Source organism: Amycolatopsis sp. WGS_07, from assembly GCF_045278895.1.
In the GTDB taxonomy this organism is placed as follows: Bacteria; Actinomycetota; Actinomycetes; order Mycobacteriales; family Pseudonocardiaceae; genus Amycolatopsis.
The window spans coordinates 400,837-631,522 of the sequence record NZ_CP136053.1; the positions used below are offsets into that span (position 1 = coordinate 400,837).

At 70.0% G+C, this 230,686-nt stretch carries 166 protein-coding genes and 7 pseudogenes (1 of these 173 cut by a window edge); 81 read left to right on the forward strand and 92 right to left on the reverse strand.

Annotation, left to right across the window (positions count from 1 at the left end):
- The first annotated feature begins 193 nt into the window (after positions 1 to 193).
- The 3 genes from RPX00_RS01810 to RPX00_RS01820 all read left to right on the forward strand — a co-directional run bounded on the left by RPX00_RS01810 (position 194) and on the right by RPX00_RS01820 (position 1,477).
- Positions 194 to 502: a hypothetical protein gene (locus tag RPX00_RS01810; RefSeq protein WP_406636814.1), complete on the forward strand. Its 309-nt coding sequence runs from the start codon at positions 194 to 196 to the stop codon at positions 500 to 502.
- 38 nt (positions 503 to 540) lie between these two features.
- Positions 541 to 1,116 (forward strand): AraC family transcriptional regulator ligand-binding domain-containing protein, encoded by a 576-nt coding sequence (locus tag RPX00_RS01815; RefSeq protein ID WP_406636816.1) that lies wholly within the window; start codon positions 541 to 543, stop codon positions 1,114 to 1,116.
- 70 nt (positions 1,117 to 1,186) lie between these two features.
- A complete protein-coding gene (locus RPX00_RS01820) occupies positions 1,187 to 1,477 on the forward strand; it encodes a helix-turn-helix domain-containing protein (protein WP_406636818.1) in 291 nt (96 codons plus the stop codon).
- A gap of 58 nt (positions 1,478 to 1,535) precedes the next feature.
- Here the strand turns inward: RPX00_RS01820 and RPX00_RS01825 are convergent, their stop codons facing one another.
- The gene (locus RPX00_RS01825; protein ID WP_406642728.1) at positions 1,536 to 3,155 is read right to left on the reverse strand and encodes a sigma-54-dependent Fis family transcriptional regulator; all 1,620 of its coding nucleotides are present in this window, start codon (positions 3,153 to 3,155) and stop codon (positions 1,536 to 1,538) included.
- A gap of 184 nt (positions 3,156 to 3,339) precedes the next feature.
- Between RPX00_RS01825 and RPX00_RS01830 the strand changes: the two genes are divergently transcribed.
- On the forward strand, positions 3,340 to 5,676 hold the full coding sequence (locus RPX00_RS01830; protein ID WP_406636820.1) for a molybdopterin cofactor-binding domain-containing protein: 2,337 nt from the start codon (positions 3,340 to 3,342) through the stop codon (positions 5,674 to 5,676).
- 14 nt (positions 5,677 to 5,690) lie between these two features.
- On the forward strand, positions 5,691 to 6,167 hold the full coding sequence (locus RPX00_RS01835; protein WP_037817840.1) for a (2Fe-2S)-binding protein: 477 nt from the start codon (positions 5,691 to 5,693) through the stop codon (positions 6,165 to 6,167).
- Here RPX00_RS01835 and RPX00_RS01840 read toward each other — a convergent pair.
- Positions 6,142 to 7,095, reverse strand: coding sequence for an EamA family transporter (locus RPX00_RS01840; protein ID WP_406636822.1), 954 nt, complete (start codon positions 7,093 to 7,095; stop codon positions 6,142 to 6,144). The two genes, RPX00_RS01835 and RPX00_RS01840, sit on opposite strands and share 26 nt — an antisense overlap.
- A gap of 135 nt (positions 7,096 to 7,230) precedes the next feature.
- Between RPX00_RS01840 and RPX00_RS01845 the strand changes: the two genes are divergently transcribed.
- On the forward strand, positions 7,231 to 7,710 hold the full coding sequence (locus tag RPX00_RS01845; RefSeq protein WP_406636824.1) for a carboxymuconolactone decarboxylase family protein: 480 nt from the start codon (positions 7,231 to 7,233) through the stop codon (positions 7,708 to 7,710).
- Between the two features lie 156 nt (positions 7,711 to 7,866).
- Here RPX00_RS01845 and RPX00_RS01850 read toward each other — a convergent pair whose 3' ends face one another.
- From RPX00_RS01850 to RPX00_RS01870, 5 genes are all read right to left on the reverse strand, one after another.
- On the reverse strand, positions 7,867 to 8,598 hold the full coding sequence (locus RPX00_RS01850) for an IclR family transcriptional regulator (RefSeq protein ID WP_406636826.1): 732 nt from the start codon (positions 8,596 to 8,598) through the stop codon (positions 7,867 to 7,869).
- 77 nt (positions 8,599 to 8,675) lie between these two features.
- Positions 8,676 to 10,400, reverse strand: a complete 1,725-nt coding sequence (locus tag RPX00_RS01855) for a hypothetical protein (RefSeq protein ID WP_406636828.1) — start codon at positions 10,398 to 10,400, stop codon at positions 8,676 to 8,678.
- A gap of 12 nt (positions 10,401 to 10,412) precedes the next feature.
- The gene (locus tag RPX00_RS01860; RefSeq protein WP_406636830.1) at positions 10,413 to 11,345 is read right to left on the reverse strand and encodes a hypothetical protein; all 933 of its coding nucleotides are present in this window, start codon (positions 11,343 to 11,345) and stop codon (positions 10,413 to 10,415) included.
- A gap of 604 nt (positions 11,346 to 11,949) precedes the next feature.
- Positions 11,950 to 12,285 carry a PadR family transcriptional regulator gene (locus tag RPX00_RS01865; protein ID WP_406636832.1) on the reverse strand — a complete coding sequence of 112 codons (336 nt, stop codon included), beginning with the start codon at positions 12,283 to 12,285 and terminating at the stop codon, positions 11,950 to 11,952.
- Between the two features lie 57 nt (positions 12,286 to 12,342).
- The gene (locus RPX00_RS01870) at positions 12,343 to 12,741 is read right to left on the reverse strand and encodes a RidA family protein (RefSeq protein ID WP_406636834.1); all 399 of its coding nucleotides are present in this window, start codon (positions 12,739 to 12,741) and stop codon (positions 12,343 to 12,345) included.
- A 92-nt stretch (positions 12,742 to 12,833) separates the two neighbouring features.
- Between RPX00_RS01870 and RPX00_RS01875 the strand changes: the two genes are divergently transcribed.
- The 3 genes from RPX00_RS01875 (at position 12,834) to RPX00_RS01885 (ending at position 16,036) form a co-directional block, all read left to right on the forward strand.
- A complete protein-coding gene (locus tag RPX00_RS01875; RefSeq protein WP_406636836.1) occupies positions 12,834 to 13,808 on the forward strand; it encodes a helix-turn-helix transcriptional regulator in 975 nt (324 codons plus the stop codon).
- 94 nt (positions 13,809 to 13,902) lie between these two features.
- Positions 13,903 to 15,210 carry a lipase family protein gene (locus tag RPX00_RS01880; protein ID WP_406636838.1) on the forward strand — a complete coding sequence of 436 codons (1,308 nt, stop codon included), beginning with the start codon at positions 13,903 to 13,905 and terminating at the stop codon, positions 15,208 to 15,210.
- A 151-nt stretch (positions 15,211 to 15,361) separates the two neighbouring features.
- Positions 15,362 to 16,036: a hypothetical protein gene (locus tag RPX00_RS01885; RefSeq protein WP_406636840.1), complete on the forward strand. Its 675-nt coding sequence runs from the start codon at positions 15,362 to 15,364 to the stop codon at positions 16,034 to 16,036.
- Positions 16,037 to 16,041: 5 nt separating this feature from the next.
- Here the strand turns inward: RPX00_RS01885 and RPX00_RS01890 are convergent, their stop codons facing one another.
- Complete coding sequence (locus RPX00_RS01890) at positions 16,042 to 16,866, reverse strand: LLM class F420-dependent oxidoreductase (protein WP_406636842.1); 825 nt, start codon at positions 16,864 to 16,866, stop codon at positions 16,042 to 16,044.
- 64 nt (positions 16,867 to 16,930) lie between these two features.
- Here RPX00_RS01890 and RPX00_RS01895 point away from each other — a divergent pair, with 64 nt between their 5' ends.
- Positions 16,931 to 17,491 (forward strand): TetR/AcrR family transcriptional regulator, encoded by a 561-nt coding sequence (locus RPX00_RS01895; RefSeq protein ID WP_406636844.1) that lies wholly within the window; start codon positions 16,931 to 16,933, stop codon positions 17,489 to 17,491.
- A gap of 413 nt (positions 17,492 to 17,904) precedes the next feature.
- Here the strand turns inward: RPX00_RS01895 and RPX00_RS01900 are convergent, their stop codons facing one another.
- The 6 genes from RPX00_RS01900 to RPX00_RS01925 all read right to left on the reverse strand — a co-directional run bounded on the left by RPX00_RS01900 (position 17,905) and on the right by RPX00_RS01925 (position 25,461).
- Complete coding sequence (locus tag RPX00_RS01900) at positions 17,905 to 20,637, reverse strand: bifunctional YncE family protein/alkaline phosphatase family protein (protein ID WP_406636846.1); 2,733 nt, start codon at positions 20,635 to 20,637, stop codon at positions 17,905 to 17,907.
- 4 nt (positions 20,638 to 20,641) lie between these two features.
- Positions 20,642 to 21,988, reverse strand: coding sequence for an ABC transporter permease (locus RPX00_RS01905; RefSeq protein ID WP_406636848.1), 1,347 nt, complete (start codon positions 21,986 to 21,988; stop codon positions 20,642 to 20,644).
- Positions 21,985 to 22,914: an ABC transporter ATP-binding protein gene (locus RPX00_RS01910; RefSeq protein ID WP_406636850.1), complete on the reverse strand. Its 930-nt coding sequence runs from the start codon at positions 22,912 to 22,914 to the stop codon at positions 21,985 to 21,987. The genes RPX00_RS01905 and RPX00_RS01910 overlap by 4 nt, the downstream gene beginning before the upstream one ends.
- Before the next feature lie 132 nt (positions 22,915 to 23,046).
- Positions 23,047 to 23,265 (reverse strand): hypothetical protein, encoded by a 219-nt coding sequence (locus tag RPX00_RS01915; RefSeq protein ID WP_406636852.1) that lies wholly within the window; start codon positions 23,263 to 23,265, stop codon positions 23,047 to 23,049.
- A gap of 26 nt (positions 23,266 to 23,291) precedes the next feature.
- Positions 23,292 to 23,999 carry an MsnO8 family LLM class oxidoreductase gene (locus RPX00_RS01920; RefSeq protein WP_406636854.1) on the reverse strand — a complete coding sequence of 236 codons (708 nt, stop codon included), beginning with the start codon at positions 23,997 to 23,999 and terminating at the stop codon, positions 23,292 to 23,294.
- Between the two features lie 67 nt (positions 24,000 to 24,066).
- Positions 24,067 to 25,461, reverse strand: coding sequence for an APC family permease (locus RPX00_RS01925; protein WP_406636856.1), 1,395 nt, complete (start codon positions 25,459 to 25,461; stop codon positions 24,067 to 24,069).
- Positions 25,462 to 25,624: 163 nt separating this feature from the next.
- Here RPX00_RS01925 and RPX00_RS01930 point away from each other — a divergent pair, with 163 nt between their 5' ends.
- The gene (locus RPX00_RS01930; RefSeq protein WP_406636858.1) at positions 25,625 to 26,236 is read left to right on the forward strand and encodes a TetR/AcrR family transcriptional regulator; all 612 of its coding nucleotides are present in this window, start codon (positions 25,625 to 25,627) and stop codon (positions 26,234 to 26,236) included.
- Positions 26,233 to 27,306, forward strand: a complete 1,074-nt coding sequence (locus RPX00_RS01935; RefSeq protein ID WP_406636860.1) for a P1 family peptidase — start codon at positions 26,233 to 26,235, stop codon at positions 27,304 to 27,306. Before RPX00_RS01930 ends, RPX00_RS01935 begins: the two co-directional genes overlap by 4 nt.
- Before the next feature lie 160 nt (positions 27,307 to 27,466).
- Here the strand turns inward: RPX00_RS01935 and RPX00_RS01940 are convergent, their stop codons facing one another.
- Genes RPX00_RS01940 through RPX00_RS01960 form a run of 5 tightly spaced genes read right to left on the reverse strand, consistent with a single transcriptional unit; the run spans position 27,467 to position 30,475 of the window.
- Positions 27,467 to 28,180 (reverse strand): hypothetical protein, encoded by a 714-nt coding sequence (locus RPX00_RS01940; RefSeq protein WP_406636862.1) that lies wholly within the window; start codon positions 28,178 to 28,180, stop codon positions 27,467 to 27,469.
- A 17-nt stretch (positions 28,181 to 28,197) separates the two neighbouring features.
- On the reverse strand, positions 28,198 to 29,445 hold the full coding sequence (locus RPX00_RS01945; RefSeq protein ID WP_406636864.1) for a hypothetical protein: 1,248 nt from the start codon (positions 29,443 to 29,445) through the stop codon (positions 28,198 to 28,200).
- Positions 29,446 to 29,457: 12 nt separating this feature from the next.
- Positions 29,458 to 29,643 carry a hypothetical protein gene (locus tag RPX00_RS01950; protein ID WP_406636866.1) on the reverse strand — a complete coding sequence of 62 codons (186 nt, stop codon included), beginning with the start codon at positions 29,641 to 29,643 and terminating at the stop codon, positions 29,458 to 29,460.
- The gene (locus RPX00_RS01955; protein ID WP_406636868.1) at positions 29,625 to 29,804 is read right to left on the reverse strand and encodes a hypothetical protein; all 180 of its coding nucleotides are present in this window, start codon (positions 29,802 to 29,804) and stop codon (positions 29,625 to 29,627) included. Before RPX00_RS01955 ends, RPX00_RS01950 begins: the two co-directional genes overlap by 19 nt.
- A gap of 2 nt (positions 29,805 to 29,806) precedes the next feature.
- Positions 29,807 to 30,475 carry an SAV_915 family protein gene (locus RPX00_RS01960; protein WP_406636870.1) on the reverse strand — a complete coding sequence of 223 codons (669 nt, stop codon included), beginning with the start codon at positions 30,473 to 30,475 and terminating at the stop codon, positions 29,807 to 29,809.
- A 254-nt stretch (positions 30,476 to 30,729) separates the two neighbouring features.
- Between RPX00_RS01960 and RPX00_RS01965 the strand changes: the two genes are divergently transcribed.
- From RPX00_RS01965 to RPX00_RS02020, 12 genes are all read left to right on the forward strand, one after another.
- Positions 30,730 to 32,175, forward strand: coding sequence for a fumarylacetoacetate hydrolase family protein (locus RPX00_RS01965; RefSeq protein WP_406636872.1), 1,446 nt, complete (start codon positions 30,730 to 30,732; stop codon positions 32,173 to 32,175).
- Positions 32,163 to 32,840, forward strand: a complete 678-nt coding sequence (locus RPX00_RS01970; RefSeq protein WP_406636873.1) for a GntR family transcriptional regulator — start codon at positions 32,163 to 32,165, stop codon at positions 32,838 to 32,840. The genes RPX00_RS01965 and RPX00_RS01970 overlap by 13 nt, the downstream gene beginning before the upstream one ends.
- Complete coding sequence (gene dapA / locus RPX00_RS01975) at positions 32,837 to 33,781, forward strand: 4-hydroxy-tetrahydrodipicolinate synthase (RefSeq protein ID WP_406636875.1); 945 nt, start codon at positions 32,837 to 32,839, stop codon at positions 33,779 to 33,781. Before RPX00_RS01970 ends, dapA begins: the two co-directional genes overlap by 4 nt.
- A gap of 2 nt (positions 33,782 to 33,783) precedes the next feature.
- Positions 33,784 to 35,292 (forward strand): 5-carboxymethyl-2-hydroxymuconate semialdehyde dehydrogenase, encoded by a 1,509-nt coding sequence (gene hpaE, locus RPX00_RS01980; protein ID WP_406636877.1) that lies wholly within the window; start codon positions 33,784 to 33,786, stop codon positions 35,290 to 35,292.
- Positions 35,289 to 36,341, forward strand: a complete 1,053-nt coding sequence (gene hpaD, locus RPX00_RS01985; protein ID WP_406636879.1) for a 3,4-dihydroxyphenylacetate 2,3-dioxygenase — start codon at positions 35,289 to 35,291, stop codon at positions 36,339 to 36,341. The genes hpaE and hpaD overlap by 4 nt, the downstream gene beginning before the upstream one ends.
- 83 nt (positions 36,342 to 36,424) lie before the next feature.
- Complete coding sequence (locus tag RPX00_RS01990) at positions 36,425 to 37,366, forward strand: helix-turn-helix domain-containing protein (protein WP_406636881.1); 942 nt, start codon at positions 36,425 to 36,427, stop codon at positions 37,364 to 37,366.
- A gap of 153 nt (positions 37,367 to 37,519) precedes the next feature.
- Entirely contained in the window at positions 37,520 to 38,287 is a 768-nt protein-coding gene (locus tag RPX00_RS01995) for a MoaF C-terminal domain-containing protein (protein ID WP_406636883.1), read from the forward strand.
- Between the two features lie 11 nt (positions 38,288 to 38,298).
- Positions 38,299 to 38,685, forward strand: coding sequence for a nuclear transport factor 2 family protein (locus RPX00_RS02000; RefSeq protein WP_406636885.1), 387 nt, complete (start codon positions 38,299 to 38,301; stop codon positions 38,683 to 38,685).
- Between the two features lie 56 nt (positions 38,686 to 38,741).
- Positions 38,742 to 39,920 carry an ABC transporter substrate-binding protein gene (locus RPX00_RS02005; RefSeq protein ID WP_406636886.1) on the forward strand — a complete coding sequence of 393 codons (1,179 nt, stop codon included), beginning with the start codon at positions 38,742 to 38,744 and terminating at the stop codon, positions 39,918 to 39,920.
- A 30-nt stretch (positions 39,921 to 39,950) separates the two neighbouring features.
- The gene (locus tag RPX00_RS02010; protein ID WP_406636888.1) at positions 39,951 to 40,811 is read left to right on the forward strand and encodes a branched-chain amino acid ABC transporter permease; all 861 of its coding nucleotides are present in this window, start codon (positions 39,951 to 39,953) and stop codon (positions 40,809 to 40,811) included.
- Positions 40,798 to 42,516: an ABC transporter permease subunit gene (locus RPX00_RS02015; RefSeq protein WP_406636890.1), complete on the forward strand. Its 1,719-nt coding sequence runs from the start codon at positions 40,798 to 40,800 to the stop codon at positions 42,514 to 42,516. Before RPX00_RS02010 ends, RPX00_RS02015 begins: the two co-directional genes overlap by 14 nt.
- Positions 42,513 to 43,208, forward strand: a complete 696-nt coding sequence (locus RPX00_RS02020; RefSeq protein ID WP_406636892.1) for an ABC transporter ATP-binding protein — start codon at positions 42,513 to 42,515, stop codon at positions 43,206 to 43,208. The genes RPX00_RS02015 and RPX00_RS02020 overlap by 4 nt, the downstream gene beginning before the upstream one ends.
- A gap of 45 nt (positions 43,209 to 43,253) precedes the next feature.
- Here RPX00_RS02020 and RPX00_RS02025 read toward each other — a convergent pair whose 3' ends face one another.
- Positions 43,254 to 43,583 carry a nuclear transport factor 2 family protein gene (locus RPX00_RS02025; RefSeq protein WP_406636895.1) on the reverse strand — a complete coding sequence of 110 codons (330 nt, stop codon included), beginning with the start codon at positions 43,581 to 43,583 and terminating at the stop codon, positions 43,254 to 43,256.
- Between the two features lie 29 nt (positions 43,584 to 43,612).
- Positions 43,613 to 44,368 (reverse strand): SDR family oxidoreductase, encoded by a 756-nt coding sequence (locus tag RPX00_RS02030; protein ID WP_406636897.1) that lies wholly within the window; start codon positions 44,366 to 44,368, stop codon positions 43,613 to 43,615.
- Positions 44,369 to 44,432: 64 nt separating this feature from the next.
- Here RPX00_RS02030 and RPX00_RS02035 point away from each other — a divergent pair, with 64 nt between their 5' ends.
- Positions 44,433 to 45,119 (forward strand): TetR/AcrR family transcriptional regulator, encoded by a 687-nt coding sequence (locus RPX00_RS02035; protein WP_406636899.1) that lies wholly within the window; start codon positions 44,433 to 44,435, stop codon positions 45,117 to 45,119.
- A 14-nt stretch (positions 45,120 to 45,133) separates the two neighbouring features.
- Here the strand turns inward: RPX00_RS02035 and RPX00_RS02040 are convergent, their stop codons facing one another.
- Genes RPX00_RS02040 through RPX00_RS02050 form a run of 3 tightly spaced genes read right to left on the reverse strand, consistent with a single transcriptional unit; the run spans position 45,134 to position 47,145 of the window.
- Complete coding sequence (locus tag RPX00_RS02040) at positions 45,134 to 45,598, reverse strand: hypothetical protein (RefSeq protein WP_406636901.1); 465 nt, start codon at positions 45,596 to 45,598, stop codon at positions 45,134 to 45,136.
- Positions 45,599 to 45,629: 31 nt separating this feature from the next.
- Complete coding sequence (locus RPX00_RS02045; RefSeq protein ID WP_406636903.1) at positions 45,630 to 46,412, reverse strand: SDR family NAD(P)-dependent oxidoreductase; 783 nt, start codon at positions 46,410 to 46,412, stop codon at positions 45,630 to 45,632.
- A 16-nt stretch (positions 46,413 to 46,428) separates the two neighbouring features.
- Positions 46,429 to 47,145 (reverse strand): SDR family NAD(P)-dependent oxidoreductase, encoded by a 717-nt coding sequence (locus RPX00_RS02050; protein WP_406636905.1) that lies wholly within the window; start codon positions 47,143 to 47,145, stop codon positions 46,429 to 46,431.
- Positions 47,146 to 47,318: 173 nt separating this feature from the next.
- Here RPX00_RS02050 and RPX00_RS02055 point away from each other — a divergent pair, with 173 nt between their 5' ends.
- The 3 genes from RPX00_RS02055 to RPX00_RS02065 are packed head-to-tail and all read left to right on the forward strand — an operon-like array spanning position 47,319 to position 51,578.
- Positions 47,319 to 49,160 carry a primary-amine oxidase gene (locus tag RPX00_RS02055; RefSeq protein WP_406642731.1) on the forward strand — a complete coding sequence of 614 codons (1,842 nt, stop codon included), beginning with the start codon at positions 47,319 to 47,321 and terminating at the stop codon, positions 49,158 to 49,160.
- Positions 49,161 to 49,175: 15 nt separating this feature from the next.
- Entirely contained in the window at positions 49,176 to 49,964 is a 789-nt protein-coding gene (locus RPX00_RS02060; protein WP_406636907.1) for a molybdenum cofactor biosynthesis F family protein, read from the forward strand.
- 3 nt (positions 49,965 to 49,967) lie between these two features.
- Positions 49,968 to 51,578 (forward strand): amidohydrolase, encoded by a 1,611-nt coding sequence (locus RPX00_RS02065; protein ID WP_406636909.1) that lies wholly within the window; start codon positions 49,968 to 49,970, stop codon positions 51,576 to 51,578.
- 181 nt (positions 51,579 to 51,759) lie between these two features.
- Here the strand turns inward: RPX00_RS02065 and RPX00_RS02070 are convergent, their stop codons facing one another.
- Positions 51,760 to 53,028 (reverse strand): hypothetical protein, encoded by a 1,269-nt coding sequence (locus RPX00_RS02070; protein ID WP_406636911.1) that lies wholly within the window; start codon positions 53,026 to 53,028, stop codon positions 51,760 to 51,762.
- 31 nt (positions 53,029 to 53,059) lie between these two features.
- Positions 53,060 to 54,499, reverse strand: a complete 1,440-nt coding sequence (locus tag RPX00_RS02075; protein WP_406636913.1) for a GMC family oxidoreductase — start codon at positions 54,497 to 54,499, stop codon at positions 53,060 to 53,062.
- A 143-nt stretch (positions 54,500 to 54,642) separates the two neighbouring features.
- Here RPX00_RS02075 and RPX00_RS02080 point away from each other — a divergent pair, with 143 nt between their 5' ends.
- The gene (locus tag RPX00_RS02080; protein WP_406636915.1) at positions 54,643 to 56,079 is read left to right on the forward strand and encodes an aldehyde dehydrogenase family protein; all 1,437 of its coding nucleotides are present in this window, start codon (positions 54,643 to 54,645) and stop codon (positions 56,077 to 56,079) included.
- A 39-nt stretch (positions 56,080 to 56,118) separates the two neighbouring features.
- Here the strand turns inward: RPX00_RS02080 and RPX00_RS02085 are convergent, their stop codons facing one another.
- The 5 genes from RPX00_RS02085 to RPX00_RS02105 form a co-directional block, all read right to left on the reverse strand.
- The gene (locus tag RPX00_RS02085) at positions 56,119 to 57,093 is read right to left on the reverse strand and encodes a hypothetical protein (RefSeq protein WP_406636917.1); all 975 of its coding nucleotides are present in this window, start codon (positions 57,091 to 57,093) and stop codon (positions 56,119 to 56,121) included.
- Positions 57,090 to 58,370: a hypothetical protein gene (locus tag RPX00_RS02090; protein ID WP_406636919.1), complete on the reverse strand. Its 1,281-nt coding sequence runs from the start codon at positions 58,368 to 58,370 to the stop codon at positions 57,090 to 57,092. Before RPX00_RS02090 ends, RPX00_RS02085 begins: the two co-directional genes overlap by 4 nt.
- Positions 58,367 to 62,158 (reverse strand): tetratricopeptide repeat protein, encoded by a 3,792-nt coding sequence (locus RPX00_RS02095; protein WP_406636921.1) that lies wholly within the window; start codon positions 62,156 to 62,158, stop codon positions 58,367 to 58,369. The genes RPX00_RS02090 and RPX00_RS02095 overlap by 4 nt, the downstream gene beginning before the upstream one ends.
- 60 nt (positions 62,159 to 62,218) lie before the next feature.
- Positions 62,219 to 63,574 (reverse strand): serine hydrolase domain-containing protein, encoded by a 1,356-nt coding sequence (locus RPX00_RS02100; protein WP_406636923.1) that lies wholly within the window; start codon positions 63,572 to 63,574, stop codon positions 62,219 to 62,221.
- 85 nt (positions 63,575 to 63,659) lie between these two features.
- Positions 63,660 to 64,847: an amidohydrolase gene (locus RPX00_RS02105; protein WP_406636925.1), complete on the reverse strand. Its 1,188-nt coding sequence runs from the start codon at positions 64,845 to 64,847 to the stop codon at positions 63,660 to 63,662.
- Positions 64,848 to 65,003: 156 nt separating this feature from the next.
- Between RPX00_RS02105 and RPX00_RS02110 the strand changes: the two genes are divergently transcribed.
- Together RPX00_RS02110 and RPX00_RS02115 are read left to right on the forward strand one after the other, a co-directional pair.
- Positions 65,004 to 65,873 carry an oxidoreductase gene (locus RPX00_RS02110; protein ID WP_406636927.1) on the forward strand — a complete coding sequence of 290 codons (870 nt, stop codon included), beginning with the start codon at positions 65,004 to 65,006 and terminating at the stop codon, positions 65,871 to 65,873.
- Positions 65,874 to 66,070: 197 nt separating this feature from the next.
- Positions 66,071 to 66,622 (forward strand): HAD family acid phosphatase, encoded by a 552-nt coding sequence (locus RPX00_RS02115; protein WP_406636929.1) that lies wholly within the window; start codon positions 66,071 to 66,073, stop codon positions 66,620 to 66,622.
- 39 nt (positions 66,623 to 66,661) lie between these two features.
- Here RPX00_RS02115 and RPX00_RS02120 read toward each other — a convergent pair whose 3' ends face one another.
- A complete protein-coding gene (locus tag RPX00_RS02120; protein ID WP_406636931.1) occupies positions 66,662 to 67,396 on the reverse strand; it encodes an SDR family oxidoreductase in 735 nt (244 codons plus the stop codon).
- A 135-nt stretch (positions 67,397 to 67,531) separates the two neighbouring features.
- Here RPX00_RS02120 and RPX00_RS02125 point away from each other — a divergent pair, with 135 nt between their 5' ends.
- From RPX00_RS02125 to RPX00_RS02145, 5 genes are all read left to right on the forward strand, one after another.
- Complete coding sequence (locus RPX00_RS02125; RefSeq protein ID WP_406636933.1) at positions 67,532 to 68,398, forward strand: RNA polymerase sigma-70 factor; 867 nt, start codon at positions 67,532 to 67,534, stop codon at positions 68,396 to 68,398.
- Between the two features lie 20 nt (positions 68,399 to 68,418).
- Positions 68,419 to 68,781: a DUF5313 family protein gene (locus tag RPX00_RS02130; protein WP_406636935.1), complete on the forward strand. Its 363-nt coding sequence runs from the start codon at positions 68,419 to 68,421 to the stop codon at positions 68,779 to 68,781.
- Between the two features lie 41 nt (positions 68,782 to 68,822).
- Complete coding sequence (locus RPX00_RS02135) at positions 68,823 to 69,179, forward strand: metalloregulator ArsR/SmtB family transcription factor (protein WP_406636937.1); 357 nt, start codon at positions 68,823 to 68,825, stop codon at positions 69,177 to 69,179.
- The gene (locus RPX00_RS02140) at positions 69,176 to 69,679 is read left to right on the forward strand and encodes an SRPBCC family protein (protein ID WP_406636939.1); all 504 of its coding nucleotides are present in this window, start codon (positions 69,176 to 69,178) and stop codon (positions 69,677 to 69,679) included. Before RPX00_RS02135 ends, RPX00_RS02140 begins: the two co-directional genes overlap by 4 nt.
- Before the next feature lie 196 nt (positions 69,680 to 69,875).
- On the forward strand, positions 69,876 to 70,673 hold the full coding sequence (locus RPX00_RS02145; RefSeq protein WP_406636941.1) for a sigma-70 family RNA polymerase sigma factor: 798 nt from the start codon (positions 69,876 to 69,878) through the stop codon (positions 70,671 to 70,673).
- On the opposite strand, the gene RPX00_RS02150 is transcribed toward RPX00_RS02145, so the two are convergent.
- The gene (locus RPX00_RS02150; protein WP_406636943.1) at positions 70,612 to 71,379 is read right to left on the reverse strand and encodes a TetR/AcrR family transcriptional regulator; all 768 of its coding nucleotides are present in this window, start codon (positions 71,377 to 71,379) and stop codon (positions 70,612 to 70,614) included. The genes RPX00_RS02145 and RPX00_RS02150 overlap by 62 nt on opposite strands.
- Positions 71,380 to 71,431: 52 nt before the next feature.
- Here RPX00_RS02150 and RPX00_RS02155 point away from each other — a divergent pair, with 52 nt between their 5' ends.
- Positions 71,432 to 72,850: an MFS transporter gene (locus RPX00_RS02155; RefSeq protein WP_406636945.1), complete on the forward strand. Its 1,419-nt coding sequence runs from the start codon at positions 71,432 to 71,434 to the stop codon at positions 72,848 to 72,850.
- Positions 72,851 to 72,864: 14 nt separating this feature from the next.
- The gene (locus RPX00_RS02160) at positions 72,865 to 73,671 is read left to right on the forward strand and encodes an SDR family NAD(P)-dependent oxidoreductase (protein WP_406636947.1); all 807 of its coding nucleotides are present in this window, start codon (positions 72,865 to 72,867) and stop codon (positions 73,669 to 73,671) included.
- On the opposite strand, the gene RPX00_RS02165 is transcribed toward RPX00_RS02160, so the two are convergent.
- Entirely contained in the window at positions 73,665 to 74,957 is a 1,293-nt protein-coding gene (locus RPX00_RS02165) for an IniB N-terminal domain-containing protein (protein WP_406636949.1), read from the reverse strand. The two genes, RPX00_RS02160 and RPX00_RS02165, sit on opposite strands and share 7 nt — an antisense overlap.
- A 629-nt stretch (positions 74,958 to 75,586) precedes the next feature.
- Positions 75,587 to 79,030: an indolepyruvate ferredoxin oxidoreductase family protein gene (locus tag RPX00_RS02170; protein ID WP_406636951.1), complete on the reverse strand. Its 3,444-nt coding sequence runs from the start codon at positions 79,028 to 79,030 to the stop codon at positions 75,587 to 75,589.
- Between the two features lie 174 nt (positions 79,031 to 79,204).
- On the opposite strand from RPX00_RS02170, the gene RPX00_RS02175 reads away from it, so the two are divergent.
- Together RPX00_RS02175 and mftR are read left to right on the forward strand one after the other, a co-directional pair.
- Positions 79,205 to 79,663, forward strand: a complete 459-nt coding sequence (locus RPX00_RS02175) for an Lrp/AsnC family transcriptional regulator (protein ID WP_406636953.1) — start codon at positions 79,205 to 79,207, stop codon at positions 79,661 to 79,663.
- A 57-nt stretch (positions 79,664 to 79,720) separates the two neighbouring features.
- Positions 79,721 to 80,371 carry a mycofactocin system transcriptional regulator gene (mftR, locus tag RPX00_RS02180; RefSeq protein WP_406636955.1) on the forward strand — a complete coding sequence of 217 codons (651 nt, stop codon included), beginning with the start codon at positions 79,721 to 79,723 and terminating at the stop codon, positions 80,369 to 80,371.
- Positions 80,372 to 80,609: 238 nt separating this feature from the next.
- Here the strand turns inward: mftR and RPX00_RS02185 are convergent, their stop codons facing one another.
- The 5 genes from RPX00_RS02185 to RPX00_RS02205 form a co-directional block, all read right to left on the reverse strand.
- The gene (locus tag RPX00_RS02185) at positions 80,610 to 81,365 is read right to left on the reverse strand and encodes a vWA domain-containing protein (RefSeq protein ID WP_406636957.1); all 756 of its coding nucleotides are present in this window, start codon (positions 81,363 to 81,365) and stop codon (positions 80,610 to 80,612) included.
- A gap of 125 nt (positions 81,366 to 81,490) precedes the next feature.
- Complete coding sequence (locus RPX00_RS02190) at positions 81,491 to 82,429, reverse strand: AAA family ATPase (RefSeq protein WP_406636959.1); 939 nt, start codon at positions 82,427 to 82,429, stop codon at positions 81,491 to 81,493.
- A complete protein-coding gene (locus tag RPX00_RS02195; RefSeq protein WP_009082064.1) occupies positions 82,426 to 83,547 on the reverse strand; it encodes an NDMA-dependent alcohol dehydrogenase in 1,122 nt (373 codons plus the stop codon). Before RPX00_RS02195 ends, RPX00_RS02190 begins: the two co-directional genes overlap by 4 nt.
- A gap of 28 nt (positions 83,548 to 83,575) precedes the next feature.
- On the reverse strand, positions 83,576 to 85,075 hold the full coding sequence (locus RPX00_RS02200) for an aldehyde dehydrogenase family protein (RefSeq protein ID WP_378313928.1): 1,500 nt from the start codon (positions 85,073 to 85,075) through the stop codon (positions 83,576 to 83,578).
- Between the two features lie 63 nt (positions 85,076 to 85,138).
- Positions 85,139 to 86,785: a sigma-54-dependent Fis family transcriptional regulator gene (locus RPX00_RS02205; RefSeq protein ID WP_406636962.1), complete on the reverse strand. Its 1,647-nt coding sequence runs from the start codon at positions 86,783 to 86,785 to the stop codon at positions 85,139 to 85,141.
- Between the two features lie 128 nt (positions 86,786 to 86,913).
- Here RPX00_RS02205 and RPX00_RS02210 point away from each other — a divergent pair, with 128 nt between their 5' ends.
- Positions 86,914 to 87,486 (forward strand): YdcF family protein, encoded by a 573-nt coding sequence (locus RPX00_RS02210; RefSeq protein WP_406636964.1) that lies wholly within the window; start codon positions 86,914 to 86,916, stop codon positions 87,484 to 87,486.
- A gap of 33 nt (positions 87,487 to 87,519) precedes the next feature.
- Here RPX00_RS02210 and RPX00_RS02215 read toward each other — a convergent pair whose 3' ends face one another.
- Complete coding sequence (locus RPX00_RS02215) at positions 87,520 to 88,560, reverse strand: TetR/AcrR family transcriptional regulator C-terminal ligand-binding domain-containing protein (protein WP_406636966.1); 1,041 nt, start codon at positions 88,558 to 88,560, stop codon at positions 87,520 to 87,522.
- 99 nt (positions 88,561 to 88,659) lie between these two features.
- Between RPX00_RS02215 and RPX00_RS02220 the strand changes: the two are divergent.
- The 11 genes and pseudogenes from RPX00_RS02220 (at position 88,660) to RPX00_RS02270 (ending at position 105,689) form a co-directional block, all read left to right on the forward strand.
- Positions 88,660 to 90,110: pseudogene (locus RPX00_RS02220) on the forward strand (FAD-dependent oxidoreductase).
- Positions 90,111 to 90,154: 44 nt separating this feature from the next.
- A complete protein-coding gene (locus RPX00_RS02225; RefSeq protein WP_406636968.1) occupies positions 90,155 to 93,283 on the forward strand; it encodes an NACHT domain-containing protein in 3,129 nt (1,042 codons plus the stop codon).
- Positions 93,284 to 93,640: 357 nt separating this feature from the next.
- Positions 93,641 to 95,263 carry a ribosomal protection-like ABC-F family protein gene (gene abc-f, locus RPX00_RS02230; protein WP_406636970.1) on the forward strand — a complete coding sequence of 541 codons (1,623 nt, stop codon included), beginning with the start codon at positions 93,641 to 93,643 and terminating at the stop codon, positions 95,261 to 95,263.
- On the forward strand, positions 95,260 to 96,876 hold the full coding sequence (locus RPX00_RS02235; RefSeq protein WP_406636972.1) for an ABC-F family ATP-binding cassette domain-containing protein: 1,617 nt from the start codon (positions 95,260 to 95,262) through the stop codon (positions 96,874 to 96,876). Before abc-f ends, RPX00_RS02235 begins: the two co-directional genes overlap by 4 nt.
- Positions 96,877 to 96,956: 80 nt before the next feature.
- Entirely contained in the window at positions 96,957 to 98,084 is a 1,128-nt protein-coding gene (locus tag RPX00_RS02240; RefSeq protein ID WP_406636974.1) for a serine hydrolase domain-containing protein, read from the forward strand.
- A 65-nt stretch (positions 98,085 to 98,149) separates the two neighbouring features.
- A complete protein-coding gene (locus RPX00_RS02245; RefSeq protein WP_406636976.1) occupies positions 98,150 to 99,331 on the forward strand; it encodes an SPFH domain-containing protein in 1,182 nt (393 codons plus the stop codon).
- Positions 99,332 to 99,356: 25 nt separating this feature from the next.
- Positions 99,357 to 100,490 carry a hypothetical protein gene (locus tag RPX00_RS02250; RefSeq protein ID WP_406636978.1) on the forward strand — a complete coding sequence of 378 codons (1,134 nt, stop codon included), beginning with the start codon at positions 99,357 to 99,359 and terminating at the stop codon, positions 100,488 to 100,490.
- Between the two features lie 175 nt (positions 100,491 to 100,665).
- Complete coding sequence (locus RPX00_RS02255) at positions 100,666 to 101,766, forward strand: methyltransferase (protein WP_406636980.1); 1,101 nt, start codon at positions 100,666 to 100,668, stop codon at positions 101,764 to 101,766.
- Positions 101,767 to 101,829: 63 nt separating this feature from the next.
- Positions 101,830 to 103,097: pseudogene (locus RPX00_RS02260) on the forward strand (sensor histidine kinase).
- A gap of 161 nt (positions 103,098 to 103,258) precedes the next feature.
- A complete protein-coding gene (locus RPX00_RS02265) occupies positions 103,259 to 103,633 on the forward strand; it encodes a helix-turn-helix domain-containing protein (protein ID WP_406636982.1) in 375 nt (124 codons plus the stop codon).
- A gap of 82 nt (positions 103,634 to 103,715) precedes the next feature.
- Positions 103,716 to 105,689 carry a tetratricopeptide repeat protein gene (locus RPX00_RS02270; protein ID WP_406636983.1) on the forward strand — a complete coding sequence of 658 codons (1,974 nt, stop codon included), beginning with the start codon at positions 103,716 to 103,718 and terminating at the stop codon, positions 105,687 to 105,689.
- A gap of 218 nt (positions 105,690 to 105,907) precedes the next feature.
- On the opposite strand, the gene RPX00_RS02275 is transcribed toward RPX00_RS02270, so the two are convergent.
- Positions 105,908 to 107,128 (reverse strand): hypothetical protein, encoded by a 1,221-nt coding sequence (locus tag RPX00_RS02275; protein WP_406636985.1) that lies wholly within the window; start codon positions 107,126 to 107,128, stop codon positions 105,908 to 105,910.
- Positions 107,129 to 107,319: 191 nt separating this feature from the next.
- On the opposite strand from RPX00_RS02275, the gene RPX00_RS02280 reads away from it, so the two are divergent.
- The gene (locus RPX00_RS02280) at positions 107,320 to 110,298 is read left to right on the forward strand and encodes an AfsR/SARP family transcriptional regulator (RefSeq protein ID WP_406636987.1); all 2,979 of its coding nucleotides are present in this window, start codon (positions 107,320 to 107,322) and stop codon (positions 110,296 to 110,298) included.
- 309 nt (positions 110,299 to 110,607) lie between these two features.
- On the opposite strand, the gene RPX00_RS02285 is transcribed toward RPX00_RS02280, so the two are convergent.
- From RPX00_RS02285 to RPX00_RS02305, 5 genes are read right to left on the reverse strand one after another with little or no spacing between them, the layout of a single operon-like run.
- Entirely contained in the window at positions 110,608 to 110,805 is a 198-nt protein-coding gene (locus tag RPX00_RS02285) for a ferredoxin (RefSeq protein ID WP_406636989.1), read from the reverse strand.
- Entirely contained in the window at positions 110,802 to 111,908 is a 1,107-nt protein-coding gene (locus RPX00_RS02290) for an NADH-ubiquinone oxidoreductase-F iron-sulfur binding region domain-containing protein (protein WP_406636991.1), read from the reverse strand. The genes RPX00_RS02285 and RPX00_RS02290 overlap by 4 nt, the downstream gene beginning before the upstream one ends.
- A 3-nt stretch (positions 111,909 to 111,911) precedes the next feature.
- Positions 111,912 to 112,457, reverse strand: coding sequence for a ferric reductase-like transmembrane domain-containing protein (locus RPX00_RS02295; protein WP_406636993.1), 546 nt, complete (start codon positions 112,455 to 112,457; stop codon positions 111,912 to 111,914).
- Positions 112,454 to 113,380 carry an FAD:protein FMN transferase gene (locus RPX00_RS02300; protein ID WP_406636995.1) on the reverse strand — a complete coding sequence of 309 codons (927 nt, stop codon included), beginning with the start codon at positions 113,378 to 113,380 and terminating at the stop codon, positions 112,454 to 112,456. The genes RPX00_RS02295 and RPX00_RS02300 overlap by 4 nt, the downstream gene beginning before the upstream one ends.
- Positions 113,377 to 113,610: a hypothetical protein gene (locus tag RPX00_RS02305; protein WP_406636997.1), complete on the reverse strand. Its 234-nt coding sequence runs from the start codon at positions 113,608 to 113,610 to the stop codon at positions 113,377 to 113,379. The genes RPX00_RS02300 and RPX00_RS02305 overlap by 4 nt, the downstream gene beginning before the upstream one ends.
- 103 nt (positions 113,611 to 113,713) lie before the next feature.
- Here RPX00_RS02305 and RPX00_RS02310 point away from each other — a divergent pair, with 103 nt between their 5' ends.
- From RPX00_RS02310 to RPX00_RS02320, 3 genes are all read left to right on the forward strand, one after another.
- Positions 113,714 to 114,799, forward strand: a complete 1,086-nt coding sequence (locus RPX00_RS02310) for a glycosyltransferase (RefSeq protein WP_406636999.1) — start codon at positions 113,714 to 113,716, stop codon at positions 114,797 to 114,799.
- A 186-nt stretch (positions 114,800 to 114,985) separates the two neighbouring features.
- Positions 114,986 to 116,434 (forward strand): argininosuccinate synthase, encoded by a 1,449-nt coding sequence (gene argG / locus RPX00_RS02315; protein ID WP_344272209.1) that lies wholly within the window; start codon positions 114,986 to 114,988, stop codon positions 116,432 to 116,434.
- 117 nt (positions 116,435 to 116,551) lie between these two features.
- Entirely contained in the window at positions 116,552 to 118,153 is a 1,602-nt protein-coding gene (locus RPX00_RS02320; protein ID WP_406637001.1) for a DUF885 domain-containing protein, read from the forward strand.
- Here the strand turns inward: RPX00_RS02320 and RPX00_RS02325 are convergent.
- Complete coding sequence (locus tag RPX00_RS02325; protein WP_406637003.1) at positions 118,150 to 118,572, reverse strand: Fur family transcriptional regulator; 423 nt, start codon at positions 118,570 to 118,572, stop codon at positions 118,150 to 118,152. The two genes, RPX00_RS02320 and RPX00_RS02325, sit on opposite strands and share 4 nt — an antisense overlap.
- 118 nt (positions 118,573 to 118,690) lie before the next feature.
- Between RPX00_RS02325 and RPX00_RS02330 the strand changes: the two genes are divergently transcribed.
- Positions 118,691 to 119,089, forward strand: a complete 399-nt coding sequence (locus RPX00_RS02330) for a Fur family transcriptional regulator (protein WP_406637005.1) — start codon at positions 118,691 to 118,693, stop codon at positions 119,087 to 119,089.
- A 3-nt stretch (positions 119,090 to 119,092) separates the two neighbouring features.
- Here the strand turns inward: RPX00_RS02330 and RPX00_RS02335 are convergent, their stop codons facing one another.
- On the reverse strand, positions 119,093 to 119,932 hold the full coding sequence (locus tag RPX00_RS02335) for an SDR family oxidoreductase (protein WP_406637007.1): 840 nt from the start codon (positions 119,930 to 119,932) through the stop codon (positions 119,093 to 119,095).
- A gap of 85 nt (positions 119,933 to 120,017) precedes the next feature.
- On the opposite strand from RPX00_RS02335, the gene RPX00_RS02340 reads away from it, so the two are divergent.
- The 3 genes from RPX00_RS02340 (at position 120,018) to RPX00_RS02350 (ending at position 121,917) form a co-directional block, all read left to right on the forward strand.
- Entirely contained in the window at positions 120,018 to 120,380 is a 363-nt protein-coding gene (locus RPX00_RS02340; protein ID WP_406637009.1) for a winged helix-turn-helix transcriptional regulator, read from the forward strand.
- 72 nt (positions 120,381 to 120,452) lie between these two features.
- Positions 120,453 to 121,319 (forward strand): alpha/beta fold hydrolase, encoded by an 867-nt coding sequence (locus RPX00_RS02345; protein ID WP_406637010.1) that lies wholly within the window; start codon positions 120,453 to 120,455, stop codon positions 121,317 to 121,319.
- 4 nt (positions 121,320 to 121,323) lie between these two features.
- Complete coding sequence (locus RPX00_RS02350) at positions 121,324 to 121,917, forward strand: TetR/AcrR family transcriptional regulator (protein ID WP_406637012.1); 594 nt, start codon at positions 121,324 to 121,326, stop codon at positions 121,915 to 121,917.
- Positions 121,918 to 121,930: 13 nt separating this feature from the next.
- Here RPX00_RS02350 and RPX00_RS02355 read toward each other — a convergent pair whose 3' ends face one another.
- Positions 121,931 to 123,286, reverse strand: coding sequence for an NAD-dependent succinate-semialdehyde dehydrogenase (locus RPX00_RS02355; protein WP_406637014.1), 1,356 nt, complete (start codon positions 123,284 to 123,286; stop codon positions 121,931 to 121,933).
- 235 nt (positions 123,287 to 123,521) lie between these two features.
- Here RPX00_RS02355 and RPX00_RS02360 point away from each other — a divergent pair, with 235 nt between their 5' ends.
- Complete coding sequence (locus RPX00_RS02360) at positions 123,522 to 124,037, forward strand: lytic polysaccharide monooxygenase auxiliary activity family 9 protein (protein WP_406637016.1); 516 nt, start codon at positions 123,522 to 123,524, stop codon at positions 124,035 to 124,037.
- Between the two features lie 54 nt (positions 124,038 to 124,091).
- On the opposite strand, the gene RPX00_RS02365 is transcribed toward RPX00_RS02360, so the two are convergent.
- From RPX00_RS02365 to RPX00_RS02415, 11 genes are all read right to left on the reverse strand, one after another.
- Positions 124,092 to 124,244, reverse strand: coding sequence for a nuclear transport factor 2 family protein (locus RPX00_RS02365; protein WP_406637018.1), 153 nt, complete (start codon positions 124,242 to 124,244; stop codon positions 124,092 to 124,094).
- An 88-nt stretch (positions 124,245 to 124,332) separates the two neighbouring features.
- Positions 124,333 to 124,572, reverse strand: coding sequence for a PLDc N-terminal domain-containing protein (locus RPX00_RS02370; RefSeq protein WP_406637020.1), 240 nt, complete (start codon positions 124,570 to 124,572; stop codon positions 124,333 to 124,335).
- A gap of 113 nt (positions 124,573 to 124,685) precedes the next feature.
- Positions 124,686 to 125,801 (reverse strand): FAD-dependent oxidoreductase, encoded by a 1,116-nt coding sequence (locus RPX00_RS02375; protein WP_406637022.1) that lies wholly within the window; start codon positions 125,799 to 125,801, stop codon positions 124,686 to 124,688.
- 1,488 nt (positions 125,802 to 127,289) lie between these two features.
- The gene (locus RPX00_RS02380; RefSeq protein WP_406637023.1) at positions 127,290 to 130,640 is read right to left on the reverse strand and encodes a TM0106 family RecB-like putative nuclease; all 3,351 of its coding nucleotides are present in this window, start codon (positions 130,638 to 130,640) and stop codon (positions 127,290 to 127,292) included.
- 720 nt (positions 130,641 to 131,360) lie between these two features.
- A complete protein-coding gene (locus tag RPX00_RS02385; protein ID WP_406642733.1) occupies positions 131,361 to 132,596 on the reverse strand; it encodes an RNA polymerase sigma factor in 1,236 nt (411 codons plus the stop codon).
- Positions 132,597 to 132,598: 2 nt separating this feature from the next.
- Positions 132,599 to 132,928 carry a YciI family protein gene (locus RPX00_RS02390; protein ID WP_406637025.1) on the reverse strand — a complete coding sequence of 110 codons (330 nt, stop codon included), beginning with the start codon at positions 132,926 to 132,928 and terminating at the stop codon, positions 132,599 to 132,601.
- Between the two features lie 38 nt (positions 132,929 to 132,966).
- The gene (locus RPX00_RS02395; RefSeq protein WP_406637027.1) at positions 132,967 to 133,587 is read right to left on the reverse strand and encodes a dihydrofolate reductase family protein; all 621 of its coding nucleotides are present in this window, start codon (positions 133,585 to 133,587) and stop codon (positions 132,967 to 132,969) included.
- 115 nt (positions 133,588 to 133,702) lie between these two features.
- Positions 133,703 to 134,545 (reverse strand): aminoglycoside phosphotransferase family protein, encoded by an 843-nt coding sequence (locus RPX00_RS02400; RefSeq protein ID WP_406637029.1) that lies wholly within the window; start codon positions 134,543 to 134,545, stop codon positions 133,703 to 133,705.
- 175 nt (positions 134,546 to 134,720) lie between these two features.
- Positions 134,721 to 135,629 (reverse strand): ribonuclease Z, encoded by a 909-nt coding sequence (locus tag RPX00_RS02405; protein WP_406637031.1) that lies wholly within the window; start codon positions 135,627 to 135,629, stop codon positions 134,721 to 134,723.
- 127 nt (positions 135,630 to 135,756) lie between these two features.
- Complete coding sequence (locus RPX00_RS02410; RefSeq protein ID WP_406637032.1) at positions 135,757 to 136,719, reverse strand: NAD-dependent epimerase/dehydratase family protein; 963 nt, start codon at positions 136,717 to 136,719, stop codon at positions 135,757 to 135,759.
- Positions 136,716 to 137,684, reverse strand: a complete 969-nt coding sequence (locus RPX00_RS02415) for a ScbA/BarX family gamma-butyrolactone biosynthesis protein (RefSeq protein ID WP_406637034.1) — start codon at positions 137,682 to 137,684, stop codon at positions 136,716 to 136,718. The genes RPX00_RS02410 and RPX00_RS02415 overlap by 4 nt, the downstream gene beginning before the upstream one ends.
- Positions 137,685 to 137,863: 179 nt before the next feature.
- On the opposite strand from RPX00_RS02415, the gene RPX00_RS02420 reads away from it, so the two are divergent.
- Positions 137,864 to 138,490, forward strand: a complete 627-nt coding sequence (locus RPX00_RS02420) for a ScbR family autoregulator-binding transcription factor (RefSeq protein ID WP_406637036.1) — start codon at positions 137,864 to 137,866, stop codon at positions 138,488 to 138,490.
- A 133-nt stretch (positions 138,491 to 138,623) separates the two neighbouring features.
- Here the strand turns inward: RPX00_RS02420 and RPX00_RS02425 are convergent, their stop codons facing one another.
- Both RPX00_RS02425 and RPX00_RS02430 read right to left on the reverse strand, forming a co-directional pair.
- Positions 138,624 to 138,788, reverse strand: a complete 165-nt coding sequence (locus tag RPX00_RS02425) for a hypothetical protein (protein ID WP_406637038.1) — start codon at positions 138,786 to 138,788, stop codon at positions 138,624 to 138,626.
- Positions 138,789 to 138,808: 20 nt separating this feature from the next.
- The gene (locus tag RPX00_RS02430) at positions 138,809 to 139,294 is read right to left on the reverse strand and encodes a TetR family transcriptional regulator (RefSeq protein ID WP_406637040.1); all 486 of its coding nucleotides are present in this window, start codon (positions 139,292 to 139,294) and stop codon (positions 138,809 to 138,811) included.
- A 216-nt stretch (positions 139,295 to 139,510) separates the two neighbouring features.
- Here RPX00_RS02430 and RPX00_RS02435 point away from each other — a divergent pair, with 216 nt between their 5' ends.
- Positions 139,511 to 140,278 carry a BTAD domain-containing putative transcriptional regulator gene (locus RPX00_RS02435; RefSeq protein WP_406637042.1) on the forward strand — a complete coding sequence of 256 codons (768 nt, stop codon included), beginning with the start codon at positions 139,511 to 139,513 and terminating at the stop codon, positions 140,276 to 140,278.
- 130 nt (positions 140,279 to 140,408) lie between these two features.
- Here the strand turns inward: RPX00_RS02435 and RPX00_RS02440 are convergent, their stop codons facing one another.
- The 6 genes and pseudogenes from RPX00_RS02440 to RPX00_RS02465 form a co-directional block, all read right to left on the reverse strand.
- A complete protein-coding gene (locus RPX00_RS02440; RefSeq protein WP_406637044.1) occupies positions 140,409 to 140,978 on the reverse strand; it encodes a hypothetical protein in 570 nt (189 codons plus the stop codon).
- A 148-nt stretch (positions 140,979 to 141,126) separates the two neighbouring features.
- A complete protein-coding gene (locus tag RPX00_RS02445; protein WP_406642735.1) occupies positions 141,127 to 151,446 on the reverse strand; it encodes an SDR family NAD(P)-dependent oxidoreductase in 10,320 nt (3,439 codons plus the stop codon).
- Positions 151,447 to 151,537: 91 nt separating this feature from the next.
- A pseudogene (locus tag RPX00_RS02450) lies at positions 151,538 to 156,235 on the reverse strand (type I polyketide synthase); the annotation flags it as partial.
- A gap of 35 nt (positions 156,236 to 156,270) precedes the next feature.
- Positions 156,271 to 161,382, reverse strand: a pseudogene (locus RPX00_RS02455) (type I polyketide synthase); the annotation flags it as partial.
- 121 nt (positions 161,383 to 161,503) lie between these two features.
- Positions 161,504 to 162,376 (reverse strand): nucleotide disphospho-sugar-binding domain-containing protein, encoded by an 873-nt coding sequence (locus RPX00_RS02460; RefSeq protein WP_406637045.1) that lies wholly within the window; start codon positions 162,374 to 162,376, stop codon positions 161,504 to 161,506.
- Between the two features lie 98 nt (positions 162,377 to 162,474).
- Positions 162,475 to 164,469: an ABC transporter permease gene (locus RPX00_RS02465; protein WP_406637047.1), complete on the reverse strand. Its 1,995-nt coding sequence runs from the start codon at positions 164,467 to 164,469 to the stop codon at positions 162,475 to 162,477.
- A gap of 80 nt (positions 164,470 to 164,549) precedes the next feature.
- Between RPX00_RS02465 and RPX00_RS02470 the strand changes: the two genes are divergently transcribed.
- Positions 164,550 to 165,110: a hypothetical protein gene (locus RPX00_RS02470; protein ID WP_406637049.1), complete on the forward strand. Its 561-nt coding sequence runs from the start codon at positions 164,550 to 164,552 to the stop codon at positions 165,108 to 165,110.
- Here RPX00_RS02470 and RPX00_RS02475 read toward each other — a convergent pair.
- A complete protein-coding gene (locus tag RPX00_RS02475) occupies positions 165,028 to 165,768 on the reverse strand; it encodes an ABC transporter ATP-binding protein (RefSeq protein WP_406637051.1) in 741 nt (246 codons plus the stop codon). The two genes, RPX00_RS02470 and RPX00_RS02475, sit on opposite strands and share 83 nt — an antisense overlap.
- A gap of 26 nt (positions 165,769 to 165,794) precedes the next feature.
- Entirely contained in the window at positions 165,795 to 166,025 is a 231-nt protein-coding gene (locus RPX00_RS02480) for a hypothetical protein (protein ID WP_406637052.1), read from the reverse strand.
- Between the two features lie 487 nt (positions 166,026 to 166,512).
- On the opposite strand from RPX00_RS02480, the gene RPX00_RS02485 reads away from it, so the two are divergent.
- A complete protein-coding gene (locus RPX00_RS02485) occupies positions 166,513 to 167,142 on the forward strand; it encodes a ScbR family autoregulator-binding transcription factor (RefSeq protein WP_406637054.1) in 630 nt (209 codons plus the stop codon).
- Positions 167,143 to 167,288: 146 nt separating this feature from the next.
- On the opposite strand, the gene RPX00_RS02490 is transcribed toward RPX00_RS02485, so the two are convergent.
- The 4 genes from RPX00_RS02490 to RPX00_RS02505 form a co-directional block, all read right to left on the reverse strand.
- Positions 167,289 to 168,116 (reverse strand): ABC transporter permease, encoded by an 828-nt coding sequence (locus RPX00_RS02490; RefSeq protein ID WP_406637056.1) that lies wholly within the window; start codon positions 168,114 to 168,116, stop codon positions 167,289 to 167,291.
- A complete protein-coding gene (locus tag RPX00_RS02495) occupies positions 168,116 to 169,039 on the reverse strand; it encodes an ATP-binding cassette domain-containing protein (RefSeq protein ID WP_406637058.1) in 924 nt (307 codons plus the stop codon). The genes RPX00_RS02490 and RPX00_RS02495 overlap by 1 nt, the downstream gene beginning before the upstream one ends.
- 100 nt (positions 169,040 to 169,139) lie before the next feature.
- Positions 169,140 to 170,036, reverse strand: coding sequence for a nucleotide disphospho-sugar-binding domain-containing protein (locus tag RPX00_RS02500; protein WP_406637059.1), 897 nt, complete (start codon positions 170,034 to 170,036; stop codon positions 169,140 to 169,142).
- Positions 170,037 to 170,205: 169 nt separating this feature from the next.
- Positions 170,206 to 170,622, reverse strand: a complete 417-nt coding sequence (locus RPX00_RS02505) for a hypothetical protein (protein ID WP_406637060.1) — start codon at positions 170,620 to 170,622, stop codon at positions 170,206 to 170,208.
- Between the two features lie 130 nt (positions 170,623 to 170,752).
- Here RPX00_RS02505 and RPX00_RS02510 point away from each other — a divergent pair, with 130 nt between their 5' ends.
- Positions 170,753 to 171,487, forward strand: coding sequence for a TetR/AcrR family transcriptional regulator (locus RPX00_RS02510; protein ID WP_406637062.1), 735 nt, complete (start codon positions 170,753 to 170,755; stop codon positions 171,485 to 171,487).
- A gap of 49 nt (positions 171,488 to 171,536) precedes the next feature.
- Here RPX00_RS02510 and RPX00_RS02515 read toward each other — a convergent pair.
- Positions 171,537 to 179,687 (reverse strand): annotated as a pseudogene (locus RPX00_RS02515) (beta-ketoacyl synthase N-terminal-like domain-containing protein); the annotation flags it as partial.
- Positions 179,688 to 179,937: 250 nt separating this feature from the next.
- Here RPX00_RS02515 and RPX00_RS02520 point away from each other — a divergent pair.
- Both RPX00_RS02520 and RPX00_RS02525 read left to right on the forward strand, forming a co-directional pair.
- Entirely contained in the window at positions 179,938 to 180,753 is an 816-nt protein-coding gene (locus tag RPX00_RS02520; protein WP_406637063.1) for a thioesterase II family protein, read from the forward strand.
- A 105-nt stretch (positions 180,754 to 180,858) separates the two neighbouring features.
- The gene (locus RPX00_RS02525; protein ID WP_406637064.1) at positions 180,859 to 181,125 is read left to right on the forward strand and encodes a hypothetical protein; all 267 of its coding nucleotides are present in this window, start codon (positions 180,859 to 180,861) and stop codon (positions 181,123 to 181,125) included.
- Positions 181,126 to 181,184: 59 nt separating this feature from the next.
- On the opposite strand, the gene RPX00_RS02530 is transcribed toward RPX00_RS02525, so the two are convergent.
- Complete coding sequence (locus RPX00_RS02530) at positions 181,185 to 186,518, reverse strand: SDR family NAD(P)-dependent oxidoreductase (RefSeq protein ID WP_406637065.1); 5,334 nt, start codon at positions 186,516 to 186,518, stop codon at positions 181,185 to 181,187.
- A 251-nt stretch (positions 186,519 to 186,769) separates the two neighbouring features.
- Between RPX00_RS02530 and RPX00_RS02535 the strand changes: the two genes are divergently transcribed.
- The 4 genes from RPX00_RS02535 (at position 186,770) to RPX00_RS02550 (ending at position 191,357) form a co-directional block, all read left to right on the forward strand.
- Positions 186,770 to 188,023 (forward strand): nucleotide disphospho-sugar-binding domain-containing protein, encoded by a 1,254-nt coding sequence (locus tag RPX00_RS02535; protein WP_406637066.1) that lies wholly within the window; start codon positions 186,770 to 186,772, stop codon positions 188,021 to 188,023.
- Between the two features lie 297 nt (positions 188,024 to 188,320).
- A complete protein-coding gene (locus RPX00_RS02540; protein WP_344272097.1) occupies positions 188,321 to 189,004 on the forward strand; it encodes a PIG-L family deacetylase in 684 nt (227 codons plus the stop codon).
- Positions 189,005 to 189,092: 88 nt separating this feature from the next.
- On the forward strand, positions 189,093 to 190,385 hold the full coding sequence (locus tag RPX00_RS02545; RefSeq protein ID WP_406637068.1) for a nucleotide sugar dehydrogenase: 1,293 nt from the start codon (positions 189,093 to 189,095) through the stop codon (positions 190,383 to 190,385).
- Between the two features lie 12 nt (positions 190,386 to 190,397).
- Positions 190,398 to 191,357 carry an NAD-dependent epimerase/dehydratase family protein gene (locus tag RPX00_RS02550; RefSeq protein WP_406637069.1) on the forward strand — a complete coding sequence of 320 codons (960 nt, stop codon included), beginning with the start codon at positions 190,398 to 190,400 and terminating at the stop codon, positions 191,355 to 191,357.
- Positions 191,358 to 191,404: 47 nt separating this feature from the next.
- On the opposite strand, the gene RPX00_RS02555 is transcribed toward RPX00_RS02550, so the two are convergent.
- On the reverse strand, positions 191,405 to 191,548 hold the full coding sequence (locus tag RPX00_RS02555) for a LuxR C-terminal-related transcriptional regulator (RefSeq protein WP_406637071.1): 144 nt from the start codon (positions 191,546 to 191,548) through the stop codon (positions 191,405 to 191,407).
- A 41-nt stretch (positions 191,549 to 191,589) separates the two neighbouring features.
- Entirely contained in the window at positions 191,590 to 194,130 is a 2,541-nt protein-coding gene (locus RPX00_RS02560) for a response regulator transcription factor (RefSeq protein WP_406637073.1), read from the reverse strand.
- Positions 194,131 to 194,468: 338 nt separating this feature from the next.
- Between RPX00_RS02560 and RPX00_RS02565 the strand changes: the two genes are divergently transcribed.
- Together RPX00_RS02565 and RPX00_RS02570 are read left to right on the forward strand one after the other, a co-directional pair.
- The gene (locus tag RPX00_RS02565; protein WP_406637075.1) at positions 194,469 to 195,752 is read left to right on the forward strand and encodes a DUF222 domain-containing protein; all 1,284 of its coding nucleotides are present in this window, start codon (positions 194,469 to 194,471) and stop codon (positions 195,750 to 195,752) included.
- Positions 195,753 to 195,899: 147 nt separating this feature from the next.
- Positions 195,900 to 196,169, forward strand: coding sequence for a hypothetical protein (locus RPX00_RS02570; protein WP_406637077.1), 270 nt, complete (start codon positions 195,900 to 195,902; stop codon positions 196,167 to 196,169).
- 17 nt (positions 196,170 to 196,186) lie between these two features.
- Here RPX00_RS02570 and RPX00_RS02575 read toward each other — a convergent pair whose 3' ends face one another.
- Positions 196,187 to 196,789: a TetR/AcrR family transcriptional regulator gene (locus RPX00_RS02575; RefSeq protein ID WP_406637079.1), complete on the reverse strand. Its 603-nt coding sequence runs from the start codon at positions 196,787 to 196,789 to the stop codon at positions 196,187 to 196,189.
- Between the two features lie 92 nt (positions 196,790 to 196,881).
- On the opposite strand from RPX00_RS02575, the gene RPX00_RS02580 reads away from it, so the two are divergent.
- From RPX00_RS02580 to RPX00_RS02590, 3 genes and pseudogenes are all read left to right on the forward strand, one after another.
- The gene (locus tag RPX00_RS02580) at positions 196,882 to 197,706 is read left to right on the forward strand and encodes an MBL fold metallo-hydrolase (RefSeq protein ID WP_406637080.1); all 825 of its coding nucleotides are present in this window, start codon (positions 196,882 to 196,884) and stop codon (positions 197,704 to 197,706) included.
- Positions 197,707 to 197,862: 156 nt separating this feature from the next.
- Positions 197,863 to 198,844 (forward strand): annotated as a pseudogene (locus RPX00_RS02585) (glycosyltransferase).
- Complete coding sequence (locus RPX00_RS02590) at positions 198,813 to 199,388, forward strand: hypothetical protein (RefSeq protein ID WP_406637081.1); 576 nt, start codon at positions 198,813 to 198,815, stop codon at positions 199,386 to 199,388. Before RPX00_RS02585 ends, RPX00_RS02590 begins: the two are co-directional and overlap by 32 nt.
- Positions 199,389 to 199,394: 6 nt before the next feature.
- Here the strand turns inward: RPX00_RS02590 and RPX00_RS02595 are convergent, their stop codons facing one another.
- From RPX00_RS02595 to RPX00_RS02635, 9 genes and pseudogenes are all read right to left on the reverse strand, one after another.
- Complete coding sequence (locus tag RPX00_RS02595) at positions 199,395 to 201,146, reverse strand: type I polyketide synthase (protein ID WP_406637082.1); 1,752 nt, start codon at positions 201,144 to 201,146, stop codon at positions 199,395 to 199,397.
- Positions 201,143 to 201,490 (reverse strand): acyl carrier protein, encoded by a 348-nt coding sequence (locus RPX00_RS02600; protein ID WP_406642737.1) that lies wholly within the window; start codon positions 201,488 to 201,490, stop codon positions 201,143 to 201,145. Before RPX00_RS02600 ends, RPX00_RS02595 begins: the two co-directional genes overlap by 4 nt.
- A gap of 86 nt (positions 201,491 to 201,576) precedes the next feature.
- A pseudogene (locus RPX00_RS02605) lies at positions 201,577 to 216,917 on the reverse strand (SDR family NAD(P)-dependent oxidoreductase); the annotation flags it as partial.
- A 98-nt stretch (positions 216,918 to 217,015) separates the two neighbouring features.
- Positions 217,016 to 218,212, reverse strand: coding sequence for a cytochrome P450 (locus tag RPX00_RS02610; protein WP_406637084.1), 1,197 nt, complete (start codon positions 218,210 to 218,212; stop codon positions 217,016 to 217,018).
- The gene (locus RPX00_RS02615) at positions 218,209 to 219,477 is read right to left on the reverse strand and encodes a methylaspartate mutase (RefSeq protein ID WP_406637086.1); all 1,269 of its coding nucleotides are present in this window, start codon (positions 219,475 to 219,477) and stop codon (positions 218,209 to 218,211) included. The genes RPX00_RS02610 and RPX00_RS02615 overlap by 4 nt, the downstream gene beginning before the upstream one ends.
- Positions 219,474 to 219,950, reverse strand: coding sequence for a cobalamin B12-binding domain-containing protein (locus RPX00_RS02620; protein ID WP_406637088.1), 477 nt, complete (start codon positions 219,948 to 219,950; stop codon positions 219,474 to 219,476). Before RPX00_RS02620 ends, RPX00_RS02615 begins: the two co-directional genes overlap by 4 nt.
- A complete protein-coding gene (locus RPX00_RS02625; protein ID WP_406637090.1) occupies positions 219,947 to 221,161 on the reverse strand; it encodes a type III PLP-dependent enzyme in 1,215 nt (404 codons plus the stop codon). The genes RPX00_RS02620 and RPX00_RS02625 overlap by 4 nt, the downstream gene beginning before the upstream one ends.
- Entirely contained in the window at positions 221,158 to 222,627 is a 1,470-nt protein-coding gene (locus tag RPX00_RS02630; RefSeq protein ID WP_406637092.1) for an AMP-binding protein, read from the reverse strand. The genes RPX00_RS02625 and RPX00_RS02630 overlap by 4 nt, the downstream gene beginning before the upstream one ends.
- Positions 222,628 to 222,747: 120 nt before the next feature.
- Positions 222,748 to 224,238 (reverse strand): AMP-binding protein, encoded by a 1,491-nt coding sequence (locus RPX00_RS02635; RefSeq protein WP_406637094.1) that lies wholly within the window; start codon positions 224,236 to 224,238, stop codon positions 222,748 to 222,750.
- 234 nt (positions 224,239 to 224,472) lie between these two features.
- Between RPX00_RS02635 and RPX00_RS02640 the strand changes: the two genes are divergently transcribed.
- Positions 224,473 to 224,718 (forward strand): phosphopantetheine-binding protein, encoded by a 246-nt coding sequence (locus RPX00_RS02640; RefSeq protein WP_406637096.1) that lies wholly within the window; start codon positions 224,473 to 224,475, stop codon positions 224,716 to 224,718.
- Here RPX00_RS02640 and RPX00_RS02645 read toward each other — a convergent pair.
- The gene (locus RPX00_RS02645) at positions 224,711 to 225,670 is read right to left on the reverse strand and encodes an ACP S-malonyltransferase (RefSeq protein ID WP_406637098.1); all 960 of its coding nucleotides are present in this window, start codon (positions 225,668 to 225,670) and stop codon (positions 224,711 to 224,713) included. The two genes, RPX00_RS02640 and RPX00_RS02645, sit on opposite strands and share 8 nt — an antisense overlap.
- Positions 225,663 to 226,595, reverse strand: coding sequence for a proline iminopeptidase-family hydrolase (locus tag RPX00_RS02650; RefSeq protein WP_406637100.1), 933 nt, complete (start codon positions 226,593 to 226,595; stop codon positions 225,663 to 225,665). Before RPX00_RS02650 ends, RPX00_RS02645 begins: the two co-directional genes overlap by 8 nt.
- Before the next feature lie 195 nt (positions 226,596 to 226,790).
- On the opposite strand from RPX00_RS02650, the gene RPX00_RS02655 reads away from it, so the two are divergent.
- Genes RPX00_RS02655 through RPX00_RS02665 form a run of 3 tightly spaced genes read left to right on the forward strand, consistent with a single transcriptional unit; the run spans position 226,791 to position 229,847 of the window.
- On the forward strand, positions 226,791 to 228,065 hold the full coding sequence (locus tag RPX00_RS02655) for a nucleotide disphospho-sugar-binding domain-containing protein (RefSeq protein WP_406637102.1): 1,275 nt from the start codon (positions 226,791 to 226,793) through the stop codon (positions 228,063 to 228,065).
- Entirely contained in the window at positions 228,056 to 229,171 is a 1,116-nt protein-coding gene (locus RPX00_RS02660; RefSeq protein ID WP_406637104.1) for a sensor histidine kinase, read from the forward strand. Before RPX00_RS02655 ends, RPX00_RS02660 begins: the two co-directional genes overlap by 10 nt.
- Before the next feature lie 22 nt (positions 229,172 to 229,193).
- Positions 229,194 to 229,847, forward strand: coding sequence for a response regulator transcription factor (locus RPX00_RS02665; protein ID WP_406637107.1), 654 nt, complete (start codon positions 229,194 to 229,196; stop codon positions 229,845 to 229,847).
- A 324-nt stretch (positions 229,848 to 230,171) separates the two neighbouring features.
- On the opposite strand, the gene RPX00_RS02670 is transcribed toward RPX00_RS02665, so the two are convergent.
- Positions 230,172 to 230,686: the 3' portion of an acyl-CoA carboxylase epsilon subunit gene (locus RPX00_RS02670; protein WP_406642738.1), read on the reverse strand. The gene runs 415 nt beyond the window's last position; 515 of the gene's 930 nt are visible here — the last part of the coding sequence; its start codon lies beyond the right edge, outside the window; it ends in the stop codon at positions 230,172 to 230,174.

Genomic DNA, 230,686 nt, shown 5'->3' on the forward strand with positions numbered 1-230,686 from the left:
CCGCGGTTTCCGCACTCCCGGACCCGGACCGGCACGAGTTCGTCCAGCTGGATCTAGCCGACCGGACGTCGATCCGGCTCGGCACACCGGATCGGCGCGTTCGGCGTGGAGGAGAATGCTCACCCGAAAAATCCCGTTCGACCGCGAGAATTAGCTCTCCGACCAGCACTGTCGGGCACGGGTCGCGTACGCGATGTCCAAGCACGCCACGGAGATCTTCGGCTTCGAACTGCATCGGCGGCTTGCCGAAGTCCGTCGATCGTCGTACATCCCGGCGGAGCGATCGACGCGCTCCGGCCCGGCGCGACCGGTCGTGGCCGCGGTCGCCTCGCCGGATTTGCGCGGCGACGAGTACCTCGGTCCGCATCGGACCGCCGTCGCGGAAGTGCAACAGCCGGTGACGACCAGCCGGGATCCGGAGCTGGGCGCGTGGCTGTGGACGGAGACCGAACGGCTGCTCGGCGGCCGCATCCCGACCGAGCCGCGTCACCCGATCGGGTAGAAAACCTCACGGGGCCGCCGGTTAACCTCCAGCTAGCCTTGAGCCGTGGACGACCCGGCGGTTCTGGACTCCTTGGCCCAGCGGCTGGCCCGGATCGGCGAACGCCAGAACCTCGACCTTCCCGTACCGCTGGGCCGGATCGCGTCACCTGCGAGCAGGTCGCCGAACTCACCCGCGAACTGTGGCTGCGGACCGACGACGAACTCTTCGCCCTCGGCCCACGGGCCCCGCGCGGGCTGTTCCGGCTGGTGGTCCGCTCGGTCGCCCCCGAGCCCGATCTCGAAACCGCCCTGCACCGCCTGGCGGAGGCCGCCGAAGTCCTGCCCGGCATGCCCCGGGTCGTGGTCCGCCCGGCAGGTCCGCTGGTCGAGGTCGACCTCGACGTCAGTCAGCTCGACGATCCCGAGCACGTCGCCGCCGAACTGGTCGCGATCGTCGTCCACCGGCTGCTCGGCTGGCTCCTCGGACAACGCATCGACCTGCGCGAACTCCGCCTGCCCTGGCCGAAACCGGACCACGCCCCACACTACGAACAGTTCTTCGGCCGCCATCCGCGATTCGACGCCGACACCCTGACTCTGGCCTTCGATCGCAAATTCCTGCCCGCCCGGTGATCCGAACTGGCCGGCTTCCTGGCCGACCAGCCGGACGTCTGACTCGCCACCCGCGACTACGGCTCCACCCATGCCGACCGAGTTCCGCACCGTCGTCGAACAAGGCACCGCCACCCCGGACGACATCGCCGACCGGCTCGGGATCAGCACCCAGCACCTGCGCCGGCTGCTGCGCGCCGAGCACACGTCGATCGGCCGGATCCGCGACGCCGTGCGCCGCGACACCGCCATCGCCAGCCTCAGCCGCGGCGACGAATCCATCGAGAAACTGGCGCAGTGCCTGGGTTTTCCGAAGCCAGCGCGTTTCGCCGCGCGTTCCGCCGGTGGACCGGCCGCTCCCCCAGCGACTACCGGGGCGTGAAGGACTCCTTGAAGGAATCTGATTCCCCCAAGGAGTCCTTCACGGACCGTCCTCTCGCCTAGCCCGGCACCTTCAACGCTCGCATCCGCGCATACAACGTCGTCCGCGAAATCCCCAGTGTGCTCGCCGCCCGCACCTTGTTCCCGCCGGCCGACCGCAGCGCCGCGACGATCGCGTTCCGCTCGGCGCGCTCGATCGGAGCCAGCTCGTGCCCAGACGCGTCCGCCACCAGCGCGGGCGGCAGATCCGCCGGGCCGATCGCGCCGGCGGACCGTTTGCGGATCGCCTGGCTCAGCACGCCGCGCAGCTCCGGCAGGTTCCCCGGCCAGTCGTACGAGCCGAGGATCCGCAGCGCGCCCGGCGTGATGTTGTGCGTCCGCGCGGCCCCGAGTTCGGCCAGCATTCGCCTCGCGACCTCGGGAAAGTCCGATCGGTGCGCCAGCGGCAGCAGTTCGACGTTCTCCCCGCACGACGCGATCAGCGCCCGTTCCGGCCCGGTCAGCCCCTCGCGCGGGCCGGTGGTCAGCACGAGATGCGGGCCGACTCCGCGCGCGGCGTGCGTGGCGACCAGGTCGACCAGTTCGGCAGGCAGCAGATCGACGCCGTCCACGCAGATGCTGCCCGTCCCGGTCTCGACGGCGGCGGTGAACCGCTCGGCCCAGGCCGCTGATCCGCCGAGCACCGCTTCCGCGCCGGTCAACGTGACGCACGGTTCTTCGGGCACTCGCAGCCGCGCCTCGGTGGTGCGGCCGGTTCCGGGCGGGCCCGAGATGTGCACGTGTCCGGCCATCGGACCAGGCACAACGGCACCGCGACGACGCGTCCGCCGGGCCTCGTCCGCACTCAGCGGGCGGATTTCGACCAGTACTCCGCCGCGCGCGCCGGGCACCGGTTCGGCCCGGACCCGCGCGCGCTGGCCGGAACGCAGTTCAGTCTCCATTTCGGACGGTCCGGCCGCCTCGCCCGCCAGATTCCACAGCAGCGCGACGTCCGCGCCTTCCAGCAGGTCCGCGGCGGCCTGGTTGCACAGCAACAGGTCCGGGCCGATCGCGACCACCGGCCGGGTCGGCCGCGACGTCGACTGGAACGCGGCCAGCAGCGACCGTTCGGACACCCGGCTGCCCTCCAGCAGCTGCCGTTCGATCTCCTCGACGGCCTTCGCGACCAGCGGCGCGAGCAGCGGATTGGCCTCGGCGGCCAGCAGCGTGATGTCGAGCGCGCCCTCCAGCCTGCGGGTGACCGGATGGAAGATCGGGTGCCCGTAACAGCTGAACCCGCGCAGCGCCTCGGCGTAGTGCTCTTCCCCGTGCACGACGATGCTCGACCGGGTTTCCAGCGCGGTGCCCGGTCCGGTGGTGCCGACCTCGTCCTCCAGCAGGCAGGCACCGACCCCGATGCCCAGCTGCTCGAAACAGTCTTCGGCGGCCCGGTCGGCGCTCCACCGGTGCACGAGCCTGCCGTCGTGGTCGACGAGCACAGTGGACATCGCGGTGCCGGCGAGGCGTTCGTCGAGGTCTTCCAGCACCGGGGTGGCCGCCGACATCAGCTTGCTGGCCGGGTCGAACTCGTCGAACCGCAGGTCGAGGAGCGCGGTTTCGGGGCGCACCCCGGCGAGCGAGGCCCGCCGCCAGGACTGGGCGATCGGTTCCCGCAGCTCCACGCTTCGCGAGGACGTCATCGAACTCACGCGGATCTCCACCTCCGTTGGTGACGCGCAGCAGGATAACCATCGCTCTCCGCTGCCGCTGTACAGAACTTGAACACTCAGCCCCGCTTTCACCCGGCAAGGTGGTCCCCCACCACCACCCGCGTGCACGTGTGGCCTTCCGGCACGCGGTCCTTACCTCGAAAGGGGAATCAGCGTGACTCTCAGTCACTCCGAGCCGGACACCGGGAAGGAGCGCGCGGGCGTTTCCCGGCGCGGGTTCCTCGGGTACGTCGTCGCGGCCGGAACCCTCGTCGTCGCCGCGGACGTCGGCCTCGCCAGCCCGGCCGCGGCCTCCGTGCCGTCCGCTCCGCAGCCTCCCGAGCTGTACGACCTCAACGACGCGCTCACCGACGCCGGGCTCCCGACGTCGCAGCTGATCACCGTCACCATCAACAAGGACGGCAGCGCCTCGTTCGAAATCCCGCGCGCCGAGGTCGGGCAGGGCATCACCACCTCGACCGCGATGATCATCGCCGAGGAGCTGGACCTGCCGGTCGAGAAGGTGCACGTCTCGCTCGCCCCGGCGCGTCCGGAACTGCTGTTCAACCAGCTCACCGGCGGGTCGAACACCACGGTTTCGACCTACACGCCGATCCGCGTCGCCGCCGCGATCGCCAAGCAGCAGCTGCTCGAAGCGGCGGCCATCCTGCTCGGCGGGACGGCGGAGCGGTTCATCGTCAAGGGCGGCGTCGTCACCGCGCCGGACGGCAAGTCCGCGACCTACGGCGAACTCGCGACGAAGGCCGCGTCCAGCACCACCAAGCAGGTGCAGCTGGATCCGAGCAAGCTCAAGGGCTCCAGCGAGTTCAAGGTGCTCGGCAAGCCGCAGACCCGGCTCGACGCGCTCGACGTCGTGACCGGCAAGAAGCAGTTCGCGATGGACCTGGACATCCCCGGCGCGCTGCCGACGATGATCTGCCGCCCGCCGACGCTCAACGGCAAGCCGAAAGCCGTGCGCAACAAGGCCGACGTGCTGAAGCTGCCCGGGGTCACCGACGTCGCGATCATCCCGACCGGGGTCGCGGTCCGCGCGGAAACGTTCGGCCAGTGCATCGACGGCGTGCGCGCGCTGCAGGTCGACTGGGGCCCCGGCAGCGTCGAGGGCGAGAACGACGAATCCGTGCTCGCCAACCTGCGCCGGGCCGAGCTTCCGCTGGCCGTGCCGAAGGTTCCGGTGCTGGCCAAGACGGTCGAGGCGGATTTCGAGTTCATGTTCCGCTCGAGCGCCGCGCTGGAGCCGTACTGCGCGGTCGCCGACGTCCGCGACGGCAGCGCCGAGATCTGGGCCGGGCTGAAGTCGCCGATCGTCGCGCAGGGCGAGGTCGCGCAGGCGGTCGGGCTGCCTCAGGGCAAGGTGAAGGTGCACGTCGTCACCGGCGGCGGTTCCTTCGGGCACAAGCTGTTCGGCAACCACGCCGTCGAGGCGGCACAGGCGTCGAAGGCGTTCGGCAAGCCGGTGCGGCTCATGTGGCACCGCGCCGACGAACCGCGCCAGGGCCGGCTGCACCCGATGGCGACGTCGCGGATGCGGGCCACCGTGCTCGCCGGTCAGGTGCTCACGTTCGAGCAGCGGCACACCTCGGTCGAGACGTCGTTCCGGCACGGGCTCGGCGAAATGCTCACCTCGGTCGCCACGAAACTGCCGACCGGACTGGGCAACCTCGGTGTCGCCGAGGCGGTTTTCGTGCTGAGCCAGGAAATGCCGTACAACTTCGGCGTCGTCGACCAGACGCTCACCGAAACCGACCAGCGGTTCAACACCGGCTCGATGCGCAACGTCTACTCGCCCGACGTCGGCTGCGCGAACGAGCTGATGGTGGACATCCTCGCCAAGGCGATGGGCAAGGACCCGCTGGACTTCCGGCTGGAATACCTCAAGAACGACAAGGTGAAGGGCGTGCTGCGGAAGGTCGCCGAGGTCGGCGGCTGGGGCAAGAAGATGGCCCCGGGCACCGCGCAGGGCATCGCGATCCACAAGGAGTACAAGGGCGCGAGCGCCTGCCTGGTGGAAATCGACTGCCGCCCGGAGACGGTGAACCGCAAGATCCGCGACGGCGTCGGCGGCCCGCGCGTGACCAAGGCGGTCATCGCCATCGACGCCGGGCTGGTGATCAACCCGCGCGGCCTCGAAGCGCAGATGATGGGCTGCTTCTCCGATGGGCTGGCGCTGGCGCTCACCAGCAGCGTCCACCTGAAGGACGGGCACTTCCTGGAAGCCAGCTGGGACAACTACTTCTACACCCGGCAGTGGAACATCCCGCACGACTTCACCGCGATCGCGATGCCGTCCAACGGCGAGCAGCCCGGTGGCGGCGGCGAGGCGGGCGTGGCCTGTTCCGTCGCGGCCGTCGCGTGCGCGTACGCCCGCGCGACCGGGAAGGTCCCGAAGCGGTTCCCGATCAACCACGACGACCCGATCGGTTTCGAGGTCAAGTCGTTCGTTCCGCCCGTTCCCGAGTCGCCGACCGACGGCCTCGACTGGACCTTCTGAGGAGCACGCCACCGATGAGCAAGCACACCTTCATCCTCAACGGGAAGCCGGTGTCCGTCGACGTCGACGACAATGTGCGGCTGCTGTGGGTCCTGCGCGACGTGCTCGGGGTCCGCGGGCCGAAGTACGGCTGCGGCATCAACGTGTGCAAGGCCTGCACGTCGCACTTCAACGGCAAGGCGTTCAACCCGTGTTCGGTGCGGGTCGCCGACATCAAGGCCACCGACGAGATCACCACGATCGAGGGCCTGCCGGACACGGTGAAGGCCGACCTGCACCCGATGCAGGAGGCCTGGCTGGAGAACGACGTCGCGCAGTGCGGCTACTGCCAGCCCGGCCAGATCATGGCGGCGGTCGCGAAGGTCAAGGAGGCCAAGGCGAAGGGCCGCGAGATCAACGACGCCGACCTGGACGAGATCCGCAACGTCTGCCGTTGCGGGACGTACTCCCGGATCCGCGAGGCGATCAAGGCGGGGGCGGCGAAGATGTAAGACGTCGTGAGTGTTGGTCCCGGTTAGAACCGGGATCAACACTCACGACCACCCCACCCACCAGCAACATCCCCACTCCGATCAACTGCCCCGCCCCCAGCTCCTGGCCCAGCAACACCCACGCGAGCACCGCGGCTACGAGCGGTTCGGCCAGCGCCAGCACCCCGGCGAGCGCCACCGGCAACCCGCCAAGCGCGTGCAGCCCCGCCAAGTACGGCAACACCGTGCCGAACACGGCCAGAACCCCCAGCGCCAACCAGACCGGAACCGTTGCGGTGCCTAGCGTTACCGGACCAGAAGCCGCTTCCAGGGTCCACAATGGACTAACAGCGATCGTCGCCACCGCGCCGATCGTCAGTCCGGCGGCGGTCATCCCCAGTGGATCGTGCCGCCGCGCACCGCGTTCGCCGAGCAGGAAGTACCCGGCGGAACAGACCGCCGACGCCAATCCGGCCGCGATGCCGAGGACGTCCAGCTTCACCCCTGGCCCGAGCCCGGCGATCAGCACCAGCCCGGCGATCGCCAGCGCGATTCCCAGCCACACCCGCGCGGCCAGCCGCGTTCGCCGGACGACGCGCACCCACAGCGCGACCAGCACCGGCGACAGATTCACCAGCACCATCGCCACCGCGACCGGAACCCGGGACACCGCGACGAAGAAGAACAGTTGCACACCCGCGACCCCGAGCAGCCCGTACCCGAGCGGCAGCCACAGCTCGTCACGCCGGAACCGCAGCGCCCGCGGCCGCAGCAGCGCGACGCCCGGTGCCAGCAGGACCGCAGCCAGCCCGATCCGGACCGCGGTGACCGCGGCCGGACTCCAGCCCGCGTCGAGCACCGCCTTGGCGAGCGGTCCGGAACTCGCGAACAGCGTCCAGGAGAGCAGGCTCAGTCCGGTCGCCCGCGCGGTAGTGCCATGGTCGGCCACGTCGGCATTCTGTGTCCCGGCCCCGCGCGCCGGCCACCGGTTTTCCGAGTGCGACGCAGGCCACATTCCGGGTTGTCACATCCGGCGGGCGGCCGGCATCTCATGGGCATCCGCTTCACCACACTGGAGGATCTGATGAGTGCACGGTTCGACATGATGAACAACGACCTCGGCAAGTCGCTCGGCAAGCGGTTCGCCGGGCTGAGCATGCTGCTGCACAACACGCCGCTGCCGAAGTCGACGCAGGAACTGGTTTCGCTGCGGGCCAGCCAGATCAACGGCTGCGGTTTCTGCACCGACATGCACACCAAGGACGCCACCGCGGCCGGCGAGACCACGGAACGGCTCCACCTGGTGGCCGCGTGGCGCGAAGCGACCGTGTTCACCCCCGCCGAACGAGCCGCACTCGCGCTGACCGAGGAGGCCACCCGCATCGCGGACCGCGGCGTGGTTTCGGACGAGGCGTGGGCGCAGGCGCGCGAACACTACGACGACGACCAGCTCGCCGCTCTGGTCTGCCTGATCGGCTTGATCAACGCGGCCAACCGGATGAACGTCATCGTGCGCACCCCGGCCGGGCTGTACCAGCCGGGCCAGTTCGCCAACGCCAGCTGAGGAGAAACACGGGACGCCGCCGAGCAACGGTGGGACTCGGCGGCGACCCGTGCGTTCCCCGACACGGGGTGACCCGTGCGTTTTGGTGGGCTGAGTCCACTTTCGCCTGGAGTTGGCGGGTGGGCAACGGGCTGGTTTTCAGATAGTGATAACGGCTCAGACTGCCAGCGCACGGGATACCCGCCGAGCGGTGCGGTGCAAGGACTGCAGCGGCGCCGACCCCAGCCGTCGCGCGGGCAGCGAGACCGCGACCGCGCCCAGGACTCCCGGAGCGCGGACTGGCGTCGCCACGCAGGCCGTGCCGAGCAGGTATTCCTCGCGGTCGCGGAAGACGTCGCCGCACCGCACCAACATCTGTTCCAGAACCTGTCGGTCGGTAATGGTGTGCGGCGTGAGATCCGCTAGCCGGTGCCGCGACAGGTAATCCCGGCGGCCGTCGCTGTCGAGGCCGGACAGGATGCACTTGCCGAACGCTGTCGCGTGGGCTGACTCGTGCACGCCGACCCACAGGTCGACCGACGGGGCGGCGGGGCTGTCGGCGATGTCGATGAGTTTGATGTCGCCGTCGGAGTACAGCGAAAGGTAGGCCGCGCCGCGCATTTCGTCGCGCAATGCGCGCAGCGCCGGGCGGGTTCGGGGCAGGAACGCGTGCAGCGTCGTGCGCTGGCACAGTTCGCTGACCTGGTCGCCCAGTGCGTACCCGTCGTCGAGTTTGCGGAGATAGCCCTCGTGGACCAGGGTGCGCAGCAGGTGATACGTCGTGGGCAGCGGCAGCCCGACGCTCCGTGCGAGCACCTTGGCCGGCACCGGACGTTCGCTCGCGCCGACCGCGTCGAGCAGGTGCAGTGCGCGTCGCACGGACCCGATCAAGGTTGGCTCGGCCGTCATCCCGGTCACCTCCGCCCCGCGTACTCCAGGATGCGCTTCCCGGTCTGACCTGGGCAAGGGCAGTTCCGCCAGGCGGATCACGGGTGTCCGCAGAAGGTCCTTTCCGCGGCGAACGGGTCCGGCGGGACGGTCACTCCGGTGCGGTGCACGGCACCGGTCAGATTGGCCCAGAACCGGCCCGGCGACATCGGTTCCCGGACCGAGTGCTGGATTTCCGCCAGGTCACCGCAACTCAGCGCGTGCCGGGCGGCGGCGACCTGGTCCGCGGTCACGTCGGCGCGCACCGCGAAGTTGCCGGGGCTGGGGATCGGTGCCGCGGGGTCCGCGTAATCCGCGAGCAGCCAGGCGTTGCTCAACGGTTTCGAGTGCCCCGGTTTCACCGTCGGGAACTCGAATCGCGCGCCGATCGGGTTGGCCAGGCCCCAGAAATCGACCACGCCGTCGTCCACCGGTGACATGACCCCGGTCGTCCCCAGGTAAATCCCGACGATCATCGAGTTGGACGGGACGTCCGGGCGCAGCCGCGTCGTGACGATCTGCGATTGCGGGCCTTCGTAAGTCAGCATGCCCGGTCTGGCGGCGTCTTTGAGGTACTGCATCCGCCAGGTGAAGTCCGCGGATTCAGTGGGCCACGTCTGGCCGGTCCACGCGTGGTAATAGCCGCGCTCATCGTCGATGAGTTTGCTGTCCTGCGGGATGAACTGACCGACGCTGCCGCAGGCAATCGCCCACGCCAGCAGGACAACGGCGGCCGCGCGGGTTTTTCTCGACGCCGGGAGCACGAGTACCGGCAGCATCAGCAGGAAGAAGATCGGCAGGGCCATGCGCGCGTGCATGTAGTCGCCGCCGACCTTCAGCAGGTAGCCCAGCGACAGCACACCGGCGACGACCGGGGTGAGGGTGAGGACCAGGTCGGTGCGCCGCCGCAGTACTCCGGCCAGCAGGACCGTGCAGAGCGCCAGCGGCAGCCACAGCAGATACGGGGTTCCGAAGTCGCCGACGTACTCGAATCCCCTTGCCCAGAAGGATTCGCTCGCGTTTTTGGTGAGCGCGGGCATCGGCACGAGGATTCCGTAGAAGCCCATGCGGAAGATCTCGTAGCCGACCGGCAACGCGCCGGCGGCGACGACCGCGACTGTGGTGACTCGCCAGTTTGGCTTTGCCACCAACCACAACGCGGCCAGGAACACCGCGGCGACCAGAGCTTGTTCCGGACGGACCAGCGGCCCCAACCCCATCGCGAACGCCGCGGCGACCACTGATTTGGGTGACCGGCTCTCGCGCGACCGCACGAGCAGCCACCAGCACAGCGCCATCCAGAATGTGTTGAGCCCGGTTTCCAGCCCGGACGTCGCGTACTGCCACACCGGCCGGACGCCCAGCAGCACGAGAACGCCGCACGGCACCATCGCCGCGACGTGCCCGCCGTGCAGCCGGCTCGTCGCGCTCACCGCGAACCCGAACCCGGCTGCGGTGAGCAGGAGGCCGAGCATCCAGGACAGCGTCGAGGTGTCCGACTGGCCGAACACGAACCCGGCGAACGCGAGCAGCCACTGCCACAGCGTGCTGGTCGAGGCTTCGGCCCGTTCGCCGAGGTTGTAGACCGGGCCGTTCCCGGCGAGAATCTGCTCGACGATTCTGGTGAAAATCAGCGCGTCGTCGCAAATCCAGCGGGTGAGGTAGCCGAGAATGGCGATCAGCGCTACGGAACCGATGGTTATCCACCGGTTTCTTCTTCGATTTCCGGAGAAGGAAAAGGGATGTTTTACGGCGCGCGGAAGCGCCCTGGGCATAGTGTCCATGAAAATCCCTTGTTAAGAGATTCGGCGGTAATCGGCGATTCCGGCGACAACCAGTGCCACGATGCCGGAGCCGAGGAGGGAGATCTGCAACAGGTCCACCAGCATGAAGCCGGGTGCGGCCATGGTGGCCCTGAGCACGAGCGGCTGAATCAGCACCAGCGCGCAGCACGCCGCGAGCGAGAACGACCACGCGGGCGTGCGGCGCCGGAACGCGAAATAAACCGGGATGATCAGCACGGCCGCCCACGCGTACCAGGACAGCCCCCGCAGTTCGACTTCACCGGAGAAACCGAAATAGAACGCCGAAGCCACGACAGCGGCGAGCGCGAGCCACCATTTCCTCGCGACCGGCAGGGGCGCGCCGACGTGGAATCCGACGACCATCAGCAGCAACGGCAGCCATTGCGGGATGAAATAGCCCAGGAGATCCGGGCTGAAACTGAAAGAATACCGGCGCAGGAACGCGGCGAACCCCGCGACCAGCACCACCCCGGCAATCACCCGCGCGGCCCGGCGCCGTCCGGCGAGGAGGAACGCGAGAGGCACCAGCACCGCGGCGACCAGCGCGAGGTCTCGCCAGAGGTAGTGCGCCGCCTGCGCCATCGCGGGCTCGGCATGGCTGCCGAGCAACTCCGGATAGCTGATCGCGGCGGACAACTCGTACCCGGCGGCGAGGACGCCCTTCATCACGCCCCAGAGCAGGCCGAGCAACGCGACGAGCCGCACCGTGTCGCCGAACGCGACCACACGAGCCGGGGCCGAGCCCGCGGCAAGCCGGGCGCGCAGACCCAGCCCCAGCATCGCGAGCAGTTCGCGGCCTTCTTCGAGGCGGCCGCCGTCCCGCGCGTCGAGCAACGCGCCGACCATCTCGTCCTCGCGGTCGGCGCGGTACCAGCGAGGGAGCAACCGCACCATCCGTCGGTAGTGGAGTTCGGGCGCGGTCATGCGCTGGCCCCCGTTCTCTGGACGAGCGGGCGGAGGGCGGGGCGGAGATGGCGGGGTGGGGGTTCCGCGGGCCGACGCCGCCATAGCCTCGAAACCACCGCCCCGCAACGCATCTGCCGAGACCGCCCGACGACCACGCTGCCCGGCCCGGCGAACCGGTACCGGTGAGACCGCGACGCCCCGCCCTCCACTCTCGCGGCGACCGCACGGCCACCAGGACCGGCGAAGTGGCGACGACGGGACGGAAATTCCGCGGGCCGCCGATGCTGTGACTCTGAAACCGCGGCCACGCCCGGCACCCGCCGAAACCGCCCGGCAACCGCGCCGCCCGGCCCGGAGAACTGGTGAGAGCGGGACGCCCCGCCCTCCGCCCTCGCGGCGAGCACACGGCCACCAAGACCCGCAGACCGACAACAGCACAACCGAAACCCTGAGCCCCACCCTCCGCTCTCGCAGCGAGTGCACGGCCGCGGCGATGGCAGGGCGGAAGCCCCACGGGCCGAGGACGGCACGGCCCTGAAACCACCGCCCCGCACCTGTCGAGACCGCCCGGCAACCGGGCCGGAGAACCGGCACCCACGAGACCGCAACCCCACGCCCACGGTCATGCCCCGCCCTCCGCGCGCAGCGTCCAGCCTCGTGCTCGCAGCACCGAGTCCGCGGCCGCGGCGTTTGCCGCCAGTCGGCGGGACTGTTCGGCCAGGGTACGGACGCCCAGGTCAGTCAGCCGGTAGTAGCGGCGGAGCCTGCCCTGGTGGACCTCCTCCTTGTCCCGTTCCGCCCAGCCGTCGGCCACCAGCCGGTCCAGTACGCCGTACAGCGTGCCGACTCGCAGCCGGACCCGGTTCTCGGACAGGGTTTCGACGGCTTGGACGATGCCGTAGCCGTGCTTGGGCTCGTCGGCCAACGCGGTGAGGATCAGGAAGACCTGCTCCGACATGCCTCGTTCGGTCACCCCTCCACATATATCACATCACGATATATGCTGGCGGCCGAATCAAGAGGCGACGGCGGTCCCTTCCAGCTCGACCAGCAGGGTGGGGATGGCCAGCCGAGTCACGCCGAGCATGGTGGTCGACGGGGCGACGTCTGCCGCGCCCAAGCGGGCCGCCAGCACGCCGTAGTGCTGGAAAAGCAGGTCCACGTCGGTGGTGTAGACGTTGAGCCGGACCAGGTTCTCCAGCGACATCCCGGCTTCGGCGAGCACCGCTTCCAGGTTGTCGAGGCTCAGCGCCAGCTGCTTGGCCATGTCCCCGGCGTGCTGGGGTTCGCCCTCCCCGCTCATCGCGGTCTGCCCGGAGCAGTACAGGGTCCGGACCGGTCCGGACACCAGTTCGCCCTGGTTGTAACCCATCGCCGTCGACCACGCCCACGGGTTGACAGTCGTTCTCTCCACCACTTGCTCCGTTCGCGTTTTCAGCAGTACGCGAAGCAGCTTGGCAAGCAATACACGACATCCTGTGTCGTGTATTCGGTAGAGTTTCCGGCATGCGCGCCGACCGGTTGGTTTCGCTGGTCCTGTTGCTGCGCCAGCGCGGCCGGCTGTCGGCGGCCACCCTCGCCCGCGAGCTGGAGGTGTCCACTCGCACCGTGCTGCGCGACATCGACGCGCTGTCCGCGGCGGGCGTCCCGGTCTACGCCGAGCGTGGGCGGAACGGCGGTTTCGCGCTCCTGCCGGGGTTTCAGACCGAACTCACCGGGTTGAACCACGACGAGGCGCTCGCGCTGCTGGTCGCCGGATCGCGACGCGGCGCGCAGGCGTTCGGCCTCGGTTCGGCGCTCGCGTCGGCGATGCTCAAAGTGGTCGACGCGCTGCCGGAAAGCCATCGGACCACCGCCGCGGGCGTGGCCGAGCGGCTGCTCATCGATCCGGAGATCGACCTTCTTTCCCGCCGCGCGGTCGCCGAGGAAGTGCCGAACGCCGTGGTGGCCGAGATCCGGCGCGCGGTGTTCGCCGGACATCAGGTGCGCATCCGGTACCAGGCGGTGAACCAGACGCCGAAATGGCGCACGGTGCATCCCATCGGGCTGGTCACGGTGCGGGAGCAGGGGTATTTGCTGGCCACTCGCGACGGTGAAGACCGGACTTACCGGTTGTCCCGGGTGTCGGCCGCCGAAGAACTCGACGAACCCGCGCAGCGGCCCGATCGAGTGGACTTGGGCCGGGCTTGGCAGGAACGCAGCACGCGCTTCCGGACCGGCGGCGATCAGATCGCCGTGCTGATGCGGGTTCGCCCTACGCGACGGGAAGAACTGGCCCGCACGGCGCTCGCCATCCACGCCGAGGAACCCGCGCCGGACGGGTGGCTTCGGCTGGAGGCGACCTTCCAGGATTCGCGGCACGCCGAATGGGCGCTGTGGCAGCTCGCCGGAGGCGCGGAAGTCCTTGCCCCGCAAGCATTGCGCACCGCGCTGCATGAGCGTGCCGCTGCGCTCGCGACCGCCTACGAGGGGCCCGCCTGAACCCTCGTCCCCCACCTTCCGTAGTTGTGCGAATACCTACTCGCTGGTAAGTTACCCGCCAGTCGTGATCCACTTCATGGTTCAAAGGGGAGTCATGATCCGGAAACCCGTCCGTGCGCTGATCGCCGCCGCCGCTCTCGCGATCACGTCCGCCGTCGCGCTGCCCGCCGCGGCCTCGGCCGATTCCTTCTACAGCTACGACGGCAGCACGCCGCTCTCGTCGTACGCGCCGGGCACCGTCCTCAAGACCCGGACGCTGACCTATCACGTCTTCGGCTTCCCGACGCCGGTCCAGGCCACCCAGTTGCTCTACCGGACCACCGGCGCACAGGGCCAGCCGACCGCGAATGTCACCTCCGTCGTCCGCAATCCCTTGGGCGGCAACGGGAAAGCCATCTCGTACCAGTCCGCCTACGATTCGCTCGACCCCGAGGACGCGCCGTCGCGCGCGATCGCGGGCGACGTCCGGCTCGGCGGGATGCTGCCGAACGCCGAGTCGCTGCTCATCGCGCCCGCCCTCGCGCTCGGCTACAGCGTCGTCATCCCGGACACCGAGGGCCCGACCGCCGATTTCGCCGCCGGTCCGGAGTACGGGCAGACCACTTTGGACTCCATCCGCGCCGCGACGCACGCGTCCGGCACCGGAATGACCGAGGCCACCAAGCTCGGCCTCCTCGGCTATTCCGGCGGCGCGATCGCGACCGGCTGGGCGTCGGCCATCGCGGGAAGTTACGCGCCGGACGTGGAGAAGAACCTCGTCGGCTTCGCCGAGGGCGGGGTGCTCGTCGATCCCGCGCACAACCTCAAGTACGTCGGCGGCAGCCCGGTCTGGTCCGGCGTCATCCCGATGGCACTGATCGGCGTCGCGCGCGGCTTCGGCATCGACCTCAAGCCGTACGCCAGCGAATACGGCCTCAAGGTGCTCGCCGAACTCGACCACGCGTCGATCGCCAACGCGCTCGGCCGCTATCCCGGGCTGACCTGGCAGAAACTGGTCAAGCCGGAGTACGCGAACCCGAATTCGGTGCCGCCGTTCGTCGACGCGGTCAACAAGGTGAACATCGGCTCGGCGGCGACGCCCTCGATTCCCGCGTTCATCGCGCAGGCCAGCAACGGTGCGCTGGAAGGCACCGTGAGCAACCTGCCGGGCATCGGCGGCGGAGACGGCGTTATGGTGGCCGGCGACGTCCGCGCGCTCGCGAATCAGTACTGCGACACCGGAAACACCTCGGTCAAGTACACGCAGTACGACGCGCTCAGCCACGCCACCGCGGTCCCGGTCTGGGCTCCGGCCGCGATCGCCTGGCTCGGCGACCGGTTCGCGGGCAAGGCCGCGCCGTCCAGCTGCGGGCAGATCCCGCCGGGGAACTCGCTGGAACCGGAGCAGCACACCGGCTCGTGACCGGGCAACGGTTCGGCGACGAAAAGCCTGCGACTGCGTCACCGTCGTCGCCGAACCGCCCGGTCCGCCCGCACACTGACCGCATCCGCCCGGCCTGCCCCGGGACCTCGACCGCCACGGCCTCGTGGCGGATTCCCCAGGCAGGCGCGTCATGAACACTTCTCACTTCCGCCGGATCGCGGTGGCGGCCGGAATCCTGCTGCTGGCCGCATGCAGCGGTCCGGCCGTCGTCCCGGCTCCGGGCACGAGCGCACCGTCAGCCGCTCCGTCAGCCACCACGGCTCCGTCAGCGACCACGGCCGCCAAGAACGCCACCGTCGCTCCGTCCTCTTCGGACCGCCCGGCCCCGCCCTGCGGCTCAACCCGGAATTGGGGCACCGGCACCAAAGAAAGCCCCGGCTCGACCACCAACGCGCTGTACCTGGTCACCGTCAGCCGACACGGTTGCTATGACGAAGTCGTGTTCACCATCAACGGGGCAGCCGCCGCCGGATTCACCGTGCGGTACGTGCCCCTCGTGACCGCTGACCCGTCCGGGAAACCGTTGCCAGTAGCCGGAAACGCGGTCCTGCAGGCGGTGATCCGCGCGCCCGCGCAGGGTTACGACGACAGCGGTCACCAACCTGGCCGCGTACTCGCCCAAACCGGCGACTACCTCGCGCAGCCAACGGGCTGGCCGTCCTTGCGCGCGGTCCGGTTCGCGGGTTCCTTCGAGGGCCAGAGCACCTTCGCGATCGGCGTCCGGGAGCGGGTGCCGTTCCGGGTGAGCAGCCAGGAAGCGCCTGCCGACCAGCTCCGCCGGGTGATCGTCGACCTCGCCCATTAAGGAGGTCAGCGAACGAAACCCGCGAGCCGGTCGAGCTGGCGCAGCACGTCGCCGGGATCCTCGTCGTCCGCAAGCTCGAACAGCACCCGATCGACCCCTGCCTCCGCGTAGTCGTCGAGCTTCTCCGGATCAGCCCCGTACAACGTCACCGGGACATGGCGGCCCGCCCGCTCGCGCAGTTCCGTGATCCGGGTGCGCAGGAAGTCGATCGGGTACAGCGGCAGCGGGAGCCAGCCGTCGCCGTGGCTGAGCACCCGGTCCAGCACCTTCACCCCCACCCCGGCGATCAGGACGGGCAGCCGCCGCGCCGGTTTGGGCCAGGACCAGATCGGGTCGAAGTCGACGAATTCGCCGTGGAACTCGGGTTCGTCCTCGGTCCAGATCGTCCGGACGGCGGCGACGTGTTCGAGCATGCGCGCGATCGGACGAGCCGGGTCGACGCCGTGGTTGGCCATCTCCTCGACGTTCCAGCCGGGGCCGGCCCCGAGTTCGAACCGGCCGCCGGACAGCAGGTCGACGCTCGCCGCCTGCTTCGCCAGGGTGATCGGATGGTGCTGGCTGACCAGGGAAACCGCAGTGCCGAGGCCGATCCGCTGGGTGGTGGCGGCGATCGCGGCGAGCGCGCTGAACGGGTCGAAGGTGTGCGAGTAGTGCCGGGGCAGCGGCTGCGGTTCGGCCGCGCCCACCGGGTACGGAGTGAGCCGGCTGGCCGGGATGTGCGTGTGTTCGGTGAGGAACAGCGAGCCGAAGCCGCGCTCCTCCACCGCCTGTCCGAGCCGCACGGGGGCGATGCCGTAGTCGGTGAGGAAGGTGACGATTCCGTGGTCCATGCGCACCACCGTAGCCTAAATGTCAGTCGACTGACATTTAGCTCGAAAATGCTAGCGTGACGAGGTGGAGCCCAGGACCGGACGAGCCGACGCCCAGCACAACCGGCGCGCCATCCTCGCGGCCGCGCGGACGGCCGTCCAGGACAGCGGCGAGGTCTGGCTCGACAAGATCGCGCAGGCCGCGGGGGTCAGCGCGCGCACGCTCTACCGGCATTTCCCGACCAAGGACGACCTGCTGACCGCGGTGCTCGAGGACTACTTCGCCGAACAAGCGGAGCCGCTCCGCGAGCGCGCGGCCGCCGAGCCCGATCCGCGCCGGGCGCTGGAACTCGTGCTGGCGAGCGGGGTCACCGCGTTCCGCGAACATCCGGGAATCCTCGCGCTGGTCAACGGCAACGCCCTGGCCGCCGAGATCGCCGGGCGGCAGTTGGGAGCGTTCGTCGAGGTGCTGTCCCGTGCGCAGGAATCCGGTGCGGTGCGCGCGGACCTGACCCTCGAGGATCTCCCCTGTCTGATCACCATGGTCACCGCGGTCGCGGGGACGACTTGGCCTCGCTATCTCGCGTTGTTGCTGGACGGTCTTTCTCCCGCTGCCGCCAGCGCTCCGCTGCCGAGCCTCCGCTAGCGGTTCGCCTCGGCACGGGCCGGGGAGAACCGTGAAGGAACACCGCGGGACTCGGAGTCCAATGTCAGGGACTTAAGCGGTGCGTGTTCGCCCAGGCCGAAAGAGGTGACTTCACCGAGGTGGGTGGGTGCGGGCGGGGCCGGGACAGGCGACGGGCCGGGTGCGCGGTCCGTGAAGGACTCCTTGAGGGAATCTGATTCCCTCAAGGGACCCCTCACAGACCGCAAACCCGCCCCGGCCCAGGCCGACACACCTCAACTGCACCCCATAGCCGCCTAAGCCCTGGCATTGGGGCTCAGAGTCCGTGAAGGACTCCCGCACGGAGCACCCCGCCCGCAGAAATCCTTGCCCGCGCGAAATGCCCCTGCCCGCCACAACGGCAGACAGGGGCATTTCACCTACCAGCTAACGAATCAGCCGTCCGAATCGGCCGACGGGATGAACGCGCCCGGCACCTGATCGGGAGCGAAGATCCGGTCCTCGCCCGGATACGGCTGGGTCCACCCGTGCACCTGGTACCACGTGAAGTGGTCCATCTGCGCGGGGTTGGCGTAGTCCGCGGTGGCGTTCGGGCCGGTCAGCCGTTGCTGCGACTGCCATTGCCGCCACTGCTGCGCCAGCTGCTGCTTGTCCGCGGGCACCGCCGCCGAAGCCGCCGCGGTGGACGGGGTCGGGACGTCGTCCGTGCCGCACGACGGCGGGGTCTTGAGGCCCGCGGTCAGCGACGTCTGGTTCGGCACCGCGGTGAACGGCGTGGTGTCCGGCTTCGGCGTGAACGCGGTCGCCATCGGGGTGGCCGCGCTGTCCTTCTGGTTCATCGGGTGGATCCCGAGGATCTGCTCGATGGTGCGGATCATGGTGATCTGCGAGTAGTACCGGCTGTCGGTGACGCCGCGCTGGGCGTACGGGCTGATGATCTGCACCGGGGCCCGGTGCCCGTCGACGTGGTCCAGTCCGGCCTGGGAATCGTCCTCGACCACGAAGATCGCCGAGTCCTTCCAGTACGGGCTGTGCGAGATCTTGTCGACGATCTTGCCGACGGCCAGGTCGTTGTCGGCGACCTGCGCGGCCGGGCTCGGCGGGCCGCCGGTGTGGTCGCTCGACAGCCAGAACATGTTCAGGTCCGCCGGGCCGTTCTTCTCGAAGTCGTTCTTCCAGATCTCGTACCGGTACTGGTCCGGCACGTCGGTGTCGAACTTCGGGAAGCCCGGCACCGAAACGCTGTTCAGCGACGGGATCGGCGACGACGAGACCAGCGGGTACGCGGTCGGCTGGCCGGTCGCGGCCATGTTCTTCGAGTCGCAGTACAGGTTCTGCCAGCTCGCGCCCGCGGGCTTGGTGAGGAACTGGTGGAACTCGCCGAAGTCGCGGACGGTCTTTCCCGCCGCCTGCGCCCCGGTCCACAGGAAGCCGCTGCGCTGGTGGCCCAGCGCGTCGTCCTCGGTGTCGTAGCTGCGCTTGTACTCGCCTGCCGACGACTCGGTGTACTCCGGGTTGTCCGCCTGCATCAGCCAGTTGTGGCCCTCGGCCGAGTTCGTGCCGATGTCGTAGGTGTTGTCGTACAGCCCGAACTGGTCGGCCAGCGCGTGCTGATTCGGCGTGACGGCCTGGCCGAACTGCGCGAGCGCCGGGTTGCCGTTGCCCTTCTTCATGTCGCCGAAGAGCTGATCGTACGTCCGGTTTTCCTTGACCAGCAAGAAAACGTGCTTGATCGTGGACGGATCGCCGAGCCGCTGCGGCACCGGAACCGGCTTGACGGGGCGATTGGCCTTCTGCACCGAGCCCGGCGTCCAGCCGTTCTGCTTGAACACCTGACGGGTCTGCGTCCACGTCTGCCAGTCGGTCGGCAGGGTGAAGCGCTGCAGGCTCGACGTGGTGTCGTGCGTGGCGTGGCCGGCCGCGGTGGTCGGGCGGCGGGCGTCGATGCCGCGGGTGTTGGCGACCAGGATGTTGTTGCCGGAGGCGGAAATTCCGGACGGGAAGTAGTCCGTCGGCAGCAGCCCGATGAACGCGGCCGGGGCCTGCGGGAACCAGTAGCGGTAGACCGCGACGGCGTTCGCCCGGCCGAGGGTCACCAGGAGGTGGCCGTCGTCGGTGAGCGCGATGTCGGTCGGCTCGTAGCCGACGGTCGCTTCCGGCCACGGCTGTGTCGCGATGGTTTGCACCACGACGTTCCGCTTGGTGTCGATCACCGAAACGCTGTCGCCGCCGGTGTTCGCCACGAACAGGGTGTTGTTCTTGGCGCGCAACGCGGTCGGGTGCAGGCCGACGTCGATGCTCTGCACCGGAGCGGCCGGGTTCGCCAGGTCGATCACGCTGACCGTGCCGGTGGTGGCGGCCGCGGTCTTCGGGTCGGCGACGATGTCGGTGCCGTACGAGTTGATCGTGGTGTCACCCGGTTTGGCCGCGCGGCCGCCCTCGTTGCTGACGTAGATCCGGTTGCCGATCTGGACCAGCGCGCGCGGCGCGTTGCCGACGGTCCAGCTCTGCTTGATCTGGCCGCTGGCCGCGTCGATCGCGACGACGCGGTTCTGGCCGTTCACCGCGGAGTACACAGTGGACCCGTCGGGCGAGAAGATCGCGCCCGCGGCAAGGGAATGCTTCGCCCCGTCAGCCGGGATCGCGACCCAGGTGGGGTTCGCGACGGTGCCGTCCGGCTTCACGTCGAACTTGCGGTAGCCGTCGATCTGGCCCAGCCACAGCGTTTTGCCGTCCGGCGAGTACGACGGACCTTCCTGCCCGACGTCGTTGCCGGGCAGTTGCAGGTCGGCTTTCTTGTCCTTGCCGACGAGCTGCTGCACCTTCCAGCTCTTCAGGTCCACAATGGTCAGTGCGATGCCGCCGTCGGCGGTCAGCGCGGCGAGGTGGCTGCCGTCCGGGCTGACCGCCGAGGACATGATCTTGCCGTTCGGGACGACCAGCCGTTCGCCGATCGGCTTGAGGTACTGGTCGCTGGAGATGGTCAGGCCGTTTTCGGTTTCCTGGCCGACCTGGTCGGTGCCGAACTGCTTGGTGGAGGCGAGGCCGATGCCCGAGCCCGCCGCGACAAGGGCGACCGCGGTCGCGCCCGCCGTGACGAAGCGCAGCCTGCGGGATCCACGCTGGACGCTCTTCCCGCCACGCCTGCGACGGCGCGTTACTTGCATGTCCTCATCCCTTCGTGGAGGAGAGCAGCTCGACGTTGCCGTCGAACTGCCACAGCGGGTTGGGCTGGTCCCCTTCCGGGGTCCGCACCTGGAAGTAGCCGTTCACTTCCTTCGGTCCGTCGCCGTCGGCGACATACCGCCCGTCCGAGGTGACATCGAGCTGGTAGATCGCCTGCCCGGTGGCCGTGATGCCGGGAAGATGCCAGGAGACGACGCACCGCCAGTCGTTGCCGGGGCCTTCGGCCTCGACGAGACCGCCGCCCTTGGTGCACTCCGTGCTCGCCGCGAGCTGCTCCTCCGTGACGTCCGGACGGTGCAGCTGCGCGGCCTGGATCCGGTACAGATGCGCGAACTCGATGGACAGCGAGTGCTGCAGCTTCGCCTGGTCAATGCCCGAACCCGACGCCGGAGTTGCGACCGCGACGACCGCCACGGTGACGCCGATCAGCCCGGCCAGCGGCAACAAGCCCGCAGTGACGACCCGGCGGCCAGCACCGTCGTAGGTCAGATCGGTGAAATCGCGGCGCAGGAACAGGACGTAGGCCAGCGCGGTCGCGACCACTGCCCACACCAGGCTCACCGCGACACCGATCAGCAGCGGGCCGAGCTGGACCGGGTCGGTGAAGAGGCCGTTCCAGGAGATGAACGCGTACGTCGGCAGCGCGAGCCGCACGACGACCGGCAGCGGCAGCAGCTGTGCCACCGCCATCACCAGCGCGACCACCGCGGGCAGCAGCAGGCCCATCGGCGACCGTCCTAACGCGACAGAGCCGAGCAGGCCGATCCCAGCCAGGGCAAGGGTTGGGGCGAGTACGCAGAGCCAGGCGAGAACGACTTTCACCCCCGCGTCGCCGGACGACAGCAGATGCCCGTCGAGCCCGACCAGCGGCTGCCCGCCCACCGCGACGAGCCCGCCGACCGTGCTGGACACAGCCAAACCGAGCACCAGCAACAGGATCACGGTGAGGCTGGCGAGGGTCTTGGAGACGAAGATCCGCTGGTACGAACGCATCGCCACCAGCAGGTGCCGCCACGTGCCGAGCCGGTCCTCGGCGGCGAAGACGTCCCCGGCGACCAGCGAGGTCAGCAGCGGAAGCGCGTAGCTACCGGCGAACCCGAGCAGCACGAGCGGACCGGCCCAGCCGGTGGCGTTCATCAGTCGGCCGAACAGCGTGTCCACCGGCAGGTCGCTCTGCTGGCTGACCGCCGCGACGAACACCGCGGGCGCGAGCCAGCACGCGAGCAGCAGCACCCGGATCCGCCACTGCGACAGCAGTTTCACCAGCTCGAACCGGTATCCGCGGCCCAGTCCGACCGGCCGGACGGCGACCCGTTCCTCGGTGACGGTCATCGCTTCTCCCCCTGCTCCGTCAGCTCCAGGAACGCCGCCTCCAGCGGCGAAACGACCGGAGCCAGTTCCCGTACGCCGATGCCCTTGCCGACGACGCGCGCGACCAGGTCGTCCAGCGCGGGCACCAGGCCGGTCACCACGAGGACGCCGGCCTGGCCGCGCGGGGTCTGGGCGTCGTCGATCCGCAGTCCGGGCACGTCCTCGGCGATCTCGCGCGCGGCCTGCTGGTCCGAAGTCACCAGTCGATAGGCCAGCTCGCGGTCCTCGGCGGACAGTTTCGCCAGCGGGCCGGTGAACACGACGCTGCCGGCGGACAGGATGGTGACCTCCGAGCACAGCGCTTCGAGGTCGTCCATCCGGTGGCTGGACAGCACCACCGCGGTCCCCTCGTCGGCGAGCCGCGCGAGCACGCCGTGCACGTGTTTCTTGCCCGCCGGGTCGAGGCCGTTGGCGGGCTCGTCGAGGATCAGCAGCCGCGGTTTGGCCAGCAGCGCGGCGGCCAGGCCGAGGCGCTGGCGCATGCCGAGGGAGAACCCGCGCGCCCGGTCGTCGGCGACGTCGGTGAGCCCGACCTGCGCGAGGAGGTCGTCGAGGTCCGCGGTTTCCCCGCGCAGCGACGCCAGCGCGGCGAGGTTCTGCCGCGCGGTGAGCGAGGGGTACAGCCCCGGCCCGTCCACGAACCCGGAAATGCCGTCCGGGGTGGCGAGCGCCCGGCCGACCGGGCGGCCGAGGATCTCGAGTTCGCCCTCGTCCGCGACCGCGAGCCCGAGGAGCAGGCCGAGCAGCGTGGTCTTGCCCGCGCCGTTCGGGCCGACGAGCCCGTGGATCTCACCGTACGCGACGTCGAGATCGACGCCGTCGAGTGCGATCACGTCGCCGAAACTCTTGGTGATCGCGCGGGCTCGCACCGCGTCGCTCGTGTTCATGAATCCCCACTTTCCGAAGCCGTGAGGAACTTAGGCACGACAAGTGACGCGCGAACCCGCGCCAGGTTGAACGTTGGGGAAACCCCGTGCGCCAGGACGGGTTCGGCGAAGGGGCAACCGGACAAACCGGAATCAATCCCGCGCGGAGAGTGTCGCCGAGATCTCCCGGACCAGCACGTAGGACCGCTTCCGTTCCTCGTGGTCGTGGACCGGGGTGGTGACCATCAGCTCGTCCGCGCCGGTTTCGGCGATGACTGTGCGCAACGAATTCCGCAGTGCCGCCGGGGCTCCGGCGAGCACCGGACCGGGGCCGACCGCCGGGTCCACGACCGCGTCTTCCGGGCGGGGCAACAAGATCCGCTCACCGCGCGAACGGCTCAACGCCTTGGCCCGAATGGACCTGGCGAGCCATTCGGCCCGCTCCTCGGTCGCGGCGGCGACCACCGCGACGCTGACCACAATGGACGGTTCGGCGATCCGGCCGGGGCGGAAGCGCTCGCGGTAGATCCGGTCGCGGCGGCGGCTTCGGCGGGACGGAGGTGGTAGGCGAAGGCGTACGGCAGGCCGAGTTCGGCGGCGAGGTACGCGCTTGCCGTGCTTGAGCCGAGCAGCCAGACGTCCGGCTCGTTTCCGATAGCGGGGGTCGCCCGCAGCGGCTGGTCCGAGTCGGCGAAGTAGGTCAGCAACTCTTCTAGCCGGGCGGGAAAGCTGTCCGGCGGGCCGGGGTTCAGCGCGGCCGCCACGCGTTGCGGACCGCCAAGCGCGCGGCCGAGCCCGAGGTCGATCCGGCCCGGGTGAAACGCGGCGAGCGTGCCGAACTGCTCGGCGACGACCAGCGGCGGATGGTTGAGCAGCAGGACGCCGCCCGCGCCGACGCGGATGCGGTTCGTGGCGTCCGCGATCCGGGCGACCACTACGGCTGGCGCGGCGCTCGCGACCCCGCGCATGCTGTGGTGCTCAGGCAGCCAGTAGCGGTGATAGCCCAGCTCGTCGGCCAGTTCGGCGAGATCGACGGTGCGCCGCAACGCCTCCCGCGCGGTCGACCCCGCGACGATCGGCGATGTGTCCAGCACTGAAACCCGCACCCGGCCATCATCCCCAACCCGGCGCGGACCGTCCACTCGATGGGTCGCAAGTGGACGGTCCGGGCGCTTACGACGTTTCCCGCACCGGCGCGGGCGCGGTCTCCTCGTCCGAGGCCAGCTCGCTCAGCTGCCAGCCGCCCCGGCGGCGAAGCACCACGAGGTAATAAACCAAGGCCAGCAACGCGATTCCCGCTGTCACAATGAGACTCGGGCGGCCGATCACCGGGTCGGTCGCGTTCACGTACAGCACGAACGCCAGCGCGAGCAACGCCAGCACCGGCGCGATCGGGAAACCGGGCATCCGGTACTTCGCGCCCGCCGTCGCCCCGGAGCGGCGGCCGAAGATGGCCCCGAGACACAATGCCGCGTACACCACGACAATCGACGTGCTGGTCACGACGGTCAGAATCTGCGGGTCCACAAAGCACAGTGCGGCCGCGATGAAGCCGGTCGCCAGCGTCGCGACCCACGGGGTGCCGAACTTCGGGTGCACCGCGGACAACGCCCGGTTCAGCGCCTTCGGCCACGCGCGGTCCCGGCCGCTGCTGAACACCAGCCGCGAGCTGATCAGCACGATCGCCAGCACGGCGTTGATAATGGCGAGCGCGACCGCGAGGCTCAGCACGGTGTCGAGCGTGCCGCCGCCGCGGGCCTGCACGAAGTACGACAACATGTTGGGAGAGCTGAACAAAGTGCCGAGATCCGGCGCGCCCATCAGCACCGCGGTGACCGGGATCAGTTCGGCCAGCACGGTGACCCCGAGTCCCATGAGGACAGCCCGCGCCACCCCGCGCCCGGCGTCCTTCGTCTCTTCTCCAAAGTAGACTGCCGAACCGTAGCCGTTGTAGGCGAAGATCGCGATGGCTGTCGCGATCATCACCGCGCTGATCGTCGCCGGGCCGCCGCCGGGGGCGACCGGATGCGCGATCAGGTCGGTGAACGGCCGGGCCGGGCTGGCCAGCCCGAGGATCGCGACGACGGCCAGCGCGAGCAGTTCCACCGCGAGGAAAATGCCGGTGACCCACGCGTTCAGCTTGATATCGAACACCGCGCAGATCGCGGCGAGCACGCAGGTCACCGCCGCCACGACCGCCGGGGACACCCCGGGCAGCACGACGCTCAGGTAGGTGCCGACGCCGAGCGCGATCACCGCGACGATCAGCACCTGCGTCACGATCATGATGCCCAGCACCATGAATCCGGGAAGTTTGCCCAGCGTGCGGGCGGCGATCGTGTACTCGCCGCCCGCGGTCGGGAAGGCCGAGCCCAGTTCGGCGTACACGAACGCCATGAAGATGCCGACGACAGCGGCGGCCAGGAAGGCGTAGAAAGCGCCCGATCCGGCACCGGTGAGGACGCCCGGCGCGATGACGAACACCGAGGACGCCGGGCTGATCGCGGAAAGCGTGATCAGCAGCATGCCGAGGGTGCGCAACCCGCGGCGCAAGACGGGGGTGGACAACGCTGGCCTCCATCAAGTCGTTGCTCAGGTACGTTGTTTGAATGGAACTCAAATAACCAGCCGGGCGTTCAGCTAAGGCCCTCACGTGCGTCACGTCAAGGGTTTGGCGGTCTCGATCCGATCAGGGGTTGCGTTTTTCGAGATTTATTCAAAGAATCAAGGCATGGCAAGACCGAGCAAGGCCCCCGAGCGGCGGGCGGAACTGGTGGCCGCGGCGCGGCACACGGTCGTCGAACGCGGCGTGCTGAACCTGAAGCTGCGCGACGTCGCGGACCACGCCGGCATGTCGCCGGGTTCCCTGTTGTACTACTACCCCTCCCTGAGCGACCTGCTCGAAGACGTGCAGCAGGAGGCCGTCGAACGCTTCTGCGTCGCCCGCGAAGCCGCGGTGGCCGCCGAGTCCGACCCGCGAGCCCGGATGCGCGCGATGATCGGCAGCGGCCTGCCGAACGGCAAGAACGACGAACTGTGCGTGCTGCTGTACGAACTGGGCACCATCGCCCGGCGCGAACCGGCTTACGCCGCGCGGCACATCGCGCTGTACGAACGCCAGGTCCGCGGCTACGTCGGCATCCTGGAAGCCGGTGCGGCGACGGGGATTTTCGACCTGGTCGACGACCCGGTCACCATCGCCCGCAACCTCGTCACCCTCGAAGACGGCTACGGACTGCACCTGACGCAAGCCGTCCCGCCGCTCGACCGATCCGCCGCCGAGGCGGCGGTCCTGTCCTACGCCCGCGTTTCGACCCGATGCTCCCTGGAGGACCCCGCATGACCCGCGCCCGCGACCTAGGCCTGCCGCTGACCGGCAAGCCCGGCCCGCACAACGCGATCACCGACATCCCCGGCGTCGAGGTCGGCTACACCACGCTGATCGAAGGCACGTCGGTGCGGACCGGGGTCACCGCGATCCTGCCGCGCGGCCGTTCCCGGTTCGACGTGCCGTGCTCCGCGGGCACCTTTTCGTTGAACGGCAACGGCGAAATGACCGGCCGCGCCTGGCTGTCCGAGACCGGTTCGCTTACTCTGCCGGTTCTGATCACCAGCACCCACTCCGTCGGGCAGTGCCACCGAGGCACCATCGACTGGGTAGTCCGCGAACGCCCGGACGCCGCGGCGGAATGGCTGCTGCCAGTAGTAGCCGAGACGTGGGACGGCTACCTCAACGACGTCAACGCCCCGACCATCCAGACCGAACACGCCGTCACCGCCATCGACGCGGCCACTTCCGGGCCCATCGCGGAGGGCTCGGTAGGCGGCGGCACCGGCATGACCTGCTACGGCTTCAAGGGCGGAACTGGCACTTCTTCCCGGGTTGTTTCACACGGCTCGGACAGCTACACCGTCGGTGCCCTGGTGCAAGCGAACTTCGGCAGCCGCTCCGAACTGACGGTGGCCGGATCTCACCTGGGCGTCGCGTTGGCCGACGACAACCCCATGGCCGACACGAGCTGGCTCGCTCCGGCTGGCGCGGGGTCGGTGATCGTCGTAATCGGAACCGATGCGCCCTTGTTGCCCGGCCAATGCACCGCACTGGCCCGCCGAGTGCCTTTGGGATTGGCCCGGACCGGGACCACCGGTTCGCACTTCTCGGGGGACCTGTTCCTGGCCTTCAGCACGGCCAATGCGGGGGCTCTGACCAGCCATTTCCCCCGGCCGGACGATGAACCCTACGAGAGCATGCGGTTTATCCCGTGGGGCGCGATCGACCCGTTCTTCGAGGCGGTGGTGCAGACGGTGGAGGAGGCGGTGTTGAACGCGCTGGTGGCTAACGAGGAGATGACCGGGCATCGGGGGCATCGGGTGCCTTCACTGCCGTTGACCCGGTGGCAACAGGGGGCCTGAGCAGGCGCGGCGGGCTCGCCCGGGCGCATGGCTGAGTGCGCGCCGCGTCCGGGCGAGCCGGAGCTTCCCCGGGACCCGCCCCCGCCGAAAAAAGCCTCGTGAGTGCCTGTCGCGGTTCTAACCGGGATAGGCACTCACGAGGCCCAAGCCGCCCAGGATGTCACCGGTCGAGGTCGCCGGAGTCCCGGATCTTGAGTGCTGGGGTCTTGGCGAGCTGCAGAATGCCGATCGCTTGGGCGCTGACTTGCGCGCCGCCGGCCACCGAGTGCAGGATTCCGTTGTAGACCAGGTCCCAGATCCGCCGGTCGCGTTGCAATTCCTCGCTGCTGCGGGTGAGTCCCATGTCCTTGTCGTACAACCACAGATGAAAGGTCGTCCCGCCGTACGCCGCATCGATCTTCGTCAGCTCGTAGAGGTCGATCCAGGCCCGGCTCTTTACGCCCCATCGAGTGCGCTCGACCATCAACCAGTCCGCGCCCGCCGCGTAAGTGAGGTAACTGAACGGACTGGAAATCAAGAAAACCGCCACGGCGATGATCAGCCAAATCGGCCACGCCGCCAAGATCCCGAAGCCTGCCTGGTGAAACAAGGAGATGACCAGTGTTCCGGCGATGAGAATGATCGCACTGGTCAGCGCCACGGCCATCTTCCCGCGGCGGCTCTCCCGGTGCCAGGCAAGCACGGGACCCGAACCCGGCGGCGGATCCGGCCGATACGACAGCCGGCTCTCCCGGTGGACATCGTGCTCGGCAGCTGTCTCCTCGCCGCGAAAGTAGCTGAGACCGTGCGGGGGAAACGGCTCGCCGGTCTCTCGGTCCGGTCTCGGCGGAAGCCCGTCGATCATGCTGTCGTCGCCCCCTGCGGTATCTGCCATTGAATCCGGCTCCTTGATTACTTCGGCACGAGCCAGTCGGTGACGGCTTGTCCTCCGATGGCGCCTGCGATTCCACCGGCTGTGCCTACCACAAAAGAACCGACCGGCCCCAAGGTCGTACCGAAGACGGTGCCCGCCGCCGCGCCCGCGCCCGCGCTTGCCAGTGCCGCACCCGCGGCACCTCCGACGATCAGGCCGCCGGTATCCGCGACAGCTTTGCCCCAGGACTGTTCACCGCTCATCGCCCCGGCGGCCTCGTTGACCGCGACCAAAGCGCTGCCGACGTACGGCATTCCTTTGAGCAGCTTTTGCCCGGCTTTCAAGCCCGCTCCAGCATCCTCGGGCAGGACGTGGTACTTGCCCTTTCCGGGGTAGGCCGCGATGGACCTGCGGACCGGCTCCGGGACTTTGTCCACGTACTGCTGGAACTGCCGCGCCCGGGCTTCATAGGCGGCTTTGTTGTCACGCGCTTTGCCCGCCGCCCAGGCGAGGTCTTCTTTGTTGAGCGCGGTCAGGCTGACCCGGGTCCCGTGGGCCCAGTCGTCGAAGAACTGTGCGCTGGCCGCGGAACGCTGGGCGTTGAGAAGTGCTTCCTTGCGGGGGTTCTCGAACGAGCTGATGTAGCCGTTGACTCGCGCGATCGTGGTCGTGCCGACCGCATAAGCATCGACGTCGAGCCGTCCGGAGGGCGGCTGGAGAGCGCGGCGAAGCGCTTGGTGCGCGTTGCCCTCGGCAGTGCGCGCCGCGTCGACGATCGCTTTGCACTCGTTGTAAACAGCGATCTTGCCGTTGTACTGGAAGACAAGAGTGTTGTACTGCTTGATGTCGCCCTGATAGACGCCGACCGCTTTGGTCGCACCGCCGGCGGTGCACACGTTCACCGGAGTTCCGGGCTTGTTCGCCGGAATCGGGTCGGGCTCGACGATGAACGGCCCGTCGACCCGCAGCCCGCCCGCGCGGGCTTGGGCCAAGGCCTCGTTCATCCGGGCAGTCACCGCGTCCAGCGACGACGCGAACTCCCGAAGACCGCGCTCGGCAGCCGTCGCCCAGCCGGCCATGTCGTCCGCCGCGACGTCCACGCCTGCGATGGACTCCTGGAAAGCCTGACTCGACGGCCCGTGCCAGCCAGCCTCGGCCCCGCCGCGTGCGGCGCGAACGTTCCCGGCCGCACGATGCCCTGCCTCGGCGACGGCGCGCAGCCAGTCCGCGGCAGCGACACAGGTGCCGGACGAACCGTTCACCGTGGTGTTGAGCGCCTGTCCCATGCTCGCCTCCCGTCAGCCGTGGACGTGAGTTTCCCGCTGTTCATCAGGGTCGTCGGCATGTTTCCCGTCGAGCTTGAGCTGCCCGGCGTGAGTGTTCTCGATGTCGTCGTAAGCCCCGTTGGCCGCGTGCACCTTCTCCGCCGCACCACCGGCCGCGCCAGCCGCACCGACGCCCAGCTTCACCAGGTCGTCCAGCACGGTCCCGACAACCGCGGACGACGCACCCGCATCGACACCCCGCACGACGCTCGACGTGACACCGTCGAGCGCTTCTCCGCTTCGCGGAGCTGGCCGACGATGCCGACGAGCGCACCTTCGGTGAAGCTGTAGCCGGTCGTGTCCCCATAAGGCGCGGACATGCTCACTCCCCTCCGATAGCCGACCGGGACGCCCAGTCCTGCACGGGCGCGGCGTGCCGGGATTCCTCGGCGAGCACGGGATTGAGCAGCACCCCGTGCGCTCCCGCCTCGTTCGCGACGGCCTCGAGATCGTCACCGTTCACGGCGACCCAGGGCTGATGCGGCCCGCAGCCCGCCGCCAACAGTTCCGGCGAGGTATAGGCCAGCAGCACCGGTCGGCCATCCCGGACCGGCTGCAATTCCAGCTCCACCACCCGCTGACCGGCCCGCACCGGCCGCGACGGCACATAAACCCGGCCGACCGGCTCGGCCAACGGCTCGAGCGGCTCCAGCGGAGGCTGATCCCGGCTGTCGACCTCCGGATACCGCGGCAGGCGGTCGAGCACGGCGTCGAACACCACGATGCCGATGCTCAGCTCACGACACACCTCGACCAGCCGATCCCGGGCGACCGGAGCCCACGGCTGCCCGCTCCCGCACGCATCGGCCAGCCGATCCACCGACGAATAGACCGCCACCGCGAACTCGCTGCGCACGGTACGGCGAACCTCAAGACCGCCCGGCCGACCGTCGTCCTCGGAAGTGACCAGCACAAACACCAGATCCGGCAACCGCTCCGGCACATCGTCGAGACGCACCAGCGCGTGGACGACGTCGGACTGCTCCGCCATCCCCACCCCCTGCCCCACACAACAGTGCGTGATCGACCAGTCACTGTAGTGGCGAGGCGGAGATCTGTCAGCAGCCCGCAACAGCCACCGCCCACCGGAGCTGGTTCGACCAGTGGATACGCGACGCGACACGCGTTGAGGTGTTGCCGCGCGCCGACAATCCCCCGCGCCGCCACCCTTGCCCCACCCGGCCAGGATCGTATATCTTTTGAGATATCTTCCTCACCCGACGACATCCGGGCAGGTCAACCCCCATGAGTTCCGCATCGAGCAGCACCCCGCCGGAGCGGCCGGGCAAGGTCATCGCGCTCCACTTGAACTACCCGTCCCGCGCGAAACAACGCGGACGGACCCCGGCGAAGCCCTCCTACTTCGTCAAACCGGCCACCTCGATCAGCCCCTCCGGCACTCCCATCGAGCGCCCGGCGGGCACCGAACTCCTCGCCTTCGAAGGCGAGATCGCCCTGATCATCGGCAAGCGAGCACGGCGCGTGAGCCCCGACCAAGGCTGGGAGCACGTCGAGAGCATCACCGCCGCCAACGACTTTGGCGTATACGATCTGCGCCACGCCGACGGCGGTTCCAACCTCCGTTCCAAGGGCGGCGACGGCTTCACCCCGCTCGGCCCGGCCACCATCCCGGCCGCGGACGTCGATCCCAAGAACCTCCGGGTCCGCACCTGGGTCAACGGCGAACTCGTCCAGGACGACACCACCGAAGACCTCATCTTCGACTTCGGCACCCTCGTCGCCGACCTCTCGCAGCTGAGCACCCTCGAACCCGGCGACGTCATCCTCACCGGAACCCCGGCCGGGTCCTCCGTCGTCCAGCCGGGTGACACCGTCGAGGTCGAGGTGACCCATGGCGACCTGACCACCGGGCGGCTGGTCACGCCGGTCGTCGAGGGCACCGCGCCGCTCCCGGAGTTCAGCGCCCAGCCCAAAATCGACGACAACCAGCGCGAACAGGCTTACGGCGACCGGGAATCCGCGGGGCTCCCGGCGGAATTCGTGCTCACCGAGGAACTCAAGACCAAACTCACCAGCGTGGGCACCGCGACCCTTTCCGCCCAGCTGCGCAAGAACGGCTACAACCACGTCTCCATCGACGGCCTCGGCTCCACCCGCCCGGACACGAAACTCATCGGCCGCGCAAGGACTCTCCGCTACGTCCCCTTCCGCGAGGATCTCTTCAAATCCCACGGAGGCGGCTTCAACGCCCAGAAACGCGCCATCGACAGCCTCAACCCCGGCGACGTCCTGGTGATGGAAGCCCGCGGCGAAAAGGGAACCGGCACCATCGGCGACATCCTCGCCCTGCGTGCCCAGGTCCGCGGCGCGGCGGGGATCGTCACCGACGGCGGCGTCCGCGACCTCGCCGCGGTGGCGGCGCTGGACATCCCGACCTACCACTCCGGCCCGCATCCGGCCGTGCTCGGTCGCCGCCACGTTCCCTGGGACACCGACGTCACCATCGCCTGCGGCGGCGCGACCGTCCAGCCGGGCGACGTGATCGTCGGCGATTCCGACGGGGTGCTGGTCATTCCGCCGCATCTGGTGGAAAAAATCGCGGACGCGGCGATCGAACAGGAACGCCAGGAGACGTTCATCGCGGAGCAGGTCGCGAACGGCGAAAGCGTCGACGGCCTCTATCCGATGAACGAGCACTGGAAGGCCAGGTACGCCCAGTGGCGCCCGTAGCAGGCGAGAGCAAATCCCAGCGTGCGTACCGCTGGATCAAGGACCGGATCGCCGACCGGACGTTCGGTCCCGGCTACCGGCTGGTGCTCGGGCAGATCGCCAAGGAGCTGGACGTCAGCGTCGTCCCGGTGCGCGAGGCGATCCGGCTGCTCGAGGCCGAAGGGCTCGTCACGTTCGAGCGCAACGTCGGCGCGCAGGTCGTGATGGTCGACGAAACCGCTTACGAGCACACCATGCAAACCCTTGCCCTGGTGGAAGGTTTCGCCACCTCGCTGTCCGCGCCCAAACTGTCCACTGAGGACATCGCACGGGCCCGCGCGGTGAACGAGCAGATGCGCCTGTCGCTGGAAAACTTCGAACCGCACCGCTTCACCGAGCTGAACCAGGAGTTCCATTCAGTCCTCTTCGAACCCTGCCCGAACCCGCACGTGCTCGACCTCGTGCACCGCGGCTGGCACCGGCTGGCGTCGCTGCGCGATTCGACGTTCAGCTTCGTCCCCGGCCGCGCGCACGAATCCGTGAAGGAACACGAAGAACTGCTGGTGCTGATCGAGCGGAACGCCGATTCCCTCGAACTCGAACTCGCCGCGCGACGGCACCGCACCGCCACCCTCGACGCCTACCTCGACCGGCGCGAAGCTCCTAGGAAGGACCCCACCCCATGAGGTTCCGCAGTACCCCGAACGCCATCACCGGCTCGATCGCGCCGCTGATGACCCCGTTCACCGCGGACGGCGCGGTCGACCACGAGAGCCTGACCAACCTGGTGAACTGGCAGCTCGCGTCCGGTTCGCACGGCGTCTCGATCGGCGGCTCCACCGGCGAGCCCGGCGCGATGACGGTGGCCGAGCGCGCGGAGACCATCCGCACCGTCGCCAAGGCGGTGGGCGACAAGGTGCCGTTCATGCCCGGCACCGGTTCGGCGAAGCTCGACGAAACGCTGGAGCTGACCGCCGAGGCGCGCGACGCGGGCATCGACGCGGCGCTGATCATCACCCCGTACTACGCGCGGCCCACCCAGGAAGCGCTCTACCAGTGGTACGCCACGGTCGCGAAGGAATTCCCGGACCTGCCGATCGTCGCCTACAACGTGCCGAGCCGGACGTCGGTCGACCTCGCCCCGGAGACGGTCGCGCGGCTGTTCCGCGATTTCGACAACTTCGTCGGGATCAAGGAGACCACCAAGGACTTCGAGCACTTCTCCCGCGTGCTGCACCTGTGCGGCAAGGAACTTCTGGTCTGGTCGGGCATCGAACTGCTGTGCCTGCCGCTGCTTTCCCTCGGCGGCGCCGGGTTCGTGAGCGCCACCGCCAACATCGCCCCGGCCGCCAGCGCCGAGATGTACCGCGCGTGGACCGAGGGCGACTTCGACCGCGCCCGCGAGATCCACTACGGCCTGCACCCGCTGGTCGACCTGCTGTTCGTCGAGACCAACCCGGCTCCCGGCAAGTGGGTGCTGGAGCAGCGCGGGCTCATCCGCTCCGGGCACGTGCGCCCGCCGCTGATCACCCCGACCGAACCGGGCATCGCCCGGATCACCGAACTGATGCGCCAGGGCGAGCAGTACCTCTCGCCCGTCGACGGCTTCACCGTGGAAGGAAAGTGACCATGACCGCGCACTACGTTCCGGAGAACCTGCCGGAGCACATCCGCCACTACATCGGCGGCGCGCCGGCCGACAGCGTCTCGGGCGAGACCTTCGAGGTGCTCGACCCGGTCACGAACAAGCCGTACATGACGGCTTCGGCGGGCAAGGCCGAGGACATCGACCTCGCCGTCGCCGCCGCGAAGGAGGCGTTCGACCACGGCCCGTGGCCGAAGATGCTGCCGCGCCAGCGCGCCCGGATCCTCAACAAGATCGCCGATCTCGTGGAGAGCCGCGACAAGCAGCTGGCCGAGCTGGAAACCTTCGACACCGGCCTGCCGATCAAGCAGGCGCTCGGCCAGGCGCAGCGCGCGGCGGAGAACTTCCGGTTCTTCGCCGACCTGATCGTCGCGCAGGCCGACGACACCTACAAGGTGCCGGGCCGCCAGGTCAACTACGTCAACCGCAAGCCGGTCGGCGTCGCCGGGCTGATCACGCCGTGGAACACGCCGTTCATGCTGGAGAGCTGGAAGCTCGCCCCGGCGCTGGCGTCCGGTTGCACCGTGGTGCTGAAGCCGGCCGAGTTCACGCCGCTGTCGGCGAGCCTGTGGGCGGACATCTTCCGCGAGGCCGGCGTGCCGGACGGGGTGTTCAACCTCGTCAACGGCCTCGGCGAGGAAGCGGGCGACGCGCTGGTCAAGCACCCGGACGTCCGGCTGATCTCGTTCACCGGCGAAACCACCACCGGCGAAACGATCTTCCGCAACTGCGCGCCCGGGCTCAAGGGCATGTCGATGGAGCTGGGCGGCAAGTCCCCGGCCGTCGTGTTCGCCGACGCGGACTTCGAGGCGGCGCTGGACTCCACGCTGTTCGGCGTCTTCTCGCTCAACGGCGAACGCTGCACGGCGGGCAGCCGGATCCTCGTGGAGCGCCCGATTTACGAGGAGTTCTGCGCCCGCTACGCCGAACGCGCCCGCAACATCGTGGTCGGCGACCCGCACGACCCGGCCACCGAGGTCGGCGCGCTGGTGCACCCGGAGCACTTCGACAAGGTGATGAGCTACGTCGAAATCGGCAAGACGGAAGGGAAACTGCTCGCCGGCGGCGGCCGTCCGGAGGGGCTGGACACCGGGAACTACGTGGCCCCGACGGTGTTCGCCGACGTGAAGCCGGACGCGCGGATCTTCCAGGAGGAGATTTTCGGCCCGGTCGTGGCGATCACGCCGTTCGACACCGACGAGGAAGCGCTCGAGCTGGCCAACAACGTCAAGTACGGCCTGGCCGCCTACGTCTGGACCGCCGACCTCACCCGCGCGCACAACTTCGCGCAGAGCATCGACGCCGGCATGGTCTGGCTGAACTCGCACAACGTGCGCGACCTGCGCACGCCGTTCGGCGGGGTCAAGGCGTCCGGCCTCGGCCACGAAGGCGGCTACCGCTCGATCGACTTCTACACCGAACAGCAGGCCGTGCACATCACGCTCGGCGACGTGCACACGGCGCGCTTCGGGGCCGGGAAGGACAAGGCATGACCACCACCCCGCCGGATGTGATCCGCTGTGCCTACGCGGAACTCATCGTCAGTGACCTGAAAGCGTCACGAGAGTTCTATGTGGACGTTCTCGGCCTCGTGGTGACCCACGAGGACGACGAAGCGATCTACCTGCGCGCGTTCGAGGAATACCTGCACCACTCGCTGATCCTCCGCAAGGGCGCGGAGCCGGCGCTGGCCGTGCTCGCGTACCGCGTGCGCAGCGAGGCCGAACTCGACGTCGCCGAGGCGTACTACCGGGAACTCGGCGTCGAGGTGCGCCGCGTCCCGAAGGGCACCACGCGCGGCATCGGCGAAGCGGTGCGCGTGCTGGACCCGCTCGGCTTCCCGATCGAGTTCTTCTACGAGGCCGAACACGTCGAGCGCTTCACCCAGCGCTACGACGTGCACGGCCCGGGCGCGCTGTCGCGGATGGACCACTTCAACGTGAACACGCCGGACGTCCCGGCCGCGCGGAAGTACTACGAGGGCCTCGGTTTCCGGGTGTCGGAGGACATCGTGGACGACGAGGGCACCGTGTACGCGGCGTGGATGTTCCGCAAACCGACCGTGCACGACGTCGCGCTCACCGGCGGCGCGGGCCCGCGCCTGCACCACATCGCGTTCGCGACCCACGAGCGGCACCAGATCCTGCACATCTGCGACCACCTCGGCGCGGTGCGGAAATCGGACCAGATCGAGCGCGGTCCCGGCCGGCACGGCGTGTCGAACGCGTTCTATTTGTACGTGCGTGACCCGGACGGGCACCGGATCGAGATCTACACGCACGACTATTACACCGGCGACCCGGACAACCCGGTGATCAGCTGGGACGTGCACGACAACCAGCGCCGCGACTGGTGGGGCAATCCGGTGGTGCCGAGCTGGTACACCGAGGCCTCGCGGGTGCTCGACCTCGACGGCAAGCTCCAGGAGGTCGTCGAGCGCACGGAAACGAAGGAAATGGACGTGACCATCGGCGCGGACGGGTTCTCCTACACCCGCGCCGAGGGCGCCGAACAGGGTTTCAAACTGGGCGAACAGGTCTAAGGTGCGTCCCGTCCGGGGAAGGGGCCTGCGGTTCCTTCCCCGGACACACAGCGGTACCGGCACTTCGACGGAGAGGTGACATGATGACGGCAATCTTGCAGACGCCGACCACGGTCGCGCAGGACTTCACGGAGTTCCGGTCCGCTGTCCTGCGGTCGTTCGTGCCGCTGCAGGTGAGCACCGAGCACCGCGACCGCTTCCACGGCAGGCTCCGCACGCACGAGGCGGGCGAGATCGCGCTCACCGAGATCACCGCGTCGCCGCACGCGGTGGAGCGCACGCCGGAACTCATCGCCCGCGCCGACCGGCCGTGCTACAAGCTGAGCGTCATGCTGGCCGGCACCGGCATCCTCACCCAGGACGGCCGCGAAGCCGTGCTGCGGCCCGGCGACGTCGCGCTGTACGACACCTACCGGCCGTACTCACTCGTGTTCGAAGAGAATTTCCGGACGCTGGTGCTGATGTTCCCGCAGCAGCAGGTCGATCTGCCCCGCGATCTGGTCGGCCAGCTGACCGCGGTGCGGATGTCCGGACGCTCCGGCGTCGGAAACGTGGTGGTGCCGTTCCTCGCTCAACTGGGCGGGAATCTGGACGTGCTGACGAGTCCGGTCGGCGTACGGCTGGCGCACAACGCGGTCGACCTGCTCACCACGATGCTGGCCACCGAACTCGACCTCGACCGCACGGCCGCCGACCCGCACCACGACCTGATGCGGCGGATCCGCAGCTACATCGACGCGAATCTGTCGCGCTCGGATCTCGGTCCGGCGCAGATCGCCGCGGAGCACTACATCTCGACGCGGCATCTGCACGGGCTGTTCCAGGAGCAGGGAACGACGGTCGCGGGCTGGATCCGGCAGCGGCGGCTGGAACATTGCCGCCGGGACCTGCGGGATCCGCTGCTGGCGGCCCGCCCGGTAGCGGCAATCGCGGCGCGATGGGGATTTGTCGACGCGGCGCACTTCTCGCGGGTGTTCCGGGCCGCGTTCGGCCAGTCGCCCAGCGAGCTGCGCGCCCGCGGCTGACCCTCTCCCCAGACGAATTCGGCGCTCCCAGTCACCGGGGGCGCCGTTGTCGTTTCGGGGCGAAGCCGCTGGTATTGACCGCGAGCGTCCGGCAGTTGCCCGCCAGCGCATGAACGTTCGCTCACCGGGCGGCGCGCGGCGAGCATGATGGGCATGTCCGACCCTTCCCCTGACGAATGGCGCACCTACGACGAGTTCGCCGCCGGGATCGACACCTACCGGCTGCCCAACGCGGATCTTTCCGGGCAGGAACTCACCGTCACCCTCGACGACGGAGCGAAGCTCGAACTGCGGTTCCTCGACGGCGAACGGCTTACCTGCAACGGCGTCGAGGATCCGTACGACGCGGTCGCCGTGCGTCCCGACGTCTTCTTCGTGAATCTGCCGCTGACGAGCGTCGAGGGCGAGGCCCTCACCGTCGTCTACTCGACCACCACGCACCGCGCGCTCACCGTGCGGTCGGTGATCGGCGACGAGGATGTCGAAGGCACGCCGCGGGTTTCGCAGACCTTCCACTCCGGCACCACCGACGGCGGCGAGCCGACCGGCGACGTGCCCGGCCCGTCGCGCGACCTCATCGGCAAGCGAAACGTTTACCGCTACAGCCCGAATCACCTGTACGAACACGTCTATCTCTCCTCCGAACGCTACTGCTGGCAGTGCGTCGAGGGCGTGCAGCGCGGGCACGGCGACGTGGACATGTCGACGGTCTGGAAGTTCGCAGACGGCCTGTACCTGTTCTGCTTCCGCGAGTTCCGGATCGCGGTGGCCAGCGTCTGGCTGCACGACCTCGGCTACGACCTGCGCACCACCGGCGTCTTCCTCGGCATCACCGGCGACGGCCGGTCCGAACATTCCCGCGCGGGCGGGCACATCTACCCGCTCGGCTCCATCAGCTACCCCGACGTCCAGCCCGTTTAAGGAGTTCTCCCGTGTCCAATATGGACGTGATCACCGCACACTACGAGGCGAGCGACCGCGGCGACCTCGACGGCATGCTCGCCCCGATCGGCCCCGAGACCACCTGGACCGAGGCCGCCGGATTCCCGTACGCGGGCACCTACACCGGCCCGGACGAGGTGCGGCGCAACGTGTTCGAGGCGATCGCCCGAGACTGGGACGGCTACCAGTTCACGCTGTCCGCGCTGCTGGACGCTGGCGACTCGATTGTCGGGCTCGGCACCTACAGCGGCACGAATCGCAAGTCTGGCAAGGCGTTTACCGCGCGGGTCGCGCACGTGTGGAAGTTCGACGGCGACAAGGTCGCGAGTTTCGAGCAGATAGTGGATTCCGCTCCGGTCGCCGCGGCGACCGACTGAAAACCGCACGACTCCCTCCCCTCCCCTCTGGTCACTGTGGACCGGAAAGCCGAGCCATGATGAGAAAGTTCCTGCCCGCGCTCGCCTCGGCCGTGCTCGTCACGCTGGTCGCGGCGGGCTGCGCGGGCACCGCCGATCCGAACGGACCGATCGTGGTCGGCTCGGTCAACGCGCTGAGCGGTCCCGCCACGTTCCCCGAGTCCTCACAGGCCGCCAAGGCCGTCTTCGACGCGGCGAACGCTGCGGGCGGCGTGCACGGGCGCAAGATCGAATACCACGCCATCGACGACAAGGGCGATCCCGCCGCCGCGGCGGCCGCGGCCCGCGAAATCGTGGGCGGCGACCAGGCGGTCGCGCTGGTCGGCTCGTCCAGCCTCATCGAATGCCAGATCAACTCCAAGTACTACCAGCAGGAAAAAGTCCTGTCCATCTCCGGCATCGGCGTCGACCCGTCGTGCTTCACCAGCCCGAACATCGGGCCAGCCAACGTCGGGCCGTTCCACGACATGACGCTGACCCTGCTGTACGGATCCGAAGTGCTGCACCTGCAAGACATGTGCGCACTGCTGGAAATCGCCGGGAACACGTTGCCTTACTACCGCGCAGCCATCGACGAATGGTCGAAAATCACCGGCAAGAAACTGAAGTACGTCGACGCGACCGTGCCGTACAACGGTTCCGACTACACGCCCTACATCGTCAAAGCCCGCGCCGCCGGCTGCAAAGCCGTAACGGTCAACCCGGTCGAGCCCGACTCCATCGGCCAGCTGAAAGCCGCGCAGGCGCAGGGCTGGAAAGACGTAACCTGGCTGCTGCTCACGAGTGTCTACAGTGAACAGTACGCGAAGGCGGTCTCCGAAGCGGGCAACGGCGTTTACGTCCCCGCCGAGTTCTACCCGTTCACCGATCCGTCGAGCCCGCGCACCAAGGAATGGCGGGATCTCATGACCCGCAACAAGATCCCGCTCACCTCGTTCAGCCAGGGCGGCTATCTCGCGGCGAAGTACTTCCTTAAGGTGCTGGAAGACATGCCGGGCGAAATCACGCGGGAATCGGTGACCAAGGCACTGCGCGAGATGAAGCCGATCTCCGACCCGATGGTCGGCACGCCGTACGTGTTCGGCCCCGGGCAGACGCACCACGACAACACCGCGGGCTGGCCGGTGAAGCTCGCGACGGGCACGAACCGGTGGCAGATCGCCGGTACCGACTGGCTGCGGATCCCGCGGCGCTAGCCCGATCCACTCTGGACAGAGGAGACTGCAATGTTGCAGGGAGCGCTGGCCGGGCTGGCCGCCGGCGGGCTGTACGCGGTGCTGGCGGTGTGCCTCACCTTGATGTCGAGGCTGGTCCGGGTCGTCAACTTCGCCCAGGCGGCCACCGGCATGTTCGGCAGTTACGTGGCTGTGGCCCTTTCGGTCTACAGTGGACTGCCGACCTGGCTGGCCGTCGTCATCGGGGTGCTGCTGGGCGGGTTGCTGAGCGTCGCGATCGGCTGGGTCGTCTCGACCTGGCTGGCCGAGGCGGGCACCGGCACCCGCTCGGCGGTCACCGTCGCGGTGCTGCTGCTGTTGATTTCGCTGTCGTTCATCCTGTTCGGCAACAAACCGCAGCCGTTCCAGGCGTTGCTGGCCGGGCCGGCCTTCAGCGTCGGCGGCGTGGTGATCAGCCAGGTGACGGTCGTGACCGTCGCGCTGGCGGTGGCGATCGCCCTCGCCGCACGGCTGATCCTGACCAAGACGCCGATCGGCATCTCGCTGCGCGCGTTGTCCGAACGCCCGACCACGGCTGAGCTGCTGGGCATCCCGGCGAAACGGCTCAGCGCCGCGGTCTGGGGCGCCACCGGCCTGATCAGCACCATCATCATCGTGATCGTCGCCCCGTCCCAGTCGAACGACGCCACCTCGCTGTCCATGCTGGTGGTGCCCGCCGCGGCGGCGGCCCTGCTCGGCGGGTTCCGCCGGTTGGACCTGGCCGTCGTCGGCGGACTGGTCCTCGGCATGCTGCAGGGCGCGCTCGCGCAGGTCGACCAGCTTTCGGTAGTGCGGAATTTCGTCCCGTTCCTGGCCATCGTCGGCCTGCTCGTGTGGTCTCAGCGCAAGGAGGTGTGGGATGCAGCTCGCTGACCGGGGCGCAGTGTCCCGCTTCGGAACCCCACTGGTCGTCGCGGTGGTCGCGGTTCTGGTCGGAATCGGCCTGACCGTCGGGCTCAACGGCTACTTCGCTTACCTCGGCGTAAGCGTCGTAGTCGCCGCCATCGCCCTGCTCGGGCTGGGCGTCGTCACCGGCAGCGCTGGCATGATCTCGTTGTGCCAGTTGACCTTCGGCGCGATCGGCGCGTGGGTCGTCTCCGCACTGAACAAGGCAGGTGCTCCCGGCGGCTTCTTTTTCTGGCTGCTGCTAGGCGGTATCGCGGCCGGCGTGGTCGGCGTCCTCATTGGACTTCCCGCACTGCGCCTGCGCGGCATCAACCTGGCGGTCGTCACCCTCGGCCTGGCCGCGGCCGCCGACGTCACCCTCGTGGAAATCCAGTTCCCCGGCACCACGGACGGCGTATCGGTGGACCGTCCGTCCTTTGTGGCCGATGACAACGCCTACTTCCTGCTCTGTGTAATCGTTCTGATCATCTGCGCGCTGGCCGTGCACTACCTGCGGCGTGGCCCGTGGGGCAGCAGCTGGGCCGCGGTGGCCTTCTCCGAACGCGGTACCGCCGCCGCCGGGGCCAGCGTCCGCACCGCGAAACTCTCCGCCTTCGCCGTCAGCGCCACGCTGGGCGGCATCAGCGGCGGACTGCTGACCGCGCAGGTCGGTTTCGCCTTCCCGACCAGCTTCGCCCCGCTGCAGTCGCTGGCCCTGTACGTCCTGGCGATCATGTCCGGCGCACACCTGATCGACATGGCCGTCTTCGGCGCGGTTCTGTGGGTCGCGGTGCCGGAACTGCTGAAACGCTGGGGAGTACCGCAGGACTGGGGTTACGTGATCTTCGGTCTGCTCGGCATCCAGGCGCTGGCCGGACGCGGCAACCTGGGCACGGCGATCCGCGAACTGTGGCGTCGCCGGTCAAGGGCCAGCGCCGGAGTCCAGATCACCGCGCTGGACGAAGAACCGCCGCGCTTGCCACCGGGCGAGCCGGTGCTGGTCGTCCGCGGCCTGAGCGTGACGTTCGGTCAGGTCAAAGCACTGTCCGGAGTGGACTTAGCCGTGCCAAAGGGCGGCGTGCTAGGCGTCATCGGCCCGAACGGGGCCGGAAAGTCCACTTTGGTCGATGCGATCAGCGGCTTCCTGCCCCAAGCCGAGGGAACCGTAGAGCTGGCCGACCGGCCCCTCACCGGCAGTCCGACGCAACGCGCCCGCTCGGGCTTGCGCCGAACGTTCCAGCAGGACCGGGTCCCGTCGGGGCTGACCATCGAGGCGTACGTCCGCTTCGTCGCCCGCCGGCGCCCACCCGCCGCCGAAGTCGCCGCCGCGCTGGAGTTCTTCGGCTGTCCGCCGGCGGCAACCCCGCTGGACCGGGTGGACGTGGGCGCGCGCCGCCTGGTCGAGGTCGTCGGCCACCTCATGGCGAAGCCCCAGGTACTGCTCCTGGACGAACCGGCGGCCGGTCTTCCGCACGAGGAGCACGTGGCCTTCGGCGAACGCCTGCGGCAGGTGCCGGCGAGATTCGGCGTCTCGGTGCTGATCATCGAGCACGACCTGGACCTGGTCCGGTCCGTCTGCGACACCCTGACCGTGCTCGACTTCGGCGAGGTGCTGGCGAGCGGCCCGCAAGCCGAGGTGCTGGCCGATCCGGCGGTGCTGAAGGCCTACCTTGGCGAAACGGAGATGCTGTGAGCACGCTGCGAATCGAAAACCTCACGGTGACGCGCGGAGCCGGTCCAGTCATCGCCGACGTCGGCCTGACGCTGGAGCCGGGCAAGATCACCGCGTTGGTGGGCCCCAACGGCGCGGGCAAAACCAGCCTGCTGGAAGCCTTGTCCGGCGTCATCCCGGCCGCACAGGGCACTATCCACGTTGGACACACCGACGTCACCAAACACTCGAGAGTAGCTCGAGCGAGACTGGGACTGGCCCATGTGGAGCAAGGACGCGCGGTCTTCGCGGGCTTGACCGTGCTGGAAAACCTCCGCCTGACCGCCAAAACCCCGGCGGGCGTAGACGAAGTCCTCGCGCTCTTCCCCGAACTGGAGAAACGCAAGAACTCGCCCGCCGCACTGCTGTCCGGCGGCGAGCAGCAAATGGTGGTGCTCGGCCGGGCTTTCGCCGCGAAACCGCGGTTCCTGCTCATCGACGAGATGTCCCTGGGGCTGGCTCCCGCCGTCTTCACCAGGCTCCTGCCCGCGGTCACCGAATTCGCCAACGCTGGCGCGGCGATCCTTTTAGTGGAACAGTTCACCCACCTGGCCTTGAAGGTCGCGCAGGAAGCCTTGGTCGTTTCGTCGGGCAAGGTCACCTACTCCGGGGAATCGCAGCCGTTGCTGGACCACCCGGACACCCTGCACCAGGCCTATCTGGGCACCGGCTGAACCGGGGTGCGGGCGTCCGCGGTGGGACGCCCGCACCCTGGGGATTCAGCCTTTCCGGATGGTCATCTTGGCGATCCGGTCGCCCTCGACGTCGAAGACGAACTTCGACCGGCCGTTGGCGTGGTTGCTCCGCCAGTCCCCGACGACGGTGACGGCGTCGCCGGAGACCGAGCTTTCCTCCGGGGTCAGGACGCCGCGCGCGCCGATGAACTCGACGTCGCTCCATCCCTTGATCTCGGCGCGCCCGGTGAATAACCGGCCCCAGTCGTCCACCGCGCCGGATTCGGTGAACGCGTCCAGGAACGCGGCCTCGTCGTGCTGGTTGACCGCCTTGACGAACGACGACACCGGTTCGGGAATTTCCACCTCGGACATAGACAATTCCTTGCTGTCGTAGCGAAAAATCAGCGCGTAGTGTATCCGCCGTTGGCGAAAATCGTCTGCCCGGTGATCCACCAGCCCGACGTCGCCAGGAACGTCACGATCGGCGCGATGTCCTCGATCTTCGTCAGCTGCCCGCCCATCGCCTGCGACTTGTGGAATTCCACCCGTTCCGGGGTTTCCTGGCCGTAGAAGAACGGCGTGTCCATCGGACCGGGCCCGACCGCGGTGACCGAGATCCCGCGCGGCGCGAATTCCTTGGCCGCGGCGCGGGTGAAGTGCTCGACCGGGCTCTTGCCGCCCGCATACGTCGAGTACCCGTCGGTGAACGCGGCGAGCAGGCTGGTCACGATGGTGATGATCTTGCCGCCGTCGGCGACGTGCTTGCCCGCTTCCTTGATGAAGAAGTAGGCCGCCTTCGAGTTGATGTCGAACATCGAGTCGTACTCGTCTTCGGTGGTCTCGGTGATCGGCTTGCGCAGCACCTTGCCCACCGTGTTCACCGCGACGTCGATCGGCCCGAGCGCGGCCTCCGCGTCCGCGAACAGCTTCTCCACGTTCGCCGGGACGGTCAGGTCCCCGGTGAGCACGACGCCCTTGCCGCCCGCCGCCTCGACCGCGGCGAGCGTCTCGTCGGCCTGCGGACGGGTCGACTCGGAGTTGTAGTGGATCGCCACGTTCGCGCCGGCCTCGGCGGCCTGCCTGCTGACGAGCCCGCCGAGGTTCTTCGCCCCGGCGGCGACGAGGACGTTCTTGCCTTTGAGCGTGTGGTCGGTCATGCGTACCTCTCTTTATCGCTGATATGCATCACTGTATCACTGCCACAGCGGCTACCATAGCGGTGTGACACAGATTGCGAACGCGGATACACGGACCCGGCTCCTGGACGCCGCCGCCGAGCAGGTCGCCGCGACGCCGGGCGAGGACATCTCGCTGCGGGCGATCTGTGCGCAGGCCGGGGTGAAAATGCCGACGCTGTACCACTTCTTCGGCAGCAAACAGGGCCTGCTGGACGCGGTCGTCGAGCGTGGTTTCGACCTGTACCTCGCGGAAAAAGGCGCGCACGAACCGTCCGGCGACCCGATCCAGGACCTGCGCGACGGCTGGGACGCCCACGTCGCCTTCGGGATCGCGAACCCCGGCTTCTACACGCTCATGTACGGCCAGGTCCACCCCGGCCACGCGCCCGAGGCGCAGGAACGCCCCAGCGCGATGCTCCGCGCGCTGACCCGCGCCGCCGCCGACCAGGGACGGCTGACCGTCCCGCCGGACCAGGCGGCCGCGCACATCCTCGTGGCCAACATCGGGGTCACGCTGCGCCAGATCATCCTCGCCGAGGAGGACCGCGCATTGTCGGTGGCGGTGCGGGAGGGCGCGATCGCGGCGATCACCGGCACTTCGGCTGCCGGAGACCGGCATTCGGAGATCCATCGCGTGCTGGAACACGCTGCCGCGAACCCGGAAATCCTGGGGGCGGCGGAAACGCAGCTGCTGACTAAGTGGCTCCGGACCCTCGCCGAATCAAGCTGACGCTCCCGCAGACGTCAGCTCGCTGGGTCGGCGGGGCGATTCGCCTCTCGAAGGACGGCGGCGGCAGCGTTTCGCACCTCGTCAAGAACGCCGGTGACCCACTGTTCCGTGTCGGCATCCTTGAACTGGCTGTCCACCACGCCAGTCAGCACGGTCGCCGCCCGTGCCATCGCGGCGGCAAGCGCGCCGGCGGCGTCGGCCGTCCGGTCGATCCAGTCGTCGCCGTAGGCGTCGGACACGATCGCCACCGGCACCTGGTCGACGTTGTAGAAGGTCTGGCTGGCGTCGCGCGCCGCGGCCAGGAGCGCGAACACCCGGTCGGCGAGCGCGTCTCGGGCGCGCGCCACCGGGTGCCGCGGATAGGTCATGGCCTCGCGGCCAAGCAGGACTTCGACTTCCCGGGCGATCGTCACGGCCTTGTCCACGAACCGCTGGTTGGCCTTCGCGGTCTTCGCGGCCCAATCGCCCTCGAACGTCATCCGGTCATTATCGGGCTACATCCCGGCCCGTTCAGAAGGCCAGAGTGGGCAAATCGACAGCATGTGCCCCGCCGTCGGCCACCAGAACGGCCCCGGTGATGTAAGAAGACTCCGAAGACCCCAGGAACCGCACAATAGAAGCAATTTCCTCCGGTTCCGCGGGACGCCGCAACGGCACCTCGGCGGTCACTCGCCGGTAGCCCTCGTCGTGTCCGCCGTCGAACCCGGCCGCCTCGGCGAACTGATCCATCTCCCCGTCCGCCATCGGCGTCCGGACCCAGCCAGGACACACCGCGTTGGCCCGAACCCCGCGGGGCCCGTAATCCCGGGCGATAGACCGCGTCAACCCGATCAACGCGTGCTTGGCCACGGTGTAACCAGCGACATTAGGCCCAGCGAACAACCCGGCCAGCGAAGAAACAATCACCACCTGACCCCCGCTCTCCACCAGCGAAGGCAACGCGGCCCGGCAAAATACAAACGCACTGGACAAATTGGACCGGAGCGCGATCTCCCATTCCTCGTCCCCGGTGTCCACCACCGAGGACAACCCGTGCCCGCCAGCGTTCGCCACGATCACATCAAGCCGCCCGTACCGGGAGACGATCTCCGCGACAGCAGCCTCGGCGTCCTCCCGGACACTGGCGTCACAAGCGATCACGTGCGCACCGGTCTCCGCGGCGACCTTCTCCAACGGCTCCCGCCGCCGCCCCATCACCACGACCTGTGCGCCTTCCCCGGCATACCGCCGGGCCACCGCGGCCCCGATTCCCGTGCCGCCGCCGGTAATCGCCACGACTCGCGTGTCTGCCATCGTCATTCCTTCCCTTTCAAGCCGGAAACCCAGACCGAGCGGAAACGCCGAAATCGGCGAGCAGGGCCTGTCCGTTCACCGTCCGCGCCCGCGCGGAAGCCAGATACACCACCTGCTGGGCGACCTCCTCGGCCGCCTGCACCGGAAAGCCCGGCTCGTCCAGCAGGTCCCCCAAATCCCCCCGCGCCATCGGCGTGTCCACCACCGACGGGCACACGCAGTTGACCCGCACCCCGGCGAACTCGACCGACAACGCCCTGGTCAGCGAAACCACCGCGCCCTTCGACGCGCAGTAGGGCACCATCCCCGGCGCGCACACGAACGCCGAATCGCTGGCCAGGAAGACGATCGAACTCCCGTCCCCCAGCCACGGCCGGGCGTGCTTCGCCACCAGGAACTGTCCCAGCACGTTCACCGACAGCACCGCGGTGAAGTCCGCGGCGCTGGTCTCCGCGAGCGGCCGTCCGACCGGCCCGGAGATCCCGGCGCAGCCGACCACCACGTCGATTCCGCCGAAGGACTCCGCCACCAGCTGAACCGCCGCCGCGACCTGTCCCTCGTCGGTGACGTCGGCCCGCGCCGCGACGACTTCGCCGGGCAACGACGGCGGCCGGACCCGGTCCACCACCCCGACTCGTGCGCCCTCCTCGAGGAACGCCCGCGCGCACGCCAGTCCGATCCCGGACGCGGCCCCGGTGATCAGCACGGCCTTGCCGGAAAGATCGAGTCGCATCCGGCAATCCTCCAGCAACCGCGCGCCCGGGGATTGGCAACGAGTGCATCCTTGTTGTCAGCGGCCGCACGACCCCCGAGCCCGGCTACCGCTACCCCCGGGCCACCGCGAACACTGCGGCGAGGAGCGCGAAGGGACACCATGAGCAACGCACACCGCCACCCCTCGACCCGCTGACCGCCGACGAACTCGCCGCCGGCCGGGCAGTGCTGGAGGCGCAGGGGCTGGTCACCGAGACCACCCGGTTTCCGCAGGTCATCCCGGTCGAGCCGGACAAGGCCGCGGTACTGGCCGGCGCACCGGCCGACCGCCGGATCCAGTTCACCCTGCTCGACACCGCGACCGGCGAATCGGCCGACGCGGTCGTGTCGGTGACCAGTTCCGAGCTGGTCAGCCACGAGAAATGCGCCGAGGGCCAGCCGCCGTATCTCTTCGAGGAGTACGACCTGGCCGAGGCCATCACCAAGGCCTCGCCGGAATGGCAGGCCGCGATGCACCGCCGCGGCCTCGGCGACCGCATCGAGCACGCGTTCTGCGCCCCGCTCGCCCCGGGCTACTTCGGCCGCGAGGACGAGACCGGCCGGGTCATCCGCTCGCTCACCTTCCTGCGCGAGGACGAAACCGACAACCCCTGGTCGCGTCCGGTCGAAGGACTGGTCGCGCACCTCAACCTCACCGAACAGCGCGTCCTCCGGGTCGAGGACGAGGGCGACACCCCGGTCCCGGCGGATTCCGGCCGCTACGGCCACCACCCCGCGCGCACGACGCTCAAGCCGATCGAGATCACCCAGCCGGAGGGCCCGAGTTTCCAGGTCGACGGCTCGCTGGTCACCTGGGAGGGGTGGCAGCTGCGCGTCGGGTTCAACGCGCGCGAGGGCCTGACCCTGCACCAGCTGAGCTTCCAGGACCGTTCGGTGCTGTATCGCGCGTCGGTGCCGGAGATGGTGGTCCCCTACGGCGACACCTCGATCGGCCGGTTCTGGATCAGCTACTTCGACGCCGGCGAGTACCTGCTCGGCAAGAACGGCAACAGCCTGCGGCTCGGTTGCGACTGCCTCGGCGAGATCCGCTACTTCGACGCCTTCCTCGCCGACGACCACGGCCAGCCGGTGCGCGTGCCGAACGCGATCTGCATGCACGAGGAGGACTACGGGATCCTCTGGAAGCACACCGATCTCGACGGCAACGCCGAGGTCCGCCGGTCGCGCCGGCTGGTGATCTCGTCGATCTCCACCATCGGCAACTACGACTACGGCTTCTTCTGGTACCTCTACCTCGACGGCACCATCGAATGCGAGGCCAAGGCTACCGGCATCGTCTTCTCCGGGGCGGGCGAGCCCGGGGTCGCGCAGCCGCACGCGTCCGAGATCGCGCCCGGCCTCTTCGCGCCTGTGCACCAACACCTGTTCTGCGCGCGGCTGGACTTCGCGGTCGACGGCCAGCGCAACTCGGTGTACGAAGTGGACACTGTCGGCATTCCCATCGGCGAGAAGAACCCGTACGGCAACGCTTTCACCTGGAACGCCAGGCAGCTGCGCACCGAACAGGAAGCGAAGCGGCACGCGAACCCGGCGACCGCGCGGGTGTGGGAAGTCCGCAGCACCGAGCACACCAACCGGCTCGGCGCGCCGACCGCGTACCAGCTCGTCCCGCGTCCGTCGGCAACCCTGATGGCGCAGCCGGAATCGACCGTGTACCAACGCGCGACGTTCGCCACGAACCACCTGTGGGTCACGCCGTACGCGCCCGGCGAGCGCTTCCCGGCGGGCGACCGCCCCAACGCGCATCCGGGCGGGGCCGGTCTGCCCGCGTGGACCGCGGCCGACCGTTCGATCAGCGACACCGACGTCGTGCTGTGGCACGTCTTCGGCCCGACGCACATCCCGCGTCCGGAGGACTGGCCGGTCATGCCGGTCGACTACTCCGGATTCATGGTGCGCCCCTACGGGTTCTGCGACCGGAACCCGGCACTCGACCTGCCCTCGGCCGCCCACGGCCACTGTGACGACCACTGAGGAAGGCCCCACTTCATGCCCGCGACCAATCTGTCCGACACCTCCACCTGGCTGCCGCTCGACGGCCTGGCCCCCGGCTTCGACGCCAACAAAGCGGCCACTGTGGACGATCTCGACAACCAATCGTTCACTTTGGACTGTGCCGACGGCGGCACGTTCTCGATCAGCTTCGACAGCGGCCGCGCGTCGTGGAACGAGGACGGCACCGCCGGCGAGACCGCTTCCGAAACGTTCCTGGTGGACGCCGGACTGTTCTACGTGCAGTTCCACCCCGGCGCGGAAACGTCGTACAGCCTGCTGCTGGACGTGCGCCAGGGCCGCGCCCTGGTCATCACGAGCACGATCGGCGACGGACTTCCCCGTGTGACACAACGGTTCCGGCCCGCGACCATCCAGGGCCGCGAGGCGCACGGCGAGGAAATCGCGCCCAGCACGGCGCTGATCGGCCGCCGCGTGCAGTGGGTTTACAGCGAAGAGCACGCGTACGAGCACGTTTATCTCACCCCGCACTGGTACACCTGGCAGTGCCTGTCCGGACCGGAGCGCGGGCTCGCCGACACCGACGAGAACTCCGTGTACCAGATCCGGCCCGGGATCTACGTGTTCACCTGGCGGGAGAAGGTCATCCCGTGCGCGTCGGTGACCGTGGCCGACCACCGGAACGTACGGGAGCTGCGTTCGCACGGCTCGCTGTTCGGGCTCGGCGAGGACGGCAAGACGCCGACGCACTTCACCTTCGGCGCGTACGGCAGGCTGCTCAGCAACACCGTCTATTCGCCGGACTACGACCCCGCTGGACAGTGACCCGTGGCGCCTGAACTTCTCCTCACCAACGCCACTGTGTACACAGTGGACGAAGACCGGCCGTGGGCGACCTCGCTCGCGGTGGAGAACGGCCGGGTCACGACCGCCCCGGCCGGTCCGGACACCGAGGTCCGCGATCTCGGCGGCGCGTTCGTGCTGCCGGGTTTCGTGGACGTGCACAGCCACCACGCCCTCGCCGGGCGCGAATTGTTCGAGCTGCGCTTGAAAAGCGGTTCAGGCCTGGACGAAATCCTCGCCGCGGTACGGGATTGGGCGGCGGGACTCGGTCCGGACGAGTGGATCGTCGGCGGTGCCTGGCCGTCCACTTTGGCCCCGGAGCTTGGCCGCGAGTCCGTGCGGCGGGCGCTGGACGAGGCGGCGGGCGGCCGTCCGGTCGTGCTCATCGAGGACAGCAGGCACAACCGGTGGGCGAGCAGCCGGGCGCTGGAACTGGCCGGGATCACCGAGTCCACTTCGGACCCGACCGGCGGCACGATCCACCGCGACCCGGACACCGGCACGCCGACCGGGCTGCTGATCGAGACCGCGGGTTTGGCGGTGGAGCGCGCGATGCGGGACACGCGCACGCTCACCGCCGAACAGCACGCCGAAGCGTCACGGCGAGCGATCGAAATCCTGCACTCGTACGGGATCACCGCGTTCCAGGACGCCGGGGCCACCCTCGACATCCTCGCCGCGCTGAAAACCCTGGACGACGCGGGCGAACTGGCCGCGTGGGTCGTGTCGTCGATGCTGGTGAACGACCCGATCTTCGGCGCGGACCCGATCGGCAAACCGCTGCTCGACCGCGCCGCGGAGTACCGCAGCGAGCACCACCGGCCGGACTTCGTGAAGATCTTCCTCGACGGCACCCCGCCCGCGCACACCGCGGCGTTCCTTGAGCCGTACCTGCACCACGAGTGCTTCTGCGGCGACACCACGATGCCACCGGAGGAACTCGCGGACTGGCTGGACGTCGCCGTCGCGGCCGGGTTGTCCGCGAAGATCCACTGCGCGGGCGACGCGGCCGTCCGGGCCACTTTGGACGCTGCCGGAGCCCTGCGTGCCCGCGGCGACTACACGACGAGAATCCAAGTGGCACACGGCCAGTTCGTGCACCCGGACGACCTGGAACGGTTCGCGACCCTCAACGTGTCGGCGGACATCTCGCCGTTCCTGTGGGTGCCCGGCGTGATCCCGGAAGCCATCGCCCAGGTCATCCCCGCCGAACGCGCGGCGCGGATGCAGCCGAACCGCACCCTGCTGGACACCGGCGCACTGGTCGCCGGCGGTTCGGACTGGCCGGTGAGCGAATCCCCGAACGCCTGGGAGGGCATCGAGGGCCTGATCACCCGCCAGGACCCGTACGGCAAACACCCCGGGAGCCTGTGGCCGGAGCAGGCGATCACGCTGGCCGAGGCGATCCAGGTGTTCACGCTGAACTCGGCACAGGCGTGCGGGCTGGATGACGTGACTGGGTCGTTGAAGGCGGGGAAGTCGGCGGATTTCATCGTGCTGGACCGGGATCCGTTCAAGACGCCTGCGGACGAGTTGGCCGGGATCAAGGTGCGGGAGACGTGGTTTGGCGGCAAGCGGGTGTTTGAGGCGTCGTGAGTGGCGATCACGGTTCTAACTGCGATTGCCACTCACGACCTCCTCTCTCCTCCGGCACCAGCAGCACCACCCGGGCAGGCACCCCCACCGCAGCATAGGCAGCCAGGCGGTGGTGCCCGTCCAGAACCACACCCAGCAGGAACCGTTCGTGCCACTGGGCGCTGACGTACCGGTCCTCCGCTCACGCCAGCAGCAACGCCGCCGGGCGCTCGCCACGCGCGATGGCCCCCGCGTACCGGGAGACGGTCGCCGGGTCGAGTGCGTCCAGCGGTTGCGCCGGAACCACGCTGCCATACGTCGGCATCTCCCCGGGAATCACCTGCGGGGCTTGGAAATGCTCGATTCCCGGCCAGAAAGAATCCTCGCCCCACTCACCGCGCGTCTCGACGCGCCGCAGCCACCACGACTCCTCCGCCGTCCGCACGCGTTCGAGCGGAAGATCGGCCAGCAGCATCCGATAATGCCCGGTCTCCAACTCCCCGAGCAGAGGCTCGAGCGCCTGCACGGTCTCGACGGTGAGTTCCCGTGGTGCAGCAAGGACTTCTCGCACCTGGGCAGCACCGGCCAACGCTTCAGCCGGACCAAAGCCCAGCAAGCTCAACACCGTCTCGCAGGTTTCGCACCCGGACCCGACGCCGTAGCGCGCCCGTTCGCCGACGTACAGCGTCTGATCCCAGCGCGGCCACATCGACCCCGGCAACGACGGGTCATACTCGACGCGTACCCGCGCCCGGCCCTCATCGACGGAAAACCGGACCGCGTAAGGCGAATCGACGACGCACCGCACCTCCGTAACCGGCGCGGCACCGAGATCGAGCCCCGCCCAGGCCTGGCGGATGTCGCCGGAGAGCAGCGGAGAACGCCCGGTGAGCCGCACCAGCGCCCGATGGACGTCCCCGGCAGGCAGGTCCGGGCCGTTCGCCAGCCAGTCAAGCAGCATCGGCACCGCGGCTGGGTCGCCCATTTCCTCCAGCGCGACGGTGAGCGCGACGTGCTTGAGCCCGGCGAACGCGGACAGCCGCCGGGCGATCGGCACGGTCCATTCGCGCGCACCGAGCCTCGCCAGCGCGAGCGCCGCCCGGCCGCACAGCTCGTCGTCCTTCAGCAGCGCCCCCAGCGCTTTCGCCCGCCGGCGATCCCCGGACAGCCCCAACGCGTCGATGACCGGCACCGGGTAGCCCAGTTCCTTGACCAGCTGATCCAGCACCGGCGCGGGCACCGTCAGCCCCCTCCGCACCGCCGACGTCAGCAGTTCGGCCGTGCGGAGCTGAGCCAGCAGGTCGAGCAGGATGCCATCCGCCTGGAGCAGGTCCAGCAGGTACCCGAGCCGCCGTCGCTCCTCCTCGTTCGCGTCCGGGTACAGCTCGCCCGCTCGCGCGGCCAGGCCCGTAGGCGGGTTGGCGGCCAAGGCGTCGAGCGCGGGATAGTCGGCGGCGAGCAGGTCTTCCATGCGCCTGAGCCTACTGACGCGTTCACCCGGTTTACGCCAGCAGGAACTCCGCCACTCGCTCCCCCATCAGCACCGCGGGCGCGTTGGTGTTCCCGCTGATCACCCGCGGCAGCACGGACGCGTCCGCGACCCGCAGCCCGGACACCCCGCGCACCGCGAGCTTCGGGTCCGTCACCGCCAGCTCGTCGGTCCCCATCCGGCAGGTGCCCACCTGGTGGTGGTAGGTGATCGCGGTGCGCCGCACGTACTCCCGCACGTCCGCCGGGCCCGGGTACAGCTCCCGCGCGCCCCACTCCTCCGCCAGCGCCGGGGCACGGCCGATCAACCGGCACTGCTCCACCGACGCGACCAGGCTCTCGAAGTCCGCCGGGTGCGCGAGCGCGGCGAGGTCGATCAGCGGCATCTCGTTCGGATCGGTGCTGCGCAGCCGCAGCGTGCCCCGGCTCTGCGGCGTGATCATGCCCGCCATCAGCGAAAACCCGGTCGGCGGACCGGTCATCCACGGTTCGTACATCGGCACGCTGAAGTGGATCGGCTGCGTGTCCGGCACCGTGAGGCCCGGGCGGCTGCGCCAGAACAGGTGCGTCTGGGTCACCGAACGACCGCTCCGCGGCGGCTCGACCTCGCGCCGGTCGGTGGCGAAGAGGACCGGCGACAGCAGGTGGTCGTGCAGGTTCTCGCCGACTCCCGGCAGATCGGCGACGACGTCCAGGCCCAGCGCGGCGACGTCGTCGGCCGGGCCGATTCCGCTGCGTAGCAGGATCGCCGGGGACGCCAGCGCGCCGGCGGCGAGCACGACCTGATCGGCGAACAGCGGCTCCAGTTCGCCGTCGATCTCCGCCAGGACACCGATGCACCGATCGCCCTCGAACAGCACGCGATGCACCAGCGCGCCGGTCCGCACGGTCATCTGCTCGGCGACCGGTTCGCCGTAGCAGAGCCAGGTGTTGCGTCGCCGTCCGCCGGTCATCGTGACCTGCTGCACGGAGATTCCGTCGAGGACGCCGTCGTTGTAATTGTCGTTGTACGGCAAACCGATCTCTTGCGCGGCGTCCAGAATGGACTGCTGGATCGGCTGCAGCGGATCGTGCCGTTCCAGGTCGAGCAGGTCGCGCTCGATCCGTTCGTAGACCGGACGCACGTCGTCCCAGGTCCAGCCGGGCAGCTCCCAGCCGTCGTAGTCCGCCGCCGCGCCGCGGACCCAGATCATCGCGTTCAGCGAATGCGATCCGCCGAGCACCTTGCCGCGCGGCAGATGCAGCCGCCGGTTGCCCGCGTGCGGCTGCGGCACCGTGTAGTAGTCCCAGTCCTCGGCGGCGTGCCACAGCTCCGCCGCGCGCGACGGGTCGTGGATCGCCGCGTTCGTGTCCGGTCCGCCCGCTTCCAGCAAGGTCACCTTCGCGCCCGCGTCGACCAGCCGCCGGCACACCACCGAGCCCGCCGAGCCCGCACCCACCACGATCACGTCCATCCCCCGATCCTGACCGGTCCCCCGGCCGCGCCCGCGATTGTCTTCACTGGCCGACAACGGGCGTGCCCTCGCGGACAAGACCCCTCGCCCTCCGCGCGCCGATACTCGGAAGCGACCAGAAGATTTGGGACTAGGGAGCACCGATGCCGACACGCCTGTTCATCGACGGTCAGTGGACGGAGGCCGGCGGGGAGCCCATCCCGACCCGCGATCCGGCCACCGGCACGGTTCTCGAAGACGTCGGGACGGCGACCCAGGCCGACGTCGACGCCGCGGTCGCCGCCGCGCGCCGCGCGCTGACCTCGCCGGAGTGGGCCGGGCTCGCGCCGGTGCAGCGGGCCAAACTGCTGTTCCGGCTCGCCGACCTCGTCGACGAGCACCACGAGGAACTCGCCGCGCTCGAAACCCGCGACCAGGGCCAGCCGATCGGCATTTCGCGGCAGGTGAGCGTGACCGGCGCGGCCGAGCACCTGCGCTACTTCGCCGGCTGGGTCACGAAGATCCAGGGCACCACGAACCCGGTTTCGTTCCCGGACACCCTGCACTACACGCGCCGCGAGCCGGTCGGCGTGAACGCGCTGATCACGCCGTGGAACTTCCCGCTGATGATCCTGGTGTGGAAGCTCGCGCCCGCGCTCGCCACCGGCAACACCGTGGTGATCAAGCCGAGCGAGGTCACTCCGCTGACCAGCATCCGGCTGGTGCAGCTGGCCGAGCAGGCCGGGATCCCGGCGGGCGTGGTCAACCTGGTGACCGGCGACGGCCCGGTCGGCGCGATGCTGAGCGCGCACCACGACGTCGACCACGTGTCCTACACCGGTTCGACCGCGGTCGGGAAGCTGATCACCGCGGCGAGCGCCGAGTCCAACCTCAAGCGGCTGACCCTCGAACTGGGCGGCAAGGCCCCGAGCATCATCGCCGCCGACGCCGACCTGGACGCCGCCGTCGCGGGCAACCTGGCCGGCGCGACGCTGAACACCGGTCAGGTCTGCGCGGCGTACACGCGGTTCTACGTGGACCGCAAGCGCGAGCAGGAGTTCGTCGAGAAGATGGCCGCCGGGCTGGCCGGGCTGCAGGTCGGCCCGGGCTTGGAGGAGACGACGCAGGTCGGCCCGCTGGTGTCGGACAAGCACCGCAGGCACGTGGCGAACCTCGTGGCCACCGGCCGTTCCGAAGGCGCGGACCTGATCACCGGCGGCTCGGAGGTCGACCGCGACGGCTACTTCTACCAGCCGACCCTGTTCGCGGGCGTCACCGACACCATGACGATCATGCGCGAGGAGATCTTCGGCCCGGTGCTGGCGGTGACCCCGTACGACGACCCGGACGAACTGGTCGCCCGCGCGAACGACACCCAGTACGGCCTCGCCGCGACCGTCTGGACCCGCGACATCCGTACCGCGCAACGCTATGCGGACGGGATCCGGGCCGGGGCGGTGTTCGTGAACATGCCGCCGATCCCGGACATGGCCGCTCCGTGGGGCGGGTACAAGGCTTCGGGCTGGGGCCGCGAGATGGGCCCGTGGGCGCTGGACGCCTACACCGAGACCAAGGCGGTCTGGCTGCACTACGGCTACTGAACGCCGCCGGGGCTCGGCAGCCGGTCTGCCGGGCCCCGGTCAGCGGGCCAGTTCGGCCAGCGACAGCAGCAAATGCGCCGACTCCGGGTACCAGATGTCCGAATGCGCCCCGGCTGGATTCCACCACCGCCCGCGCCGGAACCGCCAGCCTGACTCGACATTGACGATCCGGCAGTCCATTTCGGACCGTGAGTACTCCGCTTCCACCTTGTGCAGCACCGTGTTCGCGACGTCCCCGGCGGGGGCTTTCACGCCGACGTTCCCGATCCCCGGCACCCGTTCCGCCAGCCGGTGCCACAGGCCGGTCGCCCGGTCGAAGCGGGAGCGGGTCAGCACGATCGGCCCGTTGATCGGAGCGTCGCGCAGCACCGGAGCGAACCGGCCGGTGAAGATGTCCGGCCGGGCGGCCATCTGGAACACCAGCAGAGTGTCCACAGTGTACGGATAACGCGGGTCGGCGCGGTCCCAGCCAAGCACCGGCGGACCGTCGCCCGCGGCCGCCTGCACCGCCTCCACCACAAAGCGACCGCCGAAAGAATGCCCAACGCAGTGCAGGTACTGCCCGGTGACCGTCCGCAGACTCGGTGCGCTGCCGGGCAATTGCCGTTCCGCGTTCAGATACCCGAGCAGCTGGCCGAGCGCCTCGGCGGCGCGTCCGTCGGTGGTCATCTTGTGCGCGCGATCGCGGATCCGCCGGTAGCCGGTGAGGAACGGGTTGCTCATCGACGGCCAGCGCACCATCACGTAAAACCCTTGCCACGCACCAAGCCCTTCGTAAGACCCGGCCGCGTGACGCTCTTCGAGCAGCCTGAAGAACTGCCGGGCGCGGCGGTCCGCGGTCTCCCGGTTGTTCTGCCAGCCGTGCACGAACACGACGATGTCGGTCGCCGTCGCCGGAACTTCCAGCCACCGCGCCAGAAACCGCGGCGTCGCCTCGGCAGGCACCGGACGGCCGGTTTCCGGGTCCACGAAATCGCCGTGCTCGTCGAGGTCGAGGATCACCGGTTCGGTCACGGCCGCCCTTCCTGCCACAGATGCACGTCGATCCCGCGATACAGCGAAAACATCAGCCCGAGCGGATTGTGGTGGTCGTCGGCGAACGAACGCGCCAGCGACCGCACGATGTCGCCCAGTTTCCCGCCCGAATCGATGAATTCGGTGAACAGCCGCTGCGAGTACTCGCACGCGAACGCGGGCGGCAGGTCGATCTGCGGGCCGATCAGGCAGCGTCCGCCGTTGCCGAGCAGCGCTTTGCCGAACGCCGAGTAGAACGCCGACGTCACCTGCCCGCCCTGGCACGCCCCGACGTACACGAACGGCCGCGTCGGCAGCGGAGCCTCGGTCAGCCACGCGGTCACGTCGGTGCCGTAGATCCGTTCGCCGTCGCCGAGCTTCAGGTACGGCTGCTCGACCCGGCCGTCGGACGCGCTCACCTTGCCGTGGCAGCCGAAATACGTGACGTGGTCGGCGAAATCGCGGCTGCGGAAGTGCGCGGCCAGCGTCTTCTTGTCCGGCCGCAGCACCACCTCCGCCCGGCCGTGGAAGAACTCGACCACCGGCGCGATGTAGGGCGTGTCCGGGAACTGCCGGTCCACGCCGTGGTCCACGTTGAGCCCGACGACCGGTTTCCCGCCGTCCACGGTGATCCGCGCGTCGAAGTCGTCGACCCGGGAGAAAGTGTGCTCCACGACGTGCCGGTATCCCCAGAACCCGGCGATCGACCAGTGCTCGTCGTCCGGATACTCGTCCGGCTGCACCGGCGACGTGTAGAGCATGCCCCACGGCACGATCAGGCTGTCCGATTCGACGCTGATCACGTTCTCGCCCTCGGCGAGCGCCAGTTCCAGCAGCGTACGGATCCGCTGCAGCCCGCGGTCCGGGCCCACGAAGAGCAGCCGGTACATCAGATGCCCGGCTTCGGCGAGCGCGGAACCGGCCCGCTCCAGCAGTTCCGGCCGCCCGGACAGGTCCCAGCCGTCGGCGAACGGATGCCGCCGCGGCCCGCGTTCGGTCCGTTCGGCGAGGTCGACGACGTGGCGCTGCCACGTTTCGCGGAGGATGTCGATGCGGGAGTTCAGCTCGTCGAGACTGTGCGCGATCCGGCCCTGGTACCCGCCGCCGCCGTCCTCCGGGAACGCGCTCCCCCAAGCCTGCACGAGAAGCCCGCGCTCGTGGTGGAGTTCGAGAAAGCGCAGGTTGACCGTCCGCGCCCGGTTGTACGGCGGCACCGCGACCCGGCTCAGCCCGGCAGTGTTGTCGACGGTCACCTCGGTACTCAGCTGACGGGTCATGACGGCACCTCCACCGGCAGCGCGGCCGCGATTTCCAGGAGCAGCTGAGCGTCGTGCTCGCGGTAGATCCGAAACGCCAGCCGCAGCGGCCCCGGTGCACGAGGGACGACGGCGAACTCCGCCGGATCGCGCAGCCGGTCCCCGGTGATCCAGCCGATCCGCGACATCGGTTCGGCCACCCCGGGCGCGGCGTCGAGCAGGACCCGCACGCGCACCACCCCCGACTGCGCGGCCGAGGGTTCCTTGCGCCGCACCGAAACCGCGACCCGCACCGGCTGCCCGACGACCGCCGGACCGTCGGCGTCGCATTCGACGGTCGCCTCCAGCAACCCCGGAGCCGGACGCGGGACCTCGTCCGGCGGTCGCGCGCCGCGCGCCCGGGGCCAGAGCACCTTCCGGGAGTACAACGGTTCCAGCTCCGGATCCAGCTGATCAGGGGGCACCGGATAGCCGACCCGGCCGGTGCGCCGGACAGTGGGCCGCGAATCCGCGCGCAGGGAATCCGCCCGCCGCGAATCGGCCCGCCGGGAATCGGCCCGGCGGGAATCGGCCCGGCGGGAATCGGCCCGGCGGGAATCGGCCCGGCGGGAATCGGCCCGGCGGGAATCCACGGTGCGCGAGTCGACGTGGCGAGAATCCACGATCCGCGAATCGGCCCCGCGCCGTACGACCGAAACCCGGATCGTGCTGCTGCGCATCGCCGACTCGTACCGCGCCGAGTCCAGCACCTCCACGTCCTCCTCGGCTGGCACCAGCACCTCGGACGGAACCTTCTCGCGTTCCTCCGGCCGCGCCGAAATCCGTTCTGGGAGAAGGTCTTTGCCCGCCAGCGGGCCGCGAAGACTCACCAGCCCGTGCTCCGCGTCGACGATGTCCACCAGCAGCCGCAACCGGGCCAGCACCGCCTCGTTCCCTTGTGCGGCAGCCAACGCCACCGCCGAACCCAGCGCGTCCGTCACGGCACGCGCATCCCCTTCGCGGTAAGCGAAATACGCGGCGTCGATCGCGTCCGCGAGCCCAGACGACCCGGTCGCGTCGTCGGTCAGCCGCACGGAAACGGTCTCCGCCTCCGAATGCACGGACCCCAGCTTCACCCACATCGCGATGAGCTGATTCTCTTCCTCCCGTGCCATTCCCGACGGCACCAGCAAGTGCAGCGCATACCTCCGGGTCTCCCCTGGAGCCCAGCTCCCGAGGCCGAGCACCGAATCGCCGATTTGCCGCGCTGGCAGCGGCATCTCGACTTCCACCGGAGCCAGCTGGCGGACGCCGTACACCACGCAACCCGGTGCTTCGCGCAGGAACAGCCGCGTCTCGCCGCCCTCGGAACCGGCCGTGATCGCGACCGTCACGGTCGTGCGGTAAGTGCGCGGCGGCAGGTACCCAGGGTGGTGCACCACGACTCTCGGCCGCGAGTCCTGTTGCAGCGCCTCGGCACCGCGCACCCGGCTGGCGTGCCCCCGCAGCACCGGCCATCCCCGTTCCGAGTGCTCGCCATAGATCTGGATGAGCTGGTTCCGGACTTCACGCAGATCAGGCAGCCGGGCGGCGACGGACGGTTCGAAGGCCAGCCGCACGATGGTCTCTCCAACCACCGCGGTGAGCCGGTCCTGCTCGTCCTCGTCCAGGTCCAGCGCGCCGAGCCGGGACCACGCGACGGTGGCTTCCGCCAAGCTCGGCAGCCCCGCGTCACCCGGCCGGATCGCGGCGAGCGCTCGCACCGCGCCTGCCCGAGCGGCGGCGGTGTCGGGCACGTCGTCCAGCACCGCGGCCGCACCCACCCGATCGCTCGGCCCAAGCCGGGTCCGCGCGAGCCCGAACGCCGCCGAAACCACGTTCCGGTCGCGCACCCACACCGCTTCGTAATACCTCGCCGCGGGCGCGAGCATGCCGAGCAGTTCCGCGCAGAAACCCAACGCCAGCAACGGCGTCAGCTCTCCCGGAACCAGCCGCGCGCACTCCCGGAACGCGCTGTCCGCGGCGTCGATCGTCCCGCGCTCCAGCGCCGATACGGCATTGCCCCACTGCCACGCGACTTCTTCGTGCGCGGCGGGAAGCACGGACGGCAAGACCCTTGCCAGGTCATCGTGCCGCGGCGGCTCGTCGGCCCGCAGCGGCGGTTCCAGGTCCCAAGCACTCCACTCCGGCACGCCGAGCCCGCCCGGGGCAAGTCCGCGAGGATCGCCGAACACTCGCGACGCGGCCGGGCGCGGCACGCGGGTGCGCTGGCTGATCAACTGCCGCAGCACCCCGCGCACCTGATCGGCCATCTCGTCCGCGGTGCGGAACCGCACGGCGAAATCGTCGGTCGCCCGGTCGATCAGCGCCTGCAGCATCTCCCATCCGACGCTGCCCCGCGGCCCGGAGCAAGCACGCAGCAACTCGGCCATGGTGCGGCCGACCGAATAGAGATCCGAACGGACGCTGAGGCCCCGCTCGTGCAGCTCAGCGTCCGGCTGGTAGCCCGGGGTGCCGACGATGACGCTGTCCCGATCGCCCTCCCGGCGGACCGAACCGAGGTCCACCAGGGTGATCCGGTCGCCGTCCTGCAGCACGTTGTCCGGTTTCAGATCGACGTACAGCAGCCCCCGCTCGTGCAGGTATCCGACCGCCTCCAGCAGCTGCAGCCCGTACGCCGCGACCTGCTCCGGACGCAGCCGTTTCGCCCGCCGGAGCACCGTCCGCAGCGAAATCCCGCGCACGTACTCCATCACCAGATACCCGGTGAGCCGGCCGGTGTCCGGATCCGGATGCTCGACATGTGCGAGGGTGCGGACCACGTTCGGATGGTCCAGTTCCAGCAGCCGCGGGAGGACGGCGGCCTGCGCGGCGGCCAGCGCCCCGCCGCGGTCCCGCTCCGCGATCAAGCCCTTGAGCACCACGAACCGGCCGTCGTCCGCCTCGTCGCGGGCGAGGTAGATCCAGCTGTACCCGCCGTGCGCGAGGCAGCCCGCCACCGAGTAGCGACCGGCGACGAGCGTGCCCGGCTCCAGCCGAGGCAGGAACGCGAACGGCGTGCCGCAGTGGATGCAGTAGCCGCGCACCCGGCCGGACCGATCCGTGGTGCCGCGCCCCACCTCTTCCCCGCACCTCGCGCAAAACCGATGCCGTTCCGGCAGCGCCGCGTCGGTCAGGACGGCGTCCAGCGGCTCCGGCGGGGCCGTCTTCGGCAGCGCGACCCGCAGCTCACCGGCGTCCGGCGCGGGCAGACCGAGGGCGACCAGCTCGTCGAGCCGGTCCTCCATCGCCGAATCGGCGGTCACCCACTTGCGCACCTGCGGGAAGTACGCCAGCACGGTCTCCGCCGGGACCAGCCACCGCCCGTTCCCGGTCACCACGATCCCGAGCAGCCGCCCGGTGCCGCGAGCGAACGCGGGGCACCCGGAAAACTCCGCGCCCGCCGGGTCGTCCCGCAGGGTCAGCGGCACCCGCTCGCCGTCCGGCTCCCCGGTCGTGGCCTCCGCCCCAACACCGGTGCCGCCCGGCAAAAGCCAGTGGAGCACGACTTCCCGCGCGGATCCGGTCAGCCGCCGCAGCGTCGCACCGGGCCCGGCAGGAGTGTCCAGCTCGAGCAGCGCCAGGTCACCGCGGTTGTCCGCGAGCGGCGGCACCAGCCCGGCCAGCGACGCGGGACCGGCCGAGTCGATATCGAAGGCGGTTTCGCCACCGACCACCCGCGAGCTGGTCAGGACGTACCGGCCGCCGATCAGCACCCCGGCGCCGAGGAAACGGCCGCCGGCAGCATGGATCCGCGTCTGCCCCGTATTCCACCCCAGATCGACGGCCACGAAGTTCAACTTTACCCGCCGCGACCTCCCGGATCGTTCCGTTCAGGCAAAGCCGTCCGGTCACTCCGCGCGCCGGGTGGCCCTCCCCGAATGGACGTAGCGCGCACGGCCGTCGCCGTCGTCGCCGAGGAACACCATCGGCAGGTGGATGCCGCCCTGTGCCTCGCGCAGGATCAACGTGTCGCCGTCGAGGCGGACCAGTTCGGACTTCACGGCGGCGCTCAGTTCCGCGGCTGTCCCTTTTGGACGTTGCTCCAGCCAGACCCGTCCGTCCTCGTCCTGGGAGACCACGAGATCGGCGACTGTGCTGGCGTAGGTGCCGAGATACCGGTCCGCGGCAAACGGCTCCGGTTCGGCGGGCGGACGAGGCGGCAGCGACACCTCGACGCCCGCGAATTCCTTGAGCAGGGCGGGAACGACGTCGGCGTACAGGTTCATCGCGTCGCCGCCGTTGGTCAGCAACGCCACCACGAGATCGCTTCCGGGCACCAGCCGGAGGAACGCCGACTGCCCGATCGTGTTGCCGTCGTGACCGAACACCACTCCGCCCGGAGTGTCGAACAGTTCCCAACCGAGACCCCAGGCGTCGCCCATAATGCCGAGCGGCGGAAGGCTGACCTGGCGTTCCAGCATGGCCGCGGCGCTCTTCGCGCTCAGCACTCCGGCACCGCCCGCGAGATGCATGCGGCCGAAGGCGAGCAGATCCGCAGCGGACATCGCGAGCGACGACCCGGCCGGGCCGTTGGACCGCAGCATCGACCAGAACGGCGCGGGCACCAGGTCGGCGCCCGGTTCGGGTTCGAGGTGCCCGATCGCGGCGCGGAACCGGATCGCGTCGTTGGCGTTCGGCGAAAACTGCCGGAGCTGGAGCGGACCGGCGAGGTGCTCGCGAAGGCAGTCCTCGTAGTGCTTGCCGCGCAGCACCTCGACGAGCCTGCCGAGCACGACGTACCCGGCGTTGTTGTAGGAGAACAGCTCGCCGGGCGGAAAGAGCTGGGCGACCCCGTCGAGGGTCGCGACGAACTTCTCCACCGCGTCGTCGCCGGGACCAGTGTCGGTGAAGAGGTCGCCCTCGAACCCGGCGGTGTGGCTGAGCAGCTGGCGCACCGTGATGGCCGCCTCGCCCAGCTTGAGTTCGGGAAGGTACCGCCGGATCGGGGCGTCGAGATCGACCAGGCCCTCGTCCGCGAGCTGCAGGACGAGGGTCGCCGTCCAGACCTTGGTGATGGAGCCGATTTGGAATACCGAATCGACGGTGGCCGGGACGCCGGTGCCGAGATTCAGCACCCCGGCGGCCGCGGTGGCCGTCTCGTCGCCGACCGCCACCGCGAGCACGGCGGCGGGGACCCGGTGGTGTTCCAGCAGCGCGGGAAGTTCCTGCTCCAGCCGCCTGCGGAGAGCGTCGAGCTTGTCCATTCCGGGAAGGTAGCGCTCCGCCGGGCCGGAAACTTCGTCGCGGCACACGGAAAAAGCGGCCGCGACCTGGAGAGCCCGACGAACCTCAGACCAGCACTTCGCCATCCCGCGCGACTACCCGGCCGCCGGCAAGCACGAGCGCCCGCGCCGGCACCCGCATCAACGCGTCCGGCACGTTCTCCGCCGCCACCAGGACCACGTCCGCCCGGCAGCCCGGCGCCAGGTCATGCCGCTCCCGGTCCACGAACGGAGCCGCCCGCCGCGTCGCCAGTTCCACCGCCGCGGTCAGGTCCTCGTCCGTGCGCAGCCCGTGCAACCGAGCGAAGCCGAGCGCGATCTGCAGAATGTCACCGTCGCCGTACGGGGACCAAAGGTCGCGGATCCCGTCCGTGCCGAGGCCGACTGGGATCTCGCGCGCGGACAGTTCGGTCCACGGCAACGGGGCCACCCGTACCGGAGCGACCGTCGCCAGCGAGATGCCCGCCTCGGCGATCCGGTCGAGCAGCGCCGCCTGCCGCGCCGGGGGAACCTCGCCGAGCGCGAACCCGTGCGACACCGTGACCTTGCCCTGCAGCCCGGCGCGCACAGTCCGGTCGGCGATCAGCTCGTACTGGAACGCGCCCAGCTCGCCCCCGTCGTGCAGGTGGATGTCGAGGCCGACGCCGCGCCGCTCGGCGATCTCGAACAGCCCGTCGAGCTGGCCGACCGGGTCGCGGTCGATGCCCGCCGGGTCGAGGCCGCCGATCCGGCCCGCGCCCGCCGCCGCGGCCTCATCAAGGAGCTTCAACACCCCGGGCCGGCGCAGCACGCCGTCCTGCGGGAAGGCCACGATCTCGACCTCCACCGCGCCGCCCAGCCGTTCCGCGGCCTCCCGCACGATCTCGATGCCGCGCAAACCAAGCCCGAGGTCGACGTCCACGTGGCTGCGTGCCGCCGTGGTGCCGTGCCGCAGAAACTCCCGCAGCACTGTCTCGGCGATCTCGACGCTCGGGATCCCCAGCGCGTCCCGCTCGGCGCGCTCGTGCGCGATGCGGCCTTCGGTGGTCGCGACGCCGCCGTAGGAGACCCACGGCTTGCCCCACCAGCTCTTGTCGACGTGCGCGTGCGAGTTGACGAAACCGGGCAGTGCGAGCAGCCCCGCGCCGTCGATCCGCTCACCCTCCACCGGGGCCGAGCCCGCGGGCCGGACAGCGGAGATGCGGTCGCCGTCGAGGACGATGTCGGCCAGGTCGCCGCCCCACGGGCGCACGCCGGTCACAGTGAGAGAAGCCATAATAATGGTATACCAAACTCCGGGGTCGCTGTCCCGCGAGCCTGGCCCTGACACTCCCAGGAGTGCGGGGTACTGGCCGCGCCGCGCCACCGGAAGCACCATGGACAGCGGCCGCGGCGGCACCAGACCGGCGCGGCGGGAAAGAAGGGCGGAACATTGACCGACAACCTCCCCGGCGGGACATTCACGCTGGCCGGACGCACCGTCGCCCGCCTGGGATACGGCGCGATGCAGCTGGCCGGCCCCGGCGTCTTCGGACCGCCGGCCGACCGCGACGAGGCGCTCGCGGTACTGCGCACGGCTGTCGAACTGGGCGTGAACCACATCGACACCGCTGACTTCTACGGGCCGTACGTGACGAACGAACTGCTCCGCGAAGCACTCGCGCCGTACGACGGGCTGCAGATCGTCACCAAGGTCGGCGCGGTCCGCGACGACACCGGCGGCTGGATCCACGAACGTTCGCCCGAGCAGCTGCGCGAACAGGTGGAGTCGAACCTGCGCAACCTCGGCGTCGAGGCGCTCGATGTAGTGAACCTGCGCGTCGGCGGCGGCCCGGACGGCCACTCCCCGGTGCCGGGGTCGCTGGCCGAGCCGTTCGGCGCGCTCGCCGAGATGCGCCAGGAAGGCAAGATCAAGGAACTCGGCGTGAGCGTGGTCGACGCCGAGCAGGTGGCCGAGGCGCAGTCGATCGCACCGGTGGTCACCGTGCAGAACTGGTACAACGTGGCACACCGCGGGGACGAGAAGCTGATCGAATCCCTTGCCGGGCAAGGTATTTCCTACGTCCCGTTCTGGCCGCTCGGCGGATTCAACCCACTGCAGTCCTCGACGCTGGACACCGTCGCGGCCCGCCTCGGCACCAGCCCGAAGTCCGTCGCACTGGCGTGGCTGCTGCACCAGTCGCCGAACATCCTGCTGATCCCCGGCACGTCGTCGGTCGCGCACCTGCGCGAAAACGTGGCCGCGGCGGATCTGGAACTGCCCGCGGACGCACTGGCCGAATTGGACACGATCGCCGAGTGAGGACAAATCGGGGTGATGACTGTCGAATCGCACAGTCATCACCCCGAAGCGGAAAACACCACAATGGTTTCCGATGAACAACCAGAAAACTCCCCGCACCCCGTTCCCTTAACCAACGAACGACGGTGCAGCGAAGAGCGCGACCCGATTAGCGTGACCGCTGGCAATTCCCGCCACGCTAAGGAGAAAACGGGCCGATGAACGTCAACCGCGCCTGCGCCGCGATTTTCGCCGTTTCCGCGCTGATCGCCGCCCCGGCCACCGCGTCGGCCGCGGTGGCCGAGCTGCCCAGCTACGACCAATGGCAGGCCGACGTGCGCGCCGCCGTCGATCCCGCCATTCCGTGGCTCGCCGACCGGGTCGCCAAGGGCGGGTCGAAGCTCTCGATCGTGCTGGACATCGACAACACCTCGCTCGAGACCGAATACCACCCCGGCGAACCGAACCGGCCGGTGCTCGCGGTCGCCCAGTGGGCGGGCCAGCACCAGGTTTCCGTGCTCTTCGTGACCGCCCGGACCAGCTCCTCCTCGGCCCGCACGCAGCTGAGCGCCGCGGGCTACCCGATCGACGCGATCTGCACCCGCGAGTCCGGCGAGGGCACCGCGGAAGGCAAGCAGCGCTGTCGCGCCGAGTTGACCGAGCAGGGCTACACGATCACCGCGAACATCGGCAACCGGTCCACCGACCTCGAAGGCGGCGACTACGAAAAGGGCTTCAAGCTGCCGGATTACGACGGCCAGCTTTCGTAGCCAGTGCGCGGCGGCGCCGGGGAGAACCGGCGCCACCGCTCACGAGGCCAGCCACTGCTCCAGCCCGACCTTCCCCCGCCACGCCCCCTCGGCGGGCACCAGGCTGTCCTTGTCCAGCAGCGTCCCGAAGTACTTCGCGGCCGGGTCGGTCACCACCTCGCGCGGGTCCTTCCGCGCGGTCAGCACGCGCCGGATCCACTCGTCCATCGGCAGCACCTCCGGCCCGCCGATCTCGACAATGCCGCCAGCGGGCGAATCCGCCGCCGTCCGCGCGACCGCCACCGCGACATCCTCCGCCGCGATCGGCTGCGTGCCGCCGGAAGGAAGCCGCACCACGCCGTCCACCGTCGCGGTGTCCGCGATCGCGAGCGCGAACTCCAGGAACTGCGTGGCGCGCACGATCGTGTAAGCCAGGCCGCTTTCCTCGATCAGCTTCTCCTGCGCGACCTTCGCCCGCAGGTAACCGGAATCCGGCAGCTCATCAGCGCCCACGACGGACAGCGCGACGAAATGACCGACCCCGGCCTCGCGCGCGGCCCGCACCAGATTCCCGGTCGAGCGCTGGAAGAACTCCAGCACGTCGTCGTCCGCGAACGACGGCGAATTCGACACGTCCACCAGCACGTCGGCGCCCCGCAGCACCTCGGGCAGCCCTTCGCCGGTCAAGGTGTTCACGCCGGTGCTCGGCGCGGCGGCCACCACCTCGTGCCCCTCCAGCAGCCGCACGACCTGCGAGCCGATCCGCCCGGTCCCGCCGATGACGACGATCTTCATGCCCGTTCCCTCCGTCTCCGCCGCGGCGGTCGCCGCGCTCGTCACCAGTCAGGACCGGACAGCGCCCCGATTTGTGACACCCCTGCCCGCTAAGCTCGCACTCGCCCGCCGGACCAGGAAAGGAACCCGCCGCCGATGGAGGAACTCGCCGAGGCCGCCTCGGTGTTCGCGCAGGTCCGGCCGCGGCTGTTCGGGATCGCCTACCGGATGCTCGGCAGCGTCGCCGACGCCGAGGACCTGCTGCAGGACGTCTGGCTGCGCTGGCAGACCTGCGACCGCTCGGCGGTCCGCAACCCGGGCGCGTTCCTCGCCACCACCACGACCCGGCTGGCCATCACCGCGAGCCAGACCGCGCGCGTCCGGCACGAAACCTACGTCGGCCCGTGGCTGCCCGAGCCCATCGACACCACCGCGGACCCGCAGGTCGGCGCCGAGCGCGCGGCCGCGCTCGAGGTGGCCGTGCTGTTCCTGCTGGAGAAACTGCCGCCGACGGAACGGGCGGCGTACGTGCTGCGCGAGGCGTTCGACTATCCGTACCAGCAGATCGCCGACATCGTGCAGACCACCGAGGTGAGCGCGCGCCAGCTGGTCAGCCGGGCGCGCAAACACCTCGCCGCGGAGCGCCGGGCGCCGGTCGAACCGGCGGAACAGCGGCGGCTGCTCACCGCGTTCGTCGACGCCGCGCGCACCGGAGACCTGGCCACGCTGGAAAAACTGCTCGCCGAGGACGTCGTGAGCTACTCCGACGGCGGCGGCGCGGTCCGCGCGTCGCGGATTCCGGTGGTCGGCGCGGTCACGGTGGCGAAGTACGTCCGCGCGTTCGCCGACCGGTTCTGGCTCGGCACCGAGGTGCGCTGGAGCGAGGTCAACGGCCAGCCCGCGGCGGTGGTGAGCCACAGCGGCGAGGTGTTCGCGGTGCTCACCGCGTCCGCCTCGGCCGAGGGCATCGACCGCCTGTTCTGGCTGATGAACCCGGCGAAGCTGGCCGCGTATACCGCCTGAACACGGGGTACCCGCCGGGGATGAAGCGTCCCGGCCCGGTGCGCTGGCTGCACTACGTCTACGGCGGGGTACTCCCCGAGGAGTACCGCGAGTGGGTGCTGCACGACGCGACCGCGAAAACCTGGGTGCTGCGCTTCGCGTTCCGGATCTTCGCCGAGGCGCTGCCCTGGCTGATCGCGGGCTTCGTCGTGCTCCGCCTGGTCACGCCGATGCCCGCCGGCATGATCGTCGCCGCGCTCCTGATCAGCCTGCTGCTGAGCCTGTTCCTCACCGTCACCAGCGCCGACGAACTCGCCGAGGTCCGGCTCACCAAACACGGTTTCCCGCCGGGCACCGGGAAAGCGGTCCGCAAACGCCGCGGCGGCGCGTCGACGTGGCCGTGACGCGCTTGCCGAACGCGTAACCGATGGGTTACGCTTCCGCCGTGGATCTGGTCGCCAGCGCGATCGCCGACCCGGTGCGGCGCGACATCCTGGCGTTGCTGCAACGCCAGCGGCTCCCGGCCGGGGAAATCGCCGCGCGTTTCGCCATCAGCAGGCCAGCGGTGTCGCGGCACCTTCGCGTACTGCGGGAAAGCGGTCTGGTGCGGGACGAACTCGTAGGCAGGCAACGGTTTTACACCCTCGATCCGCAGGGATTCGCCGAACTGACCACCTGGCTCACCCAGCTCGTCGCCCCGACCGCCTGGCAGCAGCGGCTCGACGCACTCGAGACCGAAGTCCACCGCACCCGCCGCGAACGCCGCCGGGACGCCTCTTCCGGAGAGGAACACACCGCATGAAGCCCGTGCCCACCGCCCGAGCACACCGCCTCGCCGACAGCGTCGACCTGATCCTGCCTCGGACTTTCCGCGCGCCGATCGACGACGTGTGGGCCGCGGTCACCGAACCCGAACGCACCGCGCGCTGGTTCGGGCCCTGGGAAGGCGACGGCGCTCCCGGCCGGATCATCCGGGTCCAGATGGTGTTCGAAGAAGAGAAACCGTGGATGGACCTCCGCATCGACGCCTGCGAACCGCCGCGGCGGCTGGCTGTTTCGGCCACCGACGAATCCGGCGCCTGGCGCATGGAACTGCGGCTCGAACTCCAAGGCGCGACGACGGAACTGCAGCTGGTGCACCACCTGGACTCCGCGGCCAAGATCCAGGACGCCGGCCCCGGCTGGGAGTACTACCTCGACATGCTCACCGCCGCCTTCGAGGGCGCTCCGCTGCCGGACTTCGCGGACTACCACCCGGCGATGACGCCCTATTTCGCCGATTTGGCCGGAAAGGTCTCCTGACCGCCCGTCAATAGTCCACTTCGGACAGTCGGTGCCCGAACGAAATGTCCTTGAGCAGCCCCGACTTCCCCACCTGTCCGCGAATCACGTGGCCGACTCACCGAATCCCCACCGGCATATGGAGTACACTGCTGTACCAGTTACTTTCAGTAGTCCCGCGTGACGAGGTGTGGGCCGGTCCGGTGGGAGGTGCACGGTGGACACGACACTGGGCAGCACCCCGGTGGCGGACGCCCGCGGCGACGAGCGCACTGACGCCGAACTTCTCGCCGCCGTCCGCGCCGGAGATTGCCAGGCAGGGGGCGAATTATTCCGGCGGCACGTCACGCTGATGCGCCGCGTCGCCGCCGGTTTGGTGCGCCAGCAGGCAGAACGCGACGACCTCGTCGCGGAGGCCTTCGCGCGCGTGCTCAGCACGGTCGCGGCGGGCGGCGGCCCGGAATCGAACGCGCCCGCGTATCTCGTGGCCACCATGCGAAATCTCTTCGCGCGCTGGAGCCGCCACGAAAATCGTATCGATCTGTACGCAACGGTTCCGGAACCCGTAACTCTCGACGGCGGCGCTGACGAACTCGCAGTCATGCGCTCGGAAGACCGCTTGGTGTGGTCGGCCTACCGCACCCTGCCCGGACGCTGGCGGACCGTGCTGTGGCGCATGTCCGCCGAAGGCAACACCCCGGCGGAACTCGCGCCCGTGCTGGGCGTTTCGCCGAACGGCGTCGCGGTGCTCGCCCGCCGCGCCCGCGAAGGGCTGCGCCAGGCGTACCTGCAAGTCCAGGTGCCGGACGCGGAATTGCCGCAGTGCCAAGAAGTCCGCCGCCGGATGGGCGCGTGGCTGCGCGGCACGCTGCCCGCCCGCCGGGCCGGGGTCCTCGCCGGGCACCTCGCCGAATGCGAGCCGTGCCACGCGGTCGCCGCCGAACTGGCCGAGGTCAACCGCGAACTGCCCCGGATGGCGGGCTGCTGCGATCCGGCGATCCCGAAGCCGCGCTGACCAGATTCCCGGTGATCAGGTTGACCATGAAGGCGAACCGCTCGTGCCCGGTGCCGGACGTCAGCTCCGCCGCGTACTCCCGGGTCTTCGGGAACTTCTCCTCCGGCAGCCCGGAAAACCGGTCGATCAGCTCCTCCCGGCTGAGCACCCACTCGCTGTCGTGCTGCTGTTGCCGCTGCTGAACGAGTGACCGCTCCCAGGCATACGCGGTGACGTAAAGCGTGAGCGAATCCAGCGCCCACGCCGCGGTCTGCGGTTCGACCCCGCCGGCCAGCAGAATCGCCAGTATCCCCTCGCTGACCCGCAGTGTTTCCAGATGCGTCGGGACCATCGCGAGCGCGGCGCGGGACACGCCGGGGTACTTCAGGTACAGGTCGCGGATCTGGCCGTAAACGTCCAAGACCTGCTGTCGCCACGTCTCCGGATCCGGTTCGGGCAGTTCGATCTGTGAGCAGAGCCTGCCGATGAGCAGATCGTCGAGATCCTCTTTGTTGACGATGTGCGCGTACAGCGACGACGGTCCGGTGCCGAGCACGGCGGTGACCCGGCGGACGGTCAGCGCGTCGTACCCCTCGGTGGCGACGACCTGCAGCGCGGCGTCGGTGATCCGGTCGACGGTGATGGGTTCTTTCCGCGGTTTCGGCGCGGCCTCGGCACTGGCCGGCGCGTGCCGGGCGGCGCGGCGCTCTCGGGGGGCAGCGGGCATGCCGGTCACTATAGCTTGACACGAACTTAGTTCGTCTTCTAGAACTTAGTTCGTGACTACTGAACTTAGTTCGTCTCCGCGCGCCGAGCCGCTTCCGCTGGTCCAGGCGTGGCTGGTGCTGGCGGTCGTGGTGATCGCCGACCTGATGGACCTGATCGACACCAGCGTCGCCGCGCTCGCCGGCCCCTCGATCCGCGCCGACCTCGGCGGCGGGCCGATGACCCTGCAGTGGGTGCTGTCGGCCTACACCGCGGCGTTCGCGCTCGGGCTCGTGACGTCCGGCCGCCTCGGCGACCTGCTCGGCAGGCGCCGGCTGTTCCTGATCGGCATGACCGGCTTCACCCTCGCGTCGCTGGCCTGCGGGCTCGCGCCCAGCGCCGGGTCGCTGATCGAGGCCCGCGTGTTCCAGGGCCTGTTCGGCGCGGCGATGATCCCGCAGGGCATCGCGCTGGTGAAGGTCGTCTTCCCGCCCGAGCAGCTGCGCAAGGCGCTGATGCCGTTCGGCCCGATCATGGGACTGGCCACCGTCGCCGGGCCGATCCTCGCCGGCTGGCTGCTGCACCTGAACCTCTTCGGCAGCGAATGGCGCTCGATCTTCCTGATCAACGTCCCGTTCGGCATCCTCGCCGGACTGCTCGGCCTGCGCGTGCTGCCGCGACACAGCGGCGAAGACCGTGGCGCCCGGCTCGACCTGCGCGGCGTCGGCCTGCTCACCGCCGCGTCCGCGCTGCTGATCGTGCCGCTCATCCAGGGCCGCGACCTCGGCTGGCCCGTGTGGACGTACGTGCTGATGGCCGCCGGCGTGGTCGCCTTCGGCTTGTTCGCCAGGTCCGAACGCCGCAGCAGCCATCCGGTCATCGCACCGTCGCTGTTTTCCAAGCGCGGCTTCGTGTTCGGACTGCTGATCACCGGCGGGTTCTACGCCTCGCTCAGCGGTTTCGTGCTCGTGGTGAACCTGCTGCTCCAGTCCGGCCTCGGCTGGACGCCGCTGCAGTCCGGTTTCGCCCTGCTCCCCTGGGCCGCCGGCACCGCCATCGCGACCCTGCTGTCCGGCGCGGTGCTCGCCGCGAAACTCGGTCGCGCGTCCCTCCACTTAGGACTTTCGATCGCGGTCGCCGGTTTGCTCGCCCTGTGGTGGTCGATCGCGCACTGGGGCGCTGCGATCACCAGCTGGCAGCTCGCGCCCGCACTCTTCCTCACCGGAGCCGGTTCCGGTTTGCTGTTCATCCCGCTTTTCGATTTCATCCTCGGCGACGCGACCCCCGAAGAAGTCGGCAGCGGTTCCGGAATGCTCAACGCCGCCCAGCAATTCGCCGGAGCCATCGGCGTCGCCGCGCTCGGCACGGTGTTCTTCGCCCGCGGCGGGCCGTCCTGGATTCCCGCCGCCGAACTGGTTTTCGGCCTCTGCGCCGGGCTGTACCTCGTGGCACTGGCCCTAGTCCGCTTCCTGCCGAAACATTCCGCTCTATAACCGGAGAAATCGCAATGCCGAAAACCGCCCTGATCACCGGAACCAGTCGCGCCGCCGGACTCGGTTTCGCCGTCGCCCAGCTCCTGTCCGAACAGGACTATCACGTCCTCCTCACCGCCCGCGAGCCCACCCGAGCCGAGTCCCTCGCCACGAGACTCCCGAACGCCACCGCACTGCGGCTCGACCTCACCGATCCGGCCACCATGACCGCCGCCGCCGATTACCTGGCCGATGCCTTCGGCCATCTCGACGTATTGGTCAACAACGCCAGCGGCACCGTCGATTTCGCCGCACTGTCCGCCCTCGACGCCGATCCGGCCGCCGTCCAGTCCGCTTTGGACATTGACGTACTCGGCCCGTGGCAGCTGACCCAGCTGCTGCTGCCACTGCTGAAAGCCGCCCCGGCAGCCCGGATCGTCAATGTTTCCAGCGTTTCCGCACTGCAGATCTCGACCGGGCTCGATCTCGGCGCGAGCCTGCGCGCCCCGGCGCATTCCTTCGCCAAGCACGCGTTGAACACCCTCACCGGAGTTCTCGCCTCAGCGCTGCGAAACACGCCGATCCTCGTCAACGCCGTCGATCCGGGAGAAACCGCCACCCACCCCGAACGCGGCGACGAAGAGACCGCCCGCCCCGCCCTCGAAAGCGCCCGTGGCGTGGTTTGGGCGGCGACGCTGCCTTCCGGCGGCCCGACCGGCGGCTACTTCCTCGACGGCCAGCCGGTTTTGTGCCTGCTGCCCGGCAACGAAAACACCGCGGGCCCGGACCTGTCCGGTCCGGGCCCGCGGCGGGAAAACCCTTCAGTGCGCCAGGATCAGTGACCCAGGTGCAGGTTGTCCAGGTGCAGGTTGCCCGCGTGCGCTTCGAGGCCGTGGGCCGCGTCCTGCAGGTGGGTCTGCACCTCGTTGAGCGGCGCGGCGGCGTGCGCGGCGTCCGGCAGCTCGCCGGAGGTCGCGTGCTGCGTGCCGGTCTCGACCGTGTCCTGAACAGCGTTCGTGACGTGCTGCGCGGCGGCGTTGACGGCCGGCGCGTGCGCGGTCGCACCCTCGATGGCGTGGGTCAGCGAACCCGCGTTCGGGGCGGCCGGCAGCTCCGGAGCGTGCGGCAGCTCGCCGACGCCCGGGACCGACGGGGCCTGCGGCAGCGAACCGACACCCGGCACCGCCGGGACCGCCGGAACGGCCGGAGCCGCGGGAACGCCCGGGACACCGGCCGGGACGGCGGGCAGGGCCGGAACCGCGGCGGCGGCGTGGTCCAGCGTGCCGGACAGGTCGCCCGCCGAGGTCAGGTCGCCGGTGGCCTGCGTCAGGTCGGCGCGGACGTCGTGCTCGCCGACCGGGGTCGAGCCGATCGCCTCGTTGACGGTGCCCAGCAGGTGCGAGCCGCCCTGGCGGACGTCCTCGACGACACCGCTGACCGGGCCGCCGACGACCGGCAGCTTGCCGGTCTCGGACACGACGGCCTTCCAGGTCAGCGCGTCGCCGAGGTGGTTGGTGGTCGCGTCGACCGCGGAGCCGACGAGCTTGCCGTCGAAGACGTGCTCGCCCACCGCGTTCACGGTGTTCTGGGTGTCGATCGCGGCGGCGTCGACGATCGGGCCGACGACCGGCACCGAGTGGGTCGCCTCGGCGACGTGGTCCAGCACGCCGGAGACCGCGCCCAGCGCACCGTGGGTGACGGTGTTCAGGCCGGTCGCGTCGGCGACGTTGCTGACGCCCTCGAAGACCGGGCTCAGGTTCGGCAGCGCGCCGGCGAGACCGCCGAGGCCGTCGCCCGCCTGGTGCGCCACCGGCTCGGCGGCGGCGTTGGCCTGGTCGAAGGCGCCGGCCAGGTCGGCCGACGGCACGCTCGGCGCGGCGGGCACGCCTGGCACGGCCGGGATGCTCGGGGCGGCCGGGACGCCCGGCACCGCGGGAACGGCGGGGGCGGCCGGCAGCGGGGCGCTGTCCATGACCAGCGGCATGATGTCCTGCACGTCGGCCGGGCTCAGCTCGCCGAGGCCGGCGCCGTTCAGCACCCCCTGCGGGTCGGCTTTGTAGTCCGCCAGCGACTGCGGGTCGTTCAGCAGGTTCAGCGCGAATTCGTGCAGCGTCTGCACCGGGCCCATAGTTCGTATTCTCCTGTGATGACAACGGATCGGGGTGGGGTGTCCGAGAAAACGGACGAGCCGGCTGCGAGCCGGCTCCTTTTCCGAAGATAGGACTCCGCCGATGGCCCGCCATCGGGGGGTCACCCGGGTCCGCCGGGGCACCCACTAGGGACTTCGCCGATCCCCCGATTAGGGGCATTAGGGGATTCGGCGCGTCCGCACTGGTCACAGGGTTGCGCGCGGACTACTCCGCCGAGCGCCGCCCACCCCACCGATCGGGGGACAGACGCGGGTCGCCCGGAAAGGTTCGCCAGGACCACCCGTTGGTGTGACACCTACAAGGCTTTTCGCCGCGGCGCCGACCGGTGCCGGGAGCCGAAACGGCGGGGAACCGGGCGAACCCGAACTCCCCGCCGTTTTCGGCTGCCGAGCGGAAGGCCGACACGGAATTCGTACCGGATATTGCGGAACGAAGTTGATCTCGCTCCGCTTTTCGGCCGCTCTCGCGAAATCCGTTGTCGCCGCGCGCTCCCCGGCCGCCGGGCCCGGCAGGCCGAGGCGGAGGTCCGTGAAGGACTCCTTGAGGGAATCTGATTCCCTCAAGGAGTCCTTCACGGACAGCGGCGGGACCAGCCGCGGCAAGTCGTTCAGGCGGTGGCCACCCGGACGGAGTCCGGCATCGCCAGTTCCTTCAGCAGCTCCTCCTGCCGCCGCCGGTACGACGCCACGTTGGCCAGCTTGATCTCCTCGTACCCGCGCACCGCGTCCGGCAGCGCGGCCAGCTCGACCAGCCGGGCGTCGCCGCGGTCGGCCACCTCCAGCGCACGCGTCAGCGCCTGCCGGTACTCCCCGATCAGCGCCCGCTCGACCCGGCGGACCTCCGCGCGGCCGAACGGGTCCAGCCGGGTGCCGCGGAGTTTGCGCATGGCCCGCAGCGCCACGAACGCCGGACGGAAGCCGCGGCCGCCGAGGCTGATCTTGCGGTTCATGCCCAGCGCGCGCAGCACCGGCGGGTGCAGCCGGTGCGCGAACCGCGTGCCGACGCCGAACTGGGCTTCGATTTCCGCGGTCAGCTGCGGGTCCAGCGACAGGCGGGCGACCTCGTACTCGTCCTTGTAGGCCATGAGCTTGTAGAGGTTGCGCGCGACCTCCTCGGTCACCGAAGCGGTCGCCCGGGTGCGGACCCGCTCGACGAATTCCGCGTACTCCCGCGCGTACCGCTCGTCCTGGTAGGCGATGAGGTCCGGGATCCGGATGTCGAGCAGTCGGCCGAGTTCGCCGTCCGCCGCCACCAGCGCCCGCACCCGGCGGACCGCTTCCGGGTCCACCGCGGCGGGTGCCGAGGCCGCCGAGGACGGGGAGAGTTCCGCGGTGAGCGCGTCCGGGTCGGCGACCAGCTGCCTGCCGCGCCGGAACGCCTGCAGGTTCGTCTCCACCGCGGTGCCGTTGATCTTGATGGCCTGTTCCAGGCTTTCCGCGGTCACCGCAAGCACGCCGGTCTGGTAGGCCGCGCCGAGCTGGAGGATGTTGGCGAACTGGTCGTCGCCGAAGATCTGCTCGGCGAGGCCGCGCGCGTCGAGGTAGTGCCCGGCGGCGGTCGCGTCGCCGAGCGCCGCCCGGATGCTCGACTGGTCGGGGTAGGAAACCTCCTTGTCCACCACCATTCGCCCGGTCGGAACCTCCGAAGTGGACACGACGGCGACAGTGCGCTCGGCGTCGGCCACGCCGAGGTACGCGGGGTCGGCGGCGACCAGCGCGTCGCACGCGAGGTAGAGGTCGCACTCCCCGTTGGCGAGTTTCGGAGCCTGCTCGACGGCGCCGGTGGAGATCTTCACGTCCGAGACGACCGCGCCGCCCTTCTGCGCGAGGCCGGTCTGGTCGAGGGTGCGCACCTGCTTGCCGTCGAGAACCCCGGCGACGCCGAGGATCTGCGCGACGGTGACCACGCCGGTGCCGCCGATGCCGGTGATCCGCACGGCGACGTCCGACCGGGTTTCCGCCGGTTCCGGCAGGACGTCCGCGCTGATCGGGGTCAGGTGGCGGCGCTTGACCTCGCCGGTCGGGACCACGGTCAGGAACGACGGGCAGTCGCCGTCGAGGCACGAGTAGTCGACGTTGCACGACGCCTGGTGGATCTGGGTCTTGCGGCCGAACTCCGTCTCGACCGGTTGCACCGAAAGGCAATTCGACTTCACGCCACAGTCGCCGCAGCCTTCGCAGACACGCTCGTTCACGAACACCTTGCGCGCGGGCGTTTCCTGCTTCCCGCGACGGCGCTTGCGACGCTTCTCCGCCGCGCATTCCTGCTCGTGAATCAACACCGTCACGCCGCGATGCGCAGCCAGTTCCTCTTGCGTGCGAAGAAGTTCCGACCGGTCCCGGACCTCGACCCCACGCGGCAGCTTCCGCTTACGCAGCCGGCGCGGCGCGTCCGAGGTGATGACGACCTTCGCCGCGCCCTCGGTCAGCAGCAGCGCCGCCACCTTCTCCACGGACAGCCCGCCGACCGCGTCCTGGCCGCCGGTCATCGCGACCGCGGAGTTGTAGAGCAGCTTGTAGGTGATGTCGACGCCCGCCGCGACCGCCGCGCGCACCGCGAGGCTGCCGGAGTGCATGAACGTGCCGTCGCCGATGTTCTGCATCAGGTGCGGCGTCTCGACGAACGGGGCCATGCCGATCCACTGCGCGCCCTCGCCGCCCATCTGGGTCAGCCCGACGACCTCGCCGACCTGCTCCGGCTCCATGAACAAAGCCATGGTGTGACAGCCGATTCCGGCACCGACGAGCGTTCCGTCCGGGACCTTGGTGGACGAGTTGTGCGGGCAACCGGAGCAGAAGTACGGCGTGCGGGCCAGCAGCGGCACCGAAATCCGCTCGCGGCGGCGCCGTTGTTTCCAGGCCGCGACGGGTTCCGCGTCCGGCAGGCGCTTGGCCAGTCCGCTCGCGATGCGGTCCGGGTCCAGCTCGCCCAGTTCGGTGAAGAGCACCTGGCCGCGCTCGTCGGACTTGCCGTACACGCGCGGCGCGCCGGTGCGGCCGTAGAGGATTTCCTTGATCGCCGGTTCGACCAGCGCGCGCTTTTCCTCGACCACCAGGATTTCGTCGAGCCCCTCGGCGAATTCCTTGATGATCTCCGGTTCCACCGGGTACACGACGCCGAGCTTCAGCAGCCGGATGCCGTAGCGGGACAGCTCGGCTTCGTCGAGGCCGAGCATCCGCAACGCCTGCCGCAGGTCCAAATAGGACTTTCCGGCGGTGACGATGCCGACCCGGTCGTCCGGTCCGGACCGGACGATCCGGTTGATTCCACTGGCGCGCACGTATTCCATCGCGAGCGGCAGCCGGACGCGGTGCAGGCTGTGCTCGAGCGTGATCAGTTCCGGGCCGAGCAGGCGGCTGTTCGGCTGGTGCTTGTACGCGCCCTCGGGCATCTCCGGGGCGGTCCACTGCGAGTCGACCAGCGCGGTGCCGCCGGAGTCCGCGACGTTCGCGACGATCTTCATCGACGACCACAGCCCGCTCGCGCGGGAAAGTTCGACCGCGTGCCTGCCGTGCTCCAGCACGTCCTGCGAATCGGCCGGGAAGAACACCGGCATCGCGAGGTCGGCGAGCGCGTGCTCGGACGCGCACGGGATGGTCGAGGACTTCGCGTTGGGGTCGTCGCCGACCAGCGCGACCGCGCCGCCGCGCGGATCGGTGCCGGCGAGGTTCGCGTGCCGCAGCGCGTCGGTGGCCCGGTCCAGGCCGGGAGCCTTGCCGTACCACATGCCGACCACGCCGTCCGGCCGCATCGTGCCCGCCCGCGCGGCGAGCTGGCTGCCCATGACCGCGGTCGCGCCGAGTTCCTCGTTGACGCCCGGCTTGTGCACGATGTTGTGCTCGGCCAGCAGCGCCGACCGCCGCGCCAGCTCCAGGTCGAACCCGCCGAGCGGCGAACCCTGGTACCCCGACACGAAGGCCGCCGAGTCCGCGCCGTTGTCCCGGTCCAGCCGGATCCGGTCGAGCAGAACCCGCACCAGCGCCTGCACCCCGGTCAGGTAGACAACGCCCGCTTCGCGCACGTACCGGTCTTCCAACGTGAAGGCGTTCATCCGCACTTCCCTTCCGCACGCCATCAGCCCACGGGCACCCGCCGTTGGGACGTGAGCCACCTCACCTCACGCTCGGACCCCGGCGCAACGTGCCCGGCCACTGTAGTGGCAAGGACGCAAAGGATGACGCGCGAGAGGCCCGTTCGGGCAGATCTGTTGCGTACGATGCCGCTCATGGCCGAAGAACTGCTGGACGCGACCGACCACGAGATCATCGCGTTGCTCCGCGAGGACGCCCGGCGCACGTTCTCGGACATCGCCGCGCGAGTGTCGCTCTCCACGGCGGCGGTGAAGCGGCGCGTCGACCGGCTCCGGGAGAAGGGCGTGATCACCGGCTTCACCGTGCAGGTCGACCACGCGAAACTCGGCTGGGGCATCGAGGCGTTCGCGCAGCTGAGGTTCTTCGGCAGCACGAACGTCGCCGAGATCGTGGAGACCACCACGCGGATCCCGGAGGCGCAGGCGGTGTTCACCATCGCGGGCGATCCGGACGCGGTGGTGTGGCTGCGCAGCCGCGACATGGCGCACCTGCAGAGCACGATCGACGAACTGCGGCGCAGCCACCGGATCACCAGCACGCGGACGCTGATCGTGCTGGACTCGTGGGTGCGCGGCGAGGATCGCCCGGAGTGACCCCCGCGACCGAGTAGGGTCGCCCGGTGACCGAAGCGCGCACGGGGAGGGAACGGCATGTCCGCTGATCCGGCCAGCGAGGCCCGGCCTCGCCGCGGCCGTCCGCGCGGCACCAGCGCGCGGCAGCTGGAGGAGATCGCGCTGCGGCTGTTCACCGAACAGGGGTTCCACGAGACGACGGTGGACCAGATCGCCAACGCGGCCGGGGTCAGCCGGCGGACGTTCTTCCGGTACTACGAAGCCAAGTCGGACGTGCTGTGGAACGAGTTCGACTCCGAGGTCGACACGATCCGGGAGCTGCTCGCCGAGATGCCGGAGGATCTTCCGGTGCTGGAGGCGGTCCGGCGGGCGGTGCTGGCGGCTAATCACTACCGGGCTGAGGACGTGCCTGAGTTGCGGATGCGGATGAATCTGCTCAGCACGGTGGCGGAATTGGCGGCTAGTGCTACTCGGCATTACGACGCTTGGGAGCGGGCGGTGATCAGTTTCGTCGCGCGGCGGACTGGGCAGCCGGAGGATTCGCTGTATCCGCTCGCGGTGGGGCGGGCGGTGCTGGCTACTTGCCGGGCGGCTTATGAGCGGTGGTCGGCTCGGGCGGATGCTGATTTGACGGTGTATTTGGATGCTGGGTTGCGGGCTTTGGGGGCTGGGTTTTCCGATGACGTGTTGGTGGGGGAACCCGTTGCTGGGGGGCACCCCGAAGCTTGATTGTGCTGACGGTTCGGGGGTGCTTGTCAAGGCGGGAAAGATGCCTTGACAAGCACCCCCGAACCGCAGGGAGGCTTCGTATCGGGGTGCGGGGGAGGGACTGGGTGCACCTTTCTTTGGGTGCATCGGTGCTGGGTGGTCCGTGAAGGACTCCTTGAGGGAATTAGATTCCCTCAAGGAGTCCTTCACGGACGGTCTAGCAGGGTGGTTAGGGCGGCGGGGGCGGCTGCTGCGCCGCTTAGGGGTGCCAGCGGGCGCCGGAATCTCGGGCGAAGCGTTCTGCTTCCTCGCAGTCTTCTGCGGGGGCCAGGATTAGTAGCTCCTCGCATGCGCGGGCGGCGGGTAGTGGGTCTTGATCATCGGTGGCTCGGCAGTCTGACAAAAGCAGGATTGTTTTTCGGGCTGCGCGCGAGGTGGCGAGTTGTTCATTTGCTTTGCGCAGGGCCGCCGCTAATGCCGTTACGCCGTGGCCGCGCAGTTCCAAAACTGACTCCACCACCGCGGCTTTGGATCGCGAGGACCGTAGGGGGCGGATGACCTCCGCCGTGCGGGCGAAGGACACCACTGCATGTTCCACCGGGGCTCGCCACGAACATGCCGCTGTGGTGAGGGCGGCAGCGGCCAATCTCGCGCCGGTCATCGAGCCGCTGGTGTCGATTACCAAGCACAGCGCCAATTCTGGGCGCGCCCAACGACGGGCGACCAGATCGTCCAGCGCTGGGACGCTCCCGACGGCGGCCGCGTCGACCAGGGCGGGCATTGAGCGGTCCAGGTCGAGTTCGCCGCCTCGGTCGGCGCGGTCTCGGCGTAGTTTTCCCACGCCTCGGGCCCGTGCGACGCCGCGGCGGGCGACGTCGATGATCAAGCGGCGGGCCAGATCCCGGGCGGCGGCGCGGAGGGATTCGTCGGTCGCCTTGCTCATTTCGACTAGCAAGGCCATTGCCTCGTCGGCGTTCTCGCGGAAGACCGTGCTGAACGCTTCCTCGTCCAGCACGCCGACCTCGGGGGAGATTTCGGCGAACCGGCCGTTCTTCGACAGTTCGGACCGTGGTGTGGTGCTGCTGCGCGCCGAGCCTGGACGGGGCGGTCGTTGCTGGGGTGGGCCCGCCGGCGGCGGGCTCAGGCTTCCCCCGGCGGGTCACCGGCTTCCGAGTCCTCTGGGGTGGATTCCGCGCCGAAGACCGCCGCGTACAGCTCGTCGATCACCGATTCCGGGGTACGGCCGCTCGATTCGTGCAGTGCGATCCGGCCGGAAAGCGCGGCCAGGGCGGCGTCGTGTCCGATGCGCCAGTCCATCGCCGAGGCGTCGCGGATCCGGGCCAGGGAAACCGCCAGCCGCACCACGTCGATCGCGCCGCGGACCGACGAACCGACTCGGACGTCTGGGTGTTCGCGGGTGCGCCGGACCAGGTCCACCACTTGGTCCCGCCAGTCCGGGGGCACCATCGGACCGCGGCGGGCGACGATGTCGCTTTCCTCGTCCTGGCTCTGGTATCCCATCACGATCCGGCAGACCCGGTCGTAGATGGCCGACGAAATCCGTGCCGTGCCGACCGCGTCGAACGGATTCATCGCGGCTACCAAGCGGAATCCGTCCGCGGCGCGTACTCGGCCCAGACGCGGCACATGCAGCTCCGCCTCGGACATCACGGTGATCAGGACGTTGAGCGTCTCCTCCGGGATCCGGTTGACCTCCTCGACGTACAGCAGGCCACCGGTGCGCAGCGCCTCGATCAGCGGACCGTCCACAAAGGTCTCCGGCACGTAGCCCTCGGCCAGCACCCGGGACGGGTCGAACTGTCCGACCAGCCGTGCGGGCGTCAGTTCGGCGTTGCCTTCCACGAACACGAACGGTGAGCCGCCCGCCTCCGCGACCGCGCGCAGCAGCGTGGTTTTGCCGGTGCCAGGCGGGCCTTCGAGCACGACGTGCGCACCGCAGTCGAGACCGGCCAGCAGCAGCTCGATCTCGCGACGGCGGCCGACGACGTCCGCGGCCAGGAGGGAAACCGCGGGCTGCGGACCGGAAACCGGCCCGCAGCCCGTCGACACAGCCGTCACGGCGCGTCGTGGACCAGCACGCCGCGCACGTTCCGGCCCTCCAGCAGATCGTCGTACCCCTGGTTGACCTCTTCCAGGGTGTACGTGCGGGTGATGATCTCGTCCAGCTTCAGGTCCCCGCTCTGGTACAGCCCGAGGATCTTCGGGATGTCCGTGGTCGGGTTGCAGTCGCCGAACAGGCTGCCCTTCACCGTCTTCTTGAACAGCGTGAGGATCGAGCCGGGGAGGTTGACGTTGTTGACCGACAGTTTGTTCAGCCCGGTCAGCACGATCGTGCCGCCCTTGCCGGTGGCGTTGAACGCGCCGGTCACGATCTCCTCGGTGACGATGCCCGCGGTGACGATCGTCTTGTCCGCGCCGTTGCCGTTGGTGAACGACTGCGCCAGTTCGGCCGCTTCCTCCGGCGTCGCGACCGCGTGCGTCGCGCCGAGTTCCATCGCCTTCTCCCGCTTGTTCTCCAGCGGGTCCAGCGCGATCACGTTCTTCGCGCCGGCGTAGCGCGCGCCCTGCACCGCGTTGATGCCGATGCCACCGACGCCGGACACGATCACCGTCTCGCCGGGGCGGACGTTGGCCGCGTTGACCGCCGAGCCCCATCCGGTCGGGACGCCGCAGCCGACGAGGACGGCCTTGTCCAGCGGCAGGTCGTCGTCGACCTTCACCACCGAGTTCTGGTGGATGGTCGAGTACTGGCTGAACGTGCCGAGCATGCACATCGCGCCGTATTCCTTGACCGGGCCGGGGCCGCTGAACGGGAACCGCTCGCCCGGCAGGTAGCCCTCGAGGATCGTGGCGCCCATGTCGCAGATCGCCTGCTGCCCGGTGGAACACCAGCGGCACACGCCGCAGTTCGGGATGAACGAGCACACCACGTGGTCGCCCGGCTTGACCCGGGTGACGCCGGGGCCGACGTCCTCGATGATGCCCGCGCCCTCGTGGCCGAGCACCATCGGCAGCCGGGCCTCCAGGTCGCCGTGCGCGATGTGCACGTCCGAGTGGCACAGGCCGGCGTGCGTGTACCGGATCAGCACCTCGCCCTCGCCGGGGCCTTCGAGGTCGAGTTCGACCACCTCGATCGGCTTGCCCACCTCGTAGACGACCGCTGCTTTCGTCTTCATCGGGAACTCCTTTGTTCGAGCGGGCGGATCACAGCGCGATGTTCACGGATTTGGTCTGGGTGTAGAGGTCGAGCGCGGCCGCGCCAAGCTCCCGGCCCCAGCCGGACTGCTTGTAGCCGCCGAACGGCATCGCCGTGTCGAAGCCGTTGTACTGGTTGACCCACACCGAGCCTGCCTTCAGTTCCTTCGCAGTACGGTGCGCCTTCGCGACGTCGCGTGTCCAGACCCCGGCGGCCAGGCCGTATTCACTGTTGTTGGCCGCGGCGGCGACGCCCTGTTCGGCGTTGAACGGCATCGCCGCCACGACCGGACCGAAGATTTCTTCCCGGACGATGCTGAATTCCGGTTTCACGTCAACGAAAACGGTCGGCTCGATGAAGTATCCGGTGTCGCCCCAGCGTTTTCCGCCGGTGAGCGCGCGGGCGCCGTCGGCGAGCCCTTCGCCGAGATAGCGCGAAACGCGGTCGAACTGCTCCTGGGAAACCATCGGCCCCAGCTGGGTTTCCGGGTCGAGCCCCGGCCCGATCTTCACCTGGCTCGCCGCCTGCGCGACCGCCTGGGTGAACTCCTCGAAGATCGTGTCCTCCACGTACAACCGGGTTCCGGCGACGCAGCACTGGCCGTGGTTGAACATCCACGCGTTGACCGAACCCGGCACCGCGAGGTCGAGATCGGCGTCGGCGAACACCACGTTCGGGCTCTTGCCGCCTAGCTCCAGGGAAACCTTTTTCAGGTTTCCGCTCGCCGCCTGGACGATCTTCTTGCCCACCTCGGTCGAGCCGGTGAAGGCGACCTTGTCGACCCCTTCGTGGGCGGCCAGCGCGGCGCCGGCGTCGCCGAATCCGGTGACGATGTTGACCACGCCGGGCGGGAATCCGGCTTCCTCGAACAGCTTGCCCAGCAGCAGCGCGGTCAGCGGGGTCTGCTCGGCGGGCTTGAGCACCACGGTGTTGCCCGCGGCGAGCGCAGGCGCGATCTTCCACGCGGCCATCAGCAGCGGGAAGTTCCACGGGATGATCTGACCGCACACGCCGACCGGCTCGCGCAGCGTGTAGGCGTGGAACTGCGCGTCCGGCGCGAACGGCATCGACACGTTCACCGTGCTGCCTTCGATCTTGGTCGCCCAGCCCGCGTAGTAACGGAAGACGTCGGCGGCCCAGCCGGTGTCCACGGCCGTCGCGATGCCGGCGGACTTGCCGTTGTCGAGCGCTTCCAGCTGGCCGAAGATCTCCGCCCGCTCGGACAGCAGATCGCCGATGCGCCAGATCAGCCGTTCGCGCTCGTTCGGCTTCATCGCGGCCCACGGTCCCGCGTCGAACGCCTTGCGCGCGGCGGCGACGGCGCGGTTGACGTCCTCGGCCTCGCCGTGCGCGACCTCGGCGATCTTCTCCCCGGTGGCCGGGTCGTAGGTCGGGAAGGTGCGGCCCGACGCCGCCGGTACCCACCGCCCGCCGATCAGCAGCTCCAGCGGGCCGGACACGAACTCGCGGACCTCGGTGTGCAGGGGGAATTCCACCGTTGCGGTCACCTGGCGCCTCCTCACTTCGTTGTGACGGAGGTCATCGTCACCCGGCGAACCGGGGGCGAAGTGTTACAGAAGTGGACAGTCGTCGGTCACGCCCAGCGCCTGCATGCGCCGGTACAGCGTGGTGCGGCTGATGCCGAGTTCGCGGGCCGCGCGCAGCTTGTTGCCTTCGCTGGCGCGCAACGCCGTGACGATCGCGTTCCGTTCGGCGAGTTCACGCCCGCCGAGCTGACGCGTGCGCGAGCTGCCGCGATACGCGGGCGGCAGCTGGGCGAGGTCGATCACCCCGGTGTAGGGAAGGCGGGACACCTCCCGCATCACCGCGCGCAGTTCGTGCAGGTTGCCCGGCCACGGATGGGTGCGCAGCGCGGCCAGCGCGGTGCCGGTGAAGTGCGGTTTCCGGTCAGGATATTCGTCGCGGAGCATCGCGCCGGCGATCGCGGGGAGGTCGTCGAGGCGCTCGCGCAGCGGGGCGAGGGCGACGGTTTCCGCGCATCGGGTCGCGACCGCCGCGACGGCCGGTGACATCGCGTTCGACGGGACGGAAGTGAGCAGCAAGCGGGCCGTTTTCCCACTGTCCAACGCCTCGCCGACCAGCGGCAGCAGGCTTTCCGGCAGCAGGTGGACGTCGTCGAGGACGACCGTGGTGCGCGGCTGCCCGATGAGGTCGGCGAATCGTGCCGCCCACGCGCGCGGTTCCTCGCGCAACGCGGCGGCGGCGTGCAGGACGACCGGATCGTCTGCTCCGGCTCGCGCGCGGGCTGCCGTGGTTCGGCCGGTGCCCGGTTCGCCCGTCACGAGAACCGAGCGCGCGGGTTTTGTCGCCGCGGGGGCCGGTTTTCGGCTGCTGCTCGGGCTCTTCGCGATGCGGAAGACGGCACCGTCCGTCGAACCCTCGACCCGCTCGGCTACGACCGAAAGACTGATTCCGTCACCCACATCTAGGCGAGTGTCGAACACTCCGCGTTCCGGCACCTGTGGCAGCAGCGTGCGCAGGAGGGTCGGATCGGCGGGGCGGAGCTGTTCGATGCAGGTCTCATTGGCGAACACCAGATCGCCGCCGAGCACCGCGACCGGCACGCTGCGATGGTGCGTGGCCTGCTGGAACGCCAGAAACAGCCGCCGTTCGCAGGCGCGGGCGCTCTCCAGCACGAGCTGCTCGATGTCGCCGACGACGCGTTTCACCAGCGGCCCGAAAAGCGGGTTGCCGCTGTCGCTTTCGCCGGTGATGTCGAGGACGCCTTCGATCCGCCCGGTGAGCGGATGCCGGATCGGATGGCCGTAGCAGCTGAACCGCTTCAACGCGTCGGCGTAGTGCTCCTGGCCGTGGATTTCCACCGCCTGGCGGGATTCGTGCGGCGTGCCGAGCGCGTTGGTGCCGACGCGGCCCTCGCTGAGCTGCGAACCGTCCAGTACGCCGATCTCCTCCAGCTGGCGTTGCAGGCCGCGGTCGCCGAACCAGCGGAAGACCAGGCGGCAGTCCCGGTCGGCGAGCAGGATGGAGAACCGGGTGCCGGTCAGCTGCTCGACGAGCTGCTCCAGCACCGGGCGGGCGGCGGTCATCAGCCTGCTGCGCGGATCGACCTCGCCGATCGAAATCGCGGCCCGGTCCAGCTCCGGTTCCACGCCGAACAGCCGCGACCGGCGCCACGAATCGGCGATCGGCGGCCGCAGGACGGCGGCGCCCTGCGACGGTATCCCTCCGAGCGACACTGCTCCTCCCGACTACCGACGGCGACGTAGCGGTTCGTGTGACAGTACCTTCGCGGATCGACAAGTTCCAGACGTGCGTCGCACGCGGTCCGCTCGTGTCCTTTGTGGACACTGGTAGGATCGGGCGAGTGCCGCGACGTCTGCTGATGTTTTTCGTACTGCTGCTCGGCTGGGCCGAATGGGAACATTGGCGCTCCTCGCGCCGCGGGATGGGCGCCCGGCCCGGAACGACGGGCACCGGCGAGGCGATCGTCGTGCTCGGGTACCGCAACGGCGGGTCGCGGGCCAATTTCGTGAACCGCTGGCGAGTACGGGCGGCAGTACGTTCTCAGGCGCCAGGCCCGTCTCGCCTGGTGCTGTGCGGCGGGCCCGTGGGCGGCCCGGAGCCGGAGGCCGCGCTGATGGCCCGGTACGCCCGCTCGCGCGGCTACCGCGGCCGGCTGGTGCTGGAGACGGAGAGCCGGTCGACGTGGGAGAACGTGCTCGGCGCGGCGCCGCTGATCGAGGACGCGGACCGGATCAAGATCGTCTCGAATTCCTTGCACGCGGAGAAGGCGCGGTATTACCTGCGGCGGCACCGGCCGGATCTGGCGGAGCGTCTGGTGCCCGCGAAGGACTACCGGATCGGGGAGCTGCTGATGCTGAAGCCAGTGCTGGCGGTGCTGGGAAAGCGGAGGCTGCGGCGGTTGAGGCGGTCGTGAGTGTTGGTCCCGGGTTAGAACCGGCATCGCCGCTCACGAGCCCCCTGGCAAGTGCGCGTTGATCTTGTCCACCAACGCTTCCAGCCCCGTCCGCTCGTCCCGGTCGAGCGGCGCGAAGACCATCTCCTCGGCCTCGGCCAGCACCCCGTCAAGCCCGGCCACCAGCTCAGCCCCGGCCGGAGTCGCGTAGACGCGCTTGCGCCCGCCCTCCGTGCGCCGCTCGACCAGCCCCCGCCGCTCGAGCCCCTTGAGCAGCAGCGATACGTTCGCGGGAGTCGTGTGACTCATCTCCGCGACGGCACGCTGGATGACACCGGGCTCCCGCTCCAGGTACCCGAGCACCATGGCCTGCTCGAAGGTGAGATCCCGGGTGCGGCTCCATTCCTCGATCCGCTTGCGCTGCGCCCAGCGAATCGACCGGAAAAGGTCGCCACGTACCGGTTTCGGCCGCGGTCCACTCACCCAAGTTAAGTCCTTAACTCCATCCGCTGGCCGGACGAGCGGCAGGAAAAGATCGTCGACGATCGACCGGATCCGCGTGGCCGGCAGCGGGGCGGGATCCATCAGCAGATCGTGGCGCACCAGCTGGAACGGCATTTCGAGCACGGCACGGGGAACGCGGGACAGGTCGATCTCGCCGCGGTCGTGGGCGCGCCGGTAGATCCGCCCCTGCGGGAGCAGCCGGTCGCCGATGATCTTGTCCCGCATCTCTCCCGGGGTCATCCGGGTACCGGCCGACAGCCCCGAGAAAGCGCCGGCGATCGCGATCGCGAAGAACTCGGCCAGCGCTTCGCTCGACGCGGTCAGGTACCCGAGCAGATCGCCGCGCAACGTGCCGGTGTCGGGAACGGCGATCGGGTTGGCGCTCCGGTGCCATTCCATCGCGGCCAGCACGAGCTGATCCTTGTTGGCCCACCGCCGGTACAGCACGGCCTCGCTCGTGCGGGCGCGCACGGCGACCGATTCCATGGTCAGCCGGGCGTATCCGGCCTCGACCAGCTCCTCCCACCCGGCGGCCAGCAACGCGTGCTCCAGGTGCGCGCCACGGCGGCGGCGGACGGTTTCAGGGGCCACCCTGGCCACGATAGAAAGGTTTGCCTTTCTTAGCAAGTTTCCCTACGCTGGCGGACAGGAGTTCTTCGGAGCGAGGGGGAAACAGTGTCGGAAACAAATATGCCGGAATTGCCGGTCCTGATCGCCGGAGCGGGACCGACCGGGCTCACGCTGGCGTGCGAACTCGCCCGCCGCGACGTCCCGTTCCGGCTGGTCGAAGCGTCCCCCGGCCTGCGCCCGGGCTCGCGCGCCAAGGGGCTGCAGCCGCGCAGCCTCGAGGTGTTCGACGATCTCGGCGTCATCGAGCGCGTGCTCGCCAACGGCCGGTCGGCGATGCCCATCCTGGTCACCGACCCCGACGGGACGACGAGCGGCGGCCCGACCTTCGAGGAACGTCCCGATGTTCCGTACCCCGCCTCGGTCCTCACCCCGCAGTGGCGGGTCGAGGAAACGCTCGGGCTCCGGCTGGCCGACCTCGGCGGCGCGGTCGAATTCGGCACCGCACTCGAGAGTTTCACCCAGTCCGCCGAGGCCGTCACCGCGGTGCTCCGCACCGGCGACCGGACCGAAACCGTCCGCGCGCGCTGGCTGGTCGGCTGCGACGGCGGCCGCAGCGTCGTCCGCAAGCAGGCCGGAATCGCCTTCGACGGCGAGACGAACGAGCGCGCGCGGATGATCGTCGCCGACCTGAAGGTCGACGGTCTCGACCGCGACGCCTGGCACATGTGGCGGTGCAAGGAGGGTTTCGTCAGCCTCTGCCCGCTGCCCTCCACCGACCTCTTCCAGTACCAGGCCCCCATCGGCGGCGACACCGATCTCGACCTCGCCACCCTCCAGGCGATCCTAGACCGGCGCAGCGGCCGCACCGACCTCCGCCTGCACAGCCCGGAATGGACGTCGTTGTGGCGCTCCAACACCCGCCTGGTCGACCGCTACCGCAACGGCCGCGTGTTCCTGGCAGGAGACGCCGCGCACGTGCATTCCCCGCCGGCGGCCAGGGCATGAACACCGGCATCCAGGACGCGCACAACCTCGGCTGGAAACTCGCCGCCGCCTCGCCCGCGCTGCTGGACACCTACGAAGCGGAACGCCTCCCTGTCGCCGCCGGTGTGCTGCGGCTGTCGGCCGCGCGGATGGCCGAAGCCGTCGAGGAGAAGCGCATCCCGATCCGCAGCGACCGGGACACGACCCAGCTCAGCGTCAACTACCGCGATTCCGTCCTGGCCCGCGACGACCGTGCCGAGTCCGCCGAACTGCGCGCGGGCGACCGCGCCCCCGACGCCCCCGCGCTCACCACCACGACCGGCGAACGCCGCCTCTTCGACCTCACCCGCGGCGGCCACTTCACCCTGCTGAACTTCGGCCCCCGGGTCGAAACGCCGCTCCGCGCCTTCCACGTCGTCGCGCATCCCGCCGCCGACGACGAGATCGCCGACTCCGGCAAGCACCTCACCCGCGCGTACTCCCCGACCGACCGCACGCTCGTCCTGCTCCGCCCCGACGGCTACATCGGCCTGATCTCCGACGCCGGCGACCTGTCGGCCGTCACGGAGTACCTCGCCGGGCTGTAAGAACCGCGCCACGGCCCGCTCCTGACTCGCTACGGTGGTGCGTCATGAGCGGGCTGGAGGCGGGCGCCGTCAAGATCGGCGGGAAAATCGCGGCACACGCGGCCAAATCGTGGCTGCAGCGGTGGAAAGACCGAAAAGCTCGCGGCCAAAGCCTGGTCGACCTCGCCGCCAGCGCCGGCCCGCTCGGCCAGGCAAACCTGGACCGCCTGCTGCAGACCATCGGCATCCAGGTCGCGACCGAGCTGGAACCGGTGCTGCGGAACGAATACGCCGCCTTGCCGGAGCACGAAGCCGCCGCCGTGTTCGCCGCCGTCGAGGACGCACTGGGCCAGGTCGACCTCTCCGACGAAGCTCTCCTCGCCGACGACGCCGACGAGGAACAACTGGCCCGCCGCGTCCGCGCCCAATGCCCAGCCAACGAGTTCCTGTCCGCAGCCGGGTCAGCGCTGTACGACGTGGCGCTGGACCAGTCGTGCCGCCACCTGGTGCTGATCGTGCGGCACCTGCCGTCCTTCCAGCCGACCGCGTTGGTCGAGGTGCTGAAACGGCTGAACCAGCAGTCCAACCAACTGGAGGAACTGCTCGCCCGGCTCCCGAAAACCAGCCTGACCGAGGCGGGCACCGACCACGCCCAGTTCCGCAACGAGTACCTGCGGGTGCTGGCGGACACGCTGGACCATCTGGAACTGCTCGGGCTGACGATGGAAAACCAGCCGACGCTGCCGTTGACGGTCGCGTACCTGAGCCTGAGCGTGTCCGGCGAAACCCAGCACTGGCGCGAGACCCGGACACCGGACTGGTTCGACCAGCAGCCCGGCGGCACCGTCCGCGCGGAGAACGCGATCCACCGCTCCGGCCGCACCCTGGTCCGCGGCGAGGCCGGTTCCGGAAAGACGACCCTGCTGGACTGGCTGGCCGTCACCGCCGCCCGCGGCGCGTTCACCGGACGGCTGGCCGAGTGGAACGGTTTCGTCCCGTTCCCCATCCGCCTGCGCAGCCTGCCGGACGGCCCGCTGCCGACGTCGGACGCCTTCGTCGCGCTGGCCGTGCCGACCCTGCGCAACCGGGTCCCGGACGGCTGGGCCGACGAGGTCCTGCGCACCGGCAAGGCGATCGTCCTGGTCGACGGCGTGGACGAGGTGGAACCCGGACGGCGCCGCAAGGTCAAAACCTGGCTGCGCGAACTCGGCTCCAGCTACCCTTCGGCGCGGATCGTGGTCACCTCCCGCACCGCGGCCGCCGACCAGCACTGGCTCACTTCGGAGCGTTTCGACTCGGTCGTGCTCGAACCGATGACCGCCACCGACATCCACGCACTAGTGGAACGCTGGCACCAAGCCGCCGCCCACGTCCGTCCCGACGCGGACCTTGCCGCTGCCCAACGCCGGCTGCTAAGCCAACTCGACAACCGTCCGCATCTGCGTGCACTCGCGGCTAATCCGTTGCTGTGCGCGATGTTGTGCGCCTTGAATCTCGCGCACCGCTCGGAGCTGCCACGTGACCGGATGACGTTGTACCGCAACGCTTTGTCCATGCTGGTGCACATGCGCGACGCCGAGCGCGACATCCCGGTGCTGCTTACCGAACAGCAGAAGCACGTCCTGCTGGGACATCTGGCGTGGCGGCTGACTTCGGGGAACAAGGTCGAGCTGCCGGTGTCCGAGGTCGAGGAACACCTGGAGTACCGGCTGAAGTCGCTGCCTCATGTCGACCACAGCGCCGACGACGTGGTGAAGCACCTGGTGGAACGGAGCGGCGTACTGCGGGCTCCGGTGGTCGGCCGGATCGACTTCGTGCACCGGACTTTCCAGGAGTATCTGGCTGCGAGCGAAGCCACCGAGGCTGGGTATATCGACACGCTGATCGCCAATGCGCATCGCGACACCTGGCGCGAGACGGTCGTGATGGCGTGCGGGCACGCGAAGCACCATCAAGCGACGAAGCTGCTCCGCGAGATCATGGACCGGGCAGACGCCGAGCCTCGACGCGCCCGTCGACTGCGGCTTCTGGCGGCGGCGTGCTTGGAGACGGTCGGGGACGTGGATCCGGACGTGATCGAACGGGTCCGGCGGGCTATCCGGGAGCATCTGGTTCCGCCGCGGAGCATCGTGGAAGCCGAGTCGCTGGCTTCGGTCGGGAGCCAGTTATTGCATTACCTGCCGCAGACCCTCGACGGGTTGAGCGATGCGGTCGCCCACGCGACGACTGCCGCGGCGACGATGTGCGCCGGGGACGAAGCGCTGCCGCTGCTGCGAAATTACGCGCAGGACAAGCGGATCAAGGTGCAACTCAGGCTCGCAGATGCCTGGGAGTACTTCGATCCGGTCCGCTACGCCGACGAAGTCCTCGCCGATTCACCACTCGTCTACGGGCGCATCTGGTTGAGCAACCGCCGGTTGATTCCGCACACGTCGCGGCTGAAGAACCTTACAAAACTGTCGATCAGCTTGTTCGACGTCGATCTGGCCGAAGTCCCGAAGCCACCGGCATTGCACACCTTGTCCCTGCGCTTCGCCGAGCAGCGCACAGTCAGCCTGCTGTCGTTGGCCGAGCATGACCAACTGGAGACCGTGCGGCTCTACGACGCCCGCGGCTACACCGACCTGAAGGTCCTGAAACGGCTTTCCCGCCTGCGGCATCTCACACTGTTCCGCTCCACCGCGTGGCGGAGCATCCGGGTATTCGGCGAGCTTTCCCAACTCACCGGCCTGGGGCTCGACCGCTTGTCCACCATCGACAGCCTCGAGGCCTTGGCGGGCATGGAGAACCTCGCCAAGCTGACCCTCCACGACTGCCGAGTACGGGCGATCACGGCCGCACCGCCTCTCGCCTCGGTGCGAGCATTGGAGTACGGCGGGGAACCAGTCTCCGACCTCAGCACGTTGGCTGACGCGTTTCCCGGGCTCACCGACCTGACCTTGCTCGGAGAGTGCCCGGCCGACCTGGACCCCTTGCGCGCCTTGCCGCTGCGGGAACTCGAGCTGCGCGCCACCAGAGGACTTCAGGCAATGGCGACGCACCCGACGCTGAAGGAATTGACGATCCTTACCGGCGAAGGACCAGTCGACCTGACCCCGTTGAAGGACTGCGAGCTGACACTGCGAGTGGACGAGGACGACGAGCTGATCGGAGTCGACCAGCTCGGCCCCGGCATCAAGCTGGAGCGCCGCTGACTCGGATGCGCCCGCCGCGGTTCCTGGTATCCTGATCACCGGACAAGCAGACTCGATCCAAGAGGATTCGCATCGTGGCAGGTGAAGACGACATCTCCGGGTGAGCCCGGGGCACGGGCCAGCACGGCACCGGCCCCTCGCTGATCCCGCGCGGCGCGAGACCGCGCGCGGAGGTTCCCCGTGCAGGTCACGAGACCCACGGGCGGCGAGGCACCCGACAACGGCAAGCGCACGAGCGCGCCGGTCGGATGAAAGCCCAGGCATCAGCCGGGCGCAGGTCGCGGATGGTCCCACCCATGTCGTCCACAACCACACCCAGCAGGGCATCCCCCTGCCGATCCACCGCGAGGCCGCTCCATGTCCGATCTCCGTATCGTCCTGTCCGGGATTTCCTTCTCCTGGCCGGACGACACCGTCGTCTTCGACCAGCTCTCCGCCACCTTCCCCGCGGGCCGCACCGGGCTTGTCGCGCCCAACGGGGCCGGGAAGTCCACTCTGCTGAAGCTCATCGCCGGGCAGCTCAAACCGTCCGCGGGCAGTGTCACGGTCGACGGCGTCCTCGGGTATCTCCCGCAGGATCTGCCGCTCACCGCCGAACTCACGGTCGCCGAGGTGCTCGGCATCGACGCGATCCTGAAGGCCATCACCGCCGTCGAGGAGGGGGACGCGGCCGAGGAGCACTTCACCACCATCGGCGCCGACTGGGACATCGAGGACCGCACCCGCGCGCAGCTCGACCGGCTCGGGCTTGGCGATCTCGCGCTCGACCGGCTGCTCGGCACCCTCAGCGGCGGCCAGGTCGTCTCGCTCGGGCTCGCCGCGCAGTTGCTGCGCGGCCCGGACGTCCTGCTGCTCGACGAGCCCACCAACAACCTCGACCACACCGCCCGCCAGCAGCTCTACGGCGTGCTTTCCGACTGGTCCGGCTGTCTGCTCGTGGTCAGCCACGACCGTGCGCTGCTCGACCGGATGGACCGGATCGCCGAACTCGGTGCGGACGAAATCCGGTTCTACGGCGGCAATTTCACCGAATACGAGCAGGCCGTGCAGGCCGAGCGGGAGGTCGCGGAGAAGAATATCCGCAACGCCGAACAAGAGGTCAAACGCGAGAAGCGCGAGATGCAGCAGGCCCGCGAACGCGCCGAGCGGCGGGCGAGCAACGCGAAGCGCAATCTGTCCAACGCGGGGCTGCCGAAGATCTTCGCGGGCACCATGAAGCGCAACGCGCAGGAGTCCGCGGCGAAGGCGGACGGCACGCACGCGGCGCGGGTCAGTGCGGCGAAAGCGAAGCTCGACCAGGCTGAGCGGTCGTTGCGGGAGGACCAGAAGATCAGTCTGGAGCTGCCGAAAACGGCGGTTCCGGCGGGGCGCACGTTGTTCGCTGGCAAGCATCTTCGGGTGCGCGGGCTGTTCGCGGGCGAGGGCGCGGACCTGTCGATCCGAGGTCCGGAACGGATCGCGCTCACCGGGCCGAACGGCGTCGGCAAGTCGACGTTGCTGCGGTTGATGCACGGCACCCTCACCCCGGACGCGGGCGAGATCAGCCGTGCGGACGGGCGCATCGCGTATCTGTCGCAGCGGCTCGATCTGCTGGATTCCGGACGCACGGTCGCGGAGAACCTCGCCGACGCGGCACCGGAAATGCTGCCCGCGGACCGGATGAATCTGCTGGCGCGCTTCCTGTTCCGGGGCGCGCGGGCGCATCTGCCGGTCGGGGTGCTGTCCGGCGGGGAACGGCTGCGCGCGACGCTCGCGTGCGTCCTGTTCGCCGAGCCCGCCCCGCAGCTGCTGCTGCTCGACGAGCCGACGAACAACCTCGACCTGGTCAGCGCCGGCCAGCTGGAAAGCGCGCTGAACGCCTACCAGGGCGCGTTCGTGGTGGTCAGCCACGACGAGCGGTTCCTGGCCGAGGTCGGCGTCGGCCGCTGGCTGCGGCTGGAAAACGGGCAGCTGCGGGAAACGGCCGGGATCACGGAATGACCGCCCTGCGCGCGCACGAGATCGTGCGGGTGCTCGGGGGACGGCGGGTGCTCGACGGCGTGTCGGTCACCGCCGCCCCCGGCCGCCGGATCGGGGTGATCGGCGAGAACGGGACCGGGAAGTCGGCCCTATTGCGCGTGCTCGCGGGCGTGGACGCGCCGGAGCGCGGCGAGGTCGAGCGTCCGCCGGATCTTGGCTTCCTGCACCAGGAAATGCCGTTCGACCCGGCCGCGACGGTCGCCGACGTCCTCGACGAAGCCCTCGCGGCGGCCCGCGAGGTGGTGGCCGAACTCGACCGGGTCGCCGCGCTGCTCGCCGAAACACCCGAGGACGCCGCGTTGCTGACCGAGTACGCCGAACTGCTCGACCAGGCACAGCGGCATGAGGCGTGGGACGCGGACCGGCGGGCGGAGATCGTGCTCACCGGGCTGGGGCTCGCCGCGATCGAACGCGAGCGCACGCTCGGTTCGCTTTCCGGCGGCCAGCGCGGGCGACTCGCGCTGGCCGGGTTGCTGGTCCGCCGTCCGTCCGCGGTGCTGCTCGACGAACCGACCAACCACCTCGACGCCGAGGCCGCCGCGTTCCTCGAAGCCCAGCTGCGCGAACTGCCCGGCTCCGTGGTGTTCGCCAGCCACGACCGGGCGTTCCTCGACGCGGTGTGCACCGACATCCTCGACCTCGACCCGGCCCCGGACGGCCCGGTGCGCTACGGCGGCACTTACACCGAGTACCTCGGCTGGAAACGCGCCGAACGCGAACGCTGGGAACGGCAATACGCCGAAGAGCAGGAAGAGCTGGAGGAACTGCGCGACGCGCTCGGCGTCACCACGCATCGGGTCGCGCCGGGACGGCTGGCGCCGGACAACGAGAAAATGGGCCTCGGCCGCAGGTCCGGGCGTGTGCAGAACCAGGTCTCGAAGCGAGTCCGGGCCGCCACGCGACGCCTCGACGAGCGGGAACGCGCCCAGCTCCCCGCACCACCGCCCCCGCTCCGGTTCCATCCGAACGCACTGGCGGTCGAAACCCCGCAAGAAACCCTTGCCACGCTGGATAATGTGCGTCTTCCGGAGAGGCTTTCCCTGGACCGCCTGGAGATCCGCACGGACACCCGGTTGCTGGTCACCGGCCCGAACGGCGCGGGAAAGTCAACGCTGCTTCTCCTTCTCTCCGGAGAACTCAGTACCCCAGGCATCACTCGCCATCCCGGCATCACCACCGGTTTTCTCAGCCAGGACACCACTTTTGCCCGGCCGCAACGCACCGCACGCGCCACGTACCTGGCAAAGCTAGGTCCAGAACGCGTCGCCGCCGTCCCGCTGAACTCGTTGGGGCTGCTGACAAATCGCGAAGCGTCCCGACCGGTCGGCGAGCTGTCCGTCGGGCAACGCCGTCGCCTGGCGCTCGCGCTCCTCATCGCCGACCCGCCGCACCTGCTGCTGCTCGACGAACCGACCAACCACCTCTCCCCCACGCTGTGCGACGAACTGGAGGACGCTCTCGGCACCAGCCCGGGCGCGATCGTGGCCGCCACGCACGACCGGCGGCTGCGCGAACACTGGACCGGGCAAGTGCTCCACATCGGACCCGACCACCGCGCTGCGCCGTTAGAGTGAGCCGCGCCGGACGGATGTCCAGCGAGAAGCTCCGGCAGCGACCACCCCGCGTGAACATCCGCCCGCGAAGGGAACGACCGATGATGCACGAAGTCCTGAGCCGCCACGTCGACTCCGGGTTCGTCCCGGGCGCGGTAGCCCTCGTCGCGCGCGGCGACGACGTCCAGGTGACCGCGGTGGGCTCCCTCGACGTCGAGGGCACCGCGCCGATGGCCCGCGACTCCATCTTCCGGCTGGCCTCCATCACCAAGCCGATCACCGCGGCCGCCGTGCTGGTGCTGATCGAGGACGGCCGGTTCGGTCTGGACGACCCTGTCGCCGAATGGCTGCCCGAGCTGGCCGCCCCGACGGTCGTGCGGACGCCGCAGAGCCCGGTCGACGACGTCGTACCCGCTGAACGGCCAATCACCGTCCGCGATCTGCTGACCTTCCGGGCCGGCTACGGCTTCCCGTCGGACTTCTCGTTGCCGCAGGTCCAGGAGCTGTTCACGGTGCAGACCGACGGCCGCGAGGTGCGGCTGCGCCCAGAGCCGGACGAGTGGCTCGCCCGGCTGGCCCGCATCCCGCTGCTGCACCAGCCCGGCGAGGCCTGGCTGTACGACACCTGCGCGGACCTGCAGGGCATCCTGGTCGCCCGCGCGTCCGGCCAGTCGCTGCCGGACTTCCTGGCCGAGCGAGTCTTCGAGCCGCTCGGCATGGTCGACACCGCGTTCGAGGTCCCCGCGGCCAAACGGCACCGCTTCGCCAGCTACTACCGCGCCGGCGAGAACGGCCTGGAGCTGGCCGACGCCCCGGACGGCCAGTGGCGCGAGGTGCCGCCGTTCCCGGCCGGATCCGGCGGGCTGGCCGGTACCGCGGACGATTGGCACCGCTTTGCCCGAATGCTCCTTTCTGACGGAGAAGGCCTGCTGTCGAAGGAATCCGTCCGGCAGATGACCGCCAACCACCTCACCGCGGAGCAGATCGCGGCCAATCCGGTCTTCCTCGACGGCCAGGGCTGGGGGTTCGGCGGGGCAGTCGACGTCGCGCCGGACCAGCCGTGGCAGGTCCCCGGCCGCTACGGCTGGGTCGGCGGCACCGGAACCAGCGCCTACCTGGTGCCCGCCACCGGTTCGGTCGCGATCTTGCTCACCCAGCGGGCGGTGGACGGACCCGGCGGCATCCCGCAGATGCAGGACTTTTGGCGCGAGGCGGCCGCGCCGGAGTGATCCGCCGCGGGCCGCGCACTGTACTGTGGCCCGCGGGCACGAGGCAACGCGACGAGGGGTCAGACGTGGGCATCTTCGACAAGATCCGCGGCGAGTTCATCGACATCATCGAGTGGACCGACGACAGCCGGGACACCATCGTGTGGCGCTTCCCGCGCTACGAGAACGAGATCAAGATGGGCGCCAAGCTCACCGTCCGCGAATCGCAGGCCGCGGTGTTCGTGAACGAGGGCCAGGTCGCCGACGCGTACCCGCCGGGCATGTACACGCTGCAGACGCAGAACATGCCGATCATGTCCACCCTCAAGGGCTGGAAGTACGGCTTCGACTCGCCGTTCAAGGCCGAGGTGTACTTCGTCAACACGCGGCAGTTCACCGACCTCAAATGGGGCACGCAGAACCCGATCATCCTGCGCGACGCCGAGTTCGGCATGGTCCGGCTGCGCGCGTTCGGCGGCTACGCGGTCCGCGTGGTCGAGCCGGTCGCGCTGCTGAAGGAGCTGGCTGGCACCGACCCGCAGTTCCGCACCGAAGAGGTGTCGGACTACCTGCGCAGCATGGTCATCAGCAAGCTCGGGCCCGCGATCGCGGCCGCGCAGGTGCCGATGCTCGACCTGGTCACCCAGCAGGACCAGATCGCGGGCAAGATCGCGAACGCGCTGAACCTCGAACTGCGCGAGGTCGGCATCGAGATCTCGAAGTTCCTGATCGAGAACATCTCGGTGCCGCCCGAGGTCGAGGCCGCGATGGACAAGCGGACCCAGATGGGCGTGGTCGGCGACCTCGACCAGTACACGAAGTTCCAGTCCGCGAACGCGATCGAGGCGGCGGCGAACAACCAGGGCGGCGCGGGCGAGGGGCTCGGCATCGGCCTCGGCATGGCGCTCGGCCAGCGCGCGGCCGGACCGCAGCAGCAGCCCGCCCCGCAGCAGTACCAGCAGCAGGCTCCCCAGCAGTACCAGCAGCCGCAGTACCAGCAGGCGCCGCCGCAGCCGCAGTACCAGCAGCAGGCCCCGCCGCAGATGCCGCCGCCGCTGCCGCAGGGCGAGCAGTGGTTCGTCGGCGCGAACGGCCAGCAGCTCGGCCCGTTCGACCGCGCGGGCCTCGGCCAGCAGATCTCGGCGGGCACGCTCGCTCAGGACACCCTGGTGTGGAAGGCGGGCATGGCCCAGTGGACCCCGGCCGCGCAGGTGCCGGAGGTGTCCGCCCTGTTCGGGGCGACCCCGCCGCCGCTGCCGCCGTCCTGAGCCGCGTCAACCTTCTGGGGGACCCATGACTGACCCACGCTCCCAGCAGAGCGGAGTGGCCAATACGACCTATCCGTGCGGCGGCTGCGGCGCGCGGCTGGAGTTCGCGCCGGGCACCACGGCCATGCAGTGCCCGTACTGCGGATTCCGGCAGGAAATCGCCGCGGGCGACCGGGAAATCCGCGAGATCCCGTTCGCCGAGCTGGCGAACCTGGCCCGCAAGCCGGTGGGGTCGATCGGCAAGTACGTCTTCGTGTGCCAGCGATGCTCGGCCAGGACGGAGACCAACGAAACCGCCAGCATGTGCCAGTTCTGCGGCGCGCCGCTGGTCATCGACCCAGGTGCGTCCGGGCAGCTGGTGCCCGAGGGCGTGCTGCCGTTCGCGTTCGACCGGCCCGCGGTGAGCACGCACCTGAAGAAGTGGACGTCCTCGCGCTGGTTCGCGCCGACCGCGCTGAAGAAGGTCACCACGGCCGAATCCACGAAGAGCACGTACATCCCGCACTGGACGTACGACTCGCAGACGGTGTCGGTGTACACCGGCGCGCGCGGCGAGTACTACTACGTCACCGAGAGCTACTACGAGAACGGCGAGCGCAAGACACGGCAGGTGCGCCACACCCGCTGGTATCCGGCGCGCGGGCAGGTCGCGCGGAACTTCGACGACGTGCTGGTGCCGGCGAGCACCCAGCTCCCGTTGCCGGAGCTGGACAAACTCGCGCCGTGGCCGCTGCTCGACTCCGCGCCGTACCAGCCGCAATTCCTCTCCGGGCATTTCGCGCTGCGCTACGACATCGAGCCGGAAAACGGTTTCGAGGAGGCGAAAAACCGGATGGCCCCGGTCATCGCCGACGACTGCAAACACGACATCGGCGGCGACACCCAGCGGCTCAATTCGGTCGACACGCAGCACAACAACGTCACCTTCAAGCTGATGCTGCTGCCGGTGTGGGTCGCCACCTATGTGTACGCCGGGAAGAACTGGCAGATTCTCGTCAACGGCCGCACCGGCGAAATCCACGGCCAGCGTCCGTGGAGCAAGGTCAAGATCGCCATCGCGGTGGTGATCGCGCTGATCGTGATCGCGGCGATCGTCTACTTCATCGCGACCAAGGGCCACACCACCGGCACCACCCACCATTCCGTTACCCACCACTGAGTTTCCTTAAAGGATGTGATGTGCCGTGCTCATGGGCATGGTTCTCGGCGACCGCCGCTCCCGCGTTTCGCGGGAGCACGCGGGTTCGCCGCTGTCTTGATCGGCGGGCACCCTCGCCTGCTCTCCGCGAAGCGTCGACGGCTGACCAGCCCTTCGACTCTTCCTGGGAGCACTCATGTCCACCGTCCAGTGGACCGAAAACGGAATACATCACACCGCCCGCTGGCATTCCGAAAACGGAACGCCGCCGCCGGGCCGCATCGCCGTCGTCGATGACCGGCTGACCGCTGCCGCCGCATTGCGTTTCGCCCGCGCCGGCACGGGAATGCTGTGGCGCGGCGACTTTCCGAATGCGCGGCAACTCCTGCGCGCTATGGACCGACGGCTCCCGCAGCCTTCGGGATCCTTCGCCGCGATACGCGCGGCACGTTCGGAACGCGCGACATTGCTAGGAAAAGTCCTGGTCTCCGTGGAGCACGACCATTCGCTGCGTCTCCGCCGAGCCCCCGAAATCCGAGCCGCCTGCCAGCACGCGTTCGGCGGTTTACCCGGCACGCTGATCTCGTTGCGTGAACTTCTCGGCGCCCTCAGCGCTTATCAATGGCATCAGAAAGGCATCCAGATCAAGGCATTGGACGCGCGGCTGTATCCGGCGTACAGCGTGTTCACGCCGACCCGCGCCGAATACCTGGATCTGGTCGCGCAGGAACCGTTGCCCGGCAAGGGTTCCCCGGTCGTCTTCGACATCGGCACCGGCACCGGAGTACTCGCCGCCATTCTCGCCCGGCGCGGGGCCGCCAAAGTGCTGGCGACCGACGTCAACCCGCGCGCCGTGCGCTGTGCCAGGGACAACCTGCGTCGGCTCGGCCTGTCCGATCGGGTTCAGGTCCTCGAAACCGACCTCTGGCCCGTCGGACAGCGGGCTGATCTGGTCGTCTGCAATCCGCCCTGGCTGCCCGGAAACCCGGCCTCGGCACTGGAACTCGGGATCTACGACGCGTCGTCCGCCATGCTGCACCGCTTCCTCGACGGCCTGCCCAGCCATCTGACGCCGCACGGCGAAGGCTGGCTGATCCTGTCGGACCTGGCCGAACACCTTGGCCTGCGGACCCGGGACGAACTGCTCGCCCGGATCGCGGCGGCGGGCCTGCGGGTCGCCGGACGTCGCGAGACCACGCCACGGCACCGGCGGGCCACGGACAGTGCCGATCCGTTGCACGCACAGCGTTCCCGGGAGCGGACGGCACTCTGGCGGTTAACCATGTCCAGAGCGTGACCCGGCGTTTCCACACTGGACTACACCAATCGAATATCCTCGCCGGAGACACGGGGAGGGACGATGCCCGGACCGGGTTTTGCCGTACCACGCCGGGAATTCGTGCGGACGCTGCTGCATCGCGGCAGCCCGCCGGAACGCCCGGACGCCGGGGAGGACCTCGCCGCGGTCGGCGACGCGACGCTGGCCCGCGCCGCGCGGTACTGGGTCGTCGTGCCGATCGCCTACCGGATCGCCGCGTTCGTGAAGGTGTTCATCGGATTCGCCGCGGCCAACGGCAGCATCGGACTGGTTCCGGTGCTGCCCGCGGCCGCGCTGGGCGTCACCGCGAACGCCGCGTTCCTGTGGTGGCTGCTGCACTCCGGCGGCCTGCCCGCCCGGCGCACGCGGCGGGTGCTCACGGCGGACCTCGCCTTCGGGCTCCTGCTGAACCTGGCGGTCGCGGTGCTCGCGCCGGATCCGGTGCAGCCGTTCGCGATCGACGTCACCTGGACGTGGCTGGTCGGTTCGGTGGCGATGTGGGCCGGGACGTCCGGGCTGCCCGCCGCGTTGCTGCTGCTCGCCGCCGCGGTCCCGGTGCGCGTCGTGCTGACCGCGGCCGGCGGGCTGCGGCTGGACAATCCGCTCGCGATCAGTCGCTCGATCGGCTGCCTGGTCGCGCTGGCCGTGGCGATCGTGGTGGCGTGCGGGATCCTGGTGCTGCTCGGCGTCGGCACCCGGTTCGCGCTCGACATCGGCCTGCGCCGCGGTCAGGAAGCCGAACGCAGGCGCACCCAGCGGCTGCTGCACGACAGCGTGCTGCAGACCCTGGAAGCGCTCGCGATCTCCCCTCCGACGACGCCGACCACGCCGCCGAACGGCTAGCCCAGCTGCGCTCGGTCGCGCACGCCGAAGCCGCCGAACTGCGCCGCAGCATCACCGAACCGATCGACCCGAGCACCCGCCGCGGCTTCGTGGTCGAACTGGCCGACGTCGCCGCCGACATGGCCCGCGAAGGCCTCCGCACCCAGCTAGTGGCCGCTGATTTCGCCGACGACGACCGACTTTCCGCCGATCGCCGCACCGCAATGTGCGAAGCGGTACGAGAAGCGCTGCGCAACACGGTGAAACACGCCGGGACAAGCCGGGTCGTGCTCCGCGTAGAGGAACGCGACGGCGGCACCGCGGTAGTTGCCAGGGACCAGGGCCGCGGCTTCGACGTCCGCGAACGCGGCCCCGGCTTCGGCATCCAGCAGTCGATCGAAGCCCGGCTGGCCGAGGTGGGCGGTACCGGAAGAGTGGAATCAACGCCGGGACACGGAACCCGGGTAACGCTGTGGGTTCCGCATTGACCGGCAAGACGAGCTGAATCCGGCGTTTGGTGTCTGCAATCGCGTACACGCACCATCCGCGCATGCTGAATAATCCAGCCGTTCGACGGTTCGGTTCTCGCGTCCGCGCGCCCCATAATGAAAGGTCGGGCACGACCAAGGCCAGCTGCGGGAGCGCTTGCATGGACACGCCGGACGAGGCACGCACGAATCGGGCGGAGCGGAATCGCCGGATGCTCGAATCGTGGCGGGCCGGTGCGTCGATCACCGAGATCGCCAGGGAACACGGGCTGTCGCTGAGCTGGACCGGGCGGCTGCTGCGGCAGGAAGGCGCCGTGCTGCCGGAAATCCGGCAGGGCGTGCGCCGGGAACTCGACGTTCCGCGAATAGTCCGGGAGTACGAATCCGGCGAAACTATTCAGCGGATCGCGAACGCGCACAAGGCGTCGTACGGAACCATCCGTCGCTTGCTGCTCCGGGAAAAAGTCGCCATTCGCCCACATGGCGGCCAGAACGCTCTCAATCGGCGCAAGACCGGCGACACCCAGCGTCACTGACCCATTTAGGTGGGTGAGACGGGACTCTTTCCGTTTCTTTCGCCGCCTTGACCAGGTAAGGAGGAATAATCGGGGGTGGGGAATGTCTGAAGCACGGCCAGGGGCAGCGGCGACGTCCAGCAGACCAGTGCGGGCGCCGGTCCAGCTTCCGCCGGCGCCGCCGGTGCTGCTCGGCCGCACCGAGGAACTGGCCCGGCTGGACGAAATCCGGATCCGATCCGATCCCGCGCCGTCCGTCGTCGTGCTCACCGGGGTCGGCGGAATCGGCAAAACCGCGCTGGCCCTGCACTGGCTGCACACCCATCGCCACCGATTCCCCGACGGCATCCTCTGCGCGAGATTTTCCGCCGAGGGCACCGAAACCGCGGAGACCGCGAGCGGCGTGCTGCACGGTTTCCTTTCCGCACTGGGAGTTCCGGCTGACGACATCCCCGCCGCGCCCGCCCAGCGCGCCGCCGAATTCCGCGCCGTGACCGCGGATCGGCGGTTCGCCGTCCTGCTCGACGACGTCGGGCACAGCGGCGACGCCCGCGCCGTGCTGCCGTCGAGCGCGAACGCGTTCGTGGTGGTCACGAGCCGGTCCCAGCTGACCAGCCTCACCCTCGACGGCGCGGAAATCCTTCCGCTGGAACCGCTTCCGGACAAACCGGCCCGCGAGGTCCTCGCCCGCCGCTCCGGACAGCGCCAGATCAGCAAGGAGGACACGGAAACCCTGCTGACCGCGTGCGCCGGCCTTCCGCTGGCGCTCGCCATCACCGGCGCGAGACTGCGCGTGCGGCCAAGACGCAACCCGAACCAGGAAGCCCGCCGCGGCCGCATCCGGCGATTCGGCGATTTCACCGACCTCACAACGGTTTTCGACGCCTCCTACGCCGCGCTCGACGATTCGGCCGCCCGGCTTTACCGAACCTGCGGCATTCTCCCCGGACCGCACCACGCCGTCGACGCACTCGCCGACACGCTCCAGAGTTCGCCCGCCCGCCTGGACGACGCCGTCGACGAACTGGTCGAAGCCAACCTCCTCCACGAGCTGGAGGACGAAACCGTGGCACAGCACGACGTCGTCCGCCACGACGCCCGCGTCCGCGCGGAACGGCAGGACGCCGAAACGGACCGCGACTACCTCGTGCACCGCTACACTCGTTGGTACCGCGACCAAACCGTCACCGCGAGCACGCTCATCCACCCTTTCCGGCCGAACTTCGCCGCCGAGACCGTCGCGGAGACCGGATCCTTCGCCGACCGCGACCAAGCAGTCCGCTGGTGGCGCCGGGACCGGTCGGTCATCAACGCCGTCGCGAACGCCGCCTCGGCCCACGGCTGGGACGAGGAACTGTGGCAGCTCGCCGAAGCGTCGTGGGGATTTTTCCTGCACCACCGGGATTACGAACCGTTTCTCAACCTGTGCACGGCCGGTCTCGCAGCCGCCCGGCGATGTCAGCTGCCGTTGGTGGAAGCCCGGATGCACAGTCAGATCGGTTACGTGCACGAGCGGATGCGGCGCTTCGAGGAGGCTGCCGCCCACCACGCCGCCGCACTCGAAATCGGCGAGCGGGAGCAGCACGGGCCGACCCAGGCCACCGCGCTTTCCCGGATGGCCAGGGATGCCCGCGCCCGCGGCGACCTCGAAGCCGCGCTGGAGTTGTACGAGCGCAGCGCCGAGAAACACGGCGAAATCGGCCGGCCGCGCGGAGTCGGCATGGCCCGGCGTCGTCGCGGCGACCTGCTGGCTGCCTTGGGCCGCGAGGACGACGCGGTGCGCGAGCTGACCGAAGCCGCCGCCATCATGGAAGAAGCGGGCGACGCCAGCCAGCTCGCGCGCACGGTCATCTCGCTCGCCGCGATCCACGCCCGGCGCGGCGACTACGACCGCGCGCACGCCGAGCTGATGAGCGTGCTCGAGGGCGTGGAACGGCTTCAGTCACCACACTTCCAGGCGGAAGTTCTCACCGCACTCGCCGCGCTCGAACGGGGCCACGGCGACGAGGCAAGCGCCGAGCGCCGTCTCGAGCAAGCCCGCCTCCTCAGCGGGGACTCCGCCGAGCCGCCGCACTGACCACACTGCCCCGCCCGACCAGCGCACCGCCGCGGCGATCGCCCCCGGCCACGCCGCGATCAGGTCGTCGGCCTCGCCCGCGGTCGCCGCCCTGCCGCTGGACCGGACCACGACGTCCGCGCTGGCCGCCCAGCGGGGCCCGGCCAGTCCAACGTCCGCGACCAGCACCGGCACGCGCCGCCCGGGCAGCACCAGCCGGACGCGCGCGAGTCCGGCGGTCACGCGTCCCGCCCGGGCAGCGGCCGGGGCACCGCGGGCAACGGCGGATACGCCGGCGCGCTCGGTTCGGACAACTCCAGCAGCCGGTACATCGCCGACCGCAAGATCCCCGCCGAGCAGTCGATCCTTCCGCTGACGACCGGCAGCACCTCGGCGGCGAGCCTCGGGGCCGCGGCGATCGCGGCCCTCTCCTGGGGTTCGAGCGGCCGGTTCAGCTCCAGCGGCTTCGCGTGCGCCCGCACGACGTCCGCGACACTGCCGGCTTGCGGCCGCCCGTCCGGCAGCGACGCGAGCGTCACCGGCCGCCCCACCGCCGCCGCGTAGCCCGTGGTCGACCCATGGTCGCCGATCACCCAGTCCGCCGCGATCATCGTCGCCTGCCACCCCTGTTCGGGCGGGATCACCCGCAGACCCGCTTCCTGGCATCCGCCGAGCCACGCCGTGACCTGACGCCGCCCGTGCACCGCCCAAATGTTCGGGTGCAACACGGCTGCCACCGCGTAGCGTTCTCGCGGGAGCGCGGCCATGATCGCCTCGTACATCGTCGGCACCCGGCCGAACGCCGAATCAGTGAACCAGGTCGAACTCAAAACCACCAGCCGCCGCGAGCCGACGCCCAGCGCCCGCCGATACCGCTCGCGCAGCCCGAACGCCGCCCGCATCCCGTCCAGGCAGATGTCGCCGGCCACGACCGCCGCGGGCAGTGCCTCCGGGCACCGCTCCCGCAGCACCTCGACCTCGGCGTCGGTGCCGAGACCCAGCACCGAGGGCAGCACCCTTCCGCGAAACGTGAGCGACTGCCGCTCGATCGCGGTCGTCTCGACGGTCGCCCCGCCCGCCTGCCTGCTGAAGCGCCGGCCCGGTATCCGCCCGACCCCGTGCCCGATCAGGAGCAGCGGCCCCCGCACCTGGTCGATCTGCTGGTCGGAGGCGGCGAGCACCAGATCGAACCGGTGCGCGACCGCCTGTTCCCACGGGAGCAGCAGACCGTGCTTGCCCCGCACGTACTCTTCCGCCCCGGCCCACCGGTCGACACTGTGCGGCACGGTGAACATGACCTGCACCCGAAGGTCCCGCTCGAGCAGCGAGATCAGCTCGACCAGCCGGGTCCCGATCGTCACGGTCGGAACGACCGCCAGCACCGTACGGCAGCCCGGCCGCGTCACCCGCGAAGCAGCGTCGAGGCCGATCGGACCGCGTACCCACACGTCGTGCGCCATTCTTCATCCCCTCTTCTCCAGAAGCCGACGAGCCGAGCCTGCGAGCCGGTCCTGACCGGAGACTTCCCGCGACTGGACACAAAGCGGACCGGAACCGGACAAGACAATTCCCCGGATGATCGTTATCCCGAAGCGGTCGCCGATGCCCCGGATCAATGCGAAACTGGGCAATCGACGAGGGAGGACGTCGAATGGACTTCGCCTACGGAATTCTCGGGCAGACTGCGGTGCGGATGCACGGGAAGATGAATGAGCAGTCGGGAACGCCGCAAACCCGGAATATTCTCGGAATCCTGCTCACTCGGCCGGGCCAGCGCTTTTCCCGGGACGCTCTCCTCGCCTGGGCCTGGGACGACGATCTGCCAGGCAACCCGCAAGACGCCCTGTACAAAGCAGTGCACCGCCTGCGCGAAAGCCTCTCCGAAGCGGACTTGCCCGCGTCGATCACCCGCTCCGGAGACGGCTACCTCGTCGATCTCGACGAGAGCATGGTGGATGTCGCGGTTTTTCGGAAACGAATGCGAAAGGCACACGAAGCAGCCGATTCGTTCGATCATGAAACAGCGTATGAATCAGCCGCCTCCGCGCTTTCCCTGTGGCGCGACGAGCCACTGGCTAGCCTCCGCACCGAACGCGCGGACAATTGGCGCGAGGACAAAGTAAAGTCCATGTTGCTCCCCGCGCGCGAACTGCTCGTGCGCCAATTGCTGGCACTCGGCCGCCCCGACGAGGCCGCGGGCTGGATGCAGGAACTGGCCCCGGAACACGCCAGCCGCCTGGCGTTCGTCCAGCTGCAGATCCAGATCTACTACGCGCTCGGACAGCCCCAGCAGGGCCAGAGCTACTACCTCGACGCCAGCCGCCAGTTCCGCGAAGCCGCCGACGACACCGCCAAGACCCTGCTGCACTCGTTCCACACGGAAATCCGGGAGAGCTACGAGAACCCGCCCGCCCCGCCTGCCCCCGTTCCGACGCGCGCCACGCCGCCGCCCCATCCGCTCCCCCGCGACCTCCGGGGATTCATCAGCCGCGACAGCGCGCTGGAAACGCTGGACCAGTGGCTCCGGCCCGGTTCGCCGACCCGATCGCCCGCCGTCGTGCTCAGCGGTCCGCCCGGCATCGGGAAGACCAGCCTCGCGGTCCACTGGGCCTACCGCGCCGCGAACTGGTTCCCGGACGGAACGATCTACCTCGACCTGCATGGTTTCGGCCCCGCCCCGCGGCTCGAACCGTCGGACGTGGTCGACCGCCTGCTCCAAGACCTCGATTACCCGGTCGACCACGTGCTGGGCGCGGCGGCGAGGGCCGCGGCGTTGCGGCAGCAGCTGACGGGCCGCTCCGTTCTGGTGATCCTCGACGACGCCGAGAACTCCGACCACGTCGATCAGTTGCTGAACGTGCTGTCCGAATGCGCGGTGATCGTCACCTCGCGCCGCCGGCTCAGCGCATTGGTCCGGCGGCACGAACTCGCCGCGCTGAGCCTCGACCGCCTCGACGACCGCGAGTCCCTGGAGCTGCTCGTCCGGCGCTTGCGAGGCCGCGGGGAACGGGAACCCGATGCGGCACGCCGGATCGCACATCTCTGCGACGGCCTGCCGCTCGCGCTCACTCTCGTCGCCGAGAACGCCGCACGCCGCCCGGGCCTGAGCCTCGCCACGATGCTCGACCAGCTGCGCGATCCGGAAAGGCTGCTCAGCATCGGCGACGACGGCGACGACCGAAGCCTGCGCGCCGCGTTCTCGTCGTCGTACCAGCTGCTCGAACCGCCGAGCCAAGCCGTCTTCCGGCTCTTCGGCCTCCATCCCGGAGCGGAAATCCACCTCGACACCCTGATGTCCGCGGCCGGGCTGCCCGCCGCGGCGACCCGGCGAGCGCTGGAGACCTTGGTCGGCCTGCACCTGGTCGACCAGCCCGGCGACACCGATCGCTACCGGATCGTCTCGATTTTCCACCGCTACGCCCAGACGCTGAGCAATCAGGACTACGACCCACGACCATTGCGGCGTCTGCTGTCGCATTACTACTGCACTGCGGACCACGCCCACCGGATGGCGCACCCGCACCGCGACCGCCCGCCGCGGCTCGACCCGGAACCCGGCATCCACCCGACGCGGTTCACGACCTCAAACGCGGCAACGCAATGGTTCCTCCGCGAGCGAACGAACCTGGCCGCCCTCGCAGACCTCGCGGAGCGGCACCGTCATTTCGAAATCGCGTGCATGATGCCGCACCTCATTGCGGATACCCTGGCGAAATATGGGTTCTATGACGAAATGAGCAGCGGTTTAGCCGTCGCAGCTCGGGCTGCTCGGGAGAACAAGGATTCTCACGCGGAAGCATCGACCCTGAATGACCTCGGCGAACTCAACCTCATCCTCAGCAACTACCAAGCAGCCGAGAACGCGCTGCACCAAGCGCTGGAACTCGCCACGAACGACGGATCGCCCATCGGGGTGTTGACAGTCAACATCAACTTCGCTCGGCTGTACCGGCAAACCGGGCGCTTCGCGGAAGCGATCGCGCTCTTCCGGCGCTGCATCACTCACGCACAGCGCAACGGCGACCCCGTCCGCGAGGCGAAGGCAGAGCAGTATCTCGGCGAAACACTGGCCGAACTCGACCAGTACGAACAGGCGCTGCCGCACTACCACCGCGCACTCCACCTGCGCGCGCTGACGGGCGACACCGCCGGCCAAGCCACGACCTACACGACGCTCGCCGAACTCCATCTTCGAGAGGAACAATTCGCCGTCGCGCACCGCCATTGCCAGCTGGCACAAGCCCAGATCGCCGGAGACCTGACCGCCACGATGCGACTGCGCACCGTGCAGGCGCGGCTCGCGGCGGCCGAGCGCGACGATCGGGCCGCGCTGCGGTTGTCGCAGGAAGCCGTCGAACTGGCCGCACGAGCCCACAATGCGACCGGCCAAGCTCGGGCGTTGGAGGCGTTCGCCGAGATCCTGTACTCGCGAGGGAATCGCGAAGACGCTGTCGACGCGTGGAGTCGCGCCGCGGCCTTTTACCGGGGCCGTGGCAAGGACGCCAAGGCCGATCGGGTCGAGGAACGGCTGGCGGTGGCCCAGGATCCACACGCGATTCCACAAGCGAGGGACGGCGAGCGCACGGTAGCCATGCCCGCGCCGCGTCGGTCCACCATCACGAACGGGTGAATCACTCATAGCCACTAGAAGAACCGACCGCGGTGCGAGAGTATCCCCGGGCGAGCTATCACCATTTGCAGACACGTACTCTAAGTAGGTCCGATTCACCGGCCGCACGGATACCGCGATAGCTTGTGCCCCGCGACGTCCACGTTTCGCGTAGGCGTCTGACCGACGTTCCCCATGAGGAGATTTCGTTGTTCCATCCAGTTGCGGCGTTCGCCGAGTATGCCCCGTGGTTCACCGTAGCCGCAGGAGCACTTTCGGCGTGGTGGCGGTGCTGATTTACCGCTGAATCCGGCGCTGGCGTTGCAATTACTACGATTTCCGTAACCGCAACGCCAGCGCCGGACAAGCCGCAGCAGCTCGGCGGGCTTCCGCCAGCAGCGGTGCCGGCACCGTTTCTCCCCGTACTACCGGGTAACCCCATTCGTCCACAGTGATCAGTTCCGGCAGGATCTCCGCGCACAAACCGTGTGCCCGGCAAGCGATCGGGTCGACCGTCAGGCGGGTCATGCCGCACCTGCGCTAACCCGGCACGAGCCCGAAGTCAGGTGGGACCGGACGTCGGGCGCGAAGACTCGCAGGGCGCTCACGGCCAGGCGGGCCGCGCCGTCCGGGTGGGCGCAGGCGCCGCGGCCGGTGAGGAGTGGGAGGCGGCGGGCCAGGCGGCCGGTTGAGTCTCGGCCGGCCAGCAGGTCGGCGAAATCGGCGGCGATGGCGGGGAGTCCGAACATGCACGGTCCACATTGGCGGGCCGATTCGGCTGCCAGTCCGGAAAGAATGGTCGCGGTCAGTTCGATGCCGCAGCTCAGGTCCGGGAGCAGGTACAGCGACGACAGGCCTGGTTCTCGTCCGAGCGGCAAGGGGTCGGCCAGCGAGCGCGGCATCCAGGTGCCGCCGTAGCCGCCGATCAGGACTGCTTGTGCGGTAACGGATCCACCGGCGCGGGCGAGGATCGTGGCGATCGGGGTGTCGGAGGGGACTTCCAGGACGCCGGGGCGGGTCGCGGCACCGGTGACGGTGACTAGATCAGTAGCGCGATAGCGGTCCGCGCCGATTCGGGCGACGAGCGCGAATCGGGCCAAGGTTTCGACATTCTGCACTAGCGTCGGACGGCCACGCAGGCCGCGTTCGGTGGGGCGCGGGAATTTGCCGGTCGGGCGGGCGTCGCCGGTGGCCAGGAAACGCACCAGGGCGGTTTCTTCGCTGGCGACGTATCGGGACGGAACCGTGATCAGTTTGACCGGTATGGGGTCTCGTCGTTCAGCTAAGGCAGCCTGAACACTTCGGTTTCCTTCGTGGAGACAGAGAAAAGCTTCGGTCGCGCCGACAGCTTGAGCGGCGACTTGAATTCCGTCCAGGACCAAGTGCGGGGCTAGCTCCAGCAGTGCGCGATCCTTGCTGCTGAACGGATCGCTCTCACAACCGTTCGCGACCACAATGGACCGCCCCGGTGCGACAGAGCGCAGTTTCACCGCGGACGGGAAGCCAGCTCCGCCTCGGCCACGGATACCGGCGGCGTCGATCTCGTGGATCAGCGCGGCACGGTGCGTCGCGGGGAGTCCGCCGTGGATAGACAGGTGGGTGGCAAGGTCTTGCCGGTAAAGGGGAAGCACGTGTCACCTCCTCAGTGCGGCGTCGGGGCTAGTGCTGCCGAACCGAACACTTGCGGCGGCCAGGACGGCGAGGAGACACGCGATGTCGAGCGCGATGAGCAGCGGGCGCGCGTTGTCGGACGCGACGAGGCCGACGCTGTGTGCGAGCGCGACGGGCCAGCACAGGTAGGCGAGCCAGTGCACCGCGCGCCACAATCGCGGCGGGATTCGGGTCCTCAGCAGACTTGTCACGGTGATGGCGAGCAGCAAATCCACCGCGACCGCACCGACGCCAATCCAGAACGGCTCATATCCTGACACGAACGGAATGACGACGGCTAGCCAGCTGAGATCTACATAGCCGTCCACGACCGCGAAGACGATGTGTGCGGACAAAAAGGCGAGACTGGCCAGGGCGAGATTCCGGTGGAGGTCAGCGAGAGCGAAACGCGGCCACCGCCGGGTCGAGAACCGGGCGGAGTTGAGGAATCCGAGTACCACCACCGCTGTCGAGAACAGCAGCGCGACGATTCCGGTGGCACGACTGGAATACCAGAGCGCGGAACTCACGAAGCACGCTCCCGGCGATCTCCCGGCCAGCCCGCCGTCGTCCGGACCGCGCCGCGGGAACTCACCAGCCGTGCGGGCAATCCCCTTGCTCTGAGCCATTCCAGCGCCGCCACGCCCAGCACGATCGACGCGGTGCTCGCCGTGTTGGCGTCCACACAGGACTGTCCCGCTACGGAAACCGTCCGCCAGCACGGGTCCGCCGATTCGCCCGTCCGCGGGTCGACGATGTGGTGCAGCACGCGGCCGCCGCGTCGCCAAGTCCGTCGGGAGACGCCGGAGGTCGCCAGGCCGCCGCTGGTCAGGGTGATCGTGGTGTCGGCGTGGGCTACCGCGTCGGTGTGGTCGTCGCTGATCGCTACTTGCCAGCCGCCTGCCGGAGGTGGCCCTGCGACCGCCAAGTCGCCGCCGAGGTTCACCAAGACTCCGCAGCCGGTGTGCCGGGCGATTTCGGCGGCAGTTTGGTCTGCGGCAAAGGCTTTCGCGGTCGCGCCCAGGTCGAGCTTCACGCCGCGCGGCAGCACGACGATACGCCGCGCCGGTTCGAACAGCACCCAATGCGAGCCTGGCGCGGGGACCGGTGCCGCGGCCGGTCCGTCGGTGATCTCGGCGAAGTCCCGGTCGTAGCCGAGCGCCGCCATCGACGCGCCGACCGTCGGGTCGACCAGGCCGCCGCTCAGCCACGCGGCCCGCAATGCCGCCGACAGCACGTCGGCCAGCAGCGGGCTCACCTCCACCTCCCGGCCCGCAGCCCGGTGCAGGGCCGAAATCTCCGAATCCGCCCGGAAACGGCTGCATGCCCGATCCAGTTCGGACAGTCGCGTCCGCAGCAACGCGGTCGCCGGGCCGAGCGCCGCCTCTGCGGTGACGAGTACCTGCGCCGTCGTGCCCAGCGCGGGAAACGCCGCCGAGTACGGCCCAGTCACGACGCACCCGATCCGGTGTGCGCGTGGCCGGAACCGGAGCCGGGATCCTCCGCCGGCGCCCGCAGCTGGTCCTGGCTGGTGGTGCTTGATTCAGAGGAGGACGTCGTCAGCCCGTAGCCGATACCGCCGGCCGCCGCGACTCCGAGCACTGCCGCGACCGCCGTGACGAGCGCGGTCCGGTGCCGGCCGCGCGCCCGTTCCTCTTGCCGTCTCCTGATGTCCGGGTCCATGCCGGGGTCCTCTCCGGTGGTGGGAACACCCAGTCTCAGCCGCGTTTCTATGAACCCGCTGGGAGCGACCTGTCAGTTTGCTGCCAGTCACTACACTCCGCGCATGAGCACGGTCCTCGCGTGGGCGACGCTGGCGGTGTGGGCCGGACTCGCGTTGTGCCACAGCTGGTTCTGGCGCACCGACCAGCGCTTGCCCGAGCTGGGCCGGCCGGACAGCTGGCCGTCGGTCGCCATCGTGGTCCCCGCCCGCGACGAGGCCGACCTGCTGCCGAACACCCTGTCCACCCTGCTCCGGCAGAGCTACCCGGGCGACGCGCGAGTCATCCTCGTCGACGACGGCAGCACCGACGGCACCACCGAGGTCGCGCGCTCGCTGACTGTCCCCAATGGACTCCCGCTCACCGTCACCAGCCCCGGCGAACCACCGGACGGCTGGACCGGCAAGCTCTGGGCCGTCGCACACGGCGTCCGCGAGGCAGGCGACGTCGACCTCCTGCTCCTCACCGACGCCGACATCGCACACGGCCCCGATTCGCTGGAAACCCTCGTCGCCGCGTCCGGCAGCCGGGACTTGGTGTCCCAAATGGCCGTTCTGCGCACCGAAACGTTCTGGGAACGGCTGATCGTGCCCGCTTTCGTCTACTTCTTCGCGATGCTCTACCCCTTCCGCCGCGTGAACTCCGCCCGCTGGCGCACGGCCGCCGCAGCCGGCGGTTGCGTCCTCGTCCGCCGCTCAGCGCTCGAACGCGCTGGCGGGATCGCGGCGATCCGCGGCGCGCTCATCGACGACGTCGCACTCGCCCGTGCCGCTGCGTCCGCAGGTGGCCGGATTTGGCTGGGTTACGCGTCGAAGGTCTGGAGCGTCCGGCCATACCCGCGGCTCGCGGACCTATGGCAGATGGTGGCCCGCAGCGCGTACACCCAGCTGCGGCACTCGCCGCTGCTGCTGGCCGGGACCGTGGTCGGCATGATGGTCGTGTTCCTCGCCCCGCCGGTGCTCGCCCTGACCGGCTCCTGGCAGGCCGCCGCGGCGTGGGCCGTGATGGCGGCGACGTTCGTGCCGGTCGCGCGGTATTACCGGCAGCCCCTGGTCGCGGGGCTGTTGCTGCCGTTCACCGCGGGGCTGTACACGCTGATGACGATCGACTCGGCCCGCCGCCGGACTGGATGGAAGGGGCGCACGTACTGACCCGGGAGTTCATCTGCGCCGACGACGCCACGGGCGCATCGCGACCATCAGAGAACCTAAGAGCCCAGAAGTCGCAACTGCCGGAGCGCTCCCGCCGACGCCGCCGAGCCGCGCGCAGAACCCGGGAGAGCGAGTTCACACCACCCGGGGATGCACGTTCATACATCATCGTGCATAATCATTCCTATGTCCAAGGTGCTCACTTCCCTTCCCGTCGGCGAGCGGGTCGGCATCGCGTTCTCCGGCGGCCTCGACACGTCCGTGGCGGTGGCGTGGATGCGCGACAAGGGTGCGGTTCCGTGCACCTACACCGCCGACATCGGCCAGTACGACGAACCCGACATCGCGTCCGTCCCCGGCCGCGCGCACGCCTACGGGGCGGAACTCGCGCGGCTGGTCGACTGCAAGGAAGCCCTCGTCGAGGAGGGGCTCGCCGCGCTGACCTGCGGTGCGTTCCACATCCGCACCGGCGGCCGGGCCTACTTCAACACCACCCCGCTCGGCCGCGCGGTCACCGGCACCCTGCTGGTGCGCGCGATGCTGGAGGACGACGTCCAGATCTGGGGCGACGGCTCCACCTACAAGGGCAACGACATCGAGCGGTTCTACCGCTACGGCCTGCTGGCCAACCCCGGGCTGCGGATCTACAAGCCGTGGCTCGACGCGGCGTTCGTCGGCGAACTCGGCGGCCGCAAGGAGATGTCCGAGTGGCTGCAGGCGCACGACCTGCCCTACCGCGACAGCACCGAGAAGGCCTACTCCACCGACGCCAACATCTGGGGCGCCACGCACGAGGCGAAGTCGCTGGAGCACCTCGACACCGGCATCGAGATCGTCGAGCCGATCATGGGCGTGCGGTTCTGGGACCCGGCGGTCGAGATCGCGCCCGAGGACGTCACGATCGGCTTCGAGCAGGGCCGTCCGGTGAGCATCAACGGCAAGGAGTTCGGCACCGCGGTCGAGCTGGTGCTGGAGGCCAACGCGATCGGCGGGCGGCACGGCCTCGGCATGTCCGACCAGATCGAGAACCGGATCATCGAGGCCAAGAGCCGCGGCATCTACGAGGCCCCGGGCATGGCGCTGCTGCACGCGGCGTACGAGCGGCTGGTCAACGCGGTGCACAACGAGGACACCATCGCCAGCTACCACAACGAAGGCCGCCGCCTCGGCAGGCTGATGTACGAGGGCCGCTGGCTCGACCCGCAGGCGATGATGCTGCGCGAATCGCTGCAGCGCTGGGTCGGCACCGCGATCACCGGCGAGGTCACGCTGCGGCTGCGGCGCGGCGAGGACTACTCGATCCTCGACACGTCCGGTCCGGCGTTCAGCTACCACCCGGACAAGCTGTCGATGGAGCGCACCGAGGACTCCGCGTTCGGCCCGGTCGACCGGATCGGCCAGCTGACCATGCGGAACCTCGACATCGCCGACTCGCGCGCCAAGCTGGAGCAGTACGCGAGCCTCGGCATGGTCGGCGGCACCTCCCACCCGAAGCTGATCGGCGCCGCGCAGGCGGCCGCGACCGGCCTGATCGGCGCGATGCCCGAGGGCGGGGCCGAGACGATCGCGTCGCGCGGCCGGGCCGACGACGTCGAACTGCTCGACCGCGCCGCGATGGAATCCGGCACCGACTGAGCTTTTTCCCACGGATGCCCGCGTCGGACCACCGGCGCGGGCATCCTCTATATACCAGCGTTCGCACCCCGCTAACGTCTCTATATTCGGGCCGAGGCTCCCGGCTAACGTGGCGGCGTGACCCCGATTTTCCAGCTGTCCGCCGACCACGTCACCGCCGAGGCCGCGCTCGACCCGATCGCCGCGACCCTGGACGGCGTGACCACCGACGCGACCGCGCTCACCGACTTCACCCCGGACGGGTTCGCCGCCCGCGCCGACCTGGCCCGGCGCACGCTGGCCGCGCTCTCGACGCTGACCGCCGAATCGCGCGCGGACCGGATCGCGGCCGCGCATCTGCGGGACAGTCTCGAGGCCGAACTGGCCTGGCACGAGCTGGACGAGCCGTTCCGCCAGGTCCAGGCCCATTTCGGCACGCTGAACATCCTCGCCGATTCGATCCGGCTGCTGCCGCGCGGCGACGCTGACGACTGGCACGTCCTCGCGGTCCGGATGGCCGGCGTCGAAACGATGCTCGACGGCTGGCAGAAGACGCTCCAAGCCGGTCTTGACCGCGGCCTGAGCGCGGCGCGTCGGCAGGCGCTGGAGACGGCGGCGCAGGCCGACCGGTACGCCGGTGTCCACAATGCACTCGTCGAGGAGTACGGCGACGGGCCACAAGCCGACGAACTGCGCGCCGCCGCCGAGAGCGCCCACCGCGGCTACGCGTCCCTCGCCCGGTTCCTGCGCGAGGATTACGCCCCATACGCCACCGAAACCGACGGCGTCGGCGCGGAACGCTACGCCGTCGCCGCACGGCTTTCCCTTGGTGCGGACATCGACCTTGCCGAGGCGTACGAATGGGGCTGGGCGGAACTGCAGCGCATCGAAACGGAGATCGCCGCAGAGGTCGCGAAAATCCAGCCCGGCGCGAGTGTGGCGGAAGTCCTCGCGCGGCTGGACGACGAGTGCGCGGTGCTCGGCGAAGAGTCCTATTTGGACTGGCTACGCGCGGCGCACGACCGGGCGCTGGACGCCGCCAGCGAGCACTTCGACATCCCGGAACCGTTGCGCGCCTTGGACGTCACGCTCGCTTACGGCTCCGCGTCCGGTTCGCCGTACTACACCGGCCCCGCCGAGGACGGCACCCGTCCCGGCCGCACGTGGTGGCCGCTTGGCGGACGAGAGCGCTTCGCGACCTGGTCCGAGCTGACGACGGTGTTCCACGAAGGCGTTCCCGGACATCATCTGCAGATCGGCGTCGCCAGCCTGGCCGGGGACTCGGTGAGCCGGTACGCGCGCGTGCACTCGTCGAGCGGTCACGCGGAAGGCTGGGCGCTGTACGCCGAACGCCTCGCGGACGAACTGGGCTGGTTTTCCGAGCGCGGCACCCGCCTCGGCATGCTCGCCGGCTCCGCGCTGCGGGCCGCGCGCGTCGTGATCGACCTCGGTTCGCACCTCGACCTGCCGCTGCCGGACGGCTCCCGCTGGGACTTCGACACCGCGTGCCGGTTCCTGCACGAGCGCGGACTGGCCGCGCAGCACCGCGTGCACGCCGAAATCGTGCGCTACCTCGGCTGGCCGGGCCAGGCGATCTCGTACAAGATCGGCGAACGCGCGTGGCTTCAGGCGCGTGCCGAAGCCGCCGCCAAGCCCGGGTTCACGCTGCGCCAATGGCATCGCGACGCACTCGCCGTCGGCCCGGTCGGGCTCTCGGCGTTGCAGGACGCGCTGCGCTAAGCCTTGGCCTCGCAGTCAGCGCACATCCCCCACCAGGTCACCTCTGCCTGATCCACCCGGAACCCCGGCACCGGCGCGGGTTCGAGGCACGGCGCGGCGCCGACCGCGCACGGCACGTCCTGGATCCGGCCGCAGCCGCGGCAGACCAGGTGGTGGTGGTTGTCGTGGGTTTCGAGTTCGAACCGCGCGGGCGAGCCCGCCGGTTCCAGCGGACGCAGCAGCCGGGCGCCGACGAGGTCGTCGAGCACGTTGTAAAGGCCCTGCCTGGACAACGCGCCGACGGCCCCGTCGGCGTCGAGCACCGTCGCGATCTCCGCGGCCGTGACGTGCGGGGTCCGCGCGACCGCGGCCAGCACCGCACGCCGCTGCGGCGTGTTGCGCAGACCCTTGTCGCGCAGGCGCGCCCCGAACTCGTCCATGCCCCGGATGGTACCCGCACACTTGACCCAGTCAATTTTAGCGTGCAGTGGCTCACACTTCCAGAGTTGACCCGATCTTACATTTGACTGGATCAACTGTGCGGACTACAAAGGAAGCGTGCTCACGACCTCCGCACCTACCCCGTCCAGCGCCGACGCCGGTGTCCGGCTCCGGCGCGCCGGCCTGCGCGTGACCACCGCCCGGCAGGTCGTGCTGGAAGTGCTGGCCGAAAACCCGCACGTGACCGTCGCGGAGCTGCTGCCGCCGGTGCGCGAACGGCTGCCGATGGCGTCCACCAGGGCGGTCCACGACGTGCTGGCCACCGGCGTCACCGCCGGCCTCGTCCACCGCTTCGACCACGTCGGCGTCGCGCAACGCTACGAACTTTCCGGCTTCGACCACCGGCACCTGCTGTGCGGCCAATGCGGCCGGCTGGAGGCAATCGCCGGCGCGCCGGCGGAATCGGCCGAGGAGACGGTGTCCGGCCTGTGCTCGCGCTGCGCCCCGGCCGAGTAGCCCTCAGCGGAACGCGGCGATATTGCGCGCCGCCCAGTCGGCGAAGGAACGCGGCGGGCGGCCGAGAACCCGCTCGACGTCCGGGCTCACGCGCAGTTCGGCCGGGGTCGGCGAGCTGAGGATGTCCAGGGTGTCGTCGGCGAGTTCGCCCGGCATGCTTTGGGTCATGCCCGCCTTGGCCTCGGCGCGGGTCAGCTCGTGGAACCGCACCGGCTGGCCGAGCGCGGCGGCCAGCGCCGCCGTCTGCTGGCGCGGCGTGATCACCTCCGGCCCGGTCAGCTCGTACACGCCGCCGACGTGCCGGTCGTCCACCAGGCACGCCGCCGCGACCTCGGCGATGTCCGCCGGATCGATGATCGGCACCCCGGTGTCCCCGAACGGCGCGGCAACCATCCCCTGCGTGCGGACGGATTCCGCCCACCACAGCGCGTTGGAGTCGAACCCGCCCGGCCGCAGGATCGCCCAGTCCAGACCGGACTCCCGCAGCGTGTCCTCCAGCGCGCGCATGGCGATCCGCGTCGTGCCGAACGGCCTGGTCGCCACGCCCAGAGTGGAGAGCAGGACGACCCGGCGGACCCCGGCGTCCGCCGCCTTCGCGATGAGGTCGGCCGGGTTGGCGCCGACCGCGTGCAAATCGCCGGACAGCAAGAGGAACAACGCCTTCGCCCCGGTCAGCGCGGGTTCGAGACTGGCCGGGTCAGCCAGATCGGCCACCACGTGCCGTACGCCGTCCGGCACCTCCGCGGCGTTTCGCGACACCGCCGTCACCTGCTCGCCCGCCTCGGCGAGCGCCCGCACCAACGGCCGTCCGATGTTTCCGGTAGCCCCGGTTACCACGATCATCTGCAGCTCCTTCTTCGATGTGCGTCCGAAGCTAGGCCGGTTCGCTTACTCTTCGTAAGGACATACCTTTCGGTAAGCTCGATACGTGACAGGAAGCGCGCAGTTCACCCCGGCCGTCCCCGAGCCGCGGTATGAGGTGTTTCACACCGACTGCCCCGCCCGCGCCGTGCTCGGCCACGTGACCAGCCGGTGGGGCGTCTGGATCCTCATCTCGTTGCGGGACAAGGAACTCCGGTTCTTCGAACTGCGCGAAAGCATCCAGGGGATCAGCGAAAAGATGCTCGCCCAGTCCCTGCGCGCCCTGGTCGAGGACGGCCTCGTCTGGCGTCGCGTCGAGCCGACCACCCCGCCCCAGGTCACCTACGGCTTGACCGAGTTCGGCCAGGAAGTCCGCGAACCCCTCGACGACCTCTTCGACCGCATCACCCAGCGGCTGGGCTCCCGGTAGCCGACCTCGAACCGGTCCGGCATTACCTCAGAGGTAATTTACATACAGACTGCATGTATGTATCTTCGCCGCATGACTACTTACGAGGAACTCGGCACTGCCCGGCACGTCAACCTCCCGCAAGGCGAGATCCGGTACTTCGAACGCGGACGCGGCCGCCCGGTCGTCTTCGTGCACGGCGTGCTCACGAACGCACTGCTGTGGCGCAAGGTCGTCCCCACCGTCGCGGACGCCGGATTCCGTTGCCTGGCCCCGGATCTGCCGCTGGGCGCGCATCCGGTCCCGATGCGCTCGGACGCCGACCTCAGCGCCGCCGGCCTCGCCACCCTGCTGGGCGACTTCCTCACCGCGCTCGACCTGGAGGACGTCATCCTGGTCGCCAACGACACCGGCGGCGCCATCACGCAACTGCTGCTCGCGCGATATCCGGAGCGAGTCGGACGGGTCGTGCTGACGCCGTCGGACAGCTTCGAGTACTTCTTCCCGCCGATCTTCCAGCCACTGCCGGCGATCGCGCGCGTCCCGGGCTCGATGACGGTGCTCGGCCAGCTGCTGCGGATCAAGCCGCTGTACCGGCTGCCGGTGCTGTTCGGCTGGGTCACGAAGCGTCCGCTGCCGCCCGACGTCGCGGAGGAGTACCTGGGCAAACTGCGGAAATCCCCTGGCCTGCGAAGGGATTTGCGCAAGTTCCTGCGCACCGTCGACTCCAGCCACACCCTCGCCGCGGCCGAAAAACTGCGCCAGTTCAAGCACCCGGTACTGCTGGTGTGGCCGCCCGAGGAAAAACTGTTCCCGATCAGCCTCGCGCACCGGCTCGCGGAGATCCTGCCGGACGCGGAGATCGTCGAGGTGCCGGACTCCTACACCTTCGTGTCCGAGGACCAGCCGGACGCTCTGGCCGGGCACATCACGCGCTTCGCCACCGCCATGGCAGATTAGGTGCGTGCGACGTACCCAGCAAGAACGCTCCGACGCGACGCGAGCCGCACTGATCAAGGCCGCCCGCGACCTCTTCGGCGTGCGCGGTTACCACGACGTGCCCGCCGAAGAAATCACGCGCACGGCAGGCGTCACGAGGGGCGCGCTGTACCACCACTTCGGCGACAAACTCGGCCTGTTCCGGGCGGTGGTCGAAGTGGTTGAGCGGGAACTGACCGCCGAGGTCTCCGAAGTCCTCGACAACGCACCGGACCCGCTCTCCGGCCTTTCGGGAGCACTGGGGGTGTTCCTGGACGCGTGCCTGCGCCCGGACGTCCGCCGGATCTCGCTGACCGACGCCCCGGCCGTACTGGGCTGGGACGCCTGGCGAGAACTCGAAGCGGAGTACGGCTTGGGCCTGGTAGCCGACCACCTGACGGCGGCGCGGGATGCCGGGTTGATCGTGGATACGCCGGTGGATGCGCTGGCGCAGCTGGTACTGGCGACGGTGATGGAAGCGGCGCGGATGATCGCGAACGCGGATGAGCCGGACCGGGTGCGGGGGGATGTGCAGCAGGTGTTCGCTGGGTGGCTGGGCGGGTTGTTGCGGACCGCTTAGGCGATCGAGCGGTTCAGAGCCGGATCGACTTCTGGTTCATGAACTCCTCAATCCCCGACGGCCCCAGCTCCCGCCCCATCCCCGACCGTTTGATCCCGCCGAACGGCAAATCCGCCTGCGACCCGCCGGATTTGTTGAAATACACCATTCCCGCCTCCAGCCGGTCCGCGGCGCGGCGCAACCGGACCGGGTCCGTGCCGAATACCGCCGCCCCTAAACCGAACGGCGAATCGTTGGCGATCTCAATCGCATGATCATCTGATTCCGCCCGGAACAAGATCGCCACCGGGCCGAAAATCTCCTCCCGGTAAGCGTCCATCTCAGGCGTGACGTCAGTCAGGACGGTCGCCTCCAGATATGCCCCCTCGCCTCGGCGACCGCCGGTGCGCAGCGTCGCGCCCTGCTCCACCGCGCGGGCTACCTGAGCAGCGACTTCGTCAGCAGCAGCGACAGAAGCCAGTGGCGGCAACTTCACTGCCGGATCCGACGGATCGCCCGGCACGTAATAGTCCGCGACCCGCTTGGTGAAGCGGTCCACGAACTCGGCATAAAGGTCAGATTGGACGATAATCCGCTTGGGAGCATTGCAAGACTGCCCGCAGTTTCGCATCCGCGCAGTCGCGACCGCATGGACCGTTTCGTCCAAATCCGCGGTGTCGAGGACCAGCAACGGATCCGCGCCGCCGAGTTCCAGCACGCACCGTTTCAGGTTCCGGCCCGCCTCGGCCGCGACGGAGATGCCGGCTTGCTCGCTGCCGGTCAGGGAAACGCCTTGGATGCGCGGGTCAGCGAGAATCGACGGGACCTGGCGGCTCGAGGCGAAAATGTTCACGTACGCATCGTCCGGTACGCCTGCTTCGTGCAGGATTTTCTCGATCGCCAGCGCCGAACGCGGGCAGATCGACGCGTGTTTGAGCAGGATCGTGTTGCCCAGCACCAGGTTCGGCGCGACGAACCGGGCCACCTGATAGCACGGGAAATTCCACGGCATCACGCCGAGCAGCGCGCCGATCGGTTCCTTGCGGATCACCGCGGACCCGCCGCGGATGGCCAGCGGCTGGTCGGCGATCAGGTCCGGGCCGCGGTCGGCGTAGTAGCGGAAGATGTCCACGACGATGCCGACCTCGCCGCGGCCCTCGTTGATCCGCTTGCCCATCTCCAGCGTCATGACGGCGGCCAGTTCGTCGGCACGTTCCTCGAAAAGATCCGCGGCACGCGCGACGATCGCCGCCCGTTCCGCCACCGGGCGGTCGCGCCAGCTGCGGTATCCGCTGCCGACGCGCTCGATCGCCGCGCGGACCTCCTCGTCGGTCGCGTTGTCGATTTCCTCGATCAGCTGACCTGTGGCCGGGTTGGTCACCGTGTACATCGCGGTCTCCCTGCGGTCGGTATCCTCCTCGACATCATATTGCATACAGTATCCTGTGTATAGATGACACAGGGTAGCCGGTTCTTGACCGAGCGCGGGCGGCCGAGTATGGTCTAGACCACAAATCTCCCCACCCCTTCGCCCGCGCACCACCCCACCGCGGGCTCGTCGGTCGTGCCCTGGCCCGGCCGATCGCCCTCCGGCGCGGAGCGGGCCCGGCTTCGAAGGAGCCACCATGCCCCGCAAACGCACGATCCTCGCCGCACTCGGCGGCGCGGCGCTCGCTCCGGTGCTGATGCTGATCGGACCTGGCATCGCCAGCGCGCACGGCTACGTCAACTCCCCGCCGAGCAGGCAGGCCCAATGCGCGGACGGAACGGTGTCCTGCGGCGACATCCAGTGGGAACCGCAGAGCGTCGAAGGACCGAAAGGCCTGCACAGCTGCAGCGGCGGCGTCGACCGGTTCGCCGACCTCGACGACGACAGCAAGGGCTGGAAGGTCACCCAGGTCGGCTCGCAGGTCACCTTCAACTGGGTGTTCACCGCGCGCCACCGCACCCTCGACTACCAGTACTTCATCGGCGGCACCGAGGTCGCGAACTTCAGCGGCAACGACTCGATCCCGCCGGAAACCGTGTCGCACCAGGTCGATCTGAGCGGCTACAGCGGACAGCAGAAGGTGCTCGCGGTGTGGAACATCGCCGACACCGACAACGCCTTCTACGCCTGTATCGACTTGAACGTTTCCTGACCGCGCGAAGGCCCCGGGCAGCCGGGCGGAAATCTCCGCTCCGGCTGCCCGGCGCTATCCGGCGAACGCCTCGGCGACGGCGAGGCTGTCTTCGTAGACGTGGTACCGCGTAATCAACCCTCCGCCGACGGTCAGGCGGACCGCGAAGCTCGTCGCGAAACGTTTGCCGGTCAGTTTGACCGTTTGGGTGCTCGTCCCGAGCAGCACTGCGGGATGATGCGGTTCCGGCCAGCTAAGCTGCGCAGGAATTCGTCGATCTCATGTTTCATGCCCGGAAGCTCACTGACATCTTGTGTCAGCGCGCGGTTTCGGCGCTCCGCTTGCCGACCAGGAACCACAGCATCGGCCCGAGGAACGGCGCGCAGAACGCGAAGATCACCCACACCGCCTTCATTCCGAAGCCAAGCGGACTGCCGAGCACGCTCACCAGCGCGCCAAGGAACAGCAGTACCGGAAACGCCACCAGCACCGCGATCCCGGCAACGGCGGCGAATTGCAGGCCTTGGTGGACGGTGTCGGCCAGGACGGCGGTCATCGGATTCCTCTCTCACAGCGGGCTGAAACCCATTGTGCGAGCGGAGCTGCCGCGCCCGGATCGGCTTGACGGCTCGATCCGGGTACAGCTTAAGTCGTAGTCCACAGTGGACGTCAGGCTCCGAAGAACTCGAGCAGCCCCGCCGGCGCGTCGTCGCGGAAACAGATCTCCAGGCTTTGCGCCGACTCCTCGGCCGATTTCGCGCTGCGCGGGAACAACGCGGCCTCGTACTCGGCAAGCGCGCGTTCGACGTCACCCGAGTGCCGCGCGAGCGCGAGCCCCAACTCGGCACCGTCGAGCATGGCGAGGTTCGCGCCCTCCCCCGCGAACGGCGACATCAGGTGCGCGGCGTCGCCGAGCAGCGTGACGCCGGGCACCCGCGCCCACGAATGTCCGACGGGAAGCGCGTGGATCAACCGCGGAACCAGGTCGCCGTCCGCGTCCGCGACCAGGGCACGGAGCCGGTCGGACCAGCCTTCGAAGTGGCTCAGGATGGCGGCCTTGGCGGCGTCGCGGTCGGTGAAGTCGATGGACGCGGTCCAGGTTTCCGGGACGCGCAGAGCGACGTAGACGTGCAGGCTGCCGTCCGGTTCGCGGTGCGCGAGAAAGCCTTTGCCCTCGCCGAGGGAGAAGCTCATGCCGCCGCCGAGGAGGTCCGCCGCGTCCGGGTGCCGGGAGTCGGCTTCGAGGAGGTCGATCTCGACGAAGGAGATCCCGGAGTAGGCCGGTTTGTCCGGCGAGACCAGGGGACGGATCCGCGACCAGGCACCGTCGGCTCCGACGAGCAGGTCCGTCGTGAGGGACGTGCCGTCCGCGAGGGTGAGCCGATGCCGCCCGCCGGACAGCGATTCGGCGGCGGTGACCTTCGTACCCCAGCGGACGGTGCCCGCCGGCAACGAGTTGAGCAGGAGGTCGCGCAGCGCACCGCGGTCGACTTCCGGCCGGTCGCCGCCACCGTCGTCCACCTCGGAGAAGAGTAAGGCGGCGGTGCGGTCGTAGATGCGGGCTTCCTGGCCGCCGGAGTGGATCAGGGTGCTGAATTCGGCATGCAGGCCGGCGGCGTGGAGGGCAACCTGGCCGGAGTCCTCGTGGATGTCGAGCATGCCGCCCTGCGCGCGGGCGGACGGGGACGCGTCGAGGTCGAGGACGGTGGCTTCGATGCCGTGGACGTGCAGGACGCGGGCGAGGCTGAGACCGCCGAGGCCGGCGCCGACGATGGTGATGGTCATGGGAGTGCTCCGTTTCTTTCGCGGTGCTGTGTTGACGGCTAGCTTAACGAACATGTTCGTTACGAACAAGTTCGCTATAGAGTGACGGTGGTCAACTCTGGGTAGAGCCGCGGGGTCCGAGTCCGGCCGAACGGGGCGTGCTGAACTGTCGAGTCACGCTGACGGCGGCCGCCCGCTCGCCGCCACGATTCGCCAACCTGATCGCCCAGCGTTGGATCCGACCAAACGGTCACTCGATTGGTGGCGACCCAGATCACCTTATGGGGCCGGAACATTCGCGGGCTTGGCGCGTTGTACAGGGTGTCGGTACGGAGGTGCCCCCGGGCCTCACCTTCTGCCTTCCAGGAATACCGGTTCGGCCGGAGCCTGGTCGTGCCACTCGCCGCGAGGCGGCCCCCGTACCGGCGCACAACCACCCGGTCCGCGCCACTGCTCCCCCCAGACGCGGAACGGGATCCGGTGCTCCTGCTCCCGCCGGCCGGTAACCCCCAGCCGGTCCGGACGGAGAGCGGGAGCACACCCCTCGTATGCGGGAATGTTCTTGGCCCGCAACGAGTTCTACTGAATAGCGACGCTGTCCTCAAGGAACACTCAGCCACCCCGTCCGCCGCGGCGTCTCCCCCAGTGCCCCGCGCGGACGGGGACCCCGCGCCCCCGCTCCGGCACCCGCATCGGCCGGACGCGTGGGGCGCCCAGCCTGCCTCGCCGACCGCGGGGCACCCCTTCACCACGGCTGTCGCGAGGTGCGCCCGGATCGTTTCGCTCGCCACGGGCATCCAGAGCACTTCGCCCACCGCTGTGCCCCGCGCACGACTTCGCTCTCCGCAGGACACCAGACCACCTCGCTCGCCGCGCCACCTCTCCCCCACGGTCGCGCGAGCGGGGACATGTGCCCGCCCGGCCGCCGGATCCCGACCGGACCGGCCGGGCGGCGCACCCCCGCTCAGCCGATGCATACGCGTTGGTTCAGCCGATCCGCTCACAGCGGCCCAACCGCTCCGCTCGCGTCGGTTCAAGCGAACCAACCGCAGGACTCAGCCGATCCGTTTCCGGTAACTCGACCGAACCACGCGCACAGCCCACCCGAGCCACTCACGACGGCTCAACTGAACCACGCGCACGGCCCACCCGAACCACCCACGACGGCTCAGCTGAACCAATCACGAGGTTCGGCCGAACCGCTCACATGGCTCGGCCGACCCGCTCGCAGGATCCAGCCCGATCCGTTCCCAGCGACTCAGCCGATCCACTCGCAGCACTCGGCCGATCCGCTCGCACAGTTCGGCCGAGCCGCTCACGGCAGCTCACCCGGCCCAAAGCGCAGGCCCACCCGACCCAGGTGCTGGGTCCAGCCGCTCCACTTCGCCGTGGCTCAACCGAACTACTCGCGGAAGCTCAGTCGCCCCCTCACGGCGGCCCACCCAACCCAGGCGCAGGGCCCAGCCACTCCACTCGCCGTGACTCCACCGAGCCACTCGCGGAAGAAGCTCAGTCGATCCACTCGCGAGCGTCGCGCAGCAACCCCAGCATTCCGGAGACCAGCCGCATCTGGTCGACCGTGCGGATGTCCGCCTCGAGCAGCTTCGGGGAGCACACCAGGACCGCAACGGACTGCGCACGTGACAGGGCGACGTTCAAACGATTACGGGACAACAGAAAATCAAGGCCTCGTGGCAAGTCTACCGCCGACGAGGACGTCATGGTGGTCACCACAACGGGTGCTTCTTGCCCCTGGAACCGGTCCACCGTGCCGACTCGGACGTCGCCGAAGCCGGCGTCGGACAGGGCGCGCGTCACCACCCGCGCCTGCAGGTTGTACGGGGCTACGACTAGGAAATCGGCGTCGGTGAGCGGGCGGCCTTCCCAGGATCGGCCGTGCAGCGACTTGATCACCGACACCACCTGCTCGGCTTCTTCCACCGAACGCGTGGTGTTCCCGCGATGCTCGACCGAGGCAAGATAGAGACCTGAGGGGAAGCCGTCTATCGAGCGCTCCGCGGTGGGGTGCGAGTGCAGCAAACCGGCGTACGACAGGTTCGAGACCGGCGCACATACGGCGGGGTGCATGCGGCGCGTCAGGTCGAGGAAGTACCCGAGTTCCGGCGGGATGATGTCGGCGTCGCCGATCAAGTGGCCCAGTGCCGAAGCCTCCGCGCCAGCCGGATGCGTGCCCTGTACCACCTGCGGCAGCTGCTGCGGATCTCCCAGCAGCACAACGTTTTTCGCGCACATCGAAACCGCGAGCGCGTCCGCGAGGGCGAACTGACCGGCCTCGTCGATCACCAGGACGTCGAACGGTTCTTCGCGCACGGCGGCGTTGGCGAACGTCCATGCCGTGCCGCCGACCAGGTGACCCATGTCGTGTTCTTCACGCCAGCGTACCAGCGCGTTGTTGTTTTTCGGCTGTTCCCAAGGCAATTCCGGATCCGGCGTCCGCTTCGCGCGCTTGGCGCAGGCCATCTCCGGTGCGTTCTCCATCGCCGCCGAAAGCACGTTCTCGACCGCTTTATGGCTGTTCGACGTGACGCCGACGGTCCGGCCCGAACGCACGAGATGCGCGATCAGTTTTCCGGCCAGGTAAGTCTTTCCGGCCCCGGGCGGGCCTTGGACGGCGAGCACCGAACCGTCCAGTTTGTCGACCGCAGTGATCACCGTGGCGACCAGATCTTCCCCCGGTTCGGGCAAACCGCCGCGCAGCCGGGGGATGCGGCGGAGCAGATCGACGCCGGGGTGTGACGGAAGCGCGGGCAGAGTTTCCCCGACCAGCCGGGCGAGATCGGCGACCGCCTCGTCCTTCGGCGACGGGCGGACTGGACTGCCCGGCAGGACGGCGGCGGGACGGTCGTCGGACGTCCGGTCCGGCGCGCTGCTCTCTTCCAGGGTCACTTCGACGGCCGTCGCGGACACGACTTTCGCGTCGCGAGCGTCGGCGCCGTAACGCAATCGCACGTCGTCGCCGGGCGCGAACGGGTGCGGACGGTCCGGGTCGCACTTCACCACCAGCGTGCGTTTCGCGGTGCGCAGCCTGCCGGACGGCGGCACCCACTCGCCCGCGGTCACCGACACCGGGACCGCACAGGTCGTGTCCACTTCGAGGTCGCTGAGCGGGGCGGCCAGCTGCCGGAAGAACTCCCACCACGCGGGGTTCGTCTCGCGGCGGTGGTAGCCAACGGAGGCGGCGAGCAGGGCGCGGGCGTGGTCGTCGGGAGTGAAGTCCGCGGGGTCCTCGGGGAGGCCGTCCAGGAGCGGGTCGACCAGCGCCGCCATCGCGGCGGCGCGTTCGGCTCGGCGCTGGGCCGCTTCCTCTTCTTCGGTGCGGCGGAGCAGAGCGTCCACTTCGGACTCCGGGTCCGGCTCCGCCAGGGCGATTCCGGCTTCGGTGCGCACGCGGTGGAGGAATTCGTGCAGGCGCAAGGTGGAGACGCAGTCGTACTCGTTGTAGTCCGCGATGCCGCGCAGGATTTCGTCGGCTTTTTCGGCGTCTCCGGCGGAGGAGAGCGTCAGGTAGTCCTCATACGCCTCGATGCTCGACGCCGCCGTTTTTACGTCGCCGTCACGGGCTTCCGGCATGTACAGTGGTTCTAGATACTTGATCGAATACGACCGCTGTCCTACCCGCAAAGCCTTGCGTACCACGGCATACAGGTCGATCATCGCGCCGCTGCGCACCAGCTCGTCCACGGCTTCCTCGCGCGTGCCGTGGACGGCAGCGAGCCGCTTGATCGCCGTGACCTCGTACGGCGCGTAGTGGTAGACGTGCGCGTCGGGGTGCTCGGCGAGCCGTGCGGTGGCGAAGTCGATGAACTCCTCGAACGCTCGTTTCTCCTGCGCGCGCGAGTGCGCCCAGAAGGGTGTGAAGCGCTCGTCCGGGGTCACCGCGCCGAAGAGGTACTCGAGGCCGGTGCCAGCCAGCGCGTACGGGTCGCCTTCCATGTCGAAGAAGACGTCGCCGGGGCTGGCTTCGGGCAGTTCGGCGAGCGCGTCCGGGGCGATGATTTCGTAGGCCAGTTCACCGGTTTCGTCCTGCCGGACCTGGATCGCGGCCTGCGCGCGCAACGAGGCGAACGTGCCCTCGGACATGTCGCGCGGACGGTCGGCGGGCTCGGCACTGGCGAGCGCGTCGATGGTGCCGAGCCCGGCGGTGGCCAGCTTGCGCCGCTGCTCGCTGCGCATGCCGGCGACCAGCGACAGATCCCGGTCCGCCTCGCGTGCGGACGCGCAGTGGTCGGCGAACGCGCATCCGGTGCATGCCGGGCGCTCGTCGGCCCAGATCCGGTCGGGCAGCTGCGGCGAACGGTCCTGCAACCGGTCGCGGAGCCGGTCCACGAGCGGGAGGAAGTCGTCGACGCGGAGGCTGCGCGTGCTGCCGTCGCCCAGCAGCAGATGCATTTCCGGGCCGGTGGGCCAGCCGCCGCGCCGGAGCGCGTCCGCATACGCGGTGAGCTGCACGACCGCGGACGGCTTAGCGTGCCGGGCGAGTTTCGTGTCGTAGACCTCGTAACGGCCCTGATCGTCGCGCAAGAGGAAATCGGCGCGTCCGGAGAACTCGCCGTCGTGGAACACCGCCTGGTAGACCACCGGCGCGCCCGCTCGCAACGCTTCCTCAGTGGCTTTCGCCGCGACGACCGGATCGTGCTCCTCGATCTCGACGACCTGCGTCCGCTCGCCGCGCAACCGGCTGAGCGTGGCCGCCTCGTGCGCGCGACCGTGCTTCACCGCCAGCCGATCGGGTGCCGAACTGGGCCGCGGCGCGCCGGGTATCCCCGCCGCCAGCGCCTGCTTGAGGATGCTCCGGTGCTCGCATTCGAGCAGGTCAGCGAGATCAGACGGCGTGTACATCGCCCGGCAGTCTGTCACGGCGGGCGGCGGGTCCCGGCAAGGCGGGCGCCGACACGCCGCCCGGAATTGTCGGTGGTGGGTGGGATGCTCTTGGAGTGCGCGGGAACAGGGAGGAAAGGAGCTGGTGACGATGGAGGTGAGTGTTTGGAGGAGATGCGGATGACGGTGCGAATGGGCGGTGGGTAGTCGTGTGGTGACGTGCGTTCGGCTTCGTGGCTGGGTGGCTGGGCGGCTTCGTGATCGGTCTGGGCGGAGGTTGATCACGGGCGACCGGTCAGTCGGGCGGCTCGGGTGGGCGAGGTCCTGGCTCGAGGGCGCGACCCTGGCTCGAGTGGGCGAGATCCTGCTGTGGTGTGGCGGCAGATTGCGGTGGGCAACGGCAGGGTGTCCTGGGCATGGTCTGTCGACATGGCCAGCCGGCGTGCAACCGGCCTGAGCCCCGGGCGCGACGGCGACCTAGCGCGGCGGTGAGCCAGCGAGGCACGTTCAGCGACGTGTCCCTGCCAGCTCGATCGCTTCGGCATAGGCCGCACACGGCTCCCCGAGGTGGCCCAACCGGCGCGGCAGCAAGTCGGTATGCGACCGACCCGGAACCGCTAGACGCTACGGCAACTCGGCACGGCAGCAAGTCGGTGTGCGTCTGGCCCGGAACCGGTGGACGCTACGGCAACTCGGCACGGCAGCAAGTCGGTGTGCGACCAACCTGGACCCGGTGGACGGCTACGGCAACTCGGCGCGGCGGCGGGCGAGCGAGGCACGCTCGGCAGTGTTCCCCGCCAGCTCGATCGCCTTGTCGTACGCCGTGCGTGACTCCTCGACGCGGCCCAAGCGGCGCAGGAGGTCGGCGCGGGTGGCGTGGTACGGGTGGTAGCCGGCGAGCCGGTCCGCGAGGGTGTCGACCGCGGTCAGTGCCGCGTCCGGGCCGTCGAGTTCGGCGACTGCGACGGCGCGGTTCAGTGCGACGATCGGGGACGGGTCCACGCGGACGAGCTGGTCATAGAGGGCGAGGATCTGCGACCAGTCGGTCTCGCGCATGTCGCGGGCGGACGTGTGCACGGCGTTGATCGCGGCCAGGATCTGGTAGCGGCCCGGAGCCACGTCGTCGGCGGCAGCGGCTAGGCGTTCGCGCACCAGGCGGTGGCCTTCGGCGATCAGGGCCCGGTCCCAGGCTGTGCGGTCCTGCTCGTCCAGGGCGACCAGTTCGCCGGCGGGTGAGACGCGGGCGGGGCGGCGGGCTTCGGTGAGGAGCATGAGGGCCAGCAGTCCGGTGGCCTCGCCGTCGCCGGGCAGGAGTGCGCGGATCAGGCGGGTCAACCGGATCGCCTCGGTGGTCAGGTCGTGCCGGATCGGGTCGGTGCCGGGGCCGGTGGCCAGGTAGCCCTCGTTGAATACCAGGAAAAGCGCGGTCAGTACGCCGGCGACGCGGGTCGGGAGGTCGTCGGTCGACGGCACCTGGTACGGGATGCGGGCCGCCTTGATCTTGGCTTTCGCGCGGGTGATCCGTTGCCCCATGGTGGTTTCGGCCACCAGGAAGGCGCGGGCGATCTCGGGCACGGTCAGGCCGCCGACCATGCGCAGGGTCAGCGCCACGCGGGCTTCCGGGGCCAGAGCCGGGTGACAGCAGGTGAAGATCAGCCGGAGCCGGTCGTCGTCGATGGCGCTCGGAGGCTCGGGCGGGGTGTCGTCGTGCACCGCGTGGGCCTCCTTGTGCTTGTCGTCGCGTTTGGTCTCGCGGCGGAGCCGGTCGATGGCTTTGCGGGCGGCGGTCGTGGTGAGCCAGGCGCCGGGGTTGGGCGGCACGCCGTCGGACGGCCATCGCTCCACCGCGGTCGCGAAGGCTTCGGCGGCGGCTTCTTCGGCGATGTCGAGGTCGCCGAAGCGTTTGGTCAAGCCGGCGACCACCCGGGCCCATTCCTCGCGGTGAGCCCGGGTGATCGCCTCCTGGACGTCGCGCACGCTCATCCGGCCAGGAACGGCCGCACCTCGACCTTGCGGTTGCACGCCTTCGACCCCTCGGCGGCGAGCTTGAGCGCCACGTCAAGATCCGGAGCCTCGACGACCCAGAAACCGGCGAGGTACTCCTTGGACTCCAGGAATGGACCGTCGGTGACCAGGCTCGCCCCGTCCCGGTTGTCGAGGACGGTGGCGGTGTCCGGCGCGGCGAGGCCGCCCGCGAAGACCCAGTGGCCCTCGGTCTGGAGCCGGTCGTTGAACACGTCGATCGCGGCGTGTTCCTCCGGGGTGGCGAGGCTGGCCTCGTCGTGGACGACGGAAATCAGGTACTGCATCCGAGGATCATCTCCTGTGCGGTCGAAAAGGGATACGGTCAGCGGCCCGCGTACTGCGGACGTCCGGCGGGGCACCAGACCTGGGTCGTCACGCCCTTGGTGTCCACTCGCGACTCGACCAGGTCGAGCGCCAGATCCGGGCCGTTCTCCGGGAACAGCCGCTTGCCCTGTCCGACGATCACCGGGATCACGAGCAGCGTCATCTCGTCGACCAGGCCGTGCTCCAGCAGCCACCGGACGAGGGTGCCGCTGCCGTGCACCTGCAGTTCGCCGCCCGGTTTGGCCTTCAGATCCGCGATGGCGGCCGCCAGGTCGCCGGACAGGACGCTGGCACCCGGCCATCCCGGATCGGTGAGCGTCGCCGAGGCGACGTACTTCGGCCGCGCGTTCAGCGCCCGCAGGATGGGCTCCCGGCCGGGAACGTCCTGGACCGTCAAGGATCCCCACGAGCTGGCGAAAAGCTCGTAGGTCCGCCGGCCGAACAGGAAAGCGTCGGCGCGCTGGTAGGTCTCGTTGATCAACGCCACGGTTTCGTGGTCGCCCTTGCCCAGCGCCCATCCGCCGCGCTCGAATCCGTTCCGGCGGTCCTCGTCCGACGCGCCGCCGTTGCCCTGCACGACTCCGTCGACGGTCACCTGGGTCATGGTCGTCAGCTTCATGATCGCGGTCCCCTTGACTCGGCGCCGCCCCTCGCGGGCGGCCTCACCCCTGCTACGAAGACCGCCCTCCCGATCCGACACCGCGTCCCGAAGTTTCTCGGAAGAATCTCCGGGGCTAGCCGCGTGCGGTCAGCCAGGCGTCGATGGCCTGGACGAAACCGTCGACGCTCAGCAGGGGTTTGCCCGTGAAGACCGCGTGGAGGTGCTCGACCCCGACCGGGTCGTTCCAGGCGCGGGCGCGTCGGCAGGTTTCGTCGTCGGTGGCCGCGCGGAGGAGGTCCCAGCCGTGCCAGGTCGCGACGAGGGCGGCGTCGATCGCCGGGTCGGCCAGGGTTGCCAGGTCCCAGTCGACGACGCCGGTCAGTTTGCCGTCCGCGTCGAAGTGGACGTTGTTGCCGCCGAGGTCGCCGTGGACAAGCCTGGCCGGAACCTCGTCGAGCGCCAGCAGGGTGTCGAGGTGGCGCCGGACGCCGTCCTGCCATTTCGGCGACAGGCGCGGGATGACCTCGTCGCTCAGGATGTCCGCCCAGCCCAGGCCGTCGGCGTGCTTGCGCGGCCGGTGGAGGACGGCTTCGAGTTCTGGCGAGATCTCCGTCTCGCGCAGCGCTGCCAGGAGTGGGCCGAACGCCGCTGGGTCGCCGACGCCTTCTGGCAACCCTTCGCCGTCGATCCACGAGATCGCGACGGCCGCTTGTTCGCCGAAGGTGGTCACCGGGGTCAGCGGCTCCGGCACGGCGAAGGGCAGGCCGGCGGCGGCGACCGCGCGGAGGATTTCGACCCGGCGCGGCAGCTCGGCGGCGGCGCTGGGGCGTTTGGTGATCCGCACCGCGGCGACGCCGGGCAGCAGCACGACGTGGTGCATATTCCCTTGTGCGGCAAGGCTTGCGGAGCGGAGAGGAGCGCCGGGGACGAGCGTTTCGGCGATTTCCAGCAGGTCAGCGGGGACTGGGTGCGGCATGCGGCGATTCTGCCGGACCGGCGTGCGGTGCCGTCGGGGCGGCTGAACCGCGTTCAGGCCGCGTGGTCGCCGGGTCGCTGCGCTTTCGCCGTCTAGGCGGCGACACGCCCAGCCCCGCCGAACGCGGCAGACGGCACCGTCGAGACAGCTACCGCGCACCACATCCAGACCCGCCTCACCGACGAGGCGGCAACGGCACCACGTCCAGATCCCGGGCCACGTGGATCTCTCCGTCGAACACCTTGGCGGCCTCGTCGCGGAACCGGTCCGCCTCGGCGTAGGGGTAGCGCTGCGAGAAGTGCGTCAGCAGCAGCTCCCGGGCGCCCGACTCCGCCGCCAAGCGGCCGGCGTCGGTGCTGGTCAGGTGGCCGTAGCGGTAGGCGAGGTCGGCGTCGTCGGCGCGGAAGGTCGATTCGGCGATCAGCAGGTCCGCTTCGCGTGCGCAGGCGAAAGCGCCCGCGCACAGGCGGGTGTCCATCACGAACGCGACGACCTGGCCCCGGCGGGGCACGCTCACATCTTCCAGGCGGACCACGCCACGAGCCGTCTCCAAATGGCCCTCGGCCTGGAGTTTTCGGACCGCGGGGCCTTGGACGCCTGCTGCGGCGAGGGCGTCCGGGAGCATCCGGATTCCGTCTGGTTCGGCGTAGCGGTAGCCGAAGCAGTCGATGCGGTGTTCCAGCGGGTACGCCGACAGCGCGCCGCCCAGTGGGCCGGGGGCGGAGATCGGCAGCGGGACCAGTTCGGCGCGTTCGTGGAACGACGTCGAGTGCCGCAGCCGGTCGAAGTACTCCTGGCCGGACGCTGGGTAGTGGCAGCGCACGGGGTGCGCGACTCCGTCCAGGGACAGGCGCTGGATGATGCCGGCCAGGCCGAGGCTGTGGTCGCCGTGGAAGTGGGTGACGCACAGGTGCGTGAGTTCGGACGCCGTCGCGCCGGCGTACATCATCTGCCGCTGGGTGCCTTCGCCCGGATCGAACAGGATGCCGTCGGCGTCGAAGCGCAGCAGGTAGCCGTTGTGGTTGCGGTGCCGGGTCGGGGTCTGGCTCGCCGAGCCCAGCACGACGAACTCGCGTCGGGACATGACGATCATCTTCGCGCCGCGACCGGGCCCGGCGCCACCGAAATGAACGCCGCGGAAACAGCGGCGGCCGTCCGGGATGAAATTCTCCGGACGGCCGCTCGCCTAATTGCCGCGCGAATTCGTTCGGTCACTTTCCGCGAATTGCCAGCGTTTCCCGATACCAGTTTTCCGCCTGGGCCAAACGGACGCCGAGTCCCGGTCCCCGGGGCACGCCGGTGACCGCCCAGACGCGGCTGCTGTCGTACCAATGGTCCCGGGTGAGCAGCGACCATTGGTGCTCGCTGAGCCACGGCGTGCGCGCCCGGTGTTCGTGCGGCGGCAGGTCGTGCTCGGGGACCGGCAGGTCGAGCAGGCGGCAGACGGCTTCCAGCAGGTCGCGCATCCGCACCGGCTCCGGGTCGGCCACGTGGAACACCTCGCCCGGTCTGCCCAGCGCCGGGTCCAGCGCGAACGCGGTGAGCACGGCGGCGAGATCCTCCGACGAGACAACGGAGGTCCGGGATCTGCCGCCCGCGGCCCACGCCGGGACCGCCCGCAGCCACCGCACCAGCGCCGGGACCACGTGCCGGTCGCCGGCGCCGTACACCAGGTGGGGCCGCAGAACGATCCCGCCTGCCGCGCGGACCTGCTGTTCTCCGGCCAGCCTGGTGCGGCTCGTGGCCGAGGCGGGCCCGAGGTCGAGCGTGTCCTCGGGCGCGCCTCGGTGTTCGCCGTCGCGGTAGACCGCGCAGGTGCTCAGCGACACGATCCGGCGCGTGCCCGCGCGGTGCGCCTCCGCGAGGAGCCGGGCCGTGCCGAGATCGTTGACCTCGGCGCATTCCTCTTCCGTGCCGCCGATCCGGGACGCGGCGTGCACGAGCGTCGCGACGCCCGTGCACGCCCCGGCCAGACTGGCGGCGTCGGCGAGGTCGCCGCAGTGGACCCGCGCGCCGGATCGCGTGATCCACTCCGGGACCTCGCCGCGCGCCAGCACCCGGACCGCGGCGCCGCGGGCGAGCAACGCCCGCAGCACCGCCGAGCCGATGAACCCGGTCGCGCCGGTGACGAGGATTTCCCCGGTCGTACTGTCCGCCCCCAGGCCGGCAGTCATGACCTGCGCATCGCCAGGGTGCCGCTCGCCACGGGGCTGCCCTTCTGCTCCGCCACCACGCGGACCAGCCGGGACCCGTCCGTGTCGGTGCCGATTTCTTCCGCCGTGAGCAGGCATTCCGAGTCGAACTCGACGTAGACGGAGAACTCGAAGTCCGAACGCAAGGGCAGCGCGTACGGATCGCCGAGCGTCAGCAACGCCGCCTGCCTGGCACCCTCCAGCAGCACCATCCCCGGAACGTGGTCCACCGAGTGGTCGAACAGGACCGGGTGGTCCGGATCGAACTGCAAGGACCACGTGCCGGGCGTCGCGGTCTCCGCGACCAGCACGTCTTCCTTGCGTTCCCGGCCGACGAGCGCCGGATCCACGGTGGGCAGCGCGATCGCCTGGAACGGCGTCGCCGCGAAGTGATCGCCGCGCAGCCGGCGGTAGACCGCCGGGGACACACAGCGAACGGTCTCCGAAGCGGTGCCGATCAGCTCGCCGTCGCGGAAACAGCCGAACTCGAACCGCATGCCGCCGACGTTGTTGCCCCGGCGGATCACGTCCAGCGCCCTCGCGCGGAGCACCACGTCGATCGGCCTGCCCTCGGTGACCAGCCCTTCGGGGGTGATAGCGCTGGTCTTGTGGCCGGAGACGAACGCGGTGCCGAGCGAGACGCCGTACGCGCGGTGCGCGACCAGCATGATCGCCTGGCGGAACGTTTCCAGATACAGCATGGGATCGTGCGATCCCGGAGTACGCGGTCCGAAGAACCCGTGCCGGCGCGGCCATTGCGCGCCGACTTCGAACCGGTCCTCGCCCACGATGTTCAGATCAGTGACGAAAACTTCCGAGACGGCCGCGCGGTGCACGAGATTGCGCGGGATCGTCTGCTGGAAGTCGACCGGGCAACCGCCCGCCGAACTCTCGCCATCGATGATGAAGTTTCTTCCGACAGACTCCTCTAACAACGTACCGACCATGTCGGTCCTCCCAGAAAAAGAACTTCCCCAGTACCCCCACTACATGTTTAGCGGAAACGGGCGAACAAAACCATACCTACCTACCGGTTTTTTTCTCTGGCTCCGGGGGTCGGCAAAGAGGTAGACTGGCGTGTCAGCGTGGCCCGGAGTGGGCCCGCAGCACCTCGAAAGGAGTCACAGTGGCTCGCCAGGAACGCGCGGAGCAGACCCGCAATGCCATCCTCGACGCCGCCGCGTCCAGGTTCGACGCGGTCGGCTTCCTCGGCGCGAGCCTGTCGGACATCCTCGCCGAGGCCGGGGTCACCAAGGGCGCGCTGTACTTCCACTTCAAGTCCAAGGACGAACTCGCCGACGCGCTGATCAACGAGCAGTTCACCGTCTGGGACTCGCTGGCCGACATCGAAAACCCCGGGCTGCAGACGGTCATCGACCTCACCCAGAACATGGGGCACAGCCTGCGCAAAGACGTGCGCGTGCGGGCCAGCATCCGGCTGGTCATCGAGCAGGGCTCGTTCGTCACGCCCGCCGCGGGCGCGTACAAACAGTGGACCGACACCATCCACGGCTGCCTGCTCGCCGCGAAAGCGGCCGGTGACGTGCGGAAAGACGTCAACGCGCACGATCTCGCGCAGTACGTGGTCGCGTCGTTCACCGGGAGCCAGCTCAGCTCGCAGGTGCTCACCGGGCGGACCGACCTGCACGAGCGGGTCACGTTCATGTGGCAGACCATCCTGAACGCCGTGGTCCCGCCGCGGCGGCTGCACAAGTTCGATCCGGCCGGGATTCCGCTCGCCGACGCCGAGTGAGGGTTGAAACCGGGCGGTCGGTTTTCAGCCCGTGAGTCTGCCGGAGTGAGGTTGTCGCGATGCGCCGCGGGCGGAACCGGGCGACCGGTCCGCTCCGGTCCGCCTGACGCGGCAACGGGAATTCCCGCCGGCTTCAGGCGCCGGTCGCCTCCGCGGCCGAATCCGACGGCTGGGACACCTCGATCACCCGCCACAGCTCCGAGAGCGTGCTGACCAGGTCCGTTCCGGGCGGGATCGTGCCGCTGGCCGCCGCTGATTCCAGTCCCACACAGGTCACCACGACCAGCAGGGCCGCCATGTCCGGGCGGACGTGCGGGCTCAGCTCCCCGCTCCGTGCGCCGCGGCGATGTGGGCGCGCACCTGGCCCAGCCACGCGCGGACGAACGCGACGAAGCGCGGGTCGTTCGAGCCCATCTCCCTTGCCAGCCGGAAGCTCGCGCCCACCTTGGTGTCCTCGGCGAGCCAGCCCATCAGTGCCCGGCTCAGGTCGGCCAGCCTGCGCAGGTGCGGACGACGCCCGCGCGCTCGCGCGACGTGCCGGTGCAGGACCGCGACCGCGGCCGACTGCACCTCGTCGCAGATCTCGTCCTTCGACGAGAAGTGGAAGTACAGCCCGCCCTTGGTGACCCCCGCCTCGCGTGCGATGTCCACCATGCTCGTGGCCGCGTAGCCGTCCCGGTGCAGCAGTGCCGCCGCGGCGTCCAGCAGCAGATGCCGGGTCAGCTCCGCGCGGGCCTGTTTCGTCACCGTCTTTCCCATCGTCTCGCGCCGGGTGCGGCACGGCGTGCGTTCCGGCCCGCTCATCATGACATACCGACCGCCCGGTTTACCAGCGTTCAGGCCCGATTACCTGCCCACATTCGGCTGCTCAAGATCGAAACAGACCAACCTCCCGGTTTCTCCTTGAAAACCGACCTCCCGGTTTGCTATGGTTCAACAGCGGACCCGGCTCGGACCGGCAGGCATCGGCGCTGGGGCGCCGCCGGGCGGGTCCGGCGCGAGAGACACCGGAGGGCAGTCATGCTGAACTACGAAATTCTCGGACAGATCAGAGTGAGCGGCCGGCCCGGCGTCTGTGCCCCGCGGGCCCGCAAGATCGAGACCCTGCTGTCCGTGCTGCTGGCGAAGAACAACCAGGTCGTGACCGCCGAGCACCTGATCAGCGAGATCTGGGGCGAGCATCCGCCGGCCCGGGCGAGCGCGGCGCTGTACGTGTACGTGTCGCAGCTACGGAAACTGTTGCGCGGCAACGGTGAAACCGCGGAAGACAGCCCGGTTGTCACCAGTCCGCGCGGGTATTCGCTGCACGTCGGCATCGAGGAACTCGACGCCGACCGCTTCACCCGGCTCTACGAACAGGGCCGCACGCTGCACTGGGACCGCAGCTACGGCCAGGCCGCGAAGGTGCTGCGCGAGGCCACGAACCTGTGGCGCGGCCCGGCTTTCGGCGGCTTCACCGACTCGCCCGACGTGCAGGCGTACGCCACGCTGCTCGAGGAGAGCCGGCTCGGGTGCCTTGAGCTGCTGATGGAAACGGAGCTGCTCATCGGGCGGCACCGCGAGGTCGTGGGGCAGCTGTCCGCGCTGGCGAAGGAGCACACGCTTCGCGAGACCTTCACCGAGTACCTGATGACCGCCCTCGCCCGCTCCAACCGGCGGGCCGAGGCGCTGGAGACGTTCGCTTCGGCGCGGCAGAACCTGGTGCAGCAGCTGGGGATCGAGCCGGGGAGTTCGCTGCGGAAACTGCATCACAGCATTCTCGTCGGGGAGATGTCGGACGCGGTCTGATCCTGACCCGCGTCCCTTCCGGCCCGGTCTTCCGCCACAAGCGGGGGGCCGGGCCGTTTTTATGCCGGGCGGGCAAAAGCCGTGAAGGACTCCTTGCGGTATTCCCGCAAGGAGTCCTTCACGACACCCCTCAGCTTCGGTAGACCGAAACCACGAAACCGCCGCACGTGACCGGTTCTCCGTACCAACCGCCCCAGCGGCTGTCCAAGGCCAGGCCGGCCAGTTCGGCCATCAGGTCCAGTTCCGCGGGCCACACGTAACGCAACGGCAGCGAAGCATCGGCCAGTTGCACGATTTGCCGTACGTCGTCGACTGTGCGTACGCGGGCGTCCGCGGCCCAGCAGGTCGGGTCTGGGTGCCTGCCCTGCACCACCAGTGCGCCGCCGGGGCGCAGGAGGCGGCTGTAGCGGCCGATGGCGCGCAGCTGGTCTCGCTGGTCCGGCAGGCGGGACAGGACGTCCGCGCCCAGGTAGCCGGTGTCGAAGCGCGGGCCGGGTTCCAGGTGGACCTCGTAGCCTTCTCCGGCCAGTGCGTCCGCGACCGGGCCGCCGCCGGGGACCAGGATCCGGCCGGAGCCGGGGTGGGACACGCGGTCGGTTACTTCGGAGAGGAACGCGACCGCGCCCGCGGGGTCGTCCGCGAGCGGGGCCAGCCATTCGGCCACGGGATCGGCCGGCTTTTCCATCACCCGGGTCGGCATTGCCGCCACCTCACTTCACGCAGTGGTCCTCTCTACTCCACAGAGAGTGCCGGAGCGATCTAAAGCCGACCTAGCGGAATCGGGGTCCCCTAGGCGCGACGGAAGGCGGCCCGCACCGTTGCGGGCCGCCCTTCCCCAGGAGCCGGGTTTAGTCCTCGTCCCCTCCCCCGATCGCCATGCTGATCAGGGCGTCCGTGTCCAGTTCGTCGATCGAGTCCTCGCCGACCGCGGGCACCTCCGGTTCGGCCTCGGCCTGTTCCGGAACCTGGATGCCCGCCAGGTCGAGCAGCCCGTCCAGCAGGCCCGCCGAACGCAGCTTCTCGAGCGGGATCGCCGCCAGCGCGTCCCGGATTCCCTGGTCCGACAACGGTTCCGGCTCGGCCTCGGCCGGGGCCAGCTCGCTGACCAGATGCTCGGCGAGGATCCGCGGCGTCGGGTAGTCGAAGATCAGGCTGACCGGCAGCTTCAGCCCGGTGACGAGGCTGAGCTTGTTGCGGAAGCCGGTGGCGGACAGGGAATCGAAGCCGACCTCGTTGAACGAGCGGTCCGCTTCCACCGCCTCCGGGCCGGCGTGCCCGAGCAGCGTCGCCGCGTGTGTGCGCACCAGCGTGAGCACGGTCGGCACCCGCTTGCCCGGCGCGAGCGCGCCGAGCTTCTGCGCCAGCGATTCGGTGTCCTCCACCGCCGCCTGCGCCGCACGACGGCCGCGGGTGCCGGCGAGTTCGCGCAGGACAGCCGGGAGGTCGTCGTCGCCGGAGGACGCCAGGAGGCGGGTGTCCAGCGCGATCGGCACGAGCAGCGGTTCGGGGGAACCGGCTGCCGCGTCCAGCAGCCGCAGACCATCCTCTGTGGACAGCGCGGTGATGCCGGTTTCGCCGATGCGGTGGGTGTCCGCGTCCTCCAGCACCGCGCCCATGCCGCCGTCCCACAGGCCCCAGGCGAGCGAGGAGCCCGCGAGTCCTTCGCGACGGCGGCGGACCGCCAGCGCGTCGAGGTAGGCGTTGGCCGCGGCGTAGCTGCCCTGCCCCGGTGCGCCGAGCACGCCGGCTGCCGAGGAGAACAGGACGAACGCGGTCAGGTTGCGGTCGCGGGTCAGCTCGTCGAGCGTGGCCGCGGCGTCGACCTTCGGGCGCAGGACGTTGTCGACGCGGTCTGGCGTCAGCGACGTCAGCACCCCGTCGTCCAGGACACCGGCGGCGTGCACGACTCCGCGCAGGTCGACTCCGTCCAGCAGGGCGGAAACCGCGGCGCGGTCTGCCACGTCGCAGGCGGCGAGGGTGACCTCGGCGCCGAGACCGGACAGTTCGTCTCGCAGCTCGGTCGCGCCCGGTGCGTCCGCACCGCGACGGCTGACCAGCAGCAGGTTCCGCACGCCGTGTTCGGTCACCAGGTGCCGGGCGACGGAACCGCCGAGTGCGCCGGTCGCGCCGGTGACCAGCACGGTGCCGTCCGGGTCCCAGACCGGGGCGGCAGCCGCGTCGGCAGCCCGTTGCAGGCGTGGCACCAGCACCGCGCCTGCCCGGAGCGCGACCTGCGGTTCGTCCGAGACCGACGCCGCGGCGAGGGTGCGGCCGCTGGGGGTTCCGGTGCCGAGGTCGACCAGGGTGATCCGGTCCGGGTGCTCGGCTTGCGCCGAACGGACCAGTCCGGCCACCGCGGCTCCGACCGGGTCGGGGCTCTCCTCGGCGTCGGTCGCGACCGCGCCTCGGGTGACCACCAGCAGCGAGCCCTCCGGACGGCCGAGGAACGTCTGCAGTTCGCCGAGGACCCGGTGCAGCTCCGCGTGCACGTCGTCGCCGCCGGCGGGCAGCACGACCAGGCCGGACGCGTCGCCGATGCTGGCCGCGGCGGTGGCACCGAGGGCCTCGGTGAGGCCGAACGGGTCGTCGCCGACCACGGTCCAGTCGGTGACTTCGGCGACCGCGTCGAGGTCGGTCTGCTCCCACGCGAGGCGGAACAGTGACTCCGTACCCCCAGTTTCGGCGGCCTGCGGCTGGGCGGACATCGGGCGCAGCATCAGCGAATCCACCGAGGCGACCGGCGCACCGGCACCGTCCGCGATCTTGAGCGCGGCCGCGCCCGAGCCGATCTGCTTCACGTGCACCCGCAGCGTGGTCGCGCCGACCGCGTGCAGCCGGACGCCTTCCCACACGAACGGCAGCGCCGGTTCGTCGCCGACCGCGCCGGAGACGCCGATGGTGTGCAGAGCGGCGTCGAGGACGGCAGGGTGGATGCCGTAACGGTCCACATCGGACACATTCGCCGGAAGCTGGATCTCCGCGAACGCTTCCCCGTCGCCCTTCCAAGCCGCGACCAGACCGCGGAATGCCGGGCCGTAGGCGAGACCGTCGGCGGCCAGTTCCTCATAGGTGCCATCGAGTTGCACCTGGTCGGCGGCGGGCGGCCAGGCGGAGAGGTCGAACTTCTCCGTCTTGCCTGCCTTGGCCAGACGTCCGATGGCGTGCCGGGTCCACGGGACACCGTCCGCCGCGCCTTCCGGTCGCGAGTGGACGGTGAACGCGCGGCTGCCGTTTTCGGCCGCGTCGAGCGCGAACTGGACGCGCACGCCGGTCCGCTCCGGCACCACCAGCGGGTACTCCAGGGTCAGCTCCTCCAGCCGCGGGCAGCCGGCCTCGTCGCCGGCGCGGATCGCCATCTCGACGAAACCGGTGCCGGGGAACAGGATCGAGCCGCCGACGACGTGGTCGGCCAGCCACGGGTGCGTGCCGACGGACAGCCGTCCGGTGAACAGGAGCCCCTCCGCGCCGGCCAGCTCCGTCGCGGCGCCGAGCAGCGGGTGGTCTTCCTGGCCCGGCGCGGCAGCGGTGCTTTCCAGCCAGTAACGCTGGCGCTGGAACGGATACGTCGGCACCGGGACCAGGTGTGCGCCGGTCGGCTCGTAGATCGCGGACCAGTCGACGTCGACGCCGCTGACGTGCAGCTGCGCGACCCCGGTCAGTGCGGCGACCGCCTCGTCCTGCTCCTTGTGCAGCAGCGAAGCGAGCACGAGACCTTCCGGACGCTCGTCGAGGCAGGCGTCGGTCATCGCGGTGAGCGTTGTGTCCGGGCCCAGTTCGAGGAACCGGGTCACGCCGTCCGCTGCGGCCCGAGTCACCGCATCGCGGAACTGCACGCCTTCGCGGACCTGGTTCACCCAGTACTCCGGTGAGGTCAGGTTGTCGGCGGGCTCGCCGGTGACGGTGGAGATGATCGGGATCCTCGGGTCCGCATAGGACAGTCCTTCCGCGACATTACGGAACTCGGCGAGCATCGGGTCCATCAGTCGCGAGTGGAATGCGTGCGAGACGCGGAGTTGCTTGGTGCGCTCGAACTTCGCAGCCACCTCGGCGACCGCTTCCGCTTCTCCGGAGATCACGACCGCGGTCGGGCCGTTCACCGCAGCAATGTCCACAGTGTCCCCAACGGCCTCGCGGACCGCCTCAGGAGTCCCGTCGATCGCGACCATCGCGCCCCCGGTCGGCAGCGCCTGCATCAGCGCACCGCGGGCGACCACCAGCTTCGCGGCGTCGGCCAGCGAGAACACGCCAGCGCAGTGCGCGGCGGCGAGTTCGCCGATCGAGTGTCCGGCCAGCACGTCCGGCTTCACGCCCCAGGAACGGACCGTGCGGAACAGCGCGACTTCCAGCGCGAACAGCGCCGGTTGCGTCCAACGGGTCTCGTCGAGGCCGTCGCCGCTTTCGATCACTTCGCGCAGCGGACGGTCGAGGTGCTTGTCGAGTTCAGTGCACACCTCGTCGTAAGCCTCGGCGAAGGCCGGGTATCGCGCGGCCAGCTGCGTGCCCATCTGCGCCCGCTGCGAGCCCTGGCCCGCGAACAGGAACGCGGTGCGGCCGCTGCCAGTGGCGACGCCACTGACGACGCCGCGTGCGTCCTCTTCGTCGACCAGTGCCGCGAGGCCGCGGACGAACTGCGGCGACCGGCTGCCGATCAGCACTGCCCGGCGGTCGAACGCACTGCGCGCGGTCGCCAGCGAGAGACCGATGTCGGCGAGGCTGCCTTCCGGCTCTTCGTCCACATAGGACATCAGCTGCTCGGCCTGTGCCCGCAATGCGGCCGCGCCGCGCCCCGAGACCGGCCAGGCGACCGGGCCGTCGTACTCCGGGCTGGTCGAGGCAGTGACCTCGCGACGGTCGCCTTCCTCCAGGATGACGTGCGCGTTGGTGCCGCTCACACCGAAGGACGAGACGCCGACGCGGCGGGTGTGGCCGTTCGGCAGCCACTTCACCGGCTCGGCCAGCACCCGGACCGCACCCGAGGACCAGTCGATCTCGCTCGACGGCTTGCCCACGTTCAGCGTCGCGGGGAGTTCGCCGTGGCGCATCGCCTCGATCATCTTGATCACCCCGGCCGCACCTGCCGCGGCCTGGGTGTGCCCGATGTTCGACTTCACCGAACCAATCCACAGAGGACGGTCCGCCGAGGTCTGCGAGCCGTAAGTGGCCAGCAGCGCCTGGACTTCGATCGGGTCGCCGAGCTTCGTGCCGGTGCCGTGTGCTTCGACGGCGTCCACATCGGACGGTTCCAGTCCGGCGTCGGCCAGTGCCGCGCGGATCACCCGCTGCTGCGCGGGACCGTTCGGCGCGGTCAGGCCGTTCGAGGTGCCGTCCTGGTTCACTGCGCTGCCCTTGAGGACCGCGAGCACCTGGTGTCCGTTGGCGCGGGCGTCGGAAAGGCGCTCCAGCACCAGGACGCCGACGCCTTCGGACCAGGTGGTGCCGTCGGCGTCGTCGGAGAACACCTTGCACCGGCCGTCGGGGGCAAGACCCTGCTGACGGCTGAATTCCACAAAGGTCTCCGGCGTGGCCATCACCGTGACGCCGCCCGCCAAGGCGAGCGAGCAGTCACCGCCGCGCAGCGCCTGCGCCGCCATGTGCATCGCGACCAGCGACGACGAGCACGCGGTGTCGACCGACACCGCAGGGCCTTCGAGGCCAAGGGTGTAGGAAATCCGGCCGGTGACGATCGAGCCGGCGCTGTTCGCGCCCACGTAGTCGTGGTACTGGACGCCCGCGTACACGCCGGTCGGGCTGCCCTTGAGCGACACCGGGTCGATCCCGGAGCGCTCCAACGCCTCCCACGACGCTTCGAGCAGCAGGCGCTGCTGCGGGTCGATCATCGGCGCTTCCTTCGGCGAAACGCCGAAGAACGTCGGGTCGAAATCGCCCGCGTCGTAGACGAAGCCACCGCGTGCGACGTAGGTGGTGCCGGGGCGGCGGCCGGTCGGGTCGAGCAGGCCGTCGATGTCCCAGCCGCGGTCGGCCGGGAAGTCGCCGATCGCCTCGCGGCCCTCGGCGACCAGTTCCCACAGCTGTTCCGGCGACGTGACTCCGCCAGGCAGGCGGCAGGCCATGCCGACGATCGCGATTGGCTCGTCCGAGTTGTCCTTAGTGGACACCGTGCTGATTTCCACGGCCGTGCCGGCCAACTCGGCCAGCAGGTGCGCGGCCAGCGCCGACGGCGTCGGGTGGTCGAAGATCAGCGTGGCGGGCAGCCGCTGACCGGTGGCCGCGGTGAGGCCGTTGCGCAATTCGATCGCGGTCAGCGAGTCGAAGCCGAGCGACTGGAACTGCGCCGTCGGCTCGATCTCGTGCGCCGCGCGGTAACCCAGCACGGTGGCGGCGTGACTGCGGACCAGTTCCAGCACCGCGTCCCGACGGTCTTCTTCCGGCAGCCCCAGCAGGCGTCCGGCGAACGAGTCCACAGAGGACTCCGCAGCGGCGGCAGCAACCCGACGGGTGGTGCGGCCGACGAGCAGCTCCAGCGTGCGCGGGAGCCGGTCGAGCTTGCGCAGCAGCGGCAGGTCCAGCTTCGCCGGGACGGCGGTCGGCTGGCGGACGGCGAGCGCGCGGTCGAACAGCGCCAGACCCTCCGCTGTGGACAGTGGCACGACGCCGCTGGCCGCGAGCCGCTGCACCTCCTCTTCGGTGAGCGTGCCGCCCATGCCGCCGACCTCGCCCCACAGGCCCCAGTCCAGGGACAGACCCGGGAGGCCGTGCGCGACGCGGTGCGAGGCGAGGGCGTCCAGGTACGCGTTGGCCGCGGCGTAGCTGCCCTGGCCCGGCGCGCCGAGCACGCCGGAGACCGACGAGAACAGCACGAACGCGGACAGCGCGGTTTCGCGGGTGAGTTCGTGCAGGTTCAGCGCGCCGTCGACCTTCGGGGCGAGCACTGCGTCAACTCGCTCCGGCGTCAAAGCGGTGACCACGCCGTCGTCGAGCACACCGGCGGCGTGCACGACCGCGGTGAGCGGGTTCTCCTCCGGCAGCGACGCCAGGACGCCGGCCAGCGCCTCGCGGTCGGCGACGTCGCAGCGCTCCAGTCGGACGTCGACCTCGCTTTCCCGCAGCTCAGCGGCCAACTGGTCGAGGGCGGGCGTGATCCGGCGGCTGAGCAGCAGCAACCGGCGGACGCCGTGCTCGGCGACCAGGTGCCGGGCGAGCTTGCCGCCCAGCGCGCCGGACGCGCCGGTGACCAGCACCGTGCCGTGCGGGCAGAAGTACGGGCTGTCCAGTTCCGGCGTCGTGCGGACCAGCCGGGGCACGAGGACCGTGCCGAGCCGGACCGCCGCCTGTGCCTCGCCCGAGGCCAGGACCTGCGGCAACACCGCTTCCGGCGTGGTTTCGGCGTCGAGGTCGAGCAGGACGAAGGCGTCCGGGTTCTCCTCCTGCGCGGAGCGGACCAGGCCCCAGACCGCCGAGGCGGCGAGGTCGGTGACGTCTCCGGCGGCGGGGACCGCGCCGCGCGTGACCACTACGAGCCGGGCCTGCGAGGGGTGTTCCTCGGCGAGCCAGGCTTGCAGCGCGGACAGCACGCGGTGGGTCAGTTCGTGGGTCTCCGCAGCGGTGCCGGATTCGCCGATGCACTCCAGGATCTCGACATCGGCAGTGTCCACAGTGGCTTCACTGTCCGCCGAGCGCTGCCACTCGATCCGGTACAGCGGAGCGGCCTGTTCGGCGACCGGTGCGGTGAACGCGCGGAACACCGTCTCGGCAACCGTCGCGACCGGCGCGCCGGTCGGGTCGGCGAGCGCGATCTCGAAACTGTCCTCTGTGGTCGGTTTGAACCGCACGCGCAGCGCGGACGCACCGGTGGCGTGCAGCTCGACACCGGTCCAGCAGAACGGAACCAGGCCGACGCCGCCGTCGCCGCCACCGGCGACGCGCAGGGCGTGGGTGCACGCGTCGAGCGCGGCCGGGTGGAGGCCGAAGCGCTCGGCGTCACTGTCCTCGGGCAGCGCGACCTCGGCGAAGATCTCGCCGTCGCGCTTCCAGACTGCTTGCAGAGAACGGAAAAGCGGGCCGTAGGTCAGACCGGTGTCGGCGAAGTCGTCGTACACGCCGTCGATCGAGACCGGCTCTGCGCCGGCGGGCGGCCACTCGGTCAGCTCGGTGCCGCCGCGAGTCGACTGCGGCGTGACGCTGCCGCTGGCGTGCAGGGTCCAGTCCGCGTCGTCGTCCTCGGGTCGCGAATGGACAGTCACCGGGCGGACGTCGCGCTCCCCCGCCGCGCCGACAGTCACCTGAACCTGGATGCCGCCGCGGGCGGGCAGGACGAGCGGGCTGCCCAGGGTCAGTTCCTCGATCCGGCCGGAGCCGACCTGGTCGCCGGCGCGGACGACCAGCTCCAGGAACGCCGTGCCGGGCACGGTCACCGCGTCGCCGAGCTGGTGTTCGGCCAGCCACGGGTGCGTTTCGACCGACAACCGGCCGGTGAGCACGACGCCGTCGGTGTCGGCGAGCGAGACGGCTGCGCCGAGCAACGGGTGCCCGGCAGACGTCAGGCCAGCGGCGGTGACCTCGTCGCGGTTGGCGCGGGCATCGATCCAATACCGCTTGCGCTGGAAGGCATACGGCGGCAGGTCGACGCGCTGGGCGCCACGGTCGGCGAAGACCGCGGCCCAGTCCGGGGTCAGGCCGCTGACGAAGAGTTCGGCCAGCGCGGTGAGCGCGGCGGCCGGTTCCTCGCGGTCCTTGCGGAGCACCGGAACGACGAGCGCGTCGGACGTCTGGCGGACCAGCGCGGACAGCACACCGTCCGGGCCGACCTCGACGAACCGTCCGACACCTTGGGCGGCAAGGGTTTCGACGCCGTCGTGGAACCGGACCGCGGCCCGCACCTGGCGCACCCAGTAGTCCGGAGTGGACATGTCGACATCCGGGCCGACCGTGGAGACCAGCGGGATTTCCGGCTGGTGGTAGGTCAGGCCGCGGGCCGCGGCCGCGAACTCGGCCAGCATCGGCTCCATCAGCGGCGAGTGGAACGCGTGCGAGACCTTGAGCTTCGAGGACTTCCGGTCCGCGAACTCCGCCACCACGGCTGCGACGGCGTCTTCGGTGCCAGAAAGGACCACGGAGTCCGGGCCGTTGATCGCGGCGATACTGACCTCGTCGGTCAGGTGCGGGGTGACCTCATCCTCGGTCGCCTGCAACGCCACCATCGAACCGCCGGACGGCAGGGCCTGCATCAACCGAGCCCGCGCGGCCACCAGGTTGGCGGCGTCGGCCAGCGAGAGAACCCCGGCGACGTGCGCGGCGGAGAGTTCGCCGATCGAATGGCCGAGCAGGAAGTCTGGCTTGAGCCCCCACGACGCCAGCAGCCGGAACAGCGCCACCTCGACCGCGAAGAGCGCGGGCTGGGTGTAGCCGGTCTGGTTGATCAGGCGCGGTTTCTCGAACAGGACCGTCTTGAGTGGACGGTCGAGGTGCTGGTCCAGTTCGGCGCAGACCTCGTCCAATGCGGTACGGAAGACCGGGAACGCGGCGGCCAGCTCGGCCCCCATCCCGGCCCGCTGCGCGCCCTGTCCGGAGAACAGGAACGCGGTCAGCCCTTCCACCTGCGTGCCGGTGACGACGTCCGGAGTGGCGACGCCGTCCGCCAGCGCGGCGATGGCCTGCTTCGGGTCCTCGGCCAGCACGACCGCGCGATGCGACAGCGGCGAGCGCGAGGTGGCGAGCGAAAAGCCCAGGTCAAGCGGGGTCGCGGCAAACGACACCAGCTGCGCGGCCTGTGCTCGCAACGCGGCGCTGCCGTGGCCAGCCAGCGGCAGCGGAATCGCGACACCTTCCGGCCAGCTCGGCGTAACCGGCTCAGCGGCCTCCGCCGGAGGTGCTTCCTCCAGGATGATGTGCGCGTTGGTGCCGCTGACGCCGAACGACGAGACGCCCGCGCGACGTGGGCGTTCCCCAGCCGCCCACGGACGTTCTGTGCGCAGCACCTCGACCGCGCCGGAGGTCCAATCGACCTCAGTGGACGGTTCGGTGACGTGCAGTGTGCGCGGCAGCAGACCGTGCCGCATCGCCTGCACCATCTTGATCACGCCGCTGACACCCGCCGCCGCTTGCGCGTGGCCGATGTTCGACTTGATCGACCCCAGCCACAGCGGCTCGGTGCGGTCCTGGCCGTAGGTGGCCAGAAGTGCTTGCGCTTCAATGGGATCGCCCAGCGTCGTGCCGGTGCCGTGGCCCTCGACAGCGTCCACATCGGACGCCGACAGCCGCGCGTTGGCCAGCGCCTGCCGGATGACCCGCTGCTGCGAGGGGCCGTTCGGGGCGGTGAGGCCGTTGGAGGCACCGTCGGAGTTCACCGCGGAGCCGCGCACCACCGCGAGCACCGGGTGTCCGTTGCGCTGTGCGTCGGAAAGGCGTTCCAGCAGCAGGGTTCCCGCGCCTTCGGCCCAGCCGGTGCCGTCGGCGCTGTCGGAGAACGCCTTGCAGCGACCGTCCGCGGCGAGGCCGCGTTGGCGGCTGAACGCCAGGAACGGACCGGGCCGCGACATCACCATGACACCGCCCGCGAGGGCGAGCGCGCAGTCGCGCTGGCGCAGTGCCTGCACAGCGAGATGCAGCGCGACCAGCGAAGACGAGCACGCCGTGTCGATCGTGATGGCCGGGCCTTCCAGGCCGAGCGCATAGGCGATCCGGCCGGAGATGACCGAGGCGGCGTTGCCGGTGCTCAGGTAGTCCTCGACCTCGCCCGCGAGCACGGACGGCGGCAGCTCGTCGTAGTAGTCCTGGTCGCCGCTGCCGACGAACACGCCGACCTGCTGTTTCGCCAGCGAGTGCGGCGCGATGCCGGCGCGCTCGAAGGTCTCCCACGCCAGCTCCAGCACGAGCCGCTGCTGCGGGTCCATGGCGAGCGCCTCGCGCGGGGAGATGCCGAAGAACGGCGCGTCGAACTCGCCCGCGTCGTGGACGAAGCCGCCTTCGGAGACATAGCTCGTGCCTGGGCTGTCCGGGTCGGCGTCGAACAGGGTGTCCAGGTTCCAGCCTCGGTCGGAGGGGAACTCCCCGATCGCGTCCCGGCCCTGTGCGACCAGGTCCCACAGGTCGTCGGCGGACCGGACGCCGCCGGGATAGCGGCAGCCCATCGCGACGATCGCGATCGGCTCGGACTCGGCGGCCTCGACCGCGCGCAGCCGCGCCCGCGTTTCCTGCAGGTTGGCGGTCACCCGCTTCAGGTAGTCGACCAGCTTGGTTTCGTCGGTCCTGGCTTCGTCAGACATCTGGAGAACCTCTTGTCGCAGAATCAAGGGCGGGTGGTCAGGCGCCGAGTTCGTCGTCGATGAGGGCGAACAGTTCGTCGGTGGTGGCCGCGTCGAGCGCTTCGGAGCCGGACTGGCCGCCCGAGAGCGTCTGGTGCAGCGCGGCGACCACCGCCTGGAGCCGGGGCAGGATGCGGGACCGGTCGATCTCCGCGGCGTCGAGCGCGGCGGCCGCCGCTTCGAGCCGGTCGAGCCCGGCCTCGAGCGGGACCTCCGTCTCGCCCGCGCACAGCTGGCTCCACAGGTGCTCGGCCAGCGCCTGCGGGTTGACGTGGTCGAACGCGACCGTCGCGGGCAGCTTCAGCCCGGTGTTCGAGCCGAGCCGGTTGCGCAGGTCGACCGCGGTCACCGAGTCGAAGCCGAGTTCCTTGAAGGCCCGCGCGGGGTCCACCGCACCGCCGTCGTCGTAGCCGGCGACCGCGGCGACCTCGCCGCGCACCAGGTCCAGCACGGTCCGGCGCTGTTCGGCGGGCGTCAGCGCGGCCAGCCGGGTGGCGAGGTCGCCCGCGCCCACCGGTTCGGCGTCGGTCTGGTCGGCGGCCGCCTCGGGGATGCCGCGCAACAGCGGGCGGGGCCGGGCGAGCTGGTAGACCGGCGCGAACGCGGACCAGTCGATGTCCGCGACGACCAGCTGGGACTCGTCGTGGTCGAGCGCCTGGCCGAGGGCTTCGGCGGCCAGCCGCGGGTCCATCTCGGCCAACCCCATGCGGCGCAGCAGATCGCTCGCTTCCGCGTCGACCATGCCGCCCCCGCCCCAGGAACCCCAGGCCACCGCGGTCGCGGTGCGCCCGGCCGCACGGCGGCGGCGGGCCAGTGCGTCGAGGTAGGCGTTGCCCGCCGCGTAGGCGGGCTGGCCCGAGGTGCCCCACACCGCAGCCCCGGAGGACATCAGGACAAACGCGTCGAGTTCGGTGTCGCCGAGCAGCCGGTCAAGCAGTGCGGCACCGGTGACCTTCGCGCGGATCGCCGCGTTGAATTCCTCTGGCGTGACGTCGGCCAGTGCGGGTTCCCGGGTCAGCACCCCGGCGGCGTGCACCACGGCGGACGGCGGGTGCTCTGCGAGCAGCTTGGCCAGTGCCGTCTCGTCGGCAACGTCGCAGGCCACGACGGTGACGCGGGTGCCGGACAGCTCTTCCACCAGCTCCCGCGCGCCTTCCGCTTCAAGGCCGCGACGGCTGGTCAGCACCAGATGTTCCGCCCCGCGAGCGGCGAGCCAGCGCGCGACGTGCCCGCCGACCGCGCCGGTGCCGCCGGTGATGAGCACGGTGCCGCGCGGCTGCCACGGTTCGGCCGTGTCCGGGCCGAGCGGCGCGTGCACCATCCGCTTGGCGAACACTCCGGACGGCCGGATCGCGACCTGGTCCTCGTCGTTGACGCCGGAGACCACCGCGGCGAGCTTGGCCGCATCGGACGCATCGGTGATGTCCACCAGGCCGCCCCAGCTGCCGGGCTGGTCCAGCGACACCACAGTGCCGAGGCCCCAGACCGAGGCGGCTTCGGGGTCCGCGTCGGAGAAGGCGTCGACCGCCACCGCGCCTCGGGTGACGACCCAGGCGGGAGCGTCGATCTCGTTGTCCCGCAACGCTTGCAGCAGCGCGATCGTGGCGAGCGTCGGGTTGTCGTCGAGGGCGAGCAGCGACAGCACGCCGTCGAACGGACGGACTGCGGTGGCCTCGCCGAGCAACTCGGCCAGGGCCGCGCGGTTGCCGTCAACCGCGACCAGACGGACGACATCGCCTTGCTCGGCCAGTGCGTCCGCCAGTTCGGTCGCGGGTGCCACCCCGGCGGGGACGACGACCAGCCAGCTGCCGGTCAGTCCGCTGGTCACGCCGGACAGCGGGGCCCACGACACGCGGTACCGCCAGGAGTCCACCGTGGACAGTTCGGTGCGGCGGCCGTGCCAGGCGGCCAGAGCCGGGACGACCTCGGCGAGCGGGCCGGTTCCGACACCGAGCCGGGCGGCGAGCGCGTCGACGTCGCCGCCGGTCACGTCCTGCCAGAACTCCTGGTCGGCCACCGGGGTCGCCGTCCCGGGAGCGGTGGCGGCTTCTTCCTCGTGCCAGAAACGCTTGTGCTGGAACGGATAGGTCGGCAGGTCGGCGATCCGGCCGCCGGGGACCAGAGAGAGCCAGTCGACCGAGCCGCCGCGGACCGAGTACTCCGCCATCGAGGTGGCGAACCGGGTCAGGTCGCCCTCGTCGCGGCGCAGGGTGCCGGTGACCGAGCCGGTGTGCCCGGTTTCGTCCAGGGTTTCCTGGATGCTCATGGCCAGCACCGGATGCGGACTGATCTCGATGAACCGCGTGTAGCCTGCCTCGGCGAGCTGCGCGACGACCGGGGCGAACCGGACCGTGCGGCGCAGGTTCGCGAACCAGTACGCGGCATCCACAGTGGACTCTTCGACCGCGTCGAGGGTGACGGTGGAGGTCATCGCGACGTCACCGCAGCGCGGCGTGATCGGGCCGAGGTCGGCGAGCAGGCGGTCCGAAAGATGCTCGACGTGCGCCGAGTGCGACGCATAGTCCACCGGGACCAGCTTCGCGCGGAAGCCTTCGGCCACCAGTTGGTCACGCAGCTCTACGAGGGCTTCGGTGTCGCCGGACAGCACGGCCGACGTCGCGCCGTTGTCCGCGGCGATCGAGATGCGGCCGTCCCACGCGCCGAGCCGCTCTTCCAGTTCGGTGGCCGGGAGGCCCGCCGCGAGCATGCCGCCGCCGCGTCCGCCGAGGACGTCACCGATCGCCTTGCTCCGCAACGCGACCACCAGCGCACCGTCCTCAAGCGACAGTGCACCTGAGACGGTCGCCGCGGCGATCTCGCCCTGCGAGTGCCCGATCACCATGTCCGGCTCGACGCCGTGCGCGCGCCACAGCGCGGCCAGCGACACCATGACCGCCCACAGCATCGGCTGCACCACGTCGACCCGGTCGGCCGGCGGGGTTCCTGGCTCGCCGCGCAGGACCTCGATGACCGACCAGTCGGTGAACTTCCGCAGCGCGGTGTCGCATTCGGACATTCGGGCGGCGAAGACCGGGGACTGCTCGATGAGGTCAAGCGCCATGCCAGTCCACTGTGAACCTTGGCCGGGGAAGACGAAGACGGTCCGGCCACGGACATCCGCGGCACCGGTGATCACGTCCGGCCGCGAAGCGCCGGAAGCCAACGCACGCAAGGCTTCCTCGGCCTGCTTGCGGTCCTGAGCGACGACAACCGCCCGGTGGTCCAGCGGTGCGCGTCCGGTGGCGAGCGTGTGCACGACGTCGGCGAGGTCACTGTCCACTTGCGCCAGTTGTCCCGCCGACTCGGCGAGCGCGGCGGGCGTCTTCGCCGACAGTGCCAGCGGATAAACGGCGGCCGGAGGTTTAGCGGTTTCCTCCGTGGCCGGGGCCTGCTCCAGGATCACGTGCGCGTTCGTCCCGCTCACGCCGAACGACGACACCGCCGCCCGCCGCGGCCGGTTCACCTCAGGCCACTCGCGCGGTTCGGTGAGCAACTCGACCGCGCCAGAGGTCCAGTCGACATGCTTCGACGGCGTCCCGACATGCAACGTCTTCGGCAGCCGGGCGTGCCGCAGTGCCTGCACCATCTTGATCACGCCCGCCACCCCGGCGGCGGCCTGCGGGTGGCCCATGTTCGACTTGATCGAACCCAGCAGCAACGGCGCTCCGCTGCTGCGCTGCCCGTAGGTCTCCAGCAGCGACTGGGCTTCGATCGGGTCGCCCAACGCGGTCCCGGTGCCGTGTGCCTCGACAGCGTCCACATCGGACAGCGACAGTCCGCCGTCGGCAAGTGCGGCCTCGATCACGCGGACCTGCGAAGGACCGTTGGGTGCGGAGAAGCCGTTGCTGGCCCCGTCCTGGTTGACCGCCGAGCCGCGCAGCAGCGCGAGCACCCGGTGCCCGTTGCGCTGGGCGTCGGAAAGCCGCTCCAGGACCAGCACGCCGACGCCTTCAGCCCAGGAAGTCCCGTCGGCGTCGTCGGAGAACGACTTGCTCCGGCCATCCGCCGCGAGACCGCGACGGCTGCTGAAGTCGATGAACATCTCCGGCGTGCCCATCACCGCGACACCGCTCGCCAGCGCGAGCGTGCAGTCGCCGCGACGCAGCCCCTGCGCGGCCATGTGCAGCGCGACCAGCGAAGACGAGCACGCGGTGTCCACCGACACCGACGGTCCCTCAAGGCCGAGCGTGTAGGACACCTGACCGGACACCAGGCTGCCGCCCGGGCTGCCGCCGCTGTAGTCGTGGTACATCACGCCGGCGTAAACGCCGGTCGGGCTGCCCTTGAGCCCGTGCGGGTCGAGCCCGGCGCGCTCGAAGGCCTCCCAGGACGCTTCGAGCAGGATCCGCTGCTGAGGGTCGGCGCGGCGGGCGTCACGCGGGCTGATGCCGAAGAACTCGGCGTCGAAATCCGCTGCGTTGTAAAGGAAACCGCCGTGCCGGGTGTAGGTCTTGCCGGGTCGCTCGGGCGTCGGGTCGTAGACGCCCTCGACGTCCCAGCCGCGGTCGGCCGGGAACTCCCCGATCGCGTCGCGGCCCTCGTCGACGAGGTCCCACAGGTCGTCCGGCGTCCGGACGCCCCCGGGGTAGCGGCAGCTCATGCCGATGATCGCGATCGGCTCGGTGTCGCGCGTCTCCAGCTCGTGCAGCCGGCGGCGGGCCTGTTTCAGATCGGCCGTCGCACGCTTCAGGTAGTCGCGGAGCTTGTCCTCGTTGCTCATGGTCTGCCCGTTCATGAGATGCCCAATTCGTCGTCCAGGACGGCAAACAGCTCGTCGTCGGTGGCCTCGTCCAGATCGGCTTCGGTTTCTGCTCCGGCGTGCGCGCCGGTCCACTTGCGCACCAAGGCGTCCAGCCGCGCGGTGACCTTCGCGGCCGACCCGTTCAGCGTTCCGGCCGCGCCGCCGAGCAGCGCCTCCAGCCGGTCGATCTCGCTCAGCAGCGGTTCTTCCGGGCCGCGTCCGGCGCCGAGCAGCGCGTGCAGCCTGCGGGCCAGCGCGGCCGGGGTCGGATGGTCGAACACGATGGTCGCCGTGAGCTTGAGCCCGGTGCGGGCGCCGAGCTGATTGCGCAGTTCGACGGAGGTGAGCGAGTCGAAGCCCATCTCCTGGAACGCGCGCTCCGGCTCGACCGCCGCCGCGTTCGCGAAGCCGAGGATCGCCGCGACCTGCTCGGTCACCAGGCCCAGCAGGTACTCCTCGCGTTCGGCCTCGGGCACGGTCGCCAGCCCGGGAGCGGCGGCCGGGGCCTTCTTGACCGGACGGCGCACCATCCCCTTGAGCACCGGCGGCAGGTCATCGGCCCGGGCGCGCAGGGCCGCCTGGTCCAGGCGGATCGGGGCCAGCACGGGTTCGGTCGAGGCGAGGCAGGCATCCAGCAGGGCGAGTGCTTCGTCGGTCGCCATCGGCGGGGTGCCCAGGCGGCGGAGGCGGCGGAAGTCCGCTTCGGACAGTTCGCTCGCCATGCCGCCCTCTTCGGACCACGCACCCCAGCACAGCGAGGTCGCCGGAAGTCCTTGGGCGCGACGGTGTTCGGCCAGTTCGTCGAGGAACGCGTTGGCGGCGGCGTATCCCGCCTGCCCGGCCGCGAGGACCGTGCTGGCGGCGGACGAGAACAGGATGAACGCGTCGAGGTCGCTCGTCAGCTCGTGCAGGTGCCAGGCACCATCGACCTTCGGCGCGAAGACGCGGGCAGTCTCGTCCTCGGTGAGCGTCTCGATACGTCCGCCCGAGGGCACGCCGGCCGCGTGGATGACCGCGGAGAGCGGGCCGACGGTGGCGAGCAGGCTCCGCACGGACTCCTCATCGGTGACATCGCAGCTTTCGACCGCGACCGTCGCGCCGAGTTCGCTCAACTCGGCACGCAGTTCGGCCGCGCCGGGGGCGTTCGCTCCCCGACGGCTGGTCAGCACCAGGTTCCGCACTCCGTGCTTGGTCACCAGGTGCCGGGCGACGACCGCGCCGAGTCCGCCGGTACCGCCGGTGACCAGCACCTTGTCCCAGTTCAGCCCGGCCGGTTCCGCGGTGGCGGCGGAGAAGCGCGGGGCGAAGACCTTGCCGTCGCGGACCGCGGTTTCCGGTTCTCCGGTGGCCAACGCCTGCTCGGGGTCACCGTCGACCAGCGCAAACCGGCCAGGGTTCTCGGCCGCGGCCGCGCGGACCAGACCCCACGCCGGGGCCAGCGCCGGATCGACGTCCTCGCCGTGCACGGACACTGCTCCGCGCGTGACCACCGCGAGGCGACCGTCGCCGTCGAGCGTTTCCTGAATCGCAGCGAGCACCTGCGCGGCGACTGCGCGGGCGGCCTCCGGCACCCGACGCTCCGAAGTGGACACTTCGAGAATGCGGAAGTCGTGCTGTTCACCGAGGTCCGAGACCGGTTCCCAGTTGGTGCGATACAGAGAGTCCTTCGCCGGAGCGAGCTTGAGCGCCCGCGCGGCGAGTTCCTCGACGGTCAGGACCGGGCTGCCGGTGGCGTCGGCGATCTGCAGGGTGATCGCGTCGGTGCCGGCCGGGGCGACTCGGACTCGCAACGTCGATGCGCCCGGCGAGTGCACTGTGGTGTTGCTGAACGAGAACGGCAGCAACGGTTCGGCACCGCCTTCTGGGGCCGGGCCGATGAGTTGCGCGTGCATGGCGGCGTCGAGCAGGGCGGGGTGGACGCCGTACTTGCGGGCCTCGGCACCGTCAGGCAGCGTGACCTCCGCGTAGACGACGTCGTCCTCCCGCCACATCGCTTGCAGGCCTTGGAAAGCCGGGCCGTAGTCGTAGCCCAGTGCGGCGAGGGTTTCGTATGGGTCGTCCAGTTCGACCTTGGTGGCACCGGTGGGCGGCCATTCGGTGAAGTCGAACGACGGCAGTTCCACGTTCGGGGCAACGAAACCGCTTGCGTGCCGAGTCCAGGCTTCGGCGCTGTCGTGTCGCGAGTGGACAGTGACCGCGCGTCGGCCGTTTTCGTCCGCAGCCTCGACGGCGACCTGGATCGCCGCGCTTTCGGTGAGGGTGAGCGGGGCCTCGAGGGTGAGTTCTTCGACGTGCGCGCATCCGGCTTCCTCGGCGGCGCGGTGCACCAGCTCGAGGAACGCCGTGCCGGGCACCAGAATCGTGCCGAGCACGACGTGGTCGGCGACCCAGCCGACGGTGTTGGTCGACAGGCGGCCGGTGATCACCACGGCGTCGGTTTCCGGCAGGTGGACGACGGAACTCAGCATCGGGTGCTCGGCGGGCTGCTGGCCGTGTTCGGTCGCGTCTCCGCTGGTCGTGGCGGCGGGGAGCCAGTAGCGGGTCTTGCGGAAGGCGTAGGTCGGCAGGTCGACGCGGCGCGCGCCCGGGTAGAACGCGGCCCAGTCGACCTCGACACCGCGCGCGTGCAGCGTCGCGAGCGCGGTGACGGCGGTGACTGCTTCGCCGCGGTCCTTGCGCTGGGCCGGGACGAACGCGAGCGTGTCGTCGTCGAACCCGTTCTGGGCGGCGGCGGTGAGCACTGCGGACGGTCCAATTTCGACAAACGTCCGGACGCCTTCGTCCACCAGGGACTGAACTCCGGCGTGGAACCGGACCGCGGCACGCACCTGGCGCACCCAGTAGTCCGGAGTGGACAGGTCGACATCCGGGCCGACGGTGGAGACGATCGGGATCTGCGGCTTCGCGTAGGTGAGCTTCTCGGCCACGACGGCGAACTCGGCGAGCATCGGCTCCATCAGCGGCGAGTGGAACGCGTGCGACACCTTGAGCTTCGAGGACTTCCGCCCCGAGAACTCCGCCGCCACCGCTGCGACAGCGTCTTCGGTACCCGACAGCACCACCGAGTCCGGGCCGTTGATCGCGGCAATGCTGACCTCGTCGGTCAGATGCGGCGTGACCTCGTCCTCGGTCGCCTGCAACGCCACCATCGAACCGCCAAGGGGCAGCGCCTGCATCAACCGAGCCCGAGCGCCGACCAACGCTGCCGCGTCCGCGAGCGAGAGAATTCCGGCGACGTGCGCGGCAGCCAGCTCGCCAATCGAGTGGCCCAGCAGGAAGTCCGGCTTGATCCCCCACGACTCCAGCAGCCGGAACAGCGCCACCTCGACCGCAAACAACGCGGGCTGTGTGAAGCCGGTGCGCTCCAGTTCGTCGGCGTCGTCGAGGACTGTCTTCAGTGGACGGTCCAGGTGCGGGTCGAGTTCGGCGCACACGGCGTCAAAGACTTCGGCGTATACCGGGTACTTCGCGGCGAGTTCGGCGCCCATTCCGGCGCGTTGGGCACCCTGGCCGGTGAAGAGGAACGCCGTACGGCCGTTGGTGCGGCGGCCCCGGACTTCGCTCAGCTCTTCTCGCGTGGCACCGACGAGCACCGCACGGTGGTCCAAAGTGGACCGAGTGGTGGCCAAGGAGAAGCCGATGTCCGTCGGCGAGCCTTCGACTGTCGAGAGCTGGCTTACCTGCGCATCGAGCGTGTCCGCGCGGTCCGCGGACACTGGCCAGGCGAGCACCGGCACCTCGACCGGTGCGTCGGCTTCCTCGACCGGCTCGGCCTGCTCCACGATCACGTGCGCGTTGGTGCCGCTGATCCCGAACGACGACACCGCGGCGCGGCGGGCGCGTCCGGTCTCCGGCCACGGGCGGGCCTCGGTGAGCAGCTCGACGTCGCCGGCCGACCAGTCGACGTGCGGCGAGGGCGCGTCGACGTGCAGGGTCTTCGGGAGCACGCCGTGCCGCATCGCTTCCACGACCTTGATCACGCCGCCGACCCCGGCCGCGGCCTGGGTGTGCCCGATGTTCGACTTGAGCGAGCCCAGCCACAGCGGCTCGCTGCGGTCCTGGCCGTACGTCGCGAGCAGCGCCTGCGCTTCGATCGGGTCGCCGAGCTTCGTGCCGGTGCCGTGTCCCTCGACGAGGTCGACGTCCGCCGTGGTCAGGCCGGCCGATTCCAGCGCTTGGCGAATCACCCGCTGCTGCGCGGGTCCATTGGGGACAGTCAGTCCGCTCGACGCGCCGTCGGAGTTCACTGCGGAACCCCGGATGACGGCGAGCACTGGGTGACCGTGGCGGCGGGCTTCGGAAAGCCGCTCGACCACGAGAACGCCCGCGCCCTCGCCCCAGCCGGTTCCGTCGGCCGCGGCGGCGAACGCCTTGCAGCGGCCGTCGTCGGAAAGCCCGCGCTGTTCGGCGAAGTCCACGAACGTCCCGGGCGTGGCCATCACGGTAACCCCGCCGACCAACGCCAGCGAACAGTCGCCGCGACGCAGTGCCTGCGCGGCCCAATGCAGTGCGACGAGCGACGACGAGCACGCGGTGTCCACGCTCACCGCCGGGCCTTCGAGGCCGAGCGCGTACGCGACCCGGCCCGAGATGACGCTGCCGGCAGCCTCATGCCCGGCATAGTCGTGGTACATGACTCCGGCGAACACGCCGGTTTCGCTGCCGCGCAACGTCTCCGGCACGATCCCGGCCCGCTCCAGCGCGGTCCACGAGGTTTCCAGCAGGATCCGCTGCTGCGCGTCCATGGCGAGCGCCTCGCGCGGCGAAATGCCGAAGAACTCCGGGTCGAATTCCGCCGCGTCGTACAGGAAACCGGCCTCGCGGGTGTACGTGGTGCCCGGCCGCTCGCCCGTGGGGTCGTACAGCGTGTCCAGCGGCCAGCCGCGGTCCTCCGGGAAGCCGCCGATCGCGTCGGTTCCGGTGGCGACGAGGTTCCACAGGTCCTCGGGCGACGCGACGCCGCCCGGGTACCGGCAGGCCATGCCGACGATCGCGATCGGCTCGCTGGCGCGCTCGCGCGTTTCCCGCAACGCCCGCTTCGCTTCGCGAAGATCGGTCGTCGCGCTTTTGAGATAGGCGAGCAGTTTGCGCTCGTTCTCGCCGCTGGACTGGAAGTCGCTACTCACGCCAATCGCCCCGCCTAACCGCGAAAAGGGTGGAAAGTGCCACGTCGGGAACGCTACCGACGGGCCTGGCGTGCCCCCACCCCTAGCGGCCCCACATTCACCTGGCCAGCGCGGCGACGATCGCGCGCGGAGCTGGCGACGCGGCGACCTCCGCACGCAACGCGTTCGCGCCGGAGCGAAGCGTTTCCTCCGTCAAGCGGGAAACCCCTTCCGCCGCACCGGAAAGGCCCGCACCCGCAGCGGCAACGCGAGTGCCGAACGCGGAGTCGGCCAGCGACAACTGAGGAAGTCCATACGCGACCGCGGCGAGCGCTAAGGCCTCGTCACCGTCGTGCACCACTGCCGCACACGTTGGCAACACAGCGGCCGGCGGTGCGGCGTCGACCAGCTTGACATTTCGTGGCAATTCGAGTCCGTCCGGTACTCCTGCCGCGCACACCACTTCAGCATCCACATTGGACACCGCGCTGAAGAATGGCGCATACCACGACGGATCGTTCAGCGACAGGAGGATACGGGCCCGGCGTGCCTTGCGGCGCAACCAAGCCGGCACCTCGGTTGGACCGAAGTACGGCACATGCCGCAACGGTTGTCCAGGAGAGTCCCTTAAGGAAGGGGGAACGACATCGAGCGTGTGGTCCACCGTGGTGTCCGGTTCATCGGTCGGCCCCAGTACGCGCACCGCTTTCGCGTCGACCGCGCGGGCGGCGGCGATTCCTGCGGGGGCATTCGAGATCACCGCGTCCGGACGCCACAATCGCGCGAACTCCACCAGCTTGGCGGATTCGGTCAGCGCCGCGTCGCCGCTCTCGAGTTCGACCGCGACACAGCCGGTCCGGAGGATCTCCTCGACGAACTCCGGCCGGCCGGCGATTTTCACGTCGTGCCCGGCACAGCGCAGCGCCCAGGCGAGCGGCACCAGAGTGTGCAGGCGGGCCGTCGCCGACGGCGCGGCCAGGAGTACACGCATGGGATCACTCCAGAGACGAAACACCGGGCCGGCCCGGGAATGGACAGTCCTCACGAGACTAACCACCCCGGACCGGCCCGGCGTACCCCTAGAAACCGTTACTGGCCAGGCAGTTTCACCGCTTCGATGGCGTTGCGGCGCATCGCCAGCCGGGCTGAGAGCGCGGTCGCCGGCCACACGATCAGGAAGATCGCGACCACCACGGCGAGGAGCACCCAGACCGGCCCGGACGGGATGATCTCGCCGGTGGTCAGCGCCATCGGGAGCACGGTGAAGAGCGAGATCACGATGCCGAGCACCAGCCCGGTCACCGCCACGATCCCGCCTTCCACGAACAGCATCCGCCGCACCTGGCCCCGGTCCGCGCCGGCGAGCCGTTGCGCGCCGAACTCCCGGCGGCGGCCCAGCACGGCCACCGCGAGCGTGTTCACCGCGGCGATCGCGGCGTAGGCGATGGCGAGCACGGCCAGCAGGTAGTTGATCAGCGCCTCGACGTCGGCACTCGCCTGGAAACTCGCGGCGAGCGCGCTGTCGTCGCCGACCGTGACCCCTGGCCAGGCCTTCGCCCGGTCGGACAACGCCGACGCGAGCGCACTGGCGTCCCCGCCCCGCACGAGCACCTGCGACGCCAGGCCGCTGGTGGTGTGCGCGGCCAGCAGATCGGCCGGCAGCACCATGCTCGCGTAGCTGGACGGGCTGTCCAGCAGCGCGACCACGGTGACCGGGACCTGCGCCCCGTCGCCGAGCCGCATCTTGATCTTGGACCCGACCTTGACTTCCAGATTCTCGGCGACCGACACCGGCAGCGCCACGGAGTTTCCGCGCAGCCCGGTGAGCGAGCCTTCGGTGACCTCGGTGGTGAGCACCGTGCCGCCCTGGTCCTGCGCGGCGATGCCCATCAGCCGCAGCGGGTCGCTTCCGTTGCCGTCGTAGGGTTCCTCGACCCAGCCGGAGCTGGTGACGAGCGGCGACGACGTCGAAACCCCTGGCGTGCTGCGGATCTGCGCGAGCTGGTCCGCCGAGAACCCGCCCGCGGCCGAGCTGACCACCGCGTCTGCCTGCAGCTGCCCGGCATACGCGGCGACCTGCGCGTTTTGCGCGGTGGTCTCGGAATACACGTTGCCGAGCGCGACGGCGCTGGCCAGCGTGATCGGCGTGAGCACCGCGGCGAACGCGACCGCCCGCGCCCGGGTGTTGATGACCGCGAGCGTGGCGTCGCGGCCGGCGATCCGGCGCACGAACGGACCGAACCGGTCCACCACCCAGGCGAGGATCTCCGGACCGAGCAGCGCGACCGCGATCGCGCCGGTGAGCAGTGCCGGGCCGCCGATCGCCGCCGCGCTGTCGGCGGGCATGAAGACCGTGGTCGCGGCGAGCAGCACGGTGGCCGCGCCGCAGATCAGCGCGCCCATGCGGCGCAGCGGGTTCACCTTGACGCCCGGGATCGCCGCCTCGGCCAGCGCCTGGATGGGCCGGGCCCGCGCGGCGGCCAGCGCGGCGAACCACGCGGCCCCGAAGGTGATCGCGAGCGTGACGACGAGACCGGCCGCGAACGCGAAGACGTCCTGGGTGAAGGCGAGTTCGTCCGGCACGATGCCGAGCGAGCCGCTGGTGCTGAAGATCCAGTTCCCGAGCAGGCTGCCCAGGAACGCCCCGCACACCGCGGCGAGCGCGCCGACCGCCATCGTCTCCATGACGACCATGCGGTGCACCTGTTTCGGTGTCGCCCCGGTCGCCCGCAGCAGCGCGAGTTCCTGCTGCCGCTGCCGGACGGTGAGGCTGATCGTCGCGGAGACGACCAGCGCCATCACGACCAGCACCATGCCGCCGAACACGGCCGCGAGCAGGATCAGCGGGAGCTGGCTTGCGTTCACGCCGACGAATTCGGCCGCACCGCGATCGTCGCCGGTCAGCACGGTGAGCGACGGGACCTGCTCGGAGATCTTGCCCGCCAGGTCCGCCGCGTCGACACCGTTGGCCGGGAACACGCCGACCAGCCCGACGGTGCCCGGATGCGGGTTGAACCGCTGCGCGTCCGCGACGGAGAAGAAGAACGCGGGTGCCTTGACCGTCTGCAGAAGGCGCTGCGACACCGGAAACCTGGAACGACTGCCGCTGCCCGTTCACCGCCAGATCGACGGCCTGACCCGGATGCACGCCAGCCGCGGACGCGGTGGCCGCGTCGAGCACGACCTGGCCCGGAGTGTTCGGGGCCGCGCCCTCGGTGAGCTTGTATCCGCCGAGCGAAGCGGAATCCCAGCCGTGTCCGGAAAGGACCGCCGCGTCCGCGTCGGCGGGCGCGCCGTCGCGCAGCAGCACCGTCGCGAACGACACGTCCGGCACCGCCTGGCCGACGCCCTGCACCGCGGAGATCTTCGCGACCTGGTCCTCGGGCAGCACGGCCCGTTCGGCGTACGGGACGACCTGGGATTCCTCGTCCGGCAGCTTGAAACCGGCGGATCCGCCGACCACGAGCGGAGCCGCGGACAGCCGCTGCGGCTCGGCCTTCAGCACGATCGCCGTCTCGAACAGCCCGGCGCACGCGATCAGCAGACCGCAGCCGACGAAGATCGCGACGAACGACGCGAGCGACGCCGCCGCGCGGTACCGGAGGCTCGACAGCGCGAGCGCGAGCGTCACTCGCCGCGAACTCACCGCTGCCTCCTCGCCTGCTCGCCGAGGTGGGCCAGCGTGCTGGCGACCGCATCGACGCTCGGCGCCGCCATCTGCGTGACGATCCGGCCGTCGACCAGGAACAGCACGTTGTCCGCGTGGGACGCCGCGACCGGGTCGTGGGTGACCATCACGATGGTCTGGCCCGCGCTGACCAGCTCGCGCATCAGGCCGAGCACCTCGAGCGCGGTGGTGGAGTCGAGCGCGCCGGTGGGCTCGTCGGCGAACACCACGGCCGGGCGGGCGGCGAGCGCGCGGGCGATCGCGACGCGCTGCTGCTGCCCGCCGGACAGCTCGCCGGGCCGGTGCTTCACGCGCCGGGACAGCCCGACGCGCGCGATCACCTGGTCCACCCACGCCTTGTCCGGCGTGCGGCCGGCCAGCAGCGTAGGCAGCGTGACGTTCTGCTCCACGTTCAGCGCGGGCATCAGGTTGAACGACTGGAAAATGAACGCGACGTGCTCGCGGCGCAGTTCGGTGAGCTGCGTTTCGTTCTTGCCCTTGAGGTCGGTCCCGACGAGGGAGACCGTGCCCGAGGTCGGCGTGTCCAGCCCGGCCGCGCAGTGCAGCAGCGTGCTCTTGCCGGACCCGGACGGGCCCATCACCGCGGTGAAAGTGCCCGCTGGGAAGGAAACGGACACGCCGGCGAGCGCTTCGACCGCGCTCTCGCCGCGGCCGTAGGTCTTGTGCACCGCGTCCAGCTGGACCGGCGTTGCCACGGAAGTAGTGGTGGTGGGCACGTTGTTCACTCCGATCCGTTCCCGGCGCCGCGACGGTCGAGCGACCACCAGACCCCGAGCACGAGGACGCCTCCGCCGAGCGTCCACAGCCAGAAGGGCCATTTGAAGGACAGGCTGATGAGGCACATCAGCAGCCAGATGACGAACTGGACGCCAAGGACAGCGGCCCAGGCGACCGTGATGATCAGGCGAGCGCGTCCGCTCCCCGAGCGGGTCTTCGCGGTGCTCTCCGACATGAGAGGCCCCCCAATACGGCTTCGGCGGAGTCGGGATTAATTGTGTAAGGCTTGCACAGTTTAGCGGACGCCGGATGATCGGGGAACCCCAGCCCTGATCGCAGGGGTTTCGGGAGGTCTCGGCCGCCGTCGAACGCGGCCCGCGGGACAGCGGATCAGTGTAAGGCTTGCACAGTTTACCGAAGGACGGATCAGGACGAAAGATGCCGCCCGAGCCCGTGCGACGAGATGATTGCCGCGTCTTCACCGAAGCCTGAATTGTCCACAGTGGACTCACCCGGCTCGCGCAGCACGGTCGGCTCCGCGGGATCGGGTCGCTCTTCCCGGGCACCCCCGCATCGACTCTAGCGGAGTCGGCCCCTTAAAACGATACCAACCGAGCGGTTTTTTAGTGGCTTTCCCGGCCGCCGGGACGTAGACTCTCCCTACGCGGGGGGCACTGCGACCGGTCTACTGTGGACCGGTCTGCCAAAGTGAGGGGGCGGACGTGGCTCGTCAAGAGCGCGCGGAGCAGACACGGAACGCGATCCTCGAGGCGGCCGCCTCGCGGTTCGACGCCGTCGGCTTCCTCGGCGCGAGCCTGTCGGAGATATTGGCCGAGGCCGGCGTCACGAAGGGCGCCTTGTACTTCCACTTCAAGTCGAAGGAAGACCTTGCCGACGCGCTGATCGAGGAGCAGTTCACGGTCTGGGACCCGCTCTCGGCGATCGAGAGCCCCGGACTGCAGACGGTCATCGACCTGACCCAGGGGATGGCGGCCAGCCTGCAGTCCGACGTGCGCGTCCGGGCGAGCATCCGGCTGGTCATCGAGCAGGGTTCGTTCATCGCGCCGGCGGGCAACGCGTACCGGCGGTGGATCGACACGATCCACGGCTGCCTGGTCGCGGCGAAGGCGGCGGGCGACGTGCGCAAGGAGATCAACGCGCACGACCTCGCGGTGTTCGTGCAGGCCTCGTTCACCGGGATCCAGCTGAGTTCCCAGGTGCTGACCGGCCGGGGCGACCTGACCGAGCGCACGACGTTCATGTGGACCACGATCCTGAACTCGGTGGTCCCGCCGCGGCGGTTGCACCGATTCGCTCCGCAGGGGACGCAGCAGGCGGCGGCCGCGGTCTGACCGCGCCCAGCACCAGCACAGAACAAACCGACCGGCTTCCCGGTTCTGCTGAAAACCGGGAAGTCGGTTTAGTGCGTTGCGCGATGTGCGCACAAAAGACGGCCCGTGCTCGGGGGCACGGGCCGCCTTCGCCACCGCGGAGGAGGTCAGCCGCGGGCGCGCTGGTGGAACTTCCGGATCGCGAGGTACGCGCCGACGATGGTGAGGACGAGCGACCAGGCGAACGCCAGCCACACGGTCGAGGCCACCGCCGTGCCGTTCATCAGGCCGCGGACGGCGTCGATGACCACCGTCACTGGCTGGTTGTCGACGACGGCCCGCAGCACCGACGGCATCGATCCGGTGGGAACGAGCGCGCTGGTGGCGTAGGGGACGAACACGAAGATCATGCCGAGGCCGCCCGCGCCCTCGACGGTTTTGGCGATCGACCCCACCAGCGTGGCGAGCCAGAACACGCCGGCGGCGAACAGCACCAGCAGGCCGGTCGCGACGAGCCAGCCGAGCACGCCGCCCGCCGGGCGGAATCCGATGGCCAGGCCCACCGCGACCATCACGACGAGCGAAAGCAGGCTGCGCAGCACGCCGGAGGCGACGTGGCCGACGAGGACGGCCGAACCGGCCATCGGCATCGAGCGGAACCGCTCGACCAGGCCTTGGGTCAGGTCCGCGGCCACGCCGACCACGGTCGTCGTCGAGTTGAAGCCGATGCTGACGACCACCAGGCCGGGCACCAGGTAGTCGACGTAGGCCATGCCGGGCAGGTTGATCGCGCCGCCGAACATGAAGCGGAACAGCAGGAGCAGCACGATCGGCAGCGAAACCGCCTGGATCAGCATCTCCGGATTGCGGACGATGTGCTTGACGTTGCGCGCGACCAGCACCCGGCAATCGGACAGGGCCAGCGCGAACGGCGAACGGCTCGGGGCACTGGGGATCTGCGTCCCCGCTTGCTCCCTGGACAGGGTCTGGGTCATCAGTTCGCTCCCGCGGTTCCGGTGAGGGTGTGGAAAACGTCGTCCAGGGTCGGCTCGGAAAGCTCCAGCCCGGTGGTCTCGAGGCCCGCGTCGTCGATCTGGTTGAGCACCAGCCGGACCTGAGCGGGCTGGTCGATCGCGACGCTGACGGTGTCGCCGGTCAGCACCCCGCCGGCGACCTCGTGTGCGCGCGCCGCTTCGGCTTCGGTGGCGAAGGTGAGCTTCAGCCGCTCGGTGCCCACGTTGCGCTTGAGTTCGGCCGCCGTGCCTTCGGCGACGACGCGGCCCTTGTCGATGACCGCGATCCGGTCGGCGAGCTGGTCGGCCTCCTCGAGGTACTGCGTGGTGAGCAGGATCGTGGTGCCGCCGTTGAGCAGCTCGCGGATCGCGTCCCACATCGCCGAGCGGCTGCGCGGGTCGAGGCCGGTGGTCGGCTCGTCGAGGAACAGCACCGGCGGCGAGGTGATCAGGCTGATCGCCAGGTCGAGCCTGCGGCGCATGCCGCCGGAGTAGGTCTTGACCTGGCGGCCGGCGGCCTCGACCAGGTCGAACTGCGCGAGCAGTTCGGTGGCCCGCTCCTTCGCCCGCGCGGTCGGCAGGTGGAACAGCCGGGCCATCATCTCCAGGTTTTCGCGGCCGGTGAGCAGTTCGTCGACCGCGGTGTCCTGTCCGGTCAGGCCGATCTGCTCGCGCACGGTCCGCTTGGACCCGGCGAGGTCGTGGCCGTTGATGGTCACGGTGCCGCCGTCTGCGTCCAGGAGGGTGCTGAGGATCCGCACCGTCGTGGTCTTCCCGGCGCCGTTGGGGCCGAGCAACGCGAACATCGTGCCGCGCCGCACGCTCAGGTCGACGCTTTCCAGCACTTCCACGTCGCCGTAGGACTTGCGCAGCCCCCGTGCTTCGATTGCGTAGCCGGTGACCATGGGGTTACCTCTCCTCGTTCGGGTCTTTCCAGTGGGCCACACTCCGGCCGGGCCGGACAACAGTGGCCGGGGCGAGCCGGATTAGGGGTTCCCGGCGCGGTCAGCGGATCAGTTCGTCCACAATGGTCCGAGGGGCGGGCAACGCGGCGATCTCTTCCCGCAATGCCTTCGCGGCGCGGTCCAGCTCCGCGTCGGCCGTCAGCGCGCGGGCCTCTTCGCCGGAGCCGGTCTTTCCGGCGCCTGCCGCCGCGATGCGCTCGGCAATCGCTGATGCGGCAAGGGAAAGCTGGGGCAGGCCGTGCGCCGCCGCCGCGAGGGCGAGTGCCGCGTCGCCGTCGTGGATGACCGCGACGCACGTCGACAGCAGGGCGGCCGGTGGCGCGGAGTCGACGAGCCGGACGTTGGCCGGCAGCGTGACGCCCGACGGGATGCGGGCCGCGCACACGAGTTCGAAGTCCTCCCCCGCGACCACGTCGAACAGCGGGCCGAACAGCGTTTCGTCGGTGAGGTGCAGCAGCACGCGGCTGCGCCTTGCCTTGCGGCGCAACCAGTTCGGCACCACGACGGGACCGAAGTAGGGCACGTGCCGCATCGCGCGGACGGCACCGCTCCCGGTCCGCAGCGACGGCGGCACGGTGTCCAAGGTGACGTCCGCGGGGTCTGCAGCGTCCGGCTCGTCCAGCGCGCCGAGGACGCGGACCGCGACGGCCCCGACCGCTCGCGCGGCGGCCGTTCCCGCCGGGGCGAGGGCATCGGAGACCACGACCTGGGGACGCCACAGCTCGGCGAATTCGGTCAAGGCCGCGGACTCGGCGAGCGCCGTTTCGTCACCGTCTTCCAGCTCGACCGCTACCGCACTGGTGCGGAGGATTTCCTCGGCGAACGAAGGGCGTCCGGCGATTTTCACCTCATGGCCCGCCGTCCGCAATGCCCACGCGAATGGCGCGAGATTGTGCAGCCGGGCGGGCGAAGACGGGGCGGCCATGAGCACACGCATGGAGTCCACTCCAGAAAAGGGAAACCGGGGAATACCCGGCGCGAATGGGTGATTCGAGATTAACCGCGCCGGAGGTGCCTCAGTACCCCTATTGCCCGCTGTCCGGGCCGGGTCCCGCGCGAGGACCGGACCTCGTCGATACTCTCCGCTATGGAGTCCCCGATGTCGGCTATCCGCTCGCGCCGGACACCGCGCGCAGGCGGCGGTCCCACTCGCGCGCGGCCCACACGCCGCCCGCCAGCACCCCGCCGCCGAACAGCACCCAGAGCAGCCACGACGGGTCCCAGTCCCCGCCGAGCGCGCCGTCCATCAGCCAGATGACGATGTGGACGACGCTGACGAGCAGCCACAGCGCGCCCGCGACCCGCGGTGCCGCTTCAAGCGCCGGCGGGATGACCTCGCCGGTCCGGCCGTCGACCGCGACGCGCAGCGCGGCCTGCGTGGTCGCGGTTTGGACCAGCGCCAGCCGCCGGGCGGCCTCGGCGACGTCGTACTCGCCTTCCGAACGGGCGTGCTCGATCTCGGTGGCCGCCAGCTTGCGGTCCAGCTCGCTGACCCGGCCCGCGAACCGGTGGGCCGGGTTCACGACAGCGGACCTTCGGCCTGGACGCGTTCCAGGGCAGGCTTGGATGCCGTCGCGACCATTTCCCGTAGCCTCTCAGCTTGATTAGTGTAGGGCTTGCACAGTTTACTCGAAGGACACCGCGGAGCGAAAGATGACCACCGAGCCCGATCGTGCCGACCTCCGGCAGCTGCCCCCTGGGCTGGCCCCCGCCTGGGGTGCCGCGCCGCGCGCCCGCCGCGGCCCCAAGCCCTCGCACAGTGTGGCGCAGATCGTCGCGGCCGCCGTCGAACTCGCTGACGCCGAAGGGCTCTCGGCCGCGTCGCTGCCCAACATCGCCGCTTCGCTCGAGCTGACCACCAACGCGCTGTACCGCTACCTCGGCTCGAAGGACGAACTGCTGGTGCTCCTCGCGGACGCCGGTTTCGGGCCGCCGCCGGAGCTGCCGGACGACCTCGGGTGGCGGGCCACCGCCAAGGCCTGGACCCACGCCGCGCTGGAGCGCTACCGGGTCCGCCCGTGGCTGCTCGACGTGCCGGTCCGCGGCGATGCCGTCACCCCGCACCTGCTGGGCTGGACGGAGCTGCTGCTGGCGGCGCTGTCCGCCGCCGGTCTGTCCGATGTGGACGCTCTCGGCTGCGCGAGGCTGGTGGCGGACTTCGCGCGCGGCACGGCCGAACGCCTCCGCGCGGTCGCCGACCCGGACTCGGCCAGTTTCCCCGACCACGCCGACGGCGTCCGCACGTTCCTGCAGCCGTTGCTCGCCGACCGCGGCTACCCCGGCGTGGCCGCCCTCGCGGCCCAGCGGCAGTACCCGGCGGCCGTGGACGTCGACTTCGGCCTGGACCGCGTCCTCGACGGCATCGCCGCTTACCTCGACAGGCATTGACGGCGGAGACCCCTGGCACCAGGGTGCCTCCGCCGCCTGAGTTCCGCGGCTAGCCGAGCCACTCCTCGACCGCCTGCGCCGTCGTCGCCGAACTGCCCTCGACCAGGCTGAAGTGGTCGCCCGGGACCACCGCGGTCTCGTCGGCCAGGCTCCACGCCGTCCGCCACGCCTCCGAGTCGCCGCTCTCGGCCTCGCCCGCGTCGAAGCGGTCCTCCGGGCGCACCAGCAGGCTCGGGGCCTTGATCTCGGGCAGGGTGACCTCGGGCAGCACCTCCAGGTACCGGGCGAGCGCGGTCAGCTTGGTCCGGTCATACGGCCCGTACCGGTCCTCGTTCGCGAGCAGCCCCGAGACCAGGCCGAGCGTGGCCTTGTCCCGCTCCTCCTGGTCACTGCGCTGGATGTCCTCGCCGCTGGCGGCGTACGTGTCCAGCAGGACGACCGCGGCCGGGCCAGTGCCGGACTCCTCCAGCCGGCCCGCGACGGCGTGCGCGAAGATCCCCGCCGACGAGTACCCCAGCAACGCGAACGGCTCGTCGCCCACGGCCTTGCGGATGCTCTCGGTGAGCACGTCCAGGATGGCCTCGGCCGATTCGGGCAGCAGCTCGCCCGCCAGGAAGCCCGGCATCGGCAACGCCGACAGCGTGCGCACGCCGCGGAAGTGCGTGGCGAACCGCGCGTACTGGTACGCGCCGCCCATCGCCGCCGGGGTGGACAGGCACAGCAGGTGCGGCTGCCCCGGTCCCTCGGCCATCCGGACCGGAGCCGGGAGCTGGTCGATGTCGGCCGACGACCGGAACGCGGCCCGCAACCGGGCCGCCGCGCCCAGCAGGCCGAGCCCGTCCTCCGTCTTTCCCGAACGGACGGCCTCGGAGAACATCTGCTTCAGCCCGTCGGAAGCCTGGTCCTCCGGCGAGGCACTGGCGGCACCGTCCATTTCGGACAGCAGATGCGCGGTCAGCGCCACCGGGTTCTGGTGGTCGAAGATGACCGTCGGGGGCACGGTCAGCCCGGTGGCCTCGCTGAGGCCGTTGCGCAGGCCCACCGCGGTCACCGAGTCGAAGCCCGATTCGAGGAAGTGCCGGCTCGGGTCGATCGCGTCGGCGTCCGTGTAACCGAGCACGGCCGCGGTGTGTTCGAGCACCACCTGGAGGAGGATCTTCTCGCGCTGCGCCTGGGGTTTCCCGGCCAGCCGCTTGCGCAGCCCGTCCGAGTCGGCCGCGACGGCGGTGCTCGCCGTGCGGCGCACCACGACCGGCCTGGCCTTCGTGGTTTCCACTGGCGTGGCAACGGTTTCTTGCACCTCGCCGACAGGTCGCACCGTCACGGCCTCGATCGAGGCCACCGGCTTGCCTGCCTGGTCAGCCAGCGTCACCGCGACCGTGTCCTCGCCAACCGGGGTCATCCGCACGCGCAGCTTCGCCGCCGCGGTCGCGTGCAGTTCGACGCCCGCCCAGGCGACCGCGAGTCCCGCCTCGCCGCCGGGACGCAGGCCGAACGCCTGGATCGCGGCGTCCAGCGCGGCCGGGTGCAGCCCGAACCGGCTGGCCTGCGCACTCGTCTCCTGACCGAGGCTCACCTCGGCGAACACTTCGTCACCCTGGAGCCAGCCGGCGCGCAGGCCCTGGAACGCGGGGCCACGACCGATCCCGTCGTGTCGGCCATGCACCGGCACCGGCTCGGCTTCGGCGGGCGGCCACTCCTCGAGCCCCTCCGGCTTGGCCTGTCCGCCGGTCAGCGAACCGGTCGCGTGCCGGGTCCACGCGGCGATCGGGTCGTCCGGGCGCGAATACACCGTCAGCGACCTCGCGCCGGCCTGGTCCCGTTCGCCGACCACGGCCTGTACCTGGATTTTCCCGCGCTCCGGCAGCACGAGCGGCGTGTGCACGTTCAGCTCCTCGACCCGCGAGCAGCCCGCTTCGTCGCCCGCGCGGATGGCGATCTCGACGAACGCCGCACCGGGCAGCACGATCTCGCCGCCCACGGTGTGTTCGGCCAGCCAGGGGTGGGTGCCGGCGGAGAGCCGGCCGCTGAGCACGATGCCGTCCGAGTCCGCCAGCCACATCGCCGCGCCGACGAGCGGATGCCCGGTCGATTCGAGCCCGGTGGCACCGAGGTCGCCGCTCGCCCTGATCGCCTCCATGTCGACGTCCGGCCAGTACCGCTTGCGGTGGAACGCGTAGGGCGGCACGGGAATCCGCCGCACGTCCTGTCCGGCGAACAGCCGCGTGCCGTCGAGGGAGAGACCGTCCACATGCAACTGTCCGGCCCCGCGCAGCACCGCGGTGGTCTCGGCGAGATCGGCGGGCAGCACGGACAGTTCGGTGACGTCCTCGGCCGGTCCGGTCAGGCACGGCCGCATGTCGTGCGCGAGCCCGCCGCCGGGGCTGAGGTCCACGAACCGGTTCACACCCGCGGTCTCCAGGCTGCGGACCGCATCGAGGAAGCGGACCGGCTGCTGCAGGGTGGCGACCCAGTGCGCGGGCTCGGTCAGTTCGTCCCCGGCCAGTGCGCCGGTGACCGTGGAGACCACCGGGACGCGCGGGGTGCCGTACGACAGCTCCCCGGCGATCTCGGCCAGCTCTTCCAGGATCTCGTCCATCGCGCCATCGGTCATCTCTTCCAGCAGCTGGGCGCGGGTGGCGACCAGTTTCACCGCGTCGGGCAGCGAAAGCACGCCCGCGACGTGCGCTGCGGCCACCTCGCCGCCGGAGTGGCCCAGCACGTAATCGGGCCGCTGTCCCCAGAATTCGAGCAGCCGGAACAGGGCGACTTGCACGGTGAACAGCGCCGCTTGGGTGAATGACCTCCGCGCGAGCAACTGCGCGTCCACCGAGCCTTCCTCGGCGAACAGCACGTCCAGTAGCGGCCGGTCCAGATACGTCCCGAACTTCTCGCTCACATCGGTGAACTCCCGGGCGAACACCGGGAAAGCCGCACAGAGGTCCTTGCCGCTGCCGGGCCGGATGGCGGCGTCGCCGGCGAACAGGAACGCCGTCTTCGCACCCGCCCGGACGCTGCCGCGCAACACCGTGGCGGCGGGCTCGTCGTTCGCCAGCGCGGCGAGCCCGGCGACCAGTTCCTGCCGGTCCGCACCGACCACGACCGCACGGTGCGGGGCCGGGGCGCGGAAGGTGGCCAGCGAGTACGCGAGGTCCGGCAGGCCGGGTTCGTCCCCGGCGGTCAGCCGGGACAGCAAGCGCTGTGCCTGCAGCGGCACGGCTTCCTTGCTGCGCGCGGAAAGCAGCAGCGGCAACGGCCCGTGCTGCTCGGATGCCGCGGTCTCGTCCTTCTCCCGGGCAGGGGCCTGCTCGATGATCACGTGCGCGTTGGTTCCGCTGTACCCGAACGAGGAGACACCGGCGCGGCGCGGACGTCCGGCGTCCGGCCACGGGATGGTCTCCGTCAGCAGCTGGACCCGTCCGGCCGACCAGTCGACCTGCGTGGTCGGGTTGTCCGCGAACCGGGTCATCGGCAGCTGCTCGTGCCGCAGCGCCATCACCATCTTGATGACGCCAGCGACCCCGGAGGCGGCTTGGCTGTGGCCGATGTTCGACTTGACCGAGCCCAGCCACAGCGGGCTCTCGCCGTCCCGGTCCTGTCCATAGACCGACAGCAGTGCGCGCGCCTCGATCGGGTCGCCGAGGGTGGAGCCGGTCGCGGACGCCTCGACAACGTCCACATCGGACGGTTTCAGCCCGCCGAGCGCGAGGGCCTTGCGGATCACGCGTTCCTGCGAGGACCCGCTCGGTGCGGTCAGCCCGTTGGACGCGCCGTCCTGGCCCACCGCGCTCGACCGGATCACCGCGAGGATCTCGCGGCCGTCGCGCACGGCGTCGGAAAGCCGCGCGACCACGAGCACGCCGACGCCCTCGGACCAGCCGATGCCGTCCGCGTCCGCGGAGAACGACTTGGACCGGCCGTCGGCCGCGGTGCCGCCAGCGTCGAAGTGGGCGAACGGGCTCGGCGAGGTGAGCGCCGAAACGCCGCCGATCAGCGCGAGCGAGCAGTCGCCCTGGTTCAGCGCCTGGCTCGCGGAGTGCAGGGCCACCAGCGACGACGAACAGGCCGTGTCGATCGAGACCGACGGCCCCTCCAGGCCGAGCGCGTAGGACACCCGGCCGGAGACCACGCTGCCGAGCACCCCGGTGCTGCGGAACAGGCCGTTGGTCTCCATATCGCCGCCCGGGCCCGGGTCGTAGTCCGACTTCATGACCCCGGCGAAGACGCCGGTGTCGCTGCCCTTGAGCGATACCGGGTCGATCCCGGCCCGCTCCAGCGCCTCCCAGCAGGTCTCCATCAGCATCCGCTGCTGCGGTTCGATCATCGGCGCCTCATTGGGGCCGATCCCGAAGAAGGCCGCGTCGAAGTCGGTGAGGTCGTGCACGAACCCGCCTTGGGGCACCCGCCCGCTCGCCTCGACCTGGCCGAGCCAGTAGTCCAGGTCCCAGGACCGGTTGGTGGGGAAGGGAGAAACACCGTCCCCGCCGGAGGACGCGAGCTGCCACAGCTCTTCCGGGGTGCCGACCTCCCCGGGGTACCGGCAGGCCATCCCGATGATCGCGATCGGCTCGTCGCCGGCCACGGTGGTCAGCGTGACCGTCTCCGGTTTGCCGTCCAGTTCGCCGAGCAGCGACTGGTACAGGTGCTCGGCCAGCTCCGCCGCGGTCGGGAAGTCGAACACCAGGGTCGGCGGCAGGGACAGGCCGGTGGCCGCGCCGAGCTGGTTGCGCAGTTCGACGGCCAGCAGCGAGGTGAAGCCGAGGTCGTTGAACGCGCGGTCGACGTCGATGAGGTCCGCAGAGTCCTGGTCGAGCACCGTGGCGATGTTGGCGAGGACGACCCCGCGCACGGCCTTGAGCCGTTCGGTGGCGGGAAGCGCGAGCAGCTTGCCCCGCAAGGAATCCGGGTCGGCCTCCGCGCTGGCCTGCGCGGCGGTCTCCGGTGCGCTGGCGGCGCGCCGCGCGACCGGTTCCGGCGCACGGCTGGGCTCGCGGCGCGGTGCGGCGGCACTGCGGACGGCGGCCAGCTGCTCCTCGGAGATCTGCCGCAGGGTCAGTGATTCGACCGAAGCGACCGGATTCCCTGCCACGTCAGCGAGTTCGAGCACCACGGTGTCCGCGTCGGTGCGCCGCAACCGCACCCGCGCCGCCGCAGCGCCCGAGGCGAACAGCTCCACCCCGGACCAGGCGTACGGGAACGAGATGCCTTCTCCGTCGCCCGCGAAGCCGATCGCGTGTAGCGCCGCGTCGAGCACGGCGGGGTGCAGCCCGAAACCGGCCGCGTCCCGGCGGGCCCGTTCGGGCAGGCTCACCTCGGCGAAGATCTCGTCCGCACCGCGCCACGCGGCCCGCAAGCCGCGGAACACCGGTCCGTAGTCCAGGCCGCGCTCGGCCATTTCCCCATACAGGTCCGCGAGTTCCAGCTGCTCGGCCTCGGGCGGCCAGGAAGCCAGCGTGAAGGAGGCCGCGCCGTTCGCGGCAATCAGGACACCACTGGCGTGCCGGGTCCACGTTCCTTCGCCGGTCAGGTCGTCGGTGCGCGAGCTGATTGTGAACGAGCGCGCGCCGGACGCGTCCGGGGCGTCGACGCTCACCTGGATCCGGACGCCGCCCTCGGCGGGCAGAGCCAGCGGTTCCTGGAGAGTCAGCTCCCGCAGCCGGGAGCAGTCCACCCGGTCCCCCGCCCGGATCGCGAGTTCCACGAAACCCGTGCCAGGGAAGAGAACCGAGCCGCCGACGGCGTGGTCGGCCAGCCAGGGGTGGGTGCCGACGGAGACGCGCCCGGACAGCACGACGCCCTCGGAGTCCGCGAGCACGGTGGCCGCACCCAGCAGCGGATGGTCCACCGGTTCCAGGCCGAGGGAAACCGGGTCGCCGTAGATTTTGGCCGACTGCAGCCAGTACCGCTGCCGCTGGAAGGCGTACGTGGGCAGTTCGGCGGGGCGCGCGCCACGGCCGGCGAAGAAGGCTTGCCAGTCCGGGGAGACCCCGTGCGTGTGCAGCGCTCCGACCATGGCGGTCAGGGCTTCCGCGTCCCCGCTCAGAGCGGACACGACGAGGGCGTTCCCGGTCAGGCTTTCCCGCGCGCCTGCCGGACCGAACTCGACGAACCGGTTCACGCCTTGGGCTTCCAGGTGCCGGATCCCATCCGCGAAGCGTGTCTTCGCGCCGAGCCGCCGGACCCAGTACTCCGGCGAGCGCAGCTCTTCCTCGCTCGCCAGCTCCGTGCCGCCGCCCGGCAGCACCGGGATGTCCGGCTCCGCGTAGCTCACCGATTCGGCGGTCTTCCGGAGCGCGTCGGTGTCGGCGGCCGCCACCAGCGCGGCCGCGTCCGCCAGCGACAGCACGCCGGAAACGTGTGCGGCGCTCAGCTCGCCGATCCCTTGCCCGGTAACGAAGTCCGGGGTGATCCCCCACGACTCCAGCAGCCGGAACAACGCCACCTCGACGGCGAACGCGGTGCCGTTCTCACCGTGCTCGGCCACCTTCGCGCGGGCTTCTTCGTACGCCGTCGCGAACGCGGGGAACGCGGCGCTCAGCTCCTGGCCGAGGCTCTTGCCGGAGAACAGAAACGCGGTCGACGTCTCGCCGCGGGCCACCCCTTGCACAACCTCGGCGGAGGTCTCGCCCTCAGCGACAGCGGCCAAGCCGCGCAGCAGTTCCTCGCGGCCGGTCCCGGTGATCACGGCCCGGTGCGGGAACGCCGACCGGCCGGTGGCCAGCGAGTAGCCGATGTCGAGCGGGTCGAGCCCCGAGTTGCCGCGAACGTGCTCCAGCAGCCTCGCGGCCTGCGCCCGCAGCGATTCGGGGTTCCGGCCGGACAGCACCCACGGAATCGCGCCGGCGGGGGTATCCCGCTCCGCGACCGCAGTGTCTTCCGGGGCCTCCTCCAGGATCACGTGCGCGTTGGTGCCGCTCATGCCGAACCCCGACACCGCGGCGAGGCGGGGCCGTTCGTCGCGCGGCCAGGCCACCGGTTCGGTGAGCAGTTCGACGCCGCCGGAGGCCCAGTCCACCCGGTGGTTCGGCTCGTCCACGTGCAGCGTCTTGGGCAGGAGGTCATTGCGCAGCGCGAGCACGACCTTGAGCAGCGAAGCGACCCCGGCCGCCGCCTGGGTGTGCCCAAGGTTCGACTTGATCGAGCCGAGCCGCAGCGGCCGTCCGTCCGGCCGTTCCCGGCCGTAGGTGGCCAGCAAGGCCTGCGCCTCCACCGAATCGCCGAGCGGCGTCGCCGTGCCGTGCGCCTCCACGAGGTCGACCTGGTCGCTCGGCACCTGGGCGTTGGCCAGCGCCTGGCGGATCACCCGCTGCTGGGCCGGGCCGCGCGGCGACATCATCCCGTTCGAGGCGCCGTTCTGGTTGACCGCGCTGCCGCGGACGACCGCGAGCACCGGGTGGCCGTTGCGGCGCGCGTCCGAAAGCCGTTCCAGCAGCAGCATTCCGGCCCCCTCGGACCAGCCGATGCCGTCCGCGGACTCGGAGAACGACCGGCACCGGCCGTCGACCGAGAGCGTGTCGTCGACGCTGAACTCGGCGAAGGTCTGCGGGGAGGCCATCACCGTGACCCCGCCGGACAACGCGAGCGAGCACTCGCCCTGTCGCAGGGCCTGCACCGCCATGTGCAGGGTCACCAGCGAGGACGAGCACGCGGTGTCCACGGTCACCGTCGGCCCTTCGAGGCCGAACGCGTAGGCGAGCCGTCCGGACACCACCGCGGAGGAACCGTAGTGGCCCGGGTAGTTGTGGTACATCACGCCGGTGAACACCCCGACCGGGCTGCCCTTCACCGAGGCGGGCGGGATTCCGGCGCGCTCGAACGACTCCCAGGTGGTCTCCAGCAGCAGCCGCTGCTGCGGGTCCATCGTGAGCGCTTCTCGTTCGCCGAAGCCGAAGAACCCGGCGTCGAACTCAGGCGCGTCGTACAGGAATCCGCCGTGCCGGGTGCGGCTGGCTCCTGGCCGTTCGCCGGTCGGGTCGTAGAGCCGGTCGGTGTCCCAGCCGCGATCGGTGGGGAACTCGCCGACGACGTCGGAGCCGTCGGCCAGCAGCCGCCACAGGTCCTCCGGCGTGCGCACCCCGCCGGGAAACCGGCAGGCCATGCCGACGATCGCGATCGGCTCGTGGCCGGCCCCGCTGAGCTTCTTGTTCTGCGCGCGAAGACGCTCGGTCTCCTTCAGGGACGCACGGAGGGCTTGAACCAGCTTGTCGTCGGACTTGTTCATTCAGACCTTCTCCTGAGTCGCGTGGTCGTCGGCGCGGTGTCGGCGGAGAGGTTTCCGTGATCGCCCAATGCACCCACCTGACGCCGTACGTTACGAGCGGCGAGCACGGCCGACCCACCCCTAACCGCCCGCCCGGCCCCCTGAGCGGGCGCGGGTTCTCCAGCCGCCCGGCGGGGCCCGCGGGCTAGGGGTTGCTGGTCCCGCGAAGGGACCGGAGACTTCCTGAATTGTGACTGCTCTGAACGAGAAATCGAGCCGATGGCTCCGGCGATTCCACGCGTCCGACGACGCCGCGGTGCGACTGGTGTGCCTGCCGCACGCGGGTGGTTCGGCGACCGCGTACTTCCCGTTCTCGCGGGCAGCCGCCGAAGGCGGACTGGACGCCGACGTCATCGCCGTGCAGTACCCGGGCCGTCAGGACCGGCGGGACGAGCCGTGCTTCGACGACCTCGCCGCGATGGCCGACGTCATCGCCGACGACCTCGGTCCGTGGATCGACCGTCCGGTGGCGCTGTTCGGCCACAGCATGGGCGCGACACTCGGGTACGAGGTCGCACGCCGGCTCGAGGCGCGGGGCACCCGGCCGCTTGGCCTGTTCGCGTCCGCGTGCCCGGCACCGTCCGTGCCGCGGTCCGAGTACGTTCACGAACTCGGCGACGACGGGTTGATCGCCGCGCTCAAGGAAATCAGCGGCACCGGCAGCGCCGTTTTCGGTGACGACGAGCTGCTGCGCATGGTGCTGCCCGCCATCCGCGGGGACTACACGGCCGTCGAGACCTACCGCGCCGAGCCCGGGCTCACGCTGGACTGCCCGATCCAGGTGCTGATCGGCGCGGGCGACCCCGTTGTCGACCTCGCCGAGACCGACGCGTGGCACGAGCACACGAGCGGCCACTGCGCGGTGAAGGTGTTGCCAGGCGGGCACTTCTACCTGAACGCCCAGCTCGAAGCCGTGCTGACGACCGTCGACGCGTGCTTGCGTGACTGGCGCGCCGACGCGCTCGCCGCCGCAACCCCTGATCCCGGGCGGGTAGTGGGGGAGTAAACCCCAGGCCGCCTTCAGGAGCCTCCCCCATGGTCCGGCTGGCCTAAGTCCGCGAGACTAGGTGCAGCAAGGAAACAGACCGGACCACTGCCCTCGGAGGTAGCCATGATGGCCCTGCGCACCGCGCCCGGCGTCACCCAGCGGATGCTCCCCCACGGGTATCTTGAGCTGACCAGCAGCACCAGCCGTCAGGTGGAATGCGAACCGGTGGCCGCGGCCATGTGGATCGCCCTCAAACGGCACAACGGCGACCTCGACGGGGCCAGTGCGGTCCTCGCCGCGCTGTGGGGCACGGACGTCGAGGACGTCCGCTACGACATGATCGCCCTGTCCGGGTCTCTCTGCTCTCTCGGGCTTCTCACCGAGGTGTGAGCACCGAGATCCCCCGCCGCGCCGTCGGATTGACCGGCGCAGGCGGGGGACTCTCGGGCTCAAACCGGTTTGGTGTCCAGTTCCTCGTCCAGGAGCGCGAAGATGTCCTCGGCACTGGCGTTCTCGATGTCCGCCGGCTCCTCGGGAGCCGAGTACGACGCCAACAACGCGGTCAAACGGCTGACCAGCTTCTCGCGATCTGCCTCGGCCAAGGCGTTGTCCCGCAAGGCAGCCTCCAGAGCGGCCAACTGCGAGTCCACAATGGACGGCTGGTCCGCCAGTCCCTCGCCGAGGAAGCCCGCCACCGCGCTCGCGGACGGGTAGTCGAAGATCAGCGTCGACGGCAGGCGCCGTCCGGACACCTCGTCCAGCCGGTTGCGCAGCTCGATCGCGGTCAGGGAATCGAAGCCAAGCTCGATGAACCCCTTGCGCGGGTCGATCGCGTCCGGGCGGTCGTGTCCGAGCACCACCGCGGCCGTGCCGCACACGAGGTCGAGCAGCGCCCGCTCCCGTTCCCCGGCGGGCAGGGCCGTGATCCGGGCCCACGAGTCGTCGGCGACTGCGGCTCGTCGCCGTGTACCTCCGCGCACCAGGCCCTGCAGCATCGGCGGCACGGGGCCGGACCGCAGCCCGGCCAGGTCGAGTCGGACCGGCATCAGGGCCGGCTGCGAGGTGCCGAAGGTCGCGTCGAACAGTTCGAGTCCCTCGTCGAACGACAGTCCGGCCACGCCGGAGCGCGCCATCCGGACCAGGTCGGTCTCGCCGAGCGCGCCCGCCATGCCGCCGGACCACAGGCCCCACGACAGCGACACCGCGGGCAACCCGAGCGCCGCACGGTGGTGGGCCAGTGCGTCGAGGAACACGTTCCCGGCCGAGTAGTTCGCCTGCCCGGCCGAGCCGAGCGGGCCGGCGACGGAGGAGAACAGCACGAACGCGGCCAGGTCGAGTTCCGCGGTCAGCTCGTGCAGGTGCCAGGCCGCGTCCAGCTTCGGCCGCAGCACCGCGTCCATCCGCTCCGGGGTCAGCGCGAGCAGCACGCCGTCGTCCAGCACGCCTGCCGTGTGCACGACCGCGGTCAGCGGGTGCCCGGCCGGTACGTCGGCCACCAGCGCGGCCGCCGCGGTCCGGTCCGCGAGATCGCATGCCACCAGCGAAACCGAGGCGCCAAGCTCCTCCAGCTCCGCCTTGAGTTCCGCCGCGCCCGGAGCCGCCTCGCCACGACGGCTGGTGAGCAGCAGGTGGCGCACGTCGTGCGCGGTCACCAGGTGCCGCGCGATCAACGCGCCCAGCGCACCGGTGCCGCCGGTGACCAGCACGGTTCCGTCCGGGTTCAGCGACGGCGCCGGAGTCTCGGGCGCGAACTTCGCCATCCGGTGCACCAGCACCGCCCCGTCCCGGACCGCGACGCCGGGCTCACCGGCGTGGATCGCCCCGAACACCGTGTCCAGCGACAGCTCACCGCCGTCGACGTCGACCGCTGCGAACCGGCCGGGGTACTCCAGCTCGGCCGACCGGACAACGCCCCACAACGCGGCGTGCGCGAGGTCAGCGACGCCCTCGTCGGGACGCGTCGCGATGGCGTGGGAGGCGACCACGACGAGCCGCGAGGCAGCCAGCGCCGGTTCGGCGATCCAGGCTTGTACCAGCTCCAGCAGCTGGTGGGTGGCCTCGCGCGCCAGGTCGGGCGACGCCGTCTCGGGGGCCGCGAACGACACGGTCACCACGTCTGGGACAGGCTTCCCCGCATTGATCAGTGCAGCTAGGTCCACATAGGACTCTCCACCGAGGCCGAACGGATCCGCACCGAGCACCGCGTGCGAAACGCCGGAAGCGGCATCGCCGGTGTACGGCTGCCATTCCACCCGGAACAGCGAGTCGCCTGCCGCCGGACGGGTGACCGCGGCGAACGCGTCGTCGGCGATCGGCCGCAGCGCCAGCGACCCCACGGTCACGATCGGAGCCCCGGAGGGATCGGTGGCGGTGAGCGACACGGTGTTCTCGACGTCAGAGGAGAGCAGCACGCGCAAGCTCGACGCCCCGCTGGCGTGCAGCGAAACCCCGTTCCACGCGAACGGCAACGCCGGCTTGTCCTCCGTCAGCCCGGCCAGGCCGATGGTGTGCAGCGCGGCGTCCAGCAGGGCGGGGTGCAACGCGAACGCCGAACCGTCGCTGTGCTCCGGCAACGCGACTTCGGCGGCGAGGGTGTTCCCGTCTCGCCAGACCCGCTGCAGCCCGGCGAAGACCGGCCCGTAGTCGAAGCCCTGTGCGGCGAGTTCGTCGTAGCGGCCGGTCACGTCGATCTCGACCGCACCGGCCGGTGGCCACTCCGCGGCGGCCACGGGCGCGTCCGCCGTCGGCGACACCCTCCCGCTGGCGTGGTGCGTCCACTCCCCGGTGTCCGCGGCCCGCGAGTAGATGCCCACCGCGCGGGTGCCCGACTCGTCCTCCGCGCCCACCGTCACCTGGACCGGGACGGCTCCGTTTTCGGGCAGGATCAACGGGACCGCGAGCGTCAGCTCATCGAGCCGCGCGCAGTTCACCTCGTCCCCCGCCCGCACGGCCAGCTCGACGAAAGCCGTGCCGGGGAACAGCGGAACCCCCTGCACGACGTGATCGCCGAGCCACGGCTGCCGGCGCAGCGAAAGCTCCCCGGTGAGCACGACGCCGCCGGTGTCGGCCGCCTCCACGACGGCGCCCAGCAGCGGGTGCCCGGCGTCGAGCTGCCCGACCTCGGTGACCCCGCGGACGCGAGCGCCGGTCGGGTTCTCCATCCAGTAACGCTTGCGCTGGAAGGCGTACGTGGGCAGCTCGACCGGTACCCCGCCGGCGTAGAACGCCGAAAAGTCCACAGTGGACCCGGTGGTGAACAGCGTGGCCACCGCGGCGGCCGCCGACTCGCCTTCGGGCCGGTCCTTGCGCAGCACCGGGACGAACGTCGCCCGGTCGTCGGAGCCAAGGCACAGCTGGCCCATCGCGGTGAGCACGGCCGACGGGCCGACCTCGACAAACGTCGTGACACCGGCGTCGAGCAGCGTGCGGACGCCGTCGGCGAACCGGACCGCGTCGCGCACCTGGTTCACCCAGTACTCCGGCGACGTCAGATCAGCGTCCGGAGAGACCGTCGAGACGATCGGAATCGCGGGCGCGGAGTAGGTCAGCTTCCTTGCGATGACAGCGAAATCGGCCAGCATCGGCTCCATCAGCGCCGAGTGGAACGCGTGCGACACCTTCAGCCGCGAAGTCTTCTCGAACTTCGACGCCACCGCGAGGACCGCGTCCTCATCGCCGGACAGCACCACCGACGCCGGTCCGTTGATGGCGGCGATCGACACGCCCTCGGTCAGCAGCGGCACGACATCGGCCTCGGCCGCCGCAACGGCGACCATCGCCCCGCCGGTAGGAAGGGCCTGCATCAGCCGCGCCCGCGCCGTCACGAGCGTGCACGCGTCTTCGAGCGAGAGCACCCCCGCAACGTGCGCCGCGGCCAGCTCGCCGATCGAATGCCCCAGCAGGTAGTCCGGGGTGACGCCCCACGATTCGAGCAACCGGAATACCGCGACCTCGACGGCGAACAACGCGGGCTGCGTGTACCCGGTCTCGTCGGAGCCCAGCACGGTCCGCAACGGCACGTCGAGGTGCTTGTCCAGTTCGGCGGCCACCGCGTCGAAGGCCTCGGCGAACGCCGGGTAGGCCTCGGCCAGCTCCAGGCCCATCCCGGCGCGCTGGGCGCCTTGGCCGGTGAACAGGAACGCCGTGCGTCCAGTGCTGGCCACGCCTTCGACGACACCCGCCGGCGTGCGGCCCGCCGCGTACTCGGTCAGCGCACGGATCGCGCCGGCCCGGTCGGCCGCGACGATCCCAGCACGGTACTCGGCCTGGGTCCGGGTGGTCGCCAGCGAGAATCCGATGTCCACAGTGGACGCTTCTGGGGCGGAAGACGCGAGCTTGCCTGCCTGCGCCCGCAGGGCCTCTGGAGTGTTGGCTGACAGAAGCCAGGTCACGGACCCGTCGTCGGAAGCAGGTGCCGCCACCGGGTCGCCCTGCTCGACGATCACGTGCGCGTTGGTCCCGCTGATGCCGAACGACGACACGCCCGCGCGACGCGGCCGCCCGGTCTCCGGCCACGGCTTCGGCTCGCTCAGCAGCGAGACGGTGTCGGTCCACTCGACGTGCGGCGACGGCTCGTCGGCGTGCAACGTGCGCGGGAGTACGCCGCGCCGCAGCGCTTCCACCATCTTGATCACGCCGCCAACGCCTGCCGCAGCCTGCGTGTGGCCGACGTTCGACTTGAACGACCCGACGTGCAGCGGCCGGTCGGCCGTGGCCGCCTTGCCGTAGGTGGAGATCAGCGCCTGCGCCTCGATCGGGTCGCCCAGCTTCGTGCCGGTGCCGTGCGCTTCGACAGCGTCCACATCGGACAGCTTCAGCCCGGCGTCGGCCAGTGCCGCGCGGATCACGCGCTGCTGCGCGGGCCCGTTCGGGACGGTGATGCCGCTGGACGCGCCGTCGGAGTTGACCGCGCTGCCGCGCAGCACCGCGAGGACGTGGTGGCCGTTGCGGCGCGCGTCGGAAAGCCGTTCCAGCAGGAGCATTCCGGCACCTTCGGAGCAGCCGACGCCGTCGGCGCCGCTGCCGAACGCCTTGCAGCGGCCATCCGGGGAGAGGCCCTGCTGCTCGCTGAAGTAGACGAACATGTCCGGCGTCACCATCACGGTGACCCCGCCGGCCAGCGCCAGCGAGCACTCGCCGCGGCGCAGCGCCTGTGCCGCCCAGTGCAGGGCGACCAGCGAAGACGAGCACGCCGTGTCGACCGACACCGACGGGCCTTCCAACCCGAGGGTGTAGGAGATGCGGCCGGAGATGAGGCTGCCGTCGCTGCTGCCGGCACCGTAGTCGTGGTACATCACGCCGGCGAAGACGCCGGTCTTGCTGCCCCGCAACGTCGAGGGCACGATCCCGGCGCGTTCCACGGCCTCCCACGCGGTCTCCAGCACCACCCGCTGCTGCGGGTCGAGTGTGCGAGCCTCTCGCGGGGAGATGCCGAAGAACTCCGGCTCGAAATCGGCGGCGTCGTAGAGGAAGCCGCCCTCCTTCGAGTACGTCATGCCGGGGCCGCCCGCGGGGTCGAAGATCGACTCGGTGTCCCAGCCGCGGTCCTCGGGGAACTCGCCGACGGCGTCGGTACCACTGTCGACGAGGTCCCAGAGCTGCGCGGGCGTGGCGACCCCGCCGGGGTACCGGCATCCCATCCCGATGATGGCGATCGGCTCGTTCATCGCCGCGGAGAGCTTCTGGTTGTCCGCCTTGAGCCGCTCGTTGTCCACCATGGACTGACGCAGCGCGGCGACGATCTGCTCAGTGGACGGTGCCGTGTTCTGCTCGTGGCCGGTCACTGGGAGTCCCCTCGTCCGTCGGTTTCACACTCACGCATTCCGCACTCCACCGCCTGTGGCAAGCCAGCACTCATGGTCGTGGTGTCCGGATCGTAGGTCGGCGCGCGGTACGGCCGGATCCCCTGAAAAGCCGCAGGGGTCCGCGACCCCTAAGCCGGATTGCCGGGTCTGCCTCAAGGCCTCTCGCGATTACCGTTTCCCAGCAGCAGTGTTTCCCGGACCCCGGCATCGGAGAGTGCGTTGTGCGCGTCATGTTGATGGTTTTCCCGACGAGGACGCACGTCTACAGCATGGCCCCGGTCGGCTGGGCGCTGGCCGCCGCCGGGCACGAGGTGCGGTTCGTCGGCCAGCGCAATCCCCGCGAGGTCTTGCCGTTCGCCGAGACCGGCCTCGACGCGATGTGGTTCGGCGAGGACCTCGACATCGCGGAGCACCGGCGGCTCAGCGCCGGCGGCGACGACACCCTGCACGGCAAGCATCAGCTTTCCGAAAGCCGTCCGGAGCGCTACACCGAAGAGTACGTGCGCACCGTCTACGACGGCTGGGTCGACGTCTTCCGCTGGAACACGCCGACCCCGCTGCTCAACGAACTCGTCCGGTTCGCCCGGCAGTGGCAGCCGGACCTCGTCGTGTGGGACCCGCTGGTCTACGCCGCGCCGATCGTCGCGCAGGCGGTCGGCGTCCCGCACCTGCGGATGATGTACGCGGCCGACCAGACGGCGCGGATCGGCGCGCAGTACCGCGACCTGCGCGCGAGCAAGCCCGAGGACACCAGCCCGGACCCGTTCGTGGAGTGGATGTCGGCCGAGGTGAACCGCTACGGCGCTGACTACGACGAAAACCTGCGCTACGGCGTCAAGACCATCGACTCCCATCCGTCCTACCTCCGGTACGACGGCGTCGACGTCGACTACCTCCCGGCGCGCTTCGTGCCGTTGAACAAGCCGATGGCGCTGCCGCGCTGGGTGGTCGAGACCCCATCGCGCCCGCGCGTGCTGCTGACCCTCGGCATCTCCAACCGGCAGACGCTCGGCGAAGAGGAAACCTCGGTTTCCGCGCTGCTCGACGGCCTTTCCGACCTCGACGTCGAAGTGATCGCGACGCTCAACGCGGAGCAGCTCGCGTCGGTGGACAAGGTCCCGGACAACGTGCGCGCGGTGGACTTCGTGCCGATGTACGAACTCCTCGCCTCGTGCTCCGCGATCGTGCACCAGGGCGGCGGCGCGACGATCGGCAACGCGGTGGTCAACGGCGTCCCCCAGCTGGTGATCCCCGGTACCACGTGGAGCGAGCGGATCTCCGCGCTCGCCCAGGTGAAGCGCGGCAACGGCCTGATGGTGGACCTCGAGGACGTCACTCCGCACACTGTCCGAAATGGACTCCAGCGGTTGCTGGAGGAACCGTCCTTCCGCGACTGTTCGCTCGAGGTCAGGGACGAGATGCTGGCCACGCCGACGCTCAACGACCTCGTGCCGGAGCTGGAGCGGATCGCCCGAGGGCAGTGACCCCGGCGGCCTGGTGCCGTCAGCCTTCCCCCGCTGGGGCGTCGCGTTCACGCCCGGCAGTCTCGTCGTGCCCGCGGCGCCGATGATCACGGCGCCGCGTTTCGCCGTGCCCGCGTTCTTCTCACCCCTAACCGCCACCGGGGCCAGTCGGCCCGCCCGGCCAAGGTCCGCTTTAGACGGTCTTTAGGGGTTGTCGCTGGCACCGGCGGATGTCAGATTTTTCTTGCGTTCCAAGCCATTTCGCACGGCTCGTTTCCACTGGGGGTTTCACCGCCCGGACAAGGACTGGGGAATCGTATGCACACGTTGACACGCAGGCTGCTGGTGGTGGGAGCCCACGGCGACGACGAAACGCTCGGCGCGGGCGGGACGATCGCCCGGCTCGCCGACGAGGGCGTCACTGTTTCGCTTTGCATTCTCACCAACGACGACGGTTCGCGTTCGGCCGCGGGCGCCGAGGTCACCAATCGCACCGACGCGATCGAACTGGCCGCGAAAACGCTCGGCATCGAGCGGGTGCGAGTCCACGAATTCGGCGACAACCGGCTCGACACGGTCAGCCACCTCGAACTGAACCAGGTCGTCGAGCGGGAGGTCCGGGAATTCGAGCCGGACACCATTTTCGCGACCAGCATGTGCGACCTGAGCACCGACCACGCGCTGGTCAGCCGCGCCGCGCGGGTCGCGGGACGGCCGGGCAAGGGCCCGGTGCGCGAGGTCCGCACGTTCGAGATCCGCTCCGCCACCGACGTCGGAGAGGCCTCCGGGCTGCCGGTCACCTTCCGGCCGAACTGCTGGCAGATCCTCGACGAAAGCCACGTCGAACGCAAGATCGAAGCGCTGCGCGCCTACGGGAAAGAACTCGAACCGTGGCCGAACCCGCGCAGCGAACGCGGCGTCCGCGCCTTGGCCGAATACCGCGGCTCCCAGGTCAGCGCCGGCCTCGCCGAGGCCTTCGAAATCGTCCGCTCGGTCCGATGACCGGCGTTTCCGCCACTGTTTCTTCCACTGCTTCCGCTCGCTTTTCCCGCCGCTTTTCCACTGCCCATCCAGAAACGGGTGACCAGGAATGACCAGTACTGTCGCTGAATTCGAGACCATCGCCGAACTGAACGAGCTGACCTCGGTCGCGGTGATCGGGATGGGCTACGTCGGCCTGCCGACCGCGCTCGGCCTGCACGCCGGCGGCGTCGGCGTGATCGGCATCGACCTGTCGCAGAACCGGATCGACTCGATCCGCTCCGGCGACGTCGACCTCATCGAGGCCGACCACCGCAGGCTCGAGAAAGCCGTGCACCAGGAGGACTTCCAGCTCACCACGGACTCGGCGCGGATGGCCGAGGCGGACGCCGTGCTGGTGTGCGTGCCGACCGGGCTCGACGAGTACCTGATGCCCGACCTCGGCCCGCTGGAGGCGGCGTGCGCGGCGCTCGTCGCGAACGCCCGCCGCGGCCAGACCTTCATCCTCACCTCCACCAGCTACGTCGGCACCTCGAACCGACTGCTGGTGAAACCGCTGGTGGCCAAGGGATTCACGATCGGCCGCGACCTGTTCGTGGCGTCCAGCCCGGAGCGGATCGACCCGGGCAACGTCACGCACACCCAGGCCGAGACGCCGCGCGTGCTGGGCGGCGTGACTCCGGTGTGCACCGCGATGGCGCAGCGGGTGATCAACGTGCTCACCCCGAGCGTGCACTGCGTCAGCTCGCCGGAAGCGGCGGAGATGACCAAGCTGTACGAGAACACCTTCCGCGCGGTGAACATCGCGCTGGCCAACGAGTTCGCCGAGATCAGCGACGGCTTCTCGATCGACCCGATCGAGGTCATCGACGCGGCGGCCAGCAAACCGTACGGCTTCATGGCCTTCCACCCCGGCCCCGGCGTCGGCGGCCACTGCATCCCCTGCGACCCGCACTACCTGCTGTGGCAGCTTCGCGCGACGCAGAGCAACGCACCGCTGGTCACCCAGGCGATGCACGCCATCGCGGAGCGGCCGAAGCAGGTTGTCGACCGCGTACTGAACACACTGTCCCGCGAAGGCAAGGGCATGGCGGGTACGCGCGTCCTGGTGGTCGGCGTGACGTACAAGCCCGGCGTGCAGGATGTGCGTTCGTCGTCCGCACTGGACATCCTTGACCTTCTCGCCGCGAAGGGCGCGAAGGTCGGCTACTACGACCCGTTGGTGCCTAACATCCGAGTGACCGGCGGTTCGCTCGACACCGTCCCTGAGCCGAACGGCCGGGACTGGGACGTCGCGCTCATCCACACCGTCCAGCCGGGCCACGACTACGAATGGCTCGCCGACTGCCCGACCGTCATCGACGCCACTTATCGCTTTGACCGCGCGCTCTTCGCTAACTGAGAGGACAACACAGTGCGTTACCTGATCACCGGAGGCGCCGGGTTCATCGGCTCCCACCTCACCGAGCATCTGCTGGCCCGCGGCGACGAGGTCGTCGCACTGGACAACCTCAGCACCGGCACCCTGGACAACCTCGCGGGCGTCGCCGGGCACCCCGGCTTCCGGTTCGTGCGCGGTTCGATCACCGACCCGAACGCGATCGAATCGTGCATGGCGGGCATCGACGCGATCTTCCACCTCGCCGCGGCGGTGGGCGTGTTCACCATCCTCGACAAGACGATGGACAGCCTGCGCACCAACCTGCACGGCACCGAGAACATGCTCGACGCCGCGCTGCGCCACGACGTGCCGATCCTCGTCGCGTCCACGAGCGAGATCTACGGCAAGAACACCGCCGACGGCCTGCGCGAGGACGACGACCGGATCATCGGGTCGCCGCTGAAGAACCGCTGGTCCTACGCCGAGGCGAAGGCGCTGGACGAGACGTTCGCCCACCTGTACGCGGTGGAGCACGGCCTGCGCACGGTGATCGTGCGGCCGTTCAACACCGTCGGCCCGCGCCAGACCGGGCGCTACGGCATGGTCATCCCCCGCTTCGTCACCCAGGCGCTGGCCGGCGAGCCGATCACGGTCTTCGGCGACGGACAGCAGACCCGCTGCTTCTGCCACGTGCACGACGTCGTGCCCGCGCTGGCGAAGCTGCTCGCCGACGAATCCGCGTACGGCAAGGTGTTCAACCTCGGCAGCAACGAGCAGACCACCATCTCGCAGCTGGCCGAGCGCGTGATCGGCGCGACCGGTTCGGCGAGCACCATCACGAAGGTGCCGTACGAGGAGGCGTACGGCGACGGGTACGAGGACATGCAGCGCCGCATTCCCAACTGCACCCGCGCGTACGACCAGATCGGCTTCGCGCCGAAGCACACCCTGGACGACATCATCGCCGCAGTGGTCGCCGACCGCCGCTCCTGACCTGTTTCCGGTGAAGGGCCTCTCGCGGAATGCGCCCGAGAGGCCCTTCACGCGTTTCGGAGCTTGAGGTAGACGGCCGTCAGGTGGCCGGCGGCGGTGTTCGCGGACACTCCCAGTACCTCCGCGATCATCGCCACCGGCGTACCCTGCGCGGCTAGCTCCGCGACTCTCAGCTCTACGTCGGTCAGCACCCGCACTCCACATTCCGTCGGCTTTTCGGTCAGCCTTTCCGTCACTGCCCGGCACCGGCCAGTTCGCCCGCCAGCGCGCTTCGCCCGGCCACGCCGAGTTTCCGGTACACCCTGGTCAGATGCTGCTCCACAGTGGACACCGTGATGTACAGCGTTTCGGCGATCTGACGGTTGGTCCGGCCGTGCGCCGCGAGTTCCGCGACCCGCAGTTCCGCCTCGCTGAGCGCGGTCGCCGCCGCACCGTCGGGGTCCGCGCGAGGTGGCTCGGGTCTCGACGCGACCGGACGAGGTGCGAGCGGACGCATCGGCTGCCTCGGCACCTGCACCGGTTTCACCAGGCCCGCCGAACGTTCCGCGCGCTGCCCCAGCTGGTTGATCGCGCGGACCGTGCGAGCCAGCTCAAGCCGGTCACCGGATTCCTTGAACGCCTCCGCCGCCCGGTTCAGCAAACCGGACCGCGCGCCGGTGTCCCCCGCGAACGCCAGCACCCGCAACGCCACTGCCTGCGAGAACGGGTCCTTCGTGTCCGCCAGCTGCTGTTTCGCCAGCTCGACCGCCAGAGTCGGGTTGCGCAGCCGCAGGTTCGCTTCGGCGAGATCGGTCCGCCACGGGGCCACCGCGGGCAGATCGAGATTACGGTCACGGAGAATCCGCTGGCACTGCTGGAAATCACTCACCGCGGAGAGTCCTCGGTTCGTGGCCAGGTGGAACTGCCCGCGCGCGCGTAGGAACCGTACGCCGCCGAGTGTCGTGTACACGGTTTCGGGCAGAGCGTGTCGCAACACCGCTGCTGCGGCTTTGAACGCTCCCGCCGCAGTGTGCGCGGTGAGCATCGTGGCCAGCGGGTACGTGATCGCCACGCCCCAGTTCGGTTCGTCAAGCAGCGCAAGCGCACGGTTCGCCGCCTCCGCCGCTTGAGCGGGCTCGCCGCGACGCAGCAGCAGACTCGCGCCGAGAGCGTCGAGCATGGCCTTCCACGTCACCGCGCCGCGATACTCAGCTTCCTCGGCCAGCGAAGTGCACCAGCCTTCCGCGCGGTCCGCCTTTCCCGCGTACGCGAGCGCGAGGATAGCTGTGGCCAGTGCTTCCAGCGAAGTGTCGGAGAGCCGGCAGTTCTGCAGAATCCGCTCCGCGCACACCGAAGTCTCTTCGCTGCCGCCGACCTTCCACACCGACGCGAGCGTGGTCGCCGTGCGCATCCACGGATCCGACGCGTCGACCGACAGCTCCGGTGCCGTGCCGTAGTGCCAGTGCGCGGCGAGCGTCAGCTCGGCGGCCGTTCGCGGATGCAGCGGCTCGAGGTCGTCGCCCAGCCGGACCAGCGCGCACTCGAACGTTTCCCGGTCGCCGAACCACAACGACTGGCGCACCAACGCGATCCGGTCGGACTGGTCGAGCGAATCGGCCTCTCGCAACGCCGCGAGATGCGGATCGGCCGCCGCCGGGTTGACCCGCCAGGTGATCTTGGCCAGCAGCTGCGAAATCATCTGCTGCTCCCACGACGCGGTGGTCGTCGACGCCGCCAGCTGCAGGCAACGGGTGGCGAAGTCGACGTCGTCGCCGAGCATCACCTGCTCCGCCGCCGCGACCAGCACCGGCAGCGCCCACTCCGCCTGCGCCTCGCCAGCCGCCACGAGATGCCGAGCGACCTCCGGCGCCGCCAACCCGCGTGCGTGCTTCACCTCAGCGGCCCGGATGTGCAGCTGCACCTTCTCGGACCCGCGCAACCCGCCGACCACCGCAGCCGCCGCCGGTCGCTGCCGGAACCGCACTCCGTCGACCAATCCGGTCTCCACGAGCACGCCGGCGGAAGCCTCCGCCTCGACCGGGTCCACGCCCGCGACCGTCGCCACCGCGTCCGTCGTGACGTCGGTGTCCAGGACCGCGATCGCCGTCGCGACCTCCCGCAGCGGCGAACCATAGCGATGCAGAAGCCGTTGCACCGCATCGGAATACGCCGGTCCGTCGTCCACCGAGCTACGACCTGCGTCGACCAAAGCGCTGACCAGCAACGGATTCCCCGCGCTCAGCCCGTAAATCCGCTCGGCCTCGCCCTGGTCCGCGACCAGCTGCGCGATCGCCTCGACGGTGAACGGCGTGAGATGCACGTACCGGTGCGGCTGCGCGGCGAATTCCATGCCCTCGCCGGAATACCAGCTGTCCGGCTGTGTCAGGACCAGCAACATGGCCGCCGACCGCGCCCGCCGCTGCAACCGCAGCAGCAACCGCGCCGACGTCTCGTCCACGTGCTGCAAATCGTCAACCGCGATCAGCAGCGAGCGCTCCCGCGCCAGCCGGTGCAACGCACTGCACAACGCGGCGATCCGATCCTCGCCGTCCGCCGCGGCCAGCACTTCGCGCGGCAAGGCCGGGCTGGCCAGCAACTGGTCGAGCACACCCCCGTCAAGGTCGCGCTCGTCGGCCGCGCCCGCCGCGGTGAGCGTCAGAACGCCCAGCTCACGGGCTCGCGCCACCACTTGGTTCTGCACCTGTGTTTTCCCGCTGGCCGGTCCTCCGCCGACCAATACCGTGTCTCCTGCCCCCGCATCGCATTCGATCAGCAGGCCCTCGAGAAGGGACACTGCTTCGTTCGGCTCGGTGCGGCGGTTCTGCCCCAGTTCACGCCCATCGCAAGCTCCTCGACCCAACGGTCATTCTTCCTGCGTGTGCCACAGTCGCAGCCACCCCCTAAGCACAGCCAACCGCGATCTAAAGTCACTCAATCAGGTGATCACGATTACCCGGCGTCGCGGATGGCGCTGGATTTCCCCTCGATCCCCCTTTGCTGCGAATGGCGGTTTCCCGCCGGACAACCCGGGGTTCAGCTCCAGACAGTGATCTTGGTGGCCGCTGCTCCGCAGTCCGGGTTGACCAGGTCGAGCTATAGCGTAGTCGAACGCGCGTTCGATTGAATGAAGAGGTGTCCGCTACGACGACGCTCCCCGCCTGGCAGCTGCCCGACCGGGACCTGACCACCAGACTCCTTGCCACTCAACGACAACAGAACATCGCCTACGCCGAACAGCTGGAGACAATCCGGGAACTGGACTCGCGCGGCACCGTGCCGGAGGGCTATTCCTCGACCGCGGCCTACCTGGCGACGATCCTGCACCTCACTCCACGCGAGGCCCGCAGCCGGCTCGCCCAAGCCACCGGCAGCCTGCCGCTGACCTCGAAAGCCTTGACCGCGGGCGAAATCACCGCCCAGCACGCCGCGGTGATCGCCGAATTCCTGGCGACCGCCCCGAGATGGCTGACCCCCGAGGACTACACCGTCGCCGAAGACACCCTGGTCACCCTCGCGCAGCAGGCCAACCCGGGCACCGTCCGCCGAGCCGCCACCCGGCTGAAGATCTACTGGGACAACGACCCCGCCGAAGACGAGCCCGGCCCCGACGCGGACCCCGAACCCGCGTCCGCCCGCCCTTGGCGGGAATTCCGCTGGCACTGGACCCGCTCCGGCCGCTTCCGCTTCACCGGCAACGTAGACCAAGAAACCGGCACCCTGATCGAACAACTGCTGGTCCCCTTGGCCGCGCCAGACCCCGCGAGCGCCCCCGGCACCCCCGACCCCCGCACTCCGGCGGAACGCCACGGCGACGCCGTCGCGGCCATCGTCGACCTAGCCGCGCGCACCCCGGACCTCCCGGCCAAAGCAGGCGAACGAGCCGTCGCGACCGTCACCGTCAGCCTGGAAACCCTGCAGAACGCGGCGAAAACGGTCTTCACCGACGACGAATCCGTACTGCCCGCCTCGCATCTGCGCAGAATCCTGTGCGACGCCAAGGTCTACCCGGCCGTCCTGGGCACCGAGGGCCAAGTCCTCGACCTTGGCCGCGCCGCCCGCACCGCCACTAACGCCCAACGCCGGGCCCTGGCCATCCGAGACCGCGGCTGCACCTTCCCGGGCTGCGATCGAAGTCCAAAGTGGACAACCCCGCACCACGTCGTCCACTGGTCCGACGGCGGTGCCACCGACCTGGACAACCTCGCCTCCTGCTGCGAACGCCACCACCGCCTCCTTCACCACAGCGGCTGGCAAATCAGCATCCGCGACGGCGTCGTGTACTGGATCCCGCCGTCCATCCTCGATCCGGAGCGGAAACCGCTCCGCAACACCGCCCACAACCCGCCGCCCGCCCCGCTGCGCTCCCGATCCCGGACCCTGCGCACCGCCCCGCCCTGCCCAAACCCGGGCGGGTAGGGGCCGCCCGGCGCAACCGGGAATCTACCGGGGATAGGGGCGGGGAAACCCCAGGGAAGCTTCAGGAGCACACCCCATGGCCCTGACGGGCCCATTCCTGGAAACTAGATACATCAAGGAAGCACCCACCTCGACCAGGAGGCCATCATGATGGCAATCACCGCCGCCCCCGGCGTCACCCAGCGCATGCTCGCCAACGGCCACCTGGAGCTGACCTGCCGCACGACCAACCGGCACATCGAGTGCGAGCCGGTTGCCGCCGCGATGTGGATCGCCCTGAAACAGCACAACGGCGACGTCGACCGGGCAGCAAGCACCCTCTCCACCCTGTGGGAAACGAACGAGGAGGACACCCGCTACGACCTGATCGCCCTCGCCGGTTCGTTGTGCTCCCTGGGCATGGCCACCGAGTCGTGACCAGAACCGCCTGAGCCCTACCCGGGCTCCAACGCCCGCTCGATCGCGCGACGCGCCCGCCCCGCAGCTGCCCGGTCGTGCTGAAGCTGCATGGCCGCGTTCAACGCCAGCCCGGCCGCGATGATCTCGAACAGCGCCTGCTCGACGTCAAACCCAGCAGGCAGCTCACGGTTGTCCACTGCCGCCGCCAGATCGGCTCGCAGCTGCTCCCGCCAGCGCGACCACACCTCGGCCACCGCGTCGCGGACCCGTCCAGGGCGGCCGTCGTACTCGGTGAGCGCCGCCGTCATCAGGCAGCCGCCGGGCAACAGTGGTTCTTCCAGATAGCCCACGGAGTTGGCGCACACCGCGCGCAACCGCCGCAGCCCCGGCGGTTCCGGCAGCGCGGGTTCGACCACCCGGTGCCAGAAGTCCACGAATGCCTTGTCCAGCGTGGAGATCTGCAACGTTTCCTTGGTGCCGAAGTGCTTGTGCACTCCGGATTTGCTCATCTCCAACTCCTCGGCGAGCCGGCCGATGGTGATGCCGTCCAACCCTTCCTCGGAGGCGATCTCGGCCGCACGGTCGAGGATCCGGCCCCGGGTGGCCTGTGCTTCGGCCGCTGAACGTCGCGGTGACATGCCCGAAGGATAGCGTACGAACGTTCGCTATTGATTAGCGAACGGACGTACGCTAAATTTCGGCAGCGATCACCGAGACAGAGGAGCACGAGATGCGGACGCGGCGACTGGGCTGGGCGGGACTAGAGATCGAGGCGGGCGGCGAGCGGCTGGTCATCGACTACGCGCGGGACCTGTCCCCGCTGTTCACCGGATGGAAGTCCGGCGACGGGCTGCTGGCACCGAGCGGGAAAGTCACCGCCGCACTGGTCACTCACCTGCACCGGGACCACACCGACGCAGCCGCACTCGCGGACGTGCTGGAGCCCGGAGCGCCAGTACTCCGGCCAGCACCCGGCCACGGCGACGACGTGGACCACGTGATCACCCTGCCCGCCGAACAGGAGCTGGTCCTGCAACGACTGGCGGCCGAGGTCGTGGAGCCCTGGGCCACTCGCGAAATCGGGCCGTTCCGCGTCACTGCGGTCCCTGCCGTTGACGGACTGGGCGATCCGCAGTTGAGCTGGGTCGTCGAGGCCGAGGGGCAGCGCGTTTTCCACGGCGGCGACACGATGTTCCACGGTTTCTGGTGGCTCATCGCGCGCCGGTTCAGCCCGATCGACGCGGCGTTCCTGCCCGCGAACGGCGCGGTGGTCGACGCGCCGCATCTCCAGCCGCCGAGTCCGCTGCCCGCCGCGATGGATCCGAAGCAGGCTGCCGCGGCCGCGGAAATTCTCGACGCTCGGTACGCGGTGCCGATGCACTACGAGGCGGAGCAGCCGGACAAGGTCGCCGGCTATCTCGAGGTTGCCGACCCGGAGGCCGAGTTCCGCACGCATGCCGGGCAGCGCGCGTGCGTTCTGCCCGTCGGGGAATGGCTGGACCTGGCGTCCACCACCGGAAACTCCGCCGCGACCGTGGGGTCAAGCAGGGCATAGGTCCCACCGGTGCCGACCGCGTTGAAGCTCCGGTAAATCCGCCGCCTGCGCGGATATCTGCCGACAGGTTGCCGCACGGGCGGCGAGCAGGCTAACTTGAACTCAGATGTTCTGGACATCTGATGTAAGCATTCAAAGGAAGGACCGGGGAAGCCGATGCGCGTGCTTTTCACCAGCCTCGCTTCGGTCGGGCACACCTACCCGCTCATCCCCTCGCGGTCGCGGCCAAGAAAGCTGGGCACGAGGTGCATTTCGCGGCCGGGGAGAACGTCCACGCGTCCTTGCGCCGCAACGGCTTGCGGCCCTTTCGGCCGGCGGATTCCTTTTACGAGATCTACGCCGAGGATCTCGAACCCGACCTGGCCCGGCTGCGGCCCGATCTCGTCGTGCACGAGTGGGGGCAGCCGGGTCCGGCCGTCGCGGCGCGGCGGGCCGGGATTCCCAGTCTCTGGCACGGGTTCGGCCGGATGTTCCCGGCCAGGATCGGGCTGGAGCGGCCCGCGTTGGATCGGCCGCATTTCGATATTTGCCCGCCATCCTTGCAGGACAAGGACTTTCTCGCGACGGCGGAGCGGATCGAACTCCGCCCGGTCGCTTATTCCGAACCGGCGCTGCCGGAGTGGCGCGTTGAACCGGCTTCGCGGCCACTGATTTATCTGACGCTCGGCACTGCGTTCGGCACGGCGGAAGTGTTCGCCACGGCCGTCCAAGGCTTGTCGGTGCTCGGGGCCGACGTGGTGGTCGCTGCTGGGAACGTCCAGCTCAGCGCGGTGCCGAAGAACGTCACGGTCCGGAGTTGGGTGCCGCAAGCGGAACTGTTGCCGCAGGTCGACCTGGTGGTGCATCACGGTGGCAGCGGGACGACACTCGGTGCGCTCGCGGCAGGGGTGCCGCAATTGGTTCTGCCGCAGGGAGCGGACCAGTTCGCTAATGCGGAAGCGCTCAGTGCCGCGGGGGCCGCGTTGAGGATTCTTCCTGAGGCGTTGAGCGTGGACAGTGTCGCGGAGGGTGCGCGAAAACTGCTGGCATGCAACGGGGGCATCGCGACGCGGCCCGGGTGATTGCCGAGGAGATCGCCCGCATGCCGTCGCCCGAGGAGGTTGCTGGTGATCTGCCCAGGTGGGCCGAGCGCGGTTAAGGGCTATGCGATCGGCGGGGGTTCCAGCGTCGGCAAGACGACTGTCGTAGCGCATCTCCTGGCGCGGCACGACTTCGATGAAGTGATTCACGTCGACGATCTGCGCACTCACGATTTCACCGCGCGCAGCGGGCACAGTTGGCTTCGTCCGGAAGACGAACTGCTGGAAGCTTTGCTGGCCTCGACAGCCCAGCTCCGGCCCAGGCTGATCGCCGAACTTGACCGGCTCAGCGCGCGGCGGGCTCGTGTGCTCATCGAGGGTGAGGGGTTGGAGCCGGATCTCCTGCATCGGTACCGCGACTGCAGGCCGGTTTACTTGGTGGAGCCCGACGAAGACGTTCTCCGGACGACGCTCGCCACCCGGCCGAGCGGTCATCGGTTCCGCGCGCTGACACCGTCGGAACAGCAGGGCGTGGTGCGGATGAACCGCCGGTATGGACAGTGGCTGCGCGCGGAAGCCGAGCGGTTCCGGCAGCCGTGGCTCAGCAGTCGGCCCTGGGACAGCCTTGCGGACCGGGTCGAGGACTGTCTGTTCGGCGGCTGAGCACAGCTACGCCAGCAAGGACTTCAATCGCGTCACGACTCCGGCGACCTCGTCCGGTTCCAGGCTCCGCACAACATCTTCCAGTGCGTCGACGGCCGACGCGGCGAGATGTTGTCCCACGGCCTGCACGGACGGGTAGTCGAAGATCAGCGTCGCGGGCAGGCGCAGGCCGGTGAGGACGTCGAGGCGGTTGCGCAGTTCAAGGGCGGTCAGGGAGTCGAAGCCCAGTTCGATGAAGCCCTTTCGCGGGTCCACTGCGTCCCGGCGGCGGCCCAGGACGACGGCGGCGGTGCCGCGGACCAGGCCAACGGCAGCACGCACCCGCTCGGTGCCGGAAAGGCGCAGCACCTGGCTCCACGAATCATCGACGACCTCGAACCGGAGACCGTCAGGGATCAGGCCGCGCAGCATCGCGGGAACGCCGTGGGTGCGTAGACCGGACAGGTCCAGTCGCGCCGGCACCAGCGAGGGCTGACCGGCGGCGACTGTCGCGTCGAACAGTTCCAGGCCCTCGGCGAAGGACAGGCCGCAGACGCCGGACCTGGCCATTCGGATCAGATCGCCGGACATGCCGCCTTCGGACCACCGGCCCCACGCGAGCGACACGGCTGGCAAGCCTTGCGCCGTGCGGTGATGGGCCAGTGCGTCCAGGAAGACGTTCGCTGCCGCGTAGTTCGCCTGGCCGGCGGCGCCGAGGGTGCCGCTGGCGGACGAGTACAGCACGAAGGCGGACAGGTCCATCGACGCGGTCAGCTCGTGCAGATGCCAAGCGGCGTCGATCTTCGGGCGGAGTACCGCGTCCATTCGTTCCGGGGTCAGCGACAGCAGCACGCCGTCGTCGACGACACCGGCGGTGTGGATGACCGCGGTCAGCGGGGCCGGAACGTCGGCGAGCAAGCCGGCGACGGCGTCTCGGGAGGCCAGGTCGCAGGCCACCAACGAGACCGAGGCACCGAGGTCGGTCAGGGCGGCGACGAACTCGTCGGCTCTCGGAGCGGCGGGACCGCGGCGGCTCGTGATGAGCAGGTGGCGGACGCCGTGTTCGGTGACCAGGTGCCGGGCGATCAGCTGGCCGAGCACGCCAGTGCCGCCGGTGACCAGGACGGTGCCGTCCGGATCGAAGGCGGCCTCGCCGGACGGGACGTGCTTTGCCAGGCGGTGCACCAGAACCGCGCCGTCGCGGACGGCGACGCCGGGTTCGCCGGCGTACATCGCGCCGAGCACCGAGCCGATCGGGAGCGGGCCGTTGTCGAGGTCCACCACCATGAAACGGTCGGGGTACTCGAGTTGCGCGGTGCGGATCACGCCCCACAGTGCCGCGTGGGTGAGGTCGTCCGCGCCCTCGTCCGGGCGGGTGGCGATCGCGCCGGACGCGACGACGACCAGCCGCGAAGCCGCCAGGACGTCCTCGGCGACCCAGGCTTGGGCCAGCGCGAGGAGTTCGTGGACGGCCGCGCGAGCACCTTCCGGAGTAGCGTTTTCCGGGGCGGCGAACGGCGCGTACACGACGTCCGGGACGAGGGCTCCGTAGTGGATTGCCGCCAGCAGCGCCGGAAGGTCCACATAGGACTCTCCGGCGAGGCTGAACGGATCGCTGCCGAGGACCGCGGTGGTGACCGCGGTGACCTCGTCGCCCTGCCACGGGATCCAGTCGACGCGGAACAGCGAGCCGGGGAACCCCGGCGGGGCGGACCCGCCGGGGTTCCGGCACTGCGTGGCGACGATCTGCTCGGTCGAACGGGCGGACTCGTCAGTCACTGGGATTCTCCCGGTTCGTCGGCGCCTCCCATCGCGGAGCGCACCAGGTCGGCCAGGTCCATCGAGGCGACCGCGGCCGCCGCGTCGTCGGTGCCGTTCAGTTCCTCGGCCGCGTCCTCGACCGGCTCCGGAGCCAGCTCGGCCAGCAGGTGCCGGGCCAGCGGCAGCGGGCTCGGGTAGTCGAAGATCAGCGTCGCGGGCAGCCGCAGCCCGGTCGCGGCACCGAGCCGGTTGCGCAGCTCCAGCGCGGCGAGCGAGTCGATGCCCAGGTCGGTGAAGCCCTTCTCCACACCGACCGCCGAAGCGTCGTCGTACCCGAGGACTGCCGCCGTGTGCTCGCACACCAGGTGCAGTGCCGCCGAGTCCCGCTCGTCCGCCGCGAGCGTGGCGAGCTTGTCGGCGAACCCGGCTTCCGGCTGTGCCGTCGAGGCGACAGCTGCCCGTCGCGGCGCAGCGGTGACGAGGCCCTTCAGCAGTGTCGAAGCGCGGTCGGCGTCCTTGAGGTCGAGCTTGACCGGCACCAGCGTCGCCGACGAAGCAGCCAGAGCGGCATCGAACAGCTCCAGCCCTTCAGCCGCGGACAGCTCCGCGACCCCGGACCGGGCGATGTGTGCCAGGTCCACCTCGCCGTCGGTGCCTTCCCACGGACCCCACGCGAGCGACGTCGCGGGGAGGCCAAGGGAAGCGCGGTGTTCGGCCAGCGCGTCCAGGAACACGTTCCCCGCCGCGTAGTTCGCCTGTCCCGCCGCGAGCAGCAGACCGCCCGCTGAGGAGTAGAGGACGAACGCCGCCAGGTCCCGATTAGCCGTCAGCTCGTGCAGGTGCCAGGCCGCGTCGACCTTGGGCCGCAACACGTTCTCGACCTGCTCCGGCGTCAAGGCGCTCAGCACCGCGCTGTCCATCTGCCCGGCCGCGTGCACCACAGCGGTCAGCCGCGGCAACGTGTCGAGCAGCTTCGCCAGCGCGTCCCGGTCGGTGACGTCGCACGCGGCCACCGTCACCTTCGCGCCCTCGCCGGCCAGTTCGTCGACCAGTTCCCGCGCCCCCGCCGCGTCAAGACCGCGACGGCTGGTCAGGACCAGGTCCCGGGCCCCGCGAGCGACCAGGTGCCGGGCCAGCAGCCCGCCGAGCAGGCCAGCGCCGCCGGTGATCAGCACCGTGCCGTCCGGGTCCCACTCAACCGTCTCGCCGACCTCCGTGACCCGGGTCAGCCGCGGCACGCGCACCTCGCCGTTCCGCACCCGGGCTTCCGGTTCGCCGGACGCGACGACCGCGGGCAGCGCCCGGGCCGACTCCGCCGCGGCGTCGAGGTCCACGACCTGGATCCGGCCCGGGTTCTCCGCCTGCGCGGCCCGCACCAGCCCCCAGACCGGAGCCTGCGCCAGCTCGTCGCGGGTGACCACGACCAGCTTGCCGTCGCCGGCCGAAAGCCAGTTCTGCAAGTGCCGCAAGGTTTCCTGCACGACCTCGTGCACCTGCTCCGGAACCGAACCGGAACCAGACCCGACCGGCAGCACCAAGACCTCCGCAGGCACCGGCTCAGTGCAGAGCGGCACCCCGAGACCGAGATCGTCGGTCCCGAGCACGGTCCAGCCGTCCAGCGAAGGCACCAGCCGCACGCCCGAAGCGGGCTGCCACTCGATCCGGTACAGCGAGTCCGGCACCTTCGCGCCGAGCTGGCTCTCCGACACCGGCCGCGTGACCAGCGAAGCGATCCGGGCCACCGGAGCACCAGCGGCGTCGGCCAGGTCGAGCGACGAACCGCTCTCGGTCTTCCGGACCCGCACCCGCAGCGCGGTCGCACCGCTGGCCTGCAGCGACACCGAGTTCCACGCGAACGGGATGGTCGTCTCGGTCAGTGCCTTCGGACCGCCCGGGATCAGGAAGTCCGTCGCGCCGAGTGCCGAGTCGAGCAGGCCCGGGTGCAGGCCGAACTCGTTCGCCGCAGTGCCTTCCGGCAGCGCGACCTCGGCGTACACCTCGCCTTCGCGCAGCCAGATCGCCCGCAGGTTGCGGAACGTCGGCCCGTAGCCGAAGCCGAGCCCCGCCAGGTCGTCGTACAACCCGGTCAGGTCAACCGATTCCGCGTCAGCAGGCGGCCACTCGCTCAGCGAGAAGTCCGAGGCCGCACCACTGGCGAGCGTGCCCGCAGCGTGCTGGACCCAGCCAGCCTCGGTCCGCGAGTGCACCGACAGCTCCCGGCGTCCGCTGGCGTCCGGCGCGCTGATGACCACGCGCAGGTCGACCCCGTCCTCGGGCAGCAGCAGCGGTGCCTGCTGAGTCAGTTCCTCCAGCAGGTTGCACCCGAGCTGGTCACCGGCGTGCACCGCCAGCTCGACGTACGCGGTGCCGGGCAGCATCGTCCGCCCCATCACCACGTGGTCGGCCAGCCACGGCTGCGTCGCGACCGACAGCCGTCCGGTCAGCACCGCGCCGCCGTCCGGCAGCTCCACCAGCGCACCCAGCAGCGGGTGTCCGGCGGACTGCGCGCCCAACGTGCTCACGTCGCCGGTCGGCTTCGTCGCGTCGAGCCAGTACTCCTTGTTCTGGAACGCGTACGTCGGCAAGTCCACAGTGGACGCACCCTGGCCGGCGAACAGCGCCTTCCAGTCGATCTTCGTGCCCCGGGAGAACAGCGTGGCCAGCGCGGTGAACACGGTCGGCACCTCGGCCCGGCCGCGGCGCATCGCGGGCACCTGGACGACCCGGTCCGGCCGGTCGGCGACCGCGGTGTCGCATTCGCGCGCCATCCCGGTGAGCACCGCGTCCGGCCCCAGCTCGACGAACCGGGTCACCCCGGCGGCGAGCAGCGACTCGACCCCGTCGGCGAACCGCACGGCCTCCCGCACGTGGCCCACCCAGTACTGCGGCGAGCACAGTTCGGCGGCGGTCGCGATCTTGCCGGTCACGTTCGACACCACCGGGATCGACGGCGCGGAATAGGTCAGTTTCTCCGCCACCACGGTGAACTCGGCCAGCATCGGCTCCATCAGCGACGAGTGGAACGCGTGCGACACGACCAGCTGCTTCGTCCGGCGGCCTGCGTCGGAGAAGGTCGCCATCGCGGCCTTCACCGCCTCTTCCGGACCGGAGATGACCACCGACCGCGGACCGTTCACCGCCGCGATGTCCACTTCGGCAGGCAGCGAGGCGCGCACCTCGTCCTCGGTGGCCGCGATCGCCGCCATCGTGCCGCCGGCGGGCAACGCCTGCATGAGCCGGCCGCGAGCGGCAACCAGCGAGCAGGCGTCAGCCAGTGAGAACACTCCGGAGACGTGTGCCGCGGCCAGTTCGCCGATCGAGTGCCCGGCGACGTAATCCGGGGTGACGCCCCACGATTCGACCAGCCGGTACAGCGCGACCTCGATCGCGAACAGCGCGCATTGCGTGTACGCGGTCTGGTTGAGCAGCGGCGAGTCTTCCCAGATCACCTGCTTGAGCGGGGTGTCCAGCTCGGCGTCGAAGAGTCCGCAGATCTCGTCGAACGCTCCGGCGAAGGCCGGGAACGCCTCGTACAGCCCGCGTCCCATGCCCGGCTGCTGTGCACCCTGTCCGGTGAACAGGAACGCCGTCAGGTCGGCCGCGCTGACCGTGCCGGCCACGGTGCCTGCCGGGGTCCGGCCGTCGGCCAGTCCGTCGAGCGCCTTCAGCGCCGCTTCGCGGTCGGCCGCCAGTACCACCGCGCGGTGGTCGAGCGCGGCGCGGCCGGTGGCCAGCGAGTAGCCGATGTCGGTCAGGCTGACGTCCGGGTTGGCCCGCAGGTGCGCGGCCAGCCGGGCGGCCTGGTCGGCGAGCGCCTGTGCGACCGAACCGGCCAGCGGCAACGGAATCGCCGGGAGTTCCGGTGCGGTGCGCCGGTTTTCGGTGGCCGGAGCGGGTGGTGCCTCCTCGATGATGATGTGCGCGTTGGTGCCGCTGATGCCGAAGGACGAGACACCGGCACGACGCGGGTGTCCGTTTGGCAGCCACGGCCGCGGTTCGGTGAGCAGCTCGATGTTGCCCGTGGTCCAGTCGACGACCGGCGACGGCGCGTCGACGTGCATCGTCTTCGGCAACATGTTGTGCCGCAACGCTTGCACGACCTTCATCACGCCTGCCGCGCCACCGGACGCCTGCGCGTGCCCGATGTTCGACTTCACCGAACCCAGGTACAGCGGCCGGTCGCGGTCCTGGCCGTAGGTGGCCAGCAGCGCCTGCGCCTCGATCGGGTCGCCCAGCTTGGTGCCCGAACCGTGTGCCTCCACAGCGTCCACATCGGACGGCTTCAGCCCACCGGCCGCGAGAGCCGCGTGGATCACGCGCTCCTGCGACGGGCCGTTCGGGGCGGTGAGGCCGTTGGACGCACCGTCCTGGTTCACCGCGCTCGACCGGACCACCGCGAGCACCTCGTGCCCGTTGCGCTGTGCGTCGGACAGCCGCTCCAGCAGAAGCAGACCCGCGCCCTCAGCCCAGCCGACCCCGTCGGAAGCCGCGGAGAACGACTTCGACCGGCCGTTGGGCGAAAGCACGCCCTGGCGGCTGGAGTCGACGAACAGGTCCGACTGCGACAGCACGGTCACGCCGCCGGCCAGCGCCAGCCCGCACTCCCCCGCCCGCAGCGCCTGCACCGCGAGGTGCAGCGTGACCAGCGAGGACGAGCACGCGGTGTCCACCGTCATGCTCGGGCCCTCGAGGCCGAGCAGGTAGGAGATCCGGCCGGAGACGACCGCGCCGGAGCTGCCGTTCGGGATGTAGGCGGCGACGTCGGCCGGGGCGCCGAGGGCGCGGCTGCCGTAGTCGTCGTACATCGCGCCGGTGAAGACGCCGGTCAGGCTGCCGCGCAGCACGGTCGGGTCGATCCCGGCGCGCTCGATGGCCTCCCACGCGGTTTCCAGCAGGAGCCGCTGCTGCGGGTCCATCGCCATCGCCTCGCGCGGGCCGATGCCGAAGAACGCCGGGTCGAACTCCGCCGCGTCGTGCAGGAAGCCGCCCTCGTTCGCGTAGGTCTTGCCGCGCTTGCCGCGTTCCGGGTCGTAGATGCCCTCGACGTCCCAGCCGCGGTTGGTCGGGAAGCCGGTGACCGCGTCGACCTCGTCGACCAGCAGCTGCCACAGGTCCTCCGGCGACCGGACGCCGCCGGGGTAGCGGCAGGCCATGCCGACGATCGCGATCGGTTCCTGCATCGACGCGTTCGTGCGGGCAGTCGTCGCCGGGGTCTTCGCGACCGCGCCGAGCAGCTTGCCCTTCACGAAGTCCGCGACGGCCTTGGCGGTCGGGTGGTCGAAGATCAGCGTCGCGGGCAGCGAGAGGCCGGTCGCGGTGCCGAGGAGGTTGCGGAGTTCGACCGCGGCGAGCGAGTCGAAGCCCAGCTCCTTGAACGCCCTCGTTCCGTCCACTTCGGACTTGTCCGCGTAGCCGAGCACCGTGGCCACCTGCGTGCGAACGAGGTCGAGCAGCACCCGGTCCCGTTCGCTTTCCACCAATGCGGCCAGCTCGTCGGCGAGCGCGTTGTCCGCCGCCTTGGCCGCCTTCGCCACGCGGCGTGCCTTCGGCGGCACGAAACCACGCAGCAGCGCGGGCAGTTCGTCGGTACGCGCTCGCAGCGCCGGGACGTCCACGCGAAGCGGCGCGATGACCGCGTCTTCGGTGGCCACGGCGGCGTCGAACAAGGCCAGGCCCTGTTCGGCGGTCACTGCGGGCAGGCCCAGGCGGGCCATTCGGGCGAGGTCGGCTTCGGCGAGATCGCCGCCGAGACCGGTGTTCTCCGCCCACAGACCCCACGCCAGCGCGGTGGCCGGAAGCCCGGCCGCGCGCCGGTGTTCGGCGAGCCCGTCGAGGAACGCGTTGGCCGCGGCGTAGTTCGCCTGTCCGGCGGGCAGCACCTGGCCGCCGGCGGAGGAGAACATCACGAACGCGGACAGCTGCCGGTCGGCGGTCAGCTCGTGCAGGTGCCAGGCCGCGTCGACCTTCGGCCGCAGCACCGCGTCAAGCTGCTCCGCGGTGAGGGAATCGAAGACGCCGCTGTCGGCGGTACCGGCGGCGTGCACCACTGCGCCGAGGTCCGGCAGACCGTTGACCAGCTGCTCCACCGCTGCCCGGTCCGCGACATCGCACGCCGCCACCTGGACTGTCGCACCCAGGTCCGTCAGCTCTTCGACCAGCTGCGCGGCACCCGGGGCGTCGAGACCGCGACGGCTGGTGAGCACGAGGCTCTGCACGCCGTGCTCGGCCACCAGGTAACGCGCCAGCAGGCTGCCGAGCCCGCCGGTGCCGCCGGTGATCAGGACGGTGCCGTCCCACGCGGTGGTTCCGGTCGATTCGGTGCGGGTGTAGCGCGGGGCGAGGACCGCGCCGGCGCGGATCGCCGACTCCGGCTCGCCTGAGGCGACCACCGCGGCGATCGTCTCGACCTTGGTGTCCGCGTCCGCGTCGATCAGGAACACCCGTCCGGGGTGTTCGGCCTGCGCTGCCCGGGCGAGGCCCCACAGCAGACCCTGCGTGACGTCCACAGTGGACTCGCCAGCTGGGACCGCGGACTGCGTGACGATCGCGAGCTTCGTGTCGGTCAGGCGTGATTCGGCCAGCCAGGCCTGGATCTCGGCAAGCAGCCAGGTCGCGTTGGCCCGCGCCGCTTCCGGCACCGCGCCATCCGCAGCGGGCACCGACAACGTCACGAGACCGGGCACCGGCTCACCGCGATCCACGGCACCGAGCAGGTCCGCGAAGCCACTGTAGGTCGCGGCCACGCCGACTCGGCCTTGGCCGATCGCGACGACGTCGCCTGGCTCGGCGGCCGGGACCGGCACGGACTGCCAACCGATCTTCAGCAGCGAACCGTCCGTGGTGTCGGCCTGCGCGACCAGTTCGGTCCGCACCGGCCGCGAGACCAGCGACTCGACCGACGCGACCGGGTTGCCTTCGCCGTCCGCGACCTCGATCGAGGACAGTTCGTCGCCGTCCAGCCGCACGATCCGCACCCGCAGCACCGAAGCGCCGACCGCGTGCAGCGCGACGCCGTTCCACACGAACGGAAGCAGCGTCGAACCGCTCGGGTCGCCGAGCAGGTCGGCGTGCATCGCGGTGTCGAGCAGCGCCGGGTGCAGGCCGTAGGAACCCGCCGTGGACGCGGCCGGCTCCGGCAGCTCGACCTCGGCGAACACCTCGTTGCCCCGTCGCCACGCGGCCTTCAGACCCTGGAACGCCGGGCCGTAGCCGTAACCGCGTTCGTTGAGCAGCTCGTACGCGCCCTCGACCGGGATCACCGTCGCGCCAGCCGGCGGCCATTCGGTGAGGCCAGCGGGCTCCGGCCGCGCGGTGGCGGACAGGGTGCCCAGCGCGTGCTGGGTCCAGTCGCCGTCGGATTCGACCGGGCGGGAGAACACGGTGACCGGGCGGCGGTCGCCGTTCGCGGGGCCGACCACGACCTGCAGCGCGACCGCGCCGTCCGGGGCCAGGACGAGCGGCGCCTGCAGCGTCAGCTCCTCCACCACCGGGTGGCCCACCTGGTCGCCCGCCGCGACCGCCAGCTCGACGAACCCGGTGCCGGGCACCAGGATCGCGCCCTTCACCACGTGGTCCGCGACCCACGGCACCGACGAAGCGGACAACCGTCCAGTGAGGACAGTGGTGTCCGAACCGGACAGTGCCACGACCGCGCCCAGCATAGGGTGCGCCAGCGGCTGCTGGCCGACCGAAGTGACGTCGCCGGACGGCGTCGCGTCGAGCCAGTAACGCTTGTGCTGGAAGGCATACGTCGGCAGGTCGAGCCGGACCGGGCCGTCGCCGAGCAGCGGGCCGAGCTTCGCCGCGCCGCGGATGTGCAGGCGACCGGCCGCTGTGAGCGCGGTGCGCACCTCGTCCTGATCGCGCCGTCCAAACGGGACGAACTCCGCGTCGGCGCTCTGCGGGCCGAGCGCGGACAGCACGCTGTCCGGGCCGATCTCCAGGAACGTCTGAACGCCGCTCTCCGCCAGCGTCGTGACCGCGGCACCGAAGCGGACGGTCTCGCGGACGTGGGTGACCCAGTACTCCGGCGAACGCAGCTCGTCGTCGGTGGCGAGTTTCCCGGTGACCGTCGAGACAATCGGGATCTTCGGCGCGGAATAGGTCAGCCCCGTGGCGATCTCGCGGAACTCGTCCAGCATCGGTGTCATCAGCGGCGAGTGGAACGCGTGGCTCACCCGCAACCGTCGCGTTTGGACATCTCCAGCGGCCCGCTCGATCTCGGCGACCACATCCGCGTCACCGGAGACGACCACGGCGGCCGGGCCGTTCACCGCGGCGATGCTGACCGCGTCCTCGTGGCCCTGCAGCAGCTCGCGAACCGCGTCCTCAGTCGCGGCGAGCGAGACCATCGCGCCGCGCCGGTCGTTCAGCGCGCCCATCAACCGGCCGCGTGCGGCGACCAGTTTTGCCGCGTCCTCCAGGGAAAGCACGCCCGCGACGTGGGCCGCGGCCAGCTCGCCGATCGAGTGCCCGGCGAGCGCGTCGGGCCGGAAGCCCCACGACTCGGCGAGCCGGAACAACGCGACCTCGACTGCGAACAGCCCAGTCTGCGTGTACTGCGTCTGGTCCAGCAGACCACGGTCGGCGAGTTCGGTAGTGCCGAACACGACGTCCCGCAGCGGCACGTCGATCAGCGGATCGATCGCCGCGCACACCGCGTCGAACGCCGTCGCGAAGGCCGGGTACGCGTCGTACAGCTCGCGTCCCATGCCAACCCGCTGCGCGCCCTGGCCGGAGAACAGGAAGGCGAGCTTCCCGTCCACCACCTGGCCAGTCGGGGCGTCTCCGCCCGCCAACGCGTCGAGACCGTCGGCGAGTTCGGCCGCCGTTTCGGCGACCACCACCGCCCGGTGTTCCAGCGAGGCCCGCGTCGCAGCCAGCGAACGCGCGATCTCCGCGACGGAAACGCCCTCAGCGAGCCAAGAACGCAGCCGCGCCGCCTGTCCGCGCACCGCGGCGGCGGACCGGCCGGACAACGCGACCGGAACGATCGTCTGCGTCTCGGAAGGCCGTTCGACCGGGATCACCGGTGCCTGTTCCAGGATGACGTGCGCGTTCGTGCCGCTGATGCCGAACGACGACACCGCGGCACGACGCGGCCGGTCGACCTCCCACTCGCGCGCTTCGGTCAGCAGCCGGACCGCGCCGGTCTCCCAATCGACCACAGTGGACGGACGATCGACGTGCAATGTCTGCGGCAGCTGGCCGTGCTGCATCGCCATGACCATCTTGATGATGCCCGCGACGCCCGCCGCGGCCTGCGTGTGGCCGATGTTCGACTTGATCGACCCGAGCCACAGCGGCTGGTCCTCGGAACGGTCCTGCCCGTAGGTGGCCAGCAGCGCCTGCGCCTCGATCGGGTCGCCCAGCGTGGTACCGGTGCCGTGGCCCTCGACAGCGTCCACTTCGGACGGCTGCAGACCGGCGTCGGCCAGCGCCTTGGCGATCACCCGCTGCTGCGAAGGACCATTCGGCGCGGTAAGGCCGTTCGACGCGCCGTCGTGGTTCACCGCGGAGCCGCGCAGGACCGCGAGCACCGGGTGGCCGTTGCGACGTGCGTCAGACAGCCGCTCGACGAGCAGCATGCCCGCGCCCTCGCCCCAGCCGGTGCCGTCCGCCGCTTCGGCGAACGCCTTGCACCGGCCGTCGGCGGAAAGCCCGCGCTGACGGCTGAAGTCGATGAAAGTGTCCGGAGTGGACATCACGGTGACACCACCGGCCAGCGCCAGCGTGCACTCGCCGCGACGCAGCGCCTGCACCGCCCAGTGCAACGCGACCAGCGAGGACGAGCACGCAGTGTCCACAGTGACCGTCGGGCCTTCCAGACCCAGCGCGTAGGACACGCGGCCGGACACGACGCTGGCGAGGCTGCCGTTGCCGAGGTAGCCCGCGATGTCGTCCGAGACGGTGCCGAGGCGGGTGCCCCAGTCGTGGTACATCACGCCGGCGAACACACCGGTCGCGCTGCCGCGCAAGCCGACCGGGTCGATCCCGGCCCGCTCGAACGCCTCCCACGAGACCTCCAGCAACAGCCGCTGCTGCGGGTCCATCGCCGCCGCCTCGCGCGGGCTGATCTCGAAGAAGTCCGCGTCGAACTCGGCCGCGTCGTGCAGGAAGGCACCGTGCTTGACGTAGGAGTGGCCGGGCTTGCCGGGCTCCGGGTCGTACAGGGAGTCGACGTTCCAGCCGCGGTCGACCGGGAAGCCGGACAGCGCTTCCTCGCCCTCCGACACGAGCCGCCACAGGTCTTCCGGCGTCTCGACGCCGCCCGGGTAGCGGCAGGCGATGCCGACGATGGCGATCGGCTCCTCCGGGTCCACAGTGGTCACCGGCGTAACGGTCTGCACCGGGGTGAGGCCGGCCAGGCGCGACGCCAGGTACTCGGCGAGCGCGCGCGGCGTCGGGTAGTCGAACACCAGCGTCGCGGGCAGCCGCATGCCGGTGACTGAATCGAGGATGTTGCGCAGCTCGACCGCGGCCAGCGAGTCGAACCCGATCTCGCCGAACGGGCGGGCCGGGCTGATCGCGTCCGCGCTGTCGTGCCCGAGAACGGCCGCGACGTGCGTGCGCACCAGGTCGAGCAGCGCACGGTCCCGGTCCGCCTCGGCGAGGTGCGCGAACCGCTCGGCGAACTGCCGCTCCGGCGTCACTTCCCCGCTGGCAACGGCGATCCGGCGGCGGCCGGCGGGCACGAGCCCGCGCAGCACGGCCGGAACGTCTTCGCCGCGCGAGCGCAGCGCGGCCCGGTCGACCCGGGTCGGCACGACGGTCGGAACCCCGGTGCCGAGCGCGGCGTCAAGGGCGGCAAGGCTTTCCGACACGGTCAGCGGCGCGAGACCCAGCCGCGCGATGCGGTTTCGGTCCACTTCGGACAGTGTCGCGCCCATGCCGATCGCCTGGCCGGCGTCGGGGGCCCACAGACCCCAGGCCAGCGACGTCGCGGGCAGGCCAGCGGCGTGCCGGTGCTCGGCCAGTGCGTCGAGGAACGTGTTGCCCGCGGCGTAGTTCGCCTGTCCGGCACCGTCGGCCAGACCCGCCGAGGAGGAGAACAGGACGAACGCCGACAGGTCCAGCTCCAGAAGTCAGCTCGTGCAACGCCCACGCCGCGTCGAGCTTCGGGGCCAGCACTGCGTCGAGCTGCTCGGCGGTGAGCGAGCCGATCATCGCGTTGTCGAGCACGCCAGCGGTGTGCACGACGGCGGACAGCGGGTGCTCGGCCTTCTTGATCGCGGCCGACAGCGAACGCTTCTTGCTGACGTCCGAGGCGACCACCTGCGCGGTCGCGCCCAGCTCCGCCAGCTCTTCGACCAGCTCAGCCGCGCCCGGTGCGTTAAGACCGCTACGGCTGAGCAACAGCAGGCTGCGCACGCCGTGCTTGGCGACGAGGTGCTTCGCGACCTGCGCGCCAAGACCGCCGGTACCGCCGGTGATCAGCACGGTTCCGTCAGCCCGCCAGGTCGGCTCCCCACCTTCGGCCACCAGCCGGACCAACCGCCCGGCCGACACCGTGTCTCCGTCGATCCGCAGCTCCGGCTCGCCCGAGCCGAGCGCGGTGGCCAGCGTCGCCGGTGTAGCAACGCCCTCCACCAGAACGACGCGACCGGGGTGCTCAGCCTGCGCCGAACGCACCAGCCCACGGACCGCGGAGTCGGCCAGCGAGCCGCGCGTCAGCACGACCAAGCGCGCACCGGCGTAACGGTCGCCTTCCAACCACTGCTGCAGCACAGTCCGCACGCGGTGCGCGGTCTGCTTGGCAGCGGCGGCGATGTTCTTGCCCGGCACCGAAACCGGCAGCAGCACCACCTCGGGCACGTCGACCAGCGACACCAGCGAGTCGACCACCGGCACATCGAAACCGTTGATCGAGCCCAACGAAGCCAGCGTCGGCAGCTCTGCCGCACCGGTGACCGGCGTCCACTCGACGGTGTACAGCAGGTCGCGCGCCTGGGTGCCGAGGTCGGCCTCGCGGACCGGCCGCGAGCGGAACGACTCGACGGACAGCACCGGCGTACCGGCCACATCCGTCACGTCGATCGAGACGCCACCGGTGGCCGGGGAGGTGATCCGCACCCGGACCTCGGTCGCGCCCGAAGCGTGCAGCCGCACGCCGGTCCACGCGAACGGCAGCCGGATCTCGTCCGGCTCCCGCGCTTCGCCCGGGGCGAAGTCGGTGGCGTGCAGGACCGCGTCCAGCAACGCCGGGTGGACGCCGAACGCCGCGTCGCGCCCGGCCGCGGGCAGCGCGACCTCGGCGAACACCACGTCATCGCGCTTCCACGCGGTACGCAGGCCCTGGAACAGCGGGCCATAGCCGTAACCCTGCTCGGCCAGTTCGGTGTACAGCTCGTTCGTCGCGACCACTTCGGCGCCAGCGGGCGGCCATTCGCCGCGCGGCGCGGGCTCGACGACCGGCCCAGCGGCCAGAACACCGATGGCGTGCCGGGTCCAAGCCGCGTCGGCGTCGTGGTCGGGACGGGAGTGGAACTCGATGGTGCGGCGACCGTCGACGTCCGGGCCGACCAGCGTCTGCAGCGCGACCCCGCCGGACGCCGGGAGCGCCAGCGGAGCCTGCAGCGTCAGCTCGTCGACCACGCCGTAGCCGACCTGGGCGGCGGCGTGCAGAGCCATCTCGACGAACGCGGTCCCCGGCAGCACCGGCGTGCCCGCGATCGAGTGGTCGGCCAGCCACGGATGCGTCCGCAGCGCGACGCGACCGGTGAGGACCAGGCCGTCGTCGCCGGCCAGGCCGATCTCGGCAGCCAGCAGCGGGTGTCCCGAGGCCAGCTGGCCGAAGTCCGCCGCGTCGCCGTGCCCGGCCGGCGCGGTGAGCCAGTAGTGCTTGTGCTGGAAGGCATACGTCGGCAAGTCGACCACCTGCGCGGTGCCGAAGAACGCCGTCCAGTCGACCGCGACGCCGCGAGTGTGCAGCCGGCCGAGCGCGGCCGCGAGCGTGGTGACCTCGGACCGGTCACGGCGCTGCGCGGGAGTGAACGCGATGGCCTCGCTGGTGCCGGCGGCCATCGCCGACAGCACGGCGTCCGGGCCGACCTCGATCGCGGTCGTCACGCCGGCGTCGACCAGCGCCTGGACCCCGTCGGCGAACCGCACCGCGCGGCGGACGTGCCACAGCCAGTACCCCGGCGAGCACAGTTCCTCGGCGGTCGCGATCCGGCCGGTCACGTTCGAGACCACCGGGATCGTCGGGTTCGCGTACTCGACCACCTCGAGGATCTCGCGGAACTCGGCCAGCATCGGCTCCATCAGCGGCGAGTGGAACGCGTGCGACACGCGCAGCTCGCTGATCTTGCGGCCCTGCATGCGGAACACCGACACGACGGCTTCCACCGCTTCGCGCTCGCCGGAGACGACGACCGACGTCGGGCCGTTCACCGCGGCCAGGCTGACCTGGTCGCCCAGCAGCGGCTGGACCTCGTCCTCGGTCGCCGCGATGGCGACCATCGAGCCGCCTTCCGGAAGAGCCTGCATGAGCCGTCCGCGAGCGGCGACGACCAGGCACGCGTCGGCGAGCGACCACACCCCCGCGATGTGCGCGGCGGCCAGCTCGCCGATCGAGTGGCCGAGCAGGATGTCCGGCCGCACGCCCCACGATTCGAGCAGCCGCGCCAACGCGACCTCGACCGCGAACAGCGCGCACTGGGTGTACTGCGTTTCGTTCAGCTCCGTGGCGTCGTCGCCGAAGAGGACGTCGCGCAGCGGGGTGTCCATCTGCACGTCGAGGTGGTCGACAGCCTCGTCGAAGACCTCGGCGAACTTCGGGTACGCCAGGTACAGCTCACGTCCCATCGCGAGCCGCTGCGAACCCTGGCCGGTGAACAGCATCGCGAGCTTGCCCGGCGTGCGCTCGCCGAGCACGACGTTCGGGTCCTGCTCGCCCGCCGCCAGCGCCTGCAGCCCGCGCACGGCATCGGCGATGTCCTCCGCAACCACCACGGCCCGCTGATCGTGCGCGGCACGTGTGGTGGCGAGCGAGAAGCCGAGGTCGGTCAGGTTCTGTGACTCCACAGTGGACACCAGCGCGGCGGCCTGCGCCTTCAGCGCTTCCTCACTGCGCGCCGACACGACCAGCGGCACGACCGGCAGCTCGTCGCTCGTGGTTTCCGCGGTCTCGACGGCCGGAGCCTGCTCGATGATCACGTGCGCGTTGGTGCCGCTCACGCCGAACGACGAAACGCCAGCGCGGCGCGGACGCTCGATCAGCGGCCATTCCCGCTGCTCAGTCAGCAGCTCGACCGCACCGGTGGTCCAGTCGACGTGCGGCGTCGGCTCGTCCACGTGCAGCGTCTTCGGCAGCACGCCGTGTCGCATCGCCTCGACCATCTTGATCACGCCAGCGACGCCAGCCGCGGCCTGAGTGTGGCCGATGTTCGACTTGATCGACCCGAGCAGCAGCGGCGTCTCGCGGTCCTGCCCGTAGGTGGACAGCAGCGCCTGCGCCTCGATCGGGTCGCCGAGCCGGGTACCGGTGCCGTGCGCCTCGACCGCGTCCACATCGGACGCTTCCAAGCCAGCGTCCGCCAGCGCGCGCTTGATCACACGCTGCTGCGACGGACCGTTCGGCGCGGTAAGGCCGTTCGACGCGCCGTCGGAGTTGATCGCCGAGCCGCGGACCACGGCGAGCACCGTGTGTCCATTCGCGACTGCGTCCGAAAGCCGTTCCAGCACCAGGACACCGACGCCCTCGGCGAACCCGGTGCCATCCGCGGCGGCCGCGAAAGCCTTGCAACGACCGTCTTCCGCGAGACCACGCTGACGGCTAAAGGCAGTAAACGTGCCCGGCGCGCCCATCACCGCGACACCACCGGCGAGCGCGAGCTGGGTTTCCCCACGCCGCAACGCCTGCACCGCCAGGTGGAGCGCGACCAGCGAGCCGGAGCAAGCGGTGTCAACGGTCAGCGTCGGCCCTTCTAGACCGAGCGCATAGGCGACCCGACCGGAGACGACGCTGGGCGCGTTGCCGGTGAGCATGTAACCGTCGAGGCCGTCGGGTGCTTCGTGCAGCCGCGGACCGTACTCCTGCGCCTCGGCACCGATGTACACACCCGCCGGGGTTCCGCGCAAAGTGGACGGATCGATCTTGGCCCGCTCCAACGCTTCCCACGCCGTCTCCAGCACAAGCCGCTGCTGCGGGTCCATTGCGGACGCTTCACGCGGGGCGATGCCGAAGAACCCAGCGTCGAACTCCCCCGCACCAGGCAGGAATCCGCCCGCGGTGACGTAGCTGCTGCCCGGCTTGTCCGGGTCCGGGTCATACAGGCTGTCGAGGTCCCAACCGCGGTCCTCCGGGAAGCCGGAGATCGTGTGCACCTCGTCGGCGACCAGCTGCCACAACGCTTCCGGCGACACCGCGCCGCCCGGATACCGGCAGCCGATGCCGACGATCGCCACCGGCTCGTCGTTCGCCGTACCGCCGGCCAGCGCCGCGACGGATTCCTCCGCGCCGAACACCTCGGCGTGCAGGAAACGGGCGACCGCGGCCGGGGTCGGATAGTCGAAAGCCAGCGTCACCGGCAGCTCCAGCCCGGTCGCGTCGGTCAGCTGCGCGTGCAGCTCCACCGCCGCCAGCGAGTCGAACCCGTGGTCGGAGAACGCTTTCTCCGGGTCGAGCACGGCAGGCACCTCGGGCAGCGCGGCCTGCAGCGCCGCCCGCGTCGCGTCGTGGACCACGCCGGCGAGGAACCCCGCGCGGTCCGCCGGCGGCAGAAGCGTCAGCCGCTCCGCGAAGCCGGATTCCCGATTCTTCTCACTCTCACGCATTGCGCACTCCACACCGCGGTAGCCAGGCAGCATTCATGGGTCGTCGGTCGGATCGTATGGCGGGCTCGGGCCGCGCCGGATCCCCAGAAAACGTCGTTAGGGGCGGGAAGTCACCAGGCGATGCGCAGCAGCGAAGGGCCGCGCACGATCACGCCGTACTCCCATTTCACGCCCTCGCGGCCGTCCGCGAGCCGCAATTCCGGAAAACGCTCCAGAATCGCCTTCAGCGCCTCCTGCAATTCCAGCCGCGCCAGCTGCGCCCCGATGCAGTGGTGCGGTCCGTGGCCGAACGCGACGTGCGGGTTCGGGCTGCGGGTCAGGTCGATGACGTCCGGATTCGCGAACACCTCCGGATCCCGGTTCGCCGCGTGCAGCGCGGGCAGCACCGGATCGCCCGCCCGCACCACGACGTCGCCGATCCGGACGTCCTCGCGGGGATACCGGGCGAACATCGCCGCGGTGTTGATCGGCACCCACCGCAGCAGTTCCTCCACCGCGGTCGGCAGGATCTCCGGTTGCGCCCGCAGCTGCGCGAGCAACTCCGGCTGCGTCAGCAGGGTGAAGACGAAGCTCGGCAGCGCCGAGGAAACCGTCTCCACGCCACCGGTCAGCAGGCCGGCACCGGCGATCGCGATCAGCTCGTTCTCGGTCAGCTTGTCCCCGGCGTCCCGGGCGTAGACGAGCGCGCCGAGGAGGTCGTCGGTCGGCTCCTCGCGGCGCTGCGCGACCAGCTGGGCCACGTAGTTGTCCAGCTGATCGCCGTAGACGTCGAGCACGTCGCTCTTCGCCGTGGCGTCGCCGACCAGCGCCTGGGTCCACTCGCTGAAGATCTTGTGGTCTTCCTTAGGGACGCCGAGCAGATTGCAGATCACCGTGACCGGCAGCGGCCGCGCGAGATCCTCGACGATGTCGCCGGTCTCGCCCTTCTCGATCATCGCGTCGATCAGCTCGTGCGTCAGGTCGTGGACGCTTTCGCGCATCGCTTCCAGCCGCCGCGCGGTGAACGCCTTCATCACCAGGCGGCGCAGGCGGGTATGATCCGGCGGGTCCATGCCCATGATGCCGTCGCCCATCTGCTGGCGGCGCATCCGCGGCTGGTCGAGCCCCTGTGCCAGCTCGCGGCTGAACCGCGGGTCGGCGGTCACCAGCTTGACGTCGGCGTACTTCGTCGCCAGCCAGGCCTGCTCGCCGAAGGGCAACTGCACCCGGCTCAACGGCTCGTCGCGCTGCAACTGGTGGTAGGTCTCGGAAACCGACGTCTCGTGCATGTCGAACGGATACGCCCGGACAGTCCGGCGAGTGCTCATCGCGGTTCCCCTCCGATCGCGGTCATCGGCTGCTCCAATGCCTGGGTGTCATGGGTGTGCTGGACGTAGGAAAGCGCCGACATCAGCGTCGACGAGGTGATCTGGCCGCTCGGCGCGCGCTCGGCGATCCCGCGCAACGGCAGCGAACCCAGCTCGGACCAGCCGAGCCGGCCGTCCGCGTCGAGCGTGCTGCGCGCCTGTCCGGCGTTGTCCGGGTGCAGGCAGTACGGCACGTCGAGCAGACCGCGTTTGAAGGCGACCACGAGCGCGCGGTCGAGATCGGCGTGGCTGTTGAGGACCGCGTCGACCAGTGCGTAGGCCTCGCGGTATACCTGGTTGTCTTCGTCCACGATGGCCTTGATGCCCTTCGCCGACGCTGCCGCGTGTTCGAGCGCGGTCACGTTCTCCGCGACGGTCGGGATGCGGTGCGCTTCGGCGGCGGTCTTCACGATCAGCCGTTCCGAACCCGTGCTCATCGCCAGCTCGGCCGCCTTGCCCAGCAACAACATCGCGCCGTCGGGCGTCCGCGGGAAGAGCCCCATGTAGGCGTAGATCACCACGTGCCAGGTCGCTTCCGGCAAGAACTCCGCGCACAACCGGCGCAGCGCGGACACGGCTTCCCGGTCCTGCTGAAGGTTCGTCTGCTGCGCGTAGCTCACCGAAATGCTGCGCAAACCTTTGCGGTAGAAGAACAACGCCTCCAGGACGCTGATCGCGACCAGCTCGCTCGGCGGACACAGCTGTCCGAGCATGCAGCCGCCGAACGTCTCCAGATGCGGACGGCCACCCGGATGCTCCGCGTCCACCAGCAGGTCGCAGCAATAAGCCCAGTTCCGCACGGCCTCGTCGAGCGGAGTGCGGCTGTAGGGCAGGCAGTACGAAATCGGACCGCCTTCGGTCGCGTGCAGACCGGCGGCGATCATCGCGCGGAAGATGTCCGCCGGTCGCGCCGAACCGTGCCGGACCTGCACCGGGAAATCCGGGCCTTCGAGACCGTCGAGCATCGCCCTGGTCACCTCGGGCGGATGGTTGACGATCGGGTACCCGTTGAGCGGAATGCCGTTGCGCAGCGCGTGTTCCGCGGAGTCGGTGTCGCGGACGCGGGTGTAGCTGTCGAGCGTGAGCGTGCCGACGGTGGCCGCGTTCGCGTGCTTGGTCGCGACCAGCCCGGCGCGCATCGCGGCCGGCTGGTCGAAGCCCATGCGCGGCTGCACGACCAGCTCCCCGGCCGCGTGCCGCTGCGCTACGAACCGCTCGAAGCTCACGCTCCCTCCAACTGGGAGACCCCGCCCGGAAGCGTGGCCGCGAAGTGCCGGAACGCGGCGGCGTTCTGCTCGTCGAAGACCCCGTCGAACCCGGCGAACAGCAGCTCCGCGGTCTGCTCGTCGGAAAGCGGACCGCCGGTGCCGAGCTTCCCGCCGATCACGATCGGCAGCCGTCGCAGCTCCGGCAGCGCCCGCAGCCGCTGCACGACCCGCAGCCCGTCCTGGTAGCCGTGCCCATTGACGCTGCTCAGCACCAGCATCGCCGGACGCCGGCTGACGCATTCGGACTCCAGCAGCTCGTCCGGCACGCACGCGCCGAGGTTCACGACGTCGAACCCGAGTTCCCCCACCAGCAGCTCGAGGTAGACCAGGTTCCAGGTGTGCGAGTCCGACGCCATGCTGCTCACGATCACCGTGCGCGCGCTGGGTTCTTCGATGACGCTGCTGCCGTAGGCGTGGACTTCTTCGCTCATGGCGACACCTCATAAGCTCGCTGATAGTCCAATCGCGACACTGAGACGACCTCGTCGCCGCGAACCACGACTTCGGTCGGCGCGGGACGGCCGAGGAAGCTGATCAGACTGGCGGTGACGCCGTACGCGCCCACGTTCGGCACGGTCAGCAGGTCGCCAGCGGACAGGTCGGGCAGCTTCGCGGCCTTCGAGAGCGAGTCCCCGGGAGTACACAGTGGACCGACCAGCTGACCGGGTTGGTCCCCGACCTGCTCGACGCCAACCGCGGCGGGCAGCAGGCGGCCGATCCCGGAAAGCCCGCCGACCACGTTGATCCCCGCGTCGAGAATGACGAACCGGTGGCCCCGGCTCTCCTTCACGTTCACGACGCCGGCCAGCAGCGTCCCGCAAGTGCCGGAGAGGTAGCGGCCGGATTCGCAAGCCAGCTCCACCTCGCCGCTGCGCCATTCCGGCAGGTAGAGGTCGAGGAGCTGCTCCAAACCGTTGCGCAGCTTCGGATAGTCGGTGCGCTCGCCGGGCACCGCGTACGGCGACGAGAACCCACCGCCGATGTCGAGCAGTTCCAGCGGCAGCCCGGTTTCCTGCCGCAGCTGCGCGGCCGACTGCAACACGAACTCGTACTCGCCGAGCAGCGCGTCCTCGTCCTGCGCGTTGCTCATCGTGAAGAAGTGCGCGCCAACGATCTTCGCCCCGCTGACCGCCTTGAACAGCGGCATCAGCTCGGGCAGCGTCTCGGCGTCGACACCGAACTGCGACGGGCGGCCCATCATCCGGATCCCGGTGGACGCGCTGCCCTGCGTGGTGTTCACCCGCAGCAGGCAACGCGCGACAGTGTCCTGCCGTTCCGCGGCGGCACCGACATGCTGCAGGTCAGTGAGCGATTCCACGGAGAACAGCCGGACGCCCGCGGTGATCGCCGCGTCCAGCTCACCGTCCGTCTTGCCAGGGCCGGTGTAGAGGATGTCTTCCGGCGCGAACCCGGCGGTCAGCGCGTTGGCCAGCTCGCCGGTCGAGCTGATCTCCGCGCGGCAACCGCCCTCGCGGAGTTCGCGGGCGATCTCCGGATGCGGGTTGGCCTTCAGCGCGTAGTAGACCGCGAACCCCTCGGGCAGCAGGCCGAACAGCTGATCGCGCGACTGCGCGGTCACGTCCAGGTCGTACACGTAAGCCGGCGTGCCGAACCGTGCGGCCAGCTCGTCGTACTTGCTCATTTGCGGGCACCTTCCACCAGCTTGGCCAGTTCCTTCGTCGCGTTCTTGCCGTGCGCGGTGAGCGGGAACTCGTCCACGACGTGGCACAGCGCGGGCACCTTCTGCGGTTCGAGCCGCTGCGCCAGTTCCTTGAGCACCGTGGTCGGCGGCAGGTCGCTCTCCACGCAGATCGCCAGGTCGCGCGTCTCGCTCGGCGGGATCGCGCCCGCCGCGCGCACGCCGGGGATGTCCATCGCGGCCGCTTCGATCTCCAAAGTGGACATCCGGATTCCCTTGCGCTTGAACATGTCGTCGCGGCGGCCCTCGAAGTAGAGGTAACCGTCCTCGTCGAGCCGGCCGTAGTCGCCGGTGTGCAGTCGCAGCTCGCCAGTGGCCTCGTCGCGGCGGAACGCGCGCGCGGACAGCTCCGGTGCCCGCCAGTAGCCAGGCATCACGTGCGGCCCGGCGGCCACGATCTCGCCGATTTCACCGGCAGGCAACGGAGTTCCGTCGGCGGCGAGGATGTGCACGGTCGTACCGGGCAGCGGAAGACCGGACGAGCCAGGACGTTCGGTGTCTTCCTCAGGCGGCATGACGGTGATCCGCTTGCACTCGGTCTGACCGAACTGGCGGACCACCCGCACGCCCGGGAAAGCCGCGCGAAGCTTGGCAATAGTCGAATCCGGCAGCGCCGCACCGGTGTTGGTGAACAGCCGCACCGGAGCCGCTTCGCCACGGTCGCGCTCGGCCAGGGTGGCGATCATCGTCGCGAGCGAAGGCACGATCGGAACGACGGTCGCGCCGACCTCGCGCATCCGTTGCAGCAGACGAAGATCGGACTCGGCGTCGGCGAGCACGATCTCGCTGCGGCCGAGCGTCGAGAGAAGGACTTTGTAGAGGCCGTAGTCCCAGGACATCGGGAACCGGCAGAAAACGACGTCGTCCTGGCGATAGCCGAGCACCGCCTGGATCGCACCGGCCGCGAAGGTGACCTGCCGGTGCGGCCCGATGACACCCTTGGGCGCGGCCGTGCTGCCGGAGGTGTAAACGAGCACCGCGACGTCATCCAGATCGACCTCGGTCGGTTCGACGCGCGTTCCCTCGCGGAAGGCTTCCTCCACTTCCGTCCACAGTGGAGCGAACTCCTCCGGCTGGAGAATCAGCACCGGTTCGGCGTTCGCGACGACCGAGTCGAAGTGGAACTGCTTCATCGCCGGGTTGATCGGCACGAACACCGCGCCGCGGCGCGAAGTGCCGTGGAAGAGCGCGACCAGCGCCCGGTCCGTCGGCAACTGCACCACCACGCGATCGCCGCGCCCCACGCCGCGCCGCGCGAGGACTGCCTCCACCGCGTGACTCCAAGCGGCCAGCTCGGCATACGTCCACACCCCCGCCCGGTCGCGCACCGCGGCGGCGTCCGGCGCACCGGCCACCGCCGCGTCGAGCAGGGCATGGACGAGAGAACCGGATTCGTTCACGACTGCCACTCCCGAAAGGATTCGTAGAATCACCGTGCCTGCGCGGGATAGCTCCCCGACGTCCGAAAAGTTATCCGCGCGCAGGCGGTGATCCACACCCCTAACGGCCCCTAGCTGGCAGTCTGCCGGTCAGGCCGGCACCGGGCTGAGGATCTCCGCGGCCCGCGCGGCAAGGGTTTTCCGGTCGATCTTGCGGTTGGAATTCAGCGGGAACTCCTCGACGTGTTCGTACCGCCGCGGGATCACTCCCTCAGGCAGCACCGCCCGCAACGCGCGCACCATCTCGATCACCGGCCGCCGCGGCCCGGTGTAGAAGACGAACAACTCGGTCCCGCTGTCGCCTTGCACGCCCAGCGCCACCGCGTCGACGCCACAGTCCCGCAGCGCGTGCTCCACCTCGGTCAGCTCCACCCGCCAGCCGAGCACCTGCACCTGCGAATCGAGCCTACCCAGGTACGCCAGGTCGTCCCCACCGAGGCGGCGCACGCGGTCACCGGTCCGGTAGAACCGCTGCCCGTCGCGGTCGAGGAACCGGCCCTTCTCGTCGGCCGGGTCGAGGTACCCCGGCGTCAGCTGCGGTCCGGCGATGGCGAGTTCGCCCTCCCCCGCCTCGTTCTCGTCGAGCAGCAGGTACTCGTGTCCCTCGTGCACCGCGCCGATCGGCACCACGCCGTTCACCGCGACGCGCGGAGTTTCCTCGTCGTCCCACCGATACCCAGCGACCGTGATGGTCAGCTCGGTGGGCCCGTAGAGGTTCTCGGTCACGGCGTTGCCCGCCGCCGCCCGCCAATCCGCGGTGTCGCGGACGGTCAGCGCTTCCCCTGCGAAGAAGCTCCACCGCAGACCGGGCATCGCATCCGGAGTGAGCCGACCGGTGCGGCGCACTAGGTCGATCGCGCTCGGCGTGGAGAACCACACCGTGAGGCCGCGTTCTTCCACGAACGCCGGCACGTTCCGGTACGCCGCGCCTGGCAGGACCACGGCTTCCGCGCCCGCGCCCCACGCACAGAAGAGGTCGAACATCGCGCAGTCGAAGTTCAGATCGAACGTCTGAGAGAAGACGTCGTCCGGCGTGAAGTCGTACCGCGCGTCCAGCAGGCCGAAGTAGTGCTCAGTGGAACCGTGCCCGATCCGGACTCCCTTCGGCCGCCCAGTGGACCCCGAAGTGAAGAGCACGTACGCGGAGTCCTCCGGCCGCACGGACCTGGGCTCGCTGAGCGCTGTTGCCGGTTGCCACTTGCCGGCCTCCGGGGCCAGCAGCGTCTTCACCGGCGGAGCGACGGTCAGGCCGCGTTCGTCCGAGAGGATCGCGTCCACCTCCGCGGCCTCGACCATCTGCGCGGTCCGGGCCGCCGGGAAGTCCGGCCGCAACGGGACCACCGTGGCCCCCGCGTACAGCCCGGCCAGAATCCCGGCGTAGGCGGTGACTCCCTTCCCGGCCAGCACCCCTACCGTGCGGGCGCCGGACTCGGCCAGCGCACCGCCCCACCGCAACGCCCGCTCGTGCAGCTCGCCGTAGGTGAAGGTCTCCCCGCCGACGCTCACCGCCGGACGGGACTCGGAACGGGCCAGCCCGCGCAGAAACCGCGCGTGCAGTCCCGAGGTGGTCGTCGTGTCCATCGTGGTCCTCCGCGTAACTGTGCCGATTCCTGCTGACCCGACCACAGTTACGGCCCCGTGGCCTCGTAGCAACGGTTGGGTGCCGGGTCGGGGGTCGGCCTTCTTGTGGTCGGATCGGTAATAGGGGTGCCGACGCGTCGCCCGGGAGCGGCGGCGCGGGGTAAGGTTCAAAACCGAACCGGGCGGTCGGTTTCCCTGCCTGGTGAAGTGCCCGACCCAGCCACCGGAGTAGCCATGTGGGACAGCTCTTTCGACGAAGCCCTCCGCCCGTACCTGCCGTTTCTTCCCGCTGACGAAGCGCTGACCGCCGAGACCCCGCTCAAGGAGTACGGCCTCGACTCGCTCGCCACCGTGGAACTGCTGGCGGTGCTGGAGGAGCAGTACAACGTCCGGTTCTCCGACGACGCGCTGAACCTGGAGACGTTCGAGAACCCCGGACGTCTCTGGGCCACGCTGTCGAAGCTGCAGCCGGCTAGCTGACCCGCGAGGGACCCGCGCCGCGCCGCCGCGGCTGCAGCGCGAGCCGCGGGTTCACCGTGGTCACCTCGAACCGGCTGGTGGTGGCCCGGACGCGGCCGAACAGCGTGTCCGGCCCGGCCACCCACAGCTTGCGCACGCCGAGCTGTTCGAGCGACGAGACGACGTCCGGCCAGCGCAGCGGTTCGACGATGCTGTCCAGCAGCATCTTCCGGACCTGCTCGCCGGACCGCAGCACCGAACCGTCCTGGTCAGCGACGATCGGAAGGAGGGGATCATGGAAGTCGAGGCCGCCGAGCACCTCGTCCTCGGCCTTGCGCCGCAACGCGCCGAACGCGCGCGAGTGCAGCGGAGGACGCATCGTGTACAGCGACAGCCCACCCATGCTCCGCACGGTCTGCTTGAGCCAGTCGAGGTTCCGCTCCCGCACCGAGACCATGTAGAAGTCGTGGTCGATGTAGCAGGAGATGTCCGACCATTCGCCGCGCCCCTCGAGTTCGGTCAGCGCGTCGTGCAGTTTCTCTTCCGGGGTGCGGACGAACGAGTGCGTGACGACGTCGGTGTGCTCGGTCGCGAAGAACTCGTCGAGGCATTGCGCGAGCTTCGCGGTCATCCACACCGCGTCCGGGAAGGTCAGCGAACCGGCGTACACACTGGCCGGTTTCTCGCCGAAACTCGGGCCAGTGCAGTAGTCCGGGCTCATCCCATACTCCTGCTCGGCCCATTCGGCGAGCGCGACGCAGGTGAGCATGAACCCGACCTGGGCGTACTCGGAGTAGTCGCCCTCGGCCTCGCGGAACCGGTCGACCAGCGAGTAGCCCAGCCGGTCGTCGGCGTCCTTGATGAGCCTGCGGGCGAACGGGTTGATGAGCAGGAACTTGCCGAAGTCGACGAACCGGCACGGGCTCATTCCCGGGAACACGACCGCCGATCCGGCCTGGCTGGTCTCATCCATGACTGGCGACCTCTCTTTCGGCGGGAGCATGGACTTCCTGCAGGAATCCCAGCAGGACTTCGCGGAACCGTTCCGGCTCCTCGAGATGGGGGACGTGGCTCGACTCCGGGAGGATCTCCCAGCGCACGTCGTGGATCCGGTCGTAGTACGGCTGCACGGTGGCCGGGGTGGCCTCGTCGTGCGCGCCGGAGATGAGCAGGGTCGGCACCTCGATGTCGTCGAGGCGGTCGATCACCGAGTAGTCCGCGAGCGTGCCGGTGACGGTGAACTCGCTCGGGCCGTTCATCACCGAGTAGACGGTGTTGTTGTCGGCCATCTCCATGAACGAGGCGAGATAGTCGGCAGGCCACGGCAGCACGCGGCAGACGTGCCGGTCGTAGAAGACGCGCATGAGGTCGAAGTACTCCTGCGTGTCCGTGGTGCCGGCGGCCTCGTGCGCCCGCAGTCCCTCGTCAACGCCGGGCGGCAGCAGTGCGCGCAGCCGGTCCATCTCGCTGCGCCACAGCTCGTACGACGCCGGCGAGTTGGCGATCACCAGCCCGCGCAGCCCGTCCGGGCGTTCGGCGGCGTGCCGGGCGACGACGAGGCCGCCCCACGACTGTCCATAGAGGACGTAGTTGTCCTCGATGCCGAGCCGGTGCACCAGATTGTCCAGCTCGTCGCCGAACAGCTCCGGATTCCAGAACCCGGGCCCGGCGTCCGGCAGCCGGGTGGACCCTCCGCTGCCGAGCTGGTCGTAGTGCACGACCGGGAATCCATCACCGGCGAGTTCGGTCAGGCTCAGCAGATAGTCGTGCGTGCTGCCCGGCCCGCCGTGCACCACGACCACGGCGGGAGCCGCTCCGGCAAGCTCGCCGGTGACCCGGTACCAGGTGCGGTGCTCGCCGAACGGGACCCAGCCTTTCGCGGTTGGCGCCACGGCCATGCTCATCACCTCGTTCGTTTCCCTCGTCCGGTCCGCCGCGGCGCGGCCGGATCCGGTTACCTGTCTATCCGCCGCGGCCCGCGCGCCACTAGCCCCTAAGGGGCATCTAAAGCCGAGCCAAATCCCGTTCGCCGCGCCGGATTCAGGGGTCCCCTACCGGGTGGGCGGGGCGCTAACGCGGCCCTACCGTTTCCCTTGTCCTCCTGCGCCTACGACCTCGGAGCCGCCGCGATGCGCGTGATGCTGATGGCCTTCCCGACGAGGAAGCGCGTTCACAGCATGGCGCCGGTGGGCTGGGCGCTGGCCGCGGCCGGGCACGAGGTCCGCTTCGTCGGGCAGCGCAATCCGCGCGCGGTCGCGTCGTTCGCCGAAACCGGGCTGGACACCATGTGGTTCGGCGAAGAACTCGACATCGCCCGGCACCGCCAGCTTCAGGTCGACGGCAACACCGCGAGGCAGGGCGACTTCCGGCTCTGCGAAAGCCGTCCCGAGCGCTACACCGACGAATACGTGCGCAACGTCTACGAGCACTGGGTCGACGTGTTCCGCTGGACCACTCCGGACTCGCTGCTCGACGAACTCGTCCGCTTCGCCCGCCAGTGGCAGCCGGACCTCGTGGTGTGGGACCCGCTGGTCTACGCCGCGCCGATCGTCGCGCACGCCGTCGGGGTGCCGCACCTGCGGATGATGTACGCCGCCGACCAGACCGCCCGCATCGGCGCGCAGTACCGCGACCTGAGAGCCAGCCGCGCCGAAGATACCCCGCCAGACCCGTTCGTGGCGTGGATGTCCGCCGCGGTCGGCCGATTCGGCGCGGACTACGACGAAACCCTCCGCTACGGCGTGCGGACCATCGACTGCCATCCGTCCTATCTGCGCTACGACGGCGTGGACGTCGACTACCTCCCGACCCGGTTCGTGCCGCAGGACAAGCCGATGGCGGTCCCCTCCTGGGTGCTGGAGCGTCCGGAGCGGCCGCGGGTGTTGCTCACCCTCGGCGGCGGGGAAATCTCCGTCGGAGACCTCCTGGACGGGCTCGCCGACCTCGACCTCGAAGTGATCGCCACACTCACCGCGAGCCAGCCCGGGTCCGCGCACACGATCCCAGACAACGTCCGCGCGGTCGATTCCGTGCCGGTGAACGAACTCCTCGCCTCGTGCTCGGCGATCGTGCACCGGGGCGGCGGCGCGACGATCAGCACCGCGGCGGTGAACGGCGTCCCGCAGCTGGTCATCCCGGGCACCACGTGGAGCGAACGCTGCTCGGCAGTGGCTCAGGTGAAGCGCGGCAACGGATTGCTGGTGGACCCCGAGGACGCGACGCCGTCAAGCGTCCGCGACGGGGTGTGCCGGCTACTGGAAGAACCGTCCTTTCAGGAGTGTGCGCTCAAGGTGCGCGACGAGATGCTGGCGACGCCGACGCTCGACGACCTCGTCCCGGAACTGGAAAGGATCGCGCTATGCCCGTGACGCGGCCACCGACCATGCGGACGATCGGGTTTCTCGTGCTGAGCCTCCCGATCCGGCTCGTCGCGTTCGTGCTGATCCTGGTGACAATGCTGGTCGGCGTCGCCACGACGATGCTGTGGATCGGCATTCCCGTTCTGCTGGTCGCGACCTCCTTGATGCGCTCGTACTGCGCCTTCGAACGACGCTGGGCACGCCAGATGCTCGGCGTGACCATCACCGAACCGGTCCGCCGCCGTCCGGCCGGCCCCGGCATGCTCGCGGTGTGGCAGGCACGGCTGCTCGACGCCGCCACCTGGAGCGAGCTGGCCTTCGTGCTCATCGCTTTTCCGCTGGGCATCGTGGAATTCGTGGCGGGCGTCGTGTCCACCGCGGTACCTCCTTTCGGTATTTTCGTGGCACCGCGCATCGGGGCGATGCACGGCGAACTGGCGACGTCGTTCCTCGGCCCGAACCGCACCGCGCAACTGGAAGCGCGCACGCAGCAGCTGCGGAACTCGCGAGCACGCGGAGTCGACGCGGTGGAAGCCGAACGGCGCCGGATCGAACGCGACCTGCACGACGGAGCCCAGCAGCGGCTGGTGTCCGTCGCGATGAGCCTTGGCCGCGCCCAGCTCAAACTCGACCTCGACGACCCGACCGCCGTCCGCGAACTCATCGGAGCCGCGCACGCCGACGCCAAACTCGCCGTTTCGGAGCTGCGCGACCTGGCTCGCGGCATCTACCCGCCGGTGCTCCAGGACCGTGGCCTGGACGCCGCGTTGTCTTCTCTCACCGCAAGAATGCCTATCCCTGTTGAAGTCGAGGTTACCGTAGAACCCCGTCCGCCCGCACCTGTCGAGACGACGACCTACTTCATCGTGAGCGAAACGCTGACGAACGTGACCAAACATTCCGGAGCCGACCGCGCGTCCGTGCGAGTGACCCGCGACGACGACACCGTCGTCGTCGAAATCACCGACACCGGCCACGGCGGCGCCTCGATGCGCCCCGGCGGCGGCCTGGCCGGACTGGCCGACCGAGCCGCCACGATCGACGGTGTGCTCACCGTCGTCAGCCCCGTCGGCGGCCCGACCGTCGTACGGGCCGATCTGCCCGTCCGCTGGTGAACCTGTTGTGGAGGCAAGAGAAATGCGCGTCGTGATCGCTGAAGACTCGGTGCTGTTGCGCGCCGGGGTGCAAAGCCTGCTCGCGGACGTCGGCATCGAAACCGCCGCCGCGGTCGACAACGGCGACGACCTGCTGGTCGCCATCCGGGCCCACCGCCCCGACCTGGTGATCGCCGACGTACGGATGCCCCCGACCTTCACCGACGAGGGCCTGCGCGCGGCTTTGGCCGCCCGCAAGGAAATCCCCGGCCTGCCAGTGCTGGTGGTGTCGCAGTACGTCGAAGGAAGCTACGCGGTAGACCTGATCGCGGAAGGCACGTCCGGCGTCGGCTACCTGCTGAAGGAACGAGTCGCCGACGTCGCCGACTTCCTGGAAGCAGTCCGCCGCGTCGCCGGCGGAGGCTCAGCGATCGACCCAGACGTAGTCGCGCAGATGCTCTCGCGCAGCCGAGACCCGTTGGAAGCATTGACCGCCCGGGAAACCGAGGTACTGGCCCAAATGGCACAGGGCCTGTCCAACACGGCCATCGCCAAGGCCCTGGTGGTGACACAGGGAGCCGTGGAAAACCACATCAGCAACATCTTCGCGAAACTCGGCCTGGACGCCAGCCGCGACCAGAACCGCCGCATCCGCGCGGTGCTGACCTATTTGGACAGCACCGCCGTGCACGCCTGATTCACCGGATCGATACCGTGCAGATGTTCGATCGACGGCGGTAGGTTTGAGGTATGGATCTTGGACCCGTCCCCGTTTCGTCCGTTGTGGACGATGTAGTTGTTCTGTTGTGGCGCAATGGCTTCTCCGCCCACTGCCAGTCCCTGTACCCCGCACCGAGGCCGAAACCGGCACCGCACCCGAGCCGAAGACCGACATTCCACGCTGCCGTACGCACAGGAAAGACCCTGCTACGGAAAGCCCGCACCGCCCTGCGCCGATGCGGGCCCCACCCCTCCGCGTCCTCCGTGTTCGCGGTGTCCTCCGCGTCCTCCGCGGACCAAGCTACCGAGCCCGCCAGCTCGTCGCCGGAACAAACCTTGTCGACGGTTGCCGTGGTGACGGCACCACGGTTTCTCCGCGCCCATTACCGCTGCCCTGACCAACTGCGGCCAACGCCACCAGCAACGCAGCCACCTCAACGTCGTCGGGATTCCCACGCACCACACGCACTGCGGGCGCTACCGATACATCACGCCGCTCACCGCACTCCTCAGCAGATGCCAACCCAGCCGACCCACCCCGCGCTGCCACAAGACCCACCCCAGCCGCACTCGGCCCACGCGTCACGGCACCCGCTTCGCTGTGCTCTGCCAGAAGCAGCGTCCCAACCGCACCTGAACCACACAGCACCTCAGCCGCTTCTCCCTGCCTTGGACAAGGACGCTTTCCAGCCGCATCCAGGCCGCCCGGCACCTCGACCGCTCTGCCCTGCGCAAGCAATCCCGTACTGGCCGCACCCGAACCAACCGGTGCACCATCGTCCCCGCCCTGCCCCGCAGGAAGACCCACTTCAGCCA

Coding starts and splice junctions, on each gene's coding strand:
- RPX00_RS01810 (WP_406636814.1), top strand. CDS start 194: ATGTCCAAGCACGCCACGGAGATCTTCGGCTTCGAACTGCATCGGCGG.
- RPX00_RS01820 (WP_406636818.1), top strand. CDS start 1,187: ATGCCGACCGAGTTCCGCACCGTCGTCGAACAAGGCACCGCCACCCCG.
- RPX00_RS01825 (WP_406642728.1), bottom strand. CDS start 3,155: ATGACGTCCTCGCGAAGCGTGGAGCTGCGGGAACCGATCGCCCAGTCC.
- RPX00_RS01835 (WP_037817840.1), top strand. CDS start 5,691: ATGAGCAAGCACACCTTCATCCTCAACGGGAAGCCGGTGTCCGTCGAC.
- RPX00_RS01845 (WP_406636824.1), top strand. CDS start 7,231: ATGAGTGCACGGTTCGACATGATGAACAACGACCTCGGCAAGTCGCTC.
- RPX00_RS01850 (WP_406636826.1), bottom strand. CDS start 8,598: ATGACGGCCGAGCCAACCTTGATCGGGTCCGTGCGACGCGCACTGCAC.
- RPX00_RS01855 (WP_406636828.1), bottom strand. CDS start 10,400: ATGGACACTATGCCCAGGGCGCTTCCGCGCGCCGTAAAACATCCCTTT.
- RPX00_RS01860 (WP_406636830.1), bottom strand. CDS start 11,345: ATGACCGCGCCCGAACTCCACTACCGACGGATGGTGCGGTTGCTCCCT.
- RPX00_RS01865 (WP_406636832.1), bottom strand. CDS start 12,285: ATGTCGGAGCAGGTCTTCCTGATCCTCACCGCGTTGGCCGACGAGCCC.
- RPX00_RS01875 (WP_406636836.1), top strand. CDS start 12,834: ATGCGCGCCGACCGGTTGGTTTCGCTGGTCCTGTTGCTGCGCCAGCGC.
- RPX00_RS01880 (WP_406636838.1), top strand. CDS start 13,903: ATGATCCGGAAACCCGTCCGTGCGCTGATCGCCGCCGCCGCTCTCGCG.
- RPX00_RS01885 (WP_406636840.1), top strand. CDS start 15,362: ATGAACACTTCTCACTTCCGCCGGATCGCGGTGGCGGCCGGAATCCTG.
- RPX00_RS01890 (WP_406636842.1), bottom strand. CDS start 16,866: ATGGACCACGGAATCGTCACCTTCCTCACCGACTACGGCATCGCCCCC.
- RPX00_RS01900 (WP_406636846.1), bottom strand. CDS start 20,637: ATGCAAGTAACGCGCCGTCGCAGGCGTGGCGGGAAGAGCGTCCAGCGT.
- RPX00_RS01905 (WP_406636848.1), bottom strand. CDS start 21,988: ATGACCGTCACCGAGGAACGGGTCGCCGTCCGGCCGGTCGGACTGGGC.
- RPX00_RS01910 (WP_406636850.1), bottom strand. CDS start 22,914: ATGAACACGAGCGACGCGGTGCGAGCCCGCGCGATCACCAAGAGTTTC.
- RPX00_RS01930 (WP_406636858.1), top strand. CDS start 25,625: ATGGCAAGACCGAGCAAGGCCCCCGAGCGGCGGGCGGAACTGGTGGCC.
- RPX00_RS01935 (WP_406636860.1), top strand. CDS start 26,233: ATGACCCGCGCCCGCGACCTAGGCCTGCCGCTGACCGGCAAGCCCGGC.
- RPX00_RS01940 (WP_406636862.1), bottom strand. CDS start 28,180: ATGGCAGATACCGCAGGGGGCGACGACAGCATGATCGACGGGCTTCCG.
- RPX00_RS01945 (WP_406636864.1), bottom strand. CDS start 29,445: ATGGGACAGGCGCTCAACACCACGGTGAACGGTTCGTCCGGCACCTGT.
- RPX00_RS01955 (WP_406636868.1), bottom strand. CDS start 29,804: ATGTCCGCGCCTTATGGGGACACGACCGGCTACAGCTTCACCGAAGGT.
- RPX00_RS01960 (WP_406636870.1), bottom strand. CDS start 30,475: ATGGCGGAGCAGTCCGACGTCGTCCACGCGCTGGTGCGTCTCGACGAT.
- RPX00_RS01965 (WP_406636872.1), top strand. CDS start 30,730: ATGAGTTCCGCATCGAGCAGCACCCCGCCGGAGCGGCCGGGCAAGGTC.
- dapA (WP_406636875.1), top strand. CDS start 32,837: ATGAGGTTCCGCAGTACCCCGAACGCCATCACCGGCTCGATCGCGCCG.
- hpaE (WP_406636877.1), top strand. CDS start 33,784: ATGACCGCGCACTACGTTCCGGAGAACCTGCCGGAGCACATCCGCCAC.
- hpaD (WP_406636879.1), top strand. CDS start 35,289: ATGACCACCACCCCGCCGGATGTGATCCGCTGTGCCTACGCGGAACTC.
- RPX00_RS01990 (WP_406636881.1), top strand. CDS start 36,425: ATGACGGCAATCTTGCAGACGCCGACCACGGTCGCGCAGGACTTCACG.
- RPX00_RS01995 (WP_406636883.1), top strand. CDS start 37,520: ATGTCCGACCCTTCCCCTGACGAATGGCGCACCTACGACGAGTTCGCC.
- RPX00_RS02005 (WP_406636886.1), top strand. CDS start 38,742: ATGATGAGAAAGTTCCTGCCCGCGCTCGCCTCGGCCGTGCTCGTCACG.
- RPX00_RS02010 (WP_406636888.1), top strand. CDS start 39,951: ATGTTGCAGGGAGCGCTGGCCGGGCTGGCCGCCGGCGGGCTGTACGCG.
- RPX00_RS02015 (WP_406636890.1), top strand. CDS start 40,798: ATGCAGCTCGCTGACCGGGGCGCAGTGTCCCGCTTCGGAACCCCACTG.
- RPX00_RS02025 (WP_406636895.1), bottom strand. CDS start 43,583: ATGTCCGAGGTGGAAATTCCCGAACCGGTGTCGTCGTTCGTCAAGGCG.
- RPX00_RS02030 (WP_406636897.1), bottom strand. CDS start 44,368: ATGACCGACCACACGCTCAAAGGCAAGAACGTCCTCGTCGCCGCCGGG.
- RPX00_RS02040 (WP_406636901.1), bottom strand. CDS start 45,598: ATGACGTTCGAGGGCGATTGGGCCGCGAAGACCGCGAAGGCCAACCAG.
- RPX00_RS02045 (WP_406636903.1), bottom strand. CDS start 46,412: ATGGCAGACACGCGAGTCGTGGCGATTACCGGCGGCGGCACGGGAATC.
- RPX00_RS02050 (WP_406636905.1), bottom strand. CDS start 47,145: ATGCGACTCGATCTTTCCGGCAAGGCCGTGCTGATCACCGGGGCCGCG.
- RPX00_RS02060 (WP_406636907.1), top strand. CDS start 49,176: ATGCCCGCGACCAATCTGTCCGACACCTCCACCTGGCTGCCGCTCGAC.
- RPX00_RS02070 (WP_406636911.1), bottom strand. CDS start 53,028: ATGGAAGACCTGCTCGCCGCCGACTATCCCGCGCTCGACGCCTTGGCC.
- RPX00_RS02075 (WP_406636913.1), bottom strand. CDS start 54,499: ATGGACGTGATCGTGGTGGGTGCGGGCTCGGCGGGCTCGGTGGTGTGC.
- RPX00_RS02080 (WP_406636915.1), top strand. CDS start 54,643: ATGCCGACACGCCTGTTCATCGACGGTCAGTGGACGGAGGCCGGCGGG.
- RPX00_RS02090 (WP_406636919.1), bottom strand. CDS start 58,370: ATGACCCGTCAGCTGAGTACCGAGGTGACCGTCGACAACACTGCCGGG.
- RPX00_RS02100 (WP_406636923.1), bottom strand. CDS start 63,574: ATGGACAAGCTCGACGCTCTCCGCAGGCGGCTGGAGCAGGAACTTCCC.
- RPX00_RS02105 (WP_406636925.1), bottom strand. CDS start 64,847: ATGGCTTCTCTCACTGTGACCGGCGTGCGCCCGTGGGGCGGCGACCTG.
- RPX00_RS02115 (WP_406636929.1), top strand. CDS start 66,071: ATGAACGTCAACCGCGCCTGCGCCGCGATTTTCGCCGTTTCCGCGCTG.
- RPX00_RS02120 (WP_406636931.1), bottom strand. CDS start 67,396: ATGAAGATCGTCGTCATCGGCGGGACCGGGCGGATCGGCTCGCAGGTC.
- RPX00_RS02125 (WP_406636933.1), top strand. CDS start 67,532: ATGGAGGAACTCGCCGAGGCCGCCTCGGTGTTCGCGCAGGTCCGGCCG.
- RPX00_RS02130 (WP_406636935.1), top strand. CDS start 68,419: ATGAAGCGTCCCGGCCCGGTGCGCTGGCTGCACTACGTCTACGGCGGG.
- RPX00_RS02140 (WP_406636939.1), top strand. CDS start 69,176: ATGAAGCCCGTGCCCACCGCCCGAGCACACCGCCTCGCCGACAGCGTC.
- RPX00_RS02150 (WP_406636943.1), bottom strand. CDS start 71,379: ATGCCCGCTGCCCCCCGAGAGCGCCGCGCCGCCCGGCACGCGCCGGCC.
- RPX00_RS02160 (WP_406636947.1), top strand. CDS start 72,865: ATGCCGAAAACCGCCCTGATCACCGGAACCAGTCGCGCCGCCGGACTC.
- RPX00_RS02165 (WP_406636949.1), bottom strand. CDS start 74,957: ATGGGCCCGGTGCAGACGCTGCACGAATTCGCGCTGAACCTGCTGAAC.
- RPX00_RS02170 (WP_406636951.1), bottom strand. CDS start 79,030: ATGAACGCCTTCACGTTGGAAGACCGGTACGTGCGCGAAGCGGGCGTT.
- RPX00_RS02175 (WP_406636953.1), top strand. CDS start 79,205: ATGGCCGAAGAACTGCTGGACGCGACCGACCACGAGATCATCGCGTTG.
- mftR (WP_406636955.1), top strand. CDS start 79,721: ATGTCCGCTGATCCGGCCAGCGAGGCCCGGCCTCGCCGCGGCCGTCCG.
- RPX00_RS02195 (WP_009082064.1), bottom strand. CDS start 83,547: ATGAAGACGAAAGCAGCGGTCGTCTACGAGGTGGGCAAGCCGATCGAG.
- RPX00_RS02225 (WP_406636968.1), top strand. CDS start 90,155: ATGAGCGGGCTGGAGGCGGGCGCCGTCAAGATCGGCGGGAAAATCGCG.
- abc-f (WP_406636970.1), top strand. CDS start 93,641: ATGTCCGATCTCCGTATCGTCCTGTCCGGGATTTCCTTCTCCTGGCCG.
- RPX00_RS02235 (WP_406636972.1), top strand. CDS start 95,260: ATGACCGCCCTGCGCGCGCACGAGATCGTGCGGGTGCTCGGGGGACGG.
- RPX00_RS02240 (WP_406636974.1), top strand. CDS start 96,957: ATGATGCACGAAGTCCTGAGCCGCCACGTCGACTCCGGGTTCGTCCCG.
- RPX00_RS02250 (WP_406636978.1), top strand. CDS start 99,357: ATGACTGACCCACGCTCCCAGCAGAGCGGAGTGGCCAATACGACCTAT.
- RPX00_RS02255 (WP_406636980.1), top strand. CDS start 100,666: ATGTCCACCGTCCAGTGGACCGAAAACGGAATACATCACACCGCCCGC.
- RPX00_RS02265 (WP_406636982.1), top strand. CDS start 103,259: ATGGACACGCCGGACGAGGCACGCACGAATCGGGCGGAGCGGAATCGC.
- RPX00_RS02270 (WP_406636983.1), top strand. CDS start 103,716: ATGTCTGAAGCACGGCCAGGGGCAGCGGCGACGTCCAGCAGACCAGTG.
- RPX00_RS02275 (WP_406636985.1), bottom strand. CDS start 107,128: ATGGCGCACGACGTGTGGGTACGCGGTCCGATCGGCCTCGACGCTGCT.
- RPX00_RS02280 (WP_406636987.1), top strand. CDS start 107,320: ATGGACTTCGCCTACGGAATTCTCGGGCAGACTGCGGTGCGGATGCAC.
- RPX00_RS02285 (WP_406636989.1), bottom strand. CDS start 110,805: ATGACCCGCCTGACGGTCGACCCGATCGCTTGCCGGGCACACGGTTTG.
- RPX00_RS02305 (WP_406636997.1), bottom strand. CDS start 113,610: ATGGACCCGGACATCAGGAGACGGCAAGAGGAACGGGCGCGCGGCCGG.
- RPX00_RS02310 (WP_406636999.1), top strand. CDS start 113,714: ATGAGCACGGTCCTCGCGTGGGCGACGCTGGCGGTGTGGGCCGGACTC.
- argG (WP_344272209.1), top strand. CDS start 114,986: ATGTCCAAGGTGCTCACTTCCCTTCCCGTCGGCGAGCGGGTCGGCATC.
- RPX00_RS02325 (WP_406637003.1), bottom strand. CDS start 118,572: ATGGACGAGTTCGGGGCGCGCCTGCGCGACAAGGGTCTGCGCAACACG.
- RPX00_RS02335 (WP_406637007.1), bottom strand. CDS start 119,932: ATGATCGTGGTAACCGGGGCTACCGGAAACATCGGACGGCCGTTGGTG.
- RPX00_RS02345 (WP_406637010.1), top strand. CDS start 120,453: ATGACTACTTACGAGGAACTCGGCACTGCCCGGCACGTCAACCTCCCG.
- RPX00_RS02355 (WP_406637014.1), bottom strand. CDS start 123,286: ATGTACACGGTGACCAACCCGGCCACAGGTCAGCTGATCGAGGAAATC.
- RPX00_RS02360 (WP_406637016.1), top strand. CDS start 123,522: ATGCCCCGCAAACGCACGATCCTCGCCGCACTCGGCGGCGCGGCGCTC.
- RPX00_RS02370 (WP_406637020.1), bottom strand. CDS start 124,572: ATGACCGCCGTCCTGGCCGACACCGTCCACCAAGGCCTGCAATTCGCC.
- RPX00_RS02375 (WP_406637022.1), bottom strand. CDS start 125,801: ATGACCATCACCATCGTCGGCGCCGGCCTCGGCGGTCTCAGCCTCGCC.
- RPX00_RS02380 (WP_406637023.1), bottom strand. CDS start 130,640: ATGTACACGCCGTCTGATCTCGCTGACCTGCTCGAATGCGAGCACCGG.
- RPX00_RS02390 (WP_406637025.1), bottom strand. CDS start 132,928: ATGCAGTACCTGATTTCCGTCGTCCACGACGAGGCCAGCCTCGCCACC.
- RPX00_RS02395 (WP_406637027.1), bottom strand. CDS start 133,587: ATGAAGCTGACGACCATGACCCAGGTGACCGTCGACGGAGTCGTGCAG.
- RPX00_RS02400 (WP_406637029.1), bottom strand. CDS start 134,545: ATGCCGCACCCAGTCCCCGCTGACCTGCTGGAAATCGCCGAAACGCTC.
- RPX00_RS02405 (WP_406637031.1), bottom strand. CDS start 135,629: ATGTCCCGACGCGAGTTCGTCGTGCTGGGCTCGGCGAGCCAGACCCCG.
- RPX00_RS02410 (WP_406637032.1), bottom strand. CDS start 136,719: ATGACTGCCGGCCTGGGGGCGGACAGTACGACCGGGGAAATCCTCGTC.
- RPX00_RS02415 (WP_406637034.1), bottom strand. CDS start 137,684: ATGGTCGGTACGTTGTTAGAGGAGTCTGTCGGAAGAAACTTCATCATC.
- RPX00_RS02425 (WP_406637038.1), bottom strand. CDS start 138,788: ATGGCGGCCCTGCTGGTCGTGGTGACCTGTGTGGGACTGGAATCAGCG.
- RPX00_RS02430 (WP_406637040.1), bottom strand. CDS start 139,294: ATGAGCGGGCCGGAACGCACGCCGTGCCGCACCCGGCGCGAGACGATG.
- RPX00_RS02435 (WP_406637042.1), top strand. CDS start 139,511: ATGCTGAACTACGAAATTCTCGGACAGATCAGAGTGAGCGGCCGGCCC.
- RPX00_RS02440 (WP_406637044.1), bottom strand. CDS start 140,978: ATGCCGACCCGGGTGATGGAAAAGCCGGCCGATCCCGTGGCCGAATGG.
- RPX00_RS02460 (WP_406637045.1), bottom strand. CDS start 162,376: ATGCGTGTACTCCTGGCCGCGCCGTCGGCGACGGCCCGCCTGCACACT.
- RPX00_RS02480 (WP_406637052.1), bottom strand. CDS start 166,025: ATGTCGGAGAGCACCGCGAAGACCCGCTCGGGGAGCGGACGCGCTCGC.
- RPX00_RS02490 (WP_406637056.1), bottom strand. CDS start 168,116: ATGACCCAGACCCTGTCCAGGGAGCAAGCGGGGACGCAGATCCCCAGT.
- RPX00_RS02495 (WP_406637058.1), bottom strand. CDS start 169,039: ATGGTCACCGGCTACGCAATCGAAGCACGGGGGCTGCGCAAGTCCTAC.
- RPX00_RS02500 (WP_406637059.1), bottom strand. CDS start 170,036: ATGCGTGTGCTCATGGCCGCCCCGTCTTCGCCCGCCCGGCTGCACAAT.
- RPX00_RS02510 (WP_406637062.1), top strand. CDS start 170,753: ATGACCACCGAGCCCGATCGTGCCGACCTCCGGCAGCTGCCCCCTGGG.
- RPX00_RS02525 (WP_406637064.1), top strand. CDS start 180,859: ATGATGGCCCTGCGCACCGCGCCCGGCGTCACCCAGCGGATGCTCCCC.
- RPX00_RS02535 (WP_406637066.1), top strand. CDS start 186,770: ATGTTGATGGTTTTCCCGACGAGGACGCACGTCTACAGCATGGCCCCG.
- RPX00_RS02540 (WP_344272097.1), top strand. CDS start 188,321: ATGCACACGTTGACACGCAGGCTGCTGGTGGTGGGAGCCCACGGCGAC.
- RPX00_RS02545 (WP_406637068.1), top strand. CDS start 189,093: ATGACCAGTACTGTCGCTGAATTCGAGACCATCGCCGAACTGAACGAG.
- RPX00_RS02570 (WP_406637077.1), top strand. CDS start 195,900: ATGATGGCAATCACCGCCGCCCCCGGCGTCACCCAGCGCATGCTCGCC.
- RPX00_RS02575 (WP_406637079.1), bottom strand. CDS start 196,789: ATGTCACCGCGACGTTCAGCGGCCGAAGCACAGGCCACCCGGGGCCGG.
- RPX00_RS02580 (WP_406637080.1), top strand. CDS start 196,882: ATGCGGACGCGGCGACTGGGCTGGGCGGGACTAGAGATCGAGGCGGGC.
- RPX00_RS02610 (WP_406637084.1), bottom strand. CDS start 218,212: ATGAGCACTCGCCGGACTGTCCGGGCGTATCCGTTCGACATGCACGAG.
- RPX00_RS02620 (WP_406637088.1), bottom strand. CDS start 219,950: ATGAGCGAAGAAGTCCACGCCTACGGCAGCAGCGTCATCGAAGAACCC.
- RPX00_RS02625 (WP_406637090.1), bottom strand. CDS start 221,161: ATGAGCAAGTACGACGAGCTGGCCGCACGGTTCGGCACGCCGGCTTAC.
- RPX00_RS02635 (WP_406637094.1), bottom strand. CDS start 224,238: ATGGACACGACGACCACCTCGGGACTGCACGCGCGGTTTCTGCGCGGG.
- RPX00_RS02640 (WP_406637096.1), top strand. CDS start 224,473: ATGTGGGACAGCTCTTTCGACGAAGCCCTCCGCCCGTACCTGCCGTTT.
- RPX00_RS02645 (WP_406637098.1), bottom strand. CDS start 225,670: ATGGATGAGACCAGCCAGGCCGGATCGGCGGTCGTGTTCCCGGGAATG.
- RPX00_RS02650 (WP_406637100.1), bottom strand. CDS start 226,595: ATGGCCGTGGCGCCAACCGCGAAAGGCTGGGTCCCGTTCGGCGAGCAC.
- RPX00_RS02660 (WP_406637104.1), top strand. CDS start 228,056: ATGCCCGTGACGCGGCCACCGACCATGCGGACGATCGGGTTTCTCGTG.
- RPX00_RS02665 (WP_406637107.1), top strand. CDS start 229,194: ATGCGCGTCGTGATCGCTGAAGACTCGGTGCTGTTGCGCGCCGGGGTG.